Below are 230686 nucleotides of genomic sequence, written 5' to 3' on the forward strand. Positions count from 1 at the left end.
AGTATCTGCCAGGTACCGGTACTGTCATACACATAAGCTTTTCTGTCAGTACTGTTATAGTAAGCCATATTCAGCGTTGGCGTTGCAGGAGCTGCAGCAAGTGTACCCTGCCAGCTGATAGAGGTACCACTTGCACCGCTGGTACCGTCATTACCATCCTGTGCAAGTATCTGCCAGGTGCCGGTGCTATCGTATATATATGATTTCTTATCTGCAGTATTATAATATGCCTGGTTGAACAGTGGTGTTGCAGGAACGGTAGCCAATGCACCGAGCCAGCTGATGCCGGAACCACTTACACCGCTGGTACCGTCATTACCATCCTGTGCAAGTATCTGCCAGGTGCTGGTACTATCGAATATGTACGATTTCTTATCCGCAGTGTTGTAATATGCCTGGTTAATGGTTGGATCTGCCGGCGCTGTGGGAAGTGAGCCCAGCCAGCTAACACCTGTGCCTACACCATTCTGTCCGTCTGTGCCGCTTTCTGAGAATACCATCCAGGCGCTGCCATCGTAGATATAAGCTTTACGATCGGTCATGTTGTAGTATGCCTGATTCGCACCTGTAGGCGTTGGTTCGGCTGTAAAAGCACCTAACCAGGAGAGGGCAGGACCTGGAGTACCGTCAGTACCGTCCTGCGCTAAAATCTGTGCAGTGCCTGTGCTGTCGTAGATATAGGATTTTTTGTCTGTACTGTTATAGTACGCCTGACCTGCCGTTGGAGATACCGGAGGATTAGTCAGTGTACCAAGCCATTTAATGCTCACAGTGGTGCCACCGCCATTGCCACCTCCAGTGCCGCCATTCACAGCATAAAGTGCGTATGGAACGGCCATGAAAGGCATCGTACCAATAGGTACGAAGTTATTATTACCGTCTTTATCCAGTTCCACTTTCAGAAACTGGTCAGCTGTGTTCCATGGGATGTTGCTGAAGGAGCCAAGTTCGGGGCTGCCACTTCCGACGATAAGACTGAAGAGACCCTGGGAGTTAGTAGTGGTAAACTGTCTTTCAACATACAGGGGATTTCCGGTTGTACTACCGGCCAGGATGCTAAATCTCACCTGGATCGCCTGCAGTCTCAGCGGGTCACCATTTTGAACCCTTGCGAGTGCCTGATAGTTGAAGCCTTGCAAACCAGGCTGTTGCGCCTTGGCAAAGAAACTCGAACAGACAATAATGGGGACAAGTAAAATGAGTAAAATTGCTTTCATCTCATACAAGTTATAACAGTAATAAGGCTATAAGTATATAATATGACATTATATCTTATATTATAATAAAAGTAAAGATATGACTTATATTCTATTTATTGTTATTTTAATGTATGCTATACACGAATCACACGGACGTGGCATACCTACTTCCTGGAAATGTCATAAGCAGTTGAGGCAATTGCATATAACTTTCGTGTTATGAAAGCTGTTTTAACGCTCATTTACTTATTCGGCACGTCTCTGATTTTCAATTCCAGAAAATGGAACTGTTCTTATCACTACAACAGTTACGGCTATCTGATACACAAAAAGTGTTAGTCATAAAAAGACTGCCGGAAAGACTGGTCAGGTGACAAAAAAACATATTCCTCCTGGCTGTAGGCTTTAAAGTGTTGGTAAATTGTTAACTCTGCACGATAGTATTTTCACCTGTGTTCTATTTGTGCCGCAGGCAGCGTATATTGCTTCTTTTAACGGAATTTTGAGATATGCAATTGGGACTTAAGCATTACCCTGTGCTGGCCGCCTCTCTTTTATGGGCTGGCATGCAGGTAAACGGACAAGACAAAAAGCCAACTTTCGCTGCTGCAAAGGACTTTAAACCTTCAGAATACGTAAATCCCTACATCGGCTCCGGTGGCCACGGGCACGTATTCCTTGGTGCAAGCGTACCTTTTGGCGCTGTGCAGGTTGGACCTACCAACATCGTGAAGGGGTGGGACTGGTGTTCAGGATATCATTATTCTGACAGTGTTGTAATTGGTTTTCCGCAAACCCACCTGAGTGGTACGGGTATAGGCGATCTGGGAGATGTACTGATCATGCCCTATACTGGTAAAATCAGGACAAACCGTGGTACGCAGGAAAATCCAACAAGTGGTTATGGTTCCCGCTATACTCATGCACACGAAACGGCCAAACCAGGATATTATGCAGTAAAACTGGAAGATTATAATATCAATGTCGAACTCACTGCTTCCGAGAGGGTAGGGTTTCACAAATATACCTTCCCACAAGGAGAAGAAGGACATATCATCATCGATCTGAAAGAAGGTATCGGTTGGGATGCGCCTGTTGAGACCTTCATCCAGAAAAAGGACGACTATACATTGGTAGGATACCGCTTCTCCAAAGGATGGGCTGAAGATCAGCGCCTGTGGTTTGCCATCAAAAGCAGCGTACCTATGAAAGATTTCCAGGTATTCGACGGCGATAACAAACTGACTGGTATCGAAGGAAAAGGTAAAACTATCAAAGGGGTTATTTCCTTCGAGAAAGCACCAGCTCAGGCGATGCTGAAGGTAGGTATCTCTCCGGTAAGCAGTGAAAATGCGCTTGGTAACATCAATAAAGAAATACCATCCTGGGATTTCGCTGGTACTGTAAAAACTGCTACTGACAAATGGAACAAGGAATTGTCCAAAATTCAGCTGCAGACAAAAGATACCGCTAACAGAAGCATCTTCTACACAGCCATGTATCATACCATGATCGGACCTGCGCTTTTCAACGATCATGACCGCTCTTACCGCGGCACTGATAAAAAAGCATATCCAAATCCAGGCTTTGACAACTATACAGTTTTCTCGCTGTGGGATATTTACCGCTCCTGCGCACCGCTGTATACACTGACTCAGCCTGAAAGAGTAAGCAGTTTTGTAAACTCTATGCTCACTATCCATAAGCAGCAGGGTAAACTACCTATCTGGCCGCTGGTGGGAAGTGAAACAAACTGTATGGTAGGTTATCACGCGGTTCCTATAATCGCTGATGCATACCTGAAAGGATTCAAGGGATTTGATATCAATGAAGCATTTGAGGCAATGAAAGCTTCTGCTACCAGAGATGATCTGGGTATGAAAGATATCAAAGCGAAAGGCTATATTCCTGCTGACAAAGAATACGAATCTGTATCCAAGGCAATGGAATATGCTATCGACGACTGGTGTATAGCCGCTGTAGCTAAGAAACTGGGCAAGACTGAAGACTTTGCTTATTTCTCCAAGCGTGCGGGTTACTATAAAAACTATTTTGACAGTACCATTAAATTCGTTCGTCCGAGAATGGATGATGGCAGCTTCAAAACACCTTACGATCCTTTCCACTCTATCCACGAGAAAGGTGATTTCACAGAAGGTAATGGCTGGCAGTATACCTGGCTGGTACCTCAGGATGTTGAAGGTCTGATCAGCCTGATGGGTGGAGATGACGCTTTCACCAAGAAATTAGACAGTCTGTTTGTAGCCAGTGGCGATATGGGTGCAGAAGCTTCCAATGACATCTCTGGCCTGATTGGCATGTACGCCCATGGTAACGAACCTAGCCACCACGTAACTTATATGTACGCTTACGCAGGCAACCAATGGAAAACTGCTGAGAAGGTGAGACAGGTAATGAAAGACTTCTATACCACTACGCCTGAAGGACTGGCTGGTAACGAGGACGTAGGTGCTATGTCTTCCTGGTACATATTCTCCTCCCTCGGCTTCTACCCGGTAAATCCTGCGAAAGGTATGTATGTATTTGGTAGTCCGCTGTTTGAAAAGGCAACCATGAAATTGCAGGGCGGTAAGACTTTCACTGTAGAAAGCATCAATAACAGCCCTGAGAACATCTATATCCAGCAGGTAACACTGAACGGCAAACCATATAACAATAGCTATATCCGTCATGCGGATATTGTAAAAGGTGGTACACTGAAAATCACTATGGGCAATAAGCCTGCCTACGATTTCGGTAAAGCACCGGCTAACCGTCCGGACTCAAAGTACTAGTCATACACTGATATGACGCCGACCGGCTGTATTGCACACGCAATACAGCCGGTCTTGTTTTAACCTAACCCAGCTCCAGCCCCTAACTACACGTTACTCAATCGTTTACTTATATACTATCCTGCTATCTCTATAACAAATTGTTAGCAAATGCATTAACCGGTAATTAACAGTTTTAATGAGCAGATGTGCGTAGCTTCATGCAATAGATTGCAGATTGCTGTCTACCTATTCCACGTGCGGAGCCATCCACCACAAAAAGAACAGTAAACAAGATGAGTGAAAATCATGAACACATATACCAGTTGCTGCTGCAGAAGCGTAATGGTACCATCAACGAATCAGATGATCAATATGTATCCGGGCTGATAAATGGTCATGAGGATGTTGAACTCATGTGGAGGGCATTAAAACACAGTTTCTCCCTGCCCGGTGAGGAAAAGTTCTGGCAGCAAATAGACGTAACAAATGCCTGGACCAGCGTAAGACAAGAACTCTCTGTTAAAAATACCAATATACGTAGCATCCGTCAATGGCTGTTTGCCGCTGCTGTAGCAACGGTCGCCCTGACAGGTATCAGCCTGATATGGAAATCCACTCATCGTAGCCAACAGCTGGCGGCCGTGCCGCCAACTAAGAAACCTGCGGCACTTAAAGCCGGTTTACAATTGCAACTGGCCGGTGGTGAAACCATTGACTTACCCTATAATCAGGCGGGGCAGGATATCAAGGCAGGCGATGTAAAGCTCAGCGCCGGCGCTAAGAAACTGCAATACTCAGGGGGTAGCGCAATGGGTACTGGCTATAATACGCTTACTGTGCCCCCTAAAATGGACTATAAACTGGTACTATCTGATGGTACCGAGGTATGGCTGAACGCTACCTCACGCCTCCGTTTTCCCTTCAGCTTTACCGGCGACAAGCGTGAAGTATACCTGGATGGGGAAGGCTATTTTCAAGTAACCAGGAACGATGCAAAACCATTCATCGTACATACTGCGAAAACAGATATACAGGTCCTGGGTACCAGCTTCAATGTCAATGCCTATACAGACGGTCTGACCCGGACATCCCTGGTCAGTGGCGCAGTTATCAGCAGGGCAGCAGGCGACGAGGTAAAACTTAAACCTGGAGAGGAAGCTGTATACAGCTCCGACAAGGGGTATAAGGTTGCTACGTTCGATGACAGTGAAGTATTGGCCTGGATGAAAGGCGTATACGTCTTCCATAATACCTCGCTGTCAGAAATTGCCAGTGTAATTGATCGCTGGTATGGCGTAAAGGTGGTATTTGATAATAAAGAACTGGCCGGAAAGAAATTTACCGGAGGACTTGAAAAACTACAAAAGCTTGATTATTTCCTGGAAACACTGGATCTGATCGCATCAATAAAACACTCTTATGACGCCAATGGTGTTCTACACCTGAAATAAACGGCAGTTAGTGCCTGCTCCTGCCGCTTATTTCCGCTTCTTCAAGATCTAACAGACCTTCCTGCTTACGGAGTATCTCATCGTCAAAGAGATGCTCCTTTTTTAATCTGAATAGTTCCTTCCGCTGCAAACCTATCAGATGCCGGCGTATACTATGATAGCGTTCAATCTCATGTTGTTCGGTCTCGTCGCACTCCAGTGATGCCAGCTGGGTCGTTGACAAGGCAATGCCACTCTGCAACTGGTGCTGCAGATTCGCTACCAGCTCATTTTCTTCAATCTCTTTCCCGTACGATTCCTGCAACTGCGCATGTGCTACTTTCATCAGATGCAGCCGGATGCCTGTTTCCTGCTCCACTTCAGGTACTATATTATCTATCTCCTTCAGCTTCAGCCAGCGGGTGATCACCGGGAGTAACAGTCCCTGTATTACAAGGGTAACAAATATGACCACAAAGGTGATAAACAATATGAGATTACGGTGCGGGAAGCTGGATCCATTATCTAAAGCCAGCGGAATGGATAACGCTGAAGCCAATGACACTACACCACGCATTCCTGCCAGTGCAATGACCAGCGGTCCTTTCCATCCCGGACGGTTCTCTTTGGTACGTACAGACTTAAACAGAAGACGAGGGATATAAGTAGCCGGATACATCCATAATACACGGATGACAATAGCTAGTAGACTGATCACAATACCATAACGGATAGCTTCTCCCAAGGAATAATCTCCCAAACCATCTATAATCTCCGGTAATTCCAGCCCAATCAGGATGAATACAATGCCGTTCAGTATAAATGCCACCGTTTTCCATACACTGACCGCCTGCATACGCGCATTATAGTTAAGTATCTCGTGAGATCGGAAGGAGAGGAACAGCCCTCCGCTTACTACCGCCATAACGCCTGAAAAATGGAAGTATTCCGCTCCCAGGTACATAAAATAGGGAGCCATAAATGTAAATGAAGTCGAAATACTCGGCGTTGTTGGCAACCAGCGCAGGATAGCATAGAAAACATGGCCAATAGCTAAACCTGTTACAATACCCATCACCGTGACCAGGAAGAACTGTGTAGTCGCTTCATGCAGTGAGAATGTGCCTGATACTATTGCCACTAATGCAAACCGGAAAATAATAAGGCTCGACGCATCATTAACAAGACTCTCACCCTCCAGTATATAGATGGCTCGTTTAGGGAGTTTGACATTTTTCAGGACAGCGGTAGCTGCTACCGCGTCCGGGGGCGAAATAATACCGCCAAGCAGGAAGCCCATGGCCAGTGTAAACCCTGGTATCATCGCCTCAGACACATAGGCAACTATACCTGATGTGAACAATACCAGTCCAAAGGCCAGTAAGGCAATCGGACGTTTCCATTTCCAGAAGTTATGCCAGGAGGTATACCATGCTGCTTCAAAAAGCAGTGGTGGCAGGAATACCAGAAACACCAGTTCCGGTTCCATTGTAATACGTGGCACTCCTGGAATGAACCCAATAACCAGTCCGCCGAGGACCAGAAATATCGGATAAGACACTTTTAGTCGTTGTCCAAGCATCATTAACATGAAAACAACCAACAAAAGCGATAAAATCAACAATAGATTTTCGTGAATCATATATACCTGGCTTATAGAGGGAAACCCTTTCCCAGAGCCAAACTTAAGACAATATTTTATATTGCTGCGTAAGGTTTTTTATGGCATATTTGATCAGTGAATTATGACCTGTCAGGTTTAATTTCTTGGAGATGTTGTGTCTGTGATTTTCTACTGTTTTTATACTGATATTAAGTGCCTGCGCAATCTCTTTGGTGCTCATTCCTTCGGCAATCATCTGCATTACACGGAACTCTGTTTTGCTCAGCTTATGGTGTGCTTCCTGCGGAATAGCCGGCGCAGATATGATCGTCGTGTGTTTTTGTCTTTCCTGCACGTTAAAGATGGTAAAACGCGTCAGCCTGGACCGGATGCTCATCAGCAGTTCTTTACTCTTAAAAGGCCTGCAGAGAAAGTCATCTGCCCCAAGATTCATACCCATGCGCATATCTTCTTTATTCTCCTTTCCGGAGATGAAGATAAAAGGAATGTGTTGCAGAGATGTATCGTTTCTTAATTCCATCAGGAAATGAAAACCGCTTCCGCCACGTAGCTTTACGCCGCATACAATAATGTCGGGCTGATACTGACGGCTGATGTAAATACCTTCCTCAGCTGTGCTGGATGTATATACTTCGTAATGATGCAGGGTTAATAACTGGTGAATCTTCCTTATTAAAGCAGCATCTTCTTCAATAACCAGTACGCTGTAATTTGACTCTTTCATTGGCTAACTTAATTTGAGGTAGTTTGTTCGTCCCCGTTAGTTGTGTCGTTTCTGTGGCTGTTTTTTGCCAGACATTTGCTCAGCATTTTCTCTTTAAACGTATATCTGCTGCTAAAATTGGCAGGATTAAAAAAATGTCTCAGCATAGTTATAGGTCCCTTATATAGTTTTTGTGATCAATAAGGTTGTTTTTATTGATCGGTGAACAATTCACTTCCTGTCAGGCTCGTCGCAATGTATTACGGGCCGGGCAGGGGTAACATTTTTACAGTAAGGTCTTTCTCGGAATGGTGGGCATAGACAGCCTGAATCACGGCTGCACGTAAATATGCGTCAAATATTGGGGCATTGTATAGCCAAGTCTGCTGCCTTTTCTGAAAATAAGTGTTATCACCTAGAAATATGTGTGTCCTTACTCATTTTCCGGAACAGGCTCCGAAATTTACGAAATCGCGCGTAACATTTGCACATATTTACACAAGAAATCTTTAAATCATTATAAACGATAACATATCCATATCCATAATAAAGCCACAGATGGTTTCGCGACCGGTGTATGCTGATTATGTGTTGGTATACCAGGTATCTGCGAAGAATTTTTAAACACAGGTTTTCATAGGATAGATAACTACATGCCGCTCATTCCTGGGCGGCATATTTATTTTTATAATTATTATTTATTAGCTTTAGTCCTAACAGGTTTCGCCATTACCGTGGTATAACCAGCCACTAAGTGCATACTTAACTATCATAATTCCATGGAACAACAATCAAACTCCAACCGGAGGAATTTTATCCGGAACGTGTCACTGGGTAGCCTTGCCGCCCTCAGTCTTCCTAATATTGTATCTGCTGCTGTAACTCCGGCTGAAAATACTGCCCGTGCCAAAAAGGTGACGCTGAAGAAGGATGCTGTCATCCTGTTCCAGGGAGATTCCATTACTGATGCTGGCCGTAAACGTGATCAGAGTGAAGCCAACAACCCGGGCGCACTCGGTAATGGCTATGCCTACCTGGCCGCCGCCGCCCTGCTAAGAGAGTTTCCGGACAAGAACCTCAGGATCTATAACAAGGGTATTAGCGGTAATAAAGTATACCAGCTGGCCGAAAGATGGGATGCGGACTGCCTCCAGTTAAAACCTGACGTGCTCAGTATCCTTATCGGTGTAAATGACTTCTGGCATAAGCTAAATGGCAACTATAACGGTACCATCAAAACCTACCGTGATGACTTTACCAAACTGCTTGACCGTACTAAACAGGCGCTTCCCGATGTACAGCTCATCATCGGTGAACCCTTTGCCGTAAACGGCGTAAAGGCGGTTGATGATAAGTGGTTCCCGGAATTTAACGAGTACCGTGTAGCTGCCCGTGAGATTGCACTGAAATATGATGCTGCTTTCATCCCTTACCAGGCTATCTATGATAAGGCGCAGAAAACCGCCCCTGGTTCCTACTGGACAGGCGATGGGGTACATCCGGCTATTCCGGGTGCGTCGCTCATGGCTGCTTCGTGGATGGAAACAATCAAAAAATAAAGTAACGGCGCTTCATCCCGAAGCGCCGTTCACATTAGTAATATGCCTGCTGCTACTTGCCGGTCCTCGGCGGCATCAGTTTGTACACAACCGGCGTCACAATCCTTGACAACAAAGTAGAGCTGATCAGTCCTCCTATTAACACAATAGCCAGCGGCGCTATCAGCGGGTTCGTTGATAGCGCAATCGGCATCAGTCCTCCGATAGCTGTCAATGAAGTCAGTACTATCGGCAGGAATCTGATCTCGCCGGCCTCTCTGATAGCGTCCTCCAGGTTCCGGCCTTCCTCTCTCAGCTGATTCGTAAAGTCCACTAATAGAATAGTGTTTTTCACTTCAATCCCCGCCAGGGCTATCATACCTATAATCGCGACAAATGACAGCGAATTGCCTGTTACCCATAATGCTATCGCGGCACCCACTATTCCCAATGGAATCACTGACAGTACGATCAATGTACTCTTGAAGGTCTTAAATTCCAGCACCAGTACAGCTACAAACAGGAAGATCGTTACAATAATGATACTCATAAAACCTCCGAAGGAATCCTGCCTTGCCTCTACTTCACCGCCCATCTCATAACTATACCCTGCCGGCAACTTAAAAGCATCCATCTTTGCAATAGTGCTGTTAATTACACGGTCTGCCAGGAAGCCATCCTTCACGGATGCTGTTACTGATACCACTCGTCTCTTCTCCTGGTGATTGATATTCAGGGGCGATGCTTCCATTTTCAGACTCGCCACTTCCGACAATGGATAGGGCTTATCATCCTGGTTGTTGACATACAGATTATTGAACACTTCCATGGTTGGACGCCCATCCTTGTTTCTGGTCAGGAGTACATCATAATCATTGTCATTTTTGTCGGCATAATGCCCCAGGTCAAGTCCTGCCACTGCAAGACGTACGGTTCGGTCGATATTAATACTCGGAATACCTAGCAGCTGCGCTTTTTCCTTATTAATATCTATCCGGATGTCTGTTTTTAACAGCTTTACCGGGTTGTTGACATATATAGCGCCGGGCACCTGCTGCAACATGTTCTCTACGCTCGTTGCCAGATGGCGGAGGATATCCAGGTTATCGCCAAACAGTCTTACTTCTACTGCCGCTGGCGCTGGAGGCCCCTGTTCAAAGTTCATCACCTCTACCTTCGCACCCGGGTATGGCGTCCAGCGCTTACGTAGTTTATCAATCAGTTTCAGCTTGTCATCCGGGCTGGAATGTTCATCCAGCTGAATGAATATCTGGGCGTAGTCTGACCTTTCGTTTTCCTGTACAACGTTATAATAGATACGGGGATTACCTTTCCCTACATTGGTGGCAAAGTATTTAATCGACTTTTCATGCTGTAGTTCCTGCTCTACCTGCCTGGCAATTCCTTTGGTATAGTCCAGGCTGGATTGCGGCGGAGTAGTAATATTGATCAGAAACTGTGGTTTTTCTGATGCGGGAAATAAGCTGAAACCTACTACACCAAACAGGAACAGGGATGCGCCAAATATCAGTACGGTAAAAATGATCGTAAGCACAGGCCTGTTCAACGCTTTGTCCAGCAGGCGGGAATAACTGCCATGAATCAGTTTCTTTAATGTACGCATAAAGATGTTGCCGTCCGGGTGACCGGTATGCTCTGACAGTAGTTTGCTGGACAGGAACGGGATGATAGTCAGTGATACCAGCATGGAGGCAAATACGCTCAACACTACTGCCATAGGTAATCCACGGATGAAGTCACCTGCGCCTTCCGGCAAAAATACTAATGGCATAAAGGCAATCACCAATGCTGCGGTACAACCAACTACTGCCTGCCCGATCTGTTTGGTTGCTTTCAACGTTGCTTCCAACCGTCCATGCCCTTCCAGCATCCAGCGCTCAATATTCTCTACTACTACAATGCTGTCATCCACAAGCAGGCCAAGGGCTACTACCAGTCCCACAATACTTAGCTGATTCAGGTTATAGCCAAACACGTTCAGCAATATAACGCCAATGGCAAGTGATAGTGGGATAGAGATCATCACAATCAGTGCCGGGCGAAACCCAAGCGGCAGCAATGTTACTGCCACCAGCAGTATAGCAATGATAAAGTCTTTTCCTAGTCCGCCGAGACGCCTGTTCACATTTTCTGCCTGATCAAAATGCTGGATCATATCGATGTTGGACGGCAGTGTTTTCCTGAATGCGGCCAGCACGGGCACATACAGTTTCCTTGTCTCACTGATGTTTTCCCCTTCTTTCTGTGCGGCAACTATAAAAGCACAACGGCGGCCGTTCAGCCTTGTTTCATGTTGCTCGTCGGCAAAGCCGTAGTAGATGTTAGATACATCTTTCAGAAAGATGTTCTTACCCTGGCTGTTGAATACGACGGTGTTTTTTATTTCATCCAGCTGCTGATAACTACCGCTGCTTTTGATATTGTAGCTACGGTTACCTGCATTAACGCTGCCCCCGGGAATATTAGCCATCTCATTCTGAATGCTGGATATTACTTTATGTGCGGGCAGTCCCAGTTGCGCTATCTTTTCCAGGTTCAGCTCAATCCTGACCTGTCTGCCTGGAATACCATGTATCTCTACGTTCTTCAGTGCTTTGATCCTCTCCAGTTCGTCCTGTAGTTTCTCCGCGTAGTACTGCAGTTTGTCTTTCGGCGCGGTTTCAGACACCAGGGCGATCTGCATGATATTCACGTCGCTGGGCTGGACGCGCAGCACATCCAGACTGATATTGTCGGGCAATTCACCGCGCTTGCCATTTACTACCCGTAGCACCTCCTGGTACTTATCGTCTACATTGCTGTTATACTTATATTCCACGCGTATTACAGCCAGTCCATCACCAATATTGGTACGTACGCGTTTGATATTTTCCTGGGAAGAGAGCTCTTTCTCCAGCGGATCGACTACCAGGTTTTCCATATCTTTCGGACTGGTACCCGGATATACTACTACAACGCTGAACATCGGTGATTTGACTTCCGGGTCTTCAGACCGCGGCATGGATAGAATAGTCGTCAATCCTAGTACGATGATCATGATAAAGATGACCAGTGTGAACTGGTAGTTCTTTACCGCATAAGATGAAATTTTCATAGTGCTGATAATTTTAAGAACATTACCTGTGCGGTGAGAACATTATTTTACGGTGATGGTGCTGCCTTCTGTAAGATAGGCGCTGCCCGAAATAATAAGCGCTGCTGCCTGTTGCAGACCATTGCTGATGATGACTTTATCCGACTCCATCCCGGCAATGGTAACAGGTATCCTATGCGCTGTTTTACTATCGTTGGTGATAAATACATAGCCGGTATTTCCATCGCCTTCCAGCAAAGCATCATAGGGAATTGCCCACGGACCGTTCGCCGCTGTAGAGGTGACTGTTACCGGAGTAATAACCGCTTTCCCAAACATGCCGAACGCAATGGCTGCCGGCTTCTCTCCAGTCAGCGTAATGTCTGCGGTAAATGATCCGCTTTGGGGCTGTACACCTTCGGATTTGCGGGATACGTGCCCATGGAATGTTTTACCGGGAACAGCTTCCACTTCGACACTCGCTTTATCCTGTACATTGATGGCGGCCCACTCTCGGTTACTTACCTTGACGCGTAGCAGCCAGTTGCCGGACTGTGCGCCGTTAGTTTCCAGCACAGGTGTGCCAGGTTGTACAAGTTGTCCTTCACTGGCCAGCTTACGTAATACATAGCCGTTGGCAGTGGCGGTGATCCTGGAGTGAACAAGGTTGAACTGTGCAGTCTTATGTTGTTCGCCGGCCATATCCAACGCTGTTTTCGCATTCTGCAACTGTTCCAGTGTAGCAACGCTGTCCTTATACAGATTATCTACCCGCTGGTAGTCCCGCTGGGCTTTTTCAAGTCCTAACTGTGCCTGTTGTACCTGGGCATTGATCTCTACTGGATTCAATATGGCGAGCAACTGTCCCTGTTTAACCGCATCTCCCTCTTTTACCAGCATACGCTGTATAATACCACCGGTTTTGAAGGAAAGCAGTACTTCGTCGTCAGTGGTGAACTGTCCGGAGACGGCGATAGCAGGATGCGCATTCAGCTGTCCATTCAATGGTAACAGTTTCACGGGAATATCGGCTGACTTGGTATCCAAAGTGTTTTCAGCGGCGCTGGGCGCTCCGCAGGATATAATCAGGCCGGAGAAGGATGCCAGTAGTAAGTTGGAAAATGTTGGTTTCATGGTGCAATATTTTTAAGAGGTTTGTTTAAAGTTTATAAGTGGCTTTCGTACGTTCAATATCAGCAATAGCTGTTTGTACAGCGGCGTAGGCAACTGACACCTGCAACCGTGCGCTCGTCAGCTGGTTCTGCGCGTCCAGCAGTTCGATATATAACAGCTGTCCGGCTTTATAGACTTTGGCCTGGTCAGTGTAATACTTCTCTGACAATCGTAGTTGTTCACGTGCGCTGTTGAAACTGGCGATTGCCGTCCGGTAGTTATTTTCAGCGGTCTTTTGTTCCAGCTCAAACGACAAACTGGTCTGGTTATACGCTGCCTGCAGGTTACTGACGTCAATGGCCGCCTGCTGCGCTTTGTACTTTCTTTGTCCGGCGGCAAACAGATCCCATTGCAGATTCACGCCCCATAGGTAATACCGCGACCTGTTATCGACCTTCCAGTTAAATCCCTGTGACCCCAGGTCCAGGAAAGTGCTGAGCTTTGGTACCAGGTAAGCCTTTGACTGACGGTAGGAGAGGTCTGCAATTTTCTGTTGCTGAGAAAGCTGCAGTAACTCTTCCCGGGTATTGCCTGGATCTGTGGATAATGCGCTGATTTCTTCCGGCAGGAAAATGCTGCTGTCTATCACAATATCTGCCTGCAGGTCGCGGTTCAGCAGGAAGTTAAAATAAGCGCCTGCGTTGCGCTGTTTGTTCTCTGCTTCAGTAATAGACGCCTCCATTTTCTGCAGCTCTGCTTTGGCGCGGGTCAGAGCCGTGCTGTTCGTAACGCCATTGGCCAGGAAGCTGGTGTTCACCCGTATATTCTCCTGCGCCTGTAATCGGGCAGTATGAAAGATGTCCACCGCTTTCCCTGCCTGGTAATACTGATAATAGGCTGTCTTAATGTCTTTGACCAGTCTGCGCTTATATACATTGACGGCAGCCTGCTGCATGCTGATGCTTTCCCGGCGGATCTGCTGCGCATACCAGATCTCCGTATTAATCAGTGGGAGGGATGTACGCAGGCGTACATCGTAGAAGTTATCCGGATTAAGCAACTCAGACTGATTTTCCAGCTGCGGGAATTTCTGGCTGTTGGTTAGCTGGTTCAGCGTAGTGTACACTGGGTTCAGCATGTCGCCAATTGGAATGTCAATAGTACGGCCGCCGCCTGCACGGGTGTAACTACCGCCCAGACCTACCTGCGGAAAAAACAGGCTTTTAGCTTCCTGCAAGGCGTACATAGATTTCTCCAGCTGAAAATGCTGCTGCTTTAATCCCTGGTTCTGCGCAAACGCACTTTCGATATAGCCATCCAGCACTTTACGCTGCCCGGATGCCTCCGACGCACGTACCCCTATGAGAGCCATTATTATTATGAACGTTTTTCGTTTCATGATAGTAGTTGACATAATGAACAGTGTTTAGTAATCGACGATAAAAAAAGACACTATTCGTGTCTGTTGAGAATTTAATATTCTACCCTGCTACAGGTCAATGCAGCATAGATCATTTACACTTAGTTAGCAATATCCGAAGTGAGCCTTATTTTTTAATCATTTGCAGATACTCATCTACAGCAGCATTGACCAGCGCCCTTGTCTGCTCTTCATCCATCCCTAGGATCATAATCCTGTCCCGGATATGCAGCGATACCAGTCCGTGCGTGAACGTCCACAGTGACAACGCAGCTGTACTGATATTGCTGAACCGCAAAAGCTCCATACAGGGTTCTACTGTGCTGATAAGAAACCTGAATGCCTCGTCACAGTTAGGCCACTCATCGTCCACAGCCCTCATAGGAGAGCGCATAATAAACATCAGGTCATATAAGTCCGGATGCTTGAATCCAAAATTTACATAAGTACGCATCAGTCCTTCCAGTCTTTCGATCGGAGTCGTTCCTTCTACATCGTTCATGAAAGCGTCCAGCAGCTGGGCAAACGCAACGCCTTGCACTTCATATAGCAGTTCATCCTTGTCTTTATAGTACAGGTATATTGTAGCCGGACTATACTCAATCTTTTCCGCTATATTCCTGATCGATGTCTTCTCAAAACCATCATGAATAAACATTTCCATCGCAGCGCTGATGATGCGCTTACGCATCTCCAGCTTCTCCCGCTCTTTACGATCACTTATACCCATATTAAATCCTTTACAATGCAAATTTAATAAACACTGTTCATAAAATAAAATAAATTCAATAGTTTTACGTCACTATCTTATAAAAATAATGATCACCCTATGGTTAGCACTGCGTCAAGCCTTTCACAATCAGGAATTTACACAATTTTAGGAGCAGGAGGAATTATTGCGAGGGAGTTAACATCAGTATTACTGGCAAATGGTAAACAGGTCCGGCTTGTCAGCAGGCGAGCCAAGCCTTCCCCTGGCGTAACAGATGTAGTAGCGGCAGATATCACCGATCCGTTACAGACACGGAGGGCCATCAGCGGCTCGTCTGTCGTTTTTCTTTGCGCTGGGCTGACTTACGACCACAAGGTCTGGCAGGAGGCATGGCCCAAAATTATACAGAATGTCATTCATGCCTGTAGCGAAGGGGGCATCCCGCTGATCTTTTTCGACAATGTCTATATGTATGGCCTGGTCAATGGTAAAATGACAGAGGAAACGCCCCACAACCCCTGTAGTAAAAAGGGAGAGATCCGGGCACTGGTAGCAGGAAAGATCATGGACAGGGTAAAAGAAGGCCGGCTAACGGCGGCCATTGCAAGAGCTGCCGATTTCTACGGCCCCGGAGCCAGTGCCACCGGTGTGCTGAACATGATGGTCATCGATAAACTTGCTAAAGGCAAAACTGCCAACTGGCTGGGTAGTGATCTTGTTACGCATAGCTTTACCTACACACCCGACGCTGCCAAAGCCTTATTCATGCTGGCATCAGATCCTTCCTCCTATAACCAGGTCTGGCACCTGCCAACTACCAATCCGGCTCCTAACGGGAAAGAGTATATCGAGATGGTGGCGGCAGCCCTACGTACGCGGCCCAGATATATCAAACTCGGTAGCTTCATGATCAAAATGGCCGGTTTTTTCGATACTACTGTGTCTGAACTGTACGAAATGCGATATCAGACTACACACCCTTATATCTTCGACAGTACTAAGTTTGAAAAGCATTTTAATTTTACGCCAACTTCCTACCAGGACGGTATTACCGCAACGATTAAAAGTATGCAGTCCTAAAAAAAATTTGGTGCATTCATTTTTCCGTTCCTATATTTGCACCAGTTCTTTAAGTTTCTTATCAAGAAAGGCAGAGGGAAATGGCCCTGCGAAGCCTTAGCAACCATCCGGAACCACCAAACCGGAAAGGTGCTACATCCATCCCATACAATGGGAAAGATAAGTCAGTAGGTTTGATCGATATTTTATCAAAATATACTTCAACTCACCTGGCTACCAGGTGAGTTTTTTTGTTTTTAAGACCTTCCTGTTTACTATCTGCCATCTCTGATAAGTCTCCTGACAAGGACCTGTTTAATCAACAATTTTCATCAAACTCTAAAACACAAAGAGATGAGCACAATCACAGAATTAATCCATTCCATTCCCGTAGATCCTCACACAGGCGCTATCGCAGTACCCATTTACCAGACCTCTACTTTCGTGCAGGAAGCACCCGGCGTTAACAAGGGCTATGACTATGCCCGCACTAATAACCCAACTCGTGAAACGCTCGAAAAGATCGTTGCACAACTCGAAGCCGGCGCAACCGGTGCAGCCTTTTCCAGCGGATTAGCCGCTATTGACGCCATTCTTAAACTACTACAGTACGGTGACGAAATTGTTGCGGTAGACGATATCTACGGAGGGGCCTTCAGGTTGTTTAACAAAGTCTACCAGAAGTTCGGTATTAAAGTCACCTATGTCGATACTTCTGATGAACAGGCTATCTTCAATGCCATTACGCCCAAAACGAAACTGATATGGCTGGAAACGCCGACCAATCCAACACTGAAAATATCCAATATTGCTGCTATTGCTAAAATAGCCCAGGCCAGCAAATGCCTCTTCTGTGTAGACAATACCTTCGCTTCTCCCGTACTACAGCAGCCTTTGACACTAGGTGCAGACATTGTTATTCATAGCGCTACCAAATACCTGGGCGGCCACAGTGACCTGATTGCCGGTGTGGTAGTCACAAAAACGCCGGAACTGGGTGCGGAAATCAAGTTTTACCAGAATGCCTGCGGCGCTATCCTGTCGCCATTTGACAGCTTTTTGCTGATCCGTGGTATAGAAACGCTGCACCTGCGTGTCAGACAGCACTGTAGTAATGCACAGCGGGTAGCAGAACACCTTGCCGCTCATCCTTTGGTGGATAAAGTCTTTTATCCGGGTCTACCTTCACATCCGGGACATGAAATTGCCAGGCAGCAATCAAAAGGATTTGGCGGTATCGTATCCTTTACCTTGAAAGATGATACGGAAGCGGCGGCGCTGGCCTTCGTAACGGCGACGCAGTATTTCAAGCTTGCAGAAAGCCTTGGCGGTATTAAGAGTTTGTTATGTCATCCTGCCGGCATGACCCACAAATCCATCCCTGATGAAACCCGCAGAGCCGCCGGTGTAGCGGATAGCCTGATCCGTTTGTCCGTTGGCCTGGAAGAACCTGAAGACCTCCTTTCAGACCTTGATCTTGCCTTTCATAAAATTCAGCAGGCGGCCGTCCCTGTTTTAAGTATATAGTTTCGTAGTTTGCAGTTTCTGGTGATCCAGAATTGCAAATTGTTAACTATGCTTAAACTGGTAATTTTCAGTGTTTGCCTGTCCGCTATATCTTTGTGTACCAACGCGCAACAGCAAACTTCTTACATAATACAAGATGTTACTTTGATTGACGGGAGCGGGGGAGAAGCCCGTTCCCATGTCAGTCTGGTAATCAAAGACGATACCATCGCTGCCATACTGCCCGCCGGCACCAACTATCCCATTAAGGGCACGGAGGAAATTAACGGTAGCGGTAAGACGATCATGCCGCTGATGGTAGATGCACACTGCCATGTCGGTTTGCTGAAAGGCACTTCTATCGGTGCACAGCATTTCACCCCTGATAATGTATCCCGCCAGCTTGTCCAATACCTCCAATACGGTGTAGGTACCGTATTAAGCCTGGGTACCGACCAGCCTAACGGTTTCCTTCTGCGTGACGCTTCCCGGGCAGAGATGCTGGGTGGCGCTTCCTATTACACCGCGGGTTTCGGCTTTGGCGCACCCCGTGGGGTACCGCCTGTTGCCTTCGGCCCCAGTATTCTGCGGCCCGGCAGTGCTGATGAAGCCCTCCAGCAGATGAGAAACCTTGTTACACTCAAACCTGACTTTGTTAAAATATGGGTAGACGGCTCGCCCCGTATGCTGCCTGAGATTTACAGGGTGATCATAGCAGAAGCACACCTCCACAATATCAAAGTAGCCGCACACGTTTACTACCTGGAAGATGCCCGTCAGCTGGTGGACGCCGGTATAGATGTACTGGCACACAGCATACGTGACCAGGAAGTGGACGATGCACTCATTCATGCAATGAAGCAGAAAAATGTCTGCTATATTCCTACGCTTTGTATAGAAGAATTTGGCTTATCCTATGGCGCAAGTAACCCCGGATGGTTCACCGATCCTTTTTTTATGCGCTCGCTCGAACCGGGCGTATGGGACCTGCTGAACAGTGATACCTACCGCAAACAACAGCAAGACGACAAAGAAAAAGATCGTAAGATCAAGGCCTTTGCTATGGCTAAAAGAAACCTGCAGAAGCTGGATAGTGCAGGCGTCGTTATTGCCATGGGTACCGATTCCGGCGCGCAGCCGGTACGCGCACAGGGCTTTTCTGAACACCGGGAACTGCAACTGATGACAGAAGCAGGCATTCCTGTGCTGAAGGCCATCAGCTATGCTACCCATCAGGGTGCAGTGCTGTTAGGAATAGATAAACAAACAGGCGCATTGCAGCCTGGCAAAAAAGCGGATTTTATGCTGCTGGATGCAGATCCGCAACTGGATGTCAGGGCGACACAAAGTATCAGCGGCATCTGGAAGAATGGGAAACAGATACAGTAATCAAAAGAAGGGCGTAGCCAACACGCCTGTATGTAAGATATGAGATCAGCATTAAACATCGGTCTATGCCTGTTGCTGTCGTTCATGACATTGACCGGATATGGGCAGACAAGGAAGAAAAAAACAACAAAAGCAAAACCGAAGGCCAAAACAACGGCTACAAGGGCAGTGGGACCTGCCTACTCCGCCACACAACAATTGCAGGTCAGGAAGTCTTTCTTTCTGCTGTACATCCTGGAAAGAAAAGGCCCTGCACATGACCTGATTGTTAAAAACACAACGTTGAACGCGATCGCCCGTGAACGGCAGCTCCGCCTGACTAACGCCTACAGCCAATGCGCCGACGCCGCCTGTATCAGCGAAGCGCTGCGCTGGACAGAAGCCGAGATCCGCGAAACAAGCGATGAACTGAAAAAACTGGCGATGTCTGACAATGGCCTTGCCGCGTTGGTAGAACGCCTCAAAATTGAATCCCGGTACCCTGTCTACAACAATGATGCAGACACTACCTTCATCCGGAAAGCATGGGAAGACGTAGCCACCGGCATGAACCATATTTTCAAAGTATACCTGGCCGGCAAACCGCCCCGCTACCCGAAAATTGATTCTATCTCTTTCCGCCCTACAGACCCGGTTTTTGTACAACGCGTGAAAACTGCAACGCAGCAGGTCCTTGCGGTAGGTGCTGGCAACACCTTCTTCAAACAGCCCCTGCTAAGTGCGCTGAAAGCACTGGAAATCAATGGCAGGGATGAGGCAGTGCGCTATGAGCCTTTGTATAAAGGCAACAATGCAGCCCCATTCGCCAAGTCGAGAAGAATATACTGGAATGCATATAAATACAGCGCGATACTGGTACCAGGAAGCGGTCCGGGTAAGCCCGGCCGGTCAATAGACAGCATGGGTGCCTACCGTTGCGGACTGGCAGCAGAACAGTACAAACAGCGGTTAGCGCCTTTTATTATCGTTTCCGGCGGACATGTACACCCGTACAAGACACCGTTCTGCGAAGCTATCGAAATGAAGAAATACCTGGTCGGTAAACTGGGCGTGCCTGATAGTGCTGTCATCATTGAGCCACATGCCAGACATACTACCACCAATATCAGGAATGCGGTAAGGCTGACATATCTCTTCAATATGCCATCTACCAAACCAATGCTGATCGTATCAGACTCGTTTCAGTCGCTGGCAATTGAAAAGATGGCCATCCGTTTTATCAATGAACTGGGCTATCTGCCTTACAACGGACTGGAACGAAGAAGTAATACAGAGAATGTGATCAGGCCTGACCTGCGGGCATGGCAGCAGGATCCTGAAGATCCGCTCGATCCTTAAGCCAGTTCTTACCCTTCATCACCCTGGTTACCATCATGGCGGCTACTGTATCTCCGGTGGCATTCAGAATGGTAGCCAGGGGATCAACCAGGGTGCCAATTACCATCACAGCAGGTAATGCTTCTATCGGAAAACCATATACAGACATCACCAGCAGCTCCCCTATATACCCCCCGTTAGGAATCCCCCCTTCCACAATACTTACAATAACGGTAACACCCAGCGCCAGCAATACTGTATCGACGCCTGTCAGCGGACGGTTAAACATGGCAAATACAACACCTATTTTAATGATGGAGGAAATACTGGAACCATCCTTATGGAGGGATGCGCCTAATGGTACCACCACATTGCCGATATGTTCCGGCACACCCATACGCTGCGCACCAGTCAGATTAGCCGGTATAGTAGCAATGCTGCTGCAGGAGCCGAGCGCTGTAAAAGTGGGAATAAGGTTATTTTTCCAATAGATCCTTACACCAGCAACGCCACCAGCCAGAAAAGCATATACACTGAAAATTACGATGAAGTAGAATAGTCCGAAGCCATAGTACACCGCCATCGAGCTGGCGTAGGTGCCGAATAGCTGAGGGCCCAGCGTACCTACCTGGTAGGCAAAGTAAGCGCCGAGACCAACCGGTCCCAGTACCATGATAATGTCCAGCAGGGACTTCATAACTTCATTGCCCGAATGAAGGAAGTTGCGGAAGGCTTTACCGGCATCTCCGGCTTTGAGTGCAGCAAATCCTGTCAGGGCAGAGAAGATAATAAATGGGAGCATGTTTTTGCGGGATAGCAGCTCAAAGAACTCGCCCGTGGTCAGCAGCCTGACAATCTGTTGCCCGAAACCTTCCGGTTTCAGCTGGTCTTCTGCCGGGAAAGTACCAGGCGCAACCGCTTTCAGCGGGAATATCCATACAGCAACAATGGTCAGAAATGCAGATACCACTACAGTGCCCAGAAAGACCATGCTCATCACCGAAATGACGCGTCCGAGTTTTTGTCCGGGGTCGATGTTAGCGATTGCAGAGGAGATGGCGAAAAATACCAGGGGGATGACCGCCGTGAAGAGCAGGTTAAGAAAGATATCGCCAATGGGCTTGATCACTTCCACCTGTTTACCAAAGATCAGTCCGAGGATGCTGCCGGCAATGATACCGCCGAGGAGGGTGAGCAGGCTGCTATAGTTTTTAAGAATGTTCCGCATAGGGGTCAAATATATTGAAAAGTCTACTTTATCTGCTGGCCGGGTCATGGCTATTTAGGGGCAGGTGGCAGTATAAGCTGGTAGCTGTCTCGCTATGATAGGGGGATAAGTGTGAATACAACAAGCACCAGTTGCACATCATTTTCCCTTTCCGGATAGGTGTTTTCAGACATTGAAAAATTTAATTGTAAAATTGACATTTATACTTAACTTGCAGTTACTAGCAGATGTCTTTGCCAAGATTGAGAACCCGGTTATTCCACCGTTATCGAAGACTAATCCGCAGGCAATACATTCATCAGATTTATTCAGACATAACAACTGTCAGTTGCAGTACCAACGGAGCAATTTGCATATTGTGCGATAGCCAGGTGTGTGCCTGGTGGTATAGCAGCATACAATATATCATCATAAGGTTTCTGCGCGCTGCATGCAATTTCCCAGTAATTTTTGCCGCATGTAGCCGATTCAATAACGTGAACTAGATCGGCGGAGGTCGAACTCATTCGACCTTCTCTTTTTTTTATATTGGGTTATCATATCTGACCAGCCGCAGTTCGCTGGCAACTAAACTTTTCTTCTTTAGCTAAGCCGGTGTTATCAGGCTGGCAAATTACAGCCCGGTGTGCAGAACGGGCCTTCGGCAATCGCGCGTTAGCTATCTTCTACGTATCTGTCAAAAAAACACATCGCAATAGCCTCGTACATGCTGTTGACAGTCATCTGTCAATTTCCGCTTTCCTCTTCATATAAATGCAACACCAACAGGTCACCAAAAGGGCACTTCAATATCCCTTCGATATTGAGGTGCCCTTTTGGTGACCTGTTGGTAACGGGATGGATTGAAACATAAGTGATTGATTGACAATGTAAATAGCCTGTTTCGGACCACTCTACAGCTAAATTGTTAGTTTTGGACCTGCAAATCGTAAAACAGGCATATGAAAAAGGCATTTATTTTCGACATGAACGGCACAATGATCGATGATATGGAATATCATCTGGAGGGCTGGTTTAACATTCTGAATGATGACCTGGGCGCAGGTATGACCCGGGCAGCGGTAAAGAAGGAGATGTATGGTAAGAACCAGGAGCTGCTGGTCCGTATATTCGGAAAGGACCGTTTTACCGAGGCGGAGATGGACGAATTATCGATGGAGAAGGAGCGCAGGTATCAGCAGGCGTACCTGCCGCATTTACGCCTGATACCAGGCTTGCAGGAGTTCCTGGAAGTGGCCGATAAAGCTGGTATCCTGATGGGTATTGGTACCGCTGCGATTCCTTTCAACGTAGACTTTGCACTGGATAATTTACATATCCGTCATCATTTCAAAAGTATTGTTACTGCGAATGACGTAGCCACCAGTAAGCCAAACCCCGAAGTGTTTCTGAAGGCTGCGGAGGAACTGGGTATATCCCCTGCGGATTGCATCGTGTTTGAAGATGCGCCGAAAGGAGTGGAGGCTGCCGCTAACGCAGGTATGAAGGCTGTCGTGCTGACTACTATGCATACCCGTGAGGAGTTCAGTGACTTTGATAATATACTCACCTTTGTGCCCGATTATACCACGCTCAGGCCGGAAGAGTTATTCAGGTAGGTAGGCAGGGGGTATGGTTTGCCGGTAGCATATCATTCATCTGAAAGGGCCTGGTCAGTGACCGGGCCTTTTTTTATGAGGGCAGGGCTGGTTCACCAGGCAATAACGGGCATATCCGGTTGATGGTAATAGCGACGACAGCCCGACTGGTACAGCTGTTACAGCCGGTCCGGCTTCCAGAAAATACCCTTTCAGGCAGGTACAGATAACCACTGCCGTACTATTACTGCACAGGCTTCCTGGTTTTTATCCCCCGCAGGCAGGCCATACTTTTTGAAATAAATGCCCGTTAATAGTGTTTCCCTGACACGTGGGGCATTCCTCTGAAACCGTTACTGGCAGGATGACTATAGCTTTTTATGACAGGGGAAGAACAATCCCTTAAAAAATAATTGTAGAATTGACATTTAAAGTTTTATATTGTGTGGAAATAAACAGTCTGAAGTATTATTTGCTGGCAATATCAGGACGGTGATTTATATTAGCGGAATTAAACTCCTGGAAAGTATGACACGTTATTCCCGGCAAACCCGGATGCTGGTAGCTGTAGACTGTATTATTTTCGGTTTTGACGGACAGGATCTCAAGCTGTTGCTGATTAAGCGCGGTTTTGAGCCGGAGAAGGGAAAATGGAGCCTGATGGGAGGTTTCGTACAGCCTGATGAAGATCTCGAGCACGCAGCGGCCCGTACGCTGACAAAGCTAACAGGACTGGATGGGGTATACATGGAACAGTTAGCCGCTTTCGGTGGCCCTAACAGGGATCCGATGGAAAGAACACTATCTGTAGCCTATTTTGCCCTGATCGACATCAATCAATACAAGCAGCAGATCACTGATGAGTACAAGGCTGAGTGGTTCCCGCTCAAAGATGCCCCCAGACTTATCTTTGACCATGCGCACATGGTGACCGAAGCCCAGGCAAGGTTACGTTACAAAGCGGCGATCCACCCGTTGTTGTTCGAACTACTGCCGACAAGGTTCACAATTCCCCAGCTGCAGATACTGTTTGAAGCAGTATATGACGCCGGCTTCGACAAACGCAATTTTAGCAGAAAGGTGTTATCTACCGGCTTGCTTGTCAAACAAAAAGAAAAAGAGAGGGCTACTTCCAAAAGGGGAGCATTCTATTATAAGCTGGATAAAAGAAAGTACAGCGCGAAATTCCACGCCTTCCTCAATTTTGTTTCCGATCCGGGAAATCTGAAATAAGGCTCTTACTGATATGACGGTCACTGTTAATCCGGTGATAATCATATCAGCGTTTTTTTGCCTTGTTTTATAATTGTCGATGTGACAATAAAGTTAAGCAACGATTATTCATCATTAAATAAGCTGCTGTTTGCTGCCTCCCGCGTAGCAGCATGCCAGTAACGTACGTTATGGAAAATTCATTTGTAATAGGTGTCGATTTTGGCACCGATTCAGTGCGATCGCTCGTGGTCAATACACACACAGGACAGGAAGCCGGCAGTGCAGTGCACTACTATCCCCGCTGGCAGAAAGGGTTATACTGTGATCCTGCCACCCAGCAATACCGGCAACATCCCCTTGACTATCTCGAAGGCTTGGAAAACAGCATCCGTGAAGCACTCCGCCAATGCCCGGAAGGTACTGCTGCCCGTGTGAAAGGTATTGCGGTAGACACCACCGGTTCAACTCCTGGTCCGGTAGATGAAACAGGTACGCCATTAGCGCTTACGCCGGGATTTGAAGAAAATCCCAATGCCATGTTTGTACTCTGGAAAGACCACACCGCTAACAAAGAAGCGGCATTGATCAATGAAATTGCCCATAGCAATGGCACAGATTATACCCAATACAGTGGCGGTATTTACAGCAGCGAATGGTATTGGGCCAAGATCCTGCACGTCATCTCCGAAGATACAGCTGTACGTGAAAAGGCAGCTTCCTGGGTGGAACACTGCGACTGGATTCCGGCTGTACTCACCGGCAACAAAAGTGTCAATACCCTCCTGCGTAGCCGTTGTGCAGCAGGTCATAAAGCCATGTGGCACGACTCCTGGGGCGGGCTGCCACCAAAGGCATTTCTCGAAAAACTAAGTCCCGAACTGACAAAATATGATCAGACCTACACCGATACTGTTGAAGCAACTATTCCTGCTGGTACTATCAGCAGCGAATGGGCGTCCAAACTAGGCCTGCCTGAAGATGTAGTGATTGGTACAGGGGCTTTCGATGCCCATATGGGCGCTGTAGGCGGCGGTATTCAATCTTACTCGCTTTGTAAAGTAATCGGTACCAGCACCTGCGATATACTTGTGGCCCCGATGGAAGAAGCTGGCCACCTGTTTGTCAAAGGCATATGTGGACAGGTAGATGGTTCCGTAATACCAGGTATGCTGGGACTGGAAGCTGGTCAGTCAGCATACGGTGATGTATTTGCCTGGTTACGCCGGCTCATCATGGGCCCTTTATATGCCCTCATGCCGGAAGATAAAGACAAGCTGGCTGCTGCGGAAGGCCGTTTGCTGGCCTACCTCTCAGAACAGGCGCAACAGCTGCCGTTAAGAGAGAATGATCCGCTGGCGCTGGACTGGTTCAATGGCCGCCGTACACCCGATGCCAATCATACACTGAAAAGCACCATTACCGGTCTGCACCTGGGTATAGACGCTGTACAGCTGTTTAAAGCACTCGTAGAAGCTACGGCATTCGGTGCGCAGAGCATCGCTGAACGCTTCCAGAAAGAGGGTATTGCTATCAACGAAGTCATAGCTTTGGGTGGCGTAGCCAAGAAATCGGGTTACGCGATGCAGGTACTGGCAGACGTGATGAACAGGCCTATCCGTATCGTTAATAGCGAAAATGCCTGTGCACTGGGTGCTGCCATGTTTGCAGCCGTAGCCGCAGGTATTTATCCCGATATCAACGCCGCACAGCAGGCCATGACGTCAGGTTTTGAAACTACCTGGCAGCCGAGGGAAGCAAACGTTCCTTACTATGCTGCCCGCTATCGCAAATTCCAGGAACTGGGCGCAATCACTGAAAAACTATATGTATGAGCAACCAATATCAGCGCATAAAAGAGCAGGCCTACGAAGCGAATATGCAACTGCCGGCACTGGGACTGGTACTGTTTACATTCGGCAATGTAAGCGTAGCTGACCGCGCTGCAGGCGTATTCGCCATCAAACCAAGCGGCGTACCCTACGTACAGCTGTCGCCGGATAAGATGGTGATCGTAGACTTCGACGGACAAACAGTTGAAGGAACCGGCCGTCCATCCTCAGATACAAAAACACACGCAGTACTGTACAAGCACTGGGAAGAAATAGGCGGTATTGTACATACCCATTCCACTTACGCCACTGCATGGGCGCAGGCACAGCGCGACATCCCGGTATATGGCACCACACATGCCGATCACCTTACAGCTGATGTACCCTGTGCTGCTCCTATGAGTGACGAAATGATCAAAGGGAACTATGAATACCAGACCGGCTTCCAGATCATGCAATGTCTTCAGGAAAGGGGACTTTCGTATAAAGACGTTGAAATGATGCTGGTAGGCAATCATGCACCCTTTACCTGGGGCAAAACAGCCGATAAAGCGGTATATAACGCGGCCGTATTGGAAGAAGTAGCGCGTATGGCTTATCTCACGGAAAGTATACGTCCGGAATGCCCTAAATTGAAAGATTCATTGATTAAAAAACATTTTGAACGCAAACACGGACCGGATGCATATTATGGTCAATAGCGCAGTTCATCACCAATAAATTCCAACAGCATGATACAGTTGAAGCAATTTGAAGCCTGGTTCATTACAGGTAGCCAGCATCTTTACGGAGAAGAAACTTTAAAGCAGGTAGCGGCGCATGCTGAAAAGATTGCGCAGTCGCTCAGCAATGAAGCCAATATACCAGTACGTATCGTATTTAAACCGGTGGTGAAAACGCCTGACGAGATCTATCGCATCTGCCAGGAAGCTAATACAGCGCCTGACTGTATCGGTATCATTGCCTGGATGCATACCTTCTCTCCGGCCAAAATGTGGATCGGTGGGTTAAAGGTATTACAACGTCCGCTGCTGCACCTGCATACGCAGTTCAACCGCGACATTCCCTGGGGAGATATTGATATGGACTTTATGAACCTGAACCAGTCCGCACACGGCGACCGCGAGTTCGGTTTCATGATGTCAAGAATGCGCCTGGATCGTAAAGTAGTTGCTGGTCACTGGCAGGATCCGGATGTAGTAGGAGAGATTGGCGCATGGCTGCGTGCAGCTGCCGGCTGGTTTGACTGGCAGGGCGCACGCTTTGCACGTCTAGGTGATAACATGAGACAGGTGGCTGTAACAGAGGGTGATAAAGTAGAAGCAGAGTTACAGTTCGGCTATTCCGTAAATGGTTACGGTATCGGCGACCTGGTGAAATATATTAAAGACATCAGCGATAGCTCGATCAATACACTGGTACAGGAATACCAGGATAGTTATACGCTGGGCAGCTCCCTGCAGAAAGGGGGCGCACAACATGCCTCCCTGCTCGAAGCAGCCCGTATAGAACTGGGCCTTCGCGCGTTCCTGGAAGAAGGTAAGTTCAAAGGGTTCACTGATACTTTTGAAGACCTGCATGGTATGGAGCAACTACCGGGTATTGCAGTACAACGTCTGATGGCAGACGGGTACGGCTTTGGTGGCGAAGGAGACTGGAAAACAGCCGCCCTGGTAAGAGCCATGAAAGTAATGGGTACCGGTTTGCCGGGAGGTAACTCCTTTATGGAAGACTACACCTATCATTTTGATCCGGATAACAGGCTGGTACTGGGTGCGCATATGCTGGAGATCTGTTCTTCCATCGCCAGTGGTAAACCATCCTGTGAGATACATCCGCTGGGTATTGGCGGCAAGGCAGATCCGGTGAGACTGGTATTTAATGTAGACGGCGGACCGGCCATCAATGCTTCTGTTATTGATATGGGTAATAGGTTCAGGCTGCTGGTGAATGAAGTAGAGGCAGTAGCGCCGATCCAGGACCTGCCGAAACTGCCGGTAGCGAGAGTACTGTGGAAGCCATACCCGGACATGCGTACCGGCTGTGCTGCCTGGATTCAGGCCGGTGGCGCACACCATACCTGCTATAGTCAGAACCTGACAGCAGCGCACATGCAGGACTTTGCAGATATGGCAGGCATCGAGTATGTAAAGATTGGTAAAGACACCGATCTGTATCAGTTCCGCAATGAATTACGCTGGAACGATGCCTACTATCTGATGAAAGGTTTCAAATAAGTTTTAGATCAATAGTGGCTGAAAAAGCCAATGATGACGTGGAATAACAATCGCCGTCCCGCCTCGTGCGGGATGGCTTTTTATTTTATAATGTGTGCCAGTCCCTCACCAGCTCCGTCAGCAGCACCTGACCAGCCGGCCATTCCCCCAGATCAGAATCAGCATTGATATGCCCCTTTTCTCCGGCATTTACAAAACGGCTACCCCAGGCATCAGCAAAAGACCGCGCTCTTTCCAGACTGGCATACTGATCGTTTGTACTCGACACTACAATACTCTTAAAGGGCAATGCAGACATCGGGATAGGAGCAAAGCCACGGGCAGCTACCGGGAATCCCGGACGTTCTGCATCTGCAGGCGCTACCATTAATGCACCTTTGATACGCAGGCGCGTTTGCTGCGCCCAGTGTGCCAGGGCAATACATCCCAGGCTATGCGCGGCAATGACTACATCTGGTCCCGCCTTGGCAACAGCGGCTTCGATGGTCTTCACCCATTCCGTCATCTCCGGACGGTCCCAGTCCTGCTGGTGGATGCGTTTAATGCCGGCAGTATGCTCCCAGATGGTTTGCCAATGCAATGGCCCTGAGCCATAAAGACCTGGCGCAGTTAATACGTTAACTTCCATAGAAATGATCGTTTATAATACGTCCTTTAGCAAGACAGATGATGGCATATGGTAATTGGGACTAACAAAGTACTAAAAAGGAGGAATAATGCAAACCAGCTAACTGTTAACAAAGCGCAAATTTCTGCGAATGCCGGCATACTTGGATCTTTTCATAGGAGAACGGCGGAAAATGCGCTTAAATTCCTCTTCCGTCAGCTCTTCCCAATCCTTCGTAGAGAAGTTAAGGATCTCGGGGATAGGGGTAAATTCAACCGTATTATTAGGCTTGGAAAACCGGTTCCACGGGCATACATCCTGGCAGGCGTCGCAGCCAAACATCCAGTTATCAAACTGGCCCTGCATCTTATCAGGGATCAGCAGTTCTTTCAGCTCTATGGTAAAGTAGGAGATACAACGGCTGCCATCTACTACACCCGGCGCAACGAGCGCGCCGGTAGGACAGGCATCCAGGCAACGCGTGCAGGAGCCGCAGAAGTCTCCCACAGGCCCATCGTACTCCAGTTCCAGGTCAGTAATGAGGGTGGCGATAAAAAAGAAAGAACCTGCCTGTTTGTGGATCAGATTACCATTCTTTCCCAGCCATCCTAAACCACTTCGCTGTGCCCAGGCCCTTTCCAGTACAGGTGCAGAATCAACAAATCCGCGGCCGCTTACGGCTCCGAACTGTTCCTGCATACGCGCCAATAATGTATTCAGTTTCGCTTTGATCACCTCATGATAGTCATGTCCGTAAGCATATTTGGAGACCTTTGGTGCATCAGGCCGCTGGGTTTCCTGTGGATAATAGTTCAGCAGCAGGGTGATCACAGAGCGGGCATTGTCAACCAGCTTGCGGGGGTCAATACGCTTGTCGAAGTTGTTTTCCATGTAGTGCATGGAACCATGCATACCCTGGTGTAACCACTTCTCCAGCCGTCGGGCATCATCATCCAGCTGTACTGCCTGCGCAATACCACAATGATCGAAGCCGAGTTCCGCCGCGTGTTTCTTAATAAAAGCCGTATATGTTCCCCTTAGATCCATGAGCGGTTGCAAGTTACGTAAAAATAAAAGTTTGCTATAGCAAGCTTTGGAATATTGATTTTCACTAACTTCAATAAAAAATAATCCTTATATCCTTTATGCGTATCAGTTTTACTGTAGCCCCACTACACCTGCTGGTCGGGTGCCTTATATCGTGTACAGCATTTGCACAGTCAAAAGTGAAGTTCGGGAAAATTACGGCAGAAGACTTTAAAGCCACCACATTCGAGAAGGACACTTCCGCACATGCCGTTGTACTGGCAGACATCGGGTCATCTGACTATCAAGCCGACGGTGGAGACCTCCACCTGGTATTTAAGAAGTTCAAGCGGGTGAAGATTGTCGATAAGAACGCCTACGACGAAGCCACCGTCAATGTTTACCTCTACCACAGAGGGTCTGTGGAAGAAAAGTTGCTCAATGTCAGAGCGTCCGCCTATAACCTGGTAGATGGAAAGGTAGTGGAAACAAGGATGGAAGGCAAAAGTGTGTTCTCTGAAAAGATGATGAAGAACTACACGGAGAAGAAGTTTACTATTCCAGCTGTAAAAGAAGGTACCATCATCGAGTATACCTATTCTATTAATTCGCCGTTTGAGTCTGATCTGTCAGGCTGGAAGTTTCAGGACGAATATCCGGTGCTGCTGAGTGAATACACGGTGAACATTCCCGAGATCTATGACTTCGTGTTCCTGAAGCAGGACGTTAACGGGCTGCTGAAGCAAAAGACAGAGGCTGACAGGCAGACGTTCAACCTGAGTTATGCGCTAACGCCGACGTCTACTGCACAGCATTACAGTATGGACCTGAATACAGCCAGGCACGTCTGGACAGCGGAGAATATTCCTGCTTTGAAAGAAGAAAGTTATACTACCTCACTGAGCAATCACATTACTAAAATAGATTTTCAGCTATCAGCACTGAAATACCCTCATACCCCTGTTAAACCCATACTCTCTACCTGGGAGAAGTTTGCAGAGGAAATGTATAAAAGAGACAACTTCGGGGCTGACCTGACAAACAATAATGGCTTCCTGGGAGATGTAGTAGATCAGTTGACGGACGGCTTGAAGGACGATACCGCCAAAGCGCGCCGCATCTATAACTATGTGCGGACGAACTTTACATGCACCCAGCACAGCGGCCTGCTGATGACTAAAACCCTGAAATCTGTCTTTTCATCGCACAACGGTAATGAAACTGACCTGAACCTGCTGCTGGTAGCTATGTTACGCCGTGCAAAACTGCAGGCAGATCCTGTTATCCTCAGTACCCGCGATCATGGCGTTACACACGAGCTGTACCCGCTTGTTGAACGTTTCAACTATACTATTGCCGCGCTGACGGTAGATACGCTGACGTATTTCCTGGATGCTTCCCTGCCATACCTGGGCTTTGGCCGTCTGAATGCATCCTGCTATAATGGGCATGCACGTTTATTGAAAGGGGGAGGTGCTACGCCTATTCCTGTGTACTTTAATCCAGATGAACTGGTGGAACAGAAAAGTACCTATGTGATGGCGATGGGTACAGATGGTGGTGGTCTGAAAGGAACATTGCAGCAGATTCCTACTTATTTTGAGTCCTGCGCGATGCGTTCCAGTCTGAAAGATCAGGATAAAGAAACCTATTTCAAGCGCCGCGAAAAAGACTTTGGCCCAGACGCCAGCATCAGCAAAGTAGAAGTAGAGAATATGGATGATAATGAAACTCCACTTACTGTAAAATATGACTTTGAGTTGAAGCCCGATGAATCAGGGATGATGTACATTAATCCACTCTTTAATGAAGCTACCCTTAAAAACCCTTTCCAGTCACAGGAGCGTTTTTATCCGGTGGAAATGTCGCACGTGATTGACGAAAGCTATACGTTGAACCTTTCCATTCCTGATGGGTACACTGTGGAAGAGCTGCCGCAATCTGCCGTGGTTAAACTGAATGAGACAGAAGGCGTATTCCAGTATCTCATCCAGCAAAGCGATAACGCTATTCAGTTCCGCTCACGGATAAAACTGAGCAGGGCAGTATTTGCACCAAGTGAATATCCTGAACTGCGCAGTTTTTTTGACATGATTGTTAAGAAACAGTCAGAACAGATTGTACTGAAAAGAAAAAGTTAATCCATGTTTTCATTATTACAAAAGCAATATAGCGCCGCAATAGCTGTATTCATAAGCAGTCTGCTGGCCGCTATGCCTGCGCTGGCCGGCGATCCTATATATCCTGCACTGACCATAGCGGATTCTCTGCAAACGTACGCCCATGTCGTAAAACGAATGGAGGAAGTCACTGTAAGGATTGTTGATCCTAAAGACGTACGCGTTACCAGGCATTATGTTATGACCGTGTTAGATGCAGAAGGCGAGCGGTATGCACGGATGATACAGGGGTATGATAAACTGACGGAGATCCGTTCTATCAGGGGCGCGCTGTATGACATGTTAGGCACACAGATAAAGAAGCTCAAACAAAGCGATATTGAGGACTTCAGTGGTACAGGTGCGGAATCGCTGACAACAGACGACCGTATCAAACGACACGCTTTCTTTCATAATACCTATCCGCATACGGTGGAATATGAAGTTGAAATACGTTACAACCATACCTTCTACCTTCCCGACTGGATACCACAGTATGACGAATCTATTGCTGTAGAACAGAGTAAGCTGGTGGTGGTCGCACCAAAGGACTACGCCCTGCGCTATCATGCAACTCACTACAGCGGCAACCCGGTAACGTCAGACGATGGCAGCAACCGCACTTATACCTGGGAAATAAAGAACCGGTGTGCAGCAGCGAACGAACCCTATGCCACCCGGTGGACGTCCCGGACGACGGCGGTACTGCTGGGTCCTTCTGTTATAGAAATGCAGCAGTACAAAGGTAATGGCAATACGTGGGAGGAATACGGCCGTTTTATGTACACGCTGAATCAGGGCAGAGATGTGCTGCCTGACAATGTAAAACAGACAGTGCATCAGCTGACAGACGGTTTGACCAGGGAAGAGAAGATCACTAAACTCTATCATTACCTGCAACAACATACGCGGTATATCAGTATTCAGCTGGGTATCGGCGGCTGGCAGACGTTCGATGCTGGCTATGTGGCTGCGAAGGGATATGGGGATTGCAAAGCATTATCCAACTATATGTGTGCACTGCTGAAAGAAGCAGGTATCAGATCTGCCTGTGCGCTGGTATATGCCGGTGATAACAACAATGACGTTACCCGGGCAGATTTCCCGTCTTCACGGTTTAACCATGTGATAGTGTGTGTGCCGGGAGGGAAGGATACCACCTGGCTGGAATGTACTTCAAATACGGCTCCTGTAGGCTACCTGGGAGAGTTTACAGCTGACAGGTCAGTACTGATGTATAATGAAGAAGGCGGAAAACTGATCCGTACACCTGCGTATACACTGGAACAGAATCAGCAGGTACGTACTATCGATGCAAAGGTGGAGGAGTCAGGAGATATGACCTTGCAGGCGGTGACCCGGTATACCGGCCTGCAACAAGACGACCTGCACAGCAGGGTGAATCAGCTTACAAAGGATAAGATCATTGAAAAGCTGAAACAAGCAGGTCTATTTGCCAGTTATGATGTACAGCGTTATGACTGGAAAGAGCAGAAATCTCTGCTGCCCTTCATTGATGAGCAGATCGGGATCAGTGCACGTAACTACGCTACCGTAACGGGTAAACGCATGTTTATAGAGCCTAATCTGCTAAATAAAAGAGCAGGCAGGTTGTCATCCGATTCAAGCCGGCAGTCAGATATTTACCTGCATTATTCCTACCGGGATATAGACTCGGTAAAGATTACTATTCCAGATGGCTATAGTGCAGAGACGATGCCCCAACCGGTGACTTTACAGAGTCCGTTTGGCCGGTATACGTCCAGTACTGTATTGGAAGGAAATACGATTATATACATCCGTTCCATAGACCACAGAGGAGGTATGTATCCTGCCGGGTCTTATGAGGAGCTGGTAAAGTTTTATAATAGCATGTACAAGGCTGACAGGAGCAGAATAGTACTGGTAAAGAAGTAAAATATGCAATAATTGCAGGGAGGTACCGGAAAAGCTGAAAAAAGAGCAGTCCGGTACCTTTTTTTATGACAAAATGCCGCTATATTAACCTTGGATCATGATTTGTTATTCTCTATACAACGTTTAGAAGACGAAAAAAGGAGAAAATAAACTGTATATGAATCTGAATAACTTCACTATTAAATCGCAGGAGATACTGCAACAGGCGCAGCAGCTGGCGTTCAATGGGCACCAACAGGCCATTGAGACAGGGCACTTGCTGAAAGCCCTGCTTGAAGACCAGGACAGTGCAATCGACTATTTAATTAAGAAGAATAATATAAATGTCAACTTCCTGTCTTCAAGGCTGGAAGATCAAATAAAGAAATACCCTCGCGTTTCCGGAGGAGAAGCTGGGCAGGTCTTAAGCCGTGATGCCAATAACGCCATGCTCAGAGCTGGCGCTGCTATCAAGGAATTTAAGGACGAATTTGTCAGTGTAGAACACCTGTTACTGGGTATTCTGGGCGGCAGTGATGATACTGCAAAATTGCTGAAAGACGCCGGTCTGACGGAAAAGGGACTGAAAGCAGCTATTAAAGATCTGCGTAAAGGGAGTACTGTGAACTCGCAAACAGCAGATACACAGTATAACTCTTTGCAGAAGTATGCAAAGAATCTGAATGAACTGGCCCGTGCCGGTAAACTGGATCCGGTGATCGGTCGTGATGAGGAGATCCGCAGAACCCTGCATATCCTGTCCCGCCGTTCCAAGAATAACCCTATCCTGGTGGGAGAACCGGGTGTAGGTAAGACAGCGATTGTCGAAGGTCTGGCACATCGTATCATCAATGGAGATGTACCTGAGAACCTGCGATCCAAGACGATCTATGCCCTGGATATGGGGGCACTGATGGCCGGCGCGAAATACAGGGGTGAGTTTGAGGAAAGACTGAAATCGGTGATTAAAGAGGTAACCGAGAGCAATGGAGAACTGGTACTCTTCATTGACGAAATCCATACCCTCGTAGGCGCGGGTGCAATGGAAGGTGCTATGGACGCTGCCAACATCCTGAAGCCTGCCCTGGCACGTGGTGAACTGCGTGCCATAGGAGCAACCACCCTTACAGAATACCAGAAATTCTTCGAGAAAGATAAAGCGCTGGAACGCCGTTTCCAGAAAGTAATGGTTGATGAACCTAACGTCGAAGACGCTATTTCTATTCTTCGTGGTCTGAAAGAGCGCTACGAAAGCCATCACCATGTACTAATTAAAGACGAAGCGATCATTGCTGCAGTAGAATTATCTCACCGTTACATTACGGATCGCTTCCTGCCGGATAAGGCGATTGACCTGATAGATGAAAGCGCGGCTAAACTCCGCCTTGAAATGAACTCTATGCCGGAAGAACTGGATGAGCTGGAGCGCCGTATCAGGCAGCTGGAGATTGAACGGGAGGCGATTAAGCGTGAGAATGACGAAGACAAGCTGCGTGAGCTGAATGGGGAAATAGCCCGTCTGGGTGAGCAACGCAGTACGTTCAAAGCGAAGTGGCAGGCAGAGAAAGAAAAGGTAGACAAACTGCAGAACGCCAAAGGCGATATAGAGAACCTGAAACTGGAAGCTGAACAGGCAGAACGTAATGGTGAATATGGCAGGGTAGCAGAGATCCGTTATGGTAAGATCAAAGAGCAGGAAGAGCTGATTGCCAGATATACGGAAGAACTCAATGAGATGTCTGCCGACCACAAAAGGCTTTTGAAAGAAGAGGTAGATGCAGAAGACATAGCAGAAAATGTGGCGAAGGCGACTGGCATACCAGTATCAAGAATGCTGCAGAGTGAAAGAGAAAAGCTGCTGCACCTGGAAGAGGAGCTGCACAGACGTGTGGTAGGTCAGGAGGAAGCCATTGTAGCAGTTTCTGACGCTATCCGCAGAAGCCGGGCCGGCCTGCAGGACCCTAAACGTCCGATAGGCTCGTTCATCTTCCTGGGTACTACCGGTGTAGGTAAGACAGAACTTGCCAAAGCACTGGCCGAGTACCTCTTTGATGACGACTCTATGATGACGCGTATCGATATGAGTGAATACCAGGAGAAACACGCAGTAAGCCGTCTGGTAGGTGCGCCTCCGGGTTATGTAGGGTATGATGAAGGTGGTCAGCTGACGGAAGCTGTGAGAAGGAAGCCTTATTCCGTGGTACTGCTGGACGAAATTGAGAAAGCGCATCCTGATACGTTCAATATCCTGCTGCAGGTGTTGGATGACGGTCGCCTGACAGATAATAAAGGCCGGGTGGTGAATTTCAAGAATACCATTATCATCATGACCAGCAATATGGGTAGCCAGATTATACAGGAGAACTTTGAGCGGATTGACGATGAAAACAGGGAAGATATTGTGGATGCAACCAAGGTGGAAGTGATGAATTTACTGAAGCAGACTATACGTCCGGAGTTCTTAAACCGTGTAGATGAGGTGATTATGTTCCAGCCATTGCTGCGCAATGAAATTAAAGGAATAATTAACATTCAGTTGCAGCAGTTAAAGGACCTTGTTGCGCAAAATGGCATGATATTGGAGTTTTCTGATTATGCACTGGACTATCTGGCAACACAAGGTTACGACCCTCAATTCGGGGCCAGACCGCTCAAAAGATTGATTCAGAAAGAGATCACTAATCTGCTGAGTAAAAAGATACTGGCAGGCGATATTGATAAGACTAAACCGGTATTGATTGACGTGTTTGATGGTGTGGTAGTAGTAAGAAACAATCATACGGTAGGTGCATAAATAAAATATTCTATACAAATACGACGATATACAGTTACGAATACCCGGGTAATTCTTTATCCGGGTTTTTTATTGGCGTTTCTGGCTCCCTGCCTTACGAACGCGTCAATTTTCTGTATTTTTGGTACAAAGCGACATTTATGATTGGAGAAAGAGAAAAACGGTTTATGCAGATGGCGGTAGAATTGTCCCGTCAGGGAATGGAGAAAGGTGACGGCGGCCCTTTCGGTGCAATAGTAGTGAGAGGAGAGGAGATTGTAGGGCGGGGCTGGAACCAGGTATTATCCAACAATGATCCGACTGCACATGCAGAAGTGGAAGCGATCCGTGATGCCTGTGCAAAGCTGAATACCTTCCAGTTGCATGACTGTGAAATCTATACTTCCTGTGAACCCTGCCCCATGTGCCTTGGGGCGATATACTGGGCCAGACCGCAGCGCGTATATTATGCAAATACAAAGGATGATGCTGCCGCCATTGACTTTGATGACTCATTTATCTACAAAGAGATCCAGGTGCCACATACTGACAAGAAAATACCCTTTATAGCTTTTCCTTCAGAGGCTGCAGCCGCTGTATTCAAGGACTGGCAGATCAAAGGAGACAGGACATTGTATTAACCTTTACCAGGACTATTAAAAAGGAAAAGAGGCTGCTCAATCCGACATTGAGACAACCTCATTATGAATGCTGCTGTTGAGTCAGGCTATTATGCAGCTTTTTTAGCAACAGGTTTATGTGTTTTATGTGATTGTGTGCTGTCTGCAATAGTTTTCTCAGTCTTAGCATTTGCTTTTTTAGTATGGTGTTTGGCCGTTTGCGCAAAAGTTACTGCGCTGATACTCATCAATACTGCTGCAGCAATAAGGCCTTTTTTTACGTTCATGATCTTTGGTTTTAGCGGTTTGTTTGTGAGATAATTATTGTTCGTTTGCTAAAGTAAAGGTACCGCTTGAATAAGGCTGATTGAAAGTGTTTCGGTGAAAGAGGAGCAGTTATCGTTGAAAAGGCGTGAAATGAAGTCGGGCTAAATCAGCAGTTGCAGCGCCTCGTGTAAGGCTTTGATACACACATCTCTCAGTAGATTAAACTGATCAGTAACCATATTGGCGTTGTAATTATCTTCCAATTGTTCCAATGATGCCAGCGGGGGGTATAACTGCGTTTCCAGCCCGATAAATGAGACAGTTGTTTTCAGCGTGTGTGCCGCGCTACGTATCGCCTTTACATTACCATCATTAATTGCTTTTTTAAGCAGGGTCAGGTCTTCGGGTAGTTGTGTCACGAATTGCGCCAGCATATCCTGTTCAAACGCTTTGTCGCCCCTGGATAGTTGTTGTAGGTACTCAAGTTTCACCAGGGAAGGTACTGGTTTGACAATAGGGTGGTGATCGTTATATTGTTGTACCAATTGCTGCGGCGTATCCTGTTCAGACGCGTGGTCACTCCCGGAGAGTTGTTGGTACTCGGGGTTCACCAGGGGAGGTTCCGGTTTGACAGAAGGGTGATCGTTATATTGTTGTACCAATTGCTGCGGCGTATCCTGTTCAGACGCTTTGTCACTCCCGGAGAGTTGTTGTTGGTACTCCGGGTTCACCAGGGGAGGTTCCGGTTTGACAGTATAGGGGTGATGGCGATATTGTTCAATCAATTGCTCCGGCATATTACCTTTACCTGTAAAAAACCGTATTAGCCGGTACAGTTCTTCTTCCCTTATTGGTTTAGCGATATACTCATTCATACCTGCTTGCAGGCATTTCTCTCTTTCACCGGTCATGGCATGGGCAGTCATAGCAATAACCGGTATTTTGGAGTGTAGCTCCTCCCGGATTTTAGTAGTAGCAGTATAGCCGTCCATTTCAGGCATCTGTATATCCATCAATACAAGGTCAAAGTGTGCCTGTGATAGTGCCAGCAGGGCTTCCTGTCCATTACTGACCAGTTGGTAATGCAGTTGCCTGTTATTCAGTAAGTGCCGCAGCAGGTGTTGATTCATGCGGTTGTCTTCAACTACAAGCAAGCGGATATCAGGCAGTGGTGTAAGAGCAACATGGTCCTGTTGATTGGAGATGTTGGCTACGTTATCTGGCACCAGCTCACCTGTGGTATAAGGCAGGATGACCGTAAAGGTGCTTCCTTTTCCCGGCTGACTGCTTACATTCACCTGCCCGTTTTGTAGTTCTACGAGTTGGCGAACGATGGTTAGTCCGAGTCCTGTACCACCATACTTCCTGGTAATATCAGCTTCCGCCTGACTAAACCTGTCGAAGATAGAAGACAGTTTATCTGGCTCAATGCCTATACCAGTATCATTGACGGTAAATGCCAATCGAAGGTGATCACCATTGTCTGATAAACGGGCCGCCTTTACCTGCACAGCACCGCGCGCAGTAAACTTGATAGCGTTGTTAGTCAGGTTGACCAGTACCTGCGTCAATCTCATGGCGTCACCATAGAGAATATCCGGCACCTCACTATCAGCGTGTACAGAAAAGTCCAATTGCTTTTGCCTGGCTTTTGGCAGAAACATTAGTTCGAGCGAGTGCAGCACGCTACGTAAGCTAAAAGACACTGGCTCCAGGCGCATCATACCTGATTCTATTTTTGAAATGTCGAGTATATCATTGATAATATCGAGGAGGTTTTCGCCGGCATGTTGAATAGCGGTGACGTATTCACGGGAAGAGGCGTTCATGGGTTGTTGTTGCAATAAGTGTGTGAACCCCAGCACTGCATTCATGGGCGTGCGTATTTCATGACTCATATTTGCCAGGAACTGGTCTTTTACAACAGTAAGTTTCTTTTCCTGCTGCCTCGAGTGGTCAAGCGCTTCTATTAGCTGCTCCTGCTTATAAATACGACTGGTGATATAGATAAAAGACAGTAGGCTGGACAGACAGGCAAAGAAGAGCATTACAGTGCCCCAGTTCAGGGCTTTTTGTCCGCTGGTATCTATGAGATAGGTCGTTCTGTTTACTTCCGTCTGTCGTGTGCTGTCAAGCGCATGTAGTACAACATTAATGGCTTCACCAAGACGTTTACCTTTCTGGGCATTCAGCATTCTTTCGGCAGACCATTTCCCTTTACCATAAAAGCTGTCTAATACGGCAATATTGAAGTTATTCTTTTCATTAACCAGGTAATTCAGCTGGGTGAGTAGTTTCTGGGTACTGTCATTCAATACCAGTTTATTAATCTCTGCCAGATCACCTCTGATGATAGCAACTTCTGCTTCAATACCGGTGATATTCAGGGTGTCCTGAGATATAATAGTACCCCGGACCTTGCTGTCGGTTTTGGCTATATTGGTTTGTAGTTGCTGTAGTTCGTTTTTGACGTTGAGTTCATCAAGTAGTTTTTCATTCCCTGAAATCAGCTGCCGGATGTTCTGGGCAGAATTGAATTGCAACACTATGAATAGTGCAAGACCTATAATAAACAGGCCCAGCAGATAGTATTTGATCAGCTTTGGCTGCATAGTGCGGCTTTTACTAAATTTACGAATTAATCGTTATGTATGGATAAGCGAGGTATATCAGGTATCGCTAGTCTTTAATAAACGAATGACGAATCACGAATGATGTTCATTCGTCACCCGTCATTCAATTCACCAAATCTATATCTCTCACAGCTTGCCCAATCACATATAGTGTTGTAATGATAGTGTACATTTACTATCGTCTTGGTATTTTCCGGATCTCTCACAGCTTGCCCAATCACATACAGCGTTCTACTGATAGTGTGCATTTACTATAGTCTTGGTATTTTCCGGATCTCTCACAGCTTGCCCGATCACATACAGCGTTCTACTGATAGTGTACATGTACTATAATCGTGGTGTTTTCCGGATTGCCGACGGAAAGCGATCAGTAGCGATGAATGCACGTTATTTAGAGAGACAGTTGTAAAGTTTCAAAGGCTAAGTCTTTGAAGCGGCCGGCTTACTTTTTGGCAGCAGTCTTCTTAGCAGTAGCGTGTTTTTTATGCATCTTCTTTGTTTGAGTCGCAGGTGCTGCTTTTGCTTTCTCCTGTTTCGCAGTAATGGTTACTGTTTTTGCAGTTGCAGGTTTAGTGGTAGTATGAGCAGTAGTGCTTTTTGCTTTTGCGTTATGTACAGGCGTAGCGGCAAAAGTAGCGGTACCTGCAAAGATCATGGCAGCAGCCATCAGCATTCCTAACTTTTTCATGATAATTTGTTTTTGTTTGTGATTAACTATTTTATTTTACTATGTTACTGTGGTAGTTGAGTTGGCGGTTGGTCTCAGAAGTCCTTGGGTGCTGTAGTCAGACACTGTAGGAAGTTGCGTATCCCATTCTCAGTACTCCCGCTGAGACTTCTGAAGGTGAGTTAGACCAGTTAAGTACTTGAGCCTTTCTGAGCATTCTGTTGTCTATTATGTTTATTCTTTAATTGAGCACGCCCCAGGACAGTCTTTTAACATATCTGCGACTTGTGCTATCAGCGCCGGGTATGCAATATTTACCCCACGGCTAAATTCCTTAGGCTTCATCTCGAGATTCCGAAATCAGCCAATGATCATATGCTTCACCTTTCGAATCGACAGCAGAACACTAGTATCCTGACATGTTTGAGACTCAACTTCGTTGCTCGTTGCTTCCCTCTTACCCTCACGCTTTGATTCCCACATTAAACTCATTCTTCCGATGCTAAAGATTCTTTCGACAGCCTGAAGCAAATACTTGTGCGCATAGATATTGACATGTCTGAGACTTAACTTCGTTGCTCGTTGCTTCCTTGTTACCCTGACACTTTGATTCCCACGTTAAACTCATTCTTCCGATGCTAAAGATTCTTTCGACAGCCTGAAGCAAATACTTGTGCGCATAGATCCTGACATGTCTGAGACCCAATTTCGTTGCTCGTTGCTTCCCTGTTACCCTCACACTTTGATTCACACGTTAAACTCATTCTTCCGATGCTAAAGATTCTTTCGACAGCCTGAAACAAATACTCGTGCGCATAGATCCTGATATGTCTGAGACCCAAGTTCTTTGCTCGTTGCTTCCCTGTTACCCTCACACTTTGATTTCCACGTTAAACTTATTCCTCCGATGCTCAAGATTCTTTCGACAGCCTGAAGCAAATACTCGTGCGCATAGATCCTGACATGTCTGAGACTTAACTTCGTTGCTCGTTGCTTCCCTGTTACCCTCACACTTTGATTCCCACGTTAAACTCATTCTTCCGATGCTAAAGATTCTTTCGACAGCCTGAAGCAAATACTTGTATTGCATATCGGATCGTTGTTCGTAGTTTCTTTACCAAAGGTATATACCACAGAGTCACCCTGCGTGATATTTGGACCAGGAGGCAGCAACTGTCGGTGGAAGGGGAGGAAGTGTCGGCGGGATATACTATATTTGTTGACCACCGCCATCGTCAGACATTAATGTCGCCCAAAATAAATCGTCACTACTACAATGAGTGTAAAGAAAACTACCTGCAGTATTACCCTGTTTCTGCTAATGCATGGCGTATACGCTCAGCAAAAGCTGAGTGGATTCACCGGCGAGCATGCACAACAGCAGCTTGAATTAGAAGCCCGGTTTGATAAATCACTGAGTGCCTCCTCAATTGGGAACAACATCAAAACACTCTCGGCTAAACAACACTATCTCGGATTACCCAGAGACAAGTGGGTAGCCGACAATATCCTGCAGCAATTCAAAACCTATGGGTGGGATGCTAAGCTGGAAACATACCAGGTATTGTTTCCTACGCCCCGCACCAGGGTGCTGGAAGCAAGTTATCCTGCAGGTTATAAAGCAGTGTTGAAGGAACCCGCGTTGAAAGAAGACCCCAGCACGGGGCAACCCGATGAGCTGCCCAGTTATAATGCATGGAGTGCAGATGGAGATGTTACCGGAGAACTGGTATTTGTAAACTACGGTTTGCCAGAAGATTATGAGTATCTGGAAAGACTCGGTATAGACGTAAAAGGCAAGATTGTTATTGCGAAATACGGCCGTTCTTGGAGAGGCATTAAGCCGAAGGTGGCGCAGGAACATGGCGCAATTGGTACGCTCATTTACTCCGATCCTAAAGATGACGGGTACTATCAGGGGGATGTATATCCCGTAGGCCCGTATAAAAGCGAATATGGCGTGCAAAGAGGCTCTATTATGGATATGGTGATATATCCGGGAGATCCTTTAACACCAGGCGTGGGAGCAACTGAAAATGCCCAAAGACTGGAACGGTCAGCAGCTACAAATCTGCTTAAAATACCGGTATTACCGATCAGTTATCATGATGCAGCTCCTTTACTCGAAGCATTAGCAGGCCCGGTAGCACCTGAGAGCTGGAGAGGAGCGCTGCCATTTACTTACCACATCGGCCCAGGAAAGGCGAAAGTACACCTGAAACTGGAGTTCGACTGGAAGATGGTACCGGCTTATAACGTAATAGCTACAATGAAAGGCAATCAATATCCCGATCAGTGGGTGATACGAGGCAATCACCACGACGCCTGGGTATATGGAGCCGCTGATCCGGTGAGTGGACTTGCTGCTTTACTGGAAGAAGCAAAGGCTATTGGCGAATTAGCCAAGAAAGGATATAAGCCGAAAAGAACACTTGTATATGCTGCCTGGGATGGAGAGGAGCCAGGTTTGCTGGGATCTACTGAATGGGTAGAAGCGCATGCAACAGAATTACAACAGAAGGCTGTGGCTTATATTAATTCAGATGGTAATAGCCGGGGCTTCCTTGGAGTAGGTGGTTCGCACGCATTAGAACCCTTTGTAGGAGAGATTGCTAAGGGTATCTCTGATCCGCAGACTAAAGTCAGCCTTTTTGAAAGGAAACAGGCAGCAGATGTAGTCTCTGCCCAGACAACTAAAGCGAAGAAGGACATACTCGCTAAGAAAGATATGACCATCAGTGCGCTGGGATCAGGTTCGGACTATTCATCTTTCCTGCAACACCTGGGTATACCTTCACTGAATATCGGTTTCGGGGGCGAAGGTGCAGGAGGGGAGTACCATTCTATTTATGACACCTATGAAAACTATTCCCGCTTTAAAGACCCAGGATTTGAATATGGAGTAGCCTTGTCAAAAGTTGCCGGTCATGCTGCATTGCGATTGGCAGATGCTGACATATTACCATTTGACTTCCGGAGTCTTAGCAAGACTATTGCCAACTATACTGGCGAACTAATCTCTATGACTGATCAATTGCGGGAAAGTACGGCCGTTGAAAACCAGATTATCAGTGGTAAAGCGTATCAGTTAGCAGGAGACGCCAGCAAACCATTAAAAGCACCAGCTACAAAGTCAGAGGTACCCTACATTGACTTCTCCAGGCTTCAGAATGCGTTAGCTGCACTTGATAAGGCTGCCCACCAGCTGCAACGCACTGGTAATAGTCAGCTTCCTACAGCACGACGTGACTCACTGAATAAGGCTTTGTATCAGGCCGAACAGCAGTTACTACACCAGGAAGGATTGCCAAACAGGCCCTGGTATAAACATGTGATCTATGCACCGGGCTTCTATACAGGATACGGTGTGAAGACAATGCCTGGCATCCGGGAGGCCATTGAACAGCGCAATTGGGAAGAGGCAGAAGCACAAATCTCTATAGCTGCGAAGGCAATTACCCGATTAACGCAAACACTGGAACAGTTAAAATAAAAATGAAACGTATCATATATAACAAAGTTAAACCTGAGTTCATATTTGTTGTATATGATACGCTTCATCTACTTACACCCTACAGCGATTAAAGCAGCTTAAGCTTGTTGTTAGAGGCCGACTACATGCATCTGCAATTGGCTTATCCATCACAATTACCCATCTACTATCGCATCAATCACATATTAAAAGCTCCTCTGTGTGCAGGTGCTATTGGCACTATGTGCCTACCCATGACGCTACCTTCTATGCCATAACTCATATTCAAGGATAGGACACCAGCCGTGCTAAAGGAGTTTAAGCCGGTTACTAAAAGTCCTCTGTGTGCAGTTGCTATTGGCACGATGTGCCTATCCATGACAATTGCGCTGTCTTCAATTGCAGCAATCATACCTAAGGCAATAAGGTATAGGCCGTGCTAAAGGATTTTAAGCCGGTTACTAAAAGCTCTTATGTGTGCAGGTGCTATTGGCACGATGAGCCTATCCATGACAATTGCGCTGTCTTCAATTGCAGCAATCATACCTAAGGCAATATGGTATAGGCCGTGCTAAAGGAGTTTAAGCCGGTTATTAAAAGCCCCTCTATAAGCATCTGCTACAGGTACTATATGCTTACCTATTACAATTGCCCCATCTTCTATTGCATTAATCATATCTAACGCCACAATGTATGAGCGGTGTACACGCATGAACTTAGCTGCCGGCAGCCTTTCTTCAATAGCTTTTAACGTTGAATGTATGGTATGAAACTGCTGTGCAGTATGGAGCTTTACATAGTCGCCCATTGCTTCCAGGTACAGGATGTCCTCAAGTTTAATCCTCCTGAGGATGCCGCTATCCCTGATAAAGAGGTATTCCGGATCAGTATCCTGTAATGTTCTGATGCCTGCCTGCTGCAACTCCTTCACTCTTTCAATGGCCTGAATAAAACGTGCTGGTGTTACAGGCTTAATCAGGTAATCTGCTACTTGCAGTTCAAAGGCTTCGATAGCATAGTCTTTTTTGGCGGTAGTGAAGATGATGACAGGACCTTGCTTACCTATATTGCGTGTTAATTCCAGTCCGTCCATTCCTGGCATTTCAATATCGAGCAATAACAGATCAATTCTCTCCTTTTGCAGGATATTGTAGGCTTCAATAGCGCTGGCACATTCCCCGGCTACTGTCAGCTGGTCTACATGACTGACCAACTGTTTCATGGCAGTGCGGGCCAGTTTGTTGTCGTCGATAATCAGGCAGTTCATACTACAAAGATACTGATACCTGCTACGGTCCACATTAAAGCGGCATTATAATTCAATTAAAACGTGCCTGGAACCTATGCATTATAAAAATGTTTAAATATCTTGCGGATGTATTACTATAAACGGGTCTCAATTTGAAACAGCTTAAACGGCTTTTATTATTCCTCTCATGTGTATTCCTCCTGCCGACATTGCAGGGAGAGAGTCCGTTTACGTCTTCAGATTCCCAGACAGTCTTACGTCCAACAGCCGGCAGTCATGTTCATACGACCGGTAGCAATCTTGTTAAGCGGCAGGCAGCCATTTATTCGCTGAACGATACCATTCGCAAGTATCGTACACGGACGAAAGCACTCAACGACTTCCATGAGTTATGCCTGTTTGTAGCTAGTATCCGTATTAAGACAGTACTGTTATATATCCAACCTCAGTATAAAGGGTATAAAGAGTCTTATATCAGTGTAGCCGTCACTATCAGTGACTGGCGTGGGCCTCCGGTAGCCTGATCTCATCTTTCTTTTCAATGTAATCTTATTTAATACCGCAGGTGCCCGCCTGTGGTGATTTAACACATCTGTCAGCTATGATTAAAAAACATGCTGCCGGGATGTGGAGGCTATTATTTTGCCTGTCGGCAGGATTGCCTCTGCATGTCCGCGCACAAACAACAGGGAATAGTCTGCCCCTCCAGCAGGCTATTGCCCTGACGCTGGAACATTATCCGTCGTTAAAAGCGAAAAAGACCTTATCAAAGGCCGGCGAGGCGCATACTATTGACGTGCGCCATAACTGGTGGCCGGCAGTCAGGCTTGTGGAAGAAACGACTATTGGTACCGATAATGGTCTCTACGGCTCCTATTTCCCGTTAGGAACAATCCCATCCACATCCGGAGGTATCCGCGCGGCTAACAAAAGTGATCTAATGAGTGGCAATATCGCTATGGCTCAGGTACAGTGGGAAGTGTACAATTTCGGAGCCTACCGCACCCAGCGTGAGGAAGCGATCCAGCAACAAAAGGTGGCTGGTATGGATGCAGACATTACTGCTAATGACCTGATGTCTGCCGTTGTACGTGACTACCTCGGCATGCTGCAATACAGAGCGCTCATGAAGATTCAGGAAGATAATATTGAGCGTACCCGCTCCGTACAACGGGCTGTAACGGCAATAGTACTACACGGACTAAAACCGGGGGTAGACAGCTCCATTGCTGCGGCAGAACTATCCAAAGCAAGACTCAACTACCTGGATATACAGAACAGCTACCGGAGCGTACGCCTGCATATGAGTATGCTTACCGGGTTGGATACCAGCGCCATTCAGCCGGATACACTCTATAACAGCGGACTGCTCGCCTTACTGGCCGCTACTACGGATACCTCTACTGTGGCCGCTTCACACCCGGTACTCCAATACCATAATGGTATATTACTACAACAGCAGAAGCATGAAGCAGTGATCCGCAGAGCTGCCCTGCCAAAGGTCTCTATACTGGCCGCAGGCTGGATGAGAGGTTCCAGTGGCCAGTTTGATGATATCTATAATAAGAATCTATGGACGGGGCTGAATTACAGCCGCTATAACTATCTCGCAGGACTGGCCCTTACCTATAACCTCGCAGATATTGGTCATACCCGCGACAGGGTGCGGGAGCAGCGATTGAAGACAAAAGCGGCTGCAGAACAGGTACAAACTACTCAGGCTGTTCTCAATAACAGTCTGCAGCAGGCAAAGCTTAACATTCACACGGCACTCGATAAGCTACAGGAAATGCCTGCCCAGCTTAACGCTGCGCGGGCTGCAGCGTTGCAGAAGATGGCGCTTTATAAAGGAGGGCTGACCAATATTATCGAAGTGACCAATGCCCTGTACCTGCTAAACCGTGCCGAAACAGATATGGTGCAAACCCGTAATGCTGCATGGCAGGCCTTGTTTACACAGGCCTTCGCCGCCAATGCTATCAACGAGCTGGTACAACAGCTGGAACAGGCACGTATGCAATAACCTCTAAAACGATTATTATGTCTCTAGTTACCAGTGCACTGAAAAAGCCCTTGTCTGTTGTCGTATTGACGATTGGCATGTTCCTCTTTTCCGTGCTGGCAGTTGTCAATATACCTATCGATATCTTCCCGAAGCTCAATCTGCCAACCATCTACGTAATTGAACCTTATGGCGGTATGTCGCCCCAGCAGATGGAAGGATTTTTTGCTACCCGTCTCCAGGACCAGTTCCTGTATGTGAACGGTATTAAAAACATCAGCAGTAAGAATATTCAGGGCCTGACCATGATCAAGCTCTCTTTTTACGAGAATACCAATATGGCGGAAGCCTCGGCCCAGGTAGCCCTGCAGGTGAACAGGGCCATGAAGTTCTTCCCGCCGGGAGCATTGCCGCCACAGGTGGTTAGATTTGATGCATCCTCCTTGCCGGTAGGCCAGCTGGTATTCAGTTGTCCCAACCGCTCGCTGAAAGATATCTACGACCTGGCTAATACACGTGTCAGACCAATGTTCGGCGCTGTACCCGGTTTATCTGCTCCGCCGCCATTCGGCGCTAACTCCCGCTCTGTAATCGTCAATGTAGATCCTAACAGACTACGCAGCTATAATATGAATGCAGACGAGGTGGTAGAAGCTATCGCCAAAAATAACGTCATGACGCCCTCCGGTAATATTCGTATCAATAATACGATGTACGTGACCACCATCAACTCTCTTGAGAAAGAAGTGCAGGACTTTGGCGACATTCCAATCACTACCAACGGTAGTTCCACTGTCTTTGTACGGGATGTTGCCAGGGTATCTGATGGAACGGATGTTACGGTAGACTACGCCCTTGTGGACGGTAAACGTTCTGTGTATATCCCGGTAGTGAAGACTGCAGACGCTTCTACGTGGGATGTGGTAAAACAATTGAAAGAGCGGCTACCAGAAATGCAAAGCCTACTGCCCGACGATGTAAAGGTGAGCTATGAATTTGACCAGTCAATATTTGTTATTAACGCTGTCAAAAGTCTGCTGACGGAAGGTATGCTAGGCGCATTATTAACTGGCTTGATGGTGCTGCTCTTCCTGAAAGACCTGCGCAGCTGTCTTGTAGTAGTCATTACCATACCTATTGCTATTCTTGCGGCCGTACTGGGGCTATACCTGTCAGGTCAGACTATTAACCTGATGACGTTAAGCGGACTTGCCCTGGCGATAGGGGTACTGGTAGACCAGGCTACGGTCACAATCGAGAATATCCACCAGCATCTGGAAATGGGAAAGAGCAAACGGCAGGCTATCTATGACGCCAGTCAGGAAATAGCCTTTCCGTTGCTGCTGATACTCCTGTGTATCCTCGCGGTATTTGCACCTTCATTTATCATGACTGGGGTGCCCAGGGCTATGTTCCTCCCGCTGTCCCTGTCTATCGGTTTTGCCATGATAGCATCTTACTTCGCGGCGCAGTCGCTGGTGCCGGTACTGTCCAACTGGTGGCTGAAGGAAGACAAGTTCAGCCATCAACATCAGCAGGAAGGTGGTTTTGAGCGATTTAAGAACAGATTTGTAGCAGTGGTGGAATGGTTAGGCAAGCGCTCTGGTCTTGTTATAGGCGTTTACCTGGTACTGGCCTTGGGGATTGCAGCCCTGGGATTTGTCATCATTGGGAAAGACCTTATGCCGCATGTCAACACCGGACAATTCCAGGTAAGACTAAAGCAACCCGACGGTACACGTCTGGAAAGAACGGAAGAAAAGGTACACCGGGTATTACAACTCATAGACAGTACCGTTCAGGGTAATGTAGCCATCAGTTCGGGGTATGTGGGGTTAATACCCAGTAGTTATGGTACCAGTAATCTGTACATCTTCAATAGCGGTACCCACGAGGCGGTACTACAGGTAAACCTGAATGAAGACTATAAGGTCGATATCGAAGAACTAAAGGACCGTCTCAGAGCAGTCATAAAAGAAGATATGCCTGAAATGAGGGTAAGTTTTGAGCCGGTGGATATGACTGAGAAGATCATGGCGCAGGGGGCAGCTACACCTATCGAAGTAAGAGTGGCCGGAAAAGACATGAAACAGATCGAAGGATATGCCAATGACCTGGTAGACCGGCTAAAAGATGTAGACTTTCTGCGGGATGTGCAGATAGCGCAACCGCTTCATTACCCGGTAATCAAAATCAATATTGACAGGTTCAAGGTCGCCCAGATGGGATTGAACATGTACCAGGTGGCCCGGTCGGTGACTGCCTCCACGTCATCCAGCAGGTTTACTGAAAAGAACCAATGGCTGGATGAGAAGGTAGCCTACACTTACCAGGTGCAGGTACAGATTCCGGAGTATATCATGCAGACCATCAACGATCTAAAAGAGATCCCGCTGGTCAAAGGACAGGCCAGACCAGTATTAGGGGATGTAGCCACCTTCTCCAACAGTGAAATGCCAGGTGAATATGACCGTGCAGGTACAAGACGGTATATAACAGTGAGTGCAAACATTAAAGACAAGGATTTAGGCACAGCTACCAGCGTGGTACAAAAGGCTGTCGATGACATGGGAGAGCCGCCAAAGGGCTTAAAAGTGGAATTAAAGGGTAGTTCAAGTCTGCTGACAGAAACCCTCGGTAGTCTTCAAAACGGACTGTTGCTGGCAATTGTTGTGATTTTCCTCCTGCTGGCTGCTAATTATCAGTCCTTTAAGCTCAGTATTGTAGTATTGACAACCGTACCTGCCGTAATTGGAGGGGCATTGATGATGCTATTGCTCACTGGCGCAACGCTTAACCTGCAATCCTACATGGGGATGATCATGTCAACGGGTGTATCTGTGGCGAATGCTATCCTTATTGTGACTAATGCCGAGAAACTACGGCTGGAATATAAAGACGCTTACCGGGCCGCTGTTGCCAGTGCCGGTCTGCGCTTACGCCCCATATTAATGACAAGCCTAGCCATGATAGCAGGTATGATACCCATGGCTACTGGTATGGGTGAATCGGGAGACCAGACAGCTCCACTGGGCAGAGCCGTTATCGGCGGACTGATAGCCTCTACCATAGCAGCCCTGCTGATCCTGCCGCTGGTATATGCTGCCATGCAACGTAAGACTTCTTATGAAGACCCTTCGCTGCTGCCTGAAAACAATATTGACCAACCTAAAATTGCTGATATCCATGTATAAGTACCTTTTCATTATAGCACTGTCAGGCGTGATGATCACCGCCTGCCATGAATCAAAGCCAAAGCAGAAACCTGCTGTGAAAGACAGCAAAGGCAGAAAGTACCAACTGACTACGGTAGTCCGTGAACCGCTTTCCTCGACCATACAGCTGCCTGCTGTATTGGAAGCCTACCAGAAGGTGAGCATTTATCCAAGGGTGAACGGGTTTGTGAAGACTGTCAATGTAGATCGCGGATCTGCTGTAAGACGGGGACAGGTACTCATCACGCTGGAAGCGCCGGAGATCATACAGCAATACTTCGCCGCACAGTCCAAATACCTGCAGTCAAAAGCTGTCTTTGCCGCATCGAAGGATAATTACGAACGTACATTGGCAGTAAGTGAAACTCCTGGTACTATCTCTGCACATGACGTGGAGGTAGCTAATGCAAGAATGGAGGCAGACAGCGCCATTATGAATAGTGAGCTGGCTAACTTCCGGGCTTTGGAAGCTACCCGTAGTTACCTGACGGTGACCGCCCCTTTTGACGGCGTCATTACTGAAAGAAATATACATCCCGGTGCACTGGTGGGACCAGGCGCACGAATGGAGCCAGGCGCTATGCTGATGCTGGAACAGGAAGACAGGCTGCGTCTTGTAGTACAGGTGCCGGAGGTATATAGTGCGCAGCTGTCAGCCACCAGACAGGTAAGTTTTCATGTAAATGCATTACCTGGAAAGGTATTTACCGGTAATATCAGCCGCCAGGCGGGATCACTGAGTAACAGGTACCGGTCTGAAGCTGTGGAGGTCGATGTCACTAATAACCAGCACCTGCTCAAACCAGGTATGTACGCCGAAATATCTGTGCCGGTAACCGGCTCCGTACAGGCAATGGTTGTTCCTTCCAGTGCCATTGTCACATCCACCGAGAAAAAGTATGTCGTGGCTGTAAGAGATGGGCAGACCCGCTGGATAGACGTACAGGAGGGGAACCACCATAGTGATTCTACCGAAATCTTCGGAAAGCTGTTGCCGGATGAAAAGGTGATCGCCAATGCTAATGACGAGATAAAAGAAGGTATGCGGATTGACCAGGAAGGTTAACTGATACTATATGCTTATTCCAGGGAGGTTGTATCGAAAGATGCAGCCTCTTTTTATTTTCCGGACTTCCATTTCTCCTCCGGCAGCATTTTTGTAACCATTTTAGTAAAACGTTCAAATATGACAGTAAAGAAATCAACGAACGAAAGACGTGCTATCAAACAGGTAAAACGCAAAAATGCCGGTGCTACCGGTGCTGCAAAAGCTGCTCCTCAGAAAGAGTTCAATGACGATAAAAACAGCACGCTGGAAGGCTATGATGAGAACGAATATGACCCGAAGGACAAGGCGGACGAACAGCGTAAGAAAGGGGAGTAAGCAGGAAGAATACTGTATAACGCCTGCATTCAAATAAAACAGGGACCCAGCATCTGGATCCCTGTCAAAAAGATAAGTGCTGACTGGTTAGTTCATCAGAAGCACAGCTGATAGTCCGGCAGACTTCCACTGTGTGTTATAATTTGGCATCACCATCACACGGGTATCTGCTTCGCCGTCACTGTTTTTGCCTACAAATAACCGCTGGATCTTCGGATAGGCCCAGTAAGCCGCTTTTGTGCTGAGTATACCCAGACCCGCGCCGGCAATAACATCACTTACCCAGTGACGGTTATTATAGATGCGCAGCACTCCTGTAGTGGCAGCAACAGCATAACCCGCAACGCCATACCAGGGGCTTACATCCTTATACTCCTCCCACATGAACTGTGCAGTCATGAATGCAACTGAGGTATGTCCGGAGGGAAAGGAATTGTAGGTACTACCATCTGGTCGCAGACGGCCTGTAGCCTTTTTGATGAAGAAAGTAGAGGAAGTCACCAATACAGAAGACATCCCCAGCAGTATAGTGCGATCAACAAAGTTATGCTTACCCTTGATGCCTGCCATATTCAATGCGTATACAGCGGCAGCAGGTACGTATTTCAGATAATCATCGACACTGGTGCGGAAAGTCGGATGATCTTCCGTGACTTCGTTCTTAGTGCTGTGGTCCAGAGAGCGTAAAGTGCCACTGGTCAGACTCACTGCGCCATAAGTCATCATGGCGGTTGGTACGATAATGCCTGCAAGTCTGGTCGTGTAGTTAGGGATCTTACGTTTGTAATTCAGGTTCGTATTGAAAACCGGAACAGCCGCATCCTTCGCCGGCAATGTGGTTGGCACATCGTTTGCGTGATGGAGTGTAGTATCCGCATTCACATTCACAATAGCTGTATCAGCTGTTGCATAGACACAATAAGTCGATAGTTGCAGGCTAAGCAGTAAGAACAATCTCATGTTTGGTGCTGGTGAAATCTTTATGTTTACCGATAATACCATTTAAGTTACGACAAAATTGCCAAATCATCTTGTAGCTAAGATGAAAATCCCCCGTCTTTAACTATATTTTCACTATTTTCGTCACTTAGGTGGCACATTTGTGTGATATCTGTATCACTTACCCAGGAAATGGTGTCTTCCTGCTCAAGAACCGCCCTCACTCCGTACGCCGGGTAGTGGCTGATGGCGCCTGCAAATAGCAAGTATCTTCCCGCTTATATTGGGAAGATGGTAAAATTGTACTTATTTGTAGGCCAATGAAATATCTCAAGCATTCTGTTGAACAATTGACTATCGCCTATCAGCTCCTCCGCTGGACGCTGATCATTATTCCCGTATCATTAACAGTCGGCTCTCTTGTGGCACTCTTCCTATGGCTGCTGGACGAGGTAACCCACCTTCGTCATCAAAACGGATGGTTACTCTGGTTATTGCCCATTGCGGGCATATTCATCCACTTTCTATATAAAAAACTGGGGACCAAGTCTGAAGCAGGTAATAACCTGATCATGAATGAAATTCACCAGCCAGGAGGAGGCGTACCTGCCGGTATGGCCCCACTGGTATTACTCACCACTATCATCACCCACCTGTTCGGTGGCGCTGCAGGAAGGGAGGGTACTGCCGTACAGATAGGCGGCAGTATGGCTCACATGCTGGCCCGCTGGATGCGACTATCTGCCGCTGATGTACGGATTATTCTGATGACGGGTATCGCTGCAGGCTTTGGCGCTGTGTTTGGTACACCACTTACCGGCGCTGTATTTGCATTGGAAGTACTCGCCATTGGTGTGATTCGCTATGATGCACTGATCCCTTGTCTGATAGCTGCCGTATTCGCAGATATTGTGTGCACGGCCTGGGGCATCCACCATACGCACTACCAGATACTATTTGAGCAAAACCAGGTATTGTTCCACTTTGTACACTTTGACTTCCTTTTACTCATAAAAGTGGTTGTCTGCGGTGTGGCTTTCGGCCTTGCAGGCGCATTGTTTGCAACCTGTATGGGCAACATCAAACGGTATGCAAAAGAATGGATCCGGCCAGCCTGGCTTATTCCGGCTGCAGGTGGCTGTATTATCATTGCCGGCTGTTACCTGTTGGGTACCCGCGACTATATAGGCCTTGGGGTAACATCGCCTGATGCCGGCGGAGTAAGTATCGTCAGCGCGTTCACCAACACGGATATCTCTCCATGGGGATGGTTGTGGAAGCTGCTATTTACCGCAATCACCCTCGGGATGGGATTCAAAGGAGGAGAGGTCACTCCGCTGTTTTTTATAGGTGCCACTTTAGGTCATACGCTGGCTGTGATGATGGGAGCGCCGGTGGATTTGTTTGCCGGTCTGGGATTTATTGCCGTATTTGCAGGGGCCACCAATACTCCGATAGCCTGTACGCTGATGGGAGTTGAACTTTTTGGCACAACACATGTGCTATACTTCGCCGTAGCATGTTTCACTGCTTATTATTTCAGCGGACATGCAGGCATCTACAGTGCGCAACGTGTAGGCGTACCAAAGAGCCATCACATTGATTAACCACACAACTGAATTTTAAGTCTATGAAGGCAGTAGCCGTTCAGCAATTCAAGGGCATTCCGGAAGTTATGGAACTACCCCGTCCGGAAGTGAAGCCCGGAACCCTCCTCGTACGTGTAGCCGCAGCTGGTATGAATCCCTTCGATTGGAAACTGGCTGATGGTATTCTTGACGGAAAGATGCCGCATAAATTCCCACTGGTACTCGGCGTAGATGGTGCTGGTACTGTAGAAGCTGTGGGCGAAGGAGTGACGCTCTTTAAACCAGGTGACCAGATCTATGGCCAGTTTATCCATGCGCCTGTCGGCGAAGGCTCTTATGCAGAATACGTCGCTGTACCCGAAAAGGCAGCTATCTCTCATGCTCCAAGAACTATCTCTCTGGTAGATGCTGCCGCTGTGCCAACTGCTGGTATGACAGCCCAGCAACTTATAGAGCGTTCTGGCCTGAAGCATGAGCAGATATTACTAGTTGTAGGCGCAACCGGCGGTGTAGGCTCCTTCGTTGTACAACTGGCAGCTATGCAGGGTATCTATGTCATTGCCACTATTAGCAGCGATGCAGATGAAGCGCGTATCAAAAAATTAGGTGCAAAAGAAACAATTAACTACAAGAGACAATCCATTGAAACAGAAATCAGGAATAAGTACCCATCTGGTGTAGATGGCCTGATAGACCTTGTTAGCCCTGCAGAAGCCTTTAACTCATTCACTAAACTTGTCGCTTATAAAGGCGCTGCTTTAACAACATCTTTCGTCTCAACGCCTGAAGTATTACAGGAAAGAGAGCTCAGTGGTGGTAACTTCGAGACGCATGGTACGCCTGCTTCGCTGGATGCCTTGACGGATGCTGTTGATAATGGTGCGCTGACAGTGCCTGTAGGGGAGGTGATTACAATGGAAGATGTGCCTAAAGCTATTGCTGACAGCAGACAGTTAAAAGGGAAAGGAAAGACGGTTATCAGGATAGGGGCAGAGAATTAACATGCCGGATAATGCGGCTGACAGCCCCGCTTAATTCGCAGTGAAGAGAACATAGGTCACCACGCTATACCTTATCGGTATCTCCCGGTAGGGAAAGTATCGTTCTATGATGATGTCATTGCTGGCCGTGCTAGATGCTATCGGAATCTTTCCTTACTGAGAGTACCATCCCATCATCAAAAGCGTACTGCCAGCATTTTGCTATCTCTGTATAACGAAGTAAGAAGATCATATCTTAGTGAAGGAATGAAAAATAGCATTGTTATCTTTCATTCCTTCACTGATGATGGCCTTCAATACAAACGCATGCCGCTTTCCGGATCGCTGATATAAGATGGCCAAATAACTTACAGATCGCTGGCAATATTCAGCTTCTCAATTGCTCCTGCATCAAGTTGCAGCTGTGTTGCCTTTAGCAGGTCTTCCAGCTGTTTCGTACCTGTAGCGCTCACAATAGGAGCCGTGATACCCGGGTGTTGTACCAGCCACGCAATCGCTACACTGGTAGGTGTGGTCTTATAGTCTGCCGCTACTTCATCCAGTGTTTCAAGGATGTTTTGTCCACGTTCATCCAGGTAGCCTACGGCCTTTTCACCACGCGGACTCTTTGCCGCATCTTCCTTTGATCTGTATTTCCCACTCAGGAACCCGCTCGCCAGTGAATAGTAACTGATCACGCCAAGGTTATATTGTTGTGTGATAGGAAGGTATTCCCGTTCAAATTTCTGACGATCATACAAATTGTATTCAGGCTGTAATGACTCGTACCGTGGGAAGCCATTCGTCTCACTGGCTTCCAAAGATTGCAACAACCTTTCCGGACTCATATTGGAAGCTCCGATCACACGCACCTTGCCTGCTTTCACCAGCTTGTCATATGTAGCCAGTGTCTCTTCTACAGGCGTTTTCAGGTCGTCATAATGTGACTGATACAGGTCAATATAATCGGTTTGCAGTCTGCGTAAAGACTCCTCTACCGTCTTCTCAATATATGCCGGTGACAGGTCGCGTACCTTGCCACCACCTACTTTGGTGGCAATCACTACCTGATCCCGTTTACCACTTTGCTTCAACCATTTACCGATAATTGTTTCTGATTCTCCTCCGCTGTTACCTGGTGCCCAATGCGAGTAAGAGTCTGCCGTATCTATCAGATTAAATCCTGCTGCAACAAATGTGTCGAGCAAAGAAAAAGAGGTCGCTTCATCTGCTGTCCAACCAAAAACATTTCCGCCAAAAGCTAATGGTGCTACCCGTAACTCCGATTTTCCCAATTGTCTTTTTTCCATTACACTGTGTTGATTTGTTATGAGTAAATAGTTTCAGTCAGTCATTACTGCACCATCGAAATGATACATCTATCTGTTGCGCTGCTATCGGTAACATAATTTTTATACACATGTACAACTGCTGTATCAGTAGTGTGACAATATTACTGACGATCTCTTGAATGACTTGCTGGTAGCGGATTCATCGACTGACAGTATTGCTGTACATGTTTCCTGCAGGCGCGTGTGATGCAGCATTGACAACTGAATGTACGAGTTTGTTTCAAAAGGAATACCATAAATTTATGTATCTTGCCGGCCATCGTAGTCCACGATTTGCAGCTATTGTAACCTATTGAGCAAGCTGCGTTCTTTCCGTATCTATTTTCAGGTGCGCTTTTTGTAAACTGCTTTCCGTATATCGGAACTGGCATTGATATCAGCATAGATTTTTTGATTTAAAACTGTATTATGAGTAAAACCATTATTGTATCTAACAGACTACCCGTAAAAATCACTGAAAAGGATGGAGAATACGTGCTGAATCCCAGTGAAGGTGGTCTGGCTACAGGCTTGGGGTCCATTTACAGGCAAGGCTATAATATCTGGATAGGGTGGCCGGGTATAGATGTGAACGAGACTGCACAAACTAAGATCAAGGAACAGTTAGGTGAAATGAACCTGATGCCTGTTTACCTGACGCAGGAGGAAATCAACAATTACTACGAAGGATTTTCTAATGAAGTGTTGTGGCCTGTTTTCCACTATATGTCCGTATATGCCCGCTATGAACAGGTATATTGGGATTTCTATTATCAGGTAAACAGTAAATTCAGAGATGCGGTACTGCAGGTAGCAGAACCTGGAGATGTGATCTGGATTCATGACTATCAGCTGTTGCTGTTGCCAGGCATGATCCGCTCTGAAGTACCTGATGTTGCTATCGGATATTTTCAGCATATCCCATTTCCTTCCTTCGAGCTTTTCCGCCTCATACCATGGCGTGCAGAATTGCTGGAGGGTATGTTGGGCGCAGACCTGCTGGGCTTTCACACATTCGATGACAGCCACCACTTCCTCAATGCAGTGACCCGTCTGCTGCCGGTTAATGCTTCTGCCAACGTTGTCATGGTCAATGACCGTGCAGTAGTCGCAGAGACCTTCCCGATGGGTATTGACAATAATAAGTTTGAGCAGCTCTCTACAGATCCGGAAGTATTACGCCAGCTGGAAAATCTGAAGGAGACATTCCATGATACCCATATGGTGCTCTCTATCGACCGCCTTGATTACAGTAAAGGAATTATCCAGCGCCTGCAAGCATTTGAGCTATTCCTCCAATTATATCCGGAATATCTTGAGAAAGTTGTATTGTACATGATCGTCGTTCCTTCCAGGGATAGCGTGCCGCAATACAAGGAACTGAAAGAAGCTATAGATATGCTCGCAGGCGGCATCAATGCACGCTTCCGCACAATGAACTGGCATCCGGTAAACTATTTCTACCGTTCATTCCCGGTTGAAATATTGTCTGCATTGTACAACTTTGCTGATGTAGGACTGGTAACGCCTATGCGTGATGGTATGAACCTGGTGAGCAAAGAATATATTGCAAGCCGCAAGAATGATGACGGCGTACTGATACTAAGTGAAATGGCCGGCGCATCGAAAGAATTGATAGATGCGTTGATTGTAAATCCCAATAACATTGGCGCTATTGCAAGAGCTTTACACGAAGCGTTGAATATGCCACAGCAGGAACAACAACGCCGTATGAAACAAATGCGGCAGGTGGTGGCGAAGTTCAATATCTCTCACTGGGTAAAATTATTTATGACTCGTTTGCAGGAAGTAAAACAACTCCAGCAATCAATGTTAGCACGTCGTATGAATATGGATATGCAGGCGCAGGTGCGCAATCATTATAAGAAAGCGCCTGAACGCGTAATATTCCTGGACTATGATGGTACACTCGTAGGCTTCCAGGCAAATATCGATCTGGCTTCTCCGGATCAGGAATTGTATCACCTGTTAAAATCATTGACCAACGATAAAGCCAATCATGTGGTGATGATCAGTGGTCGTAAGCATGAAACACTGGAAGAATGGTTAGGGCAACTACCACTTGACCTGATTGCAGAACATGGTGCATGGCATAAGAAATATGGTGAAGACTGGCAGAAAATACCAGGCCTCACCGCGCAATGGAAACAGGACATCCAACCCATCCTGGAAACCTTTATGGATCGTACACCGGGGTCTTTTATAGAAGAGAAAAGTTACTCCCTCGTATGGCACTACAGGAAGGTCGAAGTGGGTCTTGGTGAACTACGTGCAAATGAGCTGATGAATACCCTCCGTTATTTCACCAGCGATATAGGATTACAGATACTACCAGGCGATAAAGTTATCGAAATAAAAAATGTAGAGATCAATAAAGGTAAAGCCACACTGGCATGGTTGCAGGAAAGACAGTTTCCATTTGCCCTGGCCATCGGCGATGATCATACAGACGAAGATATCTTCAAAGCATTACCCGCAGATGCAGTAACCATCAAAGTAGGTAGTCAGGTGTCAGCAGCAAGATTTTATTTAAGAAATCACCACGAAGTACGGGCATTTCTTCGTACATTGGTGGCAGGATAATTACATACGCAGATTACTAATGCAAATAGAAAAGGGTGTCTTTTATATAAGACGCCCTTTTTGTTTTTACCCGAGAAACAAGTCCTCAATTCATCCCATTTTTGATGCAGCAATTAGGCAGTTCTATAGCCGTGTGCCCTGTTGATGATAGTAGCCGGTTGCCGGCATGACGCATCCTCCCTTAAACCACCTTTCCGTTCATATATTTTACCTGTTTGATAAGGGTTCACCTTTTACATCATGCCGTTACCAAAAGGTCACTAAGAGGGCACTTGGATATCCCGGGGATATTGAGGTGCCCTCTTAGTGACCTATTAGTATCGGTTTGGAATGAATACCAGACCGGACCTGACCCTTATCCGGCGGCCGGTTTTTAGGCGATACCTGCCATTTCAGGAAAAAAAAAGCGGATGTCTGTTGCCAGACATCCGCCATATAATAAAGTATTGATTTACAAAGCCTTACCGCTTAAATTCTGAGTCCAGGAAGATAGGTATGTCCAGTTTCATGGATATCCTGTAAGCTGCGTTCATGAGGCCCACGTGGCTGTACGCCTGCGGGAAGTTACCCCACTGGCTGCCGTTTTCTTCATCGACATCCTCGCTGAACAGCATGAGGTGGTTGGAGTATTGCAGCAGGTTCTGGAACTCGCGTATTGCGTCATCAATACGGCCTACACAGGCAAGTGCTTCTACATACCAGAAAGCACATACCAGGAAGGTAGTTTTAGGTTTACCGAAATCATCCGAATGGAGGTAGCGGTAGAAGAGGCCTTGTGGCGTCTTCAGTTCTTTTTCCAGTGCTGCCAGGTGATCTCGTGCCTTTTCTGAAGCAGGATCCAGGTAGTTCATCATAATCAGCTGCAGGGTACTTGCATCGAGATGCTGACTGCCGGCCGCATTGGTATAAACTTTCCTTACAGGATCGTAGCAGCTTTCGATATGGGCAGCTGCACGGTTTTTAAGGGCAACTGCTTTTTCAGCCAGCTGCTCGTTACCGATGCTATGGGCCATTTTCTCTGCCGCGCAACAACCAGCCCATTGGAACAGGTTGCTGTAACAGTGAATATTGGCAAAGTTGCGGAACTCCCAGATGCCCGCATCTTTTTCGTCAATAGTATGTTCTATTTTATTCAGCAGGTACTCCAGCCACCAGGCAGAATCTTTACGCTCTGAAAAGACAAAGCGATGGTCTGTATAGAGCGGAAGCATGGAGATCAGCACCTGGCCGTATATATCATTCTGTATATGCTCGTAAGCCTGGTTACCGACGCGTACCGGCTGGTTACCCTGGTAGCCTTCCAGGTGAGGCAGGATCTGTTCAACCAGGTTCTTTTTACCGGTAATGCCATATAGCGGCTGATAGCGGTAGTCGCCCGAGAAGGAGATATCTGCCACATAGCTGAAATACTTCTCCATTTCCTCGAAGTGCCCGATATGGTTCAGCGCGGTGATAACGTAGAAGGTATCTCTTAACCAGCAATAGCGGTAGTCCCAGTTACGGCCGCTGCCCGGCGATTCCGGCAGGCTGGTAGTACTGGCGGCTATAATAGCGCCGGTATCTTCATACTGATGGATCTTCAGGGTGAGGGCAGAGCGGATCACTGCCGGCTGGTAGAAATTGGCGATGTTGGAGTGTTTGATCCAGGTGCGCCAATAGATAGTCGTTTCACGCAGGAAGCGTTCAGCGGTACTGTTCAACGGCGCTTCCAGGGGATGGCCATAGGTGAGCAGCAGGTATTTTTCATCACTTAGCACAAAGTGCTCTTCCTCTACGAGATAGCTGATGGGAATATTAGTCGTGAGCCGTAGCGTTTCCTCACATCCCAGAAATTCGATGTGATTGCTACCACGCTGCGCCTTCAGGAAGCCGCTGCCGTAGTCGCATACGGGGGCGCATTTCACTTTTACACGTGGATTACCCTCAAGAGGTTCGATTTTCCTGATCAGCATTAACGGCTTAAAATACCGTTCGTACTGGTGAAAGCGGGGTGCAAAATCCGTAATACGGTACTTTCCACTCTCACTGGTGACTTCCGTACACAGTACATTGGTGTTTTCCAGATAGTACTGTTTGGAAGTATACTCCCCTGAAGGGCGTATTGAAAATTCACCTCCTTTGTTCTTATCCAGCATGCCGCCGAAGATAAAAGAACTGTCCATTCTAGGCCAGCAAAGCCAGTCTATGTTCGTGTTTAGATTGACATGTGCGAGGTAAGCACAATTGCCAATAATGCCTGTCTGATACGTATGTCTTTCCATAAGTGATTCATTAAGACACAAAAGCCATTCCAATACGGCACATTTTGTGTTAATTAAGAACTAAAAAACCTTCTTTTTCGATTTCACGTAAATCCATTACATGCGTAAATGGCTTCGTATAACCCTGATTGTTTCCGGAGGTCTGCTGACTTTACTGGTATTGCTGTGGCTCGGAATAGCATGGCATATCCGGCATAACAAGACCGCCATCCTGCAGCAGATCAGCGACCGGCTCAATGACAGACTACATGGAGGAGAACTGTTGATAAAAGACATGGAACCTTCTCTGGTACGGAGCTTCCCGAACGTATCCGTAGCGCTGGAAGGTGTGAGTGTCAAGGATAGTCTGTGGAATACACATCATCACCCTTTGCTTGATGTAGCACGTATTTTCGTAAAAGTAAATACTTTCTCGCTACTTAAAAAACAATTAGACATTAAACAAATTTCTCTCGAGGAAGGTGTCATCTATCTTTTCACTGACAGCACCGGGTACAGCAATGCCAGCATGTTCAAACGTAACACTAAGGTAAAAGCTGAAGGGAAGGGTGTTGCGGCGGATATTACCCGCCTCCAGCTGAAAGATGTCAGTCTGATTATCGACAACCAGCAAAAGAATAAATTATTCAGCTTCGATATCGGGCAACTAAAAGGCAGTATGCGTAACCACGATTCAGGCTGGGTGTGTAATATACAGACTGCAATGCGGGTAGGCAGCCTGGCCTTTAATACAGAGAGAGGTAGCTTTCTGAAAGATAAGCCTTTACAGACAGATCTGGAAATTACCTATAACAGCACCCGCAAGCAGCTTGAAATTCCCCAGCAGGCATTGTATATCGCCGATCAGAAGATAACTGCGGGGGCCTCCTTTTCATTTGGAGAGCTGCCTAAACCTTTTACGGTGCATATTATGGCTGAACAGATACCCTTCCGGGTAGCGGCTTCCCTGCTGACGCCCAAGATCCAGGCAAAGCTGGATAGTATTACCCTTGACAAGCCGCTGGATGCAGACTGTGTGCTGCAGGGCGTGATGATGCCGGGAGAACAGCCATTGGTAAAGGTGACCTGGAAAACCGTGGATAATCACGTCACCACCAAAGGCATGGAATTGCAGGAATGTAGTTTCACCGGCAGGTATACCAATGAATGGATACAGGGACAGCCCAAAGGAGATGAAAACTCTGTCATCAGCCTCTATGGGTTGACAGCCAGGGTGTATAGTATTCCCGTTAAGGCAGATACTGTTGATATATCAAATTTGCGCCATCCTACTCTTATGGGTCTTTTTAAGGCCGATTTCCCGCTGACAGACCTCAACGGTGCTCAGGGAGAGGAAGGCGTATTCCGTTTTACCGGCGGTACTGCTAAAGCAGCTCTTTTCTATAAAGGAGGTATCACCGCCGGAGATACCATCATTCCTTACCTTAAGGGACAGGTACGGATGGAAGGCGGTGCGATGGAGTACACCCCGAGAAATCTCCAGTTCAGCGCCTGTAATGCCTTGCTGGATTTCAACGGACAGGATCTTTTCCTGCAGAATATCTCTATCCGTACCCAGAAGAGCAATCTGCAGATGGAAGGAAGTGTGCGGAATATAGCCCGCTTGTACTTTTCTGCACCTGATAAGCTACAGCTGGACTGGAAAGTGAGGAGCGAGGGGATCGATCTGAATGAGTTCCGCGCATTCCTGGGCAAACGCCGGCAGAGTAAAAAGGCCAGCGTTGCCGCCAACAGGCGGAAGATCAGCCGCATAGCCAGTCAGCTGGATGTGATGCTGAGTTCCTGTATCATTAATGTGGACGTATTGCTTGATAAGCTGACCTATGGCAATTTCATTGCGCAGCAGATAAAGGCCGACCTGTCTATGAAGGAGAATAATGTTACCCTGCGGCAGGTAGCGCTGAACCATGCCGGAGGTAGCATTAATCTGAGTGGAGCAATGAACCAGGACGGTGCCAACAACAGGTTTAAAATCAATGCGGGCATCCGGAACGTGCATATCGACCAGCTGTTTCATGCCTTTAATAATTTCGGGATGCAGTCGCTGAGCTCCAAGAACCTGAGAGGAATCTTTTCAGCTACGGCGGCCGTCAGCGGTAATATCCTGGATAATGGTCGCATGGCACCTCAGTCAATGTATGGTACTTTGTCTTTTGACCTGAGACAGGGTGCCCTGGTGCATTTCGCACCGCTGGAAGATATAGGTAATATTGCCTTCCGCCGCCGCAACCTGGATAATATCACCTTCGATAATTTAAAAAATACCCTGACACTGCAGGGCAACAAGATCATCGTACCACCTATGCAGATTAACTCCAGTGCCCTGTATATGGACGTATCAGGGGTGTATGCTATGACGAAGGGTACAGATATGTACATTACCGTACCACTGCGTAACCCGAAGCGGGATGAGGATATCGTGGACAAGGAAGAGCGGAAAGCCCGCAGGAAGAAGGGGATTGTCATTAATCTGCATGCTACAGATGGAGAAGATGGGAAGGTGAAGATTAAACTGGGCAGCAAAAAAGAGAAGCAGCCGGAAGAAGAGTTGTAACTTTTTGAATTGGACAGTCGTTTTATGTTAATTTAGCGCCTGACAATCAATTCATCTATGAAAAAGATACTGGTTCCGGCTATACTGCTCCTGGCCGCCTGTAAGAAAGAAGACACGACTGTCAACAGATCCTCCTATGAGGGGAAATGGTATATCAACCAGATTACGGACAAAGAGTACTTCCTTGAAAATGGAGACACCACATTTACGAAGTTTAATGTTGCCAATCCCGGATCTACTGACTTTATAGATTTCCAGGTTGGTAACCAGGGCAGGGGTGATGTTGTAATGGAATCCACCTACGGTTCCTACACCTTTCCATATGAGGCGGTGACGCAGTCCTTCTTTAAAATGGATGGTAGGATCTGCGAAATAACGAATCTGAACGATTCCAGTTTGCATTTCAACAGCCTTCATTTTGATCCGGTAACTATTGAAGACAAGATATTGGTTCGCCAGACGTTTTATTCGCTCAAACGCTGATCTTTCCCATATCAGTGCTAAAAAGGCATGGTTTTTATACAATAATCAGCGGACCATGTTTCGGTAAGTAATGTCCAGAGAGTATTTTAAAAGTATCGCGCGCACGTTGCGCGTCTCATTTCAACTGTTACAGAATAATGATCCGCTCCGGCTGGCTGGCGCTACGGCTTTCTTTGCCAGTTTTGCGCTGCCCCCGATCCTGCTGATCCTCTTACAGGTTTTTGGTTTGTTGTTTGACCGGCGTTCTATCGGTAAGCAGCTGGTAACACGGCTGGCGGAGCTGGTAGGCACAGAAAGTGCGCAACAGGTGGTGATCACACTGCGAGGTTTCAGAGGGCTGGCCCAGACCTGGCCGGTGGCGATTGCCCTGTTCATTTTCCTGTTGTTTGTAGCAACTACCTTGCTGAAGGTGATCAGAAGTTCCCTCAACCAGGTATGGATGATCCGGATTCCCGTCAGGGAAAGTTTCCTGGAGTCACTGATGGGCAGGTTACGGTCACTGATAGTGATCGGTGCTGCCGGCTTGTTGTTCCTTGCCAGTCTGCTGGCAGAGAGTGCGCATGCCTTCCTGGGTAACTATATTAATGAGTTGTTTCCAAGCGTCGCATTTGTCTTCAGCGGCGTCTTTTCACAAATAGTATCATTACTGATTGTCACTGCCTGGTTTGCGGTATTGTTCCGTTACCTGCCGGACGCGCGTCCTACTTGGAAAGTAGCATTATCCGGAGCCTTGCTCACGGGAGTACTGTTCAGTATCGGGAAATTGGTGTTACGCCGTTTGCTATATGGGGGCAATATCGGCATCCTGTATGGGGCATCAGCCTCCGCTGTGCTATTGATGCTGTTTATCTTCTATAGTGCAATTATCTTCTATTACGGCGCTGCATTTACCAAAGTATGGAGCGAGTTTAAACATCGTCCGATGCAACCATTACGACATGCTACGTTTTACGAACTGGCAGATGTGGAAGTACGCTGAGTTACTCACCCCGCAGTACCATTTCTATCTGATCTTTTACTGGTGTACTGAAACCTTCAAGCTCAATCTTCGGGTGTTGGTCAAGGTTGATGCGGATTTTACCGGTTTCATTCACTAGAGAGTCTGTGAGTGGTTCCAGTAAAGCATGCATTTGCCTGACGCCCATCTGAGCAAGTTGGTTCATGAAAGAGTCTTCTAATTGAAAAAACTCACGGTTTTTATAGGTATACGTTACCTGAATCATGGTATTGCTGTTTTCAGAGGATATTAGTAAAACAATATATTGGTTAAATCAGTCTATATGTATTTGCTGAACATTCACGGAATTTAATGCTGCAATTTTCATGCACAATTTAACGGTATAAATATATAAATTTACCTAATAACTTGTTGTATCTCACTTGTATAAAACTTTTCCACAATAACTTTTCCACAACCCTGCGGTGTCATTTTCCGTGCAATGATTTATCTTGCCGTTTCAAATTTACCAGATGCGTGTACGATATTTCAGATACTCCGCTCCAGGGGTATTCACTCTTCTTGTCTGTTTACTTGCGGGTAGCGCCCAGGCGCAACCGTGGAAGCAGGTTAAATGGGCAGGTGACGGACAGACTTTTTATCAGGCAGAAGACAAAGGAATTTCCGCCTACAGTGCGAAGAATGGTCAGCAGACCGTAAAGATTGACCAGGCGTTGTTAACGCCGAAAGGTCAGGCACCTGTGCAGGTGGAAGATTTTTCCTATACGCCTGACGAAAAAAAATGGCTGATTTATACAAAAGCGCAGAAAGTATGGCGGTATAAGACCAGGGGCGACTACTGGTTGCTGGATATTGCTAGTGGCAAATTGGTACAACTGGGTAAAGGATTACCCGCCTCATCACTGATGTTTGCGAAATTTTCTCCCGATGGGCAGAAAGTCGCTTATGTGAGCGGACATAATCTATACGTAGAAGATCTGTCTACCGGCAAAGTAAAAGCACTGACAACAGATGGTTCCCGCCGTCTGATCAATGGCACCTTTGATTGGGCCTATGAAGAAGAATTTGATTGCCGCGATGGATTCCGCTGGAGCCCTGACAGCCGGTCAATTGCCTATTGGCAGATTGATGCCCGTAAGATCAGGGACTTCCTCATGATAGATAATACGGACTCACTGTACGCTTATACCATTCCGGTAGAATATCCGAAAGCAGGTGAAAGTCCGTCGGCATGCCGGGTAGGCGTGGTAGACATCAACACCGCTAAGACTACCTGGTTACAGGTACCTGGCGATCCGCAGCAGCATTACATTACCCGTATGGAATGGAATCCTGCTAAGACAGGTTTGATATTACAGCAGCTGAACAGAAAGCAGAACACCAGCATCCTGTATACGGCAAGTCCGGCAACCGGTAAGGCGAAGGAGCTATATAAAGAAACTGATTCTGCCTGGATTGATATCCGCTCGCGCTGGAATGATCAACTGGCAGGCTGGGACTGGACCGAAGGCGGTAAATCATTTATCTGGGTAAGTGAGAAAGACGGCTGGAGACATCTGTACAGTGTAGACATGAATGGCAAGGAAAAGCTGCTGACACCGGGTAAATATGATATTATAAACCTGCTGTACGTAGATGAAGCGCGCAACCAGGCTTTCGTAATGGCTTCTCCGGATAATGCAACACAGGAATGCCTGTATAAAGTGACTTTGGATGGTAAAGGCACACTCGAAAGGGTGTCTCCGGTAACTGAAGAAGGTACCCATGAATACGAGATTTCTCCCACAGGCGATTATGCCCTGCACAGCTTCTCTAACCATTACTACCAACCGCGTAGTGAAGTGGTATACCTGCCTGAACATAAAGAAGCACAGAGCAGGATTGTAACAGAACTGCAGACATCCCGGTTTGCACCGCGTCAGGAGTTCTTTCAGGTAACAACTGCCGATGGCGTTACCCTGGATGGCTGGATGGCCAGACCTACTAATTTTGACTCGACAAAGAAATACCCTGTTGTATTTTATGTGTATGGAGAACCTGCCGCTGCTACTGCTAAAAACCAGTATGGCGCAGGACGTAACTTCCTGTATGACGGAGACATGGCCGCAGATGGTTACATCTATATCTCTATGGATAACAGGGGTACGCCATTGCCGAAAGGCCGTGAATGGAGGAAGGCCATCTACCGCAACGTAGGGCAGATCAATATGGAAGATCAGGCCAATGCAGCAATGGCGTTATTTAAGCGTCATGCCTACCTGGATACTTCCCGCGTAGCCGTATGGGGCTGGAGCGGTGGAGGTGGGATGACCCTTAACCTCCTGTTCCGTTATCCACAGATATACAAGACGGGAATCGCAATTGCAGCAGTAGGCAGCCTGTTCACGTACGATAATATTTACCAGGAGCGCTACATGGGCCTGCCACAGGAGAACCGTGCAGACTATGTGAAAGGTTCGCCGGTAACCTATGCAAAGGGGTTAGTGGGTAATTTGCTATATATCCACGGCACCGGCGATGACAATGTACATTACCAGAACGCCGAACTGTTGCAGAATGAACTGATCCGTAATGGTAAGCAGTTCCAGTTCATGTCATACCCTAATCGTACACACGGAATCAGCGAGGGAGAAGGTACATTCGAGCACCTTTCTACCTTATATACTAATTACCTGAAAGCGCATTGTCCTCCGGGAGCCAGATAATAACGAACTATGAATAAGACAAGTATAATCGGATTAATTTCAGTAGCAGTAGTAATAGTCAGTGCGTTTTTACCATGGCTGACCATAGAGAGTAAACAGCTGGTTTTCACAGGGATGGATACCACAGGTTCCAGCTTTGGTGAGCCGGGAAAACTGAACATTGCTGTGGCAGTGATAGCAGGTATCCTATTCGCATGGAGGGGAAAATGGTCAGCACGTGTCAACCTGTTTGTCACAGCCTTCCTGGCAGCGTGGGCGTTCAGGAACTTTGTACTGTTTTCCAGGTGTGAGATGGGCGTATGTCCTGAACGTGAGATAGGTTTATACCTGTCGCTACTGGCGGGTATAGTAGCCTTTGTAAGTGTAATCTTCAGTAACGGGAAATAAGAATTGTTCCTTATAAAAAAGAGGCAGTCATCCAATCGGAATGGCTGCCTCTTTTGTTATAATACCAGGTCCGTAAGCCGGTCATATGCGCCTAACCAGACGGCTCCGGTATATATCAGGTTGCGTAGGACGATAGCGATAGCCGGTTGGCAGATCATCTTACCTGTTATAGCACCAGGTCCGTAAGCTGGTCAAGCTAGATCGTATCCGGATATCCGGTGATGTTATTTAAAGATCGTCAGCATTACATATGCGCCTAACCAAACTGCTCCGGTATAAGCCAGGTTGCGCAGGATAACAGGAATAGCCGGCTGGCTGGTCATCCGTGATTTAAGAAAGCTGAATATGGTAATGGCGATCCCGCAGGTAAGCACACTGGTGGAGGCAGCTGTAGGAAACTGTTCATTCCGCAGGTACGGAATCAAGGGCAGGATGCCTCCCGTCAGGAAGAAGATACCGGTCAACAGTCCGCTGCGTATAGCAGTGGATTTATTAAAATGCCGTTCTTCTACATGTTCGGTACGGAGAGTTTCTTCCCAGAGCGCAGCATCTTTCTGCATTTCCGCAGCAATGTTTTCTATGATAGGTTCACTGATATTCAGTCGTTCCAGTTTCCGTCTTTCTTCCGGTGATAGTGTACTTTCATCGTGCTGGGTGTCTCCGCGGTTGGCCTGGTATGCCGTTAGCATGACCAAGACACTCACGGCAAGCCAGATACAGGTATTGATGGTATAGAACTGTTGTACAGTAACCGGCAGGCCATGTGACAGGTAAGTAGTGAAAAACAAGAGTAACAATCCTTCAGGAAATCCGATCAGGAAGTCCGTTTTCCATCCGCTGCTACGGATGGCTTTCTGTTCTTTGGACATGGGCAGATTATAAGGTTTCAAGACTTTTGGCGATAATGGAGACAGCTTCTTTCACTTGGGCTGCAGTAATGAGCAGGGGTGGAGCAAAGCGTATTTTGTCGCCATGAGTAGGTTTTGCCAGCAGGCCGTTTTCTTTGAGTGCGAGGCAGAGATCCCAGGCCGCTTCCGGATGATCGTGTTTGATAACGATTGCATTAAGCAGTCCTTTACCACGAACAGTGCTGATGTAGGGAGAATTAAGATCGTTGAGTTCCTTCCGCAATAGTTCTCCCATTACAGCTGCATTTTCCATCATCTTCTCTTCTTTCAATACGGTCAACGCAGCAATAGCGACTTTACAGGCTAGCGGGTTGCCGCCATAGGTGCTGCCATGTTCACCTGGCTTGATGGTAAGCATAATTTCATCATCCGCCAGTACGGCCGCCACCGGCAAAGTACCCCCTGAAAGAGCTTTACCCAGGATCAGGATATCAGGACGTACCTGTTCATGATCACAGCACAGCATTTTACCCGTACGGGCAAGTCCCGTCTGGATTTCATCAGCAATAAAGAGCACGTTGGCATCTTCGCAATACTGGCGTGCTTTGGACAGGTAGCCTTCTTCGGGAACCATAACGCCGGCTTCACCCTGTATAGGTTCTACCAGGAAGCCCGCAACATTTTTATCCTGCAGTGCTTTTTCAAGTGCAGGCAGGTTATTATAAGGGATCACTTCATAACCCGGCATAAACGGACCGAAGTCTGTACGGGAAGAAGGATCAGTACTAAAGGAAATGACATTTAAGGTACGGCCGTGGAAGTTGTTGGCGCATACGATGATCTTCGCCTGGTTCTCAGGAATACCTTTGACTACATAGCCCCAGCGGCGGGCCAGCTTTAAGGCTGTTTCTACAGCTTCGACCCCGGTATTCATGGGAAGAACCTTGTCGTAACCGAAATAATTAGTGATAAAAGCAGCATACTCTCCCAGCAGATCGCTATGAAAAGCACGGGAAGTCAGGGTCAGTTTCTGTGCCTGTTCAATAAGCGCACGGATTATTACCGGATGGCAATGCCCCTGGTTGACAGCTGAATATCCGGAGAGGAAATCATAATAGCGTTTCCCGTCTACATCCCAGAGAAAAACGCCTTCTCCGCGATCCAGCACTACCGGTAACGGGTGGTAGTTATGGGCCCCGAACTGACTTTCAAGGTCTAGGTAATGCTGGGTTTTTTCGCTGATATTAAATGTGTGTAACATACAGATCAAAGGTAGGTGGAAATTGGGAATTAGGGATTAGGAATGGCGGCCGGCAGATGGCCGGCCATGAAAGGGGATGGGTAACAATTCCTAATTCCTCATTCCTAATTGGCTTTCAGTTTATTGACTAAAGCCACATACTCTTCCTGGGCAGATTCCTTACTTTTCCCTTTCAACTTTTCCCATGCCTCATATTTAGCTTTGGCCACAAAATCGAAGGGGTTAGAGGGAGCTTCCCCATTTACATCGCCATCTGTACCCTGTTTATAAAGCGAGTAAAGTTGCAGAAGCGTTTCATTATCAGGCCTTTGAGCGAGTGTTTTGCTTGCTGCGGCGGCAGCTTCAAACTGTTGTTGCAGATCCATGGTACTTTTTTTTGATTAAATGTAGAGAAAATAGTACCAAATCTGACCAAATCCCCTGCCTAAGAATAGCAAAATTTAAATACCTTTGCGGCTTGACGCGGGGCGTTAAACGCCTGGTTTTAAAAGCATATATGAAGAATATCAGGAATTTTTGCATCATTGCACACATTGACCACGGTAAAAGTACATTGGCTGACAGGCTGTTAGAGCATACTAAAACGATCTCAGATAGACAAATGCAGGCCCAGGTACTGGACGATATGGACCTGGAAAGAGAGAAAGGGATCACGATTAAGAGCCATGCTATCCAGATGAACTACATCCAGGATGGACAGTCTTATGTATTTAACCTGATTGATACGCCTGGTCACGTGGATTTCTCTTATGAGGTTTCCCGTGCGCTGGCTGCCTGTGAAGGTGCACTGCTGTTGGTTGATGCTGCCCAGGGTATCCAGGCACAGACCATTTCCAACCTCTATCTGGCCCTGGAAAATGACCTGGAGATCATCCCCGTGATCAACAAGATCGATATGGAAGGTGCCATGATCCCTGAAGTGAAAGACCAGATCATTGAACTGATCGGTTGCAAAGAGGACGAGATCCTGTTGGCTTCCGGTAAGTCTGGTATCGGTATCGAAGAGATCCTGGAAGCTATTGTGAAACGTGTTCCTGCTCCGAAAGGAGAGCCGGATGCACCGCTGCAGGCACTGATCTTTGATAGTGTGTTTAACTCATTCCGTGGTATTATAGCATACTACAGAGTATTTAACGGATCTATCAAAAAAGGAGATAAAGTTAAGTTCTTTAATACCGATGAAGAATACTTTGCTGATGAAGTAGGTATTCTGAAGCTCGGATTACAGCCTACCCAGACTGTAAAAACAGGCGACGTAGGATATATTATTACAGGTATCAAGAATGCGAAAGAGGTGAAGGTAGGCGATACTATCACCACCAGCACCAATCCAAGCCTTGAAGCCATCAATGGTTTTGAGGAGGTAAAGCCGATGGTATTCGCAGGTATCTTCCCGGTGAATACCGAAGACTTTGAGGAGTTGCGCGACTGTATGGAGAAGCTTCAGCTGAATGACGCCTCCCTGACCTTCGAGCTGGAAACATCTCAGGCGCTTGGCTTTGGTTTCCGATGCGGATTCCTTGGCATGCTGCACATGGAGATCATCCAGGAGCGTCTGGAAAGAGAGTTTAACCAGACAGTGATCACTACCGTTCCGAACGTAAGCTTCATTGCCCACTCAACCAGGCAGGAGGTGATTATCGTGAACAACCCTTCCGAAATGCCGGATCCAAGTAAACTGGAACGCATTGAAGAACCATTTATCAAAGCCCAGATCATTACCAAACCGGACTATATCGGTAATATTATGACGCTGTGCCTTGGTAAAAGAGGTATTCTGATTAACCAGAGTTATCTGACTCCTTCGAGAGTTGAACTGATATTTGAAATGCCGCTCACAGAGATCGTATTCGACTTCTACGATAAACTGAAGAGCCAGACACGTGGTTATGCATCCTTTGACTATTCACCGATCGGTTACCGTGACAGTGACATTGCCAAGATGGATATCCTGCTGAACGGTGACAAAGTGGATGCATTGAGCGCCCTGATTCACCGTAGCCGTGCCCAGGACTTCGGACGCAAACTCTGTGAAAAGCTGAAGGAACTGTTGCCTCGCCAGCAATTTATGATTGCGATACAGGCAGCTATCGGAGCCAAAATTCTGGCCCGTGAAACGATCAGCGCTATGCGTAAGGATGTTACCGCCAAATGTTATGGTGGTGATATCTCCCGTAAGCGTAAACTGTTGGAAAAACAGAAAGAAGGTAAGAAGCGTATGAGACAGATTGGTAACGTGGAAGTACCACAGGAAGCATTCCTCGCCGTACTCAAATTAGATTAATACGCCTGTTACATCAAATTTTGGGAAAATAAAGCGGCCGGAGTGATCTGGCCGCTTTTTGATTAATACCGGAAGATCAGTATGATTGCTGCCTGATGGTAAATCAATAGCTTGAGGCAGAACTACATAGTATATTTATAATATCAAAAAGGCGGCAGGGATGATCCCTTGCCGCCTTTTTATTAGTTCGCTGATATCAGCGCAGAATGATTACGATCAGTTAACTCAGCTGATAGCAGTTTGACGCTTCGGCATCAGGACCATAGACTTCAGCCCAGCCCATACACCGAATAAAACGACAGTGAAGAATACATTTCCCATCAGGCCATTTAATGCAAAGCTGCTGAATACATCGCCCTCCTTGTAGAAAGGTATACCGGCAGCATAGCAAGCCAGCAGACCAGCACCCGTCTTAGGATACATATCTGTAGTAAGGAATGTACCGAGATTAGTAATCAGGAAGAATAATACACCGGTACCTATAGAAGATAACAACAGTGTAATGTTGTTTACCTTTCTGATACGGGTACCTATCCAGGCGGTAAGCATAAATGCACCATATACGAAGAACAGTTGTCCAAGGTAGTCACGGTTCAGCGTCTGTATGCTGGTGAACAGCTGCAGAAAAACATCTGACAGGAACAATGCCAGTAAAGGCACAATGTACGCCAGGCGTTTATCCTTTAACACTATACCTCCGAATAATGCTGCTGCACCAATTGCGTTAAAGTTCCACAAACCAGCCTGGTTTGTCAGAATACGGCAAAGGGCAGACAGAAATATCAGCAGGCCGATGATCAGTATTTCCCGAATGGAGTCCTTTTTCATAGTGGGTTGATTATTTCAATCAAAGATAATTGATTTTAAATAGATTGAACAGGTACACTTGCTTTAAAGATCACAGTACCTGCATTGCTCTGAATGTCATAAGCAGTGTCGTAGTATGCAACTACCGCTTCACCTTTTTTCAGTGATACAGGTTCTTTTCCATTTTCTGTAATTACTGCAGCGCCTTCCATTACCAGCATGATTTCAGTTGCCTCACTGGTATGTTCATAACGCTGTCCGTTCTGCAAGGCTATACGGCTTACTACAAAGTCAGGTGCAGGAGAGTGGTAGATGCTTTCCAGTCCGCCGTTTACACTTTCACCTGTCAGTATTTTCGGATGTACCGCTTCAAAACGGGTATGTTTCAGCAGCTCAGGTACATCTATATGTTTAGGGGTAAGGCCACCACGTAAAACGTTGTCGGAATTAGCCATCAGTTCAACGTTCTGTCCTTCAAGGTAAGCGTGTGGGATACCTGCGTCCTGGAATACCGCTTCTCCCGGATGTACCTCCAGGATATTGAAAAAGTAGATAGAGAATATACCTCTGTCAATGTTTTCTAATCCCTGCGGATCATTCACAATAGCCCTGCCTGCCCAGAAAGCCGGATCAGACTTCGCTAATTTATTATTGCGGTATGCATCAGCTACTACCTCAGCCAATGGGCGTAACATAGTATTTACTTCCTGCTGTGGCATTTCCATTACGGCCTTGTATAAACCGAAATACCCTTCTTTTTCAAACACTGGGGCCAGCGGAGGAAACTCTTTTACGCTTTGCAGCACTTTTCTGAGTTTATCTTCAGGCAGAAATCCGTGTAGCAGCCAGAACTCGCTGAGCGCCACCATGATCTCAGGCTTGTGGTTGTTATCTTTATAGTTACGATGAGGAGCGCTTAACGGAATACCTGCCTCATTCTCACGGGCAAACCCTTTTTCAGCTTCCGCTTTGGTAGGGTGTACCTGAATAGACAGCATATCTTTCACATCCAGTATCTTCAGCAGATAGGGCAATTCGCCAAAACGTTTCCAAACTTTAGGCCCTAGTACATATTCCGGATTGGCTTTTACCAGCTGGTCCAATGTAGAAGACTGTCCTTCTGTTGCAATCACAGCAGGGGCACTCTGGTGTGCGCCCATCCAGTACTCAGCGCTTGGTTTGCCATTTTCCGGGATTCCTAATAAGGCAGGAATATAATGATATCCGCCCCATGCATAGTTCTGTACCTTTCCATCCAGTCTGAATAATTTCTTCTCGCTCATGCGTATTATTGTTTATTTTCCTGTAATTGTTAACCTGTTGTTTTTCCCGAAGGAAGAGCAAAAATAGTCAAAACAATGGCATCCCACATAGCTTTGGGCAAAAAAGGGGAGTCAATTGCGGTGGCACACCTGCAATTGCATCATTACAACATTATAGCGCTGAACTGGCGGCACCGGCGAAAAGAGATAGATATTATAGCCGGCAAAGAAGATTGTCTGGTATTCGTTGAGGTTAAAACACTGGCTACCGACTTATACGGGTGGCCAGAACAACATGTGACCACTGTAAAGCGGCGTAACATCCAGAGTGTAGCTACTGCTTATATGAACAAGATGCTTCAGCTGCCGAAGATTATCCGGTTTGATGTGATATCAATTACGTTTCAGCCTAACGGACTATACGAGCTGGTGCACATTGAAGATGCATTCTGATATCACGTAGTAGGTGCTAGTAACCAGGTATTTAATGCAGCGAATAAACGCATATCACGTTTCCTTCGCTGCATTAAATTATAGCATGTCTTGTTTATTAGTTTCCCCAGATGCCGGTATAGTTCTGTGGCGTAATGGCCTTTAGCTCTTTCTTCAAGGTAGCGCTGATCTTCAGTCCATCAATGAACTTATGCATGGTTTCCCGGGTAATATGCTCACCTCCACGTGTCAGATCTTTCAGTGCTTCGTAAGGTTTAGGGAAGTTCTCACGGCGGAGCACTGTCTGTATAGCCTCGGCTACCACAGCCCAGTTATTTTCCAGATCTTCTTCCAGCTTACCCTCGTTCAGGATCAGCTTACCCAGTCCTTTCTGAATAGATTTCAGTGCTAGTACAGTATGTCCGAAAGGAACGCCTACGTTACGTAACACGGTGGAGTCAGTCAGGTCGCGCTGTAATCTTGAAACAGGCAGTTTCGCACTCAGATGCTCGAAGATTGCATTGGCAAGACCGAGGTTACCTTCAGCATTCTCGAAGTCGATTGGGTTCACCTTATGCGGCATTGCAGAAGATCCCACCTCGCCGGCCTTCACCTTTTGTTTGAAGTAGTCCATAGAAATATACGTCCATACGTCACGGCAGAAATCTATCAGGATGGTATTAATACGTTTCAGCGTATCAAACTGAGCGGCAATATTATCATAGTGCTCGATCTGTGTGGTATACTTCATACGCTGCAGTCCGAGGGTATTGTTGACGAATTTATCACCGAACTTTTCCCAGTTTGTCTTAGGGAATGCTACATTATGCGCGTTGAAGTTACCAGTTGCACCACCGAATTTTGCTGCAAAAGGGATGTCTCCCAGCAATTTCACCTGGCCTTCCAGTCTTTCTACGAATACCAGTATCTCCTTACCCAGGATGGTTGGAGACGCCGGCTGACCATGTGTACGTGCCAGCATCGGTATTTTCATCCAGGATTTGCCTAGCTTCTTCAGATCCAGGATCAGATTGGCGATAGCAGGCATGAATACATGCTCGACAGCCTCTTTCCAGTAGAGTGGCGTAGCGGTGTTGTTAACATCCTGAGATGTCAGACCGAAATGTACCCATTCCAGCTTATCTTCCAGTCCGAGCGCCTTCAGCTCATTCTTAACAAAATACTCAACAGCTTTTACGTCGTGGTTGGTCACTTTCTCAGTTTCCTTGATCTGCTCTGCATGTTCAATGGTGAACTCCTGGTAGATCTTACGCAGTGCGGGTACCTGAGATTTGGAGAGTGTAAATACCTTCTGCTCTGACAGGGCGATAAAGTACTCTATCTCTACCAGTACACGGTAACGGATCAGTGCAAACTCAGAAAAATATGGAGCCAGTTCTTCCAGTTGTCTCCGGTAACGACCATCGAGTGGAGAAATGGCGGTTAAAGCTTGTAATTGCATAATGTTATTTGATTAGTGAGCGTTTATCACTTTTTGCCTAATTTAGCCGGCAAAATTACTGAAATTGGAACGGAAAGTAAAAGTAGCGGCAGTAAGTTATTTGAATACCAGGCCATTATTATACGGATTCAGGGAACACCCGGTGATGAATTTGCTGGAACTGAGTGTTGATTACCCTGCTAAAATTGCTCAGCAACTAATTGAAGGTGAAGTGGATGTAGCGCTTGTACCCGTGGCTGTCATCCCGAAACTGAAGGAATATCATATCGTTTCTGACTTTTGTATTGGTGCAGAAGGTCCGGTAGCTTCTGTATGTCTTTTCAGTGAAGTACCGCTGAACGAAATCAAGCGTATCTATCTCGATTACCAGAGCCGTACCTCTGTTGCGCTACTGAAAGTGCTGGTGCGTGAACACTGGAAACTGTCTGCAGAACTGATTGAAACCACAGGCGACTACCAGGATAAGATAAAAGGTACCGACGCCGGACTTGTTATTGGCGACCGAGCGCTCGAACAGCGTCATGTCTCTCCATATATATATGACCTTGCAGAACATTGGATGCGCTTTACCAGCCTGCCCTTTGTATTCGCTGCCTGGATCAGTAATAAGCCATTATCTCCGGAATTTATTCAGCAGTTCAACCATGCTAACAGCATCGGTATCAAGGATATACCCGCGATAGTTGCAGAGAACCCTTATTCTCTGTATGATCTGACTACTTATTACACACAAAATATCAGCTACCCGCTGACGCCATCTAAACGTCAGGGTATGCAGCGATTCCTCAGCTATCTGTATTAATCCGGAATCATTCATTAATAATCAGGCTTCACTGGTCGGTTCCTACCTGGGTTCAATCGAGGTAGGCCTGGTATTAAATCATGACGCAGGTGGTTGTTCCGATACTACCGGACCGCTACCTGCATCATGCACCTTTTTGTTGTTAACCGGCTTACAGCATGTATCCGCATTGCGATGCCTGTTCTATCTGTTCCTGATTGGTGATATACCAATCCCTCATATTAATACCGTAAGCCTGAAGCATTTAAACTATTGCATTCAGGTTTTTTGTTTATATTAGATACCCCATCTCTTCACCCAAATTCGGCGAATATGAAAATTGGAATCCTCGGTAGCGGCCCTGTTGGACTCACCTTAACAGAAGGACTGGTTATGGCTGGTCACGAAGTGATTCTCGGTACCCGCAATCCTGCCAAGGAATCCCTTCAGCAATGGATCAAAAAGAAGGGTAATGACCGCGTCACCGCTGGTCCCTTCCGGGAGGCGGCCGCTCAGGGAGAATTACTCGTCATCTGCACTAACTGGGCTGGTACCCAGAAAGCCATTGAGGCAGCCGGATTATGGAACTTTAAGAATAAGGTCGTAGTGGACGTCACCAATCCACTGGACGGGAAAGGCCCGGACCAGCAAGGGAGACTCAACTTCTCTATCGGACATAGTAATTCCGCTGGCGAACAACTCCAGGCCTGGCTACCGCCGGACGCACACGTGGTGAAGGCGCTCAGTTGTATCGGACATGAATCTATGTTCCGCTCTCACCAGGAGGCGGAGGGACCAACCATGTTTATCTGTGGGAACAAGAGATCCGCGAAGGCAGCTGTGACTAGCCTGTTGAATGAAATGGGGTGGAAAGATGTGGTAGATATGGGAACCATTGAGATGAGCCGGAATATCGAGCCGCTCAGTATATTATGGTACGCCTACGGTTTTCGTACGGGCTCCTGGACACATGCCTTCAAATTGGTCAAATAAAAAGACCAGGAATCCAGGGTGTCTCACCCCACATTCCTGGCCTTACTAATAAAAATGCATTATATCTCTTTTGTATTGATATAGAAGTTCGGATCTACCTTAAACTGCTTGCGGTCAGACAATGTCAGTGTCATGGACTGCCAGTTCCTGCCCGGATAGATGAAAGTATATCCATTGTCAGTCAATGTTACCTTCACAGGCATATTAAAATTCTCTACGTCAGTCACCCAACGGAACTTTAACTGTGAACCCTCGAAATGATATTCCAGGGTAGGGATGGTTGTCGTTGTCAGATACTGCTCAAATACCTTGTTGAAGTTCATATTTGTCTGCTGGTTGAAAAACTCTTCTACCTGACGGGTGGTAACCGTCTGATGCCAGAAGGTTTTGTTCAAGCCACGCAGAATCTCGCGGAACTTATCATCATTATTCACGATCTGACGGATCGTATGGATCATGTTCGCTCCTTTATAATACATGTCGCCACTGCCCTCGTTGTTCACACCATAATGGCCAATGATAGGTATATCATTCTGGATGTTCTTCCTGATACCAGTGATGTAGGCGAAGGCTGCTTCCTTACCGTATTGACACTCAGCGAATAAGGTTTCTGAGTAATTAGTGAAGCTTTCATGTACCCACATATCTGCAATGTCTTTGGTCGTAATATTATTACCGAACCATTCATGACCGCTTTCATGGATGATGATAAAATCGTACTTCAATCCCCAGCCGCTGCCGGAAAGGTCCGTACCTTTATAACCCATCTGAAACTTATTACCATACGCCACGGCACTCTGATGTTCCATACCCAGGTGCGGAGACTCTACCAGTTTGTAGCTGTCTTTATAAAATGGATACTTGCCAAACCAGAACTCAAAGCATTTCATCATATCTTTTACCACAGCAAAGTGGGTTTTTGCTGTATCTACATTGTAGTCAAGCACCCAGTAACTGAGATCCAGTTTCCCGCCTTCTCCGGAATATTGATCCTTGAACTCGGAATAATGCCCGACGTTCATTGCAACATCATAGTTATTGATCGGGTTAGACACATACCATGTCCATACAATATTACCATCACGATCCATGGTTTTCTTTTTCAGCCGGCCATTAGAGACGTTCACCAGATCGGGGGGAGTAGTGACGCTGATAGTCATATTATCAGGTTCGTCGCTCTGATGATCTTTGTTAGGCCACCATACACTGGCACCTAGTCCCTGGCAGGCGGTCGAAATCCAGGGTCTGTTCTGTTTGTCTTTTGCCCAGATCAGGCCTCCATCCCACGGAGCATTCTTCGCAATACGCGGACGGCCATGATAAGCTACAGTAATCTTTTTGTCTTTACCCTTGACCTGTTTCTTTGCTACTAATTCAATTAGTATCACATTGCCTTCCCTTTTGAAAGTCAGCGGGAGATTATCCTGGGTAACACTGTCCACCTGTAGCGGTTCCTGCAGATCTATCTGCATAATACTATCGACCTTCAATACCCGGTAAGTTATCGTGTTGGAACCGGAGATCGTACTATCGCGTAGTCTGGGTTTAACCTTTAGATCGTAGGATTTAACGTCCCACCAGCCACGCTCCCTGGTGATAGTCCCCCTTAGGGTATCTGCATGGGTAAACGTAGTGTGATGTTGGGCACCGGCACTTAAGGCCGTAAGCAAAACCAATAAAAGCATAGGAATGCCGCGCATAGAAATTCTCATTTTATGCCGGAAAGGTATTAATTTTCGCTTAATAATGCCTAACGCTGAAGGTTTAATGCTTAATGCTTTATGGAGATATCCATAAGTGGCAGGCAGGAGATGGTCAGCGGCTCAAGCCCAATTAGATACATGAGACTTCTTTACCTGCCATTAATATTACTGATAACCGCCTGTGGACATCCCGGGTCAACCGGTAAACAGGTTTTCCGTTACAACGTACCAGAAGGAATCGCTTCCCTGGATCCTGCGTTTGCCAAAAACCAGGCAGTCATATGGGCTGTCAGGCAGGTATACAATACACTGGTCGAGCCGGATGAACAGCTGAATATCCGTCCGTCGCTGGCCACCCGCTGGGACGTGTCTGAAGACCATAAGACATATACCTTTCATTTACGTCCGGACGTCTATTTCCATGATAGTGAGATCTTTCCGGAAGGTAAAGGCCGACGTATGACAGCCGGAGATGTGGTATATAGCCTGCGCAGAATTATACACCCGGCTACCGCCTCACCCGGTGCCTGGATATTCAACGGGAAGGTGGATCCGGAAAAAGGCTTCCTCGCGCTCAATGATTCTACCTTTCAACTGACCCTGCTGCAACCTTTCCATCCGGTATTGGGCATTCTGAGTATGCAATATTGTTCTATTGTTCCCCGTGAGGCTATTGAAAAGTATGGTAAGGACTTTCGCAAACACCCCTGCGGCACCGGACCGTTTTTGTTCTCCCTTTGGGAGGAAGGACAGGCGCTCGTACTACATCGCAACCCGCACTATTTTGAAAAAGACAGCGCTGGCCATTCACTACCTTACCTCGACGCTGTCAAGATCAGTTTCCTGGACAGTAAAGCCACCGAGTTTCTGCTATTCAGACAAGGCCAGCTCGATTTTATGAATGATATTGACGCTTCCTTTAAGGATGAGATACTTACAAAGAAAGGCCAGTTAAAGAAAGACTGGGAAGGAAAGCTGATACTTGATAAAAGCCCGTATCTCAATATTGAATATTTCGGCTTCCTGATGGATTCCTCGAAACCTACTGTAAAACATTCATCCTCAGCGATGAAGAAGGTGAGGCTGGCCATTAACTATAGTATCGACCGGTCGCGGATGATTACATATCTGCGAAACGGTATCGGTTTCCCGGCAACTGCCGGCTTTGTTCCTATGGGCTTACCCTCTTTTGATACCAGCCTGGTGAAAGGCTACCGCTATGATCCCGCTAAGGCAAGGCAGCTGCTCGCTGAAGCGGGCTTCCCCGAAGGTAAAGGACTGAATCCTATTAAGTTACTATCTATACCGGTATACGAGGATTACGCCAATTATGTAGCCAACCAGCTCCAGCAGGTAGGTATTCCGGTGCAGGTGGAGGTGATGCAAAAAGCCCTGTTGCTGGAACAGACAGCGAAATCCGAGGCATTGTTCTTCAGGGGTAGCTGGATGGCAGATTATGCAGATGCCGAAAACTACCTGGCTGTATTCTATAGTAAAAATCCTGCTCCGCCTAATTACACCCGTTATAATAATCCGGCATTCGACCGGTTGTATGAACAGTCGTTACGAGAGAATGATGATTCCCTCCGCTATCTATTATACCAACAAATGGATAGATTGGTCCTGGCAGACGCGCCCGTTGTTCCCTTATTCTATGACCAGGTCATTCACCTTGTGCAACCTAACGTAGAAGGGTTTACTAGTAACGCGCTTAACCTGTTGGAGCTTCGAAAAGTCAAAATCAGGCATCCGGAAGATTGATAATACATCCGCTGTGTATAGCCTGGAGGTGGCCGATCGGATAGTACTGACGGGCAGCGGCTGCCTAACCGGTAATGTTTGAAATTTGCAACTGTACTCCGGGCACTACATTTATTGATACCTTGGTTGCTGGCGTCCCCTTTTTGCTGAGGCTATCGGTTGCAGCGTATCCAATACTACGCTTTCTCCTATAAAAAGAGACATTACTGACACTGACTTCATCCGACACTGTCTGCTTAAATAGATCGGATGGAGCGCCTCCTGCAATCGGATTAAAAGCATCCTACGGTTCGGTAAGCCAACCTTGCTAACGCTGTTATTTATTATGCTCACAACTTCGACCGTACGCAACAAGCTACTTATTGTGTCGTAATTATAACTGTGTTTTAGGGGTAGTTAGATTAAATGGCCTGTTCGGACTTTGGATAATTTACCCCCGAGGCATCTTCTATTGTTGCTTCAGGCATTGTACACTGAGTTGTCATAAAGCACTGGTATAAGTAGCATGTTGTATTAAACTGATAATCAGCTTGGTATTATTACTTATTTGATAGATCATTTACCATTGATTATGTATATTTCAATGCCTATTTTCTGAATGATTTTGCCGGTTTTCCCTGACAGGTTGAGCATATTTCGTTCGGTGCCTGCCGGTCATTTTCAGACGGGTTAAGTCACTTATGTGAGAATATGTACCTTCCAATATCTACAATTGCCGTTCCCTTCAGTTCAAGTAATTTCCTACCGTACGCTGAGTAGGAACTGTTAGTTCTGGCTCCGAGAGGATATATGATAACAGACGTTAGGAGCCTGATTTTGTATATCCTACAGCCTGGCTGGAACCCTGGGACTAATGCCTTGTATATGTCTGACCAACTCCTTAGAAACAAGTAGTCTGATGTCATCAAGCTTACTAAAAACCACCAGGCATGATATACCATGACGAGCGATGATTGCTCCTCACTAGTTTGAATTTTGCAATGACGAAGGTTCTATGGTTTGGCAGCAACTAGGCAAGCAACCCCTGTATCTGACGTTTCGGACAGCACACCGGAAGGGTAGTGATTAGCAGGAACGTGAATGGCTCCTGCTAATACTGCACCTATACCAGCTCGACAAATAACCGCTTGCCAATCTTGACCCTCATACCTGACTTTAGCCTGACTAGCTCCACAGGATCGACCCGCTTTTCATTATCCAGGGTAACTGCCCCGTTGACTATCAGTCTCCTGATACCACTTCTCGTCTCGTCCTGCTTCAGCCTATGACAAACATCCAATAGCGGAACCGTAAGGTCCTTGAGGCCAAGTGACGCAATCAGAACCATGTCAAAGGTTTTCTCTTCGAACACCTTTCGCTGGAACTGATTGATAAAGAATGCTTCCGCAGCCTCAGCACTGCCAGCATCATGGTACTGACGCACAATATTCCCCGCAATCAGCTTTTTAATATGCATGGGATTCTCCCCGGACGACAGCCGCTCTCTTAAAGCCGACCGTTCATCCTCAGAGAAGTCTGTGGCCAGGTCAATGTACTCGGTAATTAAATGATCAGGAATGGACATCGTCTTGCCAAACATGTCTTCTGGGGTATCGGTGAGTCCAATAATGTTATTCAATGACTTACTCATCTTTTCTACTCCGTCCAGGCCCCGTAACAGCGGCATACACATAACTATCTGTGGCTCAAGATCATGAGCTTCCTGTAGGTGCCTGCCCGTCGTACAATTGAACAACTGGTCGGTACCTCCCATTTCTATATCCGCCTTGATTTCCACTGAGTCAAACGCCTGCAGAATAGGGTACATCAGTTCATGCATCGCAATAGGGACATTCTCAGTAAACCGCTTGTTGAAGTCATTGCGGTGTAACAGCTGCGCTACCGTCACCTTAGAGAGTAGTTGTAATATCTCATTGAATGTCAGCCGGTCCAGCCACTCGCCGTTAAATACGACCCGGCATTTCCCAGTGTCAATAATCCGGGAAAGCTGCCTGATATACGTTGCTGCATTCTCCATAACCGCCTCCTTGCTGAGCGGTTTACGACTCTTATTTTTCCCGGTAGGATCTCCGATCTGCGCTGTGAAGTTGCCGACAATGATCACGACCTGGTGTCCCAGTTCCTGAAATGCCCTCAGCTTTTTTAATACCACTGCATGCCCCAGATGAAGGTCGGGCGCTGTAGGGTCAAATCCCAGCTTAATGACTAATGGGCGGTTTTCTTTACTGGCCCTGGCTAATTTCTCTCTCAGGCCATGCTCAGGCAGAATGATCGCAACATTCTCCTGAAGGTGTGCTAGTGTTGTCATAATAAGATGTAAATAAAAAAGCCCCGGACAGATGACCTGTCCGGGGCTGCAGTTAGCTATGATGATTGTCAGTTACAATAATCGTTTCGCATAGTAGAAGGCATACCTCTCCCGGACCATTATTGTATAATAGTACTCTGAGAAGAAGGGAAGACGTAGTATGCTATTCAGAAATTTCATGCGACGGCAAAGATACAAAACAATTCCCTCACTAAATATACCACAGTACATAGACGCTATTGTCCTTGTAGCTCATCGTTTCGTTATGCATGAAGGCATATAGCAACTGTCCTTACAGAAATTATTTTATCCTTTACCCTTTATCAGGAGGTGGACATCAGAAAATCGGTCACTTCAGGCTGGTTGTTCACGAGCCTAGTGAGCCGGCCTCTAGTGGCTGATAAGTGCCGTAATTACTGCTTCGGCCTGCTCGATAATAGGTAGTTACACAATTTTAACATTTCCTAAACACCGCCTCTGTGGCTATGTTGCCGGTAATATAATCTATGTCTATGCTTGATAAGTAATTATTTATGAGGCTTCTCAGTCATTTTAGTCTAACTTTGATCCCTAATTCATTTATGTTTAAAGCGAGAAAATGACTGCGATTCTGATATTCTTTTTTTCACACTGGTTTTTATCATTGTTCTTCCACACCTTTTTCCTGCATAGATATGCATCCCACCAGATGTATACTACCAGCAAAGGATGGGAGAGAGTGTTCTACTTCTGTACCTGGTTCTTCCAGGGTACGTCTTACCTGGTACCGAGAGCTTATGGCGCTATGCACCGCATGCACCACGAGTTTAGCGATACCGAGCATGATCCGCATTCTCCACACTTCTTTAAAGATGTATGGTCAATGATGTGGCAGACCCGTAAACTCTACAATGATATCTACCACAGGAAAGTTGTTCTCGACGAGAAATTCACAAAAAATCCTCCGTTACCGGAGTGGGACGCAATGGACCGTTTCGGTGATAACAGCATCACCCGTCTGGCATGGGCTGGTATCTACATAGCGTTTTATGTAGCTTTCGCTCCGGCCTGGTATTGGTTCCTGCTGCTGCCGGTTCACTTCCTGATCGGACCTGTACAGGGTGCAGTAGTAAACTGGTGTGGTCACAAATACGGTTACCAGAGCTTTGACAATGGTGATAAATCCCGTAACACGTCGCCATGGGGCTTTTTACTGTTGGGAGAACTGTTCCAGAACAATCACCACAAACACGGCGATAGTCCTAATTTCGCTCAGAAATGGTTTGAAATCGATCCAACGTATCCGGTTATGAAGTTTTTCAACCTGGTAGGGATCATTAAACTGAAGAAACCACAGGCTAAAGTCGTAGACATGAAAGCCGCGGCATAGTTGAGATAGTAAGTAGAATAGATAGATAACGCTTCAGGCCATCAATGGTAGTCAGCAGACTATAATTGATGGCCTGAGTGTTTTTAGAATTTCCTGAAATAGCCGAACGTCGCCATCTGCAGCATTGGCCTGTCGCCACTCGTATCGCCATAGGCGTAAATATCTCCGAATGCCGGCAAGTCATACTGTTGACGTATCCGGCGTACCTTCTCTTCTCCGTTGCAATTCACACCTAGAATGCGGCCGGTGATCTTTCCTTCCTTTACTTCCAGCTGTGTGCCAATACATTCAATCCCTTCACTGTCTGCCCATGGCTTCACCCATTCCTGCGCAGATGCTGTCACTACCACCACGCGGTGCCCTTTGGACAGGTGCTCCCGGATCTCCTTTCGCGCCGTTTCCCTGATCAGGCCCGGCAGGGTATCCTGACAAAAGGCCGCACATTTTTCCCGGAACTGCTCAACGGGCGTACTCCGAAAGAAATATTGCAACACGATCTCCTTTGCACGCTGCTTGGATATGATCCCGCATTTCATCAGGGCAAGGGCCGGGGCAAGTACAGCCAGCCCCCTGTATAATGCGCCATTCCCTTTCTGAAAGCGAATGATCTCAAATAAAGTATCCCGGCGGGTGATCGTTCCATCAAAGTCAAAGAAAGCAATTGCCGGCTTCATAGTTTCAGCTTTTTGAATATAAACTCAGGTATAGATTTGATAATAAGCATAATATAACGCCAGAACCACTTCGTATAGATGACATTCTTTTTTGCCTTTACTGCTTTATAAATATCAGTCGCTACGTCCTGCGGTTGCGCCGTCAGCAGCGGGGGTAATTTCAGGTTTTCCGTCATACGGGTATAGACAAACCCGGGTTGTACGCTCAGCACATGAACACCTTTATGAAACAGGCGATTGCGTAATCCGCTCAGGTATGCGGTGAAGCCTGCTTTGGCACTGCCATACAGATAGTTACTCTGCCGGCCCCGTTCTCCGGCTACTGAACTGATGCCAACGATAGTTCCGGTACCCCGGCTGGCATAATCTTCTGCAACGATGTTCAACACAGACACCGCTCCGGTATAGTTGGTATGGAGAATACGGCTCGCTTCCTGCCAGTCGGTCTGTCCTTTTTCCTGCGAACCCAGGTACCCGAATACCGCAATAGTAATATCCGGTTTGGCGGTCAGCGAGTTATAAAAAGCCCCATGGCTGTTAAAATCAGTAGCATCGAAGGCATAGGAACTGGCCTGCACCTGGTAGCGGATGCGCAGGTCCTGCTCCAGCGCGGAGAGGGCCGAGACATTCCTGGCAGCCAGTTGAATATCATATTTGTTACCGGCGAACTGGCGGGCTATGGCCACAGCCATATCTGACCCAGCTCCCAGAATAAGAACAGTAGGCATATAATTGATGTCGGTATTTTATAATGGTGGTCGTTTATTGTGTCAGCAGTAATCTGTCTGATTGCACTGAACGGAACAACTTATCACCGTTGTACGTTTTAATGATATCGGCAAACTTTTGCGCGTTGGGGTAGCTTTGCCAGAAAACTTCCTGTTTCATGCGGGCATCCTTTGTCAGATAGAGCCTTCCGCCATATTGCAGCACGATCTCATCCAACTGATCCAGAAATTCAAACAATCCTTTGCGTACGGGGAAGTCAAGTGCCAGCGTATACCCCTCCATCGGAAACGAAATCAGGTCGTTCTGCTTACCAAACACTTTCAGTACGGCCAGGAAGGAGCCCAGGCCCGCGTCGCTGATACGTTTGAGAATGGCAACCAGGCCTTCTTTCTTTTCCAGCGGCAGTACAAACTGATATTGTACAAAGCCGGCCTTACCATAACCACGATTCCAGTGCAGGATAGCATCCAGCGGATAGAAGAATGGCTCGTAAGGAATGACATTGTTGATTTCCCGTTTCGTATTTTTGAGGTAATATAACCAGTTAAATGCCTTAACAGTCAGCGTGTTAAGCGTAAAGGAGGGGAGGTTGAACGGCATGGACAGCTTCCGTTTCTGCCCAAGTTCCAGCGGTGCTTTACGTTGCTGTTCATTCAATTCTTCCGGAGTTGCATGCTCTCCTACGATCAATATACCACGGCCAAAGGCGTCGCCTTTCTGCAGACAGTCAATCCAGGCCATGGAATAGGTATAAGCGCTGTATTCTTCAAAGAGACGGATCAGATCTTCCAGGTTTTTGGCTTTGATCTGCTTTTGCCGGATGTAGGCCGTACCAATCTTCTTCAGTCCGAACTTTACCCTAGTAATAATACCAGTTAGTCCCATGCCACCACAGGTAGCCCAGAAAAGGTCTGGCTCTTTTTCGGCAGAACAGGTGATCGTCTCTTTATTACCGGTAATAACATCCATTTCAATGATATGCCTGGAGAAAGAACCGTCAACATGGTGATTCTTTCCATGAACATCCGAAGCCACTGCACCACCAATAGTAATAAACTTGGTTCCCGGCGTTACCGGCAGAAACCATCCTTTGGGAACTATAATGTCGAGAATCTGATCGAGTGTGATACCTGACTGACATTCAAACACGCCATTGGTCGTATCGAAAGCCAGTACCTTATCATATTTAAGGGTGGAAACACTGTGCTTTGCCAGTGAAGCGTCGCCATAACAGCGACCATTGCCGCGGGCGATAACAGATGAATGAGCAGATATAAAATCCTGCACCTGATCTTCCTGAGAAAAAGTTGACTCGTCACAGGAGATTGCGGGGTAGTTGCCCCAGTTAGCTAACCGTCTTTCCATTACTCAAAAAAACTTTTGTTAGTGGGTAAATAAATAATCACATAAAAACTCAGCACCCACAGGAGTATGGTTAATTGAATGAAACGGTCTTTGTATAGGATTTTGGTCGGAGAACCTGTATTATTCTCCACATATGTTATTTGCAAATATCGTAATAATCCACCAATTACAAAAAGACATGTATAATAAAGGCGGTAAGTACCAAAGCGCGCCATCGTTTCCGGAGCCATGGTGTACATCAGGTAAGCCACGATGATCACCGCCGACACCAGCGCCAGCATCACGTTCATAAAGTCCATGTTATAACCTTTCACCGCCTTCCGCATATCTTTTCCTGACTCGGTTTTGATCAGCACATCATCTCTTCTTTTGGCAATCGCCATAAACAACGCCAGTAGAAACACCATGATCATCAGCCATTCAGATACAGCTACTGTTGCAGCCACGCCACCAGCCTTCACCCTCAACACAAAGCCAGCCGAAAGAATCAGGATATCCAGGATAGAGATGTTCTTCAGTCCGAAGGAATATAATAGGTTGATAATAAAGTAAATACCGATTACAAAGGCAAACTTGGGTTTCACATACCAGGCTAATAGTCCGCCAATAACCAGACACAATACAAAAAATACCAGTGCTGCAGGTTTAGATACTGCACCGGATGCAATAGGACGTTTACACTTTACCGGATGTATCCGGTCTGCTTCCACATCTTTATAATCATTAATAATATAGATACTGCTGGCCACAAGACTGAATGCAAAGAATCCGATCAATAGTTCGACAACTTTCTCCAGATTAAAAATTTCGCCCGCAAAGAAAAGGGGAATGTACAGGAAGAGATTTTTTGCCCAATGGGAGGGTCTTAACAGTTTTAAATATTGCACGGGGATATAACTTATAGTTAATGCCAAGATACGACTGATTACCGAACAACCATGCCAGGAAATGCTTATTTCGGGTAAATTCTACTATTTTTGAGCCCGTTCATGTTTATTTGTACTCGATTTCATCATTTTATTACCCCTTTTTATGCCATCGACTCTTGCTCCGTTCAACCGTAAAGGTGCATTGATAACGGAATTACTGGTTATTATCTGTCTGGCCCTGGTGCCGTTGTTTGTCACGTTTCCGTACAGGGTGAATATCTTTCTTTCCTGGGAAGGGGCTTACCGGATCTCACAAGGACAAATTCCCTACAAAGATTTCGGACTCCCGCTCGGCTACGGCTTCTGGCTCATGCCCGCCTTGTTTTTCAAGCTGTTCGGTCCACAGCTGATCTCTTTGGTAAAGGCCCAGGTATTCATGAATATTCTGGCCGGATTGTCATTCCGCTATATCCTGCAAAGCCTCAACGTCAGACCGGCCATCAGGGTATTATCTGTGTTACTGTTCGTATTATCTTATTCGTTCTTTAACTTCTGGCCCTGGTACAACCAGACCGTTATTGTCTATGAACTGATCGGACTGGCCTTCCTATTCCGCTTCCTGATGGGCCCCGGTGGTAAGCTGCGCTATGTGTTTCTTTTTCTGGCCGCTGCGTTTACGTTCCTGTCCTTTTTTACCAAACAGGATGGTGGCGGACTCGCCTTGTTGCTCGCCCTGGCATTACTCGGCTACAACGCTTTTGTGACAAAAAGATGGCTCGATGTGCCGGTATTTCTCGCATTTTATGGCCTGGTAGCGGCTGCATTTATTGTACCCTTGCTGCCTTACGGTTTTGGCTATTGGTTCAATCATGGACAGGCTCCGCATAACTCACGCCTATCATTATATGATATACTCTCCGAAATAATGGGTGCATCTCAATGGATTAAGTTCTATTTTGTAATGGTGGTTGTGTGCCTGGCACCTGTTTTTCCCGACTGGAAAGGGTTCCTGGTGAAAAGAGAAGCGATGTTGTTCACTTTACTGACCCTGGGTATACTGGTCGAAGCGGCTATATTTCAGGTAACCAGTTACACACCGCCTGATAACAATATCTTCTTCCACGCATTCGCTTTCGCATTCATTGCTAGTAGATTAAGCGAGCAACTGCACCTGCAGCTTGAACGTTGGGGCGCTTTCACATTAACGGCGGCACTTGTATTATTATGGTGGTCCGGATCTTTCTGGAAATACCTTGACAGAATTGTCGCCCGTATTGTTCCTCACGAACAGGTCATTGCGGGGAAAGCGAGCGCAACAACTGTGGATAGTTCTTCCTATGCGATCTACAATCCGCAGATTAGTGCCACAGGTGAGAACGTAGTATCCCGTAATAATTTCATGCTGAACACCGACACTACCGACGTGCCGGTAGAGAAATGGATCTTCTCTGATCTCTGGGCATTTGAAAAGATCTATATGCCGCCATCTACCGTTGAAGGTATGAAAAGACTGATGGCCATGCCTGTTGTAAAGGAGAAGAAAGAAGCGCTTAAACTGCTGAATATGACCGAGCTGACGCCATTGGCACAAGCAATGCCATATCAGCTGGAGACAGGCAGTGACTATCCATTATGGTATCACTTGGGAGTAGGCATGTTTAACCGGCAGCTGGAGATGTTCAGTAACAAGGTGAAAAACCATCACTACGATGTGGTGTTATATGAATATGCGCCTGGTAATAACAACTTTTTCCCTTTTGCATTAAGATATGAACTACAGCAGCACTACCGGAAGGTAGACGAGTTTCTGGCACCTAGACGTCCGACAAACGCCATCATTGAAGTGTTTGTGGCGAAATAGTAAGCTGGACTTCAAAGCTTTGTGTAGTATTTAATTACTTTTTACTCATTTTCCTGTGACTACTGATACTGTGTCAAATAAGCCGGATAACACAAAGCTCTGGACGTTCTTATCTGCTGTATATATTATATGGGGATCTACCTACCTGGGGATGAAAATCGCTACGGAGGTAGTTCCCCCTTTTTTGCTCTCCGCCTTCCGTTTTCTGGTAGCAGGATCCATCATGGGACTACTTGGCTGGCGTATTGAGAAACAGCTGCCTTCCCGGCAACAGGTATTATCCGCAGCTTTTGTTGGATGGATGCTTATTGGGATTGGTAATTCCTGTACAGCGCTCGCCGTTCACTATATGCCTTCCGGACTGGTCGCCCTTATTGTGGCTGCTATACCAGTATGGTTTGTTGGCCTGGACTGGGCATTCTTCAGCAAGCAACGTCCTACAGCGATGACTATCACAGGCATCCTTATCGGACTGGCCGGATTGTTCCTTTTATTTAATCCATTTGCCCCTCACCATGACCGCTCTTACCCCTTATGGCCTATCGCAATCCTGGCCGGGGGATGCGCGTGCTGGGCGCTCGGTTCATTATCGGTATCCAAGCTCACTATGCCAGCACCAATTACCTCCGCGGGATTACAGATGCTGACAGGGGCAGTGTTTTGCTTCCTGATAAGCGCCATCATTGAGCCAGACGCCTGGGATACGCTCCAACATATAACGTACAGATCAATCGCGGCCTACATCTACCTGGTGTTAATCGGTTCGCTGGTCGGCTTTACGTCTTATAGCTGGCTGACGCGTAATGCGCCTCCCAGACTGCTCTCCACTTATGCATACGTGAACCCTATCGTGGCGCTGTTCCTGGGATGGGCCATCGGCCATGAAAATCTTTCCTCTCAGGCATTACTTGCCTGTGTGATCGTTATCGGTGGCGTCGTGCTGATGACATTGCGTAAGCGAAAAGCTTGACTCTTATTCAATAACTTCTCTTTCCTATTAATATACCCTGCTAAACGGGGCAGGGGAAATATTACCTATCGGATAAGTAAATTTCTTCCTTAAATAACTGTTTTCCAGCTATTATATACTCATCATTTCATTTCATTTATAATGGATGATTTTTAGAGGAGATGTAGTCCGGCTGCGAAACATCGGCGGCTAGTTGCTGAAAACACTGCGTAAAGAAGACTAGTGACGTTGTTCTGCGGACCAAAGGGAATACTATACAATTCCGCATATAAAGCGACGGTAAGAAGGTGGACTTGAATATAGCTAAGGTAGTCCTAGGGTAGTCGAAGCGACGGTAAGAAGGTGGACTTAAATATAGCTAAGGTAGTCCTAGGGTAGTCGAAGCGACGGCAACAAGGTGGACTTGAATATAGCTAAGGTAATCTTAGGGTAGTCGAAGCGACGGTAAGAAGGTGGACTTGAATATAACAAGGGTAGTTCTAGGGTAGTCTAAGCGACGATAAGAAGGTGGACTTGAATACAGCTAAGGTAGTCTTAGGGTAGTCGAAGCGACGGCAACAAGGTGGACTTGAATATAGCTAGGGTAGTCCTAGGGTAGTCGAAGCGACGGTAAAAAGGTAGACTTGAATATAGCTAAGGTAGTCTTAGGGGAGTCGAAGCGACGATAAGAAGGTGGACTTAAGTATAGCTAAGGTAGTCCTAGGGTAGTCGAAGCGACGGCAACAAGATGGACTTGAACATGGCTAGGGTAGTTCAATAGTAGTCTAAGCTACGATAACACCGTGAACTTAAATATATAAAGAGTCGCCCCAAAGTGATCTGCGATATTATAATAGCTTGCAACAGAACACGATAATGGCACTTCAGTCAACATCACCCCCCTCAATATAAAGGTACGAAAAAATAGTTAGTCGCCGAAGAAGCCCTGCTGGAAACAGATCAGCGATATTATGAGCGGACACTACCTCTAATTAATTTAGTATTTACTAAAAATATTAGTAATTTAGTTTCTTAGAAGATTGTTATGGAGAGGATTCAGGAAAAACTCGCAATACTGGCGGATGCTGCTAAATATGATGCATCCTGTGCTTCCAGTGGTAGTAACAGAAAAAATACGACCAAGGGGTTAGGTAATGCTCACCCGGGAATGGGCATCTGTCATTCTTATACTGCGGACGGCCGTTGCGTATCGTTATTGAAGATCTTATTGACCAATGTATGCATATACGATTGTGCATATTGTGTATCCCGGAAGAGCAATGATATCAAGCGAGCTGCCTTCACGGTGCAGGAAGTGGTGGATCTTACCATTAACTTTTATCGCCGGAACTATATTGAGGGTTTATTTCTGAGTTCAGGCATTTTCAAAGATCCGGACTATACGATGGAACGTCTGGTAAGAGTCGCCAAGAAGTTAAGGACCGAGCATAATTTTAACGGGTATATTCATCTCAAGGCAATACCTGGTGCGAGCGATGATTTGATGCGGGAGGCTGGTTTGTACGCGGATAGGCTTAGTGTTAATCTGGAGCTGCCTACTGATGCCGGTCTGAAGTTACTGGCACCTGAGAAAAGCCGGCCGGCCATGATTCAGCCCATTCAGTTTCTCAAAAATGAGATTATCAGACTGGATGATGAGCGGAAGGTGCTGAAGAAGGTGCCGACATTTGTTCCTGCCGGACAAAGTACGCAGGTGATCGTTGGTGCAGCAGGAGAGTCAGATATGGAAATCATGCACCTGGCTTCCCGGTTTTACAGGCAGTTTGCTTTAAAACGGGTGTATTATTCAGGGTATGTGCCGATCAGTAGTGATAACAGGTTGCCAGGTTTACATAGTCAGGTGCCGTTATTAAGAGAGAATCGTCTATACCAGGCCGACTGGCTGATGAGATTCTATGGATTTGAGCCGCAGGAGTTGCTAAATGATACACATCCGAATCTTGATACAGACATAGACCCTAAACTATCCTGGGCTTTACGAAATCTGGACAGCTTTCCTGTCGATATCAATAAGGCTGATAAGATGCTGATTGCCAGAGTCCCGGGCATTGGTATGGAAAGTTTACGTAAAATATGTGCTGCACGAATGCATGGACCACTCGGTTGGGATCAGCTGAAGCTAATGGGTGTGCAGTTAAATAAAGCGAAGTATTTTATTACGTGTAAGGCCGGTGCACTGGAACGAAGGGATCTGACCTCTGAGCAGATCCGGCAACAACTGCTGGCGCAATCTCATAGTAAATGGGTGAAAGCGCATAGTCCGCAATTGCAGTTGTTTTAAATGATGAATCAATATCTGAAAGATTGTCTATGCTATGAATTGCTCAATGTTATTGTCTGTCAGGCTATCAGCGTGCTGTGGTTAGTATAGTTGGTAGTCTGCAGATAGTAACCTAAATGCTATTAAAATGACTACGTGGTTGTATGATGGAAGTTTTGACGGCTTCCTTTCTGCCGTATTCGATTTATACTGGCAGAAGAAGACGGATGTTGTGATCAGGAAAGAGCAGGATCATGTGAAAGGTTTGTTTGAGAATGTCATCTTTATGCCGACAATTACTGCGAATGCTGACAGGGTTTGGGCAGGATTAACGAAGAAGTTGACGGAAGCAGTGCTCCAGCAGCTGTTTTGTTGTTATCTGTCAGAACTGCCTGGCGAAGAGGATAATATGGTCGGTTTTATCAGGCATGTATTTGCCAGTGAGCAGGATGTATCTGGTGATTTTGGTAATAAATACGTGCTTCATGTTACCCAGCTTTCCCGGAAGGTACACCGTGAGAAGCACCGCATGGAGGCGTTCGTACGTTTCCAGCTGACAAAAGACAATATCTATTATTCCCTGGTATCTCCGGACTACAACGTTCTACCGCTGATAGCCCGGCATTTTAAGGAAAGGTATGCAGACCAGTATTGGATCATCTATGATGAACGCAGGCGGTTCGGTATCTATTACAATCTCGATAAGGTGGAAACCATACGTTTACAGTTCAATGCAGATTATGATCCGCATTACCATACAACAGGAAATGTATGGGCACCTGAAGAGGAGCTTTATCAGCGCTTATGGAACACCTATTTCAAGGAAGCCAATATTGTAAGCAGGAGAAATCCGCGGTTACAACTGCAACATATGCCAAGGCGCTACTGGAAATATCTGACGGAAATGCGCCTGGGTTGATCACATAGGCAATTGTCTCAGGTCAGTGTATCCTTCCGATATTTCGCCTAATCTGAACTGGTTAACCAGGTTATGTGCCATACGGGTGGGCTCAGGTAAACGGTACCTTCCTATACATTGAGAAATGATGTCTATCGTACTGGGTACATCCATGAGATGTCCGGGAGAAACAAAGACGGGTTTGACGGCATTTTTTGTACGTAGGGCAGCACCAACTACCTCATTCTTAAAGATTAAGGGAGAATGACTTCCTTTTATGGATGCAGGTTCTTCAAATTGTCCGCAAAGTACCTTCTTGGCGCAACCAACAGTAGGCGTTCCTGCAACAACGCCGAAGTGTGCCGCAATACCCATTCGTCTGGGATGAGCAATGCCATGACCATCCACCACCAGCAGATCGGGTTTCTGCGGAAGGTTGTCCCAGGCTTCCATCAGCGCCGGTACTTCACGGAAGGCCAGATAACCCGGTACATAGGGGAACAGCACTTCTTTTTTGATAACAGAGTAACCTACGGGTACCAGCTCCGGAAACTGTAACAGGATAACGCCGGCATAAACCGTTGTGCTGAACTTATTGAAAGAGATGTCTGCACCGGCAATAATATTGATCGGAAATTCCCTGGGTTTAACAATGATGTTCTCCCGGAGGTTGTTTTGTATCTCCGTAGCGGCGGTAACTTTTAGATTATCATAGTCTAACAATGGCATATTGCAAGTTTGGTAGCCAGACGTACAATTTTTGCTCCAATTACTATGGGGGACCTAAACCGGCTGGATTTTCCGGCATAGGGTATAAATAGCCGGCGGCTGATCCATGAGACCAACCGCCGGCTTTTTACATCTGGACAAAGAAGTACACGGATAGTAATAAGCAGTTGGGGCAACAACAGGGCACGCTGGTACTGGCGCAGTAATATAAATTGTCTATATTCGGTTTGTTATTATCCGTTGGGCCTTATAGTAATCGATAAAATGCGAAGTAACAATTATACCTATTATAGATATACACTACTATTCCTGCTGTTCTTCCTGACCAATTCTGTTTCTGCCCAACAGATTATCTATCTTAAGAACCCATCTCTGGATCCTCAGACGCCTGGAACTTCTATTATTGCTGATAAATGGGATAGTGATGCGCCTTACCCTGTGGTAGGTCCTGACTTTACCCGGGATGCTGATATACCTGCTTCGGATGGACGCTATTTTATCGAATTATATAGCCTGTATGACCGTAATTCCTACTCCACGCCACCCGGCCAGATAGAATTTTGGTCGCATTCGATAGGTCAGCAGTTGGATGAGACGCTATATACCGGTAGAACGTATTCCTTATCATTTGATCTGAAGACATCCACTTCTGATCCATACCCAAACTTAAATAGACCATTTTATGGCTCAATGGTAATTATGGGTAGTCGCGCAAAAGGAGCTCCGGAGACGCAGGTGTATGCGTCCGGTAAGTTCTCCCATGCAGACTGGAAGCAATACGAGGCTGTGTTCACTCCAACATCGGATATCAATTATATACGTATAACCTCGGTCTCATTGGATGGCGATACAGCCAACGTAGTGACTGATATTGATAATCTGTCTCCCATCAGTGAAACGCTGGAGGTAGTGGTAACTACCGGCAAGTCCTGCCCAGGTGCAGCAACTGGTTTTGCCCGGGCAGAGATACCTAACCCGATTGATACCTATACATATCTGTGGATGCCCGGTAATTATACCACAAGTGTAGTTACCGGACTGGCTGCAGGTACCTATAAACTGACAATCCGGGGCGCTACCGGCTCCACGGCTATCCGGGATGTAACAGTAGCGGCTTATGATATTGCGGCAACTGCTACAGTAACAGGAATCAGTTGTTATGGTAAAACCGACGGCGCGATAGCGATTGCTGCTACCGGCGGACAATCGCCTTACACCTATCAGCTGGATGATGGTCCTGTTACCGGGACAGGTAATTACAGTGAGCTTTCCCGTGGTCAATATAATATTAAGGTCACAGACCAGCTATGTAGTATTGATGTGCAGGTAACTATGCCAGAACCGGAACAACTGAATATACAGGCAGTACAGACAAAACCTGTTACTTGTAACAATGCTGCCAATGGCCAGATCGTTCTTACAGCTACCGGTGGTACCGCGCCTTATACATATGAGGTACATTCCGGTACCTCGCAGGCAGACAGTATAATCGGCAAACTGGACGAGGGGAGTTATCAGTATACGGTGACAGACCGGCATAATTGTTCGGTTAGCGGAGTAGCGGTGATCACGCGGGAATGGAGTAATTGTGGGGTCTATGTTCCTACGGCCTTCAGTCCTAACGGCGATGGTATGAATGACATATTTCGCGTGAAACTCCAGGACGACGTCACGGCCTACTATATTGCTGTCTATGGCCGTTGGGGGGAGCTGGTCTATGAATCCCGTGATCCTTATGCTGTCTGGGACGGAAGATTTAAAGAAACACCGCTGCCGGCAGGTACTTACGTATGGACTGTCACTTATACAGATAGTAAGAATCAGCAATTACAGCAGAAGGGAACTTTAGTGCTGGTAAGATAACCGGGCGATAACGGATGATATAACGCTATATCAGTAGATATGCTTTTACCCTAAAACAGGCTAAGCTGGGATCCACCTTTAGGCTTAGGCGGCATAGCTTTACCCATAACTGTTCGTCCTCCGTGCTGCCACGAACGCTCCCTTTCCTCCCGGATCAGGTCTTCCAGCCGCGCATTCGGAATAAAATCCTTCTCAACACGCTCTGCCAGTACTGATAATTTCCGTATCGCATCCTGTTTATCAGACTGGCCGATCCTGGCCTTGTTCACAGCATCTTTCAACACACTGATTGTTTCGTCGTATACGTTCACCGGGACAGGGAAGGGGTGACCGTCCTTTCCGCCATGCGCAAAGGAGAAGCGAGCTGGATCCGTGAAACGGGAAGGTGTTCCGTGGATCACTTCACTGACCAGCGTCAAAGACTGCAATGTTCGCGGACCAACCCCTTCCAGTAGTAACAGTGATTCAAAATCATGCAGTTGTCTTTCATGCGCTACGGCCAGTACACTGCCTAGGCGCTTCAAGTCTACGTCTTTCGCTTTCACCTCATGATGGTCAGGCATGATCAGTTTCCTGATTTCGGGTAGCAGATGAGCAGGCTTCTCCTTAACAAGCTCCAGCATCCCGTTTTTAGTGGCATTTGCTTCAGGGTCGGTAAGATTCAGAATCAGTCCCTGGTTTTGTCCGTAGATAAATGTATGGGGTGCTTCTGTAAACTTTTCAAATGCAGTCGAGTGCCAGTGATACCGGCGGGCCATCCCGTTAGCGTCGTTCATGCCCTGTTGTACTACCGCCCATTCACCTTCGTCAGATACAATAAAGGAGTGGAGGTATAGTTGGAAGCCATCCTGGATAGCTGTATTATCGACTTTTGCCGCCAGCTTACTGCTACGCACCAGTTCCTGCCCGGGTAAGCCGGTTTTCTCCGCAATGGCCAGCAGTTCCGCAGGCGTCTGTCGGGAGTGCTTACCCTTGCCTCCGCAGAGATAAATACCCAATTCGTGGGCTTTTGGATTCAATGCTTTTTTCAGTGCTCCCAGTACACTCGTCGTAATCCCTGATGAATGCCAGTCCATACCCATCACACAGCCTAATGCCTGGAACCAGCAAGGATCGCTCAATCGTCTGATAACTTCCCCTTTACCATAGTCTGCGACGATAGTTTCGATTATTGCTCCACCTAACAGACTCATTCTCTGAGCCAGCCATGGTGGTACGTGACCGTAGTGTAAAGGAAGATCAGCATGCGGCATATTGTATTCTCCTACTATAGCGGGTTTGCCTGTACGGCAAAATGAGCAATATTGTTATCTGACAGCAGCAAAGTGGTAAGTCCGGCAATCTCCTGTGGTTTACCGCTTACCTCAAACTTGTCTTCTATCAGGGTGTCTTTTTTAGTCTGTATAAGCAGTTTATACCTGATGTTCCGACTGCGGAACATAGTAATGATGTCTTCCGGTGTATACTTATCAGCAGGGTAGGTGATCGTGTAGATTCGCTTTTCCCGCCATTGGCTAATATTGCCTTCCAGCGCTTTCAGGCCTAAAAGGAGGAATAGTACTAGCACCAGGGAGAAGGCCGCCAGTACATAGTGGCTCAATCCAACTGCAATGCCTAGGGCCGCGGCAATCCAGATCGTTGCAGCGGTAGTGATACCATCTATGGTAAAGTCTCCCTTGAAGATAACGCCTGCTCCGATAAAGCCTACGCCAGTTAAAATGTTGGAGGCCACACGGTCAGGACTACCGGGATACCCCAGTTCAACTGACAGGATGGTGAACAGAGTACTTCCGAGACAGATCAGAGTCAGGGTACGCATACCCGCTGCTTTATGCCGGTATTCCCGTTCAAGTCCTAACAGTCCTCCTATAAATACAGAAGCGACTACTTTGACGAACTGATGTTGCTCAATATTTTGAAAAATATGTTCTTCCATATAGCTGTTCAAACACAAATGTACGCCTTGGCATAATTCTTTAGGCATATTGGACGAATTACACTTCTTTATAAGTTTATTGTTTAACCTGGATAAATAAAAAGTTAATCATGAGAACGCAAAACAGAGACCTCGGTAATAATGCAATAACCCTACGTCTGGCCCTCTATAAAATTGGTATTACTACTTGTTTAGCTATTATACTGAGCATCTTCCTGTTCTCCTGCGGTAGCTCCAGGGAAAGTAGCACTGCTACTGATACTTCCAGCATCATTCAGACAGATACCTCCAGCACCATTGATACAATGAACCGTGCAGGGGATACTTCTTCTGTAAGACCTGATTCTATGCCGATTAAGTAACGGTATGTGTGTCAGGCGTTTATTTTCGTCTACTAATTGTGGAATTTTCTACAGAGACATATATGTAGCAACTTGTATTTGTTAACTGACAAACGTGGTTTATGAAAAAGACGCAAAAAAATTACTTTCTCTTCGCGCTGATGATAGCGGGAGGTACCTTCCTGGCCGCATGCGGTGATGGCGGAGGAAATCATTCAACTGACTCGACTTCTGTAGGAGGTTCGGATAATGCAGCTGTAACCCCAGATACAGCTCCGGCTGCTGAGGTTCCGCCAGGCGCTATCAATCCAGGAGAAGACTCCGCTAGATATGGAGTTAATCCTGGCGATTCCAGCAGGAACAGAACTGACAACAGGTAATTACGATAAAGCTTGCGGGTACCGTTACTTATCATCTGATAATAGCTGCCTGGTGGTCGTTGGCGGAGATGGTCAACACCATTAAGACCCCAAATAATTTGAACGACGTAGATTGGCTATTTAAGTCGTCATTACAATACTGTATTAGAGTTATAGCAGTTGTATTCGTAAACGGACTGACGTTTTTAGAACAAACTCAGTTTACGCCATACAGGCGTACATTCGTAATTGACTATCGTCTTTTAGAAGAAGGAGGCCTCCGGGTCTCCTTTATTTATTTACAGCAAGCATAAAATATTTACCTTTCCTGCCCGTCATCACCTATACAACTCAGATTAAAGCCTGATTTTTTAATAATCCGGATAGTTTATTCCTCCTTATCCGTAACTCCTGGAAACAGATGCAAGAAGAAAGTACACAACAAAAGAAGCCAATTCGTGCAGCCGCACTTAAACGAACATTGAGACTCTATAAATATGTGAAGCCCTATTGGCCGGCATTCGGACTTGGCCTATTTTTCCTCTTTGTTTCGAGCGCGGCCAACCTGGCCTTTCCAAAACTACTTGGCGAACTTGTTGACGCTGCCGGTGGTCAGCGGATAATCAGTAATCCGCACCGCATTAACCAGATTGGGCTTTGGCTGGCTGCAGTCCTGATCGCCCAGGGTATATTCGGCTACCTGCGTATCATATTGTTTGTGAATGTGACTGAGCGATCCCTGGCTTCCTTGAGACAGCATATTTACAATCATCTCATCAGGTTACCTATGCGGTTTTTCCTGAACCGCCGCGTGGGTGAACTGGGTAGCAGGATCTCTTCAGATATCTCCTTACTGCAGGAAACCTTTACAACTACCATTGCTGAATTTATCCGTCAGGTGATCATTATTGTAGGAGGCATCGCCTTGTTACTGCATACCTCCGTACAGCTTACCCTTATGATGCTGGCTTGCCTGCCGGTTGTGATGGTCATTGCATACTTCTTCGGTAAATTCGTAAGGCGCTACTCAAAACTGGCACAAAGCCAGGTGGCCGAAGCCAATACAATTGTTGAGGAAACATTGCAGGGAGTATTGAACGTCAAAGCCTTTGCCAACGAGTTCTTTGAGATGAAACGTTACCGGAGGAAGATCCTGGAAGTAGCAGCTACCGGCATGAAAACAGGTAAATTCAGAGGTGCGTTCGCCGCCAGTATGATTATCGGCGTATTCGGTGCCATGATTGCTGTGATCTGGAGAGGGGCGTTACTTATTGCCGAGGGGCAACTCGATCCGGGCATGCTGCTATCCTTTGTACTCTACTCCAGCTTTATAGGCGGCTCCGTAGCCGGCCTCGCAGAAGTTTATACCAGTATTCAGAAAAGCATAGGCGCTACTGAGCATTTGCTGGAGATACTTGACGAACCGGCAGAACCAATTGAGGAAACCACTATGGTAGCCGCAAAAGATCATCTTACGGGACAAATATCATTCGACAATGTCAGTTTCCACTACCCAACCCGGGAAGACCAGGCCGTATTACAAAACGTCTCCTTCGACATTGCTCCAGATCAGCAGATTGCGTTGGTAGGTCCTAGTGGCGCGGGGAAAAGTACAATTGTCTCCCTGCTATTACGCTTATATGATCCGCAGGAAGGTACAATAAGGTTTAATGGAAAGGACGCTTCTACATTCCCGCTTTCTGCGCTACGCAGTCAGATGGCAATTGTCCCACAGGATGTCTTCCTCTTTGGAGGCACTATCCGGGAGAACATTGCTTATGGTAAACCGGGAGCTACTACGGAGGAAGTAACCGCCGCTGCCCGGCAAGCCAACGCCTGGGAATTTATAGCCCGCTTCCCTGACGGACTGGATACTGTTGTAGGCGAGAGGGGGATACAGCTTTCCGGCGGACAAAGGCAACGCATCGCCATTGCAAGAGCAGTGCTGAAGAACCCACGTATACTCATCCTTGACGAGGCCACATCCGCACTCGACTCAGAGTCCGAAAGACTTGTGCAGGATGCATTGGAGAAGCTGATGGAAGGCCGTACCTCTATTGTGATTGCCCACCGCCTGAGTACTGTGCGTCAGGCAGATAAGATCATTGTACTGGATAAAGGAAAGCTCGTGGAAGAAGGCACTCATCAGGAGTTGATATTAATGGATGGTGGATTATACAGAAGTCTCAGTGAAATGCAGTTCTCTCACTAAGCATAGAAGGCTGCTCGGCTAACAGCAAAATATAACATCCTCGTTAAGCGCGTCCGCTGATTAAATTACATCTTCCTATAAAAAGCAAAAAGGGAACACTTAGTTCCCTTTTCTGCTTTTATATATTATGAACACCGCCTCAGATATCCGCTGACTTCCCGGTCTCAGTTTCCAATGATCGAAGCTTACATGTAAGGCTTCATCTCATCTTCGATATTCTGTCTCAGCGCCATCAGTTTCTTTGCGTAGTTCTCCATTTCGATAGCTGCCGGCGTTTCAGGAACCCATTTAGGTACTGGGACTGTTTTACCATTATCATCTACAGCAGCAAATACCATCACACAGTGAGTAGTTTTGACACGCTCCTGCCGCCGTGGGTTGCCCGCCTGCACGTTAATGGCAATATGCATACTTGAATTACCTGTATAGATGACGGAGGCTGTAATCTCCACCATATCTCCGATAGAGATTGGTTTAAAGAAGCGGATACCACCCACATACACCGTAACGCAATATTGTCCGCTCCAATTGGCCGCACAGGCATACCCTGCCTGGTCAATCCATTTCATTACGGCACCTCCATGCACTTTTCCTCCAAAATTAACATCTGATGGTTCTGCAAGAAACCGCAGCGTTACGGTATTATTGATAGTATCAATCATAAGTAAATAGGTTTTGGACGGCTAAATTAAAACTCTTCTTTGTTTTCCTGCTGATCATCTTTTCTGCCGCCTTTCCGTTTGAACAGTTGTGTATCCATTTTACCAAAGCGGTAGGATACGTTCAGTCGCAGCTCGCGGGTTGCACGCTTGCGGTATCTTTCCTGTTCAGAAAATGCTGTAGTAGTATAGGACAGGTTACGGTCTGTATTAAACACGTCATTCAGCGCCAGGGAAACCACCAGGTTCTTACCCTTCAGGAACTCTTTACGTAGTGCTACGTCCGCAGAGTACTGCGCCGCTCTTTCTCCCTGTGGCAGTATCTGTTTTGATTCGTAGTTACCGGTTACCTGCAAAGAAGTGTTCCATCCCAGGCGGGTGTTACTGTTTACTTTACCAAACCATATAAAGCCCTGATTAGTAAGGTTGTTCTGCAGGTTGTTAGCATTGATTTTTGTCTGCGCGATATTCAGGTTACTGGTAATGTCCCATCCCTTCATCACCTGGTTACGCACGGTAAACTCAGCGCCATAAGCATTACGGCTGTTAGCATTCACCGGGTAGGATAAGACCACCTTCTGTGACTGTCCGTTGATGGTCAGCGTTGTATCGGTCGAGAAATCAGTGATAGCTTTTTCTGTATTTCTGAAGTACAGGGATACCAGCACGTTATGTTTTCGATTGAAATCTTTCAGATAGCTCAATTCGAATGAGTTGGTAAACTCAGGCCGTAGTGCCGGGTTACCACGGCTTGCGCTTTGACCGGTGTATTCCAGATTTGGCAGCAGATCGCGGAACCATGGACGGCGTATACGTCTGCTATAATTCAGCTGCAGCTCATGATCGCCCTTGAATTTCTGGGAGAGGAACAAGCTGGGAAACAAGCTGATAGGATAGTCTATTTTATAACTGTTCTTATTGATGCTGCGCATTTCTCCATCATAAAAGGACTGCTCTGCACGCAGACCACCCTGGTATCCGAAGTTGCCAACGGTGCCTGCATAACTCACATAAGCTGCATTCACAGTCTCTGAATAGCGGTAGTCATTCGACAGCGAAGAGTCCAATACATACTGCCCGGTAGCGTAGTCTCTGCCCATTGTATTCAGCTCATTATTAAACTTGCGGGTAGTAGTACGAAGACCTGCTTCGAGTTTGGTGTTCTCTGTCAGCGGATTTACATAATCGATCTGGCCTGTAATGAATGTAGTATTTCCAGCGCCCCGTCCGTAACGTGCCTGCGGCAGGTTAGGCGAATCGATTGGTTGTTTGTCAAGATTATAGTATTGCAGGGAATAGTCTGATCTGTCTTTGGAATTAGCCCTGTTGTAATTGAAGTCAGCAGTCAGTTCATGGCCCTGTTTGGCAAAGGTATGCTTGTACCCGATCTGAGTGCTATAGTTACGGAAGTTTCGGTCATTGTTGTCGATACCGGTTCCATAGCGAATCTCTCTTCTGGCTTCATCCAGATCATGTAGCCGGAGGTCGCTGTTATCCTTAAAATCACCTGCGGTAATACCTTGTGCAATAGAGATGGTGTTTCTGTTGTCCATGAACCAGTCGAAACCGATACGTCCGTTTTGGAAGCGGCGGCTATTGTCGCCATCATTGTACTGGTCCAGGTATGTAGTAGTGTCTGCCCCAAGGTTTTTACGGAAGAGGTGCGAGTGTGCACTACCCTTACGGCTTCTCAGGTTATAACTGAGTGACAGGTTGAATTTCTCTCTGCGGATATTGATGTCCGTACCGAAGTTTCCACCGCCGAGGGTCGATAGGCCGGCATTGACCTGACCATTGATACCCGCTCTGCGGTTCTTTTTCAAGACAATGTTCAGAATACCGCTGACACCCTCTGCATCATATTTAGCCGAAGGGTTAGTCACCACTTCTACAGTGGCGATCGCATCTGCCGGTATCTGATCGAGGGTAAGGGTAGTAGGACGGCCATCCACGAAAATGGTCGGAGAACCATTACGTACACTTACATTCCCATCAATATCAACGTTCACAGAAGGTACCTGCTTCAATACGTCGGTAGCAGTACCACCTACGCTGGCAATGTTCTTATCCACATTGAAAACGCGTTTGTCTATCGCCATCTGAAATGCCGGACGCTCACTTACAACCTCCACAGCGGCCAGAGCTCTTACATTTGCACTCAGTTTAATATTACCAATATCTATACTATTATTTTTTCCGGTAAGTGAAATTGTTTTATAAGCGGTTTCATATCCAATGAAATTCACCTTCACGATATATTTCCCTAAAGGAATTTCGGGAAAATTAAAGTCACCGTTAGGTTTTGATAGCATGCCGGTAGCCACGCTGGAATCTGCCGCACGAAGCAGCGCAACGGAAGCGTATTCAATAGGTGCGTTGCTAGTTGCATCAACGAGTTTTCCGTATAGGGAGCCGTTTTCCCCTGGTTTCTGGCCAGGTTGCTGTGCGTGGACGACAGTGTAGAATGAGAATATCATTCCCAAACATAAAGAGACAATTTTCTGCATGATCCTTATTAACTTTTCTTAAAATAGCCTGTAACTAATATAAAAGTAGTCCCATTTAAAAAAAGATTGAGGCACTAATGGATGAATGGCGCGAAGGGTTATGTATCTTTACAGCCGACAGTTACATTTTTCGAATCAATGCATTATGCCTGACGCTTACCAACCTGACTGGGACATATACACTTGCCATATAGAAGATAAACCAGCAATTATCGGGCTGGATCTTGGTTTACGCCGCTTCGCTCCGCTGAGCAAGAAGCCGTATTCTCTTTTCATAACAGTGTATCTGAATCAACCCAGGCCAGACGGATTTCCTCATGGAGAAGAGTTCTCCATGCTGGGTGAGATTGAAGATTGGCTGGTACAGGAACTTGAAAACTCCTTAAAGGCACATTTTGTAGGCCGTACAATGTCAGACGGCATTAGAGACTTTTACTTTTATACGTCAGATATCCAGGACTACGAACAGTGTATTGCCAGCGCAATGGCCCGCTTCCCGAATTACAGGTACGAATGCGGGATGAAAGAAGACAAAACATGGGAATTATACTTTGACTACCTGTTCCCCGATGTTCAGGAGTTCCAGCGTATCCAGAACCGCAAAGTGTTGCGCACGCTGAAACAACATGGGGATATTGCTGAAAGGGAACGTGTCGTAGACCACTGGATTTACTTCTCCGCCGAAGCCGAGAGAGAAATCTTTGGTCAACAGGTACAGCGACTTGGCTTTGCCATTGAAGCGCGCCCGATCGATGAAAAAGGTCCGCAACCCTACGGGCTGAAGCTTTCCCGTACAGACCGTACAGACGAAGAAAGTATTGACACGGCAGTAATGATGCTGTGGGAGCTTGCTCAGGAGATGAATGCCCGCTATGACGGATGGGAAACCGTGATAGTGGCACAATAATTAGTTATCTTGTTACAACTGTTACCTATTCTTTACGTTAGTAAGGAAGAAGCTTGCTTATTACTTCTGAGAACGAGTGAGACAATCGCTAAAAATATTAACATATTTTTTGATTTGCTGTTGCCTGGCCTTTGAAATTTTAGAGGCGCATGGTCATCCCGGACGGAAGCTGCCCACCCATACTTCCGTCGTACGCGATACCATTATTCCGGTAAAGCCTTCCGTGCCGGTCATGCCGGCAGCGGAAGATACCATCTTCCCCACATTCCCGGTCATACCCGTGGTACCCATCGTACCGACTATTCCAGGCGATACGGTCGTACCGGGAGACGTTATCCTGGAAGGCGATACCATACCCGTATCTAAAAAGTACTCCAACTCCTGGTTCGGACGTATGCGCGTATACCGCGATTCGTTACGCAGTAAGCAATACCGCGACTCCCTCATCCGGAAGGTAACCCGCCAGGATGTGCCAGAACCGCCGGTAACCGATAGCAGCATCATCAAAAGTGAACTCTACTTCAAACCTTACAGTGGTAAGGTGATCCGCGACGTCTATTTCCGCCGGGTAAATGTATTTGGACCCAGCAATATCAAGGATACCACTTTCTCCACCTCCATGAAACTGGTCAACCTGGCTAACCGGTTACACTTCAATACCGAAGAATGGGTCATCCGTCAGCAACTCTTCTTCAGGGAAAATGATACCCTCAATCCCTACGAGATGTCTGACAACGAGCGTTACCTCCGTAGCCGTCCGTTCATCCAGGATGCCCGGTTATATATAATTAATACCGGCGCTTCGGAAGATTCTATTGACTTGCTCGTAGTTACCAAAGACGTATTCGAATATGGCTTTGACCTCTCCAGGCTCAGTACTTCTGGTATCCGTGCCAGTGTATCCAATGACAACCTGTTTGGGGCTGGCCAGGGGGTACGCATCGGCGGCTCCTGGAGTGGTAATGATAATCCGCCTTTCGGCTCTCAGGCCAGATATACTAAAAATAATATTCTCGGGTCTTTTATTGATTTTTCCGGAGGATATACCACCCTCAATAACTTTAACACGCTAGACTCCGGCACCTACGAAGGCAGCTATTATTTCGCCTTCGACAGGCCTTTGTATAAAAGCGGGGCTAAATGGCTGGGTGGTGTCAGCTTCAGTACCAATTACTCCATTAATATGTTTAACCGGTCAGATACACTCTACCGGGATTACCAATATAACGTCCTCGATATATGGGGTGGTTACAATATCCTGAAGCAGGACAGCCGCAATCCTGGTTCCAGGCGTCCCAACGTCGCCCTGCTCGTCAGGCACTTCAATCTCTTATTTACCAAGCGACCCACGCAGGAACAGTATAAGCTGGATCCATTGTATAATAATCACCGGTATTATCTGGCACAGGCGGTCGTATTCCGGCAGGAGTTTTTCAAAACGCACCATTTCTTCGGATTCGGCCGTACTGAGGATATTCCCCTTGGCTATACCGCATCGGCTACCGCCGGATGGGACACCTGGAAAGGACGTACCCGTGGATACGTTGGCGTGGAGGGCGAGAAATTCTGGGTAACCCGCGGTAAAGGAATTATCTACGGACAGGCAGGGCTAAGTACCTTCTACCAGAACTTTGTGGCAGAAGATGCGGTCATTCATGCGAAGCTCGAATACTACAGCCGGGCATTCCGGTTTGGCCGCGGCTTACTACGTCAGTTCCTGTACTTCGATTATCTGGGTAACCTGAACAGGTACTTTTACAGACCCTTGAATATCAACAGGGAAGTCGGGGTATGGGGCTACCGTGACGTACCTTTGAGCGGCTACCAGCGATTAAATCTGCGCACAGAAACGATTTATTACAGTCCATTGAAAATCCTGGGATTCAAGTTTAACTTCTTTACCTCCATACAGGCATCCCAACTTAGCTTCCAAAGCAATAATCTGCTCAAGAATCCTGTCTATACCGGCTTAGGACTTGGTGTAAGGGTCAAGAACGAAAACCTGTCACTGAATACCATGCGATTTTCGGCCAACTACTATCCGAACGCGGCGCATCCAATGCGCTCATTCTTCTGGGAAGCCACAACGACCGTTGACTTCCGCTTTAATATCTTCTCCCTGCGGGCACCGGCATTCTTACAGTTCAGATGATTTCCGGATCTTAATAATCACAAGTTTGGACGTGGGCGTATTGCTTTTATCGGCAACGCTGTTTAGTGGTACCAATGCATTAGCTTCCGGGAAATAGGTTGCCGTACATTTCTCCGGGATATTATAAGCAATTACCAGGAATCGATGCACGATTCGTTCCACTCCCTCATAGGTATTGATCAGATCTACCACATCATTATCCCGAAGTCCTGCCGCCTTTATATCTTTCGCATTCATCAATATCACTCTTCTTTCCTGGTATATTCCGCGATAGCGGTCATCCAGGCCATAGATAGTTGTATTGAACTGATCATGACTACGGATGGTCATCATCATATATTCGTCTGCTGCCAGTTGCTGTTCAATCACCGTAGCTACATTGAAGTTGGCCTTTCCTGTGCTGGTCACAAACTTCCCGTCACGGGCATTATTGGGCAGATAGAATCCACCTGGATGTCTGACCCGGGTATTATAATTAGTGAATCCGGGGATAACCTTTTCTATATCCTCCCGGATGTAATCATAGTGTTTGAGGTAAGGCTGCCAGTTTATTTTTGAGCGGTTACCCAGCGTAGCTTCTGCCAGCCGGCAGATAATGGCCGGTTCACTAAGCAGCTGGTCAGATACCGGGGGCAGATTCCCTTTGGACATCTGTATCACGCCCATAGAGTTTTCGCAGGTGACAAACTGCTTTTCTCCCTGTTGAATATCCTGGTCACTGCGGCCCAGGGTGGGTAGAATGATGGCTTCCCTGCCATGTACCAGGTGACTGCGATTCAGCTTGGTAGATACATGTACTGTCAGCGCACAATTGCGTAATGCCTGTGCTGTGACTACGGTATCCGGAGTAGCAGACAGGAAATTACCCCCCATAGCAAAGAAGACTTTCGCTTTTCCATCCCGCATGGCCCTGATAGCGTTTACGGTATCGAAGCCATGTTTGCGCGGAGGGGCGAATCCATACACCGCCTCAATGGTATTCAGCAACACCGGCGAAGGCTTTTCATAGATACCCATTGTCCGGTCGCCTTGTACGTTGCTATGTCCGCGTACGGGGCAGGTACCAGCGCCTGGTTTGCCTACGCTACCTTTCAGCAGCAGCAGGTTCACGATCTCCTTGATAGTATCTACTGCGTTTTTATGCTGTGTCAACCCCATTGCCCAGCAGGCTACGATCTTCTTCTTATGGAGCAGCATTGCTGCCGCTTCTTCTATCTGTCCCACGGGGATGCCTGCGGCAGCAGCCAGCTGGTCAAGTTGCAGCTCACGCAGATGGGCTATATAGCCTTCGGCGCCACTGGTATGATCCTGGATAAACTGGTGATCGAACACTGTGCCGGGTTGCTTGTCTTCTTCCCGCAGCAGCAACAGGGCGATGGCCTGTAGCAGGGCCATGTCTCCGTTGATCTTTACCTGGAGGAAAAGGTCCGTCAGGTGAGTAGGCACGTGTAGCATTCCCTTAACCGTCTGGGGATTCATGAAATTCAGCAAGCCTGTCTCCGGTAACGGATTGACCGCAATGATCTTTACGCCATTCTTCTTTGCTTTCTGCAGGGCAGACAGCATACGGGGGTGATTCGTACCTGGATTCTGGCCTAATATAATGATGACTTCTGCCTCGTACAGGTCATCCAGTGTAACAGAGCCTTTACCGATACCCAGGGTGTCTGACAGTGCAACCCCACTGGATTCATGACACATATTGGAGCAGTCAGGCAGATTATTCGTTCCATACTCCCTCACGAACAGCTGATACAGGAATGCCGCTTCATTGCTGGTACGTCCCGAGGTATAAAATATAGCTTCATCGGGTGAGGCAAGCGTATTAAGATGTTCCGCGATCTTCCCGAATGCCTGTTCCCACGAGATAGGACGATAATGGGTCGCATCCGGTGCCAGGTATACGGGCTGCGCTACACGTCCTTTTTTCCCTATTTCGTAATCAGTGAGTTGCCCAAGGTCAGCGACGCTGTTCTTTGCGAAAAATTTCGCATCCAGTTTCTTACTGGTAGCTTCTTCTGCCACAGCTTTTGCGCCATTTTCACAGTATTCTGCTACGGCAGAGCGTTCATCATCGGGGTCGGGCCATGCGCAACCGGGACAATCGAACCCGTTCTTCTGGTTCAACTTGAGCAGGGCTTTCATGCCACGGATAGCATCCATCTCCTGCAGGATATGTCGGGCACTGGAGATGACTGCAGGCAGTCCTGCGGCGGCTGATTTAGGTTTACCCAGCCGGACATGTCCGGTAAAATGTGCAGGATTCTGGGAAGCGTCGGTATGTTCGTGGCTCATAAGCGGCTCTTTCAATGAGGTATGTTGTTCTGGCATCCCATAGGGATAAGACGGCTATTTGTTGTCAGACACTGACTGATTAGCAATCATAATCCTATGTTCGCCATGATAAATATTAAATCGTTGTTCTCTGAGAAATCCAATCAGGGTAATATCCCATTCACGGGCCATTTTCACCGCCATACCGGAAGGTGCACCGACGGCGGCAATGACTTTGATTCCTGCCATGGCAGCTTTTTGAATAAGTTCAAACCCTGCACGACCGCTGAGTAGCAGCAGGTATTGCTCCATTGGCAGCAACTGCTGGCGAAGTGCCGCGCCAATCAGTTTATCGACAGCATTATGTCTGCCAATATCCTCCCGTAATACCTGAAGTGCTCCTGAGTGGTCAAACAGCGCGGCCGCATGTATACCGCCGGTATCGTCGAAGAGCTGTTGTTGCTGCCGCAATATATCGGGCAATTGCGTGATCAGCGATGACGACCATGATGTAGTCACTGTGTCCCCTTTATTTACCGCTACTCCAGTATACACCGCATGCAGGTCGGGCTTGCCGCACATGCCACAGGCAGCACTTGCAACGAAATTCCGTTGTGCACTGGCAAGTAATGGCTCCACCTCTTCGTTGAGGCTAACCAGTATGATGTTGGTCGTCTCACTTTCTGAGCTGACCGCTTTAATGTCCTTCCCGGTTTTGATAATACCTTCTGTAAACAAAAAGCCCGTTGCCAGTTCTGCGTCCTGCCCTGGAGTTCGCATAGTTACCGCAATAGACTGTTGTTGTCTGTTTTCAGCCGGTCCATAGATAAGCTGTATTTCCAGCGGTTCTTCTGCCGCCAGTACATCGTCTGTTGCCGTTACAATGGTATCCTGTACTCTAGTGATGCGCGTATATGAAATGGCAGGGTTTGACATATAGTAAAGTTACGGAAAATAAGGTACGCCGAATTGTGCTGTGAATAGGGTATAGGGAAGCAGTGGCCAGTTCAGCCACAGCCGGCTATTCGCGGTTGCTAACTTAGGGATACGATATAGGAAACCGAATAATGTCTTCGAGATCGTATATCAGTATCTGACGAACGAAGACAAAGGATAGTAATTATAATATTCAAACCTTATACGGGTTATATCACCGCGGTGATGAGGTGGACTTGAGGTGGACTTGATATTTGCTAGGGATTGGTTATCAATGAGAAAGGGAGGTGGACAAAAGGAGAGGAGTAATTACAAAATTAACACTTTACCGGGGAAGCAGCAAAGAAAAAGCCGCCTTAATTAAGGCGGCTTGATATGTTAAAGGTTAGGAGCGTTGAAGGTATCGCCTTGCCGGATATCCCCGGTTTCAAAGCCTTTCTTGAACCATCGCATCCGCTGCTCTGAAGTACCATGTGTAAAGGCATCCGGTACTACGCGGCCGGAAGACGCTTTTTGTAGTGCATCATCGCCAACGGCGCTAGCTGCATTCAGGGCTTCTTCAATATCACCTGGTTCAAGGATATTCTGCATTTTCTGTGCATGGTGCGCCCACACCCCCGCAAAAAAGTCGGCCTGCAGCTCTAACATGACAGAAAGTTTGTTGTACTCACGCTCACTCAGCTGAGAACGCATGGACTGTACCTTACGGCTTGTACCCAAAAGGTTCTGCACATGATGCCCCACCTCGTGCGCAATGACATATGCCATTGCGAAATCGCCGGCTACTTTGAAGCGTTGCTCCATCTCATTGAAGAAGTTGAGATCCAGGTATACTTTTTCATCCGCAGGACAATAAAACGGTCCCATAGCAGCTTGCGCCGCGCCACAGCCGGATTGATCATAGTCGGTATATAATACCATTCCTGCATCCTGATAATTCTTATTCATCTGCGAAAACAGCTGACGCCATACATCCTCTGTGTCCGCCAATACTGTGGAGGCAAAACGGGAGATTTCATCACTGCTGCCGGTAACCGCTTTAGACTCGGTCTGTGCAGCGCCATTGCCACCCTGCTGAATGGATTGTAATGCCTGTTGAGGGTCCTGGTTAAATAATAAAGCCAGGACGATAATGATGATACCACCAATTCCACCACCGATGCCAATCGTTCTCATACCACCACCACCGCCGCCACCGCGACGGTCTTCTACGTTATCGCTTAATCTTCTGTTTTGCCAGCGCATATTTTAATTATTTATATATCGAAAGTACAGATTTTTTAATACGCTTTTACCAGAACAATTTTCCTGCCTGATTCATCTATAGGTCCGCCTTCCTTTTTTTTAATCGCTGGTTTTTACATAAATTAGGTGACGCTGACACCCTCATTGTTACACCTCTACATTACTGAAGCTATGCAGTTTACAGACTTCTGGATCGGAAAAATACAGGCAGATAATTTACCTGAAGCCGTGGATGCCTCAGGGCTGATCAAATATCTTGCAGTATTTACATCCGATGAGCAATGCTTCCATATCATGTTCCAATGGCATGCAACTACCCTGAAACGGACCAGTGACTGGTGGTTTCCGAGGCCGGAACTTTTTAAGTTGATACGGGCTAAGGTGATAAAAAAAGGCAGGCTTACTGATACACTGATGCATTGCCTGGAATTGCTGGACACATCGGAGAAAAAAAGCGTCACTGTAGCGGAAGACCGTGTTAATATACAGATCGATATCCTGATGCACGGAGGTCCCGAACCGCTGGTTAGCAGGAGAGACCCTCTTGGCGTACTGGTGCTGGAATACCTCTCGGGTATAAGAAGTACGCGACAGCGCGAATATTGGAGTGCCTTTATAGAACATTGCCTGATCGCAGGTGAAGGCAGCGCCCCTACACAGAAATGGTGGAAGCGCGCAAAAGAGCTTGTCAACCGGATAGATCCTGAATACTTCATTACCAGGCTGAAAGACTGGATTTCTTTCTGTCAGGGACAGCTGATGGCGGTTCATGCTGGTCGCAGGCACAGCTTCACCGATTACAATATTGAATACCTCAGCGCCATCAACCACAATATGCTGAAAGCCTTTATCTGGTGTAGCGCAATTCCCGGTAACAAGGCGCTGCTGGAGCAATTGGAGACATACGCCAGCTGGGCTTACAGGAAGAAAGGGCCTAACGGACCATTATCTGCAAAGACCGGCACTGCCTGCCTCTATGCGTTCACGTTCCTTCCCTTCAAAGAGGCCCTTAGCAGGATTGCCCGCTTCAGAGGAGTTGTCAGAAATGGTACTACGCTGAAAAGTGTCGATAGAATATTACACGATCTGGCACAGCAAAATGATATTCCGCTGCATGAGCTGGAAGAGTTTATAGTGCCTGATTTCGGAGTTGATCAGCAGGGCATTTTACGGATGCCCTTCGGAGATATCACCGGAGTTTATATTTTACAGGATTCGGGGAAATCAGCGTTATCATGGGAGAGGGACGGCCAGCAGATCAAAGTAGCTGCCCGTTCCCGGAATACGGCATTGAAGGAGTTCAGAAAACTGACGCGATATATTGATGCAACACTGAAGAGCAGTTGTGTAAGGCTTGAACGCTCTTTTCTGCGGCAACATCCCTGGACATACACACATTGGAAAAGCTGTTACCTGGAACATCCGTTGATTAGAAAGCTTACAGTCCGCCTGATATGGAACTTTCATACCAACGGTACCCAGACGGCATGTTTCTATCACGACGGACATTTTGTTGATTATAAAGGCAAACCAGTGAATGTGGATGCTGATACACAGGTAACGCTGTGGCACCCGATGAATGAGCCGGCAAAGACAGTCAAAGCATGGCGCACCTTTTTGTCTGCACTGGAGGTGGATCAGCCCTTTGAACAGGTTAACAGGCAAACCTATACGCCTACGCAGGAAGAATTGGCGGATGGATTCTTTTCTTCCCGCTTTGCCTGTCAGGTACTGAACAGGCAGAAGTTCAGAAACATTATCAGTCAGCGGGGCTGGACGCTACGTCAGCATGCGCCTAATAACTGGTCATACGTACCGCATATAGCTTTGGCAGAATGGGATATCCGCGTGAACTTTTTTGCTGACAGAAAAGAAGAAGATACTGTGGTTACTGACCTGCTGAATTTTTACAGGGAAGGAGAACCATTAGCCCTGGAAGATGTGCCCCCGGTAATATTTTCAGAGATGATCAGAGATGTAAGTTTGTTTGTTACAACTGCCGGAACAACGGAATTACATAACCGTTAGTTATTGCGAATAATGCGCTGATTGTGTTCCTGCCCGTCCTTCACGATAATAGTATATCCTCTTCCAAGATGCTCTTCATCTGTAGATAATGGTATGGTGAAGTGAAATGCTGTGCCTTTACCCGCAACGCTGTGGAACCAGATTTTTCCGTTGTTACGCTCAATAAAGTCCTTTGACAAAGGCAGACCCAGTCCACATCCCTTCTCGTGTTGAGTGCCACTGGTTGAGTAGTAAATATTGGAAAAGACTTTCTGTTGATCAGCCGGTGCAATACCTACACCATTGTCCTGTATGATCAGCTCCAGCTTCTCTGGCTGCAGCAGATAGGTGATATGTACACTACCGAGTAAGGGAGTAAATTTGATGGCATTATTGATGAGATTACGCAATACCAGCCGTATCATATTCGCATCGGCATACACCATGATAGGGTGTTGCAGGTCATGTGTAAGCGTGATTTCTTTCTGTCTGGCGAGAGACTGTAACAGCTCAAACTCACTACGTAGCAACGTACTGATGTCACAGTCATCAGGCATAACATGGATACCTTTCATCTGACTGCTGGCCCACTGAAGCAGGTTGTCCATCATATAAGCCGTGTTCTTTACGTCTCGCCACAGCTCGTCAGAGAAGAGGCGGAACTGCTCTTCCGACATCTTTTTATCCCTCAGCAAAAATAACAATCCTTCAAGAATGGCCAGGGGAGAGCGCAGATCGTGAGATATCACAGAAAATATCTTGTCCTTTACCTGGTTACCGTTAGCAAGCGCAATGTTCTGCTCAGTTATGATCAGATTTTGCTGCTGTACCTGGTTGTTACGGTAGTTGAGTTGTTTATACAAATCCTGCTGCCGTCTGTACATCGTGTACAATATGGCAGTGATGACAAAAAGCCCTAGTAATAGTATGCCGCAGAAGATCACCAGCAGACGTTGCTGGTGGATAGTAGCAAGATGCAGCAGCTGCTCTTTACGCAAGAGCTGGTTCTCATGCTGCTTTTTTTCCGACTCATATTTTTCTTTCGTATTGGCAATGAACTTGGCTTTCTCAAGACTGAACATCTCTTCGTTCATGTTACTGAACTGTTTGAAGTTCTGCAAGGCAGTGGCATAATTACCACGGGCTGAATCCAGCACGGCCATGTTCCTGTGATAGATCATGCTATTCCTTATATTGTTCAGGCTTTTGTTGAGTTGCGCAGCATTTTGAAGGTGTGCTGCCGCAGGCTCATATTGGTGCAGCATCGTCTGTGCTAAGCCCATATTCAGATGGGCTTTCACGATGCCATTGAGGTTGTCAGACTCCTTATAATATTCTTCCGAGGTTTTGAAATAGGGGAACGCTTCAGCATATTTCTGTTGCTCAAGATAGATCAGGCCGATATTTTCATATGTTACTGCCAATCCCCGGCGATCATTGAGCGCCAACTTAATCTTCTCAGATTCCTGCATAAAATGCAATGCGGAATCCAGGATATGTAAGCGGATATAGCTGCCGCCGATACTGTTTAGCGTTTTTGCAATCTCTGCAGGCTGATTAAGGGATTGCTTGATGCGAAGTGCTTTCTTCTGATAGTAGAGTGCTTGTCTTGGCAGATCCTGCTCTACCAGCACATTCCCGATATCAGTATTCAGCACACCGATCGCATATACGTCATTAAGCTCTTCCGCCAGCTTGAGTGCATTGATAGTAAGGTCCAGCTGTTTTTCCAGATTGCCTTTCATGTTCTCAGCAAGCGCGAGATTACGGGTGGCCCACATCATGCCGGGTTTGAAATGAAGACTGTCGCTCAGCGCAAGGGCCGCATGTGCGTAATGTTCAGTTCTGGCGGCGCTTTTCGGGAAAGCGTGACGAGCTTCTTCATTGAGTAATCGTACTGTGACACTATCTCGGGTAGGATGTGCAGGCAATGCAGGGGCTTGCCCAAAGACCTGTAAAGTCGCTGTACATAACGAGGCCAGTAATATATAAGTGTATGAGTTAGTTCGGACAATCCGCATAGATAGACTAGTTGTCTGCACAAACGTACTTTATGGGTAACCTGAATGCTGCGCTAAAATTATATAAAAAAGAAATGCAAATCTGTATAACGCGCAAGATAGTCAATTGTTGAGCCTTTCAGTGGGTTGTATATTACTCATCTAAGGAGTGTACAAGGCTGGTTCGTACCTTAGCTAGTAATATTGGCAGAAAGAATTACTACATTGCGGAGACATTTCATGTATCTATAACTAATTTACAGATGAAGCCTACGGTAACTATTGAGTATTGCCCGAAATGTGGTTGGATGATGCGGGCAGCCTGGATGGCCCAGGAACTGCTGACTACGTTTGCAGAAGATATTTATAGTGTGACGCTGCAACCTAGTGAAGTTAACGGCAGTTACATTGTTTATGTAGATGGTATTGCAGTGATTAACAGGAAAGAGTTAGGCCATTTCCCTGACATAAAAGAAGTTAAGCAGGTAGTCAGGGACAAGGTAGCGCCTGAAAAGAGCCTTGGACACAGTGACCGAAAATAGGATAAAAGTTGTTTCTTTGCATCCCGGATGAGTATGCAAAAGAACATAATTTACACGACTATATTATTGGTATGTAGCCAGGTACTGGCAGCACAAACCCCATTGCAGGATACCATAAAGCCACGGATGGAGGATACCGCAGTTGTGCATAAGCGCAGCTTCTTTCCATTGCCGGTCTTAGGTATCTCGCCTGAAAAAGGCGTGGAAGTGGGCGCTGCCATGTTATACTCATTCTATACATCCAAAGATCCGGTTCTACGCAACTCCACGATTAATCTTATTCCAGCTGTTACTACGGAACGGCAGTTTAAAATAGATCTGAAGACAGATATCTGGGCAGATGCCAACAACTGGCATTTCAGAAGTAATCTGAGATATCATGACTTCCCCATCAACTTCTATGGTTTAGGAGATACCACGCGTAAAGCAGGGGCTACGCTGCTGGATAATAAGCGGTACAAAGTACAGCTTGAAGGAGAACGCCGCGTTGGAGGAAACTTCTACGCCGGTATGTCTTTCCTGTATCAGCATGATACTTATAAGGCGAGAGAGACGAAGGGTGTATATCCTGATATGCCATTAGTAGATAAAGATGGCGGTTATGTCACTTTTATTGGAGCCACAGGGATCTATGACAACCGGGATAACCAGAACTATACACGTAAAGGTACCTGGGTGCGTTTGAATGTTGCATTTGCCCCGGGCTTTCTCAGCAAACATGCATTGTGGAAGTTTGATGGGCAACTGCGTCACTTTGTACCAATTTCTCCAAGGAGCACGATAGGCTTCAATGGATTGTTTAATTCATTACAGGGTAGCAGTTTACCGTTTTACCTGTTGCCGGAAATGGGGAATGATCAGATAATGCGTGGTTATTATACAGGTCGTTACAGAGATCAGAACTACCTCGCCGGACAGGTGGAATACCGGTATTTCCTTGAACCCAGGATTCCTGTTAATATCTGGTTCCTGCATATGGTGCCGAAATTTGCATTGGCTGCATTCGGTGGTTCGGGCGCTGTATTTAATAATAAGGACATTGGAATGTCGCACTTCAAACCCACCTACGGGCTGGGTGTGCGCTGGTTTTACGACGAAGGCGCAAGGCTGACTATACGTATGGACTATGCATGGGGTGAAAAGCGTAGGGGAGAGGAACGTCAGTCTGGCCTGTATCTCTCTCTGGCAGAAGCTTTCTAGTACGGTTTCCTCATCATCGGGCACGTTAATTGTGCTCTGAACTTTCAATAAAGTTGATCCAAAAATTCCATTATGAAAAAAAGTGCAGCCCTATTCTGCGCGCTTTGCGCTATTGTGTCCACCCAAACCATCAAGGCACAGGAGGCATCATCACCCTCTAAATTTTATCTAAAAGTTGCAGGCGGTTATTATTTCAGTGTGTTCCCGGGACAGTTTCCCAAAGTTGGCAGCTACGAGCCACATGATGAACAGCTGGTGTATAATCCCGCGACAGGCAATTCAGCAACTGTTTCAGAAAAGGTTTTGACCGGTTCGTATGGAGCTGGTGGGAGAGGAGGACTCTCCTTCGGCTGGAACATCAATAAGTATATTGCCATTGAAGGAACGTTTAATTATTACCGTAGTAAAACGAACCTGATGACGCGTGAAGTCACGACAGTCATTAATACAACGCAGACCGTCGGCAAGGTGGAGTCGCACGGATATGTAAACGCCATAGATTTCGCGCCTGGTGTGTCGATCAGTCCAGGATTTGCAAAGGTCAATCCCTACGTTCGTTTTGGGTTGGTTGTACCATTATGGGGAAATCTGTATATAGAGACAGACGCTAGCCGTAGTGGACAGGCAACTGTCGGCGGACAACCAGTGGCGACCCAGCTAACGGTACACCGTGAGGAAAAGGTGAAGCCAAATGTTACTTTGGGTTTCCAGGGCGCTATGGGTGTTGCCTTCCCTGTGGCAAAGAAGATGGATATCTTTGTGGAGGCGGAATACCGGAACATCCCTGTTCGCAGTAAAGAAAAAGAAGTTACAAGTTACGATGAGACAGTTAGAGTGCTGAATCCTGCTAATGGCAGTGTTATTTCTACCCAGCAGCGTGGCCTGGACGACTTATCTACCGCTGAAAGACACACCAAATATGTCACTACCCTCGACCAGAGTTCTAATACTCCGACCGGCCAGTCAGGTGCGGAAGTTAGTTACAAAGACGACAATAAACCTGCGAATGACCTTAAGTCCTACATTAACATCGGTGGCCTTGGAGGTAATCTGGGTTTACGCTTTCGTTTTTAATCGGTGGATCTCCTGCTGCTATTTGCTCCAGCAGTTTTATAAACAAATTACCTGAAAATCCGCGTTGGGCATTTTCGCCATGTACGTGCTTCTCCGCTATACGTAGCTGACGGAGAAGTTGCTTCTACTGGCTTCGGCCATGGATTTTAAGGGACTGTTTCCCCAGTATCGCCTGTATTCCTCGTTTATATCGGCTGGTACTGGGGAATTTTTTGTTAGATAGTTGTTATCTATGAATGTTCAGCTCGGTAGGATCCGCCAGGTTCGTTATATATTTAAGATTTATTTCTGGTGCTTAAAATAAAACGTATAATTTATATTATGTTAAGTAGTATTCTTTCAAATGCTTCCCTTTTGCTTATTTCTTATTAAAAGTTGCTATTGCGAGGTGTGCGGCAGGCAGACTCAAAAAGGCCATTTGCGGGTTATTTAAAGGCTTTTACACGATGATCTCCGAATGGATGGCTTATGATGCTACGTAAGCAGGAATGCCTAAAAAGGTCTTATTACGCGAATTTGTGCAGGCGCTTGGGGGCACAGAAGTGTATTAGCGCAGTTCGGAGGAGTTGTGTTGACTATCAGCTAGCTATTTACAGTATTACTGTCGTACGAATTGAGAATAACCGCTCACCGGGTACGCAGCGCATTAATTGTTTGTCGAAAAGGAGAAGATCTACCTGGCGGTTCTGATATACAACTGGGAGATGTTTAGGGTACGGAAGCTGACGCAGACAGTCAGTATTTCCCTTGTGAAAAGCCTGTTTTGTCTATTAATTGACATTACTGATGATCTTAAATCATGAGGTAGGCGGCTGAAAACCAGTGGGGCTCTCCGATATCGAAATGAACTGCCTGGACTGGTGATAGTTGACCTTAATTTACAAGCCAATTTTATAGCAACAATAACCTGCTTTGCAATTAAGTATGCTGTAAGTGGGTACTGCTCAAAGCATATTCGCGGCGCGAATCAAAAAACTTTCTTAAAGTACCACATCATTAATCGCCGGAGTATGAGGCCGTTCTGTGCGGAGCGTCCTCTCTCCCACTAAAATTTGGCTTTTTCAGTAATAGCTGTCGCCTATGACAATCTTAAATTTGCTATGCAAGTACTAGCTATCCCCAATGTCACTTTTTCAGCCTCTCCCCGCTCCTGTTATACACTGTATATCTATGATAGTCTTTGACGGCTATGAACTCCTTTATGCCTTATACCCGAAAATCCGATACCGATGCTTTACACTATTTATTACTGCCTCAAATACCTGTTGCTGTATCCTTGCCATTTACTGTTGTATTGATAATACCTGATGCCTGGCTCAAAGGCCGTAGACTGAAACACTTGTAGAGGCCAGCTTGTACCTTATGAAATGCCCATCATTTGCTGGCATCCTAGTCAGTCCCAGCTTCTATGGCTGCGTTCTTCTACAATCATTTATGTTTTTTCATATTAGATTGTATCTTCCCCCTTATAATATACGAACATGATTATAGATACCTTACAGAATGCCGCCCTGTATCACGGACTGGGAACCAGGTTTATAAAAGCCTTTCAATATTTGCAGGAAACTGATTTCTCAAAGGTTGAGAAGGGACATTACGAGATTGATGGCAGTGCTATAGTAGCAATTGTAAATGAGTATGATACCATCCCAACAACCGGCGAGCAAATGGAGTCTCACAGGAAGTATATAGACATCCAATATATCGTGAGTGGCGAAGAACTTATAGGACATGACTTTTTAAGCCAACAACAACCCTCGAAGCCCTACAGCGATACTGAAGATTTTATGTTGTGGTCAGAAGCACCTGCCTTCTTTTCCAAACTACAACATGGCATGTTTGCCATCTTTTTCCCAACAGACCTGCACATGCCGAATATTAAGATAGCCGATCCTGTGAAGGTAAAAAAGGTAGTCATGAAAGTTAGTGTGGAATAAGAAATAGTACTTAGATATTAAAAATAATTGTCTATTTTGGCCCTGTCTTTAATGTTGTTAGCTCATGCGATTTATAAAGCAAACGAAGCTTTTTTTCAGAGAGGGGAATTCGGACAAGACTTATGAGATTGATCTATGTGAAGTTGGCCCCGGACAATACGTCGTTAATTTCCGCTATGGTAAGCGGGGTGGAACTTTGAAAGAAGGCAGTAAAACTGTAACGCCTGTAGATTTACCAGCAGCTACGGTGCTCTATGATGCCCTTGAAAAGGAAAAACGTTCGAAAGGATATGCTGCCGAACAGGATGCAGGTCCGGTAGCTGAATTTGTAGCGCCTGATACATCAGGTGTTACTGATCCTGTGCACATAGCTATTCTTAAGCGTCTCGATTACGCCCTGAAAAGAAATTCAAAGTTTAAAACTGAATGGAAGACCTCCCGGGTGATCTGGAAGGCTGGAGAGTTGCGTATTAAAGAGGCTGCACCTTTTATTGCGAAGCTGATAGAGCGGGAAAACGCCATGCAGCGTTATGCTTCACTTTGGGCATTGGGCCGCTGTGGTAGTGAAGGTGACGCATCCACGCTGAAAGCATATGCCGAAAACAGCTCATATCCATATTATCAACGCCAGATAGCGGTACATTCGTTATTACTCCTGTTGCCTGAAGAAGCCCGTAAGGAGTACATATCTCAGTTTGAGAAAGGCATAGATCCTGATTTCCAGACGGCTATACAGTCCGGCGATAAAACGCGCATACAGCAACTGCTGCAGGAGCGGGTAAAGGTTTTAGTACAACAGTCATATACTATTCTGGAGGAACTGTATATAGTCAGCATTGCGAATCCGCTGGTACGTGACGTGTTATTACAGTTCATCACAACGTTGCCATTTAAAAGAAATTACTTCCAGCATGTGCGCCACTTATTCAAACAGGCCGAACTGAGGGATGATTTTGAATTAGTAGCTTTATTGGCTGAACGATTTGAGCGTGAGGAAGATAATAAGAGTGACCCATATGCCCGTAACAGCAGTCGTGCTTATACGAAGCTTACGCGTCTTTATCTCCGCCGACGTGTATTACGCCGGATACAGCAAATGGGCAAACAGAATGATATCCAGTATGTAAGACTGGCTACTGCATTGCTGTTAAGATATGATGCGGCAAAACACAATAAGGCTGCTTTTAGCACAAGTAACTACCTCTGGAACTCTAATAGCGGTTCCTACCAACATGTTACAACCGAATTTCCTGCCAATGCAGGAGCTGTGTTGTTGCATTATATACTACAGGGAAACAACAAAGCCCTGGTACTGAATACATCCCGCACAATCTGGTCGCGTACTGTCCCTCCAGCTGCACCTCCTGCTCCAACGCAGGAGTCATCAGCAAAGGGTGAAGGTCTGTTGCAAAAAGTTTCCTGGATGTTCCGTGCGCCTAAACGACCGGATAATCAGCCAGCTGCTTCCGGTGAGCCGGTTGCCCAAAATGATACTAATAGCGAAAGCGAAGTACCGTTCCTGCATTTATGGCAACAGCTGCCACAGGCATTTTTGCAGCTGCTGATCAAAGGCCGAATGGATGAAATACATGAATTTGCACTTAATCAGTTGCTTCATCATCCTGAGTATAACACACTCAAAGCACGCATGGATGCAAATGTTGTACGTGCGCTGTTGGCAAACCCGTTCAGAATACCACAGGATTATGGCCTGCAGGTAGCCAGGGAAAAGTTTGATATAAATGCACCATCATTGCCTATTATCCAGGCATTATTCTATAGCATCTCGGCAGAGGCACGTCAGCAAGGTATGGAGTGGGCGGCCGCCCACCCGGATATCTGCCTGGCAGATGTCGATTTTATACGGGACATGATCTTTTGTCCGAATGCTGATGTACGGGAGTTTGCAGCGCAGCAGCTACCAAAAGCAGTACTGTCGGAAGAAAAGGTCAGGCTATTGGCAGGCAAGTCTATAGCCTACATAATGTCATTTAGAGAGGCAGACGACGTTACCAATGATACCCTGACAGCTGGTAGCCGCTTGCTGGAACAGCATTTTGGTAGCGCATTGGTACACCTGGATTTTACTATTATAGAAGATTTGCTGCATGGTAATCTACCCGCTGCACAGGCTTTTGCAGCGCGTGTACTATTGCTGAAGAAACAACAGTTTACACTGGATCATATCACTGACAGCCTGTTACTGGGACTGTTGGAAAATACCTATGAGCCTGTACGAAGCGCTGGCGTAGATATTCTATCAGCAATCAGTGAAACCGAGCTTGCCAAACGGCAGGGACTGTTATTATATTGTTGTACATCTCCATATGGAGATGTACGCGTTGCTATCAGGCCTTTGATCAAAAAGCTGGCTATACAACAGGCATCACTGGCCATATGGCTGGTAAACGAGCTTGTGCCAATGCTAATGCGTAAGGAAACCTCAGAAGGCATACATACTGACCTTGGGCATCTGTTAAGTAATGAACTAGTGTCTCATCTGCAGGATGTAGATCAGGCAACTGCATTACGTTTGTTATACTCCAACTATCGTCCGGCTCAGGCTTTTGGTGTATTAGTATTAGAGAAGTATATCCCGGCTGAAAATCTGACAATCAAACAAGTAATTGCTGCAGGTAATCATGAATTGCAGGCAGTAAGGGAATGGAGCTGGCGTTTCTTTGAACAGCATACTGCCCGCATCCGTTATGAAAGAGATGACGCCGTTGCAATGTTAGACGCCACCTGGGAGGATACCCGAAGCTTCGCTGCTAACTTCTTCCGTACACAGTTCCAGGAAAGCGACTGGTCTCCGGAGTCACTGGTTGCCATAGCTGACAGTGTCAATCCATTGGTACAGGCATTTGGTCGGGAGTTACTTACAAGGTTCTTCCGTGATGAAGATGGCCCAGCCTATCTGCAGAAGCTGAGCCAGCATCCTACTGTTTCCATGCAGCTGTTTGCTACCAACTACCTGGAGACTTACGCTACAGGCAATCTGGTCTATCTCCGTGAACTTGAGCACTACTTCAGATCTGTATTGTCCAGAGTGAATAAAGCACGTGTAGCAAAAGAAAGGATCTTTAACTTTCTGGAGAAGGAAGCCGTAAAGTCAGCCGAAGCAGCTACATACATAGGCAGCATCATCACAGATATTTCAGCGACAGTAGCAATTGGCGACAAAGCTCGTTGTATTGCCATCATGCGTAACATTCACCAGGCCTACCCTGATGTTTTGCTACCAGTGCGCTTTTCTGAAATTCCAACGAAACAATATTAAACCCTGAAGGATGTTATTTAATTATAGATATAGCGGGCAATCAGAGGTATATAGTAATGCCACCTCGGCGGGTATTTCTTTTGCCCCCGATACACATAGGGAGCCTACCTTCTTCAATGGCAAACTCCGTAAGAAGATCGCTTTCCGTGAAGCTATTTCAGCTTTACATGATGTGGTGGTGTCTGATCTCCGTTTCAAACCTAAGGATAAAACCGCCTATAAAGAGTGGGCTGCCCAGCAGGAATCTGTCTGGCTGGCAGAAGCCATGGGACAATACGACGCCGCAGCAGCCGAAGAGCAGATGAAAGCACTCCGCAATGAGCTGAACGGCATCTACAATGAAAAGGAGAAGGTAATGGCCCCATTCTATAAGGCACGCCGCGCTTACTTTGACTATCTCTATCAAAAAGACAGAGATGCCTGGTTTGTCTTAGACCCTGTTATCAGCGTCCACCCGGATGAGATCTTTTTTGAGTGCTTTAGCCAGGATGAGTCAGCCTATGGTAAACTAAGCGCCAGCTACAATGTATTTAAAGAAGTGAATGAGTTTAAATGTGGTACAACCAACATTGACTACTCAGCTAACCTTTATAATGAGTTTCAGAAGATCCGTGATTATAAGGAAACAACCTTTTCTGTCGATCCGGGCGGATTCTCCGTGCAGACAACGCAGGAAGAAATGTTCAGGGAAGTAAAGATAGATCTTCCTGACAGCTGGATACGCGGCTTTTTACAGGTCAGTTCAGCAATGACATTGCCTGCTGCTACCTTTGACCTGCATCCTATGGATGTATATAATTTCTGCAGCTGGCTACGCCGGTTCAAAGAAAAGAAAGGTCCCCGGTCTATTAAGTTTATGCTTGAACCAGGTAAGCCGGTAAAAGCCATTTTTGAGCCTTGGAATAAAGAGATCGTCTGTGCACGTTCAATATATACAGGCCCTCAACGCAGGGAAATCCGTATATGGGGCCGCCGTCGCCTGCTGATACTCGAGCGTCTGATTCCTGTTGCTAAAAAGTTCACGGTACATCTGACAGGCAGTGGTCTTCCATCGTTCTATGTGGCTGATCTGGGAGACATGCAGTTTACATTAGGGCTTTCCGGATGGACAGCCAACGATTGGTCACGTGCGGGGCAGTTTGATCTGATGGCGCCGAGAGCAGAAGTTAGCGATGTTACGAAGCAGCTTGTATACAATGAACTACAACAATCATGGATGGGAACCGGAGAAGAGATTGCTGCAAAAACAGGGCAACCACTCCCCTCAGTCCTTGCAGCGTTGGGTATATATACACAAGCTGGTAAAGTGATTTATGATCTGCATACTGGCTTTTACCGTCTGCGTGAATTAAGCAGGGAGCCATTGCCGCTGGAGCAGCTCCGGTTTTCCAATCCAAAAGAGGAATCGGCTACACGCCTGGTCAGAGAAGGTAAGATTACACTGTCTGCGCAGCAGGTACCTGGCGTCGGCTTACAGATAGAAGGACAGCTTACGGCAGCGCGTCGTACCTACCACCCCGTAATTGTAATAGACGGAGATGAAAGGATGAGTACAGCCCATTGTGATTGTTATGACTATGTGACGAATAAGCTGTACAAAGGTCCGTGCGAGCATATGCTGGCCTTACGTATGACCTACGAGCAACAAAAGAATAACGACAAAGCATAAGCGGAAAAGAGAAAGAGTGCCGGAGATAGTCAGAATAAAAAGTAGATACATATTTTTTGTTTAAATAAATCTCTATATCTTTAGGCGCAGAATAACGAAAGTTCTTTGTAAAGAGGAAATTGATTGCACTTGCGCCTGGTTTCAGGAAGAGTGATGTTTCGTCACTCAGGTAACATGACTTTATCATGCTTCACTAAATGCAATCTTTACTTTGGACGGGGCGTACCTACTAGTGATTTACGGTACTAGCCCCGGGGGCTCCAAATCACCAGTAGGTACGCCCCGTCCTGGAGTTGATTGATTTAGTCAATGGCTTGCACGAAGGCCGTTTCCTCTTTACATTGTTTCTGTTGCTTAACCTCTTCTCTCCTTCTCTTTCTCCGTTTCATATTATCAACGAACTATCTTTTATCAGCAATAAACCGTCTGAAAGAATATGGCAGAAGGATTGACGCGTCAGCAATTATATGACCGTATCAGAGCATCCTCCAAAGAAGAATTTATTCTCGAGGAGATGACCCGCCTCGGTTTCTGGACAAAAAATACAGCAATGCCCTCTCCTTCGGAGATGTTGATACGCAGGGAAGGTGAATTACGCCGTGAGCTTAATAAGCTGATGGAAGAGAAACACCGGTACCGCCATCGGGAGCAAATGCTGAATGAAATACGCAAACAGCGTATGGAGGCAGCTAAAGCTAAAAGAGCTGCAACCAAGTTACGCAATGAAGAAAAGCGTAAAGAAAAAGCAGCAAAATGGGCGATTGAAAAAGAAAAGAATATTGTCTATCTCGGTGAAGAGGTTTCTGCAGGTTTAAATAAAGTACTCTCAGATGAAGCAAAGCTGCGCGCCGCCGGACTTCCCATTTATCATGATGGCGCAGCACTGGCTGAAGCAATGGGAATTACATTGGGGAAACTACGGTTCCTCTCCTTTGATAGAAAAGTAGCTACAGTTACTCACTACAAGCGCTTTTATATTCCAAAGAAATCCGGAGGACGCAGACTAATATCCGCTCCTATGCCGCAACTAAAGGCAGCTCAATACTGGATTCTCGAAAATATACTCTACAAGGTAAAACACAGTGATGCTGCACATGGCTTCGTACCCGGCAAGTCTATTGTGACAAATGCGGCTAACCATGTGGGACAAGACATTGTTATAAATATAGACCTGCGCGACTTCTTCCCAACCGTTGCTTATAACAGGGTTAAAGGAATGTTCTGCAACTTGGGCTATAGCGAACAGGTTTCCACAATTCTGGGATTATTATGTACAGAACCGGAAATGGAGCCAGTCAACTTGGATGGCAAAGACTACCATGTGGCTACATCTGCCCGTCACCTTCCACAGGGTGCACCCTGCAGTCCTGCCATTACGAATATAATCTGTTACAAGCTGGATAGGAGGTTTGAAGGGCTGGCCCGTCGTTTCAACTATACTTATACACGCTATGCAGACGATATGACTTTCTCTGCGAAAGAAGCAGCCGCCAATGATGCCGGCAAATTGATATGGGGTGTTAAACAGGTAGTAAAAGAAGAAGGCTTTGTGGTCCATCCTGATAAGCTAAAGGTGATGCGCAAAGGTGATAAAAGAGAAGTGACTGGTGTTGTGGTGAATGAAAAGCTCAGCATTGACCGAGAAACGCTCAGGAAGTTCAGAGCACTGCTGCACCAGATCTCCGTTTCCGGCATTGAAGGCAAACAATGGGGCAAAGGAAATATCGTCAGCAGCATCGAAGGGTATATAAATTATGTGCAGATGGTAAAACCTGAGGCAGGTCAACAACTAAAAACTAAGTGGCAGGTTTTGCTAGGAAGAACGGATATCAAAAGTCAGACACGGGCTTCGTCTACAGGACAGATCGTTATTCCGCCAGTTGTGCCTCCTGCGCAGGACAGTGGTGAAACTGGAGAGAAACCATGGTGGGATGTGATGTAACAACATGGTAATATACATGCAAAAAGCCCCGTATACAAGCAGTATACGGGGCTTTTTTATGATAGAGGATCAGTAAATCACTATAAATGAATTTACGGAAATTTATTGATTGAACGGATGCATGTCTATAACTGTGTCATTCCGGTAATACGTACCCAGTTGTCTCCGTCCCTTATCGTCATAGGTGATGGTCGGGCCGTGTTTCTTATCATGCTTATAGAACTGAACGGCTGCAATCTGCTGGTTGTAATTGAACACCTTTACGTAGGAAAGCGAAGTATCATTATGATTGGTATATACTTCGGTCCGCAGAAATACGCCTCCCTGCCCTTGCAATGTCTGCGTCAGTTTGTAGTCAGCGGTATCAGCCAATGCATAAGGATCTCGCGTGGCTGAAGATGATGTGCTTTGCTGACAGGCATAAGAGCAGGAGAGCATAATTCCCGCAATCAATAAATAGCATCTCATAAAGTGGTATTATACCGGCAATCTATTGTCTTTTTTTGAAACCTTTTCTTTCAGAACGGAAAATTTACTCATTAACAACGAGTTAACTATTTCCTCAGCGCATTACCCTATTTTACAGCCGTGTATGTTCACTAGCTATTATCTGGCACCACAGTTTTAATCTTATCTTATTCATTTTATCGCAACAAACCATTATCTATCCTTTACAACTGAAAGATTGTATGACTTCATTTACGCTAAAACCTCATACATCCGCACTGGAGTTGCGGAATGAGCAGGCTATTTATTTCGATTCCACATTCAGGTTCTATTTTGGGGGGCAAGGAGCCTGGCAGGTGTTCCGGCACAAAGATGTACAACGCGTACTAAGTGATTATGAAGTATTTTCCAATGAATATATGCCCAAGTCAGACGATAACCTGCTTGGCAGTAATTTAAATCAGACAGATCCTCCCCGACACCGGCAGCTACGTGCATTGGTAAGTAAAGCTTTCTCCCCTGCTATTATCAGTAAACTTGAAACCTGGATATACCGGGAATGTGAAAACCTGCTTGAGACAGCCATTAAGAAAGGTGAAATGGACTTTGTCAAAGAGTTTTCGATACCACTACCCGGTCGCGTTACCGCCCAGCTCCTTGGGATCCCTAATCAGGATCATGACCAAGTGAACGCCTGGATAAATGCCATCTCCGGTGATCCTGCTATAATTGGTATGGACGCATATTTTAAAGCGCAACAGGACATGGGGAATCTGTTTATGAATCTGCTGCAAGAGCGGGCAAAAGCGCCGCAGGCTGACCTTATATCACATCTATTACAGGCTGAAATAGACGGGGAACGGCTTAGTATGCCCGATACATTGGCGTTCTGTATTGCGTTGCTTATAGCTGGCAATGAGACTACTAATGGGTTCCTGGCTAATGCTATGTATACCTTTGCTACAGTACCTGGCATTCAAGCACACCTGCGCCGGCACATGGAGGATCTTCCTGCGGCCCTCAATGAAGTACTTCGTTATGAACCTCCGGTTCAGAGTATGTGCCGTATCGCTAAGATGGACGTGGAGCTGGGCGGACAGCTTATTCGTCAGGGAGACCTGGTCAACGTTTGGCTATCTGCAGCCAACCGGGATCCCGACGTCTTTCATAACCCGGATCAATTTGACATCCACAGGGACAACATAAGAATGGTCAGCTTTGGCCATGGCGCACACTACTGTATCGGAGCCATGCTTGCCAGAATGGAGGCCAGAATCGCCTTCGAGACTCTCTTTGCAAAGGCTGATAATATCATATTACAACCCGGTGTTCCCCCTGAAAGAATCCCTAGTACTATCGTAGCAGGGTTTCTGAACCTACCAATTGTATTTAAACAAAAATAAATATGATGGGCGCACTAAAGAAAAACTGAAAGTATACGCACTATACTAAGTGATATATTTTTGATAGTATGTAAATTGCAGGTAGTATAAGCCCCAAATTAATAACCCTACTTGCAGAACGAATATCTGAATTGGAAAACATAAGCATGGAACTATGTACACGCAGAGAACCTGTAGTCAGTCCATATCTGTATGTTCCGCAAATGTAAACGCCCGGTACATGATTCTACTTCAACACATCACCACAACTGGCTATAGCAAAGTGACAGACGAAGACAGACGAAGATCGCTGAAGATTGTAAACACCCTTTCATTAGTAACAGCTGTCATGGCAGGCCTTTTTGGCTTCGGCTGCCATTTCATGACATGGAACGCGCAAATGTCTGCCCCAGCGATCCTCGAATCACTATTACTGTCCGCTGTCATTATTGCCAATCGCTTCGGCAAATTCACCACTGCCGCTCTGGCCCTGATCATTATCAACAATATCAGCATACAGTACTATAGCGCCATCATGGGCCGCGTAACAGAGGTGCATCTATTATTCATTTTCCTGGTAGGACTCTCCCTCCTGATATTCGATAAGGACAAACCTATGCGCATATTAAGCATAGGTATTACAATCTTCGCATTTCTTGCAGGGGAAATCAATATGTACAACAGGATCATCTTACCTGTCGTGCCCCCTGAAGAGCATTCACCGGTTCAGTTTGTCATCAGATGGGTGACCATTCCAAGTATCTTGTTACTGGATCTGATCGTTATCTATTATTACGTCCGGAATGTCGAACGCCTGCGCAAAAGAGAAATGCTGCATGTACAGGATATGCTCAAACAGGTCAAAGCGCATAATAAAGACCTGGAAAGACTCACGGCGCAACTGGCAAAAGCTACAGACGCAAAAACTGTCTTCGTACGAGAAACCAGTCATGAAATCAGAACGCCACTAAATGCCATATTTGGCATCAGTCAACTCCTGCAGCTAAAGGTTGCTCAGGACAGGACATTAGCTCCTATACGGCAGCTCGCAGATCATCTGTATGCCGCCAGTTACAATACCCGTGAGATTATCAATAATGTACTTGACTTTTCCCGTATTGAAGCAGGCAAAACCGATGCCCCACAGCTGGCCACTATTAATGTAAGGGAATGGCTGGAAGGTATTGTCAACATGCATCAATACGTCGCTAGCGTTAAATCTGTTAGAATACGATCCTCAGTGGCTGATGATATGCCGGCGATGATTACCGGGGATAAAGTCCTGCTAAGTAAAATGCTCAACAATCTGCTATCCAACGCTATAAAGTTCACTGCCCAGGAAAGTACTGTCACTGCAGACCTGTTCAAGGATGAAAATAAATGGTGCCTGCAGGTAACCGATCAGGGAGAAGGTATTCGTACTGACAGGCAAGCCACTATCTTTGACGCTTTCGTTACTGAAAGGAATATTTTCCTGGAAGGAACCGGGCTGGGGCTCCATATCACGAGGCATCTGGCCAATACAATGGGGGGAGATATAAAAGTCTATAGCGTCATGGGCAAAGGCACCACCTTTACGGTCACGCTGCCACTTGACATTCCGGCACAGTTGCCATATGATCTTGACGGTTCGGAAGTGCATCACGCTGGTGGATTAACAGAGACATCCATTCTGATCATTGAGGATGATAAGATGAGTCAGATGATATTATCCCGCTTCTTAAGCGGACTAGGAGCCCGTACTATCGTTGCGGCTGACGGGATGGAAGGGCTGCTACTCGCCAGGACATCCAGGCCAGATATTATCATTTTGGATTCCCACATTCCTGGTCTGAGTGGTAAGGATACACTGGCGCAGATACGTACAGACGAGATGCTGAAAGGCATTCCGGTTATCATAGCCAGTGGAGACGCTTTTAAGGAAAATAGGGAAGAACTGCTGCTGGCTGGTGCGAATGATTATCTTGTGAAACCAATTGAGTTCAAAACATTACAGCTTGCGCTCTCCAAATATATTAATGCAAACGCCCATCACTGATCATACACAATAATCAGTAATGGGCGTCCGCCTGTTTATGCTGTGTGCATAGTAAACCGGTACCTCGCCGTATCCTTTGTACTCCATTCTATATTACCCTTCATCATAACAGACAATGCACCTATATACCGTGCCAATTGCCCGTCTGTCGAAGCGCCAAACAATGGTAGTCTATGTGAATAATATTGAAATTGTCTTACCTGTTCATCATGGATGGCTACTGCTGCCGCGATGGCTTCCTCAAGTGTGCAATTTTCCCTTTTTCTGATCAACATAACAAGATTGATCTCGTCGCCTTGCTCCAGCTCCTTATTGAAGGAAAACAGGTCATTCGCCCAACAGATGGTGTTACTGCAAAGCCTGATCAACTTTTTAACCGTGGCGTCCAGAAACACATAATCCGGTAATGTAAAGCCCTCAATGGCTTCCAGCAGATGCGCGAAGAAACTGGCTCCACTGAACAACGGACGCCATTTCATGTAGTCGTCTACTGTAGGCAAATGCCCGCGGCTAACCGTTTCTATACGCCATAGATTTGCTGCGAATGCCTGCTGCAGACTTTCTATAAATCTCACCTGCCAGCCAAGGTTACCAAGCTTTCTTATACGTTTCCAGAAATCACTGACTGCACTTAATACCGGGCCTCCCTTTTCAAGTGATACCTGCCTGTTATGCTTCATAATACTGATCAGCGCATATACCATGTGCTCAAACTGATCCCGTTGCTTAATCGATTCTGTCCCGGCTGCATGTTCGTCAAACTGGTCATCCAGTATAAAAAGCAGCGTATTTAGATCAGCAGCTATACTCAGCGCATGAAGATCGGCGGTTGGAAACATTCTGGCTACCATCCATGTGAATTTCTGTTTATGATAGTCTGACCATTGCTGCTCATTACTGACGAGCTGGTGTTTGCTTACCCAATTTGTTGTGTGTCTGTCGGCTTTCTCTACAAAAGGATTTAAAGCGGATGGGAAAGGGCTATATAAGCCTGGCAATTGCTGCGTGTACATAGATGTAATAGATTGGTTTTTGCTAAGTAAGATTTTAATAAGTACCAAACAGGGGGCTGCTGAGCATCACATGATAAAGAACATAGTTACGGGGTATCAGCTTACTGCTGATTGCTGTCGGATATCTTAGTGACAATAATAGAGTGGAATTTACAGCTTTATGGGGAATAAATCAGCCGCAGGAGGTTGTACTATAAAAAAATAGCGCTTCCATTGACAGACAATGAAAGCGCCATTCTCAGAAGGATATTTAGAACTTCACCCAGGCCAGGCAGGCTTTCTTCTCCTCTCCCTTTCTGGTGATCAGTATTGTTGCATAAGTGGATTGCTGCTCATTATAGTCTGATGCGCCTAACATACAATAATATCCTTTGTACGTCTCCGGTGTACCAAACAGGAACAATCTTTCCTGTCCGGCAGGCGTACATCTGTAACATACAGTATTCGCTTCGTGTAAATAGCGCATTGGCTTTTTATCCTGAAAGGTACCTCCCTGATCCAGATAGGCCAGGTAATCATTGAAAATGATGTATGTCGCTTTTGCAGATGGCAGGTAGTTATATGACAGGTAAGGAGTAGTATTCAGCGCCTGTATACGGTTACGGAACATCCATTGGCCTTTCTCACGACGTTGGAAGTAGAGTGGCTCATATGTGCCGTTGGCTACCTGCATTTTTATCAGACCGTAACCTGACTGTTCGCGTCCTGCTGCATCCAGTTCAGTTACACCAATGTCATTCAGGTTGGTATGCATTTTATTCCATGAATTGCTGCCGGAAGAGGCGAATACAGACATAGATTCCATCAACACGGTGCTGCTTCCATCTTTCCTGGTTATCAGCGCCTGCGGCTGACCGGTATAGGACCCGGTATATTTCATCTTATCACGTGCATAGGCGCTGACTTTTTCAGTAGCGAGTGCATTGTAATTCTTGAGTTCGAGTGTGTTGCCATCAAGATAATTGATATACGCAGCAGATACAGCTGTTTTAGCTGTCTGGTTGTTAGATGTCGTTACTAGGGCCTGTAAACTATTCACGCCCGCAGCATATTGCAGGGAAAGATGTATATCAGAGAAGTTAGCAGTATAGGATAACGTTTTATGTGTCAGTACGGGCTCAGATTTGCTCCACGCCGAGATCACCACTAATGCACTGGTATCCTTACTATTTTTCCTGCCATTGTTAAGGCCTGCTGTGGCCAGGTAAACCTTATCTCCACCTAAAACCAGCATATCCAGATAGGCCAGATAGGGGTATTCCTGCTGCGGTATAGTAAAGTACTGTTGTCTTATCAACTGATGGTCAGGTGTATAATGAGAAAGTTGCACTCTTTCTGCAGGTGTTTCCTTTCTTTGTAACTCTCCACCAGTAAATGCCGCCACAGCATAATGCCCTGTATTAGGATCTTTTGCTACGTGGAAGTCGTGAGAAGCAAAGTTATCCTGCACCATTACGTCCCTGTGTAATACAGTCGGCAACTCTCCAAGTTTATCCTCTTTGAGCAACTTTGCGGTATTTCCGTCCAATACAAGCCTGTATAGATTAGGTTTGTACTTCACCAGCTGCTGCAAAAAGATCACTACTTGATCATTAATAGCAAAAATACCGTCAATCTCCGTGTCATTCAGTCCGGAAGCATTCCACAGCTGCGCTTTCACCGTCTCTGTTGCAATTACTGCCCGCTGTTTGTCAAATATATTGGCGATTATACCTTGTTTCTTATCAAAATGCAGGTAACAGGTGTTGCCTCCGGGTAACAAGATCACTTTATCAAATCCCTCTCCGGGCTCTGCGAATGTGGCACTCAGCTGTACTGCTGGTAGTTGTGCAGGCGCTTGTGCGGATGCCTGACTGGCAAATAGCAGGAAAAACAGGCCCATGCCTGTCCGTAAGTATCTCATAGGTTAATGTATCGTTCTGATAGTAAAGATATAATATTTTTTAAATGTGATTTGAACTCCTTCATTATTTAGCGCCCTTTGTCCTATTTTCCGCTTTGCGCTTACCGCGCTTTTCCTATATTTATGGCTATTTCCAAATCAGAACGCTAATGACAATCAACAAAATCCTGCTTTGTTCCGGTATCCTGCTGGCTTCCTTCGGTAATGCTGCTGTGGGACAGACTACGCCCTCGAAGTACGACCAGCATGAAGTTTTCAGCCCCCTGTTTTACCCAGCCAGTGGCAATGAGTATCGCAGTGCATCCGGCGCCCCTGGCCATAAGTACTGGCAAAACAGGGCAGACTATACAATCAATGCGGTACTTGATACTGCAACACATCGTATTGACGGCGCTGTAACCATCACTTATAAAAATAACAGCCCTGACAAACTACCTTTCCTGTGGCTCCAGATGGATCAGAATATCTATAAAGAAGACTCCCGTGGCGCTGCAACCAGTGTGGTGAGCGGCGGAAGATTCGCCAATCGTAGCTATACTGAAGGATACAAGATCAAATCTGTCAGCGTTGCAATCGGCTCTAAAAAGGCTGAAGTAAAGTATGTAGTTACAGATACACGTATGCAGGTTATCCTGCCAGAAGAACTCAAAGCCGAAGGCGGTGTTGCAAAAGTATATGTTGACTATTCCTACGAAGTGCCGCAATATGGTACTGACCGTACCGGCCGTTTGAAAACTAAATACGGTTGGGTGTATGAAATAGCTCAGTGGTATCCTCGTATGGAGGTGTATGATGATGTACTTGGCTGGAACTCCATCCCTTACCAGGGTGCTGCAGAATTTTATCTGGAATATGGTGATTTTGATTATACCATCACCGCTCCGTCTGGAATGGTAGTTGTCGGTTCAGGTGCCCTCACTAATGAATCGCAGGTACTGACTGCTAAACAGCAGGCACAGATGGCTAAAGCCCGCAATAGCGACCAGACTGTCATGATCAAAGACAGCAGCGAGGTGGCTAATGCAAAACCAGGTAGCGGCATGGTATCCTGGCGCTTCCAGTGTAAAAATGCCCGTGACATATCCTGGGCGGCTTCTACTGCCTTCATCTGGGATGCTGCACGTATCAATCTACCTAGTGGTAAGAAGACCCTGGCGCAATCTGTATATCCTGTAGAAAGTATTCAGTCTGCAAACGGCTGGCAGCGTTCTACCGAGTATGTGAAAGCTTCCATAGAATTTTATTCTAAACAATGGTTTGAATATACCTATCCCGTAGCTACAAACGTAGCAGGTATTGTCGGAGGTATGGAGTACCCTGGTATTGTATTCTGCTCTTACAGAAGCACCGGTGGTAGCTTATGGGGTGTTACTGACCATGAATTTGGGCATAACTGGTTCCCAATGATTGTAGGTTCTAACGAAAGGAAATACGCATGGATGGACGAAGGCTTCAATACCTTCATCAATGACGGTTCCAGCCAGGCTTTCAACAATGGCGAATATTACCAGAAACCACAAGGCCAGTCAATGGGTCGTGCTATGAACGGCGATCCTATTATGAGTACGCCTGACGTGATTCAGAGCAGCTACCTGGGTATCGCAGCATACTACAAACCTGCGATGGGTCTCGGTATCCTGCGCGACTATATCCTGGGTAAAGAACGCTTCGAGTACGCCTTCCGCACCTACATCCAGCGTTGGGCCTTTAAACATCCTACGCCATGGGACTTCTTCCGTACCATGGAGAATGTAGCTGGTGAAGACCTGAGCTGGTTCTGGAGAGGCTGGTACCTCAACAGCTGGAAGCTCGATCAGGCGGTGAAAGATGTTAAATATGTCAATAATGACCCTGCAAAAGGTGCCTTGATCACCATTGAGAACCTGGAACAGATGGCATTGCCGGTAGTACTGGCAGTTACTGACAGCAAAGGCAAAACAGATACAGTAAAACTACCTGCCGAGATCTGGCAACGTGGTGGCAGCTGGACGTTCAGATTTAATTCAGATTCCAGGCTGACAAAGGTTGTCATAGACCCTGATAAAGCCTTCCCTGATATAGATCCTTCCAACAACGTATGGACCGGTAGCAGCAAGAAAACTCCTGCCGGCGTAACTACAACTACCATCCTCAATAAGTACCTGCAGGCTATTGGCGGGGCTGATAAACTGAAAGGAATCAAAGACCAGACAATCGCTGCTACCGGCGCTGTTCAAGGTACTGATATCAAGATGACTAAAAAGATCAAAGCGCCCAACAAGTTCCTGCTGGATGTGTTCATCCCAATGATGAACGTACACGCAAGTAAACTGATCGTCAATGGCGATAGCGTGACTGCTATACAGATGGGTAGCCCTATTCAATTAGACGCTGCCTCCAAAGAGCGGATTAAAGCAAATATGGCTTTCGTCCCCGAACTGGACTACCTGAAAGGTGGCGTAGATATGCAGCTGTCGCCCACGCTCGTTACTGACGATAACGGCAAAGACAACTACATGATTACTGTAAAAGAAGACGAAACCACCAGTACTGATCTGTATTACGATGTAACCACCGGCCTACTGACCAAAAAAGTAAGCCGTAATGGTGAAGAAACTACAGGTGTAACTGAAACCAGCGACTACAGAGAGGTAAGTGGCTTAAAGTTTCCTTTCATGATCAGAAATATGATCGGAGGTCAGCAAATTGATTTCAAAGTAGATGAAATTAAAATCAACAGCGGACTCTCAGACGCTGATTTTAAATAACCGATAGATAAAAGTTTATCTGTTGAAGGAGAAGCCCTTCTGTCAATATCACCTGATATCGGCAGAAGGGCTTTCTCCTTTACTTTTTTTAATAGTAAATGTCTATATTGTGTATAATTGCACAGACATAGCCAGCTGAAGAAGTATACATCTCAACCTATAACAACACTAACCTAACCCCGGAAGCAATTCCTTTAAACCCAATGCGAATGATTACTATGGGGATCTTTAGAGCTATAACCCTGACTGGTGCAGATACCATTGACCAGAACGAAAGAAACAGAATCATTAAAGTAAATACACTTGCCATAATCACCGGGCTGATGGCTATTTTCTTCGGAACATTCTTCTATATACTCTCCGGCAAACTCGGTTTATTCCTTGGCACACTTGTCGAAGCAGCTGCCTGCTGGTATATCATTTACCTCAACAAAAAACGACGCTATGACATCTCCGCTTTCTATCTGCAAATGATACACAATGCAGCTACCCTATATTTTGGATGTATGCTCGCCAATGTAGTGGAAGCCAGCCTGCTGGCGATATTTCTAATAGGTACATCCCTGCTGATCGTGAAAGACAAACTATTCAGAACCACCTGTATCGTCGTTGCACTCATTACACTATTCCTGCTTGAATTAAACAGATTTACCAACATAATACCTGCCTATGACTTTAGCCCGCTCAGTAGCTTAATCATACACTACTCTGCAATCATGGTCATTGTATCGCTGAACATCCTCATCATTATGTTTTACGTCAAACATAATGACGCACTATTGAAAAGTCAGCAGATTCATAACGAAAGTCTGGAAGAACAGGTACAGATCAGGACTGCCGAGCTGGAAAAATCTAATCATTATAAAAGCATCTTCCTACGTGAAACTAATCACGAAATCCGCGTTCCGCTGAATGCTATCTACTCTATCAGCCAGCTGCAACTCATGGATGCAGAACGGAATAATGACGTAGCCTATATCAAACACGCTGAACACCTGTGTGCAGCCAGTCACCAGGCACTTGATGTGATCAATAATGTACTGGAACTATCACGGATCGAAGCAGGCAGACTACATGAACTGCATCCTGAACCATTTGCTATCAGGCATCTGCTGGAAAATATTGTTGGTACCGGACAATACATTGCCAAAACAAAAGGCGTACGTATCGTGCTGGATTACAATCAACGTGTCATGCCGTCTGATCTGGTCACTGATAAAACTAAACTTACGCAGATCATCAACAACCTCTTGTTCAATGCGCTGAAGTTTACCGCCAACAATAGTGTTGTTACTTTGTCAGCGCTAGTGGATGAGGATAAATGCCGTATCAGCGTCAAAGACCAGGGCGCAGGTATCAGTAACGAGAAAATGGCTCCGATATTTGATCCTTTCATTACTGAATGGAACAGCTTTTCGGGAGGTACCGGCCTCGGATTACATATTGCACAACATCTGGCAGGCCTCCTGGGCGGAGTTATTACCGTAGAAAGCGTGATTGGCAAAGGTACAGTATTCAGTTTCACTTTTCCGCTGCAGACATGTGCAATCCCCGTTTCTGACAGTATTTCCGACATACGGCAAGAGGAACCGATGTACGCTGGTACTAAAGTGCTGATCATTGAAGACGATGACATGAGCCGTATCTATCTCGCCAAATACCTGAGCCAGCTAGGCTGTGAAGTAGACGCTTGCAGCAATGGAACAGATAGTATTGAACTACTTCAGGATTACACTCCGGACGTCATTCTTTCTGACAGACACTTGCCGGATATGGACGCTGAAGAGATACTGGCCTGCATCAAAAACAACCCGTTGTTGCAACGTATACCAGTGATTGTCATCTCCGGCGATGTCTTTGAGGAAGACAGAACTGCCACTATGGAAGCCGGAGCTACCGCTTACCTAATAAAACCTATCGATTTCAGACTCCTCAATATTGTTCTTAACAAATGTCTGAATAGTCCCGCTGTTTTCTAATTTCCTTAGTAAGCCCCTATAGCCTTTCTTCACACTGCCTACAACATTTCTGCTTACAATCCTCACTTCCGGCTGCTACTACTGCAGATATATCGCGTCATTACTGTACACTTTTGTCTGAATTAGTTTTTCTCCTCTTATTTAAATCCAAATTTATGCGACACATTACTGTCCCGGCTCTCCATTGCCCCTTTGAGGCAAAGATCAGTCCCTTCGTACACGAGATTGATCGTCACACTGCATCCTGGCTCCAGGAATTTAATCTGCTCCAAACAGATGAAGCTTACGACCGCTTCCGTAGGTACAAGTTCGCCTGGATGACGGCCCGTACCTATCCGGATGCAGATCTGGCTTTCCTGTGTACAGCAAATGATCTGAATACCTGGCTCTTTGTACTGGATGATCTCTTGGATCATGTTACTCCGGATACTGCAGGCTATCGTGAAAAAGGTTATCTGCAGCAAGTTATAACCGATTTCGTCCGTGTACTCAGGTATGATCAGTCAGTTGACCGCTCCGTTAACCCCGTGCTGGCAGCTTTGAGTGATTTCTGGAACAACATGCGCCCACTTAGCTCTGTATCCTGGCAGTGCCAGTTCACTTTAAGCCTCAAAGCTACTTTTGAAGCAGCAGTATGGGAAGCCGAAAATGCAAAACTTCGCCGGCATCCATCCGTATTTCAGTATATGCAGATGCGTCCCTTCTTTAGTGGCGCTAACCTGGGTACTGATATGCTGGAAGTAGCCGCCGGTACGTATCTACCTGTCTTCGTGCTGCAAAATGAGCAGTTTCAGAAGCTGGTAGATCTGGCCAGAAGGGCAGTCTGCTGGGCCAATGACCTTTTTTCTCTTTCAAAAGAGCTGGCTCATGGCGACGAACATAACCTGGTTGTCGTTATCGGCCATGAACAACAAATTACCCTGGAAGAAGCTATTGCTCAAACCGCAGCCATCCATAACCAGGAAATAGCCATGTTTAATCAGCTGCGTACACAATTGCCTTCCTTCGGCCTGCCTATCGATTCAGCCATCCAGCGTCATGTTGATGCATTGGGTACTATGGTAAGAGGATTTATGGACTGGTCTATCTATGACACGGCTCGTTACCACTTTGACTACACAGCAAGCTGAAACAATTCGCCTGGCAGGTGCTCCCTGTCAGGCTATCTATGCAGTAGTCCTATTTAACGGTGTCACAACATATATGTGAGTTATAAAGTTTAAATTTGTCATTATCTCTTCAATTGCTGATCCACGTCAAATAATTCACCTTGTGATTATATGATAATCAATACCTTTGAAAAGGTGTCATTTTGTGTTTGGTAATGTTTAATAATATTTTATATATTTAACGTCGTTGTAGCATGTGCGCAAGTTAAAGCCCTCTCCTTGCGGCTTTTCTTTATGTCCTATTTGCCTGGTGACCGAGCCGAAATGTTGAAAACTCAAACTCGAAATTTTAATCATATACATAATCCTGCGATCATGAAAGTATCACCTATCAGCTTTCCAAGTGTTTTTGAAACTGCATACGGGAACACTGAAAATTCCTCAAAAGACCTGCTAAACGGACTTAAGATCAGAAAAGATGATAACTGGTACATTGTCGGAAACCTGGCAAGACGCGGAGGTATCAACCCAGGCCGTATTACCAACGCCGCGCCACAGGAGGATGATTATGAAATCCTTTTTAAAGCCGCTATGGTCAATGTACTTGACAAAGTACAACAGCCATTGTCTGTTACTATGGGCTTTCCTTTCTCCACCTACAACATCTACAAAGGCGCAGCAGAGCAGTTTCTAAACAAAAGACATTTCCTGATAGAATACGATACACATACATTCAATAATAAAGGCGCTATTAAAAAAGGTATGCTGGATATTGAACGTTTTGAAGTGATCCCTGAAATAGTTGGCGGTATTATCGGTTTGAAAAAGACTGTCAGCGATCCTAAGACTGACAACTTCATTGCTGTCAGCTTTGGCTTCGGCACCATTGAAGGAGGCATGGCTACTGCCGATGGGCTGATCCATCGTACCTGCTTCAGTTCGCATGGTATAAAGTATGCTATTAACAACCTTGCCCGGGAACTAAATAAGCAATACTACCTGGACATGAAAAATGAGCATCAGTTAGATGACGCTTTCATGAAAGGATCTATCTTTACCAATAGGAAACGCCTCGATCTGAAAGATATGCGTAAGGCATTGCTGACGCAATATTATAAAGAAGTGGTGTCTCCGCTGATGAGAAATTACTTTACTGACCAGGATTTTGAGAACTGTAGCAAAATCTACCTGATGGGTGGCGGTGCGCACTACCGCGAACTGACAGATGCATTTGCAGAAGAATTTAAAGATTTTATTCCTGTTGAAGTGGCTCCTAATCCTGAGAATCTTGTCAGCATAGGATATCTATACAACTCACTGAGGATTTCAGACGATAAACATCAACGTAGTGTAGGACTTGATCTCGGCAATGCGTCCTCGATCATTTCGATATTTGAAGAAGAAACTTTATCTGCTGGCCCAAACTTGTGATGTGATTCCATTGAAAGATCTGATAAAAAAAGCCTTCGGAAAGGATATGTTCCTTATCCCAGGTCAGGTGTCCGTTCAGGGCGCTATAGAATCTACTATCCCCGGACGTATTGATGGTAATGTAAGGGGCGATGTACGCACAGAGGGAACACTGGTTATTGGCAAAGGTGCCAGTATCCGTGGAAATATTCATGCGACAGACCTTGTACATTACGGAAAGGTACACGGAGACATATTCGTAACCAATAAAGCTGTTATTAGTAACAAAGCATACGTAAAAGGAGATGTTACCGCGCTGGTTCTGGAAGTAGAGCAGGATGCAGTAATAGAAGGTGCCATCAGAAAACATCCTACAGATGCTGATCACGTGGTACCAGAGCAGGTTGAAGAAGAAGAGGTAAAGCCGGAAGAGAAAGATGATGAAGAGAAAGCCAGCTCCTGGTTTTAACCATAAGAAATCAGGAATTAATAACTAAGGGTTGTAAAATATACTTTATATCCAACCCTTAGTTATTAATTCCCGAATGGTTTCAGTTGCTGATACTTTCCAACATTAAAATCGCTATCCTGAATCCAACATATCAAGTTGTAATACCTGATTACTTGTTTGCGTCACGCAGCGCTTTGATCTGATCGTGAGATTTTCTCAGTGTTGCCTGCTGTTCAACAATCATTTCACGCAGGTAAGCTGGTAATTCTTCATCTTCCAGCGCTGTTCTGTAAGCGCGCTGTGCAGCATCTTCACCTGCTTCACAGTTAGACAGTACAGTGTGACGATCGTGGCCGGTGAAGATGGCTTTTACATCCATCCACGCACGGTATATCTTACCACTCGTAGTAGTGGAGTTATCCATATCGCCGCCCAATGCATTTACCTCAGTACCTAATGCAAGACGGAGTTCATGACTCTCACTGATCATAGAAGAGAATAATGCTTTCAGATCTGCATCTTCTGCCTTCAGTTCTTTCAGTGCTTTTTCATAACCTTCGATACGGTCATTATTAATCTGGATCAGATCATTCAGTACCTCGATAGTTTCAATTGTAGCTTGCATAAAATATTTTTTTTTGGTTAACAGATAAGGCTTAACCGCCTCGTTGTTACTATTAACTGTCTCAAAACTATGCCATAAGGATTTTCAAGGAGGCTGAATGACTGATTCCGTAGAACCTGGTGTAATGTTGTCTCCACTCTGTGTATATTAGCGGACGACCTCAGGCAGGAACCTTCACTGCCTGTCTCGCCAGCAGTTTCCATTGACTACCTTCCTTACTCCATACCAATAGGATATGTAGTTTTACCTGCCCTGCTACACCTCCGTCGTTGGTCGCTGCACTAAGCGTATGTCTCACAATTGCAGTGCTGCTGGTAACAGCGATTGTCTGATTGGTAAGGTCAATAGAAACAAAGTCAGATTTACCACTGACGATGCTGGAAACAAACGACGCCTTATCTTCAATTTTTCCGCTGGAATGACCATAGGAAAGCTTTTCATCTGACAGCTTTTCCAGCGTGACTTTATCTGCGTCAACCATCGCCTTCCTTAATGACTCTACCTGTGTAGCTACAGCTTTTTCCTCTTTGGACTGTGCGAAAGTAATTGTTGACATAAGGCAAAATACCAATGCTAGTGAATAATTTTTCATACGGGGATCTGTTATGCAATAAAAATATAGAATTGAAATGTAAATACTGCATTTTTATCTTTTTATAGCAAATGCTACCCGATAAAACTCATACCCTTTATCATTACGTTCCGGCAGATAATAGCTGCGGTATTCAACAGCACTATGATCCTCCAGCAGTTCTATACCAAAATCATCCAGGTATCTTCTGACCAGGAAAGGCTCCAGTCCGAAAGTCCACTGCTCCTCCTCCTGCTTCAATTCCTGTATGAGCTTCTCTCCTCCGAAAAAGGCTGCGGGAGAGCGCAGTACTTTTTCATCCACATAAGTAAAGATAATATAGGTGCCTGCGGCAAACTGTCCCATGAAGGCAAAAGTTGCAGCCACCGCTTCAGGAGACAAGTAGTTACTGACGCCTTCCCATATAAACACGGTAGGCAGCGACTTATCTATACACTGTGGAGAAAGGTGTTCAAGCTTTTGCTCATTGGAGTCAATCTCCAGGTAGCGTACGTGCGCAGGAAGCCGGCCTAAACTCCTTAACAGCCTTTCCTGCTTTGATCTGGCCGTAGCAGGATGATCTACTTCAATAACGGGCAGTGCTCTAAGAAAGCCCAGTCGTAAGGCGCGGGTATCATAACCGGCACCCAGTATGACGACCTGTTTTACACCGTCTCTGACTGTCTGCTGTAACAGTTCGTCAATGTAGCGGGTGCGCGCTATACCTGATGATAAAGCACCGGGGATCTTTCTGCGGATGATACGGTCTACCAGGTTGCGGATAAATGGTACAACGGATAATTGAGTGATGAACTTAAAGCGTGCAGTCAGGAAAGAAAAAGCATAAGGATCGGTGAACAGTCTTTTCCCGGATGGGCGGTTAGTCTCCAATGCCCGGAACAGCGCCATATACTGGGCCGTACGACTGGCTGTGTCTGTCTTCATAACGAACGGAGAATTGAGGGTTTATCTAAAGATAATAAAAAGATAATGGCATTACATCTTTTTTTAATTACATAAAAAAACTGCGGATGATATTATCTCCCGATAATACCATCCGCAGTTAGTACTTCGTAATTCGTACTAATTGCTATACACTAGCTAAGCGAATATTCACTGTTCTTCACGAACGCAAGAAATGCTTCCTGTGTCCATTGCTGATAATCTGTAAGATTGATACCAAGCTTCTCATCACGGTCAACCTCTTTTATCTCACGACTATCCCAATAGCCTTTAGCCAAAGATTGTACATTATCTGTAGCTACCTGTGTATTTACACCGTAGTCTTCAGGATAGCTTCTGTAATTACCCATTGCGAGTTCCTGTATTTCATGCTTCACGCCTTCTCTGTTATTCTTTGACATAGTTCTCATTTTTGGTTCGGTATAAGTAAAACAAGAACTGTTCCTAGTATGCCAGATTTGTAGACTGTTAAGATAATTTTAACGTAACCTTTAGTTATCTTTTACTTTTCTTCTGGGTAATATATCCGGTGAAAGATATCGGCTGCCTGTTATTGCTGATCACCTGCAACGAAGCATATCCATTATCTGACACGGTGAGTGTCATTAATCGTGTGTCCTGGGTATCCTGTGGTTTGATAGTGATATCCCATCCTCCTTTCTTCCTTGCCTCCTGCTTATAATCAAATTTAGTGGATGTAAACTGAATGCCTCCTTTTGTCGGATCCATAGGAGCCGTATAGGCGCGACCGAAGTACGGCAAAAAACTGATTATTGAGTCAGGAGATATTTTCAGGTCGTACTCGGAAGTTATTTGACGATTAGGCGACGGACCAGTTGGTTGTACCGTTTGTACCTTAAATACGAAATTGCGTGCAGCCACTATCTGTTGAATTACTTCCTGCTTATCCGGTTTACTATCCTGCGCATATGATTTATCCGCAGACAATCCCATAAACAGCGTGAATACTGTTAAACCCCAAAATTGTACACGTCTCATAAAGAATTTGTTTATCCTTATAACGTACGAAGATCATTCCACATTTTGTTCACCATCGCCGTTATAACATGTATGTGTTATAAATAATCCCCTTTATTCTTAGAACTTTGCGTAACTTATCGATTATCAGCATTTATACTAACAGAAACCAGTAAACACCAATATTTGCACAAACTTGCACGTCAATTAGCCAATATTTGGGAAGAACTTGTGGGAGATCCTGCATCCTTTTCCCTGGAGAACCGTGCGTTCAACTCAATCAGTGTCGTAACCATGGCACTGCTTACCGTACTGTTGCCTTTTAATATGTGGCTTGGATTGACATTAGTGTGGGTGATTGTTGCAACGCTACTGATATTACAGGTATTCTTTTTCTATCTTTCCCGCTACCGGAGGATATATAATGCCAGCATGCTGGCTTACGTGATTGTCAGTTATATTACCCTGACTGCCACCTTCTACCTGAACTCCGGTAGCCACGGCCCTGCCCTGCTCCTGTTCTTCCTCACCTTCAACCTGCTGATCGCTTTTAGTCCGCGCCGCCGGCACTGGATCTGGGCATTTCTGCACCTGTTGCTACCAGGCATCCTGCTGACCAAAGAATATTTGGATCCTTCCTGGATCCAGGACAGTTATGGCACGGTGGAAAACAGATATGTTGACATTCTTTCAAGCTACCTTATCACACTAACTTGTATATACTTAATTACCAATTATTTAAGAAATAACTACGAAAGAGAGAAACGCAATGCAGAGGAACGGGCTAATAAAATAGATATACAGAATATTAACCTTGAGCAGTTAAATCAGAAAAAGGATAAGCTGTTTTCCATCATCGCCCATGATCTGCAAAGTCCGCTGAACTCAATTATCACTACCCTGCACCTCATTGCCGAATATGAATTAGAAGCTGACGAAAAGAAAATGCTTGAGGATGAGCTGCTAACGCTAACGAAAAATACTTCCAGCCTGCTTACTAACCTCCTTACCTGGTCCAAGCTTCAGATGGACGGCAAAGGAGTAAGACTCAGTTCAGAGAATGTGCATGACGCGGTAGAGAGAGTGTTAGCTATTCAACGCCTGCTGGCGGACAAGAAAGCCGTAAACATCCTGTCCAAAGTAGACCCCGATGTTTATATTACGGCAGATCATAACATGTTGGACCTGGTAATCAGGAATCTGATTAACAATGCTATCAAGTTTACACCTTCTGGCGGACATATAGAAATAGATCTTCATATCAAGGAGCAATGTTGCCATCTGACTATCACTGACAATGGCATCGGTATTGACCCTAGTCATCGGGCAGAGATCTTTTCACTGAAGACCCAATCCACTTTTGGTACCAATAATGAAAAGGGCATCGGACTGGGACTTGTGCTCTGTAAGGAGCTATTGGCCTTACAGGACGGGGAATTATGGTTTGAAAGCACACCCGGAGAAGGCACTACCTTTTACGCCAGTTTCCCACTTAGCGCAATCACGGTGTCAGAAGATACATTATCCTCCTGATAAGCAATAAATTGATGCCGCTTATATCCCGTTCATCTTACGTTCATCCTACGTTTATGAACGTAGGATGAACGTAAGATGAACGAAGTCTAAGTACGAGTATATCCTCCTGAAATAGGTTTACATTACTTATCCCACCACAGGCGATCTGTCAGAGAAGCTACTGAAGGAACATTTTCAGGATTACGGCTTGTCTCAGAAGTTGGATATCCTACCCTGCGAATGAAGGTGTTCAATAACGCACCCTGTGGCAGCCTGAAGTCTTTATACTGATAATCGTTCCTGCGAGCATCAGTCCATGTTTCCGGCTGGAGAAAAGTGGCTACGTATTTCTCCTTGAAGATCAACGTCTTGGTAAAATTAGCCAGTCCTACGGCCACCAGGGGATTAGTGATATAGGCTTGTTTATCAACCGCGGCTACGCCCACTTTATCCATATTTGCAGCAATGCCGTCCAGGTAAGCCTGGTAGGATCTGGCCCTGTCCGTAGCAAAAGTAGCCTCAGATTCAATAAATTTCATCTCTGCATACGTCAGCATCAGTAAGGGAGCTCCGCCCCGGGAATAGAAGCCATTTACAGACAACGCACTGGCAGAATTGTCTGTACCGGAGCCTGTTCGTCCCACGCCATTCACAGTCCCCCTGTAGTCTCCGAAACGGGTAAGATCGGTAATAAGCGGAAGGCGGGGATCAAATACGCCATAGGTAGTCCCGTTCAGCGCATTTACAAATGTCGCGCTCAACCAGCCGTCTAGCGTACCACTGGCATTATTCTTTGCGACTCCGTTCCAGGGACTCAAACTTTCAAACCGGGTAATCTGGGCATCGTCAGCATTCGAAGTATAAGCGTTCTGAAGCGCAGTCAACACAGCGGCAGGATCGTAATCTGGCAGTTTGCTTTGCCTGTTCAGCAGACGTGCTTTCAGCGCATAAGCTGTTTTAATCCAGGCCGCCTTATTTCCTCCATGCACCAGGTCATTGCCTGGATCCAATCTGACTAATGGATTGGACAGGTTAAAAGCAGCAATGCCCTGATCAATCAATGACAGGCAGCTGTCATATATAGCCTTAGCCCCGTCATAAGCCGGTTTAAGATTCTGGCCGTCAGACCATGCTTCACTGTATGGCGCGTCTCCATATAGATCGACCAGCATACTCATATTCAGTGCTTCCAGAACGTTGGCAACACCGAGATGTTCATGCGCACCTTGCGCAAGCGCAAGTTTCTTCATCTGGCGGATATCTGTAACGTTCAGATACAGGGCACGCCAGTTGGTACTACGGTCTACATCATCATATACATCAGAACCGCTACCAGTATTCGGAGACGCCAGCTGCTGTACATAATAAGAAGTGATATAGCCAGTGGAATAAACATTAACGCCCGACTGATAGGTGACAGCAATAAGTAGCCCGTTGATCGGGGGCCGTTCGCTCAGGTTTGGATTATGCTGGTTAATATCCAGGTACCCCTTTTTACAGGCAGGCAAACTGACACTGAGTCCTGCTGCAAGTAATATTGTATATAGATAAAGGAATGTACGTTTCATAAAGTTCAGAATTTAGAATTTAAGATTCAGGCTAAACAGGAAACTGCGCGTGGCTGGGTAAGTGAATCCGGAGAATGAATCGGAAGCATTGCTACCGGCAGCTGTCGAACTCGTCTCAGGATCAAAACCGGTGTACCTGGTACTTAGCCAGAGGTTATTACCCGTAAATGAGACGGTTGCAGTCTTGATAGCCCTTGTAGGCTTCAGCCAGGTTTCCGGTAATGTATAAGCCAAAGACGCTGACCTTAATCTTACCCAGGAAGCATCTTCTATGAAGTTTTCGCTGGCGCCCCGGAAGTAATTCCTGTAATAGCCAGCACCATAATCCACTCCGTCAGGGCCTTTAGCCTGTCCCAGGTAAACTGGTTTTGTATTCGCCGTACCGTCTGCCAGTACCCCATTGAAAACAATAGTCTGGTCCCTGTTTTCTGTTTGCCTGGATTCGCCAAATGCCGATAGAAAATTAGACAGCTGGTTGTATTTATAGTTGCCCTGCCTTACATCTACCAATAGCGACAAAGACAGCTGCTTATAGCGGAAGGTTTGTGTTGTACTACCAATCCACTTGGGCAAGGTACTGCCCAGGTACCGTTGATTGGAAGCATCGTCCAACACGGGAAAGCCGTTTGCGCCAATCAACAGGGGCAGGTCATTACGTAGCGTTTGCCTGTCATCTGTTTCAGCACCATAATAACGTTTGTAGGTTCTCCCATATAAGGCACCATAAGACTGTCCGGGAACAAGTTTAGTACTTACGGTGGAACTCAGATAACCATATTGAGAAGACAGGATAATCTCACTCAACCGTAGATCTTCATTCAATTTTTTAACGGTGTTGCTATTGGTGGAGAAGTTGATACGGAAGTTCCATCTGAAATCATTGTGAACCACAGGGTAAGCCGTCAGTGTAATCTCCAGTCCTTTGTTGTGAATTTCTCCTGCGTTTACATATGCCTTGTCAAAACCTGTTGTTGTAGAAACATCTACCGGTACAAGCAAATCTTTACTTTTCTGCTGATACACCACAGCCTCGAGTCCGATCCTGCTATCCAGGAACGCAAGCTCTGTACCTATCTCAGCGGTCTCGGTAAATTCCGGTCTTAGGTTAGGATTCCCCAACGTTCTGTTCTGGTAGAATGGTACATTTGCACCAATCGTCGTGCCTGCCCTGAATCCATTGGTAATAGCATAAGCGTCTCCGTCTTTACCAATCTTTGCCCAGGAAGCCTTCATTTTACCCACACTCCACCAACGAGGTACCTTAAAGTGATCACTGAAAATGTAACTGAGACTGACAGATGGATAGAAATAGCTGCGCTGATTCCTGGAAAGCGTAGACGTATAGTCCTTTCTGCCGGTTACTTCGACATACAGCATACTATTCAATCCCAGCGTGAGATCCGCGAAATATCCATAATTGCGGTAGTCGTAGATATAGGACTCAGCCGTCACTCGTTTGGCGTTATTCAGCAGGAACAGATCCGGCACAACCAGGGTATCGCCTAAGACGCTGTTTCGTCTGACCCGCTGATCGCGCAGGTCATGTCCTACCTTCAGGTCAATGGAATACTTACCATCAAAGACATGCTGAAAATTTGCCATCAGGGTAGATGTCAGATTGCGGCTACGTAAGTTATATTCATACATAAACCCGTATTCGTTGTCATCGAGATTGGGTACTTCACCCACCAGGCCCAATGGTCCGGGAGCCTGATGTACCCTGCCATCTGTGTAAAAATCATTCCCTACGCGATAGGTAAAGTTCAGCCAGGTAGCTGGCTGGTAGGTCACGAACGTGCTGGCAATTGTACGGTTTACGTTATCTCTGAACTTATTTGTTGATAAGGTGTAAATCGGATTGTTGGTACCACTGCTATACGTTTGTTGGGTCCCATCAGGTTTCACATAGTCTTTCATATTCCATCTGGGAGACCAGTAGATGATCTGTTCACCATACCGGTCTGCGTTTACCCTGTTACCACCGGAGCTGATATAATTGAGGGAGACGCCTGCATTGAATTTATCGCTAAGCTGAAATTGCCCGTTGATCCTGGCATTATAACTGGTAAAATCACTGAACGGAATCACACCTTCCTGATCCAGATAAGACAGCGAGCCTAATAATTGCACTTTATCCATTCCACCACCCACGTTAACCGTGTGACGAGTTTGCGTACCGGTACGGAATGCCTGTTCATAGTTATTGTATAGCTGGTCGGGGTGAGTAGCATCCAGTTTCTTCGCTTCTTCAACTGTTGGACCGAAGGTTGGCCAAAAGCTGGCCGGATCGTATTCACCCAGATAACCTTGAGAAAATTTTGATTGTACCTCAGGTGTTTTATTTACTTTGTCAAAGCCATACATACCATTGTAGGTCAGATTCAGCATTTGCGAATTATTCGATTTTGTGGTGATAACGATTGCTCCGTTGGCAGCCCGTATACCATACAAGGCAGTAGCGGCACCTCCTCTCAGTACAGAAACGCTCTGTATATCATCCGGGTTGATGTCAGCAGCGCGGTTAGTCATACCACGTGTTTCTGCACCGCCGGTTGTATAGGTACTATTATCAATTTCGACACCGTCTACGATAAACAAAGGCTGATTGTTTCTGTCGCCCGCAATGGAGTTGATACCCCGGATAATGATACGGGATCCTTGTCCCGGACCACCGCCTGAGCTGGATATCTGCACACCTGCTACTTTCCCTTGTAACGCATTTACGACATTCGACTGGTGGTTAACGTTCAGTTCTTTGCTATCGATCTGCTGCACAGTATAACCCAGGGCGCGTTTTTCCCTTTTTACGCCAAATGCCGTAACGACTACCTCACTAAGATCTTTCTGGGACGAACGCAGGGTTGTATTCAGTACATCATTCGCACCGACGGTTGTCTGTTCTGTATTATACCCGACGTAGGAAAATATCAGGGTAGCGTTATCTCCGGTGAGGGTAATGGAGAAATCGCCTGTTGCGCTGGTAAATACATGATTTTGTGTTCCTTTTTCCAGCACGGCTACGCGTTCGAGCGGTTGGCGGGTGTATTCTCCGGTAACCTGTCCGCGTATTGTTTTACCCCTCTGGGCAAAGGCAGTTGCGCTGACTGCTAATAGCAGTATGAGCCACAGCCCGGTAATAACTTTCATAAGCTGTTAAGTTTAGCGTGAGTGATGTGAAATAGCATGAGATATCCTGGCCGGATGTCGTACAGCATGATTTTGGTTAAACATTTAAAAAGATTGATCCCTGGAGTGAGTAATCAACTTAGTGTGTCATCGACATAAGCGACTTTCTTTTTATTAGATTTTGATTTTCCCTTGGTTAAACAAGCAGTTCTACTTCCCGATGAGACAAAATAGCAAAACAATCATTCTTTTGCAAGGCCTTCACATATCAAAATAATTCTAATCCGAGGGTAAACATTAATCCGGGCTATAAAAGATAATGATTTCCACTCTACGGTTACGCCGCCTGCCTTCTGCGGATCGGTTATCGGCTACGGGCTGACTTTCACCGGCACCAGTAATGAGCCTGATATCATTTCCCAGTCCATGTTCCTGCATATAATCGGCTACTGCATTGGCTCTTTTTATAGAGAGCGTATTATTGTAGGCAGTGGTACCAGCATTGTCCGTATGTCCGTTTACCTGCAGCTGTATATTGCCGTTCCTTGGGATTTTCTGCATGAGACTGTCCAGGGAGCTGAAGAGGGCCCTGTTCAATTCACTGCTATTGAATTTAAAGAGAATATCCGGTATTACAAGCGTATCTGGTTGCGATATAACAGGGCGGGGTTTAAGGGTATCCTTGGCGATTGCCGGCCGGCAAATAATCATTTCGACCCGGTTGTTCTCGCCTGCTGCACTACCGGAAGTGTCATACCGGGGATGGGTTCTGCCAGCACCCAGTACATCAAAATCGTCAAAGCTGAAGCCTTCATTATATACCAGGTAGTTGGCTACAGCTTTTGCCTTATCCGCAGAAACAATACGGTTATATTCAGGTGATGCGGCCTGCCAGGCATACCCTATCAGTACGATTCGACTACGGTTGCCTTTATAGCGGTTCAGCGCATCGTCTATCTGTTTTTTATAACGGGCGTTCAAGCTGCTTTTATCTGCAGTAAACAGATCATCTCTGAGAATAATTGTATCACAACCTGACGAGCCATCCAGCCTATGTATTACATTGCCGGCAGCGAGTAGCTTTTCAGGAATACTATGCCGGTGGTGTTCTGTGTATAAAAGAGCGATAGTACTGTCAGCGCCTGTGCAGGCAACAGGACCATCGTCGGCAGTTACACTGATACTATCGATAAGCAGCTGAGCGTTGTTATAGTTACCACCACTCCCTTCCTTGCGCTGTGGAGGGCGGAAATTTCCGATCAGCATATGCGAGGAGGCGGAATTGGCAACAAATGTCTTTTCCAGCATATACCAGGGATGATTGAGGCGAAAAAGTTTCTTCTGAACGTCATTTTCACTTAGTTCAAGCGTGGCCGGAGCGGTGAGGCAGGTAGCATTATCCGTAAATACAAAAGCCGTGTCAAAGCGGATGCCGGCTCTGAGCGGATAGTTGTTGGTGTTCATGTAGATCCGGATCTTGTAGCGGCGACCTTTTTCCAGCGGACAAAGCAGCCGGGTCTGTATGTATACCCGCATATCAGGATTATCCGTGCCTTCCTGTAAGAGGTTAACAAAATGCTGTCCCTGTAGTGCTGCACCATTACATAGGTATTTCATCCTTGCTATCTCCGGTGCTACGGATAGCCAGGCAGAAGGGGCACACGGAGCAATATATTCCGTACAGATATTTACATCTTCGAAGGAAGCGTTTGGCACCAGGTTTTGCGCAATCAGCCCCAACGTACAGTAACAGCAAAGCAGTATCGTGTAGATACTTTTTCTAACATTGGCCAGCATGCACGTGGAATTATATATCTTAGTCCATCTAAAACCTATCCAAAATTACTATTTATTATGTTGCTCTTAGTTAAAATTCTCATTGGTATCATTGCATTTGAGCATCTATATATCTTATGGCTCGAAATGTTTGCCTGGACAACGAGAGCTCCGAAAGTATTCAGGAACCTTCCTGCCCATCTGTTTGAGCCCACCAAAACACTGGCAGGTAACCAGGGATTATATAACGGGTTCCTGGCAGCAGGGCTGATATGGTCATTATTTATAGCAGATGGAAGCTGGTCTTTGCATGTGGCAACATTCTTCCTGGGATGTGTGGCGGTAGCCGGCATTTATGGAGGGTTGACCGCTGGCAGAAAGATTTTTTTCGTGCAGGCATTACCAGCTTTGGTTACCCTGCTGTTGATCGTACTGATTTAATATAAGAACATCAAAAATTGACAACTGAACAGTGAAATGTCCGCTATGCAGCTGAAAGAAGGAGTTTCTACGTCTCGTTTTAGATAAAACGGTGAGGTGTTCAATTGTTAATTGTCAGCGTTGGATCACATTAAGCATTTGATCCACCATCAATTGTTATTGCGGCTCCCGTTATAAAACGGCTTTCCTTGCCTGCAAGAAAATTTACGAGGCTGGCAATATCATCTGTACTACCGTAATGAGACAGGGCAAGTCTGGCTAACTGCGCCTGTGCATAGGGACCATCCGCAGGATTCATGTCTGTATCGACAGGACCAGGTTGTATCAGATTTACTGTGATATCTCTGGGTCCCAGATCCCTTGCCATCCCCTTGGTCATACCGATCAGAGAAGACTTACTCATACTATACAGAATTGCGCCCTGACCAGCTACATGATCAGCCATATTGCTACCAATACTGATAATGCGGGACCCTGTTTTCATGTACCTGGCAGCAGTAATCGCGGCTATATACACAGCCTTCACGTTAATGTCCATTACACGGTCATAGTCATCGGCCGACTGCTCGCCAACTGGCGGCTCACCGTAGATACCCGCATTATTGACCAGAATATCGATACCACCCAGGCGGGCAACGGTATCTTCAACAGCCTGCGCTACAGCAAGGTGGGATGCGCTATCAGCAGCGATAGCAATGACCTTTTGCCCCGTGTTTGTAGCTACGGCAGCTGCTAGTTCCTGTGCACGGGCAGCAGAACTAACATAAGTAAATGCGACATCAGCACCAGCAGCAGCCAGGCGTTTTACGATAGCAGCGCCCATACCACGGCTACCACCTGTAACGAGTGCGACCTTGTTTTCAAGATGTTTCATAATAAGTATTTTTCTTAATTGTTTGTAAAAGTAACGCCGTATCTGTAATTTTACAGGTACTGACAAGATTATTAAGTACTGACAAAAATGTAAGTAATGAGAAAGGAAAGCTCAACTAATACCTTGAACAGGAATAAGATACACGTAAATTGCGGTATGGCGTATACGCTTGATCTGATAGGTGGCAGGTGGAAACCCAGTATCCTTTGGGCGCTGCTGGATGGCAAATTGCGGTATAGTGAGTTAAAGAAGAATATTCCTGAAGTATCAGAGCGTATACTGGTATTACAGCTGAGAGAACTGGAAAAAGACGGACTGATTAAAAGGAAAGTGTATGCGGAAGTACCTCCGCGGGTGGAGTATGAACTGACGAATGACGGGCAATCTATGAAGCCAATGTTGCAATGTATTTCTGATTGGGGAGAACAACATAGGCCTGACAAGAAAAATTAGTACTATCTTAAGATACTTTAGTTTAAAATAAGACACATCATACATGACGTTAGACATATTTTTCACCATCTTTCTGGTGCTGCTGAACGGATTTTTTGTGGCAGCAGAGTTTGCGATTGTTAAAGTCCGTGCCTCGCAGATTGAAGTGAACACAGGCCGGAGTAAGGCGGTCTCACAAGTGGCCAAGAGCATAGTCAACAACCTCGACGGCTATCTTGCGGCCACACAGCTTGGTATTACACTTGCCTCCCTGGGTTTGGGTTGGGTTGGTGAGAAGGTAATGACCACATTTATTCTAAACGTCTTTCATTCGCTGAATTTCAATCTGGCCGAAGACGTTGCCCATAAGATTGCTATTCCGATAGCCTTCCTGGGTATTACCATTCTGCATATTGTGTTTGGTGAGCTGGCTCCAAAGTCACTGGCTATCCGCAAGCCGGTTCCTACCACCTTTACTGTAGCACTGCCCCTCAAGTTATTTTATGTAGTGTTCCGTCCTTTCATCTGGATACTGAATGGCTTTGCCAACGTCATCCTCCGGATGGTCGGTATTCGTCCTGTACATGAGCATGAAGATATTCATACAGAAGAAGAACTGCGTGTGATCATTGCAGAGAGCCATCAGGGTGGCGTTATTGAAGAAACAGAAAAGGCGCTTATACAGAACGTATTTAACCTGGGAGATCGCCATGTATCTGCATTGATGACCCCTCGTAATGAAATAGTATGGCTCGACGTGGATGACGAACCTGAAGTTAATAAAGCAAAGATCCTCCATCAGAAACATACCGTATACCCTATTGGTAAAGGCGATCTGGACCATACCACTGGTTTCGTATATTCTAAAGATCTGCTGAGCGACAACTTCAATGGTGCTATCAACAACCTGGAGGGAATCAGCCGTAAATTACTGGTGGTGACCGTGCATAACCGTACATATCAACTACTGGAGCTGTTCAAGCGTGAACGCATCTACCAAGCGATGGTAGTGGATGAGTTTGGGTCAATCAAAGGCCTGGTAACCATTAATGACATTGTAGACGCCCTGGTAGGTAATATCTCTGAGACAAATGAATTTGAGTATGAGGTCATCCGCAATGAAGATGGCAGTATCTTGGTAGACGGTCAGTTACCGTTTGTTGAATTTCTGGAGATGATGGGAATTGATGCAGATCCGCAGAAGGTAAACACCAATTTCGTTACTTTGGGAGGATTTATTCTCGATAGAATGGGTAAAATACCGGAAGCAGGAGAAAGCACCAACTGGCGTAATCTTAAACTGGAAGTGATCAAAATGGATCAACACCGGATTGCAAAGGTGCATATCTGTAACTTCGATAAAGATAAAGACAAGGATGATGATAAATAATATCATCTCTTACATAACCGGGAGCACTATAATAGTTTAGTGCTCCTTTTTTATTCCCGGAAATTCTCACTAGTATACTAACCACAATACTATTAAATGATCAACAAACTCAAGTCTGTACTTCCTCACTTCGCAGCGATACTGGCATTGCTGCTATTGTCGATATTGTATTGCCGTCCGGCCATGAATGGAAAGATACTCAGCCAAAGCGACAATGTACAATGGCAGGGTATGGCAAAAGAAGCCATGGACTATAAACAGGCGCATGGTATTACCCCCCTGTGGACGACCAGCATGTTTGGAGGGATGCCAACTTACCAGATTGCGATGGAAACTCCTTATAAGTTTGCCAACTATATTCCGGCCGTACTTACACTTGGATTACCTAAGCCGGTAAATGTGCTGTTTTTATCAGCGATTTGTTTTTACCTGCTATGTGTGACGCTGGGAGCTAATCCCTGGATTGGTTTTCTGGGAGCAGTTGCATATACTTATGCCAGCTACAGCCCGATTATTATTGTGACCGGTCATGAGACCAAGATGCTAGCTTTGGCGTATATGCCGGCAGTAATTGCAGGTCTGATACTCATTATCCGTCAGCGTTATGTGCTGGGTACAGGTATAATGGCGATGGCACTGACTTACCTGATCGCAGCCAACCACCTGCAGATGACCTACTACTTCTTTCTGATACTTGGTGTTGTCGGGATCGCATATGCGATATATTGTATAAGAGAAAGGCTGTTCAGACACCTGATTATCAGCGGCTTACTTGTCTTATTTGCAATAGCGCTTGGCGTAGGGTCAAATGCAGTCAGTCTTTGGACAACGTATGAATACTCCAAAGAGAGTACCCGCGGCGGTGCATCAGAACTGACGCCGTTACCAGGAGCAGCCCAAGATAAACCACAGGGCGGACTGGAAAGGAATTATGCTTTCCGTTGGAGTTATGGCAAATTTGAGACATTCACCTTATTAGTACCTGATATCTATGGCGGGAGTTCTTCGGGGTCGTTAACGAAAAACTCTGAAACTTACAAAAAGCTTTCAGCAATGGGGGTTCCAGAAAATCAGGCAGAACAGCTGATCCAACGTTGGAATCTGTATTGGGGAAATCAGTCAGAACTCGGCACTTCCGGTCCCGTGTATCTGGGTATCGTCGTTTGCATACTGGCACTATTGGGATTATTTATTATACGATCCTGGCATAAATGGTGGTTACTGGCCATTAGCGTACTGGGTATTGTACTGGCATGGGGCAGCAACTTTGCAGCATTTAATTACTTCATGTTTGACTATTTCCCCTTATACAATAAGTTTCGTGCCCCGTCACAGGCGCTTATTATTCCACAATTCTCCTTTGCATTACTGGCGGTACTAGCCTTGCAGGAACTAGTGAGTGGCAAGTTATCTAAAGAAGAAATAAAGAAAAAGCTCCAATGGACAGGTATTGCTATTACCGGTTTGCTGCTGATTATCTATGCAGCGTCTTTTAGTGCTAACTATACCAATGCCACGCATGACCCGCAACGTCCCGGTGGCGATGATTTGTTTCAATCTGAATTGACAAGGATGCTCCAGGGAAATACACAACTGGTGGGAGAATTGATGAGCGCCTTATATGCAGATCGAGAAGAGCTGTATCATAGTGATGCATATAGGGCATTGTTTTTTACCGGACTGGTTTTACTGATATTATGGCTGTTCTACAAGGGCAGGATTAACAGGACCTGGATGCTGGCTGGAGTGACGGTGTTGGCTGTAATAGATCTGCTGCAGGTCGATACGCGCTATCTTAATAGTGACAGCTTTATGGACGAAGCCAATTATAGCAGACCATTTCAGGCGTCGGCGGCCGACCAGCAGATTTTACAGGATAGGGACCCGCATTACAGGGTGTTTAATCTGACAGCAAAACCTTTTGATGATGCGATGACCTCCTATTTTCATAAGAGTGTGGGTGGCTATCATGCGGCAAAGCTGCAACTATATGCTGATCTTATTGAAAGGCAAATCAGCAGAAACAACCTTCAGGTGCTCAATATGCTTAATACAAAATATGTAATTGTGCCTGGAGCAGATGGACAACCAGTAGCACAGCGGAATCCTGAAGCATTGGGTAATGCGTGGTTTGTAAAGCATATAGTATGGGTCAAGAATGCGGATGAGGAGATGGCCATGCTGGATCATATGAACACGAGGGATTCTGTGGTCATTGATGAGCGTTACAGGGAGATTGTAAAGAGTATGACAATGTATGACAGTACAGGCAAGATTAGTCTGGCAGCAAATAATCTGAATGAGATCAGTTATATTTCTAATTCAGGGACGGATCAGTTTGCGGTATTCTCAGAAGTGTATTATAGACAGGGGTGGAAGGCATATATTGATGGGAAGGAAATGCCTTATTGCAGGGTGAATTATGTTTTACGTGGGATGATGGTACCAGCGGGCACGCATACTATTTTGTTCAGGTTTGAACCGAAGGCTTACTATGCTGGTATTACGTTATCGATGTCCAGCTACATTTTGATGCTGTTACTTCTGGCTGGAGGCGTCTTATTAAACATCCGAATGAACAAAATGAATGATACAAAAGAAAAAACTGTTTGATAAATTTGCCTCATCGTAACACAAAAAAGCTTGCTAGATTGACATTTAGAGATATGCAGGCACTCGCTTTTTGAGAAAGTCAAAGCGCAGATCGTATACGTTAAACGGATCAATTTCAGGAATATCTCTGTTTATTTAAATGGTAAACAGAGATATTCTTTCAATACAAATATTGATCATTTCAAGAATTTCTACCAGCCATCTATAAAAGACATGTATGAAAAGGTTAAAGATTAAAAATGCCAGAGAACGACTGTTCAGATTTCTTTCCGGCACTATTAAAGAATGCCTGACTGCGGATAAGCACTAATGGCAAAAGGGACAATGAAACCAACCATGTCCTGCACTACACATGTTTGTACTCCTACCCATTAATAGATAGCTGCAAAACACTGCTCGCAGCTACATTCATATAAACAACTCAATTGTACATAATTCCGTTTGGATTGAACACGGGAATGAGATAACTATGTCCATTTCACTGACTTTCAATTCAACCAGACGATTTATTGGCGTATTAGTTCAATCGAAAATTACAATACTAAAAAACAGTTATGAAAGGGCGTAAATTCCAAAAAAACCTGACAGCACTCCTAATCAGTAAATTTGAGGAGATAGATGTAACAATAAGTAGCCTGTTGCTCGGCTTTAAAAAATTGTCTGAGGAGATTATTGTCCATGAATCCCGTATTTCCAGGCTGGAAAGTGCTATGGAAGATGTCAGAAAGGAGCTGACACTTACTCAGTCGGGATTAGCCGGAACCATGATCAAAGCCCATAAGTTGAAAAGGCAGCTTCGGCATACTAACAGCAAATTTGACCACATTTATGCAAAAGTAATTGTCTGGAGAAATGACGTGCTAGAATTGCAAAAGCAACTTGCTGCATTGAGAGAAAATGATACCAATAATGCGCAGGAGAAAGAGGCATCTCCGACTGATGCTCCCGGAACAGTAACAGGAAACATCGCGGCCTAGGTAAGTGATGTGCGCGGCAAAGATGATAATGTATAAGCCTGTTACGCCCGTTTTAGTACACAGGTTATATACTTAGCTGGCTAAGCAATGGTTCATTGCGGGTGGTTCAAAAATGTTTGCTGAGGATAAAGGTGTCAAGCGACTCGCATGTGTGGTAATAATTGAAAATGTATTTTAATGGCTGATATGTTCAACGAAAACTTAGACTTATTGATTTCCCGGATTTCCGGATTTGAGACGATGGTAAGCAATGGCTTTAAAACAATGGATGAAAGAATGACAACTATGGAAGCGAAACTGATTGGTATAGGGAATAAGGTTAACGGTATCGAATCCAGGCTGATTGACATTGAACAGAAACAGATCGCTTTAGACATTCAAATGGAAAGTCGCTTTTATGCACTGGAAGTACTAATTGATAAAAGCACTGATCCGTTGACTGTGAGAAGTAAACAGCCAGGTAGAGGTCTATCGAGGGGTCGGGGTAAGGTGTAACCGGCATGATGATTTGTGTGGGTGTTAGCAGAGAAGCGTCCGTCATCTATGGACGCTTCTCTTAATAAACATTACGTTGTCATATACCGAACGTCTGTAACAGGGTCTTGCCTATTTACCCCATACTGCACTAAAACGTTCATTGTCATCGTAGTTCTGCACTTTTAACAAGCGTAGGCCCTGAGCCGAGAACTGATCAAATCTTGATTGGTAGTCTGTAGATGTCAAACCATAATAGGCCGCATAATTGCTCTTCTTAGGACGCCATACACCACCCACCTTGTTGCCATTTACACAGATACTTCTTAGTTCCCAATTAGGATAAAGCTCATTGAATTTATTATTGAAATCAGCAGCGTTCATGCCATAATAAAGGTAGAAACCATTATCGTTTGGCTTGTTGACGAATACAGCAGCATGCATCCTTTTTCCATTCACTGTATAGTCAACATGCTCTTGTACATGCCACTTCTTAGACGTTACATACGTCTTCCAGGCATTATCAAAGGTTGCATCGTCCGCATTGTGAATAGAATAAGCGGATTGTCCAACAGGGTTTTTCTCCCATATAACCGAGAAACGTGGATTGCCGCTGCCATCTTTGGTAACAGAGATCTGGCGTGGACGCATACCCTTGGCATTGTAAGTGTTGAAGTAGTTCTGGTAAGTAGCACCGGCCATATAAAAATGAGTATACCACTCACCTGACAGGCCCCACTGGAAAGAACCGGCAGCATATAGATCGCTGCCTTTGCGGTCAACACTAACTGTCTGGAGTGCCATGCCCATTCCGGTATAATATGACCAGTACTTAGTTACAATATCAAGTGGCACATTATGAAAACTTGGATAAAAAGGCGCAAACAGTCGGGCATATGGAGTAGCCGCACCAAGATCATAACAGCTTACGCCATTGTGGTTGTATGTACCATAGGGATCTACATTTATCCACTTACCGGCATATCCCGGCCGGGTATCCTGTACGCTTACTTCAAAATGCAGATGTACGTTGAAAGAGCGCGTATCAGGATTCTTCATGGTACCATCATCTTTGAGAATCACACTGATGCCACCGGAACCAGTATTACCTGCGTATGCCAGAAACTGACCAGCCTGCACAAAGTCATTCTTCTTTACTTTAATAGTCTGGCTATTTGTTCCCCAGCATAACTTACTGGTGGTACCATTTGTAGCAAAGGCTTTGTATTTGTCAGAAGGTGAGTTCTTCGCTAATCCACGGTCATTATCATAACCGTTACGAAGATGCAAATAACGGCTGCGATATTTGAATCCATCAGGCGCTGTATGCTCAATAACGATGATGTTTCCACCGCTATTAGACCAATATACATCTATGACTTTGCCTGCTGCAATAGCGTAAATGCCAAAAGTAGGGTCTTCATTAGCCGCTACCGATGATTTACCGTAGTCAATTGCCCTATGGGGGTCTTTTGCTCCGTTATTATCATCATCCCAGCTGTAATAAAAGCCTTGCCATAAAGCAACACTGCCGCTTTTGTAGGGAAAGTATAATGGCATGTGTGCTTTGACACTACTATAAACAGGATCCAGACCATCCTCAACCACAGGAGGTGCACAGCTGCCACTACGGAACTTGGTAAGACCTGGCGCATCAGTTTCAGTAAAGATGACCTGTTTAGGTGCTATGAATTTCCTGGAAGGAGCGATTGTTCTAAGACGGCCCGTGGCTGGTTTATTACTGATCTCGTCTCCATCCGGCCCGCGCTCGATAGACATAACGGGCTTTTGAATGCTCCTATATAGTAATTCAGGAACTTCCTTCTCTTCTTGTTGAGGGTCCTGCGCGAATGACTGCATACATAAAAGTACAGCGGCAGCAGATAAGATAAATCTCATACAATGTTCAATTTTTGGGGTTAAATATTTATGGAGGCAAAGTAAAAACATTCAGCAGGCTAAGAAAAACGCCATTTACTATCTGGTTAGAATTAGCGTGTAAATGGCAACCTGTGGAAAATAAAAGGCGGAAAACGTTTATTGGGTAAGGGTTTGCGGGAATTACGCACTTCGGAAAATACGTATAAATTAAGTAACACTACAGTCCTGAAGGAAGAAATATGGTACTATTAGTGGATTTGTTAGTGAAGCCTATTTCATCAGATGCAACGTCATATTAACGACTAGACCTTCATTTAACCAGCACGTAAAAAACAACAACGAGGGGATGTCAATATTTACAGACCCCTCGTTGTTATTTCACATCTGTCAGAAACAGGTATTACCTTATGCCAGCATAAGAACAATGGAAGATATTTGTTCAGGTATTTGCTCTTATGACAGGGTTGACTTCTTGTTATTTCCTGAGTAAGTTACTTTTTACGTAACCGTAGCTCGTTTTAATACTTTCAAATGGATCAATGGAGATCTGGTCCTGTTCAACAAAGGCATACTTAAGACCAGCAACGCTGGCGTTAGCAAAAAGTTCCTTGAAGTTAACAGCACCAGTACCGACTTCCGCAAATTTCACCTTAGGTAGTATTTCCATAGACGTTTTTTTGTCATTATCACCACCAACGATCTTTTCCTGGGTGCCTTTGTCAATATCTTTTACATGCCACATAGAAAAGCGTCCCGGGTGTTGCTTAAACAATGCTACCGGGTCAATACCTGATTTAATTGCCCAGAAAAGGTCCAACTCAAATGTCACCAATGAAGGATCTGTACCCTTAAGCATGATTTCATATCCGGTAGTATTTACGTCCGGCTGTTGCTTAAATTCCCAGAAATGATTATGATAACCTACCCGCATGCCTAGTTTCCGCGCCTCCTCTCCTGCTTTGTTCAATTGATCTGCGATGAACTTATAGTCATCAGTAGCCAGTTTATCCCACAGCTGCAATGGCGGTATAGGAACTATCAGATATTGTTGGCCCAGCTCATGAGCAATCTCCAGCTGCACCTTCAGGGCTTCATCATTCCCGTTACCTCGCGTCAGGAAGTCATTGAGCTGATAGTGTCCGCTGTGGGTTGCCAGACGGTATTCTTTGAGCAATGCTTTTAGTCCTTTAGGATCGAGCCCCCAGAACTGGTCTTTCTGACCACGCTCCTTGTAACCGTAGAAGGTTTCTACATGGTTATAACCTATCTCCGCAACTTTACGGATAGTGCCTTTCACATCTTTTGCCAGTTGATCCCTTAGGGTGTACAACTGTATTCCGATTTTGTTCACTGTATTTTCCCGGCTTCTGCTGAAAATACCTGTTGGATTGACCATTAATCCGGCTGCTAATAAGCCAGCCTGCTGCATAAAAATTCTCCTTGAGCTCATGTTGTTTATATTTAACGTGGCATGGTACGGAAATGAAAATACAAAAAAATCGGGAGTATATCAGCTATTCCCGGTTTCAACTGGACGGCTAAACAATCAACCTGTATTTCATCCGTAAACAAAAAGGCCCGCCGGGCGGCGGACCTCCTGATAGGTATAGGTATATATAGGATAGATAGTCAAAGTTATTCCCAGGGCAGGTCAATTGTCGCGCCAAACCGTAGGGTATTAGACAACGGACTACGATTGAAGCCATTGCCGGATGGTACAATATAGGCAATGTTGATCATGGCCATGCCATATTTATAGCCCAGGCCTGTAGTGATGTACTTGCGGTCTCCATGGGATTTGTCTTCCCAGAAGTAACCAGCTCTCACGAAAAAGCGGTCTTCAAAGCTATATTCACCTCCGAGTGACACCTGGAAGGACTTAAATCCACCATTGGCGCTGCTGAATGATTTGAACCAGCTTTTAACAACGCTATAGTCGTAGTAGGATGCAAGGCCCAGAGAATCACCCGGTACTACTGGAGTAAGCTGCTTATTCAACTCCATGCCAAATGTAAAATGATGCCCTTCTTCCATAGGAAGTCTGTAGGCGACGCCCGCTCCAAGGTTGGAAGGTAGATATTCTTTGGCCGCACTGTTGTTACTATAATTTACGCGGGAGCCCAGATTTGTGATCGCAGCTCCGGCAGTCAGCCCTTTGCCGTATTCGTCCACTTTGTTATATGTCATCGAAATATCTACGCCAAAGGCATTACCAGCTTTATAGTTAACGCCTGAATTGTTAGCATTACCAGAAGCGAGTTTAGAATAAATGTAACGGGCAGTCAGTCCGAGACTAAAATGCTCGCCTAGCTTACGCGTATAGCCGCCCTCCAGGGAAAGTTCCCGCGGACTGGAACTACCAAGGCGATTGCCATAAGCATCTGCAAACTGGATATTACCCAGGTTGAAATAGCGCAATGCACCACCTATAGCCTGATTGTCGTCCAGCTGCTGGTATCCGCTGACAGTAGCAAGGTAGATCTTGTTACTGATTTCCCTTAACCAAGGCACATACGATACTGCCAAACCCGCCGGAGCTTCTGCAAAGGCTACTTTAGATAGGTTGTAAAATGGTGAATTGGCGTCTGCCTGCGTAGCTAAGCCCATCTCTCCCATTCCACCGGCACGGGCATCTGGCGACACTCTTAGGAACGGTGCTGCCGATGTAGCTACATTCAGCGTCTTATCCTGCGCACATACCAGTATTGGAAGACCGGCAGCCAATAATAAAGCCAGTGTCGCAGATCGGAAACAGAAACGTATCATCTCATTCTTTTTGTATAGCCCCGGTCTCATCGACCGGGGCTATTGGTGTTTATCTTGCTATTACAATTGTGGTATTCAGAACCTTATCTCTTAACCTAACTTGCAGAACGTAGGTACCGGATGGTACTCTTTGAGTGCTGATAGTCATCAGATTATTCTTTACAACGCCGGTCTGTTGCAATACCACCTGGCCGACCATACTTGTCAACGTCACATTGACATTTCCGTCATCCACACCTCCAAAGCGTACATTTACGATATCTGTAGCTGGCAGCGGGAATACCATGTCTATGTTGGACCCGAACTTCACGCGCATTGCCAGTGAACTGGAAACACGGTTACCGTTGCCTGCAAGGTCAGTTACATGATCTGCAGGGAGGTTTACCTGCAGAATGCCTTCTATATCAGGTGCAATTACTACGGCGTAAGAGCTTGGCGACAACTGTTTGAACTGTGTGACTTTACCTCCTACGATATTGATATCCTCTGACTCAAACCCGATTATGTCTTCCGTAAAGGTGAACATAAAGGTCACCGGGCCAGAAAGTGGTTCAGCGCTCAAAGTGAAAAGGGACACTTCTGGTCTGGTGAGATCCACAGTCATAACTACCTGCGCACTGTGCCCACTTTCATTATTCTGCACATCTGAGGCAGTTACGGTAATGTAATGATCTCCTTCCGTCAACGGAGGGGTGTATGTATAAGACCACTCTCCGTTGCCTCTCACATTCGCAGATCCTATGGCTTTACCGTCAGTATAAATGATAATCATAGTACCTGGCTCGCCATGACCAGTAATAGTCGGTTCGGCAGTATTTACCAATCCGGGAATATTAATACCCGGCAGGATTGGCGGCGCTGGTACTTCCGGAGCAATGACATCAACTGCAAATATCAATGGCGTACCTGGCAAACTTATATTGCCAGCTGCATCACTAGCCGTAGCACTTACCTGGTGGCTACCCTGGGACAATCCCGGGCTGGTAAAAGTGTAAGTATATTTTCCGTCAGCAGCTGCCACAACAGTACCCATAAATTTACCATCAGCATAGATAGCGACAGTACTATTTGGTTCGGCTACTCCAGCGACAATCGGCTTAGTAGTATTAATAACACCCTTGTAGGCTGGAGTAACCAGTTCTATAGTTGGCGCATCCGGTGCTTTCGTATCAACAATAATATTCAGTGTCGTTGACGGTCTGCTGGTATTACCGGCAGCATCCGTGGACGTAGCCGTAACATTATATTCACCATCTGCAAGTGCAGGAGTGATTGTATAACTATAATCACCATTGCCGTCTGCTGTTACGGTACCGGCAACTTTTCCATCCACATAGATAGTTACAGTACTATTAGGTTCTGCCTTACCCGTCAAGGCCGGCGTAGTGTTATTAGTCGGTTGCTTGCCAGTAGTGAGCGTCGGAGGCTGTGGTGCCTGTGTATCGATAACAATTACTAATGCAGGGCTTATTCCACTGGTGTTTCCCGCAGCATCCGTAGCCGTTACGGTGATATTGTGTTTTCCATCTGCCAATGCTGGTGTGAACGTGTAAGTATACTCACCCTTACTATCTGCTTTAACATTACCAACAGCTTTTCCATCTACATATATGGTTACGGTACTATTAGGTTCCGCTTTTCCTGTAATAGAAGGAGTTGCATCATTGGTAAGACCATTCTGGCTACCGACCAGCTCCGGCGCAGCGGGTGTAGCCGGTGCACTTGCATCAATGGTAATGTTTAATGCCGGACTCTGTGCACTGATGTTACCTGCAATGTCTGTAGCTGTAACCGTTATAGCATAATCAGCGTCAGGTAATGCCGGATTAAATGTATAAGTATAATTACCGGTAGCACCTGCAGTCGTTGTGCCTATGCTATTTCCATTCAGGTAGATGGTCACTTTGCTGTTTGCCTCTGCGATACCTTTAATAGATGGTGTCGGATCATTAATCAGTCCACCAGGTCTACCATCAGCAAGTACAGGCGCTGGCGGTGTTGCCGGAGCATTTGTGATGACTGTGATCGGTAACACATTACTCTTGACACTTGTATTACCAGCAGCGTCTGTAGCAGTAGCAGTAACATTGTGCGTCCCATCAGGAAGAGAAGGGCTGAATGTATATGTATAGTCCCCACTGGCATTAACAGGCGCTGTACCCACTGGTGAATCGCCGTTATAGATGGTGACAGTACTATTAGGTTCTGCCTTACCGGTGATAACAGGCGTATGATCATTTGTTGGATTCTTCGCTGTAGTCACGGTCGGAGCCACAGGTGCCTGCGTATCTATTGTGATGTTCAACGGTGTGCTGGCCGGACTGGTATTACCACTGGCATCAGTAGCAGTAGCTGTTACCGTATGAGGGCCGTCCGTCAGTGCAAGATTAAACGTATAACTATAATTGCCATTGGCATCCGCGGTAATTTTTCCTATAGGTGTACCTCCCACTATAATAGTCACCGTGCTATTCGCTTCCGCTGTACCTGTTACTGTAGGCGTATTATCATTCGTAGGATTCTTCGCTGTTGTTAATGTTGGTGCTAACGGAGCATCCGTATCAATCACCAGATTTAACGTAGTACTTGGCGCACTGGTATTACCAGCAGCATCTGTTGCAGTAGCAGTAACAGCATGTGTACCGTCTGACAATGCTGTAGGCATGGCAAATGTATAAGTACCGCTTGCATTGGCTGTAGCTGTACCTACTGCTGAACCATCCACAATAATAGTCACTGTGCTATTCGCTTCCGCTGTACCACTCACTGTAGGCGTATTGTCATTCGTAGGATTCTTCGCCGTAGTGATAGTTGGTACTGTAGGCACCTGCGTATCAATCACCAGATTCAAAGTAGTACTTGGCGCACTGGTATTACCGGCAGCATCCGTAGCGGTGGCTGTGATAGCGTGTGTACCATCTGACAATGCTGCAGGCATGGTAAATGTATAATTACCGCTTGCATTGGCTGTAACTGTACCTACTGCAGAACCATCCACAATAATAGTCACTGTGCTATTCGTTTCTGCTGTACCACTCACTGTAGGCGTATTATCGTTCGTAGGATTCTTCGCCGTAGTGATGGTTGGTATTGTAGGTACCTGCGTATCAATCACCAGATTCAAAGTAGTACTTGGCGCACTGGTATTACCGGCAGCATCCGTAGCGGTGGCTGTGATAGCATGTGTACCGTCTGACAATGCTGTAGGCATGGTAAATGTATAATTACCGCTTGCATCCGCTGGTGCGGTACCTACCGCTGAACCATCTACAATAATAGTCACCGTGCTATTCTCTTCCGCTGTACCAGTTACGGTAGGCGCATTATCGTTCGTAGGATTCTTCGCCGTAGTGATGGTTGGTATTGTAGGTACCTGCGTATCAATCACCAGATTCAAAGTAGTACTTGGCGCACTGGTATTACCGGCAGCATCCGTAGCAGTGGCTGTGATAGCATGTGTACCGTCTGACAATGCTGTAGGCATGGTAAATGTATAATTACCACTTGCATCTGCAGCAGCAGTGCCTACCGCTAAACCTCTCACTATAATATTCACGGTGCTATTCGCTTCCGCTGTACCAGTTACGGTAGGTGTATTGTCATTCGTTGGATTCTTCACCGTGGTGATCGTCGGTACTGTAGGTACCTGCGTATCAATCACCAGATTCAAAGTAGTACTTGGCGCACTGGTATTACCGGCAGCATCCGTAGCGGTGGCTGTGATAGCATGTGTACCGTCTGACAATGCTGTAGGCATGGTAAATGTATAATTACCGCTTGCATTGGCTGTAACTGTACCTACTGCTGAACCATCTACAATAATAGTCACCGTGCTATTCGCTTCCGCTGTACCTGTTACGGTAGGTGTATTATCATTCGTAGGATTCTTCGATGTTGTTAATGTTGGCGCTAACGGCACCTGCGTATCAACCACCAGATTCAAAGTAGTACTTGGCGCACTGGTATTACCAGCAGCATCTGTTGCGGTGGCTGTGATAGCGTGTGTCCCGTCTGACAATGCTGTAGGCATGGTAAATGTATAATTACCACTTGCATCCGCTGGTGCGGTACCTACTGACGAACCACCGACTATAATAGTCACCGTGCTATTCGCTTCCGCTGTACCACTCACTATAGGCGTATTATCATTCGTAGGATTCTTCGCCGTGGTGATAGTTGGTACTGTAGGCACCTGCGTATCAACCACCAGATTCAGCGTAGTACTTGGCGCACTGGTATTACCAGCAGCATCCGTAGCAGTAGCGGTAATAGCATGTATACCGTCTGACAATGCTGTAGGCATGGTAAATGTATAAGTACCGCTTGCATTGGCTGTAACTGTACCTACTGCAGAACCATCCACAATAATAGTCACCGTGCTATTCGCTTCCGCTGTACCAGTTACTGTAGGTGTATTATCGTTCGTAGGATTTTTCGCCGTAGTGATAGTTGGTACTGTAGGCACCTGCGTATCAATCACCAGATTTAACGTAGTACTTGGCGCACTGGTATTACCAGCAGCATCTGTTGCAGTAGCTGTGATAGCATGTGTCCCGTCAGACAATGCTGTAGGCATGGTAAATGTATAATTACCACTTGCATTGGCTGGTGCTGTACCCACCGCTGAACCATCTACAATAATAGTCACCGTGCTATTCGCTTCCGCTGTACCTGTTACTGTAGGTGTATTATCATTCGTAGGATTCTTCGCTGTAGTGATAGTTGGTACTGTAGGCACCTGCGTATCAATCACCAGATTTAAAGTAGTACTTGGCGTACTGGTATTACCAGCAGCATCTGTTGCAGTAGCTGTAATAGCATGTGTCCCGTCAGACAATGCCGTAGGCATGGTAAATGTATAATTACCGCTTGCATCCGCTGGTGCTGTACCTACCGATGAACCATCCACAATAATAGTCACCGTACTATTCGCTTCCGCTGTACCAGTTACTGTAGGTGTATTATCGTTCGTAGGATTTTTCGCCGTATTGATAGTCGGTACTGTAGGCACCTGCGTATCAACTACCAGATTCAGCGTAGTACTTGGTGCACTAGTATTACCAGCAGCATCTGTTGCTGTAGCAGTAACAGCATGTGTACCGTCTGACAACGCTACAGGCATGGTAAATGTATAATTGCCGCTCGCATCTGCTGGTGCTGTACCTACAGCTGAGCCATCCACTATAATAATCACAGTACTATTCGCTTCCGCTGTACCAGTTACTGTAGGTGTATTATCGTTCGTAGGATTTTTCGCTGTTGTTAATGTTGGCGCTAACGGCACCTGCGTATCAACCACCAGATTCAGCGTAGTACTTGGCGCACTGGTGTTACCAGCAGCATCTGTTGCTGTAGCAGTAACAGCATGTGTACCGTCTGACAATGCTGTAGGCATGGTAAATGTATAATTACCGCTTGCATTGGCAGTAGCTGTACCTACCGCTGAACCATCCACAATAATAGTCAGTGTGCTATTCGCTTCCGCTGTGCCAGTCACAGTAGGCGTATTATCATTCGTAGGATTCTTCGCCGTGGTGATAGTTGGTACTGTAGGCACCTGCGTATCAATCACCAGATTCAAAGTAGTACTTGGCGCACTGGTATTACCAGCAGCATCTGTTGCGGTGGCTGTGATAGCGTGTGTACCGTCTGACAATGCTGTAGGCATGGTAAATGTATAATTACCGCTTGCATTGGCTGTAACTGTACCTACTGCAGAACCATCCACAATAATAGTCACCGTACTATTCGCTTCCGCTGTACCAGTTACGGTAGGCGTATTATCATTCGTAGGATTCTTCGCAGTGGTGATAGTTGGTACTGTAGGCACCTGCGTATCAATCACCAGATTTAACGTAGTACTTGGCGCACTGGTATTACCAGCAGCATCCGTAGCGGTGGCTGTGATTGCATGTGTACCGTCTGACAATGCTGTAGGCATGTTAAATGTATAAGTACCGCTTGCATTGGCTGTAACTGTACCTACTGCAGAACCATCTACAATAATAGTCACCGTGCTGTTAGCTTCTGCTGTACCAGTCACAGTAGGCGTATTATCATTCGTAGGATTCTTCACCGTGGTGATAGTTGGTACTGTAGGCACCTGCGTATCAACCACCAGATTCAAAGTAGTACTTGGCGCACTGGTATTACCAGCAGCATCCGTAGCAGTAGCGGTAATTGCATGTATACCGTCTGACAATGCCGTAGGCATAGTAAATGTATAATTACCGCTTGCATTGGCTGGTGCTGTACCTATAGCTGAGCCATCTACAATAATAGTTACCGTGCTATTTGCTTCTGCAGTACCAGTCACAGTAGGCGTATTATCATTCGTAGGATTGTTCGTCGTAGTGATAGTTGGTGCTGTAGGCACCTGCGTATCAATCACCAGATTTAAAGTAGTACTTGGCGTACTGGTATTACCAGCAGCATCTGTTGCAGTAGCTGTAATAGCATGTGTCCCGTCAGACAATGCCGTAGGCATGGTAAATGTATAATTACCGCTTGCATCTGCTGGCGCTGTACCTACTGCAGAACCATCTACAATAATAGTCACCGTACTATTCGCTTCCGCTGTACCACTCACTGTAGGCGTATTATCGTTTGTCGGGTTCTTAGCTGTAGTCAGAATCGGAGCCGCCGGAGCTTGTGTATCAACTAACAGATTCAATGTTGCACTGGACGGACCAGTATTACCTGCGGCGTCTGTAGCCGTCGCCCGAATAGTATAATTACCGTCTGCCAAAGCTGTAGGTAGCGTATACGTATAGTTACCACTGCCATCCGCCGCCGCTGTACCCACAGTTACGCCATCTACAATAATGTTCACCGTACTATTCGCTTCTGCTGTACCACTCACTGTAGGTGTATTATCGTTTGTTGGATTCTTAGCTGTCAACAGCGTTGGTGCTGCCGGAGCCTCTGTATCAATCAAAATATTCAGTCGTGCACTTAGCGGACCGGTATTATTTGCTGCATCCGTCGCTCTGGCAGTAATGCTTCTGATACCATCCGCCAGGGATGCAGGGAAAGTAAATGTATATGCACCGGAAGCATTTGCGGTAGTAGTACCTGCTGCCACTCCATCTGCATAGAGTGTCACTGTGCTGTTTGCTTCCGCTGTTCCAATCACCGTCGGCGTATTGTCGTTCGCCGGCGTAGTACGGGATACAACTATTGGCGCTGGTGGCGTCTGTGTATCAACAGTGATATTCAGCACGTTACTACGCGGACTCACATTCCCAGCAGCATCCGTGGCTGTCGCAGATACTGCATATACACCGTCAGCCAGGGTAGTAAAGGTGTAACTGAAGGTACCGCTACTGGTGGCAGTCAATGTACCTGCAACTATTGTTCCACTGTATATGGTTACAGTACTATTCGCTTCTGCTGTCCCGGTTATGGTCGGCGTATTATTATTTGTTACCAGTCTGTCCGTGGTGATAACCGGAGCTGCCGGCGCTGTTGCATCTATCGTCAGCGACAGTGGAGCGCTTGGCACACTCTCATTACCCACGGCATCAGTTGCTGTAGCTGTGATCACATACGTTGCATCTGGCAATGCCGGACTAAAAGTATATGTGAAATTGCCGCTTCCATTAGAGGTAACTGTACCCACAGCTATGCCATCTCTGAAAATGGTTACGCTTGTGTTAGGATCAGTAGCACCTGTAATGGTAGGCGTATTGTCACCTGTCAGTATTGCTGTGCCGTTAAGCGTTGGTACTGTCGGAGGTTGCGTATCGACAGTAAAATTCAGTACCGGACTACGCGCACTGGTATTACCCGCGGCATCTGTTGCTGTCACACTAACTGTATATGGCGCGTCTGCCAGTGTAGGGAAAGTGAACGTGTAGTTACCTGACGCATCTGCACTCGTAGTTCCGGCAATAGTGTTACCATTATATACAGTCACGGTACTATTTGCCTCCGCGGTTCCCCGGATAGTAGGTGTATTGTCATTAGTTACGTTACCCACGCCCCCTACCAGCGTTGGAGCCGGTGGTCTCGCCGGAGCAGTTACGTCTATTGTTAAAGGAAAGGGATCGCTGCTTACGCTTGTATTGCCAGCAACATCAGTGGCTGTTACTGTTATATTATGGAGTGTAGCACTCATGGTGGGCGCTGTCAATGTCCAGACCCCGGCAGCATTTGTTGTAGCTGTCCCGATCTGAGTGGCTCCATCGTATATGCGCACAAAAGAACCTGGTTCCGCTGAACCTGTCAAATCTGGTGTGACATCATTGGTCGCATTTCCACTACCTGATGCCAGTGCTGGTCTGCCTGGCTTAGCTGGTGCTATCAGGTCTATTGTGACAGTAAATGCAGGACTGGCAGCACTGGTATTACTTCCGGTAGTCGCAGTGGCAGTGAAGGAATATGTTCCATCCGCCAGTGAAGTTCCTGTATAATCAAATGACCAGTTACCAGCCGCATTGACTGTCGCCGTACCAGCTATTGCCCCAATATCAGCTCTGAATAAGCGTATTATCGCAGAAGCCTGACCTGTACCGTTCAGTCGTAAGGTGGGATCATTTGTAATATTATCTGAAGCACTTAACCCGGTATCATCCGTAATAGACACAATAACCGGAGCCGGAGGGGCATTCATTATGACCCTGCTGTAGTCGATATTCAGCACAGGATCAGAAGCATATCCACCATATTCTACCACATAACCCAGGTTGGAGGTGTTAGGAAGGTCATTCCATCTACCCTGGTTGGTAGAGTACAACTGCATATACAATTCGTTTGTACCCTGATAGTTATTAGGTTCGCCGGTATTCCACTTAGTGTAAGCGCCATTTACAGGCACAGGATTATTCAATCCCGTGGAGATCGGCGTACCTTTTTCCGGACCAGTTACCCAGTAGTATGCGCCATAAGCACTATTCTGATTATTAAATACCCTGCTGCCTACTGCATCATTCACCACCTGGTAGTTACATGTACCACCCACCCATCCATCGCTGGATAATTTTGACGTAATAAAGTCATTTTCAATCTGTGCTGTGATGGTTGCCAGGTATCCCTGCAATCCATATAACGTTCTTGCTTCCGCCGCTGCTTTTGCTGCGGTCCAGCTCATTGGAGTGGTAATGTACTCGTAATAATGTGGTTTGGTGCCCACTGTATAACTTACTACGTTACCTAATACAAAACGGATGGTTCTGTTGCCAGTGTTACCACTGCTGGTACTAAAACGAAGCGTACGATAAAAGTTCTGCCAGGCTGTTGCCGGGGCGGTACCAGTAAATACTGCCACACCTGTAGTCGCATTATAATTGCCGGTTACACCCGTTGGCAGTGTACCCCAGGTAATCACATCTCCCACAACGAAGCCAGTATCAATATACACACGGCCATCTTTCACGTTACTAGCTCCCTTCACCAATATCTGATCATCTATAATACTGGCAGTTGTGAATAGTGACTTTTGTGCAATGCCTTTATTAGCGGAGGTAATCTCTGACGCTACACTTGTTGCCGCTCTGGTTGCAAGTGTGAAATAGTCTCCTTTCGTCAGATTCACGCCAGAGATACAAACCCGGTTCACCATAATAGTTACCCCGGTACTGATCACAGTAGCATTACTGAAATCTCCGTCTTTGTCTATCAGTAAGGCAAAGTTACCGGAGTTTGATACGTCAATCCCCAGGCCCGTTAATTCAAAACATATATCGACTGTACCAATATTACCATTCAGGTCAGCTCTCCATACCTGCTGCAATCTCGAAATATGAGACGACGGTGTCTGGGAAGATTGACCGTATCCTGCACGGTCATTGGCAAAGCTTAGTACTACATTATTGTTTGTCTGCGAAGGATTGGTTACAGACAATATTCCGCTGAACGAAGCACTCATATTGTAAGTACCTGAACAGGCAGAAGTACGGATACCTACACCATTAATGTCATTATTAAAAGGAATACCGAGCGTGTAGTTAGATGACATGTCGGTAAAATCCGTAGCATACTTGTTTGCGAGATATATGTTGATCGTTTCAACCTCACAGGCTGTTAACGTTCTATTATAAACAATCAGTTCACTGATATCGCCATTGAAATAATTGTTATCACCATCTAGGCCTATCCTGAAATTAGTCTGACCTCCGGTGTTAGAGGTCTGGTCCGTAAATGCACTTATCAGCTTACCGTTCAGGTAAACTGCAGATCCATTATTTGCGCCGCTGCTATACATCGCGGTTACCAACCTTGTTTCTCCTGCTTTAGCGCCGCCAGGTATGACGACTGCTGTTCCGCCGGTGTTCAGACTGGCATCGGTTGTACCGGTAGCCGCTTTGCTATTGAAGTAACGCTGCTGAGAGCCGCCATTATCATTTCCCCATACTGCCTGTGTGTTACCATCATTTGTACCAGGACGGTATACAGCGAATATAGTCACATCTGCATTGGTCCCTGCCCGGATATCCAGGCCATTGACTGTCATGCCCGAACCTGCGGAAGCAGATGTACGGTTAAAGCGTACAACAGGACGATCATTTGCACCGCCACTATTGAAAATTACGGGGTTAGCGCCTGAGCTGACCGCATTACGACCACTACCTGATTTATCATACCAGGTTGTAAGCGTAGTACCGTAAGCGGGTGCTGTGCCTCCATTCAGTACATCACCGGCATCCAGCCACAACACTGTTCCGGTATTGATACCGGCAGGTCCTGTCTGCGCCCATAAATTAATACTGAAAAAGCAACACAATAGAATGCAGCCCAAGCATTTACGTAGAAATAATTTCATCTGAAAATAATTGGTGAAGTAGTATATGAACGGGATACATTGCCAGGGTTTCCCGGATCATTCATAGGTATTTTATCGTTTGGTGTCAAATGACGGTTTTCACATACAACAAATTTATATACTTGTTTGATTTAATTATTTAGAATAACTTGTAGTAATATGTAGTAGTTTTACTACAAGAATATATGGTAGGATATTACATTCTTTGTTTATTTGACCGTTGTAACGTACTTTTACACAATTGATTGCTATGCCTAATATACTTGTTGTAGATGATCAGGAGGTTGTCCGGTACGGCACGACACTCATCCTGCAGAAGTCAATTGACGATGCGCAGGTTAGTGAGGCAGGCAGTTTTGAGGACACCCTGAAGATACTTTCTACTAAAAAATTTGATCTCGTCATCCTGGACATCGATATGCCAGGAGGAAATAATCACCAGATGCTGGACGTGATTCGTCTGCGCCATCCGGATATCAGAATACTGATATTCTCTAGCTATGATGAGCAGATCTTCGGATGGCGTTATCTCGAAGCTGGTGCTGACGGGTTCCTATCCAAGAAAACAGGCATTGAAGAGATCAAAAATGCAGCTAAGACACTGCTACGGGACGAGAAGTACCTGAGCCCTACCCTTAAGCAAACATTGCTTAACAACTTTACAAATAAAAAGACTGCGACAAATCCCATCCAGCGCTTATCCAGCCGTGAGAACAATATCATGCAGCTGCTGATCAAAGGTTCCAGCGTAGCAGAAATCGCTGATAAACTCAGCCTACAAATTTCTACTGTCAGCACATATAAGAAGAGAATCTTTGAAAAATTACAAGTCTCCAACGTCATTGAAATGATAGAAAAAGTACAGCTCTATTCATAATCACCCTTTGACATTATTAAAAAAAGTTATTATATTGAACCCCTGATTACAACTAAGATCTTTTGAAGTAAGCATTATTAAGCATTAATCATTATTCCGACCACAACCCTATGAAACGACTACTTGTTATCGTTGCAGGCATTGCTGCAACCACTCATTCCATGGCGCAGGAAAAACGCGGCCCCTTCCAGTTAGATGGCACTATTGCCGGAAAAAACAGTGGCTATGTACACATCCGCTACGGCAACGGATTCCATATGGAAGACAGCTGTGCTATCAAAAACGGCAGCTTCTCTTTCAAAGGTATGCTCAGTGAACCTGTTATGGCTACGCTTAGCGGTGATGGCGAAGACGGATTCGATTTTTATCTGGATCCAGGACAGGTAACTGTCAATGTCAAATCGCCAACCTTCAAAGAAGGTACAGTTACCGGCTCGGCGACGCAGCAGGAATACCAGGAACTACTAAGTGCCCGTGCCAGCGTACTACAGGAAATGGCTCCAATCAATCAGTCATTGGAAGACGCTAATAAGCAGTACCTCAGCGCTATTCAGGCCAGGAAATCAGATGCGGAACTCAACGCGCTAAAATCCAAAGCCGATGTAGCTAAAGGCAGGCTGCTGCCATTGGAAGAACGGTCCCGCGAGGTCAGCTACGATTTCTTCCGCTCTCACCCAACTTCCTATGTTACCGCCGCAGAACTCCGGTTCTTTGCCAGCTACCTGAAGCCTGCTGAACTGAAAAGTTATATCGGGAAAATGGCACCCTTCCTCCAGACAAGCATCTACGGACAGGAGCTAACTGATATGCTCGAAAAGCTGCAGAACGGCATTCCGGGCACACAGGCACAATTATTCAGCCAGCCTGACATCAATGGTAAAACGCTTACGCTCCTGGACTTCCGTGGTAAATACTTACTGCTCGACTTCTGGGGCAGCTGGTGCCTTCCCTGCCGTAAAAACAACATACACCTTAAAGAGGTCTATGCCCGTTACAAAGACAAAGGTTTGACCATTCTTGGCGTTGCAGACAATGACGGTAAAACGGAAGACTGGAAAAAGGCCATTGACAAAGATGGTATTGGTATCTGGAATCATATTCTCCGCGGACTGGACCCCGTCAAGTTCAAAGAAGATGGTAAACCTCAACCTGGTGATGTCTATAGCATGTACGGCGTACACACCGTACCTACTCAGATACTTATCAACCCGGAAGGCCTCATCGTAGCAAGATTCGGCAGCGGCGGAGACAATTATGACCTGCTGGATACAAAACTGGCAGAAATATTACGCTGATGTACACCTCGTAACTGGTGGCCAGGACCCACTAATTGCCAGTAATACTTCGCGATGAAGTATTACTACGTCTTGCTTACCGGGACCACCGTTACTCTTAATAATTGATTTTCAGTAACTGATTCATTCTATTCAACGGATACTGCTGAAGAAGTTGGCATGATTAAGGTATAGGATCTAATACAAGCTGATCCTAAATATATCATATGCATTCCTCCAATAAGCAGTATCCGTTCTTTATAAAGGCGCCCCTTATTCTTGTCGGCCTTTACCTCTTCTTCTACATCCTTTTCCTGCTGAAAGATATTCTCGTGCCCTTTGCATTTGCAGGACTAGTCGCCATTTTATTAAATCCGCTATGTACCAGGTTTGAGCGATTCGGGATTCCCAAAGTGTGGGCAATTTCCCTCACACTACTAATCGCTGCCCTCGTACTGGCAGGTTTGTTTTACTTCCTATCTTCCCAGATCAGTCAGTTTGGGGAACTGATACCGACTCTTAAAGCACGTTCGCAGGAACTACTCGGGCAGCTACAGCAATGGGCAGCCGAGAAACTAGGCATTTCGATGCAGAAACAGACCGATATGCTCCATAAGCTTACGGATAATGGTCAACAATACCTCGGACATACGCTCGGCTCTATTTTCGGTATCCTCGGCGTCTTTTTCCTCTTACCGGTATATACCTTTCTGTTGTTACTGTATAAAGAACAGCTGGTCAAATTCGTCTATGAGAGCTTCGGCAATACACACCAGGAACATGTACAGGATGTGCTGCAATCAACTAAAGGAGCCATCCAGAGTTATATCGCCGGACTGCTCATAGAGACGGCTATCATTGCGGTACTTAATTCTGTCGCCCTGCTGATCCTTGGTGTGAAATATGCAATACTCCTGGGTACAATCGGAGCAATTCTGAATCTGATACCGTATATCGGCGGACTGATAGCCATCGCCTTACCTGTAATGATTGCAACTGTCACGAATGATAACTTCACAACGCCATTGCTGATAGTAGGCGTTTATCTGCTCATACAGTTTATAGATAATCACCTTATTGTTCCTAAAGTAGTAGCTTCTAAAGTTTCCATCAACGCCTTAATTTCTATTGTGGTCGTACTGATGGGTGGCGCTTTGTGGGGCGTGAGCGGCATGTTTCTATCAATCCCGTTCGTGGCCATTCTAAAGATCATATTTGATCATATCGAAGGACTCAAACCCTGGGGCCGGCTACTTGGTGATAATAACCCAGGCAATCTCATCAAACCGGATAAAAACAAGTAGTAATTTTAACATCTTTCTGACACCATAGCAGGCTGAAATGGGTAAATTTGTTTCAGTTTTATTAATAGCCTAAATGAAGTATGCGTATGGAAACAACATTTCATATTTTACTGCATGTAAAGACTACTGATGGACATGAAACTTTTGGCAAGTTTGATCTTGGTGGTGACCGGGCTATGGCTGATTACATCTTCCGTCACCTCAAAGGAGACTCTGACGTAACCGATCAATGCGGCCTGTGCCTGGAGTTTATTGAAATGCGCGATAATCTTCCATATAATGTCAGGATGCTGAGCTGCACCCTCGATCAGCTGGCAGAGAACTGCAGAGTTATTACTAAGGAAACTTTTAAACGATTAGCTGTTTAACCCTCTACAACCGGCTGACTTTAAAGTTTCGGATTTCCTGCCTGGACCAGGTAGAACGGAATCCGAAATAACCCTCCCTCAATGGCTCCGGATCGTTATAGGTGAAGAACACGGTATTGTCAACAGCAAACGTTACCAACCCATTCTTCACTGTAATATCGATCTGATAATCTTTGTTGGCTGTCAGCAGGTGCATGGCATCCAGGTATTCCTGTAGAAGCGGCTTTTTTCCATTCCCGTCATATCTACGGAAACGGGTGGTCGTGTTCGTATTTCCACCCATGCCAACATAGTAAAGGCTCAGGGAATCATATTCCTCAAATACGCCGTTGCGTGTGAAGAGCTGACCATTCCGAGGATCAGTCGCCATCCAAAATACATTCATGTCAGACAACCTATCGTTCACTTTTCCTTCCATCACTACCTTGCGGGTAAACGAGATGTGCAGGTTACCTTTCAGTTTCCGGTTCAGCCATACGGTCACCCCTCCTTTTGTATCAAGCACAAGGCGTCCATTGTAGGTGTATACGTAAGAATCTGGTGCAGGAGCCGTTTCAACAATCCATTTGCTGGTATCCAATGGCAGATCAAAGCTATCAGACAGGTATAGTCTGCCATGTGGTTGTCCGTTGGCTGTCAATAATATTCCACCTAACAATATCATCAGAAGGGTCAGTCTCTTCATCTTTATTTCTCCGGATAATCTTCGTTAATGTAATCCAGCAAAGCGATAGCGGTCAATCCCCATTGTGCAACTGCATTAGTGGACATGGCATTCGCTTCCGTTACGGTATTCAGTACCTGCGGACCTCTAAGGATATGGACATCCTGAGACAGGTTCCGTATTCCTGCTTCCCCGCCAAGAAACTCTTCCCAGGCACGTCTTGCCAGTCGTTTATCATTCTTGCGGATAGCTGCAAATGCGGTAAGCCTTGCATGTCCCTGTTTGAGATTAAGTTTACCGAGCGGTCTGCCCACACCAGCTATTTGCTCTTCTTCAGATGCGTTATAATATTCACAGTATTGCAGCCATGCCTTCTCAAAAGCAGGCATATCCACCAGACCAATCAACTCCGCACATATTTCCGGCAAACCGAATGCAGCACTGAGGTGGGATACAGAAAACTGTTCCTGTGGTGCGCGTTGAAACTTACCTGTAGACAGTTCCATTTGTGCGCTGGAAGTAAAGAAGCCATGGGGTTGAGCGGCGATTGTCTGCATACTGTTCAGCAGCCGGTCTTTTGCCGTTTTATCGCCTGTACGTTCCCATTCAGTCAACCAGGCTCCTGCAAGTGATCCCCAGTCTGTGCCGAATGACACACCGGCATATTTGCCGTCTGGATCACCCTTCTGCTGACCAATTTTACGGCCAGGTACAATTGTACGGAGGGTAGCGGCCGCATCAAGCTGTTCACGCATCAGGTCTCCGACCCTTTCGTCGGCGGTAAGGTAATAGTAGAATCTACGGTTTGTAACTGTAGAGATCCTTAATTGCTTAGCGCTGCATCCCCAATGTTGCACATTATGCCGGGAGCCTAAGGGTGCAAACGGACCTATATGGTGCACGTCTACTTCGCCCGTATGCCTGGTCATAGCCTCCGCCATACGGAAAGCGTCTTTACGACCTGTGTGGAGGTAATAGTACCAGAGCCAGAGATCTGTGGAGAGCTCAGAATTATCCCAGGCAAATCCCCCGACATCATATCGCCACACATGCCTGTCGGTATCATAGGAATGCATGACGTCTCCGTAATTCCAGTAGCCGTACCAATGCTGTTCATCTATCTGCCGGTTATAATGATCGAAGTAGAAGTCCAGCTGATCCTGTATTTTTTTCTTTCCCGGGGAAGGCGTCTGAGTCCCCATCCAGTTGCCACCAAACACACCTGCGGTTTGCCACTGTTTCGTATCAAAGGTGATAGTAGCAGGATCCTGTATATAAGCGGCGATAGCACTTAGTTGTTCGTTAGAGGGTGTTGCTGCCAATACCCATATCTGTGCTTCGGAAGTGCGTGCTACGCCAAACGGGGTACCGAAGCCCGGCTCATAATCTTCATAAGTGATTTCCAGGCCTTCCCGCTGTTTCTCAAAAGTATCTTGCCCCATGCCATCGTGGTAGAAGCGCAGGTCCATCGGTGCAGCTTTCGGTGCCCAGAACCAGAGAGTGATATGCCCTTGATCTGTTTGTGCCTGACGGATATCCAGCTGTGCAGGATGACTCTGCCAGAAGTTCCGGATGCCAAATGCAAGTCCGCCGACGTGCGTACCGACATATGCCGTCCCTGCGGATCTGCGTCCATAGGCAGCCTGTATCCAGCCAAATCCTTCACGCGTCCGCTTTTGTATCTCAAATGCGTCTGGCGTGGGTTGAAACAAGGTATAATCACCGAAGGCAGGAATATACTGCAGACGTTTACTGACAACGTCTGGTAGTGTACCTTTGATTTCTTCTCCGTTCACCTGTGCCGTTCTTACTGCTGCTCCGGGGTCTCGGCGCAGACCAGTCAGTCCTTTCACAGCTTCTGCAAATACACCTTTTTCATCGCCGGCGAAACGGATATGCCGGTTGTATAGCTCACCGCTCAGGGGCACTGAGAATCTGATGCCCAGTCCACGGATAAAATCCTTTTGTTCATCACCATCAAAAACGATTGTATGCATGATGCGTACAGACTCCGCGCCTTCATAAAAATACAGACGTATAGTGAAAGGCAGCCATGCTCTTTGTTTATCATTGAGATGCTTTCCCTCTATTTTAACTACCGCGCGAACGGGGCCTTGTTGCTCTAATACAACACTTGTTATATTGCTCTGAAAAGTATCGTGTTGCGGGGATAACCCATTACCTTCATCTGGTTGATCCTGGGTAAGCAATATGAGTTTACCATCTTTGGCAATAATGCTATCTTTTCTTTTTATAGACCGGATAATTGCTACGCCTGTCTTTCCGATTTCACACTGTATAATGCCAGTGTCTATCGATATGCTGTCTGCCTGCTCACGTACTTTCAACGCGCCCTTTGCAGGAGTGCCCTTAGCAGGAGTTAACTGAAAGGAGGTGGTGTTATTCACATGCCTTGCACCTATTGCATGCGCGCTCCACTTGATCGAACCATCAGGCCAGGAAGCCAGTGTCCAGGACTGAAGTTGAATGTTTTCGCCATCCGGCGTGGTGAGCACGAACCCTGCATCTTTCTTTACCGTGCCTTTAGGCCAGGGCACACCCCATGTAGCTCCGGCATTGATGGAGGGCGCTTTTCCACCCAGCCAGTGCAGATTAGCTGCTGATGGCGGTGTGAATGCGGATGCTGCCCCGCCGAAAGCAGGCAGTGATGATATAACGGGCCAACCGGCGGTTAACAACCCAGCGTTTTTAACAAATGTGCGTCGGGATAGGTTTGTCTTGTCTTGCATGCCTTTTTTATTAGCGCTAATGATAGGATCAGCAGATCAATTTATTATGTCCGGCAAATCAGCGGACGGATATATAACTGCAGGAATTTAAATCATAACAGTTTTTCATCGTGGTTCAGTTATAGGTTTGCGCGTATCGCTTCACTTCTGAAAAGTAACTAAGTATGCCAGCATCACCCTATACTAGCGTTAAATTAATAAAAACGCGTCACATTGACACGAAATATTGCAATTAGCGACAAATAATTATTTAGGTATCTGAGTTATTGTTAATCCAAAAGGCTGATAAGCTGACCAATCACTATTGAAATTTAATAGTTCTTATCGTTCAACGCAGGAAAGCTCATTGATGTGGTGATGGTAAAGGGAGGATGGATTATCGGTAAACGAATTTTGGCAAATGAGGCTAACTGTAATGTCCGATACCAATGTACATTACATGTATACCAATATCGGACATCAGATCTATTTAAAGAAATATGATACTTTACATACTTTCCAATGCCTTTCTCAGTGAATCTTTTTCTTCCTCACTGACATTCTCATCTTCTACCATTTCTTCCATGAGTGATCTGAAAGCAGCATCTTTTTTCGCCACCAGATACTCAAACTCCGGCGTACCGCTTACACTACCGTACTGACGGGCAGTAGCTGTCATTTCCTTGCGTGCGTCTTCCAGGAATTTCAACTGATTATCTTCAATCATACGCAGACGTTTTTTATATTGGTCATGCTGACTAAACATCTTGCTGAACAGCGGCCGAAGTGTTTCCTTTTCCAGATCCCAACGTATATACATTTTACGTTGTGCAACGTACCTGTAGTTGTCGCTTCCTTCAAATAATTCCGTTGCCAATGTTGCATCCGGGTCTTCTGAGCTCATATCTGATGTGGTGTCTACGATATCCGGTGCTGCTGCTGTCTCTACGTGCTTTGTGTCTGAACAGGCAGCTATCGTAACTAACATGGTTAGCGTGAGGATGATTCTTTTCATGGGCTGCAAACATACGCAATTTCAAAATATGTTAGTCACATAATTTGAGAAATAACGTAACTTAAAGGAAACCAAAACATATGAATATACATCGTATTTTATGGAAGGGTATTTACTACAACACACTGGAGTATCTTCATATCCAGTCAGGCACAACACATAAAATTGTCGGTAACATTACTGGCATTGCAAATGAACAACCACTGCATGTACATTATGAAATACATACAAATTTGCAGTGGGAAATGCTCAGTGTTGATATTCAATTAACAGATCATGTAGTAAAAAAACTACAATTCTCACGACAGGATAATCGATGGCATGATCAGCATGGAACTATTCATGCAATCTTTGATAACTGTGTTGATGTTGACATTTCACTGACACCTTTTACTAATACACTACCTATAAATCGTTTATCGCTCGCAGTAGGCGAATCAAGAGAAATTAATGTAGTTTATTTTGATCTACCTGCCATGGATATGAAGCCTGTAAAACAACGGTATACAAGATTAAGTACACTCAGGTATAAATATGAAACATTATACTCCGGCTTTACTGCGGAAATAGAAGTGGATGATCAGGGATTTGTAATTGATTATCCGGAAATATGGGAACGAGTGATCCAGGTGAGGCATATAGAGGAATAGCGGACAATACCTCCTCATGCCTCACGTAGTGATCACCCGGCGCACGTCGCTTCTGCACTACATCATTGAAATGACGCAGCCAGATATATCTGTGTAATTAAAAAACATTATGTCAAAGAGCTAACTTGACGAACCAGCATCAATAACCCTTTAATTTGTAATCTTATTCACAAGGATTAGTGTGCTGCTAATTCAATCAGTGACACAATATTAAAGTAATTGGTCTCATGATTTTCCCCTTTGTCCATAGGACGCCGAAACGTGTGCATAGGACGCCGGGATATTTCGCAATAAATTAAATTACAACGCTTTACACAATAACAGACCTGGAGTTTCACAATGTACGAAACATGAAAACCCTCCTAGTGCCCCTTCGGCACCCAAATGCAGGATCATCAGCTTTACAACCGGCATTTATACCAGTAAGGCTAACCGTTAAAATATTACTCTTATAGTACTTGACATGAATGAAAAAGCTTGGATTTTAAGCCAAGCTTTTTCATTCATGTCAAGTAGCACCCAATGTCAATTAATTTGCCTCCATGTATTGGAGGCATTATTTCAAACCTATGACTTAATATAACCTCATATCTCTTGCAAATTCAATGAATTCAATTGAATTATTCGGCGGAGGTTCTTCCAGGGTCATGCAAGCTACTGTAGATTTCACAAAAACCTTTATCTCATTAAAAATGGCTAAACTTTCTGTAAGGTCAGCAAACGTCCCTATAACAGACACCCCCAAAATTGCTTTAGCGTCATCTGTGTATGTAATAATCGCATGGGTAATTGAACAATTTCTGTTCAGATTCTCCAGATATATATCATAATCACAATTTACATGATGTTCATAAAACGATAAGACATCATCTATATTTTTAACGTCTATCTTCTCTTCACCATCCTCATTCACGATTAGATAGTAGTCAGTAACCGGTCCTCTATCTGGTACGTATTTGTCGAGAAAGAGCCTTATAAACTCGGCATCTCTTCTATCAACCAAAAAATATTGATCTATTAATTCCGGCATTTGAAATCAATTAATTTGATTTATTTGGTGTCACGGACCCATTAGGAGTCGTTGAACTATTTGAAAAATTTGACGTTTGGGGCGTCGGCATTCTTCCTGCACTAACAAATCTTCCTTCAGCCGTCTCGAAATAATAATATTGAACTCCATCAATCCAAGGCTCTGTCCTATGTGGAAGCAGACTTCTCTATGTCTGCAGAAAATGTTGTAAGAATATTGGATAGAATCGCGTCAAAACGAGGTAAGCCTAACACTATTCGGGTTGATAATGGCCCGGAATATATTTCGAAAGCATTTGTTGGCTGGCACAATAAAGAAGGTATTTCTTACGCCCAGATAGGACGATACGAGACTAAGGAGCGCACCACCTAAATGCTGTGCAACTATCGCCCTATAAAAACCTCCATTGTGATACTTTCATAGAAAAAGTTTTTTTAACAATGAATGCTCTATAATTAACCATATACCGAGGATTATATTGATAATTACACAAATTATTAAGTACATCCTTTCCAAATTATACTTATACGGACACTTTTTTGTCTTTTCTTTCAAATAAACCAGGAGAAAAATATGTCCAACATTAACTACACATAAATGAATAATTATATTGGGAAGTAGAAAAAAAATATTAATATACTTTTTATCATATCGCATTAGTATCGCAAGCAGAACAAGCACAATAAAACCAGTAGAAATAACCATTAAATTAAATACTACAGATTTATTAAAGAAACTCTTTACCATGGTCATCTAAAATTTGTTTTCTATAAAATGTTCTCCCAAAGGCGCGAAAACGCCCGGCTGAGGCCTAATATCTTTCATCGTCGCAACGTGAAGATATCCTCGAACTATTGCCGCCTGCTCTACTATCTAAACCATCAAAATATACTATTGAATGAACATGAACTGAACTAAGAGACGTTTCCAAAGAAATTCCCATTGTCTTCATTGCATATCCCCCACACTTATTTATTCCCAATATAGGTATTCCATTGCCCCCAGTTTCAGCCACACCTCTTGCATCGTCTGACATTTGAAAGCTATCTATTGCTAAGTAGTATGAATCTACCTTTGAATTTATGCCCAACAAAGGAATTTTAACAGAAATATCTTTATGCCCTCCACTGTGAGCATTGAAACTGAAAGTAATTTGAAACATGATATATGCTATTTGAGATCAGGATCAGTCAATTGCTAATCAACAACTCCCATTTTGATAACGAATTTGAACAGCATTTAATACCGGATTTCCCTGTCTTGAATTACGCTGATTTAAGCTATTGTGTAGAACTTCTTGGAAGCTACTATAAAGATTCTAATCTAACTACGTTTGTTGCGCGCCGAGTAAAAAATATCCGTACGTGTTTAATCATACTTTACAACATGCTCTGCAAACGAATTTCCCGCGTATAATCTAAAAATGCTGATAAAAGTAAAACTCCAATTGTTACAAGCATCCCGATAAATGGCAGTATGTCAGTATTATACGTTGAACTTGAGAGGCGAATTAGGTCAGTCAGATCAACAAGTATGCTTACAGAAAAAAGTATAGTTATCGAGGCCTTGACAAATAGCAATACACAAAGAGATATACGACTACTCTAACTCATCTCTTTTTACTTTTAAAAAGATCCAGCTTTCCAATCCTGAGGGCCGTTACTTATCGTCGTTTCTCATTCTAAGAATATAATATTTCGACCCTTTCGGGCCTATGCTCCAGCCATCAAAAATAGCAGACTGTGGTGTAAAAGTCCCTGAAATACTGTTTCCTGCTCCAGACTTCACAAAAATCTGATTGTTTACAATTCCTTCTACGGAGCCTTCCCAATTTTCATATAAGGCAATTTTGTGGTCTTTGATAAAAATAATCGGGTGAGTAAATTCCTCATAAAATTCATAAGGCATGCCTATTGCCTGAGTGATATACTCAATTTTAGGGATGCCTGACCAGATATACACAGTATCCCAGTCAAAATTGGTAATAGACTTAAGATCTACTACACAGGGTTCCGCTTCTTCACAGGCTTCAATCCTTGCAATTATGTCACATGCAATCTATTACATCCAGTACCAGTGACCAATAGCATTAGCAAGATGTAAAATCTACGTTTGTTCATCTTACATGTTCGGTTTATTAGTCATAAAAAGACTTTTTTTGATCATTCGCAAATACACAGATCCCTACGCAGCTCAAGACATTGGGAAAATACTTGCCCAGGAGCACTAGTGTTCTATTGTGGGAATGAATTGTACATTTACAGATAGAGACTTCAGCATGCCGTGATATTCATTTTCAGAAATTCTATTGACGCTAACTCGTTCACCAATCATATTGATCACGTAATTTCCACCAGATGGATTGTCAGCCCCTTCCATCTTGATAAGCAGAATACGATTATTGCCTTCAGCGCGAATAAGATTGCCTGGAACTAATAGTTCGTAATTTCCACGGGAAACCTTCCGGCCTATAAATGGATGGTTCCCACCTTCAGCATTTACATAGTAAATGACTCCTACAATTTGATATTCATGATGCTGGAACATATCCAGGCACGATGTGAGGAGCAAACTCAATATTAACAATAACAGACTTTCGTATTTCTTCTTCATTGTAATTTATTTAGTTAGCCCTCCCCAGACCATCCCCTCCTTCAATAACCACCTTCTCGTTCCTGACCTTCCTCCAAAAGCTGCGCTAAATTATAAATTTATTTAAAGCGATAAGCACATTCCTCTGTGAATTATGTCCCAATCCATCATGCCCCTATCACCAACCTCTTGAAACCAATTCCTTCTCTCAAACGCAACTGACCTTCGTCTGTACCTATAATTTGTCATGTGCTGTTCGATGATGGATAATATTCGGTACAACGCTGATACCTAATGGGTATTTGAAGTACACTGATATATTGGGGGATATTCAAGTGTACTTCCGGATTTACTGCGGAAATAGAAGTGGATGATCAGGGATTTGTAATTGATTATCCGGAAATATGGGAACGAGTGATCCAGGTGAGGCATATAGAGGAATAGCGTATAATACCCACCCAGATATATCTGTGTAATAAAAAAACATTATGTCAAAGAGCTAACTTGACGAACCAGCATCAATAACCCTTTAATTTGTAATCTTATTCACAAGGATTAGTGTGCTGCTAATTCAATCAGTGACACAATATTAAAGTAATTAGTCTCATGATTTTCCCCTTTGTCCATAGGACGCCAAAACGTGTGCATAGGACGCCGGGATATTTTACAATAAATTAAATTACAACTCTTTACACAATAACAGACCTGGAGTTTCACAATATTACCTACCTCCCACTGCTGTCTGTACATCGTGACGTAATTTAAGCACACCGCTTTCCGATTATTACCTTACCTTTAATTCCTCATTAACCCAATAACCCTACCCCAGATTGATTTTATTTCTCACCCCTATTAAACAATTTCCTCTATGAAGACAATGGTCTACATTTTCCTTTGTGTACTTTTTTTGGGCTGTACGAAACATGAAACCCCTCCTAGTAGTCCTTCGGCACCCAAATGCAGGATCATCAGCTTTACAACCGGCAGCTGGTACGACAGTTCCTATGTTACTTACAACAGTAAAGGAAACCCGCTGAGCAGGATCCGAAAGGAAACTGGTACAGGCGCTACAAATCTCTTTTTCAGGTATGATACACAAGACAGGCTCTCACAAATGTTAACTACTTACACCACTGCAGATAATGGTGAATACTTTGAAGAATGGCATTATTACTTTTACAATAATAGTGGTAAAATCGTGAAAGACAGTTGTTGGTTCAACGGAACAATAACCGCTAACGGCCCGGTGCCAGACTTTGGACAATTATTCTACGGTATCAAGACATTTGAGTATGATAACAAAGGTCGAATAGTAAATGTGGTAGGATGGGGCCAGAACAATTATCGATTTACATATGACAACAGACAAAATCTGGATAGCATGCATGTCAAAACTGGTTTTGGATCAGAGTATTCTGTGGGATATGGACCATACGATAACACTACAAATCCAAACCGTACGCACAAAATATGGCAGTTTCTTAGCCTTGACTATAGTCTGAATAACGCCTCTAATGTGTCAGCTACCAATCAATTTGGACTTCCCACAGCGATGTCCGCTACCAGAGAATATCCCGATTTTCTGAAAGTGTTTTATACCGATCTGCAGATCACTTATGATTGCAATCCTACAGGTTCAGGACATGCCATCCACTAGATTTGCAGTGCTGCTGATTGTAAGCGGGCCTTTTCGTTGATGCCTGGAAAGTAAGTCATCTACTCAAATCTCCATTAGTATTGGACAGTCGGGAACGTTGTTCAAATTAAGGGCGCTTACATTAAAATCAATCGGTGAGACATTACCAAGCGATTGATTCGGACTTCCGGAGGAAGATAAACACTGCATTTTGTATACGATCGATGGATTGTTACAAAACGCCAGAACTAAAAAAGCTTTGCTAATAAATAATATATCTCCGGTCAAATGACCGGTGATTATTATTTATTAGCAAAAGCCTAAATAATCGATATTAGTTAATTAGAAAATAATAGATTTAGTTTAGTAGAATACTAAACTATCATCCACAACATTACCTTTATCATCTTCAACATATACATACTTACCAAGTATTTGATTCGACGTATCCCACAAAGTCATGCCAATCTCAAAAAAATATTCCGCTACGTTACATTGAGAAAATACAACCTTGATATCAGATTCTTTCAGTTCAATTTCTTCAAATGGGATAGAAATCTCTTCTTGCAAAAATGCATTTTCTTCGTTACTTATACATGCCTCATATTTCTCTTTAGCCTAAGCGTAGCATAGAACTAACTCTTCCTTGCTTAATTCAAATTTCATTAACTAATAATTATTTTTATGATACATTATTTTATCAAAGTAATATACAATTGATGGACGGCTCCAAAATGCCAGAACTAAAAAAGCTTTTGCTAATAAGTAAGCCATTCCAAATAACGGAATGGCTTACTTATTGTTTTTCACAATTGTAGATACTAACTATTAATTAAATAACTAAATAAAAGTGACCATCTTCTCTTTTTTCAAACTCTGACCCAATTTCTGCGTTTAGAAACGGAATAATCGAAGAATCATAATTAGCTATTGTATTAACATCATATAGCATCATATTATCTGGATTGTCCAAGTAGTCCTGAGTTTCAGTACCACTAAAAAAAACGCAACCACTATCTCCAGCACATATACAATTGAATCATCTTCTTGATTTTCAGATAACCTATCATTTTTTTTACCCATGAAACTATGACAAGATACTAACAGAGATGTTAACAAAAAACAAACAATCAATTTACTTCTTTTGACTATTAATATATTCTCCCAATGCATACTTTGGTAAATTTATTTTCCGGTTTCTAAATCTTTCCTACCAAATAAGTTATTCTTACTGCCAGCCTTTTCTTTCGGACTAAAGTAATCAACATTATGCAAGGCGATTGTATGTCTGCCTCCTCGAGTAGTAGCTGTATTACCATCTCCGCTAGGTAATGAATACTGGTTATCAAACGAATATTGATTCTTGATTTCCCCCCCCCAACTGCTGTCTTTCCTATAAAATTATGCTCATCTTGATGAGTGTGCACATTAGCAAGAACAACTTGATTATGTTGACCTAAATATTCATCCCCTGCTGCATAAGGATCTAGTGCACTATAATTTTGCCCTGTTGCGTTAAGCTGCTTAAACGACACCTCTCCATTATAAGCATCCAAAACAATATAACCAGTCCTTTCTTTATTATCACTAGCGGCATCAGCGTACAACTTCTTCAACTCATTTTTTGAATCATTGTATTTCACCACTTTATAACTATTAATCAACGTTATTCCATTCTTTACGGTAAAACTTGTTGCAATCCTTATTTCATCTGGATTTTTGTTACTGAGGCTTATACCTATATAACTTCCGTCAGTAGCTATATACGGTTCCATTCCATCTAAATCCACATTTTTTATTACATCGTTTTCTGCAAAGGCATATGTTGAGGTCCAAGGATATTCCTTCGTCAATGGATCCACACTTAAAAACTTCCCTAACCTATTATCATACACCCTCATCCCATAATCCTGCTGATTTCCCTCTCCCTTCACCTCATTATCATTCTCCTTCCCATTGAACCCATATCGATATTCGCTACTAAACTACAGTGTATTTATACCCTTATGTCTAAAACCTAAAACAAAGCATCCTTGTAATTCCTCAATTAAAACTCACATCGAGTTAGGAATTTTGATTCAAGAACAACAAAGGATGCATTTTAATAACAAAAGTTTGTGCTTATAAATATATAGTGATTCTATTTACTATTGTTCATTTTCTTCTTTTTAATATAATCCTCAATATATTTTTCCTGGCGATACGCCGTGCCTGTTCTGTGTAAAGTTCCGTCAAGCTTATCAACTAATACCGGAGCATTACCTCCCAACCCGACTAAAACCCCTGCTATTTTCACTCTTTCTGTCGATTGATAAAAAAACACCCATCCATATTCAAATTCAATCGTTAAATCTTCCATTATATAAAGCGAAGGGTTATTACTAATGTCAAGATAGTCTCTCGCTATTTTTAGTGCTTCAGCAAATGTTACCATGATGTTTGCGTTGGTGTTATACCGTTGTGTTTCTAAATAATAAATGGTCAAAGCCACCCTCTTTCATAATCTTATTTGGATTCAGTACATTCCCAGTTTCAACAGAAAAGTCAATAATTGAACTACACCATTACCTTTAGTCACATTACAGATTGTCCTATACTTCCCTCTATTGGAGAACCAAAGATGACACCAGTTGCCCCTCCTTTAATCCACTCATTATCTTCGTTATTTCATTTGGTGAATAATGCAATGTAACATCATCAATAGATCCCCATGCTTCAAAAAGGTCTGAACATTCACACCCTTTGCTGGATTTGGAAGCACATTAGTTGCAGTAGAAAACATTTGCTTCAATGACAAATGCGCTGCAAAAGCACAATTTGCGCAATTCAATTTACCACCCATTGGATTTAGATTCCAATAGCCTCCAGTAAGTTCAACCTTAGCGGCCGCTTTGAGCTCAGCCTTCATCATCATTCCTGTTCCAACTAAGTTTGCACTTGCAGCAGCAATATTGAGACTTCTGATTAGCTCCTCCTGAGCTCTCTTTACCTCCTCAATTCTAAATTGCATGTGCTCCCCCGTAAAATACTCAACCTGCTGTTTTCCACTATTATCTGTATAAGTGTACTTCGCATAGTTTTTCATTCCCAACTCCGGAGCAAACTCAAAATATGAAAACGAACCATTATCTGGCTTGGGCGCGCTCTGATAGGTTATTGCACTATGGGCTGCTATCTGCTTAAACGTCTTTTCCTCTCCTATAAGAATATCTGCATGGGATTGCGAAACATTATCAGTGACCTTCAGAACCGGTTTACCACCTGACAGCGTATAAGAGTACGTCCTTACTCTCTTTTCGGCCCCATCCAGATCAACACTTCTAATCACATCATTCTTCGCAAAAGCATAAGTACTATTCCATGGGTATTATGCACTTAATGGATCCACACTCAAGAACTTCCCTAATTTCGGATCATACACTCGCATCCCATAATCCTGCTGATTCCCCTCTCCCTTCACCTCATTGTCATTCTCCTTCCCATTAAACCCATACCTATAACCCCCCGCTTTCATACGCTCGTCCCGGCATCTGCATACCGAACGGATAATACTCTACTGTAGAGAACAAGTCTAAACTATACAGCCCTCCATCACCCAACAGTTTCTTATCTGTCACTGTCGCCAGTACATTCCTAAGATGATTGCTTAACTCAAAGACCTTACTTCCACGAATAAAGTTAGTGTTTTGTCCATTTCCTAATCCAGGTCATACTAAATCCTCATCTGCAATATTGTCACGTTGATTATCAAAGTTAGTCACTCCAAGGCGGCTCGAACCATACAAATTTGCATCCAGTTGAGTAAGCGGTGCAGACCCACGTTGTATATAGGTCATCATCACATTACCAGTTGCATCCGAACATACCATGTGGTGGTATCACGATAACGCCTGCTGATCCTGTTTCCAGATACATAATAAGTGCAAATTAAGCTATCCATTCCCAGCGGTTTGCCAGCAATTGATTTTATTTCTCACCCCTATTAAACAATTTACTCTATGAAGACAGTGGTCTACATTTTCCTTTGTGTACTTTTTTTGGCTGTACGAAACATGAAAACCCTCCTGGTGGCCCTTCGGCACCCAATGCAGGATCATCAGCTTTACAACCGGCAGCTGGTACGACAGTTCATATGTTACCTACAACAGTAAAGGAAACCTGCTGAGCAGGATCCGAAAGGAAACCGGTACAGGCGCTACAAATCTCTTTTTCAGGGATGATACACAAGACAGGCTGGCCACCTGGTTGATAAAAGCAGTGTGTCCAGGGTGATGATTGGCAAGTATTAACGCGGAGAAGCAGTACCATCTATTGATGCTGCTAAGAAAATTGCTGATGCACTGGAAGTGAGTCTGGACTATTTCGTTGGGGAAAGGCTTAATGCTAAATTTGACAAAAAAACACTTAAAAGACTCGAAGAGCTAGAACTGCTGGAAGAGGATAAAAAAAGAACACTCTACGATCTTATAGATATCTATATTAGGGATGCTAAAGCACGTAAAGCGTATCCACAATAACTCATACTAAAAAAAGCGTGGCTATTGCCACGCTTTTTTTAGTATGAGTTGCACCTAATAAATTCTTACTAATCTAAACCATAAGGCCTTTAAGAAAAGTGCCTTGAAGCAAACAAATCACCTATAAACGTTAAAGAATACATATTTGCCTTCCGAAGTTCTACCAGATCATTTTTAATTAAGTAGTTAAGGCTTGACATGACCTCATTAACGTCAATCTTAGACACTGAAGAATAAATATTTGACAATGTATTGATTTCAGTTTTAATAGCTTCAATTGAAGCTCTCTCAAGCTTCTTGAGAGTTTTCAGTAGCTCTTCTCGTGCATTATTATTTAATAAAGTTCTGTTCAATATGTATAGTCGCTCGTTTTGATTTATAATTGTCTCTGTTAACTCTACTACTCCAATTCTAGCAGCAAGTTTAACCCCCTCAATACCACGTAAATTTAAATTCACTTTGACATCCTTATATATATATTCCTTATAATACCCTCTCCCAGGATGAGCATCTTTATAATTAGCTAACTCTTTCAATAAAAAACCTTCAACCGACAAAAAAATCGCCCTTAAATCACTACTGTCTAACACCTTATAGAGCTGACTATTGTCAACTAAATAGTCTTGAACCAAATAGTCAGATGAAATATTAATACATTTCGTCTTATCGCTGACCAAAAAATAAGCATTTCCCATCTATCATCATTTGTTGAATATCGCTGATATATCACCATCTTTTAAGACAGTTACCTCAACGGTCTTAAAGCCATTCGTTTTAGCTTGTCTTCCAGACCAAGTTTCCCATGCCGCCTGTTCTTCCGTTCAACCAGCAGCAATCTTTTTGGACAGGGACGTCTAACGAATTAACCACAGAACGTTTTATCCATCCTCTAGTTTCGGTTACTTATACTTTGCTACTATGATAGATTCGTTCAATCTCGTCACAAATCAATTCATTCATATTTTCAGATACTAACTTACTCTGGCTTCATCTGATAAAAATCTAAACCGGGCTTTTCCTCCTCTTGAACTATTAAGGTATCAAACTCTGGATATTTCCATAGAACATTTGTCCTTAAATGAGAGATAAAACTATCCAAGTCAACAAGTCGACTTCTATATGTAGCACAATAAATAGATCTAGGAAATAAGTCCGGATATGGCTCCTGATTTACATCTCTTAGAACTATATTAGTTCCATCAGACATTTGAAACGCACTCACCTCATTTAACCTATCATGATCATCCTCAAGTGCGGATATATACAACATAAGGGATATGTAGCTTGCCATATATTTAGTTTTAACAAAATATTCACGTTTGAGAACCTCATCAAAATCTCTTCCAACAACACGTATATTAGTTATACTTTTCCCCGTACCAAAATATCTCGCCACTGCTCGCCTTGTAACATTGAAAGTTGCGCCGACTTGTTCTGTCACATCCAATATAAGATTTGGAGCTTGCCCCTTTGCCTTTTTTATAACTTGTCTTATGCCGTCTGACAAACCATCCATATCAGTAGCTTGAATTTTAGAAACGGATTTCAATTCAGTTCTAGCTCCATCTATAATAAAATCGGCAGTTCGCAACTGCTCATTAGCCTGTTCTGCCACAACGCCAACATTTTTTCCCTCATTCAATAATTTAGCTAACCATTTCTGCTCAGCACTATTCATGTTGAATTTTTTTCTACAATCAGCTGTACTACATTACCAAATTTATTTTTTAAAAGCAAATTAGCATAGCTGCCTGCCTTAGATGAACCACCAAAGTCCACTTGAGAATTCGGATCCGGGTTTAAGACGTTAAAAGCAAAACCAGTTACGGATAAAGTTGTGGCTTGATTAGTTGGAACAGACGCCCAAATTGCTATACTCCAAAATGATTTTTCAGCTAGGGCGAATACATATGGAGCTCCAACAACAGCTGTAATAATCCCTGCCGTTAAAATTGTACCACGAAAGGCGTTGTCTCTGCCCGCCCTAGCATAATCGTTTGATGGCATGTATGCTCCCGGAGGAAGAGGGTGCCTTATAGCGTCAGACGGCATCATCCATTGATTGCGAACAGGGTCCCAATGACTCGCCTCTGCTCCATCAAGATCATTGGCATCGATCGGTCTATCACTTGCAAACTGATAAGGCGTTAACTCCGGATATTATTTCGTCGGATCCACACTCAAGAACTTCCCTATCCTCGGATCATAGATTCGTAACCCATAATCCTGCTGATTTTCTTCTCTCTTCACCTCATTGTCATTCTCCTTCCCATTGAACCCATACCTATACCCCCCACTTTCATACGCTCTTCCCGGCATCTGCATACCGAACGGATAATATTCTACTGCAGAGGACAAGTCAAAACTATACAGCCCTCCATCGCCCAACAGTTTCTTATCTGTCACTGTCGCCAGTACATTCCTAAGATGATTACTTAACTCAAAGACCTTACTTCCACGAACAAAGTTAGTGATTTGTCCATTTCCTAATCCAGGTAATACTACATCCTCATCTGCAATATTATTACGTTGATTATCAAAGTTAATCACTCCAAGGCGGCTCGAACCATACAAACTTGCATCCAGTTGAGTAAGCGGTGCAGACCCACGTTGTACATAGGTCATCATCACATTACCAGTTGCATCCCGAACATACCATGTGGTGGTATCAAGATAACGCTTGCTGATCCTGTTTCCAGATACATCATAAGTGTAAAGAATGCTGTCCCCGTTTTCTTTTACAATATCTCTTATTTTACCATATAAGGTCCAGTCTATAACGCGTATACCAGCGGACACGTCTTTTACCAGGTTTCCGATACTGTCATACTGGTAGTTCCCGGGCTGTTGCTTGTCAATGTCCTGACTATAATTACCAACTGGAATCGCATCATCTATCCAGCCTAGTTTATTGTTGCCTTGCTGGTATTTGTAAGTAGCTATCCATTCCCAGCGGTTTGCCAGCAAAAGTTTGGTTCCCATTACGGTTATAGGTCAGGATATTACCGTCATAGCTGATTGCCTCTTTAAAGTCGTCCAGTGCCTGTGCGTGCCAGCTATTGGTCGTCAAATCCAGTCCGTTATTTGCCTGCATACCCTTGATGCGGTTGAGGGCATCGTACCGGTAATTGTACAATAGCGGATTACCGATGCCGACTATGTGTTGACCAATAGCTCCTATATTGCCATTAAATAATGGCTTAAAGTCGCCAGCAGCTGCCGCAAAAGGACGTTTCTCTGCACTGATCGGTCGATAGTCGTCCTCCCCGAAATAGTGTAGGGTAAAGCCGAATGCATCTTTTGGTACAACAGATCCGTTACCTCCATCGCCTCCCATATCATGTGCGGCCTGCAATGATGTGCTGTTTACTCCCTTCAACCAGCCTTGTAATGTATAAGCATAGTCAACACCCTGTACCTGCTGCTGACCGAGAACTGTCCGTGCCAGCGCACCATGTTTATAGTACTGATAATGCGCATCGTTCTCCCAATAGACCTTATCCCTGCTCGTCTCAACGTCGATGATCCTATTCTCTGCATCATACCGGTATCGGTGGTAAAATGCATCCGCCATCCCCTGGTTGATACGCAACTTCATTTACCTTTCAGCCGATAAGTCGTAATTATAGGCTGTCTTCTTGAATACATGGTCGCCATCTCCGGCTCTACCCAGCACGTACTCCTGCACCAGCGTATCAACATTGCCGTGTACATCATATGTATAGAAGGTTGCGGCACTATGCGGACCATTATTCAAAGAAGCAGCTGTGTTATACAGTGCTGTCCAGGATACATGGCCGCGCAGATTTCGTCCAGCCAGCTGCCCCGGTAACATAAACGGCGCAGCTACATCGTAGTTGGTACGGGTAATCTCACGCTTACTGGAGGCGATGTTATTCAACGAATTCTTAAGCCGATCAGGCGTTCTGCTGATATTATCTGATATACCTGCCGCCGAACTTACTTCGCCAACTTCATTGGTACGTCCCAATGAATCATACGTTGTATAACTAAAGCTAGCGGTTCCACGCTGCTTCGCATTCTGAGAAACAGCCATTCTGCCTAGCCGGTCATACCAAGTTAGATATGTCTGCATCCGGAGTTTTTTGTGAGACAATTCCACCCAGAGAGTTGTACCTGTATTCTGTCGCCGTATGGCAGTTTCTTAGCCTTGACTATAGTCTGAATAACGCCTCTAATGTGTCAGCTACCAATCAATTTGGACTTCCCACAGCGATGTCCGCTACCAGAGAATATCCCGATTTTCTGAAAGTGTTTTATACCGATCTGCAGATCACTTATGATTGCAATTCTACAGGTTCACGACATGCCATCCACTAGATTTGCAGTGCTGCTGATTGTAAGCGGGCCTTTTCGTTGATGCATGGAAAGTAAACGTACTGATGATCAACATTATTTCGCTAGGCAGGTCAATAACGGCGCGCAAAACAAGGGATTCGACTTGGTATTGGATCCCTTGTTTTATGGTCCGGTTTATAAAATCGTTTACAATACCGGTCGATACTCTACGGTGTTGACGCGTATTGTTAACGTACATGTTGTTGATATGAACTCATTAAACATTTGATTAACGATATGAGAAGTATCAATAAAAGCAATAATTACATCTCAGCGACATCTATGTCTCAAAACAATAATCTATGCAAACGTATCCTTGACCTGCGTAAAGCGAAGGGACGGTCACAAACGGAACTGACGGACAAAGTGGGTATATCTTATGCACAGATAGGATGCCATAAGACTAAGGAGTACAACCCCTGCGGAAGTAATAAAGAATATTGCAGAAGTAAACCAAACAAGCTTATACACATTAGGCGACTACCATTAGCAACTGAGTATTAAAATACAATAGATCTGGGTTTTAAAAGCATTTTGGCTGTCTCCCCAGAAGTATCTCAATGGGACAATGCACGTACCGGACAAAAAGCGAGATCTTATTAGTTTTAAACATATTTGTCCGCAATGATGATTTTCTGTTAAACTTTTACTAAGTTAGTAATCGTAATAATTCTACCCCATCCTTGAAAGTCTCTCGAAAACAAAGGTCTCAATTTTATTAGTCAGTTAATCCAGTTTTCACCACTAATCATTTTTATAAACCCAAATTAATCTCAATGAAAAAACTGTTATTGGCAGTCGTTGTACTGTCCCTATCATTCTATGCCTGTAAAAGAGAGGGTGCCACTGATAAGCCGGTCACCCCGACTGATCCCACTACCAATGGTAAAAAATACCCCGTACGTTTTTCTGCCAGCGAGTTTCTGCAGAAAATGGAACAAATGCCAGCCAGGAAAGGCGCGCCGGGTAGTGCCGCCAAAGATACCGGACTGGCAGGTAAAGTTTCTTACCTCTATTATCTATTGTATGATGGCAGCTCAGGAGGGTATCTTAAATCTGAAGTGCAGTCTGTATATGACAGCACGATTGAGTTTGGTATCTTTTCAGACTCTTTACCAGTGGGGAATTACATGCCTACACTCATAGCGAGCACAGGTCCTTTACAAATAACGGATACCTTGTTCGACTATTACTACCGGATGCGTTTCTTTTTACCGCCTTCAGGTACTGCTCCAACACCTGATGTGTTTTTTGGTAACAACCATTTCAGTGTTTCTACGTCGAGTACCGGCGGTACGCTTCCGCTTTATCCGGAGCGCATTACCGGCAAAATAGAAGTGAATATCCTGGACGCGCCGGAGACAGGTATCCGGGTGTATACCAACTCTGCTTACCGCAGTGTTGCTTACTATTCCAGGGATTATGGCGATGCCTATCCCAATCCGCCCGCATTGGAATTTCAACGAAACAGCAGGACAAATTTTAGCACTCATCTGATGACGCCGGACTCAGAAGTGTATGTATGGGTTGAATATCCCGAATCCTTTACCGGTCAGCCGAGAGACCGGTGGATAGGCACCTTGCCGTTTAAACCGGGCTATAAAACGACATTGACGGGTAAGTTGTATACTAAAATGCCTCCTGTAACTTTTGAGGTGTCATTGGATACTACATGGAATAACGGTGGAGATTTTGAGTTCTGATCCATAAAAAAGCACCAGTATAAAATACCGGGTGCTTTTTTATATACTCATAGTATGGTATTTGCTACAGTACTATATCATAAACTGTAGCAGTATACATTTATGAAGGAAGGGCAATCAAAAAAAACATCGACCGGTGATTTTGTTCGTGTACGGGGTGCAAGGGTACACAATCTTAAAACTTAATTTTCTACACGCTGCACATCCAGATGGTAAGTTACATTTTTCTTCATTAAATACAATCTTCTGACTGACTTGTCTCCTGGCGTCGCTCCTGCATGATAATAGAATAGCTATTATGTTTTAGACATTTCAGCATAAGTTACTTTATATCCTAAAAATACGCAGGGCAAAACACCTAAAACCATTAACACCCAAAACCAGATAGGGTTCACAACCGACAACCATAGCCACCCCATAACCAGCATTATTAATTTACCAACTATCAGATTTTCTCTCGCTTTTCCTCCGATCTTTGTGGTAGCTATTCCCCCTAAAAAACAGCTAACCCAGACACAAAAAAGTTTGATGATAAATTGAGAAATATTGGTGACAGCTAATTCCTGATTGATAAATATTTCCAAAGATGATGCGAACAACCACCCTTGTACCTTGGCAAAAAGAGAACTCAATGATCCTATCGTTCCGAATCCTACTATGACGGAAAGTATCTTTATGTAATTCATTATTTAATTTATTTTAAAATTCAACTGGTCTTCCGTTAATACAATTGGATCAGTCATTATTTTTTGTACATCTGCATCAGAGGCAGCTCTGAATGAATGAACAAATCTGTTTAATTTTTCTTCACTGTCGGGGATAAATGATGCCGAATTATTTTTTGCATTTCCCTGAAATTTCTGAATCATAGGTTGCATGATCGTATCATAGTTGGCACAAGCTGTTTTTAAATCATTGGGATTTTCGTAAATAAAATGAGCCAAGGCTTTTGCTCCGTAAATAGATAACGATGCCCCCATTCCCGATAGTGCTGTAGGACAATAGCCCGCATCTCCCAATAAAACCACATTGCGGTTTACTAAAGTGGGTGAATTTATCATGCCCATTTTATCAATAAACATAAGACCATTATTCAAGAAACGATCTAACAAATACTGTACATCTTCATTGTATCCAGTAAAAGATGTTTTGAGTATTTCATTGGCTTTGTTTTGCATGGATGCTAAATCTCCTTTGTCGTGTATATAGCACTGAATGGCGATTTCATCGGAAGCAATGGGATAAATAGACAGCATCTTATTCACATCAATATAAATATTGAATTTGCCGACCTCATAAGAATGATGCTCTTTCAATCGTCCGCCCATATAAAGCACATTGAAATTCTCCAGCGTACTTTCAGGAAAATAATTCTGTCTTGTTGTAGAGCGTAATCCCTCTGAAACGATAAGAAGGTCGGCTTCCAACACGGTTCCGTTGTTGAGTAAGATTTTGACTTTGTTTTCATCATACGTTAGTTTTTCAACAGAAGATGAAAAAAGAATATCCACTTCATCCTTTAAGTCATTGTATAAAACGTGATGCAGTCCGCCTCGTGTTATCAATACCGAACGTTCAATATTTTCGTTCATTTTCTCATAGCTAAGACCTTTTATAATTGCATCGTTTGATTCCCTGAAATTTACAAATTCCGATGGGGATGATGCTTGCTGCAATTGTCCTGTTAATCCTAATTCGTCCATAATACGAACCCCAAAACTCTTGAGCGAAATAAGAAACCCAGATTTAGTAAATGATGTAGCTCTTTCCAAAACAGTCACTTTATGACCTTGTTTGCTCAATAGTTTTGCTGCAGTTAATCCGGCGATGCCTCCTCCTGAAATCACAATATTTTTTTTCATTGTTTCTAAACTTTAATTTTATGCTGCAAATCTATTCTTGTATTAACAGATAAAATAGCCCAACTTAAACCAATAATAGTCCAAAAAAATTATGTTTGATGAAAAGCGTAAAATGAGAAGACTTGCTGAAAAACTCGGTCTCTCCCTAGCTTCTATCGAAAAAGAAATAAAACTTTTGCATTTCAACCGATTGAACATTGTGGACTTGATGCCCGAAATGTTACTAATGGTTCGCTCCTTAATTGCCGCCCAGACTTTTACTTATAAAAGAAAACCAATCGGGGTTATAGAAAAAGGATTGCTCATTTCGTTTCAAAATATTTTCATTACGGAAGAAACTGGTAAAGCAATTGGCAAAAGAGCATTGAACAATCAGCCACATGTTCGCATTATGCCTTCGCATTTAGAAAGCCAAGTGCTATTTCCTAAAGATGTTCACGTACAGCAAATCACCATTTTAGTTGAACTGGAATACCTGAAACGTTTTGTAGGAAACGATGCAGATAAATTGGCTTATCTTTTTGATGTAGAAAAAACCTTCTGGATAGAAGAATTTATGTCACCTGAAATGTCTAATCTGGTTGCTGAATTGGCTAATCTTTCAACAGAAAACATTTTATCGCAAGCCTTTTATCGGTTAAAAGCCCTTGAACTTATTTATTTGCTTTTCAGTAATTTATTAAAAAGAGAAAAAACAGAACACCATCATCTTAGCAATGCTGAAATTGATGCAGTTTATTTGGTTAGAAATACAATAGAATCAAATCTGGAAAAACCACTTACAAAAGATGAACTGGTAAAACTTAGTGGCATGAATGAGCTGAAACTAAGAAGGATATTTACACAAGTTTTTGGCAAAGGAATTTACGAATATTATAATCATTTGCGTATGCAAAAGGCGGCAAGACTATTAAAGCAAGAAGATCTCTCAGTTTCAGAAGTCGGCTACCAGTTAGGATTTAGTAATTTGAGTTATTTCGGAAGGTTATTTGAAAAACACTTTGGATTAAAACCAAAGAAGTGGAGTGATAAAAATAGAATCTAAAAACTTTTTGTCGCATTTTAATATTGCATGCTAATAGCCTACTAAATCAAATTTAGTAAAACCAAAAGCATGGTTCGTTAAATTGTACTCGATAAAAAATGTATGACTTTCTGAAACCGATGAATTTATCGCTGCGTTCAAAAACCGAAGATATAATAAAATTAAACTCTCCTTCTTTACGTACGTACCTTCAATAAATCCGCTAATGTATTGAAGGTCCTTGTTCTGGATATTAGCATAGTAAAAAGAATCCAGCGACAATACTGACCCGTACATAACTAGATCAACTGCAAAACACCCTTGCGCTCCATCGCTCCGCGAAGTTTGATGCTTACCCTCCATTATCATTAGGGACACATTCTTATCACATCCAAAACTTAATTTTCGACATTCTGCACATCCAGACGGTACGTTACATTTTTCTTCATTAAGCACAATCTTCTGACTGACTTGTCTCCTGGCGTCGCTCCTGCATGATAATAGTATCGATAATAATCCTATTATGCTAAATATTTTCATCAAAGCATTACTACATATACTTCCATAAACTCCTGTCATAAATTAAGCTGATTTTAGCTGTTGTGTTAGAACTTCTTGGAAGCTATTATGAGGCTTCTAATCTAATTACGTTTGTTGCGCGCCGAGTAAAAAATATCCGTAAATGTTTAATAATACTTTACAACATGCTCTGCAAACGAGATTTCTTCTGCTATTATATAGAAGAGTTTATCATCCTCGCCTTGTAGTTCAAAAACAAAATTGCCCTTTATGACACCATACTTCATATTTATCACTTTTGCCTCCTCGCTAACGTCAATTAATCTAATTAAATCTTTCTCCGTCTCGATTGTCCATGCCATTACACAATCTACCGCGAAGACATTCTTAAATCTAATTTCAAATTTATGACTATAGGTCAGGTTCTCATTCAGTCCCAACACCAGTCCATCCTCTGAATAAGAATATAGTTTAACATCTAAAAGTCGATGTTCCTTGATTGTTCTGTTTACTTCCTGCACTATGGCGTGCATCCTTATGGATAAATCAATGATTGACATCTATTACTTTTTATGGGTAGAAATCACCTGCGAGATCATCCAAAATAGAAAAATATACGTGGCGATAAACAGTAGAACACTGATTAGCATATTTACCTTGTATATAAAAATCAAATAAGCAACACTTGCAAATATAACGGAGTTAATATACGTGACACTGGCCGAGGCGTTATATTTCAACTGCATATAATCTAAAAATGCTGATAAAAGTAAAAACCCAATTGTTACAAGCATCCCGATAAGTGGCAGTATGTCGGTATTTCTTGCCAGTTCCTGATTTTCAGGGTACGTTGAACTTGAGAGGCGAATTAGATGAGTCAGATTAACAAGTAAACTTACAGAAAAAAGTATAGCTATTGAGGCCTTAACAAATAGCAATACACCAAGAAATATGCGCCTACTGTAACTCATCTCTTTTTACTTTTAAAAGTGATCCAGTTTTCCAATCCTCAAGGCTACTACTTATCATCGTTTCTCATTCTTAAAATATAATATTTCGACCCTTTCGGGCCTATACTCCAGCCATCAAAAATAGCAGACTGTGGTGTAAAAGTCCCTGAAATACTGTTTCCTGCCCCAGACTGCACAAAAATCTGATTGTTTACAATTCCTTCTACGGAGCCTTCCCAATTTTCGTAAAAGGCAATTTTGTGGTCTTTGATAAAAATAATCGGATGAGTAAATTCCTCATAAAATTCATAAGGCATGCCGATTGCCTGAGTGATATCCTCAAGATTAGGGATGCCTGACCATATATACACAGTATCCCAGTCAAAATTGGTAATAGACTTAAGATCTACTACACAGGGTTCCGCTTCTTCACAGGCTTTAATCCTTGCTATTATGTCACGATGCAATCTATTACATCCGGTACCAGTGACCAATAGCATTAGCAAGATGTAAAATCTACGTTTGCTCATCTTACAGGCTCGGTTTATTAGTCTTAAAATTTTTTTTGATCATTCGCAAATACACAATAGTTCGTAATTTCCTTGGGAAACCTTCCGGCCTATAAATGGATGGTTCTCACCTTCAGAATTTACATACTAAATGACTCCTACTATTCTTTCCCTCCTTCAAAATACGCTAAATTATAAATTTATTTAAAGTGACAAACACATTCTTCCCTTAATTATGTCCCCCATCCATCACACCCCTATCACCAACCTCTTGAAATCAATTCCCTCTATGAAACGCAACTGACGATCGGCGGTACCCACAATTTGCTGTTAGACAATGGTTAATATTCGGTACAAAGCTGACACCTGATCGGTATTTCAAGTACACTAATATATCCCGGGGATATTGAAGTGTTCTTGAAGTGTACTCTTAATGAAGTTAAAGTGTAAAAGCCATAGCAGTATCATGCACTATCTTTAGGACAACAAACCTCAAAATCAACTATTATGGCTATCGTCAAAGACAATATCCTCCTGCAGCTTGTACGGGGCTCTATCGGAAAACACATTACTATTTATGAAAGGAACGGGCAGGTCATCATGGCGAAAAAGCGTGGTCCATCGAGTAGAAAGCCCACTGCAAAGCAATTGGAAGCCAGGCAGAAGATGACCATCGCAGCAGCATACGCTAGAAAACTGCTCAACGATCCGGAGTTGAAAGCGTACTATTCCTCGCTGGCAGGACCAGGCCAGAATGCTTATAACATGGCAATAAAAGATGCCTATAATTCCCCTGAAATTCAGAACATTATATTAGAAGATCAGGCGGTAGTAGTAACTGCCAAAGATGAATTTCGGGTGGCAGAAGTAAAAGTGCAGGTAATTGATGCAGCAGGTGTGATCATTGAACGCGGTAAGGCTGTTCTGGCAAGAAACGGGGTAGACTGGTATTACGAGACTGCCGCCCGGCCTGTGGGAGGAAAGATTGTAATAATGGCTGTGGATTTGCCTGGAAAAGAAACGGTCAGAGAGCTGTTATTGGTCTAAAATATCGTACCGGTCAACTTATCATGACACAAAAATTAGTTATTGTATCGCTATTCTGTAATAGCGACAGACCGATGCATTCCCCTCATTTTCCCCCAATCCTTACCCGACCACAGGCCTTCTGCTAAAACGCCCTCGTTCTTCCAATATAGATATTCCGCGCGTTCAGATAGGTATCTGCCGTCGGACCAGGACTTCCGCCGGAGCCTTCCATCTGCATATTGATGATAACATAGAACGGTTTACCTACAAAGTTGGCATTGTGTACACCTTTCCATACCCCATCGATGTAATAGTGGATATCAACGTGGGTGGCGCTCACTTTGGTGATCCAGGCACGATACGTATGCCAGTTGCCCGGAGAAGACACTGTTGTCAGTATCGTGGAAACATCTGAAGGTGTTCTGAAGGTGTTCTGCCAGTTTGTGGCATTACCTTTGAACTCCATGATGTCACTTTCCGGAGGCCAGCTGTTGACACCTGTCAGCCAGAATGCCGGCCATGATCCTGTTACGGTCGGGACCTGGAAGTCGCATTTGACTTCCCAGTTCGGGAACTGATCATTAACAAGCACATGCTGTTTGGTATTGACAGCGCCTGAATGATACCGGATGGGTAAAAACGGGTCTGAACTGCTGTTTCCTTCGTTCCAGTTGATCCGGGTAGCCTTGATGGTCAGGACGCCGTTGTTCAGGTAAATGTGATTATGATCTGTAGGGCTGCCATACATACGGGCTGTGCCATTATGGTCTGATCCCCACGGATAAAGATAGTTCCAGGCTGCTTCAAAAGCAGAATAGCTGGCAAAAGTGGAATTGTCTATAACTGTCTCCCAGGTCGCAGCGGCTACTGCTGCCTGCTGCTGGCCATCTAGGGAGATCCGGGGCGCCTGCTCTGTGGCTGACTGCTTCTGGCAGCCAAACACAAAGGGGTAACATAGTACAAGCATCAGTCCGGTTAGTGTTTTCATAATGTGGGTTTTAAAAATTAGCAAAATCATGAGGAGTCCTATTCGCAGAATGCCTGTGGCTGGTAAGAATAAGTTAACAATAAGAGAGATATTAGTTACATTTATGTGTTGAATGGATGATCTAATATAACCTATACACCGTTTAGTACCAATCAAGTGGACAACACGGTATTTCATCATTCATTAGTAACGGTCTCAATGACCGGAAAATAAACATTTTCCTGAACAATCTCATTGTGTAAATGAATATCAGAAGTATTGTCAATAAGGATAACGTCAACTTATTGAACTGTGAAAGTGAACCGATTCACATCCCGGGATGCATCCAGGAACATGGTTTTTTAATAGGCCTTTCTGCCGATTCACTACTGATCAGATATTGTAGCGAGAACGTATTGCAGTTCACCGGTTTTACTCATACCCAATTGCTGGGAAAACCTTTACAAACGATCTGTAGCGCGGAAGAAGAAAATATGCTACGTAACTTCCTGGCTGCGGCACAATTTGACCAGAGTCAGCCTTTTTCCTTTGCTGTCAACAATGTAAATTACAATACCAAACCGCATATCAGTAACAGTACCGTTATCCTGGAATTTGAACCATTCCCTGACGGTAGTCTGGACCTCCCCAATCTATATAGGCAAACCCAGCAATTTGTTTCCTATCTCAACGTTGCGCAGGATCTTAGGCAGCTTTGCCATTCCATCGCACAGGAGACCAGGGCCATCACCGGTTATGACCGTGTAATGATTTATCGCTTCGATAAAAACTATAACGGAGAGGTGATTGCTGAGGCAAAACGTGAGGATCTGCTGCCGCTTTTAGGACATAATTATCCTCATACCGACATCCCCGCCCAGGCCAGAGCATTATACCTGACCAATATGCTGCGGATGATTGTCGATGTAGATTATAAGCCAGTCCCTTTGTATACGATTGCTGATGAACGGGAAGAAAAACAACTTGATCTCAGCCAGTCTATACTCAGAAGCGTATCGCCCATCCATATCGAATACTTAAAGAATATGGGCGTGAAGGCAACATTGACCATCTCTTTGATACAGGATAACAGGCTATGGGGAATGATATCCTGCCATCACTATTCGGCTAAGAACATACCTCATTACACCAGACTGTCCACACTCCTGCAAGGGTATTTTTTCATGTCCCAGATTAAAGTGCGGCAGGCGGCAGATGAATACAAATACGCACAGGAGATAGAACAGCAGATACAGCCACTGCTGGAACTCATGACTACCAGCGACAATTTTATTGAAGACCATTTCAATAATCCGTTGCTAAGAGACTGTATCAAGGCGTCCGGCTTTGTCATTATCTATAATGATGTAATTTATAGGAATGGAAACGTCCCGGGCGACAATCACCTGCTGCCCTTACTAAAGTGGCTTAGGAAACATGCCAGCGGCGGGCAATATACTACTGATCATCTGATAGAGGTTTATCCTCCGGCTGATGAACTAAGTGATACCGTGGCAGGTCTGATCTATCATGCCCTGGACTCAGAAGGCAGGAACTGCGTCATCTGGTTCAGGCCTGAAATGGAGAAGTCAATCAACTGGGCCGGGAACCCTAGTAAGGCGATAGTGATGGACGCAGACGGGGCCAGACTCTCTCCACGAAAGTCCTTTGAATTGTGGAAAGAAGTCGTAAAATTCTTTAGCCTGGAATGGGCTGCCCCGGAACAGGCCGTTGCTGCCCGCTTAGCCAATAACTTTCAGAAACAGGCTCACCTGGCCGATATACGTCGTGAAGAAACACGGTACAAACAACTGGCCGCTAAACTGGAATCTGCCAACGCAGAACTGGAAAACTTTAACTGGATCAGCGCACATGACCTGAAAGAACCCCTGCGTAAAATACAACTCTTTGCCTCCAGAACCTTCTATTCAGAAGTCTCCATTGACGTATACAAGGAATCACTGATCAAGATACAGACAGCTGCATCCAAGATACAGCTGCTGTTGGATAGTATGCTTTCCTTTGCTACCATGAGCAAAACAAATGAAGGTTTTGAGACGATAAATCTTAACAATACCCTCAGTCAGGTGCTGGGAAAATACCGTAAAGAAATCAATGCGAAAGAAGCGGTAATCACTACGGATGCCTTGCCACACATCAGCGTATTACCTTATCAGACAGAACAACTGTTCTCTAATCTGATATCTAATTCGTTGAAGTTTTCAAAGGACGATGTTCCGCTCAAATTGAATGTCACTTACGAGAAAACCAGGTACTATCACGTTATTTCCTTCGCAGACAATGGAATAGGATTTCATAATAAATATGCGGATATCATTTTCAAGATCTTCCAGAGCCTGAATTATAAGGGTAACCAATCCAATATCGGTATAGGACTGGCCATCTGCAAAAAGATTATGGATAACCACAATGGTAGTATCTCTGCTGATGGACAAGAAGGCCGCGGCGCTGTGTTCAGCGTATCCTTCCCCGTATGATCTTCAAAAAGTACTACCTTTGCGTCCTTAATTTTTAATCATGGAAGGTCAATACAGAAAAGATATATACCCGGGACTGGCAGTTGGCATTATTCTTAAAAAAGATCAACGCAGCGGTAAACTGACATATGGTATCGTTAAAAATATTCTCACCTCTGCCGCCTACCATTCCCGGGGTATAAAAGTCAGACTCGAAGATGGTCAGATAGGCCGCGTAGCAGCCTTTGCTGAGGACGAGGACCTACTTTGAATATTCAAGTTGACCGAGGATAGTTGGATCCTGAATGTCCTTATCCCTTGCCAGCAATAATACTTTCGACATCAACTCTGCTGATTTCGGATCATCGTCTGCAAATGGAAGGAATAACCGTCCACGCTGTTGCGCATGTACCGGCAGGATAGACAGATACCTTCCTGGCATCTGGTGTACAATAGCACTTCCCAGGTGTACGCTGTATTCTCCGTAGTGCCCTGCAATTTTAGCATGCGTGCCAGCAACCATCACATTATCCAGCTTGAATAGTCTGAGCGTTTCTTTCAGTAATACCGTTCTCATTTCGATAGTTGAGTGACTTGCCTCCGGATCTACGCCGCCGGCATGCGCCACACTTACTACCAGGTCTATATCCCGCATCACCTCACTGAAGATCCGTGGGTCAATATCTTCAAATGCTACATTACCGCCGGTCTTAAGACGATGGAAGATCACTTCCTCCAGTACCGGACTTTCCACTTCAGCCGGAGAGAACCAGTTAGCCTGCGCATACATTTTCACCATAAAGCCCAGCTGATGGAATACCTTCTGCAGCCCTTCCTCATAATCCACTTTCCAGCCCCTGGATTTCAGCAATGCAACAGTTTTGGATGGTTGTACCTGGTGACCGGCATAACGGCGGGAAATAGACTTCTCCTGTAGCTCCTCGGCCGTTGGCAGATACAGTTCACGGAAGATCTGTTTAAATGGCTGCGCCAGTTGCTTGTCAAAACAGTAATGCTGATAGTCAGCCCAACTGCCAGATGTATGCAGATCCACACAGTGCGCAATCCTGATCTGATCCCTTGCAGTTAACTGGAAAGCTTCGCCTTTGGCAGGCACCAGCGTACCATCTTTCCAGAAACCATGACCATTATTAGTTACAAAGACCAGCTTTTCTAAATGTCTGGCTATCACCGGATGCTGGAAAAGATTAGCCAGTTCAGCCACCTCAAAGACATCCCCCTTAACCATTGCCTCTTCTAATGCCTGACGCGACCGGCGGAATTGTTGCTTCAGGACCTTCTTAAATTCAAGCAACTCCAGGATCTTCACATCTTTTTTATACTTGGCAGGGATACTGGCCAGCTTTTTATCACCCTTGAAAGCAACAACATCAGCTTCACCATCTTCTCCGATAACCAGACCAATCAGCACATCATCATACTGTACCTGGGTTTCTTTGGAAAGTATATCCTGCACCTGCTTGGTTTCCATCGCCCAGGTCAATCTTAACGGATCAGCATAACCGGCATTTCTTGCCAGGTTTTCCATCGCAATGCGAATAGCAATACCTTCACTGCTTTGCTTCTGAGCGCCAAATTGTTTGCTTTCCTTCTTAAACTGCTGAATATATTCATAGCGGGACAGAATGTCCTTCTCTGCACCTGATTTGCTCAGCGGTACCAGTCCGTATACCCGTAGATAATCCTGATCACGCTTGTCTTTTACTTTTTCAGTTACTTCCTTGATCTTAAGGTTACCTGTCATCACATCCGCATACAATCTTGCCCTCCGATGCCCGTTACCGTCACTGATATACCTGGCAGCGTCATATACCTGCTGCCAGCGCTCCTGCCCTATCTCTTTATAGGCTTTCACAAACCAGTCTTTATCTACAGCGCCGTCTTTAAAGTCCTGTACGTCTACGGCAGAATAACGGGCAATCTCGCTTTCAGCCTCGGCGGTCTGTTCAGCATAACCAGAAGTTTTGGTATGCGCATGCATCCACCAGATAGCTGCATCCAGCCCTTTCCAGTCCAGAAAGCGGCTTACGAATTTCTGCCATTGTGGTGCATACACTGCTGCCTCCAGCAGGCGCGTCTCTGTTGCTTTAATGCGGCGCATGGCCTCCGCAAATTGTTCATCCGTATCTGTCCCAGCCGGGAAGCAGTTTTTCAGCAATGTGCTGAATAATTGTTGTTTGTTTTCGCCCTTCGAGTAATAAACGTAGCCTTTATTTAAAGTTGTCTTACCCAGCCCGGCCAGTATATCCGCAAAGCGGTTGATACCTTCCAGGTACCGTATCTCAGTTACATACTCTGTTACCGGTGTAGCCGTATCACCGCGTTTCAGTTCGATGTCAAGCAGGTGTTCTCTTACCCGCACAAACATAGGTTCCAGAAACGGGTAACGCTCCAGGTAAGTATAGTTATTCCTGTTGTGCCTTCTATTGCTGGCATATGCGGGATATTTATGCGTACTTTTCTTACGGGATAAGTCACGTATATTGTCACGCTGCATGATCGCCCGCATTATCTCATTCTCGGTAATCAGCCCCTGTTGGTATGCTTTACAGAAAATCTCCAGCGGAGGATAATTGTATTTTATGTTATCCGGCAAACCGCTGTATTGCCGCCAGTGGTACAACTGCCAGCAACGTTCTACCTGTGCATCTGATAGTTCAGCTACCGACAGCTTATTGATATACCAGTTCAGCATCGTATCCTGCTGCCAGCCATCGCCGGCTTCATAATACCGGTACTCCTCTTTTTTACGATAGGACAATACTTCCGGCGGTAGAAGGGCAAAGAGGTTTGTTGTTGCTCCTATAAGAAATTCTTCTTTATCTGCAAATGGATAGATCTCCGCCAGCGCTTCTGTAATCCCTAACAAAGGATTCGTCCACTTGTATTTATATGCTTCCGGCATATTTGCAGGGAGATAGTCGGACAACTCCGGAATATGCGGTTTGGCGATAAGATTGATATCCTCGAAAGTCTCATAATCTGATTGTACTGTCAGTTCGTTCAGTATAAACAGATCCCGCGCAGTTAGTCCCGATTGATCAAACCATGCTTTCCACACTTCATGTAAAGGATAGGTGGCATAAATTTCCTCAGCAGACATGTCGCTATCATATACGCTATAGGAACTTCTGAACATATTACCGAGCAAGACCTTCTCACGTGAATTACCGTAATTGTCTACCTCATATTCATGATCACGGTGTTGCTGTATCAGGTTATAAAGATCCAGCAGGGCCTTTTTGAGGCCGGCTTCCGGCAATGTAAAGCCGTACTCATTGTCTGACCGGCTTTGATTGTATAAGTCGTTAGGATCTATCTTCGGAGCTACAACCGGCGCAATGAACGACGGGTCATAGAGTCCGTATCCGTTGCTGCTGTCATATACTACCCCCTGATCATCCCCGGAAAGCTGATCCAGCAGGATTGACTCTTTAGGTGTGATGGTCTTACGCTCCCGGAAAGTATCCAGTAAAGGGGCTATCTCTTTAGACAGGCGTTGCTGGCGTTGCAGCTGTATGGAAATATCCAGACCTGCAAGGCGTTGTTCGCCATCACCGATAAGCAGTTCCTGCAACTGTGTAGTCAATATATCGTCCGGTTGCTTCAGCAAAACACCAATAATCTGACTACGGAGGCTGCTGCTTTTACGTTTTAAGAGCTCTTTTAGCACAGCGGCTTCTTCTGCGGATAGTGCGATGTTGGTCAAAGCACGCAGGGCGGTAGTCTGCAGAAACTCACCTCGTTCTTTTATGATACGCATACAGTATGCACGCTGAAAAGCGTTCAGTGGTGTAATTTCTTTCTTTTCCTCCCAGCTGTATCCCGCATAGTCAGGCAATATCATTCTGGTCATGCTGGTCTTTACATTCAGATCCATATCATCAAAATATGACAGCATGATGTTCAGCTTATCCTCATCATCTTTTGATAGGGGTATCATAGCATCCAGTACCTCACTACGCCTGTAAACCCCGTTCATCCAGGCAAACGGCTTATTGTCGAAGGTTTTCTCTTTGACTGAAGAACGCTGCAACAGGGCATGTAACTGGCCGAACAGCTCCGGGTAATAGGTTCTGAAGTATTTTGCATCGTGTATCACGTGCTGGGTAATGGTTCTGACAGCAAGACCATTGACAGCGAGGCTTTCGTCCTGAACACCGCTTATCAGGATGGGCATATTTAACAGGGAATGGCCGGTATCCGCCACGAAGTATTGTGCCAGCCAGCGTTTCTCTACAGACTTGCTTTGGGTCAGCGCTGCCAGGTAAGGCGCGGTCAGTTCGACGTCATAGACACCCTGTGCCCAAAGGGCCATCAGTACATCAGCATTGTTATCGCTCTTAATGGCAGCGGGAACAAGGGAAAGGTCAGACATGTAAAGGTGGGCCTTCTCGAGAAAGCCTTTTACAGCAGATTCCTTTTCGGACTCCCAGTTTACACCAGCCCATACATCCAATGCACGCACGACTGAGGAGAATCGCATCAGCTTATGATCGATGATCACCCGAAGCATATGTATAAGTGCGCCGGTGCTGGTATCGTCAAGTTGCTCCAGCACTACCTGGCGAAGCCCTTCCTGACGCTGTGCCGCCAGCAGTAGCTTTTCTACCAGTGTCCATGCATCCTCCCGATTACTCAGTAATAAGGCTTTGATGATGCCGCTGCTAACCTTGCCAAAATTGTCTTTGTTGTAGATGATATTCTCCAGCAAAGAGAAGACTTCTTCATTGCCCAGGTCAATAGCTGCCGCCCACATATGGTACCCGTAACCGGTGGCATGCTGATGGTCCCAGAGAATCTGTTCACTGATACTAAGATCATGCGCTATATAGCGATACTGCGTATCGTACAGGGGGGTATTGGTCTGGAAGATAATCCCTTTCAGGAAATTGAGCTGATTAGGTAGATACAGCTCTCTTCTGCCAGGTGACCGGTAAGAGCGGCGATAGCTACCGGTCTGATACATCAGATTGGGAAATTTGGCCCAGGCATGCCTGATATACACCGCCTTTTCTTCCCCAAAGAGGTAGCGCAGCAGGTTATATGCCTCAGGATCCTGCCACTCTTTTTCCGGTAACAGTTCTATCAGCCTTTTACAGGCCTTGCTTCCATAGCTGATATCGTACCATAGGGAGTTACTGGAAACCTCGTAACCTTCGAGCCTGCCCAGTAGTACAAGGGTAAATTCTGCTGTATTTCTGGTGAGTAATGGGTGGCTGGAACTACCGTTATAAACGGATTGCAGGGTTGAAACGAGCTGATTCTCGAAATCAGGGATGATTCTCGAGTCGAGAAATTCTTTTACATTCATTTAGACTAATTAAGGGTTTTTCAATTACCAGAGACTTCCTGCCAGGAATGTCAATCGTATAAATGTGATCACTGTTTGCGGAGTCAGGTCAAAATGGTCAGAGAGTTCTTTGAGTTCCAGGTCATCTGCAAAGACAACGTACATACCGTCCTGGAAGGCCAGTAAGGCTGTTTCCTGTGCTTTCGCCAGATCTGCTTTCTGTTCATTATAGATACTGCCAAAACCAACCTTACCACTTACAGCCTGTCCCTCGATCTGTTCAGTGGTAAGGAAGGGTAACATGTTCTTCTCTAAAGGTTTACTATTGTAAGTAATGACCTGCTGTTTCACAACTGCGGTGATCAGGTCCCGGACAGAAGGCTTCACGCCGATGTCGTCAATCTCTATCCGTTGCTTCTCTAAGATGGCATGTTTACGTCCCGCTAACTTTATATTTACTATCAGGTCCATCTGGGTCAAAAGGTTAATAATGGAGCTGCCAAGATAAAAAAATTTAGATAAACAGGAGTTACGGCTATCTTTGCCGGATGAAATATGCCGACAAAGAGATCCAGGAGATGGAGGAGTTTTTCAGGACAGCTGATTTACCTAAAACAATTGTATTAAGTCCAGGGGTTGTCATTACCGATGTGAATGCGTTTGTATTCAGTCACCTTCAGATAATAAAGTTGAGGCAGGGTGTAGGGATTTTTGAGCCATTTTATGATCGCCTGGCACAGGTGAAGAAGATATTAACACCAGCGGTTCAGGGAGTTAGCTAAATGCTCCCTGCTGCGAGCAGCTTTGCAGAACGGGGTGTCATACCTGTCTGCTTTTTAAAGAAGTTATTGAAATACGCCGGATAGTCGAACCCCAAAGCATAGGCAATATCTGCAATACTCCAGTCTGTATTACGGAGTAATAGTTTAGCTTCAGCAATAATTCGTTCCCTGATATGTACAGTAGTGGCCTTTCCGGTTACATCCCTGACCGCGTGGTTCAGGTGATTAACATGAACAGCCAGGCTTTTTGCGTAATCCCCCGCAGTTTTCAGCTCCAGGGTCCGGGAAGGCGCTGTGATAGGGAATTGTCTTTCAAGTAATTCCAGAAAAGACATGGTGATACGCACGGCAGCACTCGTCTGACGGCTAACAGGTGCAACCGGCTGGATACGCAATGCTTCATGGATCACCAGGTTCACATAATTCTTGATTACGTCAAACCTGTGTATATATGCAGACGCTTCTTCCTCAATCATTTTCTTAAACAGTGTCTCTACAGTTGCATATTGTGTATCGTTGAGGAAGCATACGGGTACAGTACCTATTTTAAATAAAGGAGAGTCCTGAAAGGATAACTGGCTACGCTCATGGATATTCATGAATGCTTCTGTAAACTGGCAATAATAACCCGTCCAGTGGTCTGAGATAGGTTCCCAGCTATAGGGTACCAGTGGATTGGAAAAGATGAGGGCTGGTCTGTCTATCAATACGCCGGTATCAGCATAATGTAGCCTGACCTTTCCGCTGAACAATGTTATTTTATAGAAATCCCTCCGGATATATGGAGTGGCAGCTTTAAACTGATTACTGACTGACTGCACTTTAAAGTTGCCGTTCTCAAGGGTCATTCTGTCACATCCAACTAATCCCTGGCTACTATTTACGTTGGCTTCCATATTATCAAATTTGAGATAAGAATATTCTACTATAAATCTACAGCAAAATAGTCTTACTCAAATGATTTGGAATGGTTTGCATGTCTTTGGAGGCTGAATTATGGGTACTATTTAATAGAATAGTGCCGCTACCGCAGGCCATAGGTCAGGGTGAGGTAGTACATGCCGCCAATCGAAGGACCTCCCAGGAAAGAGTAATAGTACTTATTCAGCAGATTGGAAGCACCTAGTTTTGCCTTACAGCTGATCTTATCAAACAGGTAAGTAACCTGTGCGTCGAGCGTAGCATAGGCATCTACATCTCCATTTACCAGGAAAGACTGCCAGTAATAACTGCTTTGCCATTTCCAGGAAAGACCTGCACCTGCATGTTTGAAGATGCGCTCCTTCGCTACAGATAGGTTTATTGTCCAGGAAGGTGTATTGAAACCGTCTTCCAGGCCATCTTCTTTATCCGACATCCGGAGCTTAGCATAAGTTACATTAGCATTTGCCATGTAACCGCGTTCGGAATAGGTCAGGCCCAGGCTTCCTCCGTAGTTGTTCACTTCCGTCTGTGAATTGGTCCACATACGGTAAGGGCTCTGCTTGTTTCTGGTATATAACGCATAAGGGATGGAGTCTGTGATGGTAGTATTCGGCACATTCATATTTGCCTGGGCAATGAAATTGCTGTATCTGTTGAGGTAAGCTTCTGCATCGATGAAGAACCGGCCATCGTCGAAGAGACCTTTATACCCTATTTCTACAGATTTTACATGTTCGGCTTTGATATAAGTATAGGGATTCTTTTTGAGTAGTCCCGTATTCTTTTCAATTGCTTCCTGCTGTGTCAGGCCACTGTTTACATCGTTTAACACAGATTGCTGGAACGAAGTAATGGAGGATGCCAGCCAGGCATTTTCAAAGATCCCGGAAGACATAGCTGGTAGTCCACCGACACGTTTCACACCACCACTATTCACATTGGAATAGGCTTCAAAGATGCTGGGATAGCGGTAGCCACGTTGATAAGACGCGCGGAAGTGTTGTGTGTTTACCGGTGAATAGACCGCTGTAAAACGGGGTGTAATCATCAGATCGAAGTAATCATTTTTATCACCCCGCATGATTGCACCCAGTTTCAGTTCTCCGTTGAGAAGTGTTTTGGTGACTGATATAAAACCACCGGTTTTGGAGTAATGGATATTGGTATATTCTTTACCTGGCTTGGGGTTAATGAAGTAATTTCCGTCGGGTTCAATGATATAGGTACGATGATCGCCGCCGACCAGTATCTGTAAACCGGCTTTGTCTTTCAGCTCACTTAACAGGTGCTGCGTAATGTCCAACTGTCCTTCAGCATGGATAAAATTTGCTCTTACTTTCAGGGCAGCGCCCATATCCCAGTTATTGATCTGTGCGAGTCTGTTTCGACTATCAATAAATGCTGCTGTTCCAGGTAGTGGCCGTCCTGCATCGGCAGCTACCCGTGCGGCACGATGCGCATCAGGAAGAGTGGTACCGCTACTGAGAGCAGTATTGAAGGCAGCGGAATAGTCTGCGTACCATACGTTATCCGGCTTGTAGCTACGGTCAATATTCTCGGCCATTGAGCGGAGGTTATAGGAATTACCCGTATTCTCTCTGTTCAGGTAAACTTTAAGCTGAACGCTGTTAGACTGGATTTGTATACCATGTTGCTGTACCAGGTAGTCGGCCAGTCTGAACCGGTTTGCCCGTTGATATACATTGTCGAGCAGTGCCATGTGATATAAATAAGTCAGCGTCATGCCTGGTTTAAACTGGTAGTAGATACCGGCATCGGCTTTTATATTACGTAGTCCGTAGTCAACAACGTCTTTTTCATCATAACCGGTGCGGGCTACAACGTAGTTCCGACCTCCCAGTGCAATCGTGCGTCTGTTGGAAGATTCATTTCCGTAGCTGCTTAATGGATCCCGTGCAGGATTGTCACTACCAAGTAGCCCCGTACTTGCATTCGCCTGACCGTTCAGTTCGCGGCGGTCATTAGCAATCCAGTCGTAACCATGATTAAAAGTCCCGTTTAATTTAAAGGCCAGTTTGGGACTGACTACCTTGGCCAAGCGTACGCTTGTTTCTGTATATACCTTTGCATCGCTTTCCCGGTTATCCAGATGTATTAGCGCTGTTTTCTGTTGGATACTAATTCCTTCCGATGTAAAGGGGTTCTTCGTTAAGATATTTGCCAGTCCGTTAACCGTGTTCATACCATATAATGCGGAGGCGATTCCGGGCAGGATTTCTACGTTCGTGACGTCGAGATCTGAAGGGCCAAGGGCGTTGGCGATAGGTCCGCCGATATGGGGAGACTGTACGTCCATACCGTCTACCAATTGAGCGAAGCGTACATTGGTAGTATTGGCGAAACCACGAGCATTGAGCACTTTGAAGCCGAGACTGGGCGTAAGAAGCTGTACACCTTGCAGATGTTCAAGTGCATCGTAAAAGGAAGGGGCAGCTGCGTTCCTGAAATACTGCTCTCCTACTTTCTGGATACTGACAGGAGAACGAAGCAGGCTTTCTCTTGTCCGGGATGCCGAAACAGTTACTTCAGAAAGTATTTTTATGACGGTATCCTGTTTCAATCGGGTAGTATCCTGTGCATAAGCGCCTGTACTGCCAGCGAAGCTAATAACAATGAATAGATGTTTGATCATATTAGTTATCTGTTTCGTTATATAACTCTGTACATAACGATTAGGTAAAAAAGCACATCTTGCTGATGTGCGGTTTATGGGTTGTTACTGTATGCGTTGTGTCTCGTCTTCGAGAAACTTTTTAAACCTGACTCTGAGTTCACGATGGTAGGCAATTAACTGACGGGCTTCTTCTGAGATAGTAGAGCCACCGCCATTATCACCTCCGGTACTAGTTACTACCAATGGGGCGGCAGACATGCCATTGAGGTTATTAATGAGTTCCCAGGCTTTTTTATAAGACATCTTCATCTTTTTGGCCGCCTGGTTAATAGAGCCTGTTTCCTGTATAAATTCGAGCAACTCTACTGGCCCTGGGCCAAAGAAGCGTTTACCATTGCTTTCTAACCAGAGACTACCATTTACCTTTATCACTCCATTGACGAGAATATCTTTAATTGCCTTTTCCATGTTTCAGATGCGGGTTATTCTATTGATCGCTGCTTGATATATGTTTATTCCTGCTACAGTTGAACTTTACCCACGAATGGTAATCATGCTTCTGTTTTCTATCAGTTCAGCGTGCACGTTCTATACTTACCCGTGAACCGTCCACCTGGTTCTTTTGCCTCACTTTTACCCACCAATGGTGATCATGCTCCTGTTTTCTATCAGTTCGGCGTGCACGTCCTGCAGCTTACCAGTGAATTGGCCACCGAGTTCTTTTGCCTTACTTAGTATATTCTGCTGTATCAGTGGCAGAATCTCTTGTCCATTTCTGAGAGCAGTCAACAGATCGGTCTCTCCTTTAGAGAACAGGCAGTTTTTGAGTTTACCATCTGCTGTCAGGCGCATGCGGTTGCAAGTACCACAGAATGGCTCCGTCATGGTACTGATAACTGAAAATGTGCCTGTATGTCCGGGAACAATGAAGCCTTTAGCAGTATCATGGGCCCCTCCTTTCAGGGGCAGGAAGTTGTAGTCGGCGTTGATACTATGCAGTATTTCATCGAGAGACAGGACCTTATTACTGGTCCATCTATTGCCGCTGAAAGGCATGAACTCAATGAAGCGTACGTGTACCGGTGTATGTTTTGTCCAGGCTACAAAGTCATTGATTTCATTGTCATTCAGTCCTTTCATCACCACCACATTGACTTTCACCCGGATGCCTTTACCTAACAACAGGTCAATATTACTTTTCACCTGGTGGAAGATATCTCTTCTGGTAATGAGCATAAACTTGTCTGCCTGGAGGGTATCCAGGCTGATATTGAGTGAGCGGACGCCTGCTTCTTCCAATACATCGGCAAATTCATGCAGTCTAGCACCATTGGTAGTCATGGTAAGTTCTACTGGCAGACGGGAAAGAGAGAGAATAATCCTTGCCGCATCTTTCCGCACCAGAGGTTCTCCGCCGGTAAGTCTGATCTTACGTACACCATTAGCGGTGAAGATCTTTGCTAAAGTGGCTATTTCATCTGCCTGCATAAGCCGGGAAGCGGGTGTGAAGTCATAGTCTTCTTCCGGCATGCAGTAAAAACACCGCAGGTTACAATTATCTGTCAGGGAAATCCGCAGGTAATCATGCACACGGTTATACGAGTCAATTATCATCAGTTTGCAACTTGCCCTGTTAGTAATCGCTGATAATCTTCAGCGGTATCAATATCCAGCGCACCTAATGGAAATGGCACAAGTGCCAGGTCATCAGTAGACTGCTGGAGAATCTTTTTTGCACCCTGCTGCCCTTCGAGGGCAGCAAGTGCTTCGAAATATGTCTTAGTAAAAAGAACGGGAGTACCGGCGGTATTATCATATGTGCAGGCGATAATGCCCTTACCTGCAATCATCTGTTGATCTATGAGTTGTTGTAACAAAGCGGTTGTTACAAACGGCTGATCACAGACCATGATGATTACGCCGGCCAGACCGGGGTGCTTCGAGATGGCTTTCATCCCGGTACTGATAGATGAACCCATACCATCCGCCCAGTTGTCATTTTCTACTATTTCGAGTGCGAATCCGCACAGTTTCTGCATTATCAATGGTGCGTTGGCTCCTGTCACCAGTACAACCGGACTACCAACTGCGGCAATTGCCTGCTCCGCCATTTGGCAGATCAGTGTTTTACCCTGGTACATCAGTAGTTGTTTTGGTTGGCCTAGACGGGATGAGTTACCCGCACCTAAGATGATTACACCGTATTTTTCCATATTCCATACGATTTACAAAGTATGTATCGGCCCGTTTTTCTTTCTGAGAGGGATACCGGTCCTCTCTGAAAGTACGCTTTTTATTTCAGCCGTCACAGACAATGCGATTTCCTCTGCTGTTTCTGCGCCAATGTCAAGTCCAACAGGCCCATGAATGCGGGCACGGTCTTCATCACTGATATGTACGCCTTTGGCCGTCAGCTCATCGAGCATACGTTCGAGCTTTGACCTCGGCCCCAGCGTACCAATGTAAGGTACCTCTTTTTGAAGCAGTAATTCCAGCAGTGCCAGATCATAGTTGTAGTTGTGAGTCATCAGGACGAACACCGTCCGCTCGTCAATACTGACCTTATCCAGCACCTCTTTCGCTTTACTGACTATCACTTTCCGGGCTTCGGGGAATCTCGCAGGAGTAGCATAAAGAGCCCTTCCATCTACGACGGTGGTATGCCATCCCTGTATACCAGCAATTTGTACCAGTGGTATAGCATCGTTACCCGCCCCGGCGATAATTAAAGATACAGGAGGCTTTAATATCTCGACAAAACCATGAAGTGCTGGTTTTTCATCTCCATACTGTTTAACCATACCCTGCTTCCGGCCAAATACCTCCAGTGCATCGTTCACAATGGCTGTTTTCAGCTCGCCCTCTTCCAGACTGCCTGCAAATGTACCTCCTGAGTAGCGGAGACAGGTACCAGGCTGTTGCGCAGCCTGGTTTAACCTGAAAAGAGTTACTAATACTGCGTCCTCACGCTTTTCCAGCACCTGCTCAAGCAGCAGGATGGGATGATGAGGAGACTCCGGGTCAATTGGTTCAAACAGGATGTGAACGATGCCGTTACATCCCAGCTGTACACCGATCCTGGCGTCATCATCATCCGTTGTATCGTATGTGACCAGCTTATTCTGCTGTTGGATAATTGCCAGGAGCGCTCTCCTGAGTGCATCACCTTCCAAACAACCACCGCTGATAGCGCCTGTCATTACACCGTCTTCAGTTACCAGCATTCTGGCACCCGGTCGCCGGTAAGAAGAGCCTTCTACATGTACAACGGTTGCGAGAGCTACTTTTTTACCCGATTGACGAGAGACATTATAGGCACGTATGATATCCTCAATTTCCTTCATACTTATTTGTCAGGCAGATAAGCACCCTTATCCAGCCATGTTTTAAAATGTTTCACAAATTCCGCGCGACTCATAGGCAGATGAGCCAGACCTTCTGCCGGATTCCAGCCGCTACCTACCAGGGAGTCTTTTGCCACATGCTCTATTAACGCTTCATGGTCTTTATGACCATTCTCATTCTTATTCAGCATTGTTTGTGCCAGTTCTCTCGGGGACTTGCCCTGAAACACCATTTTCATATCAGCAGGTGGCAGGTGCCAGTCCGGATTACCCGGTGGCATGTGCAGTCCGGGAGTATTTTGTGGCTGATGGCAATTAGAACATTTCATTGCGTAAAGTCCTTTCCCATCCTTACCACGCTGTACGTTCATCGTATGTATGTGGCTATCGTCTCCCTGTAAAGGCCTGTCGCCAACCGGATGACAATTCATACAACGTGGATGCATCAGCACCTTATAAGCCTGCAGAAAAGCTTTTTTTGAAACAATGCTGTCAGGTTCTGCTGCTTCTGCTGCCGTAAACCGGGCCATGGTTGTTTCTTCTGGCACACGATTATAGGCATCTGTGCGGAAAGATACTACAACCGAGGAAATTGCCGTTATGCCCAGCAGCAGGTAAATCGCTTTCTTTGTATTAATAATCTGATTTTTAGTTGATTGTGCCATAACAACGCTTTAGGTGTAAATAATCGGGGCAGCTTTGCCTAAGCTTTCAGGATGGCCTTATTGAAAGGCAGGTCTCTGAGGCGTTTGCCGGTAGCGGCGAAGTATGCATTGGCAATAGCTGGAGCCACGGGAGGCACACCAGGTTCGCCGACGCCCCCCATTTTGTTGCTGCTATCTACAATATGTACCTCTATTTCTGCCGGTGTATCAAACATCCTTGATACCACGTAATCATTAAAGTTGCCCTGCTGCACGCGACCTTTTTCCAGGGTGATTTCGCCCAGTAATGCGGCAGACACTCCGTAGTTGATACCGCTTTCTATCTGTGCCTTAACTCCGTCAGGATTCACTGCCAGTCCGCAGTCAATTGCATTAATAACCTTATGTACTTTAATCGTACCATCAGTGTTCAGGGAAATTTCAACTACCTGCGCCACAAAGCTGAGGAAAGATTCATGCACCGCTATACCCCGGAATCTTCCTTCCGGTAAAGGTTTGCCCCAATTGGCTTTTTCTGCGACGAGGTTCAGAGCAGCCAAATGACGCGGATGATCTTTCAGTAGCTGCTGGCGATAAACCAGCGGATCTTTACCCGCAGCATGCGCCAATTCGTCGATGGTGGCCTCCATCGCCATAGCAGTGTGGGTATGCCCTACGGAACGCCACCACAATACGGGAACCTCGTTTTTCGGAGAATGAAGGCTGACCAGCCTATCTGGAATTGCATACAGATACGGAGAATCAGAGACTCCTTCGACAGACGCATTATCAATTCCATCTTTGATCATTGATGCGAAGAAGGTTCCATCCATGATAGACTGACCTACAATGGTATGTTTCCATGCGATGGGCATACCATCAGCGTTTAGTCCGACCTTCACATTATGCAGGAAAGCCGGACGATAGAATCCACCTCTCACATCATCTTCACGCGCCCACACCATTTTAACTAACGGCTTACCACTCGCTTTAATAATTTCCGCGGCTTCCCTGACAAAGTCAGATGCAGGCGTTCCTCTTCTGCCGAAACCACCACCGAGAAACACCGTATTTACCCGTACCTGCTCTGGCTTCAATCCCAGCACCTTAGCAGCTGCCTCCTGATCAATACCTGGCATTTGTGTACCACACCAGATTTCACATTTACCGTTGTTCAGCTCAATAGTCACATTTAGCGGTTCCATTGGCGCATGTGCCAGATATGGAAAGGTATACTCAGCTTCTATTGTTTTTACAGCTTTCGCCATGGCACTATCGACGTCACCAGCTTTAGCCGCCGTAGCACCTGGCTTCTTTGCCAGTTCCTTATACTGGGCTGTCATACTACTGGAGTCAACCTGCACCCCTGAACCAAGATCCCAATCCACTTTTAAGGCGGTACAGCCTTTCTTAGCAGCCCAATAGTTATCTGCCAGTACGGCAACACCAGTGGGAATCTGTACTACCTGCTTCACGCCGGGGATTGCCTTTGCTTTCGCAGCATCTACAGACTTTACTTTCGCGCCGAAGACAGGCGCATGTAGAACGGCAGCTGTCAACATACCCGGAAACTGCACATCCATCCCGAACTTGGCCGTACCATTTATCTTAGCCGGCGTATCCAGGCGTTTTACACTCTTGCCGATGTACTTCCAGTCTTTTGCATCCCGCAAAGGGACATCTCCGGGAGCCGGCAATGCAGCTGCCTCGGAAGCCAGTTCTCCGTATGTAGCTGAGTTAGTACCAGCAGTCACCACTCCATCGGCAGTCTTACATTCCGACGGACTGACACCAAACTTTTTGGCCGCAGCTGCCACAAGTAAAGTCCTGGCTGTTGCCCCGGCTTTACGGTATCTATCAAACTCGGACCAGGTAGTACTTGATCCTCCGGTAATTTGCATCCCAAAACTGGTATGATGGTACGGCTTCCAGGCATCTCCATGCTGCACAACCATTTTCTTGACGTCAACATCCAACTCCTCTGCGATCAGCATTGACAAGGTTGTCCATATACCTTGTCCCATCTCAGAGTGTGCCAGATATACAAGTATCTGGTTATCAGCAGTGATGTGCAGATAGGCATTAGGGGCAAAAGCGGCTCCACTTTGTGGCCCTAACATTGCAGATCCCGCGCCACCAAGTTTCTTTGCACCAGGGACCGTGAACGAGATCAGTAGTCCGCTACCCAATACGGCACCAGTCTTCAGAAAGTTACGCCTGCTTGTATTTGTTATCTGGCTCATTGCACCTTACCTCCTTCCCGCTGCATCTGAGCGGCTAAATGAATAGCCTTTCTTATACGGGGATAAGTGCCGCAGCGACATATATTCCCGGACATTGCGGTATCAATGTCTTCATCTGTAGGATTCGGATTTTCTCTCAGTAGTACAGCTGCGGACATAATTTGTCCTGATTGGCAATAACCACATTGCGGTACATCTACTTCCAGCCACGCCTTCTGCAGGTAATTAGTAGGATCGGCAGACAGGCCCTCAATAGTTGTCACTTCCTTGCCGACAGCCCTTGATACCAGTGTTACACATGATCGTACGGCTTCTCTATCTAAATGAACGGTACAGGCGCCACATTGCGCCATTCCGCAACCGAACTTGGTACCAGTTAGTCCCAGCACGTCTCTCAATGCCCATAACAAGGGCATATCAGGGCTGGCGTCCACTGAATACTCTTTCTGGTTGATCTTTAGCTTAACCATAAAGAATTGCTTTTCTGTAAATAATAATCTAAATAGGTTGACTAGCGGCAGGGGGATCATTGATAAAGACTATGAAACCGCAAACGGTGTAATGTAATCACCGCAGGCTCCTGTACGGGTTCTCCTTATCAAATTTGACCTTTGCTTCCTGAAACAATAAACGTTTCATGGCAAATTTAGTTCGAAGGGGCGTTACACAAATTGTAATATTCAAACAGATAACTATAAAAATCAAAGTTTGGATATTGGCAATGGGGTGATTAGTGACGGATTCGTTGTGTGAGCGTGGGAATAACGGCAGGTAGGGAGTTGGAAAAATCAAATTGAAGAATAAAGTGTATACACAACACCATAACTACGCTTTGTGAATGTAATAAGGTTATCCAATCAAATACCTATCAAGGGCATCTTTACTTTCATGTGTACAGCAATTTATATTGAGTTTAAAAGCTATGGAGCAATGACAACAGATGAAAATACTATAATAATTAAATTATGTCAAGATACTATCGCGAATTAAAAATAGAAATACACCCCAGTTTCACGTTGAAGTGCTTCAATAAATAACATTTTAATTTGGCTTAACTTGTCCGTCTTAACTTTAGTACCAAATATTTCACTTGCAATAATTTCCTGTAGTTTTTCCTTGTCCGTTATGCCATCATCTTCATATACATCAATAATGCAGCCAGCAATTCGATTCATCTCTTTAAATACACCAGCATGCCACAATTCACTAAAATCAATGTCGTTCTGCTCAAATACAACTTCTAACAGCTGATGCGGCAGCGCTTCATTATTATCTAATAGAATTTCAGCGTCTTTGTCCTTCGGTACAACTATGCGTCGCATATCGTTTAATCTATGTTATTAAAATGAGTTACTTGGTTATATTCCCTCTTACTTCTACCAATTTGTTTACCATTAACGATCTTGTTATTTGGAATCTTCCCATTTAAATCCAAATAGACTCTTTCGCCACTAATCTTTGTATTTTGAACTCTAAAGTAATTTCCTGAATTATCATAAACAATTTGGATACCCGTTTCTTGGTTTAAATAAAGAGTTTTACCACCAAACTCACCAGCAACCCCCTCTGCGCCTGGTGCAAACTTCTCAATTGCTTCTTTCAAACTCGCTCCTTCCCATTCGCCTGAATACTTAGCTGCCCTACCAGCACCATCCAGCTTCTCGGCCAGTTTCATACCTGTCTGCGTATTCTCGGCTACCTTTGCACCTCTTGAGACGGCCTTGGATGTAAACACCAGCTTTTCTGTTGCTACTGCTGCTGCCCTTAACTCTAAACCTCCTAGTCCAGTAATCGCGCTAAACGGATTCTTCTTCAGTTCATTATAGATCAGCTCAGGGGTAGTATGACCGGTTTCAATCCGGCGTTTGAAGTTATCAATGCCTTTGTTTACTACTCCACGAATGGCATCTATGTTATCACCTCTATTAATAGCGGCCTGCTTTGAAAGATGTTGCAACATAACGTTGAACAGCACCCCGACTCCTTTGAGCAACCCTAAACCGGGGAAGGGCTCATCTCCAAGGAAGTCACTATACCGTACCGGATTATTAAAGTTCGACACATATGGCGACCAAGCCTCCATCTTATCAATCTTAGGATCCAGCTGTTTCCACCTCCCTATCTGTGGATCTAATGTC

175 protein-coding genes, 1 pseudogene and 2 riboswitches (2 of these 178 running past the window's edge) are annotated in these 230686 nt (G+C 45.5%); of the genes and pseudogenes, 84 read left to right on the forward strand and 92 right to left on the reverse strand.

The window, feature by feature from the left end; genetic code table 11:
• Positions 1 to 1217, reverse strand: the start of a protein-coding gene (locus K1Y79_RS21070) for an OmpA family protein (protein WP_220252170.1). 1861 nt of this gene lie to the left of the window's left edge; the window shows 1217 of its 3078 coding nt (coding positions 1-1217); its start codon is at positions 1215 to 1217; its stop codon lies off the left edge, out of view.
• A 491-nt stretch (positions 1218 to 1708) separates the two neighbouring features.
• Between K1Y79_RS21070 and K1Y79_RS21075 the strand changes: the two genes are divergently transcribed.
• Both K1Y79_RS21075 and K1Y79_RS21080 read left to right on the forward strand, forming a co-directional pair.
• Complete coding sequence (locus K1Y79_RS21075) at positions 1709 to 3994, forward strand: GH92 family glycosyl hydrolase (RefSeq protein ID WP_220252171.1); 2286 nt, start codon at positions 1709 to 1711, stop codon at positions 3992 to 3994.
• Between the two features lie 275 nt (positions 3995 to 4269).
• The gene (locus K1Y79_RS21080) at positions 4270 to 5427 is read left to right on the forward strand and encodes a FecR family protein (protein WP_220252172.1); all 1158 of its coding nucleotides are present in this window, start codon (positions 4270 to 4272) and stop codon (positions 5425 to 5427) included.
• A 7-nt stretch (positions 5428 to 5434) separates the two neighbouring features.
• Here the strand turns inward: K1Y79_RS21080 and K1Y79_RS21085 are convergent, their stop codons facing one another.
• Positions 5435 to 7048, reverse strand: a complete 1614-nt coding sequence (locus tag K1Y79_RS21085; RefSeq protein ID WP_220252173.1) for a Na+/H+ antiporter — start codon at positions 7046 to 7048, stop codon at positions 5435 to 5437.
• A gap of 43 nt (positions 7049 to 7091) precedes the next feature.
• Positions 7092 to 7754, reverse strand: a complete 663-nt coding sequence (locus K1Y79_RS21090) for a response regulator transcription factor (protein WP_220252174.1) — start codon at positions 7752 to 7754, stop codon at positions 7092 to 7094.
• A 758-nt stretch (positions 7755 to 8512) separates the two neighbouring features.
• Between K1Y79_RS21090 and K1Y79_RS21095 the strand changes: the two genes are divergently transcribed.
• Positions 8513 to 9292, forward strand: a complete 780-nt coding sequence (locus K1Y79_RS21095) for an SGNH/GDSL hydrolase family protein (RefSeq protein WP_220252175.1) — start codon at positions 8513 to 8515, stop codon at positions 9290 to 9292.
• A gap of 52 nt (positions 9293 to 9344) precedes the next feature.
• On the opposite strand, the gene K1Y79_RS21100 is transcribed toward K1Y79_RS21095, so the two are convergent.
• The 4 genes from K1Y79_RS21100 to K1Y79_RS21115 form a co-directional block, all read right to left on the reverse strand.
• Positions 9345 to 12386: an efflux RND transporter permease subunit gene (locus K1Y79_RS21100; RefSeq protein ID WP_220252176.1), complete on the reverse strand. Its 3042-nt coding sequence runs from the start codon at positions 12384 to 12386 to the stop codon at positions 9345 to 9347.
• A 42-nt stretch (positions 12387 to 12428) separates the two neighbouring features.
• On the reverse strand, positions 12429 to 13499 hold the full coding sequence (locus K1Y79_RS21105; protein ID WP_220252177.1) for an efflux RND transporter periplasmic adaptor subunit: 1071 nt from the start codon (positions 13497 to 13499) through the stop codon (positions 12429 to 12431).
• 25 nt (positions 13500 to 13524) lie between these two features.
• Complete coding sequence (locus tag K1Y79_RS21110) at positions 13525 to 14850, reverse strand: TolC family protein (RefSeq protein ID WP_220252178.1); 1326 nt, start codon at positions 14848 to 14850, stop codon at positions 13525 to 13527.
• A 175-nt stretch (positions 14851 to 15025) separates the two neighbouring features.
• Positions 15026 to 15628, reverse strand: a complete 603-nt coding sequence (locus tag K1Y79_RS21115; protein ID WP_220252179.1) for a TetR/AcrR family transcriptional regulator — start codon at positions 15626 to 15628, stop codon at positions 15026 to 15028.
• Positions 15629 to 15727: 99 nt separating this feature from the next.
• Between K1Y79_RS21115 and K1Y79_RS21120 the strand changes: the two genes are divergently transcribed.
• The 4 genes from K1Y79_RS21120 to K1Y79_RS21135 all read left to right on the forward strand — a co-directional run bounded on the left by K1Y79_RS21120 (position 15728) and on the right by K1Y79_RS21135 (position 20902).
• Positions 15728 to 16690: an NAD-dependent epimerase/dehydratase family protein gene (locus K1Y79_RS21120; RefSeq protein ID WP_220252180.1), complete on the forward strand. Its 963-nt coding sequence runs from the start codon at positions 15728 to 15730 to the stop codon at positions 16688 to 16690.
• 55 nt (positions 16691 to 16745) lie between these two features.
• A riboswitch (SAM riboswitch) is annotated at positions 16746 to 16856 on the forward strand.
• A gap of 167 nt (positions 16857 to 17023) precedes the next feature.
• Entirely contained in the window at positions 17024 to 18196 is a 1173-nt protein-coding gene (locus tag K1Y79_RS21125) for a trans-sulfuration enzyme family protein (protein WP_220252181.1), read from the forward strand.
• A 48-nt stretch (positions 18197 to 18244) separates the two neighbouring features.
• Positions 18245 to 19564, forward strand: a complete 1320-nt coding sequence (locus tag K1Y79_RS21130; protein WP_220252182.1) for an amidohydrolase family protein — start codon at positions 18245 to 18247, stop codon at positions 19562 to 19564.
• 39 nt (positions 19565 to 19603) lie between these two features.
• Positions 19604 to 20902: a YdcF family protein gene (locus K1Y79_RS21135; RefSeq protein ID WP_220252183.1), complete on the forward strand. Its 1299-nt coding sequence runs from the start codon at positions 19604 to 19606 to the stop codon at positions 20900 to 20902.
• Here K1Y79_RS21135 and K1Y79_RS21140 read toward each other — a convergent pair.
• Positions 20847 to 22109 (reverse strand): dicarboxylate/amino acid:cation symporter, encoded by a 1263-nt coding sequence (locus tag K1Y79_RS21140; RefSeq protein WP_220252184.1) that lies wholly within the window; start codon positions 22107 to 22109, stop codon positions 20847 to 20849. The two genes, K1Y79_RS21135 and K1Y79_RS21140, sit on opposite strands and share 56 nt — an antisense overlap.
• 941 nt (positions 22110 to 23050) lie before the next feature.
• Here K1Y79_RS21140 and K1Y79_RS21145 point away from each other — a divergent pair.
• The 5 genes from K1Y79_RS21145 to araA all read left to right on the forward strand — a co-directional run bounded on the left by K1Y79_RS21145 (position 23051) and on the right by araA (position 28967).
• The gene (locus K1Y79_RS21145; RefSeq protein ID WP_220252185.1) at positions 23051 to 23707 is read left to right on the forward strand and encodes an HAD family hydrolase; all 657 of its coding nucleotides are present in this window, start codon (positions 23051 to 23053) and stop codon (positions 23705 to 23707) included.
• A 507-nt stretch (positions 23708 to 24214) separates the two neighbouring features.
• Complete coding sequence (locus K1Y79_RS21150; protein ID WP_220252186.1) at positions 24215 to 24919, forward strand: NUDIX hydrolase; 705 nt, start codon at positions 24215 to 24217, stop codon at positions 24917 to 24919.
• A 170-nt stretch (positions 24920 to 25089) separates the two neighbouring features.
• Positions 25090 to 26733 carry a ribulokinase gene (locus tag K1Y79_RS21155; protein ID WP_220252187.1) on the forward strand — a complete coding sequence of 548 codons (1644 nt, stop codon included), beginning with the start codon at positions 25090 to 25092 and terminating at the stop codon, positions 26731 to 26733.
• Entirely contained in the window at positions 26730 to 27431 is a 702-nt protein-coding gene (locus K1Y79_RS21160; protein WP_220252188.1) for an L-ribulose-5-phosphate 4-epimerase, read from the forward strand. Before K1Y79_RS21155 ends, K1Y79_RS21160 begins: the two co-directional genes overlap by 4 nt.
• Before the next feature lie 30 nt (positions 27432 to 27461).
• Complete coding sequence (gene araA / locus K1Y79_RS21165) at positions 27462 to 28967, forward strand: L-arabinose isomerase (RefSeq protein ID WP_220252189.1); 1506 nt, start codon at positions 27462 to 27464, stop codon at positions 28965 to 28967.
• 85 nt (positions 28968 to 29052) lie between these two features.
• Here araA and K1Y79_RS21170 read toward each other — a convergent pair whose 3' ends face one another.
• Positions 29053 to 29595, reverse strand: coding sequence for an RBBP9/YdeN family alpha/beta hydrolase (locus K1Y79_RS21170; protein ID WP_220252190.1), 543 nt, complete (start codon positions 29593 to 29595; stop codon positions 29053 to 29055).
• Positions 29596 to 29694: 99 nt separating this feature from the next.
• Positions 29695 to 30621 carry a tRNA epoxyqueuosine(34) reductase QueG gene (gene queG / locus K1Y79_RS21175; protein ID WP_220252191.1) on the reverse strand — a complete coding sequence of 309 codons (927 nt, stop codon included), beginning with the start codon at positions 30619 to 30621 and terminating at the stop codon, positions 29695 to 29697.
• A gap of 98 nt (positions 30622 to 30719) precedes the next feature.
• Here queG and K1Y79_RS21180 point away from each other — a divergent pair, with 98 nt between their 5' ends.
• The 4 genes from K1Y79_RS21180 to K1Y79_RS21195 all read left to right on the forward strand — a co-directional run bounded on the left by K1Y79_RS21180 (position 30720) and on the right by K1Y79_RS21195 (position 38069).
• Positions 30720 to 32741, forward strand: a complete 2022-nt coding sequence (locus tag K1Y79_RS21180; RefSeq protein WP_220252192.1) for a DUF3858 domain-containing protein — start codon at positions 30720 to 30722, stop codon at positions 32739 to 32741.
• A 3-nt stretch (positions 32742 to 32744) separates the two neighbouring features.
• Entirely contained in the window at positions 32745 to 34676 is a 1932-nt protein-coding gene (locus tag K1Y79_RS21185) for a DUF3857 domain-containing protein (protein WP_220252193.1), read from the forward strand.
• A gap of 157 nt (positions 34677 to 34833) precedes the next feature.
• Positions 34834 to 37449 (forward strand): ATP-dependent chaperone ClpB, encoded by a 2616-nt coding sequence (clpB, locus tag K1Y79_RS21190; protein WP_220252194.1) that lies wholly within the window; start codon positions 34834 to 34836, stop codon positions 37447 to 37449.
• Between the two features lie 140 nt (positions 37450 to 37589).
• Entirely contained in the window at positions 37590 to 38069 is a 480-nt protein-coding gene (locus K1Y79_RS21195; protein WP_220252195.1) for a nucleoside deaminase, read from the forward strand.
• An 89-nt stretch (positions 38070 to 38158) separates the two neighbouring features.
• On the opposite strand, the gene K1Y79_RS21200 is transcribed toward K1Y79_RS21195, so the two are convergent.
• From K1Y79_RS21200 to K1Y79_RS21210, 3 genes are all read right to left on the reverse strand, one after another.
• Positions 38159 to 38335: a hypothetical protein gene (locus tag K1Y79_RS21200; RefSeq protein ID WP_220252196.1), complete on the reverse strand. Its 177-nt coding sequence runs from the start codon at positions 38333 to 38335 to the stop codon at positions 38159 to 38161.
• Positions 38336 to 38476: 141 nt separating this feature from the next.
• The gene (locus K1Y79_RS21205) at positions 38477 to 40927 is read right to left on the reverse strand and encodes a hybrid sensor histidine kinase/response regulator (protein ID WP_220252197.1); all 2451 of its coding nucleotides are present in this window, start codon (positions 40925 to 40927) and stop codon (positions 38477 to 38479) included.
• A 463-nt stretch (positions 40928 to 41390) separates the two neighbouring features.
• A complete protein-coding gene (locus K1Y79_RS21210) occupies positions 41391 to 41636 on the reverse strand; it encodes a hypothetical protein (protein ID WP_220252198.1) in 246 nt (81 codons plus the stop codon).
• A gap of 1255 nt (positions 41637 to 42891) precedes the next feature.
• Between K1Y79_RS21210 and K1Y79_RS21215 the strand changes: the two genes are divergently transcribed.
• On the forward strand, positions 42892 to 45108 hold the full coding sequence (locus K1Y79_RS21215) for a transferrin receptor-like dimerization domain-containing protein (RefSeq protein ID WP_220252199.1): 2217 nt from the start codon (positions 42892 to 42894) through the stop codon (positions 45106 to 45108).
• A 550-nt stretch (positions 45109 to 45658) separates the two neighbouring features.
• Here K1Y79_RS21215 and K1Y79_RS21220 read toward each other — a convergent pair.
• Positions 45659 to 46354 carry a LytR/AlgR family response regulator transcription factor gene (locus K1Y79_RS21220; RefSeq protein WP_220252200.1) on the reverse strand — a complete coding sequence of 232 codons (696 nt, stop codon included), beginning with the start codon at positions 46352 to 46354 and terminating at the stop codon, positions 45659 to 45661.
• A gap of 134 nt (positions 46355 to 46488) precedes the next feature.
• On the opposite strand from K1Y79_RS21220, the gene K1Y79_RS21225 reads away from it, so the two are divergent.
• From K1Y79_RS21225 to K1Y79_RS21245, 5 genes are all read left to right on the forward strand, one after another.
• On the forward strand, positions 46489 to 46860 hold the full coding sequence (locus tag K1Y79_RS21225) for a hypothetical protein (protein ID WP_220252201.1): 372 nt from the start codon (positions 46489 to 46491) through the stop codon (positions 46858 to 46860).
• Between the two features lie 77 nt (positions 46861 to 46937).
• Positions 46938 to 48359 (forward strand): TolC family protein, encoded by a 1422-nt coding sequence (locus K1Y79_RS21230; protein ID WP_220252202.1) that lies wholly within the window; start codon positions 46938 to 46940, stop codon positions 48357 to 48359.
• A 17-nt stretch (positions 48360 to 48376) separates the two neighbouring features.
• The gene (locus tag K1Y79_RS21235) at positions 48377 to 51532 is read left to right on the forward strand and encodes an efflux RND transporter permease subunit (RefSeq protein WP_220252203.1); all 3156 of its coding nucleotides are present in this window, start codon (positions 48377 to 48379) and stop codon (positions 51530 to 51532) included.
• Positions 51525 to 52619 carry an efflux RND transporter periplasmic adaptor subunit gene (locus K1Y79_RS21240; protein WP_220252204.1) on the forward strand — a complete coding sequence of 365 codons (1095 nt, stop codon included), beginning with the start codon at positions 51525 to 51527 and terminating at the stop codon, positions 52617 to 52619. The genes K1Y79_RS21235 and K1Y79_RS21240 overlap by 8 nt, the downstream gene beginning before the upstream one ends.
• A 120-nt stretch (positions 52620 to 52739) precedes the next feature.
• Positions 52740 to 52937 (forward strand): hypothetical protein, encoded by a 198-nt coding sequence (locus K1Y79_RS21245; RefSeq protein WP_220252205.1) that lies wholly within the window; start codon positions 52740 to 52742, stop codon positions 52935 to 52937.
• An 87-nt stretch (positions 52938 to 53024) separates the two neighbouring features.
• Here K1Y79_RS21245 and K1Y79_RS21250 read toward each other — a convergent pair whose 3' ends face one another.
• Positions 53025 to 53897, reverse strand: a complete 873-nt coding sequence (locus K1Y79_RS21250; RefSeq protein ID WP_220252206.1) for a phosphatase PAP2 family protein — start codon at positions 53895 to 53897, stop codon at positions 53025 to 53027.
• 158 nt (positions 53898 to 54055) lie between these two features.
• A riboswitch (Fluoride riboswitch) is annotated at positions 54056 to 54139 on the forward strand.
• Between the two features lie 57 nt (positions 54140 to 54196).
• Here K1Y79_RS21250 and K1Y79_RS21255 point away from each other — a divergent pair.
• Together K1Y79_RS21255 and K1Y79_RS21260 are read left to right on the forward strand one after the other, a co-directional pair.
• Positions 54197 to 55483 carry a voltage-gated chloride channel family protein gene (locus K1Y79_RS21255; protein WP_220252207.1) on the forward strand — a complete coding sequence of 429 codons (1287 nt, stop codon included), beginning with the start codon at positions 54197 to 54199 and terminating at the stop codon, positions 55481 to 55483.
• Positions 55484 to 55506: 23 nt separating this feature from the next.
• Entirely contained in the window at positions 55507 to 56466 is a 960-nt protein-coding gene (locus tag K1Y79_RS21260; RefSeq protein ID WP_220252208.1) for an NADP-dependent oxidoreductase, read from the forward strand.
• 347 nt (positions 56467 to 56813) lie between these two features.
• Here K1Y79_RS21260 and K1Y79_RS21265 read toward each other — a convergent pair whose 3' ends face one another.
• Entirely contained in the window at positions 56814 to 57755 is a 942-nt protein-coding gene (locus tag K1Y79_RS21265) for an aldo/keto reductase (protein ID WP_220252209.1), read from the reverse strand.
• Positions 57756 to 58205: 450 nt separating this feature from the next.
• Here K1Y79_RS21265 and K1Y79_RS21270 point away from each other — a divergent pair, with 450 nt between their 5' ends.
• The gene (locus tag K1Y79_RS21270; RefSeq protein WP_220252210.1) at positions 58206 to 60380 is read left to right on the forward strand and encodes a bifunctional alpha,alpha-trehalose-phosphate synthase (UDP-forming)/trehalose-phosphatase; all 2175 of its coding nucleotides are present in this window, start codon (positions 58206 to 58208) and stop codon (positions 60378 to 60380) included.
• A 461-nt stretch (positions 60381 to 60841) separates the two neighbouring features.
• Here the strand turns inward: K1Y79_RS21270 and K1Y79_RS21275 are convergent, their stop codons facing one another.
• The gene (locus K1Y79_RS21275; RefSeq protein ID WP_317197496.1) at positions 60842 to 62674 is read right to left on the reverse strand and encodes a glycoside hydrolase family 15 protein; all 1833 of its coding nucleotides are present in this window, start codon (positions 62672 to 62674) and stop codon (positions 60842 to 60844) included.
• Positions 62675 to 62741: 67 nt separating this feature from the next.
• Here K1Y79_RS21275 and K1Y79_RS21280 point away from each other — a divergent pair, with 67 nt between their 5' ends.
• The 3 genes from K1Y79_RS21280 (at position 62742) to K1Y79_RS21290 (ending at position 66657) form a co-directional block, all read left to right on the forward strand.
• Entirely contained in the window at positions 62742 to 65195 is a 2454-nt protein-coding gene (locus tag K1Y79_RS21280) for an AsmA family protein (protein WP_220252212.1), read from the forward strand.
• 57 nt (positions 65196 to 65252) lie between these two features.
• Positions 65253 to 65678, forward strand: coding sequence for a hypothetical protein (locus tag K1Y79_RS21285; RefSeq protein WP_220252213.1), 426 nt, complete (start codon positions 65253 to 65255; stop codon positions 65676 to 65678).
• 106 nt (positions 65679 to 65784) lie between these two features.
• Positions 65785 to 66657, forward strand: coding sequence for a YihY/virulence factor BrkB family protein (locus K1Y79_RS21290; protein WP_220252214.1), 873 nt, complete (start codon positions 65785 to 65787; stop codon positions 66655 to 66657).
• 1 nt (position 66658) lies between these two features.
• Here K1Y79_RS21290 and K1Y79_RS21295 read toward each other — a convergent pair whose 3' ends face one another.
• Entirely contained in the window at positions 66659 to 66901 is a 243-nt protein-coding gene (locus K1Y79_RS21295; protein ID WP_220252215.1) for a hypothetical protein, read from the reverse strand.
• Positions 66902 to 67148: 247 nt separating this feature from the next.
• On the opposite strand from K1Y79_RS21295, the gene K1Y79_RS21300 reads away from it, so the two are divergent.
• Both K1Y79_RS21300 and K1Y79_RS21305 read left to right on the forward strand, forming a co-directional pair.
• The gene (locus K1Y79_RS21300) at positions 67149 to 69341 is read left to right on the forward strand and encodes a S9 family peptidase (protein ID WP_220252216.1); all 2193 of its coding nucleotides are present in this window, start codon (positions 67149 to 67151) and stop codon (positions 69339 to 69341) included.
• Positions 69342 to 69350: 9 nt separating this feature from the next.
• Positions 69351 to 69728: a hypothetical protein gene (locus K1Y79_RS21305; protein WP_220252217.1), complete on the forward strand. Its 378-nt coding sequence runs from the start codon at positions 69351 to 69353 to the stop codon at positions 69726 to 69728.
• A gap of 224 nt (positions 69729 to 69952) precedes the next feature.
• Here the strand turns inward: K1Y79_RS21305 and K1Y79_RS21310 are convergent, their stop codons facing one another.
• From K1Y79_RS21310 to K1Y79_RS21320, 3 genes are all read right to left on the reverse strand, one after another.
• The gene (locus K1Y79_RS21310) at positions 69953 to 70597 is read right to left on the reverse strand and encodes a VIT1/CCC1 transporter family protein (RefSeq protein WP_220252218.1); all 645 of its coding nucleotides are present in this window, start codon (positions 70595 to 70597) and stop codon (positions 69953 to 69955) included.
• A gap of 7 nt (positions 70598 to 70604) precedes the next feature.
• Complete coding sequence (rocD, locus tag K1Y79_RS21315; protein ID WP_220252219.1) at positions 70605 to 71837, reverse strand: ornithine--oxo-acid transaminase; 1233 nt, start codon at positions 71835 to 71837, stop codon at positions 70605 to 70607.
• Between the two features lie 104 nt (positions 71838 to 71941).
• Positions 71942 to 72202: an acyl-CoA-binding protein gene (locus K1Y79_RS21320; RefSeq protein ID WP_220252220.1), complete on the reverse strand. Its 261-nt coding sequence runs from the start codon at positions 72200 to 72202 to the stop codon at positions 71942 to 71944.
• Positions 72203 to 72333: 131 nt separating this feature from the next.
• Between K1Y79_RS21320 and lepA the strand changes: the two genes are divergently transcribed.
• On the forward strand, positions 72334 to 74121 hold the full coding sequence (gene lepA, locus K1Y79_RS21325) for a translation elongation factor 4 (RefSeq protein ID WP_220252221.1): 1788 nt from the start codon (positions 72334 to 72336) through the stop codon (positions 74119 to 74121).
• Between the two features lie 225 nt (positions 74122 to 74346).
• Here lepA and K1Y79_RS21330 read toward each other — a convergent pair whose 3' ends face one another.
• Both K1Y79_RS21330 and manA read right to left on the reverse strand, forming a co-directional pair.
• Positions 74347 to 74949: a DUF6580 family putative transport protein gene (locus K1Y79_RS21330; RefSeq protein WP_220252222.1), complete on the reverse strand. Its 603-nt coding sequence runs from the start codon at positions 74947 to 74949 to the stop codon at positions 74347 to 74349.
• Positions 74950 to 74984: 35 nt separating this feature from the next.
• Positions 74985 to 76211, reverse strand: a complete 1227-nt coding sequence (manA, locus tag K1Y79_RS21335) for a mannose-6-phosphate isomerase, class I (RefSeq protein ID WP_220252223.1) — start codon at positions 76209 to 76211, stop codon at positions 74985 to 74987.
• Between the two features lie 75 nt (positions 76212 to 76286).
• Between manA and K1Y79_RS21340 the strand changes: the two genes are divergently transcribed.
• Complete coding sequence (locus K1Y79_RS21340; protein ID WP_220252224.1) at positions 76287 to 76643, forward strand: YraN family protein; 357 nt, start codon at positions 76287 to 76289, stop codon at positions 76641 to 76643.
• Between the two features lie 97 nt (positions 76644 to 76740).
• Here K1Y79_RS21340 and purB read toward each other — a convergent pair whose 3' ends face one another.
• Entirely contained in the window at positions 76741 to 78084 is a 1344-nt protein-coding gene (gene purB, locus K1Y79_RS21345; RefSeq protein WP_220252225.1) for an adenylosuccinate lyase, read from the reverse strand.
• A gap of 64 nt (positions 78085 to 78148) precedes the next feature.
• Between purB and K1Y79_RS21350 the strand changes: the two genes are divergently transcribed.
• Positions 78149 to 78886, forward strand: a complete 738-nt coding sequence (locus tag K1Y79_RS21350) for a menaquinone biosynthetic enzyme MqnA/MqnD family protein (protein ID WP_220252226.1) — start codon at positions 78149 to 78151, stop codon at positions 78884 to 78886.
• Between the two features lie 312 nt (positions 78887 to 79198).
• Entirely contained in the window at positions 79199 to 79858 is a 660-nt protein-coding gene (locus K1Y79_RS21355) for an NADPH-dependent F420 reductase (protein WP_220252227.1), read from the forward strand.
• 59 nt (positions 79859 to 79917) lie between these two features.
• Here the strand turns inward: K1Y79_RS21355 and K1Y79_RS21360 are convergent, their stop codons facing one another.
• Entirely contained in the window at positions 79918 to 81558 is a 1641-nt protein-coding gene (locus K1Y79_RS21360; protein ID WP_220252228.1) for a M1 family metallopeptidase, read from the reverse strand.
• A gap of 141 nt (positions 81559 to 81699) precedes the next feature.
• Here K1Y79_RS21360 and K1Y79_RS21365 point away from each other — a divergent pair, with 141 nt between their 5' ends.
• Positions 81700 to 83322, forward strand: a complete 1623-nt coding sequence (locus tag K1Y79_RS21365; protein WP_220252229.1) for an ABC transporter substrate-binding protein — start codon at positions 81700 to 81702, stop codon at positions 83320 to 83322.
• Positions 83323 to 84424: 1102 nt separating this feature from the next.
• On the opposite strand, the gene tyrS is transcribed toward K1Y79_RS21365, so the two are convergent.
• Positions 84425 to 85630, reverse strand: coding sequence for a tyrosine--tRNA ligase (tyrS, locus tag K1Y79_RS21370; protein WP_220252230.1), 1206 nt, complete (start codon positions 85628 to 85630; stop codon positions 84425 to 84427).
• A 598-nt stretch (positions 85631 to 86228) separates the two neighbouring features.
• Here tyrS and K1Y79_RS21375 point away from each other — a divergent pair.
• A complete protein-coding gene (locus K1Y79_RS21375) occupies positions 86229 to 86999 on the forward strand; it encodes an acyl-CoA desaturase (RefSeq protein ID WP_220252231.1) in 771 nt (256 codons plus the stop codon).
• A gap of 83 nt (positions 87000 to 87082) precedes the next feature.
• Here the strand turns inward: K1Y79_RS21375 and K1Y79_RS21380 are convergent, their stop codons facing one another.
• Genes K1Y79_RS21380 through K1Y79_RS21395 form a run of 4 tightly spaced genes read right to left on the reverse strand, consistent with a single transcriptional unit; the run spans position 87083 to position 90654 of the window.
• On the reverse strand, positions 87083 to 87673 hold the full coding sequence (locus tag K1Y79_RS21380; RefSeq protein ID WP_220252232.1) for an HAD family hydrolase: 591 nt from the start codon (positions 87671 to 87673) through the stop codon (positions 87083 to 87085).
• Positions 87670 to 88401, reverse strand: coding sequence for an SDR family oxidoreductase (locus K1Y79_RS21385; RefSeq protein ID WP_220252233.1), 732 nt, complete (start codon positions 88399 to 88401; stop codon positions 87670 to 87672). Before K1Y79_RS21385 ends, K1Y79_RS21380 begins: the two co-directional genes overlap by 4 nt.
• Before the next feature lie 34 nt (positions 88402 to 88435).
• Positions 88436 to 89767 (reverse strand): FAD-binding oxidoreductase, encoded by a 1332-nt coding sequence (locus K1Y79_RS21390; protein ID WP_220252234.1) that lies wholly within the window; start codon positions 89765 to 89767, stop codon positions 88436 to 88438.
• The gene (locus K1Y79_RS21395) at positions 89767 to 90654 is read right to left on the reverse strand and encodes a decaprenyl-phosphate phosphoribosyltransferase (RefSeq protein WP_220252235.1); all 888 of its coding nucleotides are present in this window, start codon (positions 90652 to 90654) and stop codon (positions 89767 to 89769) included. The genes K1Y79_RS21390 and K1Y79_RS21395 overlap by 1 nt, the downstream gene beginning before the upstream one ends.
• 145 nt (positions 90655 to 90799) lie before the next feature.
• On the opposite strand from K1Y79_RS21395, the gene K1Y79_RS21400 reads away from it, so the two are divergent.
• From K1Y79_RS21400 to K1Y79_RS21415, 4 genes are all read left to right on the forward strand, one after another.
• Positions 90800 to 92497: a hypothetical protein gene (locus K1Y79_RS21400; protein ID WP_220252236.1), complete on the forward strand. Its 1698-nt coding sequence runs from the start codon at positions 90800 to 90802 to the stop codon at positions 92495 to 92497.
• Positions 92498 to 92552: 55 nt separating this feature from the next.
• Positions 92553 to 93467 (forward strand): EamA family transporter, encoded by a 915-nt coding sequence (locus K1Y79_RS29440; RefSeq protein ID WP_220252237.1) that lies wholly within the window; start codon positions 92553 to 92555, stop codon positions 93465 to 93467.
• 1024 nt (positions 93468 to 94491) lie between these two features.
• Positions 94492 to 95748, forward strand: coding sequence for a putative DNA modification/repair radical SAM protein (locus K1Y79_RS21410; RefSeq protein ID WP_220252238.1), 1257 nt, complete (start codon positions 94492 to 94494; stop codon positions 95746 to 95748).
• A 127-nt stretch (positions 95749 to 95875) separates the two neighbouring features.
• Positions 95876 to 96646: a TIGR03915 family putative DNA repair protein gene (locus tag K1Y79_RS21415; RefSeq protein ID WP_220252239.1), complete on the forward strand. Its 771-nt coding sequence runs from the start codon at positions 95876 to 95878 to the stop codon at positions 96644 to 96646.
• Here K1Y79_RS21415 and nfi read toward each other — a convergent pair whose 3' ends face one another.
• Positions 96647 to 97354: a deoxyribonuclease V gene (nfi, locus tag K1Y79_RS21420; RefSeq protein WP_220252240.1), complete on the reverse strand. Its 708-nt coding sequence runs from the start codon at positions 97352 to 97354 to the stop codon at positions 96647 to 96649.
• 264 nt (positions 97355 to 97618) lie between these two features.
• On the opposite strand from nfi, the gene K1Y79_RS21425 reads away from it, so the two are divergent.
• The gene (locus K1Y79_RS21425; RefSeq protein ID WP_220252241.1) at positions 97619 to 99217 is read left to right on the forward strand and encodes a T9SS type B sorting domain-containing protein; all 1599 of its coding nucleotides are present in this window, start codon (positions 97619 to 97621) and stop codon (positions 99215 to 99217) included.
• Positions 99218 to 99267: 50 nt separating this feature from the next.
• Here K1Y79_RS21425 and K1Y79_RS21430 read toward each other — a convergent pair whose 3' ends face one another.
• Both K1Y79_RS21430 and K1Y79_RS21435 read right to left on the reverse strand, forming a co-directional pair.
• Positions 99268 to 100470, reverse strand: coding sequence for a DUF763 domain-containing protein (locus K1Y79_RS21430; protein ID WP_220252242.1), 1203 nt, complete (start codon positions 100468 to 100470; stop codon positions 99268 to 99270).
• Positions 100471 to 100484: 14 nt separating this feature from the next.
• Complete coding sequence (locus K1Y79_RS21435) at positions 100485 to 101153, reverse strand: MgtC/SapB family protein (RefSeq protein ID WP_220252243.1); 669 nt, start codon at positions 101151 to 101153, stop codon at positions 100485 to 100487.
• Between the two features lie 110 nt (positions 101154 to 101263).
• Here K1Y79_RS21435 and K1Y79_RS21440 point away from each other — a divergent pair, with 110 nt between their 5' ends.
• From K1Y79_RS21440 to K1Y79_RS21450, 4 genes are all read left to right on the forward strand, one after another.
• Entirely contained in the window at positions 101264 to 101515 is a 252-nt protein-coding gene (locus tag K1Y79_RS21440) for a hypothetical protein (protein ID WP_220252244.1), read from the forward strand.
• A gap of 101 nt (positions 101516 to 101616) precedes the next feature.
• A complete protein-coding gene (locus K1Y79_RS21445; RefSeq protein WP_220252245.1) occupies positions 101617 to 101874 on the forward strand; it encodes a hypothetical protein in 258 nt (85 codons plus the stop codon).
• A gap of 68 nt (positions 101875 to 101942) precedes the next feature.
• Positions 101943 to 102167: a pantoate--beta-alanine ligase gene (locus tag K1Y79_RS29565; RefSeq protein ID WP_394370779.1), complete on the forward strand. Its 225-nt coding sequence runs from the start codon at positions 101943 to 101945 to the stop codon at positions 102165 to 102167.
• Positions 102168 to 102274: 107 nt separating this feature from the next.
• Positions 102275 to 104065: an ABC transporter ATP-binding protein gene (locus K1Y79_RS21450; protein ID WP_220252246.1), complete on the forward strand. Its 1791-nt coding sequence runs from the start codon at positions 102275 to 102277 to the stop codon at positions 104063 to 104065.
• 185 nt (positions 104066 to 104250) lie between these two features.
• Here the strand turns inward: K1Y79_RS21450 and K1Y79_RS21455 are convergent, their stop codons facing one another.
• Both K1Y79_RS21455 and K1Y79_RS21460 read right to left on the reverse strand, forming a co-directional pair.
• Positions 104251 to 104727: an acyl-CoA thioesterase gene (locus K1Y79_RS21455; RefSeq protein ID WP_220252247.1), complete on the reverse strand. Its 477-nt coding sequence runs from the start codon at positions 104725 to 104727 to the stop codon at positions 104251 to 104253.
• A gap of 26 nt (positions 104728 to 104753) precedes the next feature.
• Positions 104754 to 107231, reverse strand: a complete 2478-nt coding sequence (locus tag K1Y79_RS21460; protein WP_220252248.1) for a TonB-dependent receptor domain-containing protein — start codon at positions 107229 to 107231, stop codon at positions 104754 to 104756.
• A 145-nt stretch (positions 107232 to 107376) separates the two neighbouring features.
• Between K1Y79_RS21460 and K1Y79_RS21465 the strand changes: the two genes are divergently transcribed.
• Together K1Y79_RS21465 and K1Y79_RS21470 are read left to right on the forward strand one after the other, a co-directional pair.
• The gene (locus K1Y79_RS21465) at positions 107377 to 108138 is read left to right on the forward strand and encodes a DUF695 domain-containing protein (RefSeq protein ID WP_220252249.1); all 762 of its coding nucleotides are present in this window, start codon (positions 107377 to 107379) and stop codon (positions 108136 to 108138) included.
• A gap of 109 nt (positions 108139 to 108247) precedes the next feature.
• Positions 108248 to 110290 carry a BamA/TamA family outer membrane protein gene (locus K1Y79_RS21470; RefSeq protein ID WP_220252250.1) on the forward strand — a complete coding sequence of 681 codons (2043 nt, stop codon included), beginning with the start codon at positions 108248 to 108250 and terminating at the stop codon, positions 110288 to 110290.
• On the opposite strand, the gene K1Y79_RS21475 is transcribed toward K1Y79_RS21470, so the two are convergent.
• From K1Y79_RS21475 to ypfJ, 3 genes are all read right to left on the reverse strand, one after another.
• On the reverse strand, positions 110276 to 112621 hold the full coding sequence (locus K1Y79_RS21475) for an FdhF/YdeP family oxidoreductase (protein WP_236059765.1): 2346 nt from the start codon (positions 112619 to 112621) through the stop codon (positions 110276 to 110278). The genes K1Y79_RS21470 and K1Y79_RS21475 overlap by 15 nt on opposite strands.
• Positions 112622 to 112639: 18 nt before the next feature.
• Positions 112640 to 113500: a formate dehydrogenase accessory sulfurtransferase FdhD gene (gene fdhD, locus K1Y79_RS21480; protein ID WP_220252251.1), complete on the reverse strand. Its 861-nt coding sequence runs from the start codon at positions 113498 to 113500 to the stop codon at positions 112640 to 112642.
• A gap of 378 nt (positions 113501 to 113878) precedes the next feature.
• Entirely contained in the window at positions 113879 to 114745 is an 867-nt protein-coding gene (gene ypfJ / locus K1Y79_RS21485) for a KPN_02809 family neutral zinc metallopeptidase (RefSeq protein ID WP_220252252.1), read from the reverse strand.
• A gap of 126 nt (positions 114746 to 114871) precedes the next feature.
• Between ypfJ and K1Y79_RS21490 the strand changes: the two genes are divergently transcribed.
• Positions 114872 to 116773 carry a DUF4132 domain-containing protein gene (locus K1Y79_RS21490; protein ID WP_220252253.1) on the forward strand — a complete coding sequence of 634 codons (1902 nt, stop codon included), beginning with the start codon at positions 114872 to 114874 and terminating at the stop codon, positions 116771 to 116773.
• Here K1Y79_RS21490 and K1Y79_RS21495 read toward each other — a convergent pair.
• Positions 116770 to 118773, reverse strand: coding sequence for an ATP-binding protein (locus K1Y79_RS21495; RefSeq protein WP_220252254.1), 2004 nt, complete (start codon positions 118771 to 118773; stop codon positions 116770 to 116772). The genes K1Y79_RS21490 and K1Y79_RS21495 overlap by 4 nt on opposite strands.
• Before the next feature lie 242 nt (positions 118774 to 119015).
• Here K1Y79_RS21495 and K1Y79_RS21500 point away from each other — a divergent pair, with 242 nt between their 5' ends.
• From K1Y79_RS21500 to K1Y79_RS21530, 7 genes are all read left to right on the forward strand, one after another.
• On the forward strand, positions 119016 to 119294 hold the full coding sequence (locus K1Y79_RS21500; protein ID WP_220252255.1) for a SelT/SelW/SelH family protein: 279 nt from the start codon (positions 119016 to 119018) through the stop codon (positions 119292 to 119294).
• 33 nt (positions 119295 to 119327) lie between these two features.
• Complete coding sequence (locus K1Y79_RS21505) at positions 119328 to 120494, forward strand: BamA/TamA family outer membrane protein (RefSeq protein WP_220252256.1); 1167 nt, start codon at positions 119328 to 119330, stop codon at positions 120492 to 120494.
• 72 nt (positions 120495 to 120566) lie between these two features.
• Positions 120567 to 121568, forward strand: a complete 1002-nt coding sequence (locus tag K1Y79_RS21510) for an outer membrane beta-barrel protein (protein WP_220252257.1) — start codon at positions 120567 to 120569, stop codon at positions 121566 to 121568.
• Positions 121569 to 123049: 1481 nt separating this feature from the next.
• Positions 123050 to 123505 carry a YhcH/YjgK/YiaL family protein gene (locus K1Y79_RS21515; RefSeq protein ID WP_220252258.1) on the forward strand — a complete coding sequence of 152 codons (456 nt, stop codon included), beginning with the start codon at positions 123050 to 123052 and terminating at the stop codon, positions 123503 to 123505.
• A gap of 64 nt (positions 123506 to 123569) precedes the next feature.
• A complete protein-coding gene (locus tag K1Y79_RS21520) occupies positions 123570 to 126785 on the forward strand; it encodes a hypothetical protein (protein WP_220252259.1) in 3216 nt (1071 codons plus the stop codon).
• 10 nt (positions 126786 to 126795) lie between these two features.
• Positions 126796 to 128454: an SWIM zinc finger family protein gene (locus K1Y79_RS21525; RefSeq protein ID WP_220252260.1), complete on the forward strand. Its 1659-nt coding sequence runs from the start codon at positions 126796 to 126798 to the stop codon at positions 128452 to 128454.
• Positions 128455 to 128890: 436 nt separating this feature from the next.
• Positions 128891 to 130396, forward strand: a complete 1506-nt coding sequence (locus K1Y79_RS21530) for a reverse transcriptase family protein (RefSeq protein ID WP_220252261.1) — start codon at positions 128891 to 128893, stop codon at positions 130394 to 130396.
• A gap of 102 nt (positions 130397 to 130498) precedes the next feature.
• On the opposite strand, the gene K1Y79_RS21535 is transcribed toward K1Y79_RS21530, so the two are convergent.
• Positions 130499 to 130864, reverse strand: a complete 366-nt coding sequence (locus tag K1Y79_RS21535) for a toxin-antitoxin system YwqK family antitoxin (protein WP_220252262.1) — start codon at positions 130862 to 130864, stop codon at positions 130499 to 130501.
• A gap of 221 nt (positions 130865 to 131085) precedes the next feature.
• Here K1Y79_RS21535 and K1Y79_RS21540 point away from each other — a divergent pair, with 221 nt between their 5' ends.
• Together K1Y79_RS21540 and K1Y79_RS21545 are read left to right on the forward strand one after the other, a co-directional pair.
• Positions 131086 to 132246: a cytochrome P450 gene (locus tag K1Y79_RS21540; protein WP_220252263.1), complete on the forward strand. Its 1161-nt coding sequence runs from the start codon at positions 131086 to 131088 to the stop codon at positions 132244 to 132246.
• A gap of 220 nt (positions 132247 to 132466) precedes the next feature.
• Entirely contained in the window at positions 132467 to 134263 is a 1797-nt protein-coding gene (locus K1Y79_RS21545; RefSeq protein WP_220252264.1) for an ATP-binding protein, read from the forward strand.
• Between the two features lie 35 nt (positions 134264 to 134298).
• Here the strand turns inward: K1Y79_RS21545 and K1Y79_RS21550 are convergent, their stop codons facing one another.
• A complete protein-coding gene (locus tag K1Y79_RS21550) occupies positions 134299 to 135276 on the reverse strand; it encodes a terpene synthase family protein (protein ID WP_220252265.1) in 978 nt (325 codons plus the stop codon).
• A 250-nt stretch (positions 135277 to 135526) separates the two neighbouring features.
• Positions 135527 to 137179, reverse strand: a complete 1653-nt coding sequence (locus K1Y79_RS21555; RefSeq protein ID WP_220252266.1) for a hypothetical protein — start codon at positions 137177 to 137179, stop codon at positions 135527 to 135529.
• Positions 137180 to 137328: 149 nt separating this feature from the next.
• Between K1Y79_RS21555 and K1Y79_RS21560 the strand changes: the two genes are divergently transcribed.
• The 5 genes from K1Y79_RS21560 (at position 137329) to K1Y79_RS21580 (ending at position 144893) form a co-directional block, all read left to right on the forward strand.
• Complete coding sequence (locus K1Y79_RS21560; RefSeq protein ID WP_220252267.1) at positions 137329 to 139926, forward strand: M1 family metallopeptidase; 2598 nt, start codon at positions 137329 to 137331, stop codon at positions 139924 to 139926.
• A gap of 218 nt (positions 139927 to 140144) precedes the next feature.
• Positions 140145 to 141905, forward strand: coding sequence for an ATP-binding response regulator (locus K1Y79_RS21565; RefSeq protein ID WP_220252268.1), 1761 nt, complete (start codon positions 140145 to 140147; stop codon positions 141903 to 141905).
• 155 nt (positions 141906 to 142060) lie between these two features.
• Entirely contained in the window at positions 142061 to 143035 is a 975-nt protein-coding gene (locus tag K1Y79_RS21570; protein ID WP_220252269.1) for a terpene synthase family protein, read from the forward strand.
• A 354-nt stretch (positions 143036 to 143389) separates the two neighbouring features.
• Positions 143390 to 144445, forward strand: coding sequence for a ParM/StbA family protein (locus K1Y79_RS21575; protein WP_220252270.1), 1056 nt, complete (start codon positions 143390 to 143392; stop codon positions 144443 to 144445).
• Positions 144408 to 144893, forward strand: coding sequence for a bactofilin family protein (locus K1Y79_RS21580; RefSeq protein ID WP_220252271.1), 486 nt, complete (start codon positions 144408 to 144410; stop codon positions 144891 to 144893). Before K1Y79_RS21575 ends, K1Y79_RS21580 begins: the two co-directional genes overlap by 38 nt.
• Before the next feature lie 151 nt (positions 144894 to 145044).
• Here the strand turns inward: K1Y79_RS21580 and K1Y79_RS21585 are convergent, their stop codons facing one another.
• From K1Y79_RS21585 to K1Y79_RS21605, 5 genes are all read right to left on the reverse strand, one after another.
• Positions 145045 to 145500 (reverse strand): PA2169 family four-helix-bundle protein, encoded by a 456-nt coding sequence (locus K1Y79_RS21585; protein ID WP_220252272.1) that lies wholly within the window; start codon positions 145498 to 145500, stop codon positions 145045 to 145047.
• A gap of 160 nt (positions 145501 to 145660) precedes the next feature.
• Entirely contained in the window at positions 145661 to 146092 is a 432-nt protein-coding gene (locus K1Y79_RS21590; RefSeq protein ID WP_220252273.1) for a nuclear transport factor 2 family protein, read from the reverse strand.
• A 54-nt stretch (positions 146093 to 146146) separates the two neighbouring features.
• Positions 146147 to 147016 carry a class I SAM-dependent methyltransferase gene (locus K1Y79_RS21595; protein WP_220252274.1) on the reverse strand — a complete coding sequence of 290 codons (870 nt, stop codon included), beginning with the start codon at positions 147014 to 147016 and terminating at the stop codon, positions 146147 to 146149.
• A gap of 152 nt (positions 147017 to 147168) precedes the next feature.
• On the reverse strand, positions 147169 to 147435 hold the full coding sequence (locus K1Y79_RS21600; RefSeq protein WP_220252275.1) for a hypothetical protein: 267 nt from the start codon (positions 147433 to 147435) through the stop codon (positions 147169 to 147171).
• Between the two features lie 94 nt (positions 147436 to 147529).
• Positions 147530 to 148033, reverse strand: coding sequence for a DUF4251 domain-containing protein (locus K1Y79_RS21605; RefSeq protein ID WP_220252276.1), 504 nt, complete (start codon positions 148031 to 148033; stop codon positions 147530 to 147532).
• 165 nt (positions 148034 to 148198) lie between these two features.
• Here K1Y79_RS21605 and K1Y79_RS21610 point away from each other — a divergent pair, with 165 nt between their 5' ends.
• Complete coding sequence (locus K1Y79_RS21610) at positions 148199 to 149545, forward strand: sensor histidine kinase (protein WP_220252277.1); 1347 nt, start codon at positions 148199 to 148201, stop codon at positions 149543 to 149545.
• 125 nt (positions 149546 to 149670) lie between these two features.
• Here the strand turns inward: K1Y79_RS21610 and K1Y79_RS21615 are convergent, their stop codons facing one another.
• The 3 genes from K1Y79_RS21615 to K1Y79_RS21625 all read right to left on the reverse strand — a co-directional run bounded on the left by K1Y79_RS21615 (position 149671) and on the right by K1Y79_RS21625 (position 156018).
• On the reverse strand, positions 149671 to 151095 hold the full coding sequence (locus K1Y79_RS21615) for a SusD/RagB family nutrient-binding outer membrane lipoprotein (protein ID WP_220252278.1): 1425 nt from the start codon (positions 151093 to 151095) through the stop codon (positions 149671 to 149673).
• 12 nt (positions 151096 to 151107) lie between these two features.
• On the reverse strand, positions 151108 to 154242 hold the full coding sequence (locus K1Y79_RS21620; protein ID WP_220252279.1) for a SusC/RagA family TonB-linked outer membrane protein: 3135 nt from the start codon (positions 154240 to 154242) through the stop codon (positions 151108 to 151110).
• A 276-nt stretch (positions 154243 to 154518) separates the two neighbouring features.
• Complete coding sequence (locus K1Y79_RS21625) at positions 154519 to 156018, reverse strand: OmpA family protein (protein ID WP_220252280.1); 1500 nt, start codon at positions 156016 to 156018, stop codon at positions 154519 to 154521.
• Between the two features lie 57 nt (positions 156019 to 156075).
• Here K1Y79_RS21625 and K1Y79_RS21630 point away from each other — a divergent pair, with 57 nt between their 5' ends.
• A complete protein-coding gene (locus tag K1Y79_RS21630; protein WP_220252281.1) occupies positions 156076 to 156438 on the forward strand; it encodes a DUF1304 domain-containing protein in 363 nt (120 codons plus the stop codon).
• 130 nt (positions 156439 to 156568) lie between these two features.
• On the opposite strand, the gene K1Y79_RS21635 is transcribed toward K1Y79_RS21630, so the two are convergent.
• Positions 156569 to 157312 (reverse strand): SDR family NAD(P)-dependent oxidoreductase, encoded by a 744-nt coding sequence (locus tag K1Y79_RS21635; RefSeq protein WP_220252282.1) that lies wholly within the window; start codon positions 157310 to 157312, stop codon positions 156569 to 156571.
• Positions 157313 to 157408: 96 nt separating this feature from the next.
• Here K1Y79_RS21635 and K1Y79_RS21640 point away from each other — a divergent pair, with 96 nt between their 5' ends.
• The 5 genes from K1Y79_RS21640 to K1Y79_RS21660 all read left to right on the forward strand — a co-directional run bounded on the left by K1Y79_RS21640 (position 157409) and on the right by K1Y79_RS21660 (position 163219).
• On the forward strand, positions 157409 to 157765 hold the full coding sequence (locus K1Y79_RS21640; protein ID WP_317197498.1) for a winged helix-turn-helix transcriptional regulator: 357 nt from the start codon (positions 157409 to 157411) through the stop codon (positions 157763 to 157765).
• A gap of 43 nt (positions 157766 to 157808) precedes the next feature.
• Positions 157809 to 159134 (forward strand): hemolysin family protein, encoded by a 1326-nt coding sequence (locus tag K1Y79_RS21645; protein WP_220252283.1) that lies wholly within the window; start codon positions 157809 to 157811, stop codon positions 159132 to 159134.
• A gap of 96 nt (positions 159135 to 159230) precedes the next feature.
• Positions 159231 to 161747, forward strand: a complete 2517-nt coding sequence (locus K1Y79_RS21650) for a YfhO family protein (RefSeq protein WP_220252284.1) — start codon at positions 159231 to 159233, stop codon at positions 161745 to 161747.
• Between the two features lie 554 nt (positions 161748 to 162301).
• Positions 162302 to 162724 (forward strand): hypothetical protein, encoded by a 423-nt coding sequence (locus K1Y79_RS21655; protein WP_220252285.1) that lies wholly within the window; start codon positions 162302 to 162304, stop codon positions 162722 to 162724.
• A gap of 186 nt (positions 162725 to 162910) precedes the next feature.
• Entirely contained in the window at positions 162911 to 163219 is a 309-nt protein-coding gene (locus K1Y79_RS21660) for a hypothetical protein (protein ID WP_220252286.1), read from the forward strand.
• A 111-nt stretch (positions 163220 to 163330) separates the two neighbouring features.
• Here K1Y79_RS21660 and K1Y79_RS21665 read toward each other — a convergent pair whose 3' ends face one another.
• The 4 genes from K1Y79_RS21665 to K1Y79_RS21680 all read right to left on the reverse strand — a co-directional run bounded on the left by K1Y79_RS21665 (position 163331) and on the right by K1Y79_RS21680 (position 178607).
• Positions 163331 to 165097, reverse strand: coding sequence for a hypothetical protein (locus K1Y79_RS21665; protein WP_220252287.1), 1767 nt, complete (start codon positions 165095 to 165097; stop codon positions 163331 to 163333).
• Positions 165098 to 165554: 457 nt separating this feature from the next.
• Positions 165555 to 166529, reverse strand: coding sequence for a sugar phosphate isomerase/epimerase family protein (locus K1Y79_RS21670; RefSeq protein ID WP_220252288.1), 975 nt, complete (start codon positions 166527 to 166529; stop codon positions 165555 to 165557).
• Positions 166530 to 166714: 185 nt separating this feature from the next.
• On the reverse strand, positions 166715 to 167845 hold the full coding sequence (gene porV / locus K1Y79_RS21675; protein ID WP_220252289.1) for a type IX secretion system outer membrane channel protein PorV: 1131 nt from the start codon (positions 167843 to 167845) through the stop codon (positions 166715 to 166717).
• Between the two features lie 49 nt (positions 167846 to 167894).
• Positions 167895 to 178607, reverse strand: coding sequence for an Ig-like domain-containing protein (locus K1Y79_RS21680; RefSeq protein ID WP_220252290.1), 10713 nt, complete (start codon positions 178605 to 178607; stop codon positions 167895 to 167897).
• Positions 178608 to 178857: 250 nt separating this feature from the next.
• On the opposite strand from K1Y79_RS21680, the gene K1Y79_RS21685 reads away from it, so the two are divergent.
• The 4 genes from K1Y79_RS21685 (at position 178858) to K1Y79_RS21700 (ending at position 182430) form a co-directional block, all read left to right on the forward strand.
• Positions 178858 to 179484 (forward strand): response regulator, encoded by a 627-nt coding sequence (locus tag K1Y79_RS21685; protein ID WP_220252291.1) that lies wholly within the window; start codon positions 178858 to 178860, stop codon positions 179482 to 179484.
• A gap of 110 nt (positions 179485 to 179594) precedes the next feature.
• Complete coding sequence (locus K1Y79_RS21690) at positions 179595 to 180779, forward strand: TlpA disulfide reductase family protein (protein WP_220252292.1); 1185 nt, start codon at positions 179595 to 179597, stop codon at positions 180777 to 180779.
• Positions 180780 to 180985: 206 nt separating this feature from the next.
• Complete coding sequence (locus K1Y79_RS21695) at positions 180986 to 182062, forward strand: AI-2E family transporter (protein WP_220252293.1); 1077 nt, start codon at positions 180986 to 180988, stop codon at positions 182060 to 182062.
• Between the two features lie 86 nt (positions 182063 to 182148).
• A complete protein-coding gene (locus K1Y79_RS21700; protein WP_220252294.1) occupies positions 182149 to 182430 on the forward strand; it encodes a hypothetical protein in 282 nt (93 codons plus the stop codon).
• 4 nt (positions 182431 to 182434) lie between these two features.
• Here the strand turns inward: K1Y79_RS21700 and K1Y79_RS21705 are convergent, their stop codons facing one another.
• From K1Y79_RS21705 to K1Y79_RS21715, 3 genes are all read right to left on the reverse strand, one after another.
• Positions 182435 to 183115 (reverse strand): DUF6250 domain-containing protein, encoded by a 681-nt coding sequence (locus tag K1Y79_RS21705; RefSeq protein ID WP_220252295.1) that lies wholly within the window; start codon positions 183113 to 183115, stop codon positions 182435 to 182437.
• 2 nt (positions 183116 to 183117) lie between these two features.
• Positions 183118 to 185844 (reverse strand): exo-rhamnogalacturonan lyase family protein, encoded by a 2727-nt coding sequence (locus K1Y79_RS21710; protein ID WP_220252296.1) that lies wholly within the window; start codon positions 185842 to 185844, stop codon positions 183118 to 183120.
• Positions 185845 to 186331: 487 nt separating this feature from the next.
• On the reverse strand, positions 186332 to 186838 hold the full coding sequence (locus K1Y79_RS21715; RefSeq protein ID WP_220252297.1) for a hypothetical protein: 507 nt from the start codon (positions 186836 to 186838) through the stop codon (positions 186332 to 186334).
• A gap of 80 nt (positions 186839 to 186918) precedes the next feature.
• Here K1Y79_RS21715 and K1Y79_RS21720 point away from each other — a divergent pair, with 80 nt between their 5' ends.
• On the forward strand, positions 186919 to 187488 hold the full coding sequence (locus K1Y79_RS21720; RefSeq protein WP_220252298.1) for a putative glycolipid-binding domain-containing protein: 570 nt from the start codon (positions 186919 to 186921) through the stop codon (positions 187486 to 187488).
• Positions 187489 to 188062: 574 nt separating this feature from the next.
• On the opposite strand, the gene K1Y79_RS21725 is transcribed toward K1Y79_RS21720, so the two are convergent.
• On the reverse strand, positions 188063 to 188518 hold the full coding sequence (locus K1Y79_RS21725; protein WP_220252299.1) for a hypothetical protein: 456 nt from the start codon (positions 188516 to 188518) through the stop codon (positions 188063 to 188065).
• A 162-nt stretch (positions 188519 to 188680) separates the two neighbouring features.
• On the opposite strand from K1Y79_RS21725, the gene K1Y79_RS21730 reads away from it, so the two are divergent.
• Positions 188681 to 188890, forward strand: a complete 210-nt coding sequence (locus tag K1Y79_RS21730; RefSeq protein ID WP_394370780.1) for a DDE-type integrase/transposase/recombinase — start codon at positions 188681 to 188683, stop codon at positions 188888 to 188890.
• 439 nt (positions 188891 to 189329) lie between these two features.
• Here the strand turns inward: K1Y79_RS21730 and K1Y79_RS21735 are convergent, their stop codons facing one another.
• From K1Y79_RS21735 to K1Y79_RS21745, 3 genes are all read right to left on the reverse strand, one after another.
• Positions 189330 to 189680 (reverse strand): hypothetical protein, encoded by a 351-nt coding sequence (locus tag K1Y79_RS21735; RefSeq protein ID WP_220252300.1) that lies wholly within the window; start codon positions 189678 to 189680, stop codon positions 189330 to 189332.
• 497 nt (positions 189681 to 190177) lie between these two features.
• The gene (locus tag K1Y79_RS21740) at positions 190178 to 190426 is read right to left on the reverse strand and encodes a hypothetical protein (protein WP_220252301.1); all 249 of its coding nucleotides are present in this window, start codon (positions 190424 to 190426) and stop codon (positions 190178 to 190180) included.
• A 318-nt stretch (positions 190427 to 190744) separates the two neighbouring features.
• A complete protein-coding gene (locus tag K1Y79_RS21745) occupies positions 190745 to 191131 on the reverse strand; it encodes a hypothetical protein (protein ID WP_220252302.1) in 387 nt (128 codons plus the stop codon).
• A 306-nt stretch (positions 191132 to 191437) separates the two neighbouring features.
• On the opposite strand from K1Y79_RS21745, the gene K1Y79_RS29570 reads away from it, so the two are divergent.
• Positions 191438 to 191554 (forward strand): putative glycolipid-binding domain-containing protein, encoded by a 117-nt coding sequence (locus K1Y79_RS29570; RefSeq protein ID WP_394370781.1) that lies wholly within the window; start codon positions 191438 to 191440, stop codon positions 191552 to 191554.
• Positions 191555 to 191978: 424 nt separating this feature from the next.
• Positions 191979 to 192767 (forward strand): hypothetical protein, encoded by a 789-nt coding sequence (locus tag K1Y79_RS21755; RefSeq protein ID WP_220252303.1) that lies wholly within the window; start codon positions 191979 to 191981, stop codon positions 192765 to 192767.
• Between the two features lie 342 nt (positions 192768 to 193109).
• Here K1Y79_RS21755 and K1Y79_RS21760 read toward each other — a convergent pair whose 3' ends face one another.
• The 12 genes and pseudogenes from K1Y79_RS21760 to K1Y79_RS21815 all read right to left on the reverse strand — a co-directional run bounded on the left by K1Y79_RS21760 (position 193110) and on the right by K1Y79_RS21815 (position 201359).
• The gene (locus K1Y79_RS21760; RefSeq protein WP_220252304.1) at positions 193110 to 193316 is read right to left on the reverse strand and encodes a hypothetical protein; all 207 of its coding nucleotides are present in this window, start codon (positions 193314 to 193316) and stop codon (positions 193110 to 193112) included.
• Positions 193317 to 193578: 262 nt separating this feature from the next.
• Positions 193579 to 193776, reverse strand: a complete 198-nt coding sequence (locus K1Y79_RS29575; RefSeq protein ID WP_220252799.1) for an immunity protein Imm33 domain-containing protein — start codon at positions 193774 to 193776, stop codon at positions 193579 to 193581.
• Positions 193777 to 193945: 169 nt separating this feature from the next.
• A pseudogene (locus K1Y79_RS21770) lies at positions 193946 to 194707 on the reverse strand (RHS repeat-associated core domain-containing protein); the annotation flags it as partial.
• Between the two features lie 179 nt (positions 194708 to 194886).
• The gene (locus K1Y79_RS21775; protein WP_220252306.1) at positions 194887 to 195180 is read right to left on the reverse strand and encodes a YrhB domain-containing protein; all 294 of its coding nucleotides are present in this window, start codon (positions 195178 to 195180) and stop codon (positions 194887 to 194889) included.
• A gap of 228 nt (positions 195181 to 195408) precedes the next feature.
• Entirely contained in the window at positions 195409 to 196074 is a 666-nt protein-coding gene (locus K1Y79_RS21780) for a hypothetical protein (RefSeq protein ID WP_220252307.1), read from the reverse strand.
• Positions 196075 to 196113: 39 nt separating this feature from the next.
• Complete coding sequence (locus tag K1Y79_RS29580; protein ID WP_220252308.1) at positions 196114 to 196260, reverse strand: RHS repeat-associated core domain-containing protein; 147 nt, start codon at positions 196258 to 196260, stop codon at positions 196114 to 196116.
• Positions 196261 to 197352: 1092 nt separating this feature from the next.
• Positions 197353 to 197958 carry a hypothetical protein gene (locus tag K1Y79_RS21790; RefSeq protein WP_220252309.1) on the reverse strand — a complete coding sequence of 202 codons (606 nt, stop codon included), beginning with the start codon at positions 197956 to 197958 and terminating at the stop codon, positions 197353 to 197355.
• A gap of 281 nt (positions 197959 to 198239) precedes the next feature.
• Entirely contained in the window at positions 198240 to 198941 is a 702-nt protein-coding gene (locus K1Y79_RS21795; RefSeq protein WP_220252310.1) for a CdiA C-terminal domain-containing protein, read from the reverse strand.
• On the reverse strand, positions 198938 to 199270 hold the full coding sequence (locus tag K1Y79_RS21800) for a hypothetical protein (RefSeq protein ID WP_220252311.1): 333 nt from the start codon (positions 199268 to 199270) through the stop codon (positions 198938 to 198940). The genes K1Y79_RS21795 and K1Y79_RS21800 overlap by 4 nt, the downstream gene beginning before the upstream one ends.
• 153 nt (positions 199271 to 199423) lie before the next feature.
• Complete coding sequence (locus tag K1Y79_RS21805) at positions 199424 to 200245, reverse strand: RHS repeat-associated core domain-containing protein (protein ID WP_220252312.1); 822 nt, start codon at positions 200243 to 200245, stop codon at positions 199424 to 199426.
• Positions 200172 to 200861, reverse strand: a complete 690-nt coding sequence (locus K1Y79_RS21810) for a hypothetical protein (protein WP_220252313.1) — start codon at positions 200859 to 200861, stop codon at positions 200172 to 200174. Before K1Y79_RS21810 ends, K1Y79_RS21805 begins: the two co-directional genes overlap by 74 nt.
• Complete coding sequence (locus K1Y79_RS21815; protein WP_220252314.1) at positions 200862 to 201359, reverse strand: hypothetical protein; 498 nt, start codon at positions 201357 to 201359, stop codon at positions 200862 to 200864.
• Here K1Y79_RS21815 and K1Y79_RS21820 point away from each other — a divergent pair.
• Both K1Y79_RS21820 and K1Y79_RS21825 read left to right on the forward strand, forming a co-directional pair.
• On the forward strand, positions 201350 to 201604 hold the full coding sequence (locus K1Y79_RS21820) for a hypothetical protein (RefSeq protein ID WP_220252315.1): 255 nt from the start codon (positions 201350 to 201352) through the stop codon (positions 201602 to 201604). The two genes, K1Y79_RS21815 and K1Y79_RS21820, sit on opposite strands and share 10 nt — an antisense overlap.
• Positions 201605 to 202398: 794 nt before the next feature.
• Positions 202399 to 203325 carry a hypothetical protein gene (locus tag K1Y79_RS21825; RefSeq protein ID WP_220252316.1) on the forward strand — a complete coding sequence of 309 codons (927 nt, stop codon included), beginning with the start codon at positions 202399 to 202401 and terminating at the stop codon, positions 203323 to 203325.
• A 296-nt stretch (positions 203326 to 203621) separates the two neighbouring features.
• On the opposite strand, the gene K1Y79_RS21830 is transcribed toward K1Y79_RS21825, so the two are convergent.
• Positions 203622 to 204011 carry a hypothetical protein gene (locus K1Y79_RS21830; protein ID WP_220252317.1) on the reverse strand — a complete coding sequence of 130 codons (390 nt, stop codon included), beginning with the start codon at positions 204009 to 204011 and terminating at the stop codon, positions 203622 to 203624.
• A gap of 3 nt (positions 204012 to 204014) precedes the next feature.
• Positions 204015 to 205187: an FAD-dependent monooxygenase gene (locus K1Y79_RS21835; protein WP_220252318.1), complete on the reverse strand. Its 1173-nt coding sequence runs from the start codon at positions 205185 to 205187 to the stop codon at positions 204015 to 204017.
• 91 nt (positions 205188 to 205278) lie between these two features.
• Here K1Y79_RS21835 and K1Y79_RS21840 point away from each other — a divergent pair, with 91 nt between their 5' ends.
• A complete protein-coding gene (locus tag K1Y79_RS21840; RefSeq protein WP_220252319.1) occupies positions 205279 to 206232 on the forward strand; it encodes a helix-turn-helix transcriptional regulator in 954 nt (317 codons plus the stop codon).
• Positions 206233 to 206897: 665 nt separating this feature from the next.
• Here K1Y79_RS21840 and K1Y79_RS21845 read toward each other — a convergent pair.
• Both K1Y79_RS21845 and K1Y79_RS21850 read right to left on the reverse strand, forming a co-directional pair.
• Complete coding sequence (locus K1Y79_RS21845) at positions 206898 to 207290, reverse strand: hypothetical protein (RefSeq protein WP_220252320.1); 393 nt, start codon at positions 207288 to 207290, stop codon at positions 206898 to 206900.
• Positions 207291 to 207748: 458 nt separating this feature from the next.
• Positions 207749 to 208210, reverse strand: a complete 462-nt coding sequence (locus tag K1Y79_RS21850) for a hypothetical protein (RefSeq protein WP_220252321.1) — start codon at positions 208208 to 208210, stop codon at positions 207749 to 207751.
• A 486-nt stretch (positions 208211 to 208696) separates the two neighbouring features.
• On the opposite strand from K1Y79_RS21850, the gene K1Y79_RS21855 reads away from it, so the two are divergent.
• The gene (locus tag K1Y79_RS21855; protein ID WP_220252322.1) at positions 208697 to 209236 is read left to right on the forward strand and encodes a hypothetical protein; all 540 of its coding nucleotides are present in this window, start codon (positions 208697 to 208699) and stop codon (positions 209234 to 209236) included.
• Positions 209237 to 209360: 124 nt separating this feature from the next.
• On the opposite strand, the gene K1Y79_RS21860 is transcribed toward K1Y79_RS21855, so the two are convergent.
• The gene (locus tag K1Y79_RS21860) at positions 209361 to 210206 is read right to left on the reverse strand and encodes a LamG domain-containing protein (RefSeq protein WP_220252323.1); all 846 of its coding nucleotides are present in this window, start codon (positions 210204 to 210206) and stop codon (positions 209361 to 209363) included.
• Between the two features lie 242 nt (positions 210207 to 210448).
• Here K1Y79_RS21860 and K1Y79_RS21865 point away from each other — a divergent pair, with 242 nt between their 5' ends.
• Together K1Y79_RS21865 and K1Y79_RS21870 are read left to right on the forward strand one after the other, a co-directional pair.
• Positions 210449 to 212683, forward strand: a complete 2235-nt coding sequence (locus K1Y79_RS21865; RefSeq protein ID WP_220252324.1) for an ATP-binding protein — start codon at positions 210449 to 210451, stop codon at positions 212681 to 212683.
• 40 nt (positions 212684 to 212723) lie between these two features.
• Positions 212724 to 212933 (forward strand): YwbE family protein, encoded by a 210-nt coding sequence (locus K1Y79_RS21870; RefSeq protein ID WP_220252325.1) that lies wholly within the window; start codon positions 212724 to 212726, stop codon positions 212931 to 212933.
• On the opposite strand, the gene K1Y79_RS21875 is transcribed toward K1Y79_RS21870, so the two are convergent.
• Positions 212925 to 217997: a DUF4132 domain-containing protein gene (locus K1Y79_RS21875; RefSeq protein WP_220252326.1), complete on the reverse strand. Its 5073-nt coding sequence runs from the start codon at positions 217995 to 217997 to the stop codon at positions 212925 to 212927. The two genes, K1Y79_RS21870 and K1Y79_RS21875, sit on opposite strands and share 9 nt — an antisense overlap.
• Positions 217998 to 218021: 24 nt before the next feature.
• Complete coding sequence (locus tag K1Y79_RS21880; protein WP_220252327.1) at positions 218022 to 218447, reverse strand: hypothetical protein; 426 nt, start codon at positions 218445 to 218447, stop codon at positions 218022 to 218024.
• Between the two features lie 77 nt (positions 218448 to 218524).
• On the opposite strand from K1Y79_RS21880, the gene K1Y79_RS21885 reads away from it, so the two are divergent.
• Positions 218525 to 218758 (forward strand): DUF6965 family protein, encoded by a 234-nt coding sequence (locus tag K1Y79_RS21885; RefSeq protein WP_220252328.1) that lies wholly within the window; start codon positions 218525 to 218527, stop codon positions 218756 to 218758.
• Here the strand turns inward: K1Y79_RS21885 and K1Y79_RS21890 are convergent.
• From K1Y79_RS21890 to K1Y79_RS21940, 11 genes are all read right to left on the reverse strand, one after another.
• The gene (locus K1Y79_RS21890; RefSeq protein ID WP_220252329.1) at positions 218755 to 219654 is read right to left on the reverse strand and encodes a helix-turn-helix domain-containing protein; all 900 of its coding nucleotides are present in this window, start codon (positions 219652 to 219654) and stop codon (positions 218755 to 218757) included. The two genes, K1Y79_RS21885 and K1Y79_RS21890, sit on opposite strands and share 4 nt — an antisense overlap.
• 128 nt (positions 219655 to 219782) lie before the next feature.
• On the reverse strand, positions 219783 to 222335 hold the full coding sequence (locus K1Y79_RS21895; RefSeq protein WP_220252330.1) for a TonB-dependent receptor: 2553 nt from the start codon (positions 222333 to 222335) through the stop codon (positions 219783 to 219785).
• Between the two features lie 84 nt (positions 222336 to 222419).
• Positions 222420 to 222785, reverse strand: coding sequence for a winged helix-turn-helix domain-containing protein (locus K1Y79_RS21900; protein ID WP_220252331.1), 366 nt, complete (start codon positions 222783 to 222785; stop codon positions 222420 to 222422).
• 165 nt (positions 222786 to 222950) lie between these two features.
• The gene (gene moaA / locus K1Y79_RS21905) at positions 222951 to 223931 is read right to left on the reverse strand and encodes a GTP 3',8-cyclase MoaA (RefSeq protein WP_220252332.1); all 981 of its coding nucleotides are present in this window, start codon (positions 223929 to 223931) and stop codon (positions 222951 to 222953) included.
• Positions 223931 to 224530 carry a nucleotidyltransferase family protein gene (locus tag K1Y79_RS21910; RefSeq protein WP_220252333.1) on the reverse strand — a complete coding sequence of 200 codons (600 nt, stop codon included), beginning with the start codon at positions 224528 to 224530 and terminating at the stop codon, positions 223931 to 223933. The genes moaA and K1Y79_RS21910 overlap by 1 nt, the downstream gene beginning before the upstream one ends.
• 12 nt (positions 224531 to 224542) lie before the next feature.
• Positions 224543 to 225661: an XdhC family protein gene (locus K1Y79_RS21915; RefSeq protein WP_220252334.1), complete on the reverse strand. Its 1119-nt coding sequence runs from the start codon at positions 225659 to 225661 to the stop codon at positions 224543 to 224545.
• 2 nt (positions 225662 to 225663) lie between these two features.
• A complete protein-coding gene (locus K1Y79_RS21920; protein ID WP_220252335.1) occupies positions 225664 to 226326 on the reverse strand; it encodes a hypothetical protein in 663 nt (220 codons plus the stop codon).
• 38 nt (positions 226327 to 226364) lie between these two features.
• Positions 226365 to 228548 carry a xanthine dehydrogenase family protein molybdopterin-binding subunit gene (locus K1Y79_RS21925; RefSeq protein WP_220252336.1) on the reverse strand — a complete coding sequence of 728 codons (2184 nt, stop codon included), beginning with the start codon at positions 228546 to 228548 and terminating at the stop codon, positions 226365 to 226367.
• The gene (locus K1Y79_RS21930; RefSeq protein WP_220252337.1) at positions 228545 to 229018 is read right to left on the reverse strand and encodes a (2Fe-2S)-binding protein; all 474 of its coding nucleotides are present in this window, start codon (positions 229016 to 229018) and stop codon (positions 228545 to 228547) included. Before K1Y79_RS21930 ends, K1Y79_RS21925 begins: the two co-directional genes overlap by 4 nt.
• A gap of 516 nt (positions 229019 to 229534) precedes the next feature.
• Positions 229535 to 229870, reverse strand: a complete 336-nt coding sequence (locus K1Y79_RS21935) for a hypothetical protein (RefSeq protein WP_220252338.1) — start codon at positions 229868 to 229870, stop codon at positions 229535 to 229537.
• A gap of 5 nt (positions 229871 to 229875) precedes the next feature.
• Positions 229876 to 230686: the 3' end of a DUF6443 domain-containing protein gene (locus tag K1Y79_RS21940; protein WP_220252339.1), read on the reverse strand. Its footprint extends 3275 nt past the window's final position; 811 of the gene's 4086 nt are visible here — the last part of the coding sequence; its start codon lies beyond the right edge, outside the window — the gene reads right to left on this strand; the stop codon is at positions 229876 to 229878.

Source organism: Chitinophaga rhizophila, from assembly GCF_019492185.1.
GTDB lineage: Bacteria > Bacteroidota > Bacteroidia > Chitinophagales > Chitinophagaceae > Chitinophaga > Chitinophaga rhizophila.

Bases quoted from the DNA above. Each gene is read 5' to 3' on its own strand.
- K1Y79_RS21075 (WP_220252171.1), top strand. From the start codon at position 1,709: ATGCAATTGGGACTTAAGCATTACCCTGTGCTGGCCGCCTCTCTTTTA.
- K1Y79_RS21080 (WP_220252172.1), top strand. From the start codon at position 4,270: ATGAGTGAAAATCATGAACACATATACCAGTTGCTGCTGCAGAAGCGT.
- K1Y79_RS21085 (WP_220252173.1), bottom strand. From the start codon at position 7,048: ATGATTCACGAAAATCTATTGTTGATTTTATCGCTTTTGTTGGTTGTT.
- K1Y79_RS21090 (WP_220252174.1), bottom strand. From the start codon at position 7,754: ATGAAAGAGTCAAATTACAGCGTACTGGTTATTGAAGAAGATGCTGCT.
- K1Y79_RS21095 (WP_220252175.1), top strand. From the start codon at position 8,513: ATGGAACAACAATCAAACTCCAACCGGAGGAATTTTATCCGGAACGTG.
- K1Y79_RS21100 (WP_220252176.1), bottom strand. From the start codon at position 12,386: ATGAAAATTTCATCTTATGCGGTAAAGAACTACCAGTTCACACTGGTC.
- K1Y79_RS21105 (WP_220252177.1), bottom strand. From the start codon at position 13,499: ATGAAACCAACATTTTCCAACTTACTACTGGCATCCTTCTCCGGCCTG.
- K1Y79_RS21110 (WP_220252178.1), bottom strand. From the start codon at position 14,850: ATGGCTCTCATAGGGGTACGTGCGTCGGAGGCATCCGGGCAGCGTAAA.
- K1Y79_RS21115 (WP_220252179.1), bottom strand. From the start codon at position 15,628: ATGGGTATAAGTGATCGTAAAGAGCGGGAGAAGCTGGAGATGCGTAAG.
- K1Y79_RS21120 (WP_220252180.1), top strand. From the start codon at position 15,728: ATGGTTAGCACTGCGTCAAGCCTTTCACAATCAGGAATTTACACAATT.
- K1Y79_RS21125 (WP_220252181.1), top strand. From the start codon at position 17,024: ATGAGCACAATCACAGAATTAATCCATTCCATTCCCGTAGATCCTCAC.
- K1Y79_RS21130 (WP_220252182.1), top strand. From the start codon at position 18,245: ATGCTTAAACTGGTAATTTTCAGTGTTTGCCTGTCCGCTATATCTTTG.
- K1Y79_RS21135 (WP_220252183.1), top strand. From the start codon at position 19,604: ATGAGATCAGCATTAAACATCGGTCTATGCCTGTTGCTGTCGTTCATG.
- K1Y79_RS21140 (WP_220252184.1), bottom strand. From the start codon at position 22,109: ATGCGGAACATTCTTAAAAACTATAGCAGCCTGCTCACCCTCCTCGGC.
- K1Y79_RS21145 (WP_220252185.1), top strand. From the start codon at position 23,051: ATGAAAAAGGCATTTATTTTCGACATGAACGGCACAATGATCGATGAT.
- K1Y79_RS21150 (WP_220252186.1), top strand. From the start codon at position 24,215: ATGACACGTTATTCCCGGCAAACCCGGATGCTGGTAGCTGTAGACTGT.
- K1Y79_RS21155 (WP_220252187.1), top strand. From the start codon at position 25,090: ATGGAAAATTCATTTGTAATAGGTGTCGATTTTGGCACCGATTCAGTG.
- K1Y79_RS21160 (WP_220252188.1), top strand. From the start codon at position 26,730: ATGAGCAACCAATATCAGCGCATAAAAGAGCAGGCCTACGAAGCGAAT.
- araA (WP_220252189.1), top strand. From the start codon at position 27,462: ATGATACAGTTGAAGCAATTTGAAGCCTGGTTCATTACAGGTAGCCAG.
- K1Y79_RS21170 (WP_220252190.1), bottom strand. From the start codon at position 29,595: ATGGAAGTTAACGTATTAACTGCGCCAGGTCTTTATGGCTCAGGGCCA.
- queG (WP_220252191.1), bottom strand. From the start codon at position 30,621: ATGGATCTAAGGGGAACATATACGGCTTTTATTAAGAAACACGCGGCG.
- K1Y79_RS21180 (WP_220252192.1), top strand. From the start codon at position 30,720: ATGCGTATCAGTTTTACTGTAGCCCCACTACACCTGCTGGTCGGGTGC.
- K1Y79_RS21185 (WP_220252193.1), top strand. From the start codon at position 32,745: ATGTTTTCATTATTACAAAAGCAATATAGCGCCGCAATAGCTGTATTC.
- clpB (WP_220252194.1), top strand. From the start codon at position 34,834: ATGAATCTGAATAACTTCACTATTAAATCGCAGGAGATACTGCAACAG.
- K1Y79_RS21195 (WP_220252195.1), top strand. From the start codon at position 37,590: ATGATTGGAGAAAGAGAAAAACGGTTTATGCAGATGGCGGTAGAATTG.
- K1Y79_RS21200 (WP_220252196.1), bottom strand. From the start codon at position 38,335: ATGAACGTAAAAAAAGGCCTTATTGCTGCAGCAGTATTGATGAGTATC.
- K1Y79_RS21205 (WP_220252197.1), bottom strand. From the start codon at position 40,927: ATGCAGCCAAAGCTGATCAAATACTATCTGCTGGGCCTGTTTATTATA.
- K1Y79_RS21210 (WP_220252198.1), bottom strand. From the start codon at position 41,636: ATGAAAAAGTTAGGAATGCTGATGGCTGCTGCCATGATCTTTGCAGGT.
- K1Y79_RS21215 (WP_220252199.1), top strand. From the start codon at position 42,892: ATGAGTGTAAAGAAAACTACCTGCAGTATTACCCTGTTTCTGCTAATG.
- K1Y79_RS21220 (WP_220252200.1), bottom strand. From the start codon at position 46,354: ATGAACTGCCTGATTATCGACGACAACAAACTGGCCCGCACTGCCATG.
- K1Y79_RS21230 (WP_220252202.1), top strand. From the start codon at position 46,938: ATGATTAAAAAACATGCTGCCGGGATGTGGAGGCTATTATTTTGCCTG.
- K1Y79_RS21235 (WP_220252203.1), top strand. From the start codon at position 48,377: ATGTCTCTAGTTACCAGTGCACTGAAAAAGCCCTTGTCTGTTGTCGTA.
- K1Y79_RS21240 (WP_220252204.1), top strand. From the start codon at position 51,525: ATGTATAAGTACCTTTTCATTATAGCACTGTCAGGCGTGATGATCACC.
- K1Y79_RS21245 (WP_220252205.1), top strand. From the start codon at position 52,740: ATGACAGTAAAGAAATCAACGAACGAAAGACGTGCTATCAAACAGGTA.
- K1Y79_RS21250 (WP_220252206.1), bottom strand. From the start codon at position 53,897: ATGAGATTGTTCTTACTGCTTAGCCTGCAACTATCGACTTATTGTGTC.
- K1Y79_RS21255 (WP_220252207.1), top strand. From the start codon at position 54,197: ATGAAATATCTCAAGCATTCTGTTGAACAATTGACTATCGCCTATCAG.
- K1Y79_RS21260 (WP_220252208.1), top strand. From the start codon at position 55,507: ATGAAGGCAGTAGCCGTTCAGCAATTCAAGGGCATTCCGGAAGTTATG.
- K1Y79_RS21265 (WP_220252209.1), bottom strand. From the start codon at position 57,755: ATGGAAAAAAGACAATTGGGAAAATCGGAGTTACGGGTAGCACCATTA.
- K1Y79_RS21270 (WP_220252210.1), top strand. From the start codon at position 58,206: ATGAGTAAAACCATTATTGTATCTAACAGACTACCCGTAAAAATCACT.
- K1Y79_RS21280 (WP_220252212.1), top strand. From the start codon at position 62,742: ATGCGTAAATGGCTTCGTATAACCCTGATTGTTTCCGGAGGTCTGCTG.
- K1Y79_RS21285 (WP_220252213.1), top strand. From the start codon at position 65,253: ATGAAAAAGATACTGGTTCCGGCTATACTGCTCCTGGCCGCCTGTAAG.
- K1Y79_RS21295 (WP_220252215.1), bottom strand. From the start codon at position 66,901: ATGATTCAGGTAACGTATACCTATAAAAACCGTGAGTTTTTTCAATTA.
- K1Y79_RS21300 (WP_220252216.1), top strand. From the start codon at position 67,149: ATGCGTGTACGATATTTCAGATACTCCGCTCCAGGGGTATTCACTCTT.
- K1Y79_RS21305 (WP_220252217.1), top strand. From the start codon at position 69,351: ATGAATAAGACAAGTATAATCGGATTAATTTCAGTAGCAGTAGTAATA.
- K1Y79_RS21310 (WP_220252218.1), bottom strand. From the start codon at position 70,597: ATGTCCAAAGAACAGAAAGCCATCCGTAGCAGCGGATGGAAAACGGAC.
- rocD (WP_220252219.1), bottom strand. From the start codon at position 71,837: ATGTTACACACATTTAATATCAGCGAAAAAACCCAGCATTACCTAGAC.
- K1Y79_RS21320 (WP_220252220.1), bottom strand. From the start codon at position 72,202: ATGGATCTGCAACAACAGTTTGAAGCTGCCGCCGCAGCAAGCAAAACA.
- lepA (WP_220252221.1), top strand. From the start codon at position 72,334: ATGAAGAATATCAGGAATTTTTGCATCATTGCACACATTGACCACGGT.
- K1Y79_RS21330 (WP_220252222.1), bottom strand. From the start codon at position 74,949: ATGAAAAAGGACTCCATTCGGGAAATACTGATCATCGGCCTGCTGATA.
- manA (WP_220252223.1), bottom strand. From the start codon at position 76,211: ATGAGCGAGAAGAAATTATTCAGACTGGATGGAAAGGTACAGAACTAT.
- K1Y79_RS21340 (WP_220252224.1), top strand. From the start codon at position 76,287: ATGGCATCCCACATAGCTTTGGGCAAAAAAGGGGAGTCAATTGCGGTG.
- purB (WP_220252225.1), bottom strand. From the start codon at position 78,084: ATGCAATTACAAGCTTTAACCGCCATTTCTCCACTCGATGGTCGTTAC.
- K1Y79_RS21355 (WP_220252227.1), top strand. From the start codon at position 79,199: ATGAAAATTGGAATCCTCGGTAGCGGCCCTGTTGGACTCACCTTAACA.
- K1Y79_RS21360 (WP_220252228.1), bottom strand. From the start codon at position 81,558: ATGCGCGGCATTCCTATGCTTTTATTGGTTTTGCTTACGGCCTTAAGT.
- K1Y79_RS21365 (WP_220252229.1), top strand. From the start codon at position 81,700: ATGAGACTTCTTTACCTGCCATTAATATTACTGATAACCGCCTGTGGA.
- tyrS (WP_220252230.1), bottom strand. From the start codon at position 85,630: ATGACAACACTAGCACACCTTCAGGAGAATGTTGCGATCATTCTGCCT.
- K1Y79_RS21375 (WP_220252231.1), top strand. From the start codon at position 86,229: ATGACTGCGATTCTGATATTCTTTTTTTCACACTGGTTTTTATCATTG.
- K1Y79_RS21380 (WP_220252232.1), bottom strand. From the start codon at position 87,673: ATGAAGCCGGCAATTGCTTTCTTTGACTTTGATGGAACGATCACCCGC.
- K1Y79_RS21385 (WP_220252233.1), bottom strand. From the start codon at position 88,401: ATGCCTACTGTTCTTATTCTGGGAGCTGGGTCAGATATGGCTGTGGCC.
- K1Y79_RS21390 (WP_220252234.1), bottom strand. From the start codon at position 89,767: ATGGAAAGACGGTTAGCTAACTGGGGCAACTACCCCGCAATCTCCTGT.
- K1Y79_RS21400 (WP_220252236.1), top strand. From the start codon at position 90,800: ATGCCATCGACTCTTGCTCCGTTCAACCGTAAAGGTGCATTGATAACG.
- K1Y79_RS21410 (WP_220252238.1), top strand. From the start codon at position 94,492: ATGGAGAGGATTCAGGAAAAACTCGCAATACTGGCGGATGCTGCTAAA.
- K1Y79_RS21415 (WP_220252239.1), top strand. From the start codon at position 95,876: ATGACTACGTGGTTGTATGATGGAAGTTTTGACGGCTTCCTTTCTGCC.
- nfi (WP_220252240.1), bottom strand. From the start codon at position 97,354: ATGCCATTGTTAGACTATGATAATCTAAAAGTTACCGCCGCTACGGAG.
- K1Y79_RS21425 (WP_220252241.1), top strand. From the start codon at position 97,619: ATGCGAAGTAACAATTATACCTATTATAGATATACACTACTATTCCTG.
- K1Y79_RS21430 (WP_220252242.1), bottom strand. From the start codon at position 100,470: ATGCCGCATGCTGATCTTCCTTTACACTACGGTCACGTACCACCATGG.
- K1Y79_RS21435 (WP_220252243.1), bottom strand. From the start codon at position 101,153: ATGGAAGAACATATTTTTCAAAATATTGAGCAACATCAGTTCGTCAAA.
- K1Y79_RS21440 (WP_220252244.1), top strand. From the start codon at position 101,264: ATGAGAACGCAAAACAGAGACCTCGGTAATAATGCAATAACCCTACGT.
- K1Y79_RS21445 (WP_220252245.1), top strand. From the start codon at position 101,617: ATGAAAAAGACGCAAAAAAATTACTTTCTCTTCGCGCTGATGATAGCG.
- K1Y79_RS29565 (WP_394370779.1), top strand. From the start codon at position 101,943: ATGGTCAACACCATTAAGACCCCAAATAATTTGAACGACGTAGATTGG.
- K1Y79_RS21450 (WP_220252246.1), top strand. From the start codon at position 102,275: ATGCAAGAAGAAAGTACACAACAAAAGAAGCCAATTCGTGCAGCCGCA.
- K1Y79_RS21455 (WP_220252247.1), bottom strand. From the start codon at position 104,727: ATGATTGATACTATCAATAATACCGTAACGCTGCGGTTTCTTGCAGAA.
- K1Y79_RS21460 (WP_220252248.1), bottom strand. From the start codon at position 107,231: ATGCAGAAAATTGTCTCTTTATGTTTGGGAATGATATTCTCATTCTAC.
- K1Y79_RS21465 (WP_220252249.1), top strand. From the start codon at position 107,377: ATGCCTGACGCTTACCAACCTGACTGGGACATATACACTTGCCATATA.
- K1Y79_RS21475 (WP_236059765.1), bottom strand. From the start codon at position 112,621: ATGCCAGAACAACATACCTCATTGAAAGAGCCGCTTATGAGCCACGAA.
- fdhD (WP_220252251.1), bottom strand. From the start codon at position 113,500: ATGTCAAACCCTGCCATTTCATATACGCGCATCACTAGAGTACAGGAT.
- ypfJ (WP_220252252.1), bottom strand. From the start codon at position 114,745: ATGCGCTGGCAAAACAGAAGATTAAGCGATAACGTAGAAGACCGTCGC.
- K1Y79_RS21495 (WP_220252254.1), bottom strand. From the start codon at position 118,773: ATGCGGATTGTCCGAACTAACTCATACACTTATATATTACTGGCCTCG.
- K1Y79_RS21500 (WP_220252255.1), top strand. From the start codon at position 119,016: ATGAAGCCTACGGTAACTATTGAGTATTGCCCGAAATGTGGTTGGATG.
- K1Y79_RS21505 (WP_220252256.1), top strand. From the start codon at position 119,328: ATGCAAAAGAACATAATTTACACGACTATATTATTGGTATGTAGCCAG.
- K1Y79_RS21510 (WP_220252257.1), top strand. From the start codon at position 120,567: ATGAAAAAAAGTGCAGCCCTATTCTGCGCGCTTTGCGCTATTGTGTCC.
- K1Y79_RS21515 (WP_220252258.1), top strand. From the start codon at position 123,050: ATGATTATAGATACCTTACAGAATGCCGCCCTGTATCACGGACTGGGA.
- K1Y79_RS21520 (WP_220252259.1), top strand. From the start codon at position 123,570: ATGCGATTTATAAAGCAAACGAAGCTTTTTTTCAGAGAGGGGAATTCG.
- K1Y79_RS21525 (WP_220252260.1), top strand. From the start codon at position 126,796: ATGTTATTTAATTATAGATATAGCGGGCAATCAGAGGTATATAGTAAT.
- K1Y79_RS21530 (WP_220252261.1), top strand. From the start codon at position 128,891: ATGGCAGAAGGATTGACGCGTCAGCAATTATATGACCGTATCAGAGCA.
- K1Y79_RS21535 (WP_220252262.1), bottom strand. From the start codon at position 130,864: ATGAGATGCTATTTATTGATTGCGGGAATTATGCTCTCCTGCTCTTAT.
- K1Y79_RS21540 (WP_220252263.1), top strand. From the start codon at position 131,086: ATGACTTCATTTACGCTAAAACCTCATACATCCGCACTGGAGTTGCGG.
- K1Y79_RS21545 (WP_220252264.1), top strand. From the start codon at position 132,467: ATGATTCTACTTCAACACATCACCACAACTGGCTATAGCAAAGTGACA.
- K1Y79_RS21550 (WP_220252265.1), bottom strand. From the start codon at position 135,276: ATGTACACGCAGCAATTGCCAGGCTTATATAGCCCTTTCCCATCCGCT.
- K1Y79_RS21555 (WP_220252266.1), bottom strand. From the start codon at position 137,179: ATGAGATACTTACGGACAGGCATGGGCCTGTTTTTCCTGCTATTTGCC.
- K1Y79_RS21560 (WP_220252267.1), top strand. From the start codon at position 137,329: ATGACAATCAACAAAATCCTGCTTTGTTCCGGTATCCTGCTGGCTTCC.
- K1Y79_RS21565 (WP_220252268.1), top strand. From the start codon at position 140,145: ATGGGGATCTTTAGAGCTATAACCCTGACTGGTGCAGATACCATTGAC.
- K1Y79_RS21570 (WP_220252269.1), top strand. From the start codon at position 142,061: ATGCGACACATTACTGTCCCGGCTCTCCATTGCCCCTTTGAGGCAAAG.
- K1Y79_RS21575 (WP_220252270.1), top strand. From the start codon at position 143,390: ATGAAAGTATCACCTATCAGCTTTCCAAGTGTTTTTGAAACTGCATAC.
- K1Y79_RS21585 (WP_220252272.1), bottom strand. From the start codon at position 145,500: ATGCAAGCTACAATTGAAACTATCGAGGTACTGAATGATCTGATCCAG.
- K1Y79_RS21590 (WP_220252273.1), bottom strand. From the start codon at position 146,092: ATGAAAAATTATTCACTAGCATTGGTATTTTGCCTTATGTCAACAATT.
- K1Y79_RS21595 (WP_220252274.1), bottom strand. From the start codon at position 147,016: ATGAAGACAGACACAGCCAGTCGTACGGCCCAGTATATGGCGCTGTTC.
- K1Y79_RS21600 (WP_220252275.1), bottom strand. From the start codon at position 147,435: ATGTCAAAGAATAACAGAGAAGGCGTGAAGCATGAAATACAGGAACTC.
- K1Y79_RS21605 (WP_220252276.1), bottom strand. From the start codon at position 148,033: ATGAGACGTGTACAATTTTGGGGTTTAACAGTATTCACGCTGTTTATG.
- K1Y79_RS21615 (WP_220252278.1), bottom strand. From the start codon at position 151,095: ATGAAACGTACATTCCTTTATCTATATACAATATTACTTGCAGCAGGA.
- K1Y79_RS21620 (WP_220252279.1), bottom strand. From the start codon at position 154,242: ATGAAAGTTATTACCGGGCTGTGGCTCATACTGCTATTAGCAGTCAGC.
- K1Y79_RS21625 (WP_220252280.1), bottom strand. From the start codon at position 156,018: ATGCTGGCCAATGTTAGAAAAAGTATCTACACGATACTGCTTTGCTGT.
- K1Y79_RS21630 (WP_220252281.1), top strand. From the start codon at position 156,076: ATGTTGCTCTTAGTTAAAATTCTCATTGGTATCATTGCATTTGAGCAT.
- K1Y79_RS21635 (WP_220252282.1), bottom strand. From the start codon at position 157,312: ATGAAACATCTTGAAAACAAGGTCGCACTCGTTACAGGTGGTAGCCGT.
- K1Y79_RS21640 (WP_317197498.1), top strand. From the start codon at position 157,409: ATGAGAAAGGAAAGCTCAACTAATACCTTGAACAGGAATAAGATACAC.
- K1Y79_RS21645 (WP_220252283.1), top strand. From the start codon at position 157,809: ATGACGTTAGACATATTTTTCACCATCTTTCTGGTGCTGCTGAACGGA.
- K1Y79_RS21650 (WP_220252284.1), top strand. From the start codon at position 159,231: ATGATCAACAAACTCAAGTCTGTACTTCCTCACTTCGCAGCGATACTG.
- K1Y79_RS21655 (WP_220252285.1), top strand. From the start codon at position 162,302: ATGAAAGGGCGTAAATTCCAAAAAAACCTGACAGCACTCCTAATCAGT.
- K1Y79_RS21660 (WP_220252286.1), top strand. From the start codon at position 162,911: ATGTTCAACGAAAACTTAGACTTATTGATTTCCCGGATTTCCGGATTT.
- K1Y79_RS21665 (WP_220252287.1), bottom strand. From the start codon at position 165,097: ATGAGATTTATCTTATCTGCTGCCGCTGTACTTTTATGTATGCAGTCA.
- K1Y79_RS21670 (WP_220252288.1), bottom strand. From the start codon at position 166,529: ATGAGCTCAAGGAGAATTTTTATGCAGCAGGCTGGCTTATTAGCAGCC.
- porV (WP_220252289.1), bottom strand. From the start codon at position 167,845: ATGATACGTTTCTGTTTCCGATCTGCGACACTGGCTTTATTATTGGCT.
- K1Y79_RS21680 (WP_220252290.1), bottom strand. From the start codon at position 178,607: ATGAAATTATTTCTACGTAAATGCTTGGGCTGCATTCTATTGTGTTGC.
- K1Y79_RS21685 (WP_220252291.1), top strand. From the start codon at position 178,858: ATGCCTAATATACTTGTTGTAGATGATCAGGAGGTTGTCCGGTACGGC.
- K1Y79_RS21690 (WP_220252292.1), top strand. From the start codon at position 179,595: ATGAAACGACTACTTGTTATCGTTGCAGGCATTGCTGCAACCACTCAT.
- K1Y79_RS21695 (WP_220252293.1), top strand. From the start codon at position 180,986: ATGCATTCCTCCAATAAGCAGTATCCGTTCTTTATAAAGGCGCCCCTT.
- K1Y79_RS21700 (WP_220252294.1), top strand. From the start codon at position 182,149: ATGGAAACAACATTTCATATTTTACTGCATGTAAAGACTACTGATGGA.
- K1Y79_RS21705 (WP_220252295.1), bottom strand. From the start codon at position 183,115: ATGAAGAGACTGACCCTTCTGATGATATTGTTAGGTGGAATATTATTG.
- K1Y79_RS21710 (WP_220252296.1), bottom strand. From the start codon at position 185,844: ATGCAAGACAAGACAAACCTATCCCGACGCACATTTGTTAAAAACGCT.
- K1Y79_RS21715 (WP_220252297.1), bottom strand. From the start codon at position 186,838: ATGAAAAGAATCATCCTCACGCTAACCATGTTAGTTACGATAGCTGCC.
- K1Y79_RS21720 (WP_220252298.1), top strand. From the start codon at position 186,919: ATGAATATACATCGTATTTTATGGAAGGGTATTTACTACAACACACTG.
- K1Y79_RS21725 (WP_220252299.1), bottom strand. From the start codon at position 188,518: ATGCCGGAATTAATAGATCAATATTTTTTGGTTGATAGAAGAGATGCC.
- K1Y79_RS21735 (WP_220252300.1), bottom strand. From the start codon at position 189,680: ATGTTTCAAATTACTTTCAGTTTCAATGCTCACAGTGGAGGGCATAAA.
- K1Y79_RS21740 (WP_220252301.1), bottom strand. From the start codon at position 190,426: ATGCCTTATGAATTTTATGAGGAATTTACTCACCCGATTATTTTTATC.
- K1Y79_RS21745 (WP_220252302.1), bottom strand. From the start codon at position 191,131: ATGAAGAAGAAATACGAAAGTCTGTTATTGTTAATATTGAGTTTGCTC.
- K1Y79_RS21755 (WP_220252303.1), top strand. From the start codon at position 191,979: ATGAAGACAATGGTCTACATTTTCCTTTGTGTACTTTTTTTGGGCTGT.
- K1Y79_RS21775 (WP_220252306.1), bottom strand. From the start codon at position 195,180: ATGGTAACATTTGCTGAAGCACTAAAAATAGCGAGAGACTATCTTGAC.
- K1Y79_RS29580 (WP_220252308.1), bottom strand. From the start codon at position 196,260: ATGAAAGCGGGGGGTTATAGGTATGGGTTTAATGGGAAGGAGAATGAC.
- K1Y79_RS21790 (WP_220252309.1), bottom strand. From the start codon at position 197,958: ATGGGAAATGCTTATTTTTTGGTCAGCGATAAGACGAAATGTATTAAT.
- K1Y79_RS21795 (WP_220252310.1), bottom strand. From the start codon at position 198,941: ATGAATAGTGCTGAGCAGAAATGGTTAGCTAAATTATTGAATGAGGGA.
- K1Y79_RS21800 (WP_220252311.1), bottom strand. From the start codon at position 199,270: ATGCCATCAAACGATTATGCTAGGGCGGGCAGAGACAACGCCTTTCGT.
- K1Y79_RS21805 (WP_220252312.1), bottom strand. From the start codon at position 200,245: ATGGGAACCAAACTTTTGCTGGCAAACCGCTGGGAATGGATAGCTACT.
- K1Y79_RS21810 (WP_220252313.1), bottom strand. From the start codon at position 200,861: ATGAAGTTGCGTATCAACCAGGGGATGGCGGATGCATTTTACCACCGA.
- K1Y79_RS21820 (WP_220252315.1), top strand. From the start codon at position 201,350: ATGTCTGCATCCGGAGTTTTTTGTGAGACAATTCCACCCAGAGAGTTG.
- K1Y79_RS21815 (WP_220252314.1), bottom strand. From the start codon at position 201,359: ATGCAGACATATCTAACTTGGTATGACCGGCTAGGCAGAATGGCTGTT.
- K1Y79_RS21825 (WP_220252316.1), top strand. From the start codon at position 202,399: ATGAAAAAACTGTTATTGGCAGTCGTTGTACTGTCCCTATCATTCTAT.
- K1Y79_RS21830 (WP_220252317.1), bottom strand. From the start codon at position 204,011: ATGAATTACATAAAGATACTTTCCGTCATAGTAGGATTCGGAACGATA.
- K1Y79_RS21835 (WP_220252318.1), bottom strand. From the start codon at position 205,187: ATGAAAAAAAATATTGTGATTTCAGGAGGAGGCATCGCCGGATTAACT.
- K1Y79_RS21840 (WP_220252319.1), top strand. From the start codon at position 205,279: ATGTTTGATGAAAAGCGTAAAATGAGAAGACTTGCTGAAAAACTCGGT.
- K1Y79_RS21845 (WP_220252320.1), bottom strand. From the start codon at position 207,290: ATGTCAATCATTGATTTATCCATAAGGATGCACGCCATAGTGCAGGAA.
- K1Y79_RS21850 (WP_220252321.1), bottom strand. From the start codon at position 208,210: ATGAGCAAACGTAGATTTTACATCTTGCTAATGCTATTGGTCACTGGT.
- K1Y79_RS21855 (WP_220252322.1), top strand. From the start codon at position 208,697: ATGGCTATCGTCAAAGACAATATCCTCCTGCAGCTTGTACGGGGCTCT.
- K1Y79_RS21860 (WP_220252323.1), bottom strand. From the start codon at position 210,206: ATGAAAACACTAACCGGACTGATGCTTGTACTATGTTACCCCTTTGTG.
- K1Y79_RS21865 (WP_220252324.1), top strand. From the start codon at position 210,449: ATGAATATCAGAAGTATTGTCAATAAGGATAACGTCAACTTATTGAAC.
- K1Y79_RS21870 (WP_220252325.1), top strand. From the start codon at position 212,724: ATGGAAGGTCAATACAGAAAAGATATATACCCGGGACTGGCAGTTGGC.
- K1Y79_RS21875 (WP_220252326.1), bottom strand. From the start codon at position 217,997: ATGAATGTAAAAGAATTTCTCGACTCGAGAATCATCCCTGATTTCGAG.
- K1Y79_RS21880 (WP_220252327.1), bottom strand. From the start codon at position 218,447: ATGGACCTGATAGTAAATATAAAGTTAGCGGGACGTAAACATGCCATC.
- K1Y79_RS21885 (WP_220252328.1), top strand. From the start codon at position 218,525: ATGAAATATGCCGACAAAGAGATCCAGGAGATGGAGGAGTTTTTCAGG.
- K1Y79_RS21890 (WP_220252329.1), bottom strand. From the start codon at position 219,654: ATGGAAGCCAACGTAAATAGTAGCCAGGGATTAGTTGGATGTGACAGA.
- K1Y79_RS21895 (WP_220252330.1), bottom strand. From the start codon at position 222,335: ATGATCAAACATCTATTCATTGTTATTAGCTTCGCTGGCAGTACAGGC.
- K1Y79_RS21900 (WP_220252331.1), bottom strand. From the start codon at position 222,785: ATGGAAAAGGCAATTAAAGATATTCTCGTCAATGGAGTGATAAAGGTA.
- moaA (WP_220252332.1), bottom strand. From the start codon at position 223,931: ATGATAATTGACTCGTATAACCGTGTGCATGATTACCTGCGGATTTCC.
- K1Y79_RS21910 (WP_220252333.1), bottom strand. From the start codon at position 224,530: ATGGAAAAATACGGTGTAATCATCTTAGGTGCGGGTAACTCATCCCGT.
- K1Y79_RS21915 (WP_220252334.1), bottom strand. From the start codon at position 225,661: ATGAAGGAAATTGAGGATATCATACGTGCCTATAATGTCTCTCGTCAA.
- K1Y79_RS21920 (WP_220252335.1), bottom strand. From the start codon at position 226,326: ATGGCACAATCAACTAAAAATCAGATTATTAATACAAAGAAAGCGATT.
- K1Y79_RS21925 (WP_220252336.1), bottom strand. From the start codon at position 228,548: ATGAGCCAGATAACAAATACAAGCAGGCGTAACTTTCTGAAGACTGGT.
- K1Y79_RS21930 (WP_220252337.1), bottom strand. From the start codon at position 229,018: ATGGTTAAGCTAAAGATCAACCAGAAAGAGTATTCAGTGGACGCCAGC.
- K1Y79_RS21935 (WP_220252338.1), bottom strand. From the start codon at position 229,870: ATGCGACGCATAGTTGTACCGAAGGACAAAGACGCTGAAATTCTATTA.